General features: G+C 72.3%; 249 protein-coding genes and 1 pseudogene (1 of these 250 running past the window's edge). 115 read left to right on the top strand and 135 right to left on the bottom strand.

Annotation, left to right across the window (positions count from 1 at the left end; all coding sequences use genetic code 11):
* The 4 genes from ABZ234_RS04190 to ABZ234_RS04175 form a co-directional block, all read right to left on the bottom strand.
* A protein-coding gene (locus tag ABZ234_RS04190; protein ID WP_355010996.1) for an AMP-binding protein crosses the window boundary here: on the bottom strand, nucleotides 1–4334 show its 5' portion. It extends 25 nt beyond the left edge of the window; only the first 4334 of its 4359 coding nucleotides appear in the window; it begins with the start codon at nucleotides 4332–4334; its stop codon lies off the left edge, out of view.
* Between the two features lie 8 nt (nucleotides 4335–4342).
* Nucleotides 4343–4924: a DUF6309 family protein gene (locus ABZ234_RS04185; protein ID WP_355010986.1), complete on the bottom strand. Its 582-nt coding sequence runs from the start codon at nucleotides 4922–4924 to the stop codon at nucleotides 4343–4345.
* Nucleotides 4921–5730: a phytanoyl-CoA dioxygenase family protein gene (locus ABZ234_RS04180; protein WP_355010985.1), complete on the bottom strand. Its 810-nt coding sequence runs from the start codon at nucleotides 5728–5730 to the stop codon at nucleotides 4921–4923. Before ABZ234_RS04180 ends, ABZ234_RS04185 begins: the two co-directional genes overlap by 4 nt.
* A 710-nt stretch (nucleotides 5731–6440) precedes the next feature.
* The gene (locus tag ABZ234_RS04175; protein ID WP_355010984.1) at nucleotides 6441–6830 is read right to left on the bottom strand and encodes a helix-turn-helix domain-containing protein; all 390 of its coding nucleotides are present in this window, start codon (nucleotides 6828–6830) and stop codon (nucleotides 6441–6443) included.
* Between the two features lie 131 nt (nucleotides 6831–6961).
* Between ABZ234_RS04175 and ABZ234_RS04170 the strand changes: the two genes are divergently transcribed.
* Complete coding sequence (locus ABZ234_RS04170; RefSeq protein WP_355010983.1) at nucleotides 6962–7819, top strand: SDR family oxidoreductase; 858 nt, start codon at nucleotides 6962–6964, stop codon at nucleotides 7817–7819.
* A 160-nt stretch (nucleotides 7820–7979) separates the two neighbouring features.
* On the top strand, nucleotides 7980–8774 hold the full coding sequence (locus ABZ234_RS04165; protein WP_355010982.1) for an SDR family oxidoreductase: 795 nt from the start codon (nucleotides 7980–7982) through the stop codon (nucleotides 8772–8774).
* An 85-nt stretch (nucleotides 8775–8859) separates the two neighbouring features.
* Here the strand turns inward: ABZ234_RS04165 and ABZ234_RS04160 are convergent, their stop codons facing one another.
* The 3 genes from ABZ234_RS04160 to ABZ234_RS04150 all read right to left on the bottom strand — a co-directional run bounded on the left by ABZ234_RS04160 (nucleotide 8860) and on the right by ABZ234_RS04150 (nucleotide 13293).
* Nucleotides 8860–12330 carry a PHP domain-containing protein gene (locus tag ABZ234_RS04160; protein WP_355010981.1) on the bottom strand — a complete coding sequence of 1157 codons (3471 nt, stop codon included), beginning with the start codon at nucleotides 12328–12330 and terminating at the stop codon, nucleotides 8860–8862.
* 138 nt (nucleotides 12331–12468) lie between these two features.
* Nucleotides 12469–12714, bottom strand: a complete 246-nt coding sequence (locus tag ABZ234_RS04155; protein ID WP_355010980.1) for a hypothetical protein — start codon at nucleotides 12712–12714, stop codon at nucleotides 12469–12471.
* A 189-nt stretch (nucleotides 12715–12903) separates the two neighbouring features.
* Nucleotides 12904–13293, bottom strand: a complete 390-nt coding sequence (locus tag ABZ234_RS04150) for a roadblock/LC7 domain-containing protein (RefSeq protein WP_355010979.1) — start codon at nucleotides 13291–13293, stop codon at nucleotides 12904–12906.
* Between the two features lie 447 nt (nucleotides 13294–13740).
* Here ABZ234_RS04150 and ABZ234_RS04145 point away from each other — a divergent pair, with 447 nt between their 5' ends.
* On the top strand, nucleotides 13741–14631 hold the full coding sequence (locus ABZ234_RS04145) for an endo alpha-1,4 polygalactosaminidase (RefSeq protein WP_355010978.1): 891 nt from the start codon (nucleotides 13741–13743) through the stop codon (nucleotides 14629–14631).
* Between the two features lie 229 nt (nucleotides 14632–14860).
* Here ABZ234_RS04145 and ABZ234_RS04140 read toward each other — a convergent pair whose 3' ends face one another.
* Both ABZ234_RS04140 and ABZ234_RS04135 read right to left on the bottom strand, forming a co-directional pair.
* Nucleotides 14861–15610 (bottom strand): DUF2071 domain-containing protein, encoded by a 750-nt coding sequence (locus tag ABZ234_RS04140; protein WP_355010977.1) that lies wholly within the window; start codon nucleotides 15608–15610, stop codon nucleotides 14861–14863.
* 47 nt (nucleotides 15611–15657) lie between these two features.
* A complete protein-coding gene (locus ABZ234_RS04135) occupies nucleotides 15658–17103 on the bottom strand; it encodes a VCBS repeat-containing protein (RefSeq protein ID WP_355010976.1) in 1446 nt (481 codons plus the stop codon).
* A gap of 186 nt (nucleotides 17104–17289) precedes the next feature.
* Between ABZ234_RS04135 and ABZ234_RS04130 the strand changes: the two genes are divergently transcribed.
* The 6 genes from ABZ234_RS04130 (at nucleotide 17290) to ABZ234_RS04105 (ending at nucleotide 22691) form a co-directional block, all read left to right on the top strand.
* Nucleotides 17290–17751: an acetyltransferase gene (locus ABZ234_RS04130; RefSeq protein WP_355010975.1), complete on the top strand. Its 462-nt coding sequence runs from the start codon at nucleotides 17290–17292 to the stop codon at nucleotides 17749–17751.
* Between the two features lie 109 nt (nucleotides 17752–17860).
* A complete protein-coding gene (locus ABZ234_RS04125) occupies nucleotides 17861–18736 on the top strand; it encodes a sulfotransferase (protein WP_355010974.1) in 876 nt (291 codons plus the stop codon).
* Between the two features lie 322 nt (nucleotides 18737–19058).
* On the top strand, nucleotides 19059–19964 hold the full coding sequence (locus ABZ234_RS04120) for a TauD/TfdA family dioxygenase (protein ID WP_355010973.1): 906 nt from the start codon (nucleotides 19059–19061) through the stop codon (nucleotides 19962–19964).
* A gap of 3 nt (nucleotides 19965–19967) precedes the next feature.
* Entirely contained in the window at nucleotides 19968–21197 is a 1230-nt protein-coding gene (locus tag ABZ234_RS04115; RefSeq protein ID WP_355010972.1) for a macrolide family glycosyltransferase, read from the top strand.
* A gap of 92 nt (nucleotides 21198–21289) precedes the next feature.
* On the top strand, nucleotides 21290–22390 hold the full coding sequence (locus tag ABZ234_RS04110) for an exo-alpha-sialidase (protein ID WP_355010971.1): 1101 nt from the start codon (nucleotides 21290–21292) through the stop codon (nucleotides 22388–22390).
* A 16-nt stretch (nucleotides 22391–22406) separates the two neighbouring features.
* Nucleotides 22407–22691 (top strand): MoaD/ThiS family protein, encoded by a 285-nt coding sequence (locus tag ABZ234_RS04105; RefSeq protein WP_355010970.1) that lies wholly within the window; start codon nucleotides 22407–22409, stop codon nucleotides 22689–22691.
* A gap of 11 nt (nucleotides 22692–22702) precedes the next feature.
* Here the strand turns inward: ABZ234_RS04105 and ABZ234_RS04100 are convergent, their stop codons facing one another.
* On the bottom strand, nucleotides 22703–23473 hold the full coding sequence (locus ABZ234_RS04100) for a class I SAM-dependent methyltransferase (protein WP_355010969.1): 771 nt from the start codon (nucleotides 23471–23473) through the stop codon (nucleotides 22703–22705).
* A 104-nt stretch (nucleotides 23474–23577) separates the two neighbouring features.
* Between ABZ234_RS04100 and ABZ234_RS04095 the strand changes: the two genes are divergently transcribed.
* Both ABZ234_RS04095 and ABZ234_RS04090 read left to right on the top strand, forming a co-directional pair.
* Nucleotides 23578–24300: a class I SAM-dependent methyltransferase gene (locus tag ABZ234_RS04095; RefSeq protein WP_355010968.1), complete on the top strand. Its 723-nt coding sequence runs from the start codon at nucleotides 23578–23580 to the stop codon at nucleotides 24298–24300.
* A gap of 20 nt (nucleotides 24301–24320) precedes the next feature.
* The gene (locus tag ABZ234_RS04090) at nucleotides 24321–24980 is read left to right on the top strand and encodes a hypothetical protein (protein ID WP_355010967.1); all 660 of its coding nucleotides are present in this window, start codon (nucleotides 24321–24323) and stop codon (nucleotides 24978–24980) included.
* A gap of 70 nt (nucleotides 24981–25050) precedes the next feature.
* On the opposite strand, the gene ABZ234_RS04085 is transcribed toward ABZ234_RS04090, so the two are convergent.
* From ABZ234_RS04085 to ABZ234_RS04070, 4 genes are all read right to left on the bottom strand, one after another.
* Complete coding sequence (locus tag ABZ234_RS04085) at nucleotides 25051–25971, bottom strand: 2-dehydropantoate 2-reductase (RefSeq protein WP_355010966.1); 921 nt, start codon at nucleotides 25969–25971, stop codon at nucleotides 25051–25053.
* 127 nt (nucleotides 25972–26098) lie between these two features.
* Nucleotides 26099–26770 (bottom strand): response regulator transcription factor, encoded by a 672-nt coding sequence (locus tag ABZ234_RS04080; protein ID WP_355010965.1) that lies wholly within the window; start codon nucleotides 26768–26770, stop codon nucleotides 26099–26101.
* Nucleotides 26767–27987: a histidine kinase gene (locus ABZ234_RS04075; RefSeq protein WP_355010964.1), complete on the bottom strand. Its 1221-nt coding sequence runs from the start codon at nucleotides 27985–27987 to the stop codon at nucleotides 26767–26769. Before ABZ234_RS04075 ends, ABZ234_RS04080 begins: the two co-directional genes overlap by 4 nt.
* Nucleotides 27984–28514, bottom strand: coding sequence for a hypothetical protein (locus ABZ234_RS04070; protein ID WP_355010963.1), 531 nt, complete (start codon nucleotides 28512–28514; stop codon nucleotides 27984–27986). Before ABZ234_RS04070 ends, ABZ234_RS04075 begins: the two co-directional genes overlap by 4 nt.
* A gap of 215 nt (nucleotides 28515–28729) precedes the next feature.
* Here ABZ234_RS04070 and ABZ234_RS04065 point away from each other — a divergent pair, with 215 nt between their 5' ends.
* On the top strand, nucleotides 28730–28999 hold the full coding sequence (locus ABZ234_RS04065) for a DALR anticodon-binding domain-containing protein (RefSeq protein ID WP_355010995.1): 270 nt from the start codon (nucleotides 28730–28732) through the stop codon (nucleotides 28997–28999).
* Between the two features lie 45 nt (nucleotides 29000–29044).
* Here ABZ234_RS04065 and ABZ234_RS04060 read toward each other — a convergent pair whose 3' ends face one another.
* Nucleotides 29045–30088, bottom strand: coding sequence for an aminoglycoside phosphotransferase family protein (locus tag ABZ234_RS04060; RefSeq protein ID WP_355010962.1), 1044 nt, complete (start codon nucleotides 30086–30088; stop codon nucleotides 29045–29047).
* 296 nt (nucleotides 30089–30384) lie between these two features.
* Here ABZ234_RS04060 and ABZ234_RS04055 point away from each other — a divergent pair, with 296 nt between their 5' ends.
* Entirely contained in the window at nucleotides 30385–31596 is a 1212-nt protein-coding gene (locus tag ABZ234_RS04055) for an AMP-binding protein (protein ID WP_355010961.1), read from the top strand.
* Between the two features lie 1335 nt (nucleotides 31597–32931).
* Here the strand turns inward: ABZ234_RS04055 and ABZ234_RS04050 are convergent.
* Together ABZ234_RS04050 and ABZ234_RS04045 are read right to left on the bottom strand one after the other, a co-directional pair.
* Entirely contained in the window at nucleotides 32932–33108 is a 177-nt protein-coding gene (locus ABZ234_RS04050) for a hypothetical protein (RefSeq protein ID WP_355010960.1), read from the bottom strand.
* A 415-nt stretch (nucleotides 33109–33523) separates the two neighbouring features.
* Nucleotides 33524–34015: a hypothetical protein gene (locus tag ABZ234_RS04045; RefSeq protein ID WP_355010959.1), complete on the bottom strand. Its 492-nt coding sequence runs from the start codon at nucleotides 34013–34015 to the stop codon at nucleotides 33524–33526.
* A gap of 199 nt (nucleotides 34016–34214) precedes the next feature.
* Here ABZ234_RS04045 and ABZ234_RS04040 point away from each other — a divergent pair, with 199 nt between their 5' ends.
* The 17 genes from ABZ234_RS04040 (at nucleotide 34215) to ABZ234_RS03960 (ending at nucleotide 42743) form a co-directional block, all read left to right on the top strand.
* Nucleotides 34215–34433 carry a helix-turn-helix transcriptional regulator gene (locus ABZ234_RS04040; RefSeq protein WP_355010958.1) on the top strand — a complete coding sequence of 73 codons (219 nt, stop codon included), beginning with the start codon at nucleotides 34215–34217 and terminating at the stop codon, nucleotides 34431–34433.
* Entirely contained in the window at nucleotides 34430–34711 is a 282-nt protein-coding gene (locus tag ABZ234_RS04035; RefSeq protein WP_355010957.1) for a helix-turn-helix domain-containing protein, read from the top strand. Before ABZ234_RS04040 ends, ABZ234_RS04035 begins: the two co-directional genes overlap by 4 nt.
* A gap of 84 nt (nucleotides 34712–34795) precedes the next feature.
* On the top strand, nucleotides 34796–35128 hold the full coding sequence (locus ABZ234_RS04030) for a hypothetical protein (RefSeq protein WP_355010956.1): 333 nt from the start codon (nucleotides 34796–34798) through the stop codon (nucleotides 35126–35128).
* A complete protein-coding gene (locus ABZ234_RS04025) occupies nucleotides 35128–35376 on the top strand; it encodes a hypothetical protein (protein WP_355010955.1) in 249 nt (82 codons plus the stop codon). The genes ABZ234_RS04030 and ABZ234_RS04025 overlap by 1 nt, the downstream gene beginning before the upstream one ends.
* Nucleotides 35373–35606: a hypothetical protein gene (locus ABZ234_RS04020; RefSeq protein ID WP_355010954.1), complete on the top strand. Its 234-nt coding sequence runs from the start codon at nucleotides 35373–35375 to the stop codon at nucleotides 35604–35606. Before ABZ234_RS04025 ends, ABZ234_RS04020 begins: the two co-directional genes overlap by 4 nt.
* On the top strand, nucleotides 35603–36010 hold the full coding sequence (locus ABZ234_RS04015) for a helix-turn-helix transcriptional regulator (protein ID WP_355010953.1): 408 nt from the start codon (nucleotides 35603–35605) through the stop codon (nucleotides 36008–36010). The genes ABZ234_RS04020 and ABZ234_RS04015 overlap by 4 nt, the downstream gene beginning before the upstream one ends.
* Complete coding sequence (locus ABZ234_RS04010) at nucleotides 36007–36951, top strand: lambda-exonuclease family protein (RefSeq protein WP_355010952.1); 945 nt, start codon at nucleotides 36007–36009, stop codon at nucleotides 36949–36951. The genes ABZ234_RS04015 and ABZ234_RS04010 overlap by 4 nt, the downstream gene beginning before the upstream one ends.
* Nucleotides 36951–37952, top strand: a complete 1002-nt coding sequence (gene bet, locus ABZ234_RS04005; RefSeq protein WP_355010951.1) for a phage recombination protein Bet — start codon at nucleotides 36951–36953, stop codon at nucleotides 37950–37952. The genes ABZ234_RS04010 and bet overlap by 1 nt, the downstream gene beginning before the upstream one ends.
* Complete coding sequence (locus ABZ234_RS04000; RefSeq protein WP_355010950.1) at nucleotides 37949–38362, top strand: DUF4326 domain-containing protein; 414 nt, start codon at nucleotides 37949–37951, stop codon at nucleotides 38360–38362. The genes bet and ABZ234_RS04000 overlap by 4 nt, the downstream gene beginning before the upstream one ends.
* 20 nt (nucleotides 38363–38382) lie before the next feature.
* The gene (locus tag ABZ234_RS03995) at nucleotides 38383–38595 is read left to right on the top strand and encodes a hypothetical protein (protein ID WP_355010949.1); all 213 of its coding nucleotides are present in this window, start codon (nucleotides 38383–38385) and stop codon (nucleotides 38593–38595) included.
* Between the two features lie 199 nt (nucleotides 38596–38794).
* Nucleotides 38795–39658 carry a hypothetical protein gene (locus ABZ234_RS03990; RefSeq protein WP_355010948.1) on the top strand — a complete coding sequence of 288 codons (864 nt, stop codon included), beginning with the start codon at nucleotides 38795–38797 and terminating at the stop codon, nucleotides 39656–39658.
* Nucleotides 39659–39723: 65 nt separating this feature from the next.
* Nucleotides 39724–40296, top strand: a complete 573-nt coding sequence (locus ABZ234_RS03985) for a hypothetical protein (RefSeq protein WP_355010947.1) — start codon at nucleotides 39724–39726, stop codon at nucleotides 40294–40296.
* Nucleotides 40297–40322: 26 nt separating this feature from the next.
* Nucleotides 40323–40613, top strand: coding sequence for a WhiB family transcriptional regulator (locus ABZ234_RS03980; protein WP_355010946.1), 291 nt, complete (start codon nucleotides 40323–40325; stop codon nucleotides 40611–40613).
* Between the two features lie 215 nt (nucleotides 40614–40828).
* Nucleotides 40829–41419 (top strand): hypothetical protein, encoded by a 591-nt coding sequence (locus ABZ234_RS03975; protein ID WP_355010945.1) that lies wholly within the window; start codon nucleotides 40829–40831, stop codon nucleotides 41417–41419.
* A 66-nt stretch (nucleotides 41420–41485) separates the two neighbouring features.
* Nucleotides 41486–41794: a hypothetical protein gene (locus ABZ234_RS03970; protein WP_355010944.1), complete on the top strand. Its 309-nt coding sequence runs from the start codon at nucleotides 41486–41488 to the stop codon at nucleotides 41792–41794.
* Nucleotides 41791–42561 carry a site-specific DNA-methyltransferase gene (locus ABZ234_RS03965; protein WP_355010943.1) on the top strand — a complete coding sequence of 257 codons (771 nt, stop codon included), beginning with the start codon at nucleotides 41791–41793 and terminating at the stop codon, nucleotides 42559–42561. Before ABZ234_RS03970 ends, ABZ234_RS03965 begins: the two co-directional genes overlap by 4 nt.
* Complete coding sequence (locus ABZ234_RS03960) at nucleotides 42558–42743, top strand: hypothetical protein (protein WP_355010942.1); 186 nt, start codon at nucleotides 42558–42560, stop codon at nucleotides 42741–42743. The genes ABZ234_RS03965 and ABZ234_RS03960 overlap by 4 nt, the downstream gene beginning before the upstream one ends.
* Nucleotides 42744–42790: 47 nt before the next feature.
* On the opposite strand, the gene ABZ234_RS03955 is transcribed toward ABZ234_RS03960, so the two are convergent.
* Nucleotides 42791–43048 carry a winged helix-turn-helix transcriptional regulator gene (locus ABZ234_RS03955; RefSeq protein WP_355010941.1) on the bottom strand — a complete coding sequence of 86 codons (258 nt, stop codon included), beginning with the start codon at nucleotides 43046–43048 and terminating at the stop codon, nucleotides 42791–42793.
* A 132-nt stretch (nucleotides 43049–43180) separates the two neighbouring features.
* Here ABZ234_RS03955 and ABZ234_RS03950 point away from each other — a divergent pair, with 132 nt between their 5' ends.
* The 24 genes from ABZ234_RS03950 to ABZ234_RS03835 all read left to right on the top strand — a co-directional run bounded on the left by ABZ234_RS03950 (nucleotide 43181) and on the right by ABZ234_RS03835 (nucleotide 55609).
* Nucleotides 43181–43465 (top strand): hypothetical protein, encoded by a 285-nt coding sequence (locus ABZ234_RS03950; protein ID WP_355010940.1) that lies wholly within the window; start codon nucleotides 43181–43183, stop codon nucleotides 43463–43465.
* Between the two features lie 31 nt (nucleotides 43466–43496).
* On the top strand, nucleotides 43497–43772 hold the full coding sequence (locus ABZ234_RS03945) for a hypothetical protein (RefSeq protein WP_355010939.1): 276 nt from the start codon (nucleotides 43497–43499) through the stop codon (nucleotides 43770–43772).
* Nucleotides 43773–43846: 74 nt separating this feature from the next.
* On the top strand, nucleotides 43847–44125 hold the full coding sequence (locus tag ABZ234_RS03940; protein ID WP_355010938.1) for a hypothetical protein: 279 nt from the start codon (nucleotides 43847–43849) through the stop codon (nucleotides 44123–44125).
* Entirely contained in the window at nucleotides 44122–44418 is a 297-nt protein-coding gene (locus ABZ234_RS03935) for a hypothetical protein (protein WP_355010937.1), read from the top strand. Before ABZ234_RS03940 ends, ABZ234_RS03935 begins: the two co-directional genes overlap by 4 nt.
* 70 nt (nucleotides 44419–44488) lie before the next feature.
* Nucleotides 44489–44773 (top strand): hypothetical protein, encoded by a 285-nt coding sequence (locus tag ABZ234_RS03930; protein WP_355010936.1) that lies wholly within the window; start codon nucleotides 44489–44491, stop codon nucleotides 44771–44773.
* A 46-nt stretch (nucleotides 44774–44819) separates the two neighbouring features.
* Nucleotides 44820–45176: a hypothetical protein gene (locus ABZ234_RS03925; protein WP_355010935.1), complete on the top strand. Its 357-nt coding sequence runs from the start codon at nucleotides 44820–44822 to the stop codon at nucleotides 45174–45176.
* A gap of 96 nt (nucleotides 45177–45272) precedes the next feature.
* Complete coding sequence (locus ABZ234_RS03920; RefSeq protein WP_355010934.1) at nucleotides 45273–46148, top strand: GIY-YIG nuclease family protein; 876 nt, start codon at nucleotides 45273–45275, stop codon at nucleotides 46146–46148.
* A 34-nt stretch (nucleotides 46149–46182) separates the two neighbouring features.
* Nucleotides 46183–47160, top strand: coding sequence for a hypothetical protein (locus ABZ234_RS03915; RefSeq protein WP_355010933.1), 978 nt, complete (start codon nucleotides 46183–46185; stop codon nucleotides 47158–47160).
* On the top strand, nucleotides 47157–47861 hold the full coding sequence (locus ABZ234_RS03910; protein ID WP_355010932.1) for a hypothetical protein: 705 nt from the start codon (nucleotides 47157–47159) through the stop codon (nucleotides 47859–47861). The genes ABZ234_RS03915 and ABZ234_RS03910 overlap by 4 nt, the downstream gene beginning before the upstream one ends.
* Nucleotides 47858–48181 carry a hypothetical protein gene (locus ABZ234_RS03905; RefSeq protein WP_355010931.1) on the top strand — a complete coding sequence of 108 codons (324 nt, stop codon included), beginning with the start codon at nucleotides 47858–47860 and terminating at the stop codon, nucleotides 48179–48181. The genes ABZ234_RS03910 and ABZ234_RS03905 overlap by 4 nt, the downstream gene beginning before the upstream one ends.
* Nucleotides 48178–48741, top strand: coding sequence for a WhiB family transcriptional regulator (locus ABZ234_RS03900; protein WP_355010930.1), 564 nt, complete (start codon nucleotides 48178–48180; stop codon nucleotides 48739–48741). Before ABZ234_RS03905 ends, ABZ234_RS03900 begins: the two co-directional genes overlap by 4 nt.
* The gene (locus ABZ234_RS03895; RefSeq protein WP_355010929.1) at nucleotides 48741–49862 is read left to right on the top strand and encodes a DNA cytosine methyltransferase; all 1122 of its coding nucleotides are present in this window, start codon (nucleotides 48741–48743) and stop codon (nucleotides 49860–49862) included. The genes ABZ234_RS03900 and ABZ234_RS03895 overlap by 1 nt, the downstream gene beginning before the upstream one ends.
* Nucleotides 49863–50017: 155 nt before the next feature.
* On the top strand, nucleotides 50018–50350 hold the full coding sequence (locus ABZ234_RS03890; protein ID WP_355010928.1) for a hypothetical protein: 333 nt from the start codon (nucleotides 50018–50020) through the stop codon (nucleotides 50348–50350).
* Nucleotides 50350–50544 (top strand): hypothetical protein, encoded by a 195-nt coding sequence (locus ABZ234_RS03885; protein WP_355010927.1) that lies wholly within the window; start codon nucleotides 50350–50352, stop codon nucleotides 50542–50544. Before ABZ234_RS03890 ends, ABZ234_RS03885 begins: the two co-directional genes overlap by 1 nt.
* Before the next feature lies 1 nt (nucleotide 50545).
* Nucleotides 50546–51031 carry a single-stranded DNA-binding protein gene (locus ABZ234_RS03880; RefSeq protein ID WP_355010926.1) on the top strand — a complete coding sequence of 162 codons (486 nt, stop codon included), beginning with the start codon at nucleotides 50546–50548 and terminating at the stop codon, nucleotides 51029–51031.
* 29 nt (nucleotides 51032–51060) lie between these two features.
* Complete coding sequence (locus tag ABZ234_RS03875; protein WP_355010925.1) at nucleotides 51061–51525, top strand: hypothetical protein; 465 nt, start codon at nucleotides 51061–51063, stop codon at nucleotides 51523–51525.
* A 266-nt stretch (nucleotides 51526–51791) separates the two neighbouring features.
* Nucleotides 51792–52061, top strand: coding sequence for a hypothetical protein (locus ABZ234_RS03870; protein WP_355010924.1), 270 nt, complete (start codon nucleotides 51792–51794; stop codon nucleotides 52059–52061).
* Nucleotides 52054–52551 carry a hypothetical protein gene (locus ABZ234_RS03865; RefSeq protein WP_355010923.1) on the top strand — a complete coding sequence of 166 codons (498 nt, stop codon included), beginning with the start codon at nucleotides 52054–52056 and terminating at the stop codon, nucleotides 52549–52551. Before ABZ234_RS03870 ends, ABZ234_RS03865 begins: the two co-directional genes overlap by 8 nt.
* Nucleotides 52548–52754 carry a hypothetical protein gene (locus ABZ234_RS03860; RefSeq protein WP_355010922.1) on the top strand — a complete coding sequence of 69 codons (207 nt, stop codon included), beginning with the start codon at nucleotides 52548–52550 and terminating at the stop codon, nucleotides 52752–52754. The genes ABZ234_RS03865 and ABZ234_RS03860 overlap by 4 nt, the downstream gene beginning before the upstream one ends.
* A gap of 111 nt (nucleotides 52755–52865) precedes the next feature.
* Complete coding sequence (locus ABZ234_RS03855; RefSeq protein WP_355010921.1) at nucleotides 52866–53039, top strand: hypothetical protein; 174 nt, start codon at nucleotides 52866–52868, stop codon at nucleotides 53037–53039.
* The gene (locus ABZ234_RS03850; protein ID WP_355010920.1) at nucleotides 53026–53715 is read left to right on the top strand and encodes a hypothetical protein; all 690 of its coding nucleotides are present in this window, start codon (nucleotides 53026–53028) and stop codon (nucleotides 53713–53715) included. Before ABZ234_RS03855 ends, ABZ234_RS03850 begins: the two co-directional genes overlap by 14 nt.
* 104 nt (nucleotides 53716–53819) lie before the next feature.
* Nucleotides 53820–54620, top strand: coding sequence for a hypothetical protein (locus tag ABZ234_RS03845; RefSeq protein ID WP_355010919.1), 801 nt, complete (start codon nucleotides 53820–53822; stop codon nucleotides 54618–54620).
* 114 nt (nucleotides 54621–54734) lie between these two features.
* On the top strand, nucleotides 54735–55091 hold the full coding sequence (locus ABZ234_RS03840; RefSeq protein WP_355010918.1) for a DUF6221 family protein: 357 nt from the start codon (nucleotides 54735–54737) through the stop codon (nucleotides 55089–55091).
* Entirely contained in the window at nucleotides 55088–55609 is a 522-nt protein-coding gene (locus ABZ234_RS03835; protein ID WP_355010917.1) for a hypothetical protein, read from the top strand. The genes ABZ234_RS03840 and ABZ234_RS03835 overlap by 4 nt, the downstream gene beginning before the upstream one ends.
* Before the next feature lie 49 nt (nucleotides 55610–55658).
* Here the strand turns inward: ABZ234_RS03835 and ABZ234_RS03830 are convergent, their stop codons facing one another.
* The 24 genes from ABZ234_RS03830 to ABZ234_RS03715 form a co-directional block, all read right to left on the bottom strand.
* Nucleotides 55659–56012, bottom strand: a complete 354-nt coding sequence (locus tag ABZ234_RS03830; protein WP_355010916.1) for a hypothetical protein — start codon at nucleotides 56010–56012, stop codon at nucleotides 55659–55661.
* Nucleotides 56009–56206 carry a hypothetical protein gene (locus tag ABZ234_RS03825; RefSeq protein WP_355010915.1) on the bottom strand — a complete coding sequence of 66 codons (198 nt, stop codon included), beginning with the start codon at nucleotides 56204–56206 and terminating at the stop codon, nucleotides 56009–56011. The genes ABZ234_RS03830 and ABZ234_RS03825 overlap by 4 nt, the downstream gene beginning before the upstream one ends.
* Before the next feature lie 19 nt (nucleotides 56207–56225).
* Nucleotides 56226–57056: an N-acetylmuramoyl-L-alanine amidase gene (locus tag ABZ234_RS03820; protein WP_355010914.1), complete on the bottom strand. Its 831-nt coding sequence runs from the start codon at nucleotides 57054–57056 to the stop codon at nucleotides 56226–56228.
* 57 nt (nucleotides 57057–57113) lie between these two features.
* Nucleotides 57114–57407, bottom strand: coding sequence for a hypothetical protein (locus tag ABZ234_RS03815; protein ID WP_355010913.1), 294 nt, complete (start codon nucleotides 57405–57407; stop codon nucleotides 57114–57116).
* Nucleotides 57400–57621 (bottom strand): hypothetical protein, encoded by a 222-nt coding sequence (locus ABZ234_RS03810; protein ID WP_355010912.1) that lies wholly within the window; start codon nucleotides 57619–57621, stop codon nucleotides 57400–57402. The genes ABZ234_RS03815 and ABZ234_RS03810 overlap by 8 nt, the downstream gene beginning before the upstream one ends.
* Entirely contained in the window at nucleotides 57618–57917 is a 300-nt protein-coding gene (locus ABZ234_RS03805) for a hypothetical protein (RefSeq protein ID WP_355010911.1), read from the bottom strand. The genes ABZ234_RS03810 and ABZ234_RS03805 overlap by 4 nt, the downstream gene beginning before the upstream one ends.
* 8 nt (nucleotides 57918–57925) lie before the next feature.
* Nucleotides 57926–58114, bottom strand: a complete 189-nt coding sequence (locus ABZ234_RS03800; protein ID WP_355010910.1) for a hypothetical protein — start codon at nucleotides 58112–58114, stop codon at nucleotides 57926–57928.
* A 41-nt stretch (nucleotides 58115–58155) separates the two neighbouring features.
* Nucleotides 58156–60036 carry a hypothetical protein gene (locus tag ABZ234_RS03795; protein ID WP_355010909.1) on the bottom strand — a complete coding sequence of 627 codons (1881 nt, stop codon included), beginning with the start codon at nucleotides 60034–60036 and terminating at the stop codon, nucleotides 58156–58158.
* Nucleotides 60036–61304, bottom strand: coding sequence for a hypothetical protein (locus tag ABZ234_RS03790; RefSeq protein WP_355010908.1), 1269 nt, complete (start codon nucleotides 61302–61304; stop codon nucleotides 60036–60038). The genes ABZ234_RS03795 and ABZ234_RS03790 overlap by 1 nt, the downstream gene beginning before the upstream one ends.
* 17 nt (nucleotides 61305–61321) lie before the next feature.
* Complete coding sequence (locus ABZ234_RS03785; protein WP_355010907.1) at nucleotides 61322–62230, bottom strand: hypothetical protein; 909 nt, start codon at nucleotides 62228–62230, stop codon at nucleotides 61322–61324.
* A gap of 110 nt (nucleotides 62231–62340) precedes the next feature.
* The gene (locus ABZ234_RS03780) at nucleotides 62341–63231 is read right to left on the bottom strand and encodes a hypothetical protein (RefSeq protein WP_355010906.1); all 891 of its coding nucleotides are present in this window, start codon (nucleotides 63229–63231) and stop codon (nucleotides 62341–62343) included.
* Nucleotides 63224–66715 (bottom strand): hypothetical protein, encoded by a 3492-nt coding sequence (locus tag ABZ234_RS03775; protein ID WP_355010905.1) that lies wholly within the window; start codon nucleotides 66713–66715, stop codon nucleotides 63224–63226. The genes ABZ234_RS03780 and ABZ234_RS03775 overlap by 8 nt, the downstream gene beginning before the upstream one ends.
* A gap of 11 nt (nucleotides 66716–66726) precedes the next feature.
* On the bottom strand, nucleotides 66727–67059 hold the full coding sequence (locus ABZ234_RS03770; protein ID WP_355010904.1) for a hypothetical protein: 333 nt from the start codon (nucleotides 67057–67059) through the stop codon (nucleotides 66727–66729).
* Between the two features lie 89 nt (nucleotides 67060–67148).
* Nucleotides 67149–67511 carry a hypothetical protein gene (locus ABZ234_RS03765; RefSeq protein WP_355010903.1) on the bottom strand — a complete coding sequence of 121 codons (363 nt, stop codon included), beginning with the start codon at nucleotides 67509–67511 and terminating at the stop codon, nucleotides 67149–67151.
* 85 nt (nucleotides 67512–67596) lie between these two features.
* Nucleotides 67597–68415: an Ig-like domain-containing protein gene (locus ABZ234_RS03760; RefSeq protein WP_355010902.1), complete on the bottom strand. Its 819-nt coding sequence runs from the start codon at nucleotides 68413–68415 to the stop codon at nucleotides 67597–67599.
* An 82-nt stretch (nucleotides 68416–68497) separates the two neighbouring features.
* Complete coding sequence (locus tag ABZ234_RS03755) at nucleotides 68498–68956, bottom strand: hypothetical protein (RefSeq protein WP_355010901.1); 459 nt, start codon at nucleotides 68954–68956, stop codon at nucleotides 68498–68500.
* A gap of 8 nt (nucleotides 68957–68964) precedes the next feature.
* Nucleotides 68965–69243 carry a hypothetical protein gene (locus ABZ234_RS03750; protein ID WP_355010900.1) on the bottom strand — a complete coding sequence of 93 codons (279 nt, stop codon included), beginning with the start codon at nucleotides 69241–69243 and terminating at the stop codon, nucleotides 68965–68967.
* A complete protein-coding gene (locus tag ABZ234_RS03745; RefSeq protein WP_355010899.1) occupies nucleotides 69236–69508 on the bottom strand; it encodes a hypothetical protein in 273 nt (90 codons plus the stop codon). Before ABZ234_RS03745 ends, ABZ234_RS03750 begins: the two co-directional genes overlap by 8 nt.
* An 8-nt stretch (nucleotides 69509–69516) precedes the next feature.
* On the bottom strand, nucleotides 69517–69897 hold the full coding sequence (locus ABZ234_RS03740) for a hypothetical protein (protein WP_355010898.1): 381 nt from the start codon (nucleotides 69895–69897) through the stop codon (nucleotides 69517–69519).
* A 1-nt stretch (nucleotide 69898) separates the two neighbouring features.
* A complete protein-coding gene (locus ABZ234_RS03735; RefSeq protein ID WP_355010897.1) occupies nucleotides 69899–70270 on the bottom strand; it encodes a hypothetical protein in 372 nt (123 codons plus the stop codon).
* Entirely contained in the window at nucleotides 70271–70672 is a 402-nt protein-coding gene (locus ABZ234_RS03730; protein WP_355010896.1) for a hypothetical protein, read from the bottom strand. It abuts the gene before it with no gap.
* Between the two features lie 10 nt (nucleotides 70673–70682).
* Entirely contained in the window at nucleotides 70683–70997 is a 315-nt protein-coding gene (locus ABZ234_RS03725) for a hypothetical protein (protein ID WP_355010895.1), read from the bottom strand.
* A gap of 10 nt (nucleotides 70998–71007) precedes the next feature.
* The gene (locus tag ABZ234_RS03720) at nucleotides 71008–71919 is read right to left on the bottom strand and encodes a P22 phage major capsid protein family protein (protein WP_355010894.1); all 912 of its coding nucleotides are present in this window, start codon (nucleotides 71917–71919) and stop codon (nucleotides 71008–71010) included.
* A 16-nt stretch (nucleotides 71920–71935) separates the two neighbouring features.
* Nucleotides 71936–72712 (bottom strand): hypothetical protein, encoded by a 777-nt coding sequence (locus ABZ234_RS03715; protein WP_355010893.1) that lies wholly within the window; start codon nucleotides 72710–72712, stop codon nucleotides 71936–71938.
* Nucleotides 72713–72815: 103 nt separating this feature from the next.
* Here ABZ234_RS03715 and ABZ234_RS03710 point away from each other — a divergent pair, with 103 nt between their 5' ends.
* Nucleotides 72816–73091, top strand: a complete 276-nt coding sequence (locus tag ABZ234_RS03710) for a hypothetical protein (RefSeq protein ID WP_355010892.1) — start codon at nucleotides 72816–72818, stop codon at nucleotides 73089–73091.
* 2 nt (nucleotides 73092–73093) lie between these two features.
* Here the strand turns inward: ABZ234_RS03710 and ABZ234_RS03705 are convergent, their stop codons facing one another.
* The 4 genes from ABZ234_RS03705 to ABZ234_RS03690 form a co-directional block, all read right to left on the bottom strand.
* Nucleotides 73094–74665 carry a hypothetical protein gene (locus ABZ234_RS03705; protein ID WP_355010891.1) on the bottom strand — a complete coding sequence of 524 codons (1572 nt, stop codon included), beginning with the start codon at nucleotides 74663–74665 and terminating at the stop codon, nucleotides 73094–73096.
* 64 nt (nucleotides 74666–74729) lie between these two features.
* Complete coding sequence (locus ABZ234_RS03700) at nucleotides 74730–74921, bottom strand: hypothetical protein (RefSeq protein WP_355010890.1); 192 nt, start codon at nucleotides 74919–74921, stop codon at nucleotides 74730–74732.
* A complete protein-coding gene (locus ABZ234_RS03695; protein WP_355010889.1) occupies nucleotides 74918–76207 on the bottom strand; it encodes a terminase family protein in 1290 nt (429 codons plus the stop codon). The genes ABZ234_RS03700 and ABZ234_RS03695 overlap by 4 nt, the downstream gene beginning before the upstream one ends.
* A 40-nt stretch (nucleotides 76208–76247) precedes the next feature.
* Nucleotides 76248–76643, bottom strand: coding sequence for a hypothetical protein (locus ABZ234_RS03690; protein ID WP_355010888.1), 396 nt, complete (start codon nucleotides 76641–76643; stop codon nucleotides 76248–76250).
* Nucleotides 76644–77021: 378 nt separating this feature from the next.
* Between ABZ234_RS03690 and ABZ234_RS03685 the strand changes: the two genes are divergently transcribed.
* Entirely contained in the window at nucleotides 77022–77273 is a 252-nt protein-coding gene (locus ABZ234_RS03685) for a hypothetical protein (RefSeq protein ID WP_355010887.1), read from the top strand.
* Nucleotides 77274–77339: 66 nt separating this feature from the next.
* On the top strand, nucleotides 77340–77873 hold the full coding sequence (locus ABZ234_RS03680; protein WP_355010886.1) for a hypothetical protein: 534 nt from the start codon (nucleotides 77340–77342) through the stop codon (nucleotides 77871–77873).
* Nucleotides 77874–77921: 48 nt separating this feature from the next.
* Here the strand turns inward: ABZ234_RS03680 and ABZ234_RS03675 are convergent, their stop codons facing one another.
* The 13 genes from ABZ234_RS03675 to ABZ234_RS03615 all read right to left on the bottom strand — a co-directional run bounded on the left by ABZ234_RS03675 (nucleotide 77922) and on the right by ABZ234_RS03615 (nucleotide 83399).
* On the bottom strand, nucleotides 77922–78254 hold the full coding sequence (locus ABZ234_RS03675; RefSeq protein ID WP_355010885.1) for a hypothetical protein: 333 nt from the start codon (nucleotides 78252–78254) through the stop codon (nucleotides 77922–77924).
* A gap of 2 nt (nucleotides 78255–78256) precedes the next feature.
* Nucleotides 78257–78529, bottom strand: a complete 273-nt coding sequence (locus tag ABZ234_RS03670) for a hypothetical protein (protein WP_355010884.1) — start codon at nucleotides 78527–78529, stop codon at nucleotides 78257–78259.
* Nucleotides 78526–78798 (bottom strand): hypothetical protein, encoded by a 273-nt coding sequence (locus ABZ234_RS03665; protein WP_355010883.1) that lies wholly within the window; start codon nucleotides 78796–78798, stop codon nucleotides 78526–78528. Before ABZ234_RS03665 ends, ABZ234_RS03670 begins: the two co-directional genes overlap by 4 nt.
* Before the next feature lie 123 nt (nucleotides 78799–78921).
* Nucleotides 78922–79095 (bottom strand): hypothetical protein, encoded by a 174-nt coding sequence (locus ABZ234_RS03660; RefSeq protein ID WP_355010882.1) that lies wholly within the window; start codon nucleotides 79093–79095, stop codon nucleotides 78922–78924.
* A gap of 252 nt (nucleotides 79096–79347) precedes the next feature.
* A complete protein-coding gene (locus tag ABZ234_RS03655) occupies nucleotides 79348–79641 on the bottom strand; it encodes a hypothetical protein (RefSeq protein WP_355010881.1) in 294 nt (97 codons plus the stop codon).
* A gap of 66 nt (nucleotides 79642–79707) precedes the next feature.
* Nucleotides 79708–80400 (bottom strand): hypothetical protein, encoded by a 693-nt coding sequence (locus ABZ234_RS03650; protein WP_355010880.1) that lies wholly within the window; start codon nucleotides 80398–80400, stop codon nucleotides 79708–79710.
* A 207-nt stretch (nucleotides 80401–80607) separates the two neighbouring features.
* The gene (locus tag ABZ234_RS03645; RefSeq protein ID WP_355010879.1) at nucleotides 80608–80988 is read right to left on the bottom strand and encodes a hypothetical protein; all 381 of its coding nucleotides are present in this window, start codon (nucleotides 80986–80988) and stop codon (nucleotides 80608–80610) included.
* A gap of 75 nt (nucleotides 80989–81063) precedes the next feature.
* Nucleotides 81064–81753: a hypothetical protein gene (locus tag ABZ234_RS03640; protein WP_355010878.1), complete on the bottom strand. Its 690-nt coding sequence runs from the start codon at nucleotides 81751–81753 to the stop codon at nucleotides 81064–81066.
* A gap of 41 nt (nucleotides 81754–81794) precedes the next feature.
* Complete coding sequence (locus ABZ234_RS03635) at nucleotides 81795–82013, bottom strand: hypothetical protein (RefSeq protein ID WP_355010877.1); 219 nt, start codon at nucleotides 82011–82013, stop codon at nucleotides 81795–81797.
* Between the two features lie 17 nt (nucleotides 82014–82030).
* The gene (locus ABZ234_RS03630; RefSeq protein WP_355010876.1) at nucleotides 82031–82333 is read right to left on the bottom strand and encodes a hypothetical protein; all 303 of its coding nucleotides are present in this window, start codon (nucleotides 82331–82333) and stop codon (nucleotides 82031–82033) included.
* A 10-nt stretch (nucleotides 82334–82343) separates the two neighbouring features.
* Nucleotides 82344–82553, bottom strand: coding sequence for a hypothetical protein (locus ABZ234_RS03625; RefSeq protein ID WP_355010875.1), 210 nt, complete (start codon nucleotides 82551–82553; stop codon nucleotides 82344–82346).
* Between the two features lie 34 nt (nucleotides 82554–82587).
* Nucleotides 82588–83034 (bottom strand): hypothetical protein, encoded by a 447-nt coding sequence (locus tag ABZ234_RS03620; protein WP_355010874.1) that lies wholly within the window; start codon nucleotides 83032–83034, stop codon nucleotides 82588–82590.
* A gap of 8 nt (nucleotides 83035–83042) precedes the next feature.
* Complete coding sequence (locus ABZ234_RS03615; protein ID WP_355010873.1) at nucleotides 83043–83399, bottom strand: hypothetical protein; 357 nt, start codon at nucleotides 83397–83399, stop codon at nucleotides 83043–83045.
* 120 nt (nucleotides 83400–83519) lie between these two features.
* On the opposite strand from ABZ234_RS03615, the gene ABZ234_RS03610 reads away from it, so the two are divergent.
* The 3 genes from ABZ234_RS03610 to ABZ234_RS03600 are packed head-to-tail and all read left to right on the top strand — an operon-like array spanning nucleotide 83520 to nucleotide 84344.
* Complete coding sequence (locus ABZ234_RS03610; RefSeq protein WP_355010872.1) at nucleotides 83520–83762, top strand: hypothetical protein; 243 nt, start codon at nucleotides 83520–83522, stop codon at nucleotides 83760–83762.
* Nucleotides 83759–84166: a DUF6221 family protein gene (locus tag ABZ234_RS03605; RefSeq protein WP_355010871.1), complete on the top strand. Its 408-nt coding sequence runs from the start codon at nucleotides 83759–83761 to the stop codon at nucleotides 84164–84166. Before ABZ234_RS03610 ends, ABZ234_RS03605 begins: the two co-directional genes overlap by 4 nt.
* A 16-nt stretch (nucleotides 84167–84182) precedes the next feature.
* Nucleotides 84183–84344, top strand: coding sequence for a hypothetical protein (locus tag ABZ234_RS03600; RefSeq protein WP_355010870.1), 162 nt, complete (start codon nucleotides 84183–84185; stop codon nucleotides 84342–84344).
* Nucleotides 84345–84382: 38 nt separating this feature from the next.
* Here the strand turns inward: ABZ234_RS03600 and ABZ234_RS03595 are convergent, their stop codons facing one another.
* The 5 genes from ABZ234_RS03595 to ABZ234_RS03575 are packed head-to-tail and all read right to left on the bottom strand — an operon-like array spanning nucleotide 84383 to nucleotide 86057.
* Nucleotides 84383–84688: a hypothetical protein gene (locus ABZ234_RS03595; RefSeq protein WP_355010869.1), complete on the bottom strand. Its 306-nt coding sequence runs from the start codon at nucleotides 84686–84688 to the stop codon at nucleotides 84383–84385.
* On the bottom strand, nucleotides 84688–84846 hold the full coding sequence (locus ABZ234_RS03590; RefSeq protein ID WP_355010868.1) for a hypothetical protein: 159 nt from the start codon (nucleotides 84844–84846) through the stop codon (nucleotides 84688–84690). The genes ABZ234_RS03595 and ABZ234_RS03590 overlap by 1 nt, the downstream gene beginning before the upstream one ends.
* A 17-nt stretch (nucleotides 84847–84863) precedes the next feature.
* Entirely contained in the window at nucleotides 84864–85391 is a 528-nt protein-coding gene (locus tag ABZ234_RS03585) for a MucR family transcriptional regulator (RefSeq protein ID WP_355010867.1), read from the bottom strand.
* On the bottom strand, nucleotides 85372–85647 hold the full coding sequence (locus ABZ234_RS03580) for a hypothetical protein (RefSeq protein WP_355010866.1): 276 nt from the start codon (nucleotides 85645–85647) through the stop codon (nucleotides 85372–85374). Before ABZ234_RS03580 ends, ABZ234_RS03585 begins: the two co-directional genes overlap by 20 nt.
* A complete protein-coding gene (locus tag ABZ234_RS03575) occupies nucleotides 85647–86057 on the bottom strand; it encodes a hypothetical protein (protein ID WP_355010865.1) in 411 nt (136 codons plus the stop codon). Before ABZ234_RS03575 ends, ABZ234_RS03580 begins: the two co-directional genes overlap by 1 nt.
* 186 nt (nucleotides 86058–86243) lie before the next feature.
* Between ABZ234_RS03575 and ABZ234_RS03570 the strand changes: the two genes are divergently transcribed.
* The 3 genes from ABZ234_RS03570 (at nucleotide 86244) to ABZ234_RS03560 (ending at nucleotide 87702) form a co-directional block, all read left to right on the top strand.
* Nucleotides 86244–86456 carry a hypothetical protein gene (locus ABZ234_RS03570; protein ID WP_355010864.1) on the top strand — a complete coding sequence of 71 codons (213 nt, stop codon included), beginning with the start codon at nucleotides 86244–86246 and terminating at the stop codon, nucleotides 86454–86456.
* 548 nt (nucleotides 86457–87004) lie between these two features.
* Nucleotides 87005–87172 carry a hypothetical protein gene (locus ABZ234_RS03565; protein WP_355010863.1) on the top strand — a complete coding sequence of 56 codons (168 nt, stop codon included), beginning with the start codon at nucleotides 87005–87007 and terminating at the stop codon, nucleotides 87170–87172.
* Complete coding sequence (locus ABZ234_RS03560) at nucleotides 87169–87702, top strand: hypothetical protein (RefSeq protein ID WP_355010862.1); 534 nt, start codon at nucleotides 87169–87171, stop codon at nucleotides 87700–87702. The genes ABZ234_RS03565 and ABZ234_RS03560 overlap by 4 nt, the downstream gene beginning before the upstream one ends.
* Nucleotides 87703–87957: 255 nt before the next feature.
* Here ABZ234_RS03560 and ABZ234_RS03555 read toward each other — a convergent pair whose 3' ends face one another.
* Nucleotides 87958–88359, bottom strand: a complete 402-nt coding sequence (locus ABZ234_RS03555; RefSeq protein ID WP_355010861.1) for a hypothetical protein — start codon at nucleotides 88357–88359, stop codon at nucleotides 87958–87960.
* 77 nt (nucleotides 88360–88436) lie between these two features.
* Between ABZ234_RS03555 and ABZ234_RS03550 the strand changes: the two genes are divergently transcribed.
* Complete coding sequence (locus ABZ234_RS03550) at nucleotides 88437–88691, top strand: GntR family transcriptional regulator (RefSeq protein ID WP_355010860.1); 255 nt, start codon at nucleotides 88437–88439, stop codon at nucleotides 88689–88691.
* Nucleotide 88692: 1 nt separating this feature from the next.
* On the opposite strand, the gene ABZ234_RS03545 is transcribed toward ABZ234_RS03550, so the two are convergent.
* The 13 genes from ABZ234_RS03545 to ABZ234_RS03485 form a co-directional block, all read right to left on the bottom strand.
* Nucleotides 88693–88932 carry a hypothetical protein gene (locus tag ABZ234_RS03545; protein WP_355010859.1) on the bottom strand — a complete coding sequence of 80 codons (240 nt, stop codon included), beginning with the start codon at nucleotides 88930–88932 and terminating at the stop codon, nucleotides 88693–88695.
* 93 nt (nucleotides 88933–89025) lie between these two features.
* Nucleotides 89026–90234 carry a helix-turn-helix transcriptional regulator gene (locus ABZ234_RS03540; RefSeq protein WP_355010858.1) on the bottom strand — a complete coding sequence of 403 codons (1209 nt, stop codon included), beginning with the start codon at nucleotides 90232–90234 and terminating at the stop codon, nucleotides 89026–89028.
* A gap of 14 nt (nucleotides 90235–90248) precedes the next feature.
* Entirely contained in the window at nucleotides 90249–90755 is a 507-nt protein-coding gene (locus ABZ234_RS03535) for a flavoprotein (protein WP_355010857.1), read from the bottom strand.
* 83 nt (nucleotides 90756–90838) lie between these two features.
* Entirely contained in the window at nucleotides 90839–91489 is a 651-nt protein-coding gene (locus tag ABZ234_RS03530) for a hypothetical protein (protein WP_355010856.1), read from the bottom strand.
* 99 nt (nucleotides 91490–91588) lie between these two features.
* The gene (locus tag ABZ234_RS03525) at nucleotides 91589–91795 is read right to left on the bottom strand and encodes a hypothetical protein (RefSeq protein WP_355010855.1); all 207 of its coding nucleotides are present in this window, start codon (nucleotides 91793–91795) and stop codon (nucleotides 91589–91591) included.
* Nucleotides 91792–92079 carry a hypothetical protein gene (locus ABZ234_RS03520; protein WP_355010854.1) on the bottom strand — a complete coding sequence of 96 codons (288 nt, stop codon included), beginning with the start codon at nucleotides 92077–92079 and terminating at the stop codon, nucleotides 91792–91794. Before ABZ234_RS03520 ends, ABZ234_RS03525 begins: the two co-directional genes overlap by 4 nt.
* Nucleotides 92076–92528 (bottom strand): hypothetical protein, encoded by a 453-nt coding sequence (locus tag ABZ234_RS03515; protein WP_355010853.1) that lies wholly within the window; start codon nucleotides 92526–92528, stop codon nucleotides 92076–92078. Before ABZ234_RS03515 ends, ABZ234_RS03520 begins: the two co-directional genes overlap by 4 nt.
* Nucleotides 92528–93004, bottom strand: a complete 477-nt coding sequence (locus ABZ234_RS03510) for a hypothetical protein (protein ID WP_355010852.1) — start codon at nucleotides 93002–93004, stop codon at nucleotides 92528–92530. Before ABZ234_RS03510 ends, ABZ234_RS03515 begins: the two co-directional genes overlap by 1 nt.
* Nucleotides 93004–93168: a hypothetical protein gene (locus ABZ234_RS03505; protein ID WP_355010851.1), complete on the bottom strand. Its 165-nt coding sequence runs from the start codon at nucleotides 93166–93168 to the stop codon at nucleotides 93004–93006. Before ABZ234_RS03505 ends, ABZ234_RS03510 begins: the two co-directional genes overlap by 1 nt.
* A 104-nt stretch (nucleotides 93169–93272) precedes the next feature.
* Nucleotides 93273–93641, bottom strand: a complete 369-nt coding sequence (locus tag ABZ234_RS03500) for a hypothetical protein (RefSeq protein WP_355010850.1) — start codon at nucleotides 93639–93641, stop codon at nucleotides 93273–93275.
* Nucleotides 93642–93668: 27 nt separating this feature from the next.
* Nucleotides 93669–93866 (bottom strand): hypothetical protein, encoded by a 198-nt coding sequence (locus ABZ234_RS03495; RefSeq protein ID WP_355010849.1) that lies wholly within the window; start codon nucleotides 93864–93866, stop codon nucleotides 93669–93671.
* Nucleotides 93867–94259: 393 nt separating this feature from the next.
* The gene (locus ABZ234_RS03490) at nucleotides 94260–94628 is read right to left on the bottom strand and encodes a hypothetical protein (protein ID WP_355010848.1); all 369 of its coding nucleotides are present in this window, start codon (nucleotides 94626–94628) and stop codon (nucleotides 94260–94262) included.
* The gene (locus ABZ234_RS03485; protein WP_355010847.1) at nucleotides 94628–95005 is read right to left on the bottom strand and encodes a ParB N-terminal domain-containing protein; all 378 of its coding nucleotides are present in this window, start codon (nucleotides 95003–95005) and stop codon (nucleotides 94628–94630) included. The genes ABZ234_RS03490 and ABZ234_RS03485 overlap by 1 nt, the downstream gene beginning before the upstream one ends.
* A gap of 270 nt (nucleotides 95006–95275) precedes the next feature.
* On the opposite strand from ABZ234_RS03485, the gene ABZ234_RS03480 reads away from it, so the two are divergent.
* The 3 genes from ABZ234_RS03480 to ABZ234_RS03470 all read left to right on the top strand — a co-directional run bounded on the left by ABZ234_RS03480 (nucleotide 95276) and on the right by ABZ234_RS03470 (nucleotide 97223).
* On the top strand, nucleotides 95276–96535 hold the full coding sequence (locus tag ABZ234_RS03480) for a hypothetical protein (RefSeq protein ID WP_355010846.1): 1260 nt from the start codon (nucleotides 95276–95278) through the stop codon (nucleotides 96533–96535).
* Between the two features lie 104 nt (nucleotides 96536–96639).
* Nucleotides 96640–97026 (top strand): hypothetical protein, encoded by a 387-nt coding sequence (locus tag ABZ234_RS03475; RefSeq protein WP_355010845.1) that lies wholly within the window; start codon nucleotides 96640–96642, stop codon nucleotides 97024–97026.
* Nucleotides 97023–97223 (top strand): hypothetical protein, encoded by a 201-nt coding sequence (locus tag ABZ234_RS03470; RefSeq protein ID WP_355010844.1) that lies wholly within the window; start codon nucleotides 97023–97025, stop codon nucleotides 97221–97223. Before ABZ234_RS03475 ends, ABZ234_RS03470 begins: the two co-directional genes overlap by 4 nt.
* A gap of 117 nt (nucleotides 97224–97340) precedes the next feature.
* Here the strand turns inward: ABZ234_RS03470 and ABZ234_RS03465 are convergent, their stop codons facing one another.
* Nucleotides 97341–97661, bottom strand: a complete 321-nt coding sequence (locus tag ABZ234_RS03465) for a hypothetical protein (protein WP_355010843.1) — start codon at nucleotides 97659–97661, stop codon at nucleotides 97341–97343.
* A gap of 98 nt (nucleotides 97662–97759) precedes the next feature.
* Between ABZ234_RS03465 and ABZ234_RS03460 the strand changes: the two genes are divergently transcribed.
* Nucleotides 97760–98188: a hypothetical protein gene (locus ABZ234_RS03460; protein WP_355010842.1), complete on the top strand. Its 429-nt coding sequence runs from the start codon at nucleotides 97760–97762 to the stop codon at nucleotides 98186–98188.
* A 33-nt stretch (nucleotides 98189–98221) separates the two neighbouring features.
* Here the strand turns inward: ABZ234_RS03460 and ABZ234_RS03455 are convergent, their stop codons facing one another.
* Together ABZ234_RS03455 and ABZ234_RS03450 are read right to left on the bottom strand one after the other, a co-directional pair.
* Nucleotides 98222–98656: a GNAT family N-acetyltransferase gene (locus ABZ234_RS03455; RefSeq protein ID WP_355010841.1), complete on the bottom strand. Its 435-nt coding sequence runs from the start codon at nucleotides 98654–98656 to the stop codon at nucleotides 98222–98224.
* Nucleotides 98657–98671: 15 nt separating this feature from the next.
* The gene (locus tag ABZ234_RS03450) at nucleotides 98672–99922 is read right to left on the bottom strand and encodes an ATP-binding protein (protein WP_355010840.1); all 1251 of its coding nucleotides are present in this window, start codon (nucleotides 99920–99922) and stop codon (nucleotides 98672–98674) included.
* Here ABZ234_RS03450 and ABZ234_RS03445 point away from each other — a divergent pair.
* A complete protein-coding gene (locus ABZ234_RS03445; protein ID WP_355010839.1) occupies nucleotides 99921–100250 on the top strand; it encodes a DUF397 domain-containing protein in 330 nt (109 codons plus the stop codon). The two genes, ABZ234_RS03450 and ABZ234_RS03445, sit on opposite strands and share 2 nt — an antisense overlap.
* Before the next feature lie 45 nt (nucleotides 100251–100295).
* Here the strand turns inward: ABZ234_RS03445 and ABZ234_RS03440 are convergent, their stop codons facing one another.
* From ABZ234_RS03440 to ABZ234_RS03375, 14 genes are all read right to left on the bottom strand, one after another.
* On the bottom strand, nucleotides 100296–100526 hold the full coding sequence (locus ABZ234_RS03440) for a hypothetical protein (RefSeq protein WP_355010838.1): 231 nt from the start codon (nucleotides 100524–100526) through the stop codon (nucleotides 100296–100298).
* 84 nt (nucleotides 100527–100610) lie between these two features.
* Nucleotides 100611–100856: a hypothetical protein gene (locus ABZ234_RS03435; RefSeq protein WP_355010837.1), complete on the bottom strand. Its 246-nt coding sequence runs from the start codon at nucleotides 100854–100856 to the stop codon at nucleotides 100611–100613.
* A gap of 56 nt (nucleotides 100857–100912) precedes the next feature.
* Complete coding sequence (locus ABZ234_RS03430) at nucleotides 100913–101668, bottom strand: metal-dependent hydrolase (protein ID WP_355010836.1); 756 nt, start codon at nucleotides 101666–101668, stop codon at nucleotides 100913–100915.
* A 236-nt stretch (nucleotides 101669–101904) separates the two neighbouring features.
* Nucleotides 101905–104004: an FtsK/SpoIIIE domain-containing protein gene (locus ABZ234_RS03425; RefSeq protein WP_355010835.1), complete on the bottom strand. Its 2100-nt coding sequence runs from the start codon at nucleotides 104002–104004 to the stop codon at nucleotides 101905–101907.
* A 27-nt stretch (nucleotides 104005–104031) separates the two neighbouring features.
* Nucleotides 104032–104625 carry a hypothetical protein gene (locus tag ABZ234_RS03420; protein WP_355010834.1) on the bottom strand — a complete coding sequence of 198 codons (594 nt, stop codon included), beginning with the start codon at nucleotides 104623–104625 and terminating at the stop codon, nucleotides 104032–104034.
* 956 nt (nucleotides 104626–105581) lie between these two features.
* Nucleotides 105582–106835, bottom strand: coding sequence for a hypothetical protein (locus tag ABZ234_RS03415; RefSeq protein WP_355010833.1), 1254 nt, complete (start codon nucleotides 106833–106835; stop codon nucleotides 105582–105584).
* 77 nt (nucleotides 106836–106912) lie between these two features.
* On the bottom strand, nucleotides 106913–107197 hold the full coding sequence (locus tag ABZ234_RS03410; protein WP_355010832.1) for a hypothetical protein: 285 nt from the start codon (nucleotides 107195–107197) through the stop codon (nucleotides 106913–106915).
* A gap of 35 nt (nucleotides 107198–107232) precedes the next feature.
* Nucleotides 107233–107421 carry a hypothetical protein gene (locus ABZ234_RS03405; RefSeq protein WP_355010831.1) on the bottom strand — a complete coding sequence of 63 codons (189 nt, stop codon included), beginning with the start codon at nucleotides 107419–107421 and terminating at the stop codon, nucleotides 107233–107235.
* 82 nt (nucleotides 107422–107503) lie between these two features.
* Nucleotides 107504–107827, bottom strand: coding sequence for a hypothetical protein (locus ABZ234_RS03400; protein ID WP_355010830.1), 324 nt, complete (start codon nucleotides 107825–107827; stop codon nucleotides 107504–107506).
* A gap of 200 nt (nucleotides 107828–108027) precedes the next feature.
* A complete protein-coding gene (locus ABZ234_RS03395) occupies nucleotides 108028–108465 on the bottom strand; it encodes a hypothetical protein (RefSeq protein WP_355010829.1) in 438 nt (145 codons plus the stop codon).
* Nucleotides 108462–108713 carry a hypothetical protein gene (locus ABZ234_RS03390; RefSeq protein WP_355010828.1) on the bottom strand — a complete coding sequence of 84 codons (252 nt, stop codon included), beginning with the start codon at nucleotides 108711–108713 and terminating at the stop codon, nucleotides 108462–108464. The genes ABZ234_RS03395 and ABZ234_RS03390 overlap by 4 nt, the downstream gene beginning before the upstream one ends.
* Nucleotides 108707–108832 carry a hypothetical protein gene (locus tag ABZ234_RS03385; protein WP_355010827.1) on the bottom strand — a complete coding sequence of 42 codons (126 nt, stop codon included), beginning with the start codon at nucleotides 108830–108832 and terminating at the stop codon, nucleotides 108707–108709. The genes ABZ234_RS03390 and ABZ234_RS03385 overlap by 7 nt, the downstream gene beginning before the upstream one ends.
* Nucleotides 108829–109041, bottom strand: coding sequence for a hypothetical protein (locus ABZ234_RS03380; RefSeq protein WP_355010826.1), 213 nt, complete (start codon nucleotides 109039–109041; stop codon nucleotides 108829–108831). The genes ABZ234_RS03385 and ABZ234_RS03380 overlap by 4 nt, the downstream gene beginning before the upstream one ends.
* Nucleotides 109038–109241: a hypothetical protein gene (locus tag ABZ234_RS03375; RefSeq protein WP_355010825.1), complete on the bottom strand. Its 204-nt coding sequence runs from the start codon at nucleotides 109239–109241 to the stop codon at nucleotides 109038–109040. The genes ABZ234_RS03380 and ABZ234_RS03375 overlap by 4 nt, the downstream gene beginning before the upstream one ends.
* Before the next feature lie 219 nt (nucleotides 109242–109460).
* Here ABZ234_RS03375 and ABZ234_RS03370 point away from each other — a divergent pair.
* A pseudogene (locus tag ABZ234_RS03370) lies at nucleotides 109461–110075 on the top strand (AMP-binding protein); the annotation flags it as partial.
* 226 nt (nucleotides 110076–110301) lie between these two features.
* On the opposite strand, the gene ABZ234_RS03365 reads toward ABZ234_RS03370, so the two are convergent.
* Nucleotides 110302–111534, bottom strand: a complete 1233-nt coding sequence (locus ABZ234_RS03365) for a methyltransferase domain-containing protein (protein ID WP_355010824.1) — start codon at nucleotides 111532–111534, stop codon at nucleotides 110302–110304.
* 461 nt (nucleotides 111535–111995) lie between these two features.
* Nucleotides 111996–121442, bottom strand: a complete 9447-nt coding sequence (locus ABZ234_RS03360; RefSeq protein WP_355010823.1) for an amino acid adenylation domain-containing protein — start codon at nucleotides 121440–121442, stop codon at nucleotides 111996–111998.
* A gap of 1151 nt (nucleotides 121443–122593) precedes the next feature.
* On the opposite strand from ABZ234_RS03360, the gene ABZ234_RS03355 reads away from it, so the two are divergent.
* From ABZ234_RS03355 to ABZ234_RS03300, 12 genes are all read left to right on the top strand, one after another.
* Entirely contained in the window at nucleotides 122594–123943 is a 1350-nt protein-coding gene (locus ABZ234_RS03355; protein WP_355010822.1) for a serine hydrolase domain-containing protein, read from the top strand.
* A gap of 39 nt (nucleotides 123944–123982) precedes the next feature.
* Entirely contained in the window at nucleotides 123983–131710 is a 7728-nt protein-coding gene (locus ABZ234_RS03350; RefSeq protein WP_355010821.1) for an amino acid adenylation domain-containing protein, read from the top strand.
* A gap of 54 nt (nucleotides 131711–131764) precedes the next feature.
* Complete coding sequence (locus ABZ234_RS03345; protein ID WP_355010820.1) at nucleotides 131765–131974, top strand: MbtH family protein; 210 nt, start codon at nucleotides 131765–131767, stop codon at nucleotides 131972–131974.
* Nucleotides 131975–132189: 215 nt separating this feature from the next.
* Complete coding sequence (locus ABZ234_RS03340) at nucleotides 132190–132510, top strand: phage portal protein (protein WP_355010819.1); 321 nt, start codon at nucleotides 132190–132192, stop codon at nucleotides 132508–132510.
* A 406-nt stretch (nucleotides 132511–132916) separates the two neighbouring features.
* Nucleotides 132917–133687: a hypothetical protein gene (locus tag ABZ234_RS03335; RefSeq protein ID WP_355010818.1), complete on the top strand. Its 771-nt coding sequence runs from the start codon at nucleotides 132917–132919 to the stop codon at nucleotides 133685–133687.
* 171 nt (nucleotides 133688–133858) lie between these two features.
* Nucleotides 133859–135088 carry a helix-turn-helix transcriptional regulator gene (locus tag ABZ234_RS03330; protein ID WP_355010817.1) on the top strand — a complete coding sequence of 410 codons (1230 nt, stop codon included), beginning with the start codon at nucleotides 133859–133861 and terminating at the stop codon, nucleotides 135086–135088.
* 154 nt (nucleotides 135089–135242) lie between these two features.
* Nucleotides 135243–135440, top strand: a complete 198-nt coding sequence (locus ABZ234_RS03325; protein WP_355010816.1) for a hypothetical protein — start codon at nucleotides 135243–135245, stop codon at nucleotides 135438–135440.
* Nucleotides 135437–135784 carry a hypothetical protein gene (locus ABZ234_RS03320; RefSeq protein WP_355010815.1) on the top strand — a complete coding sequence of 116 codons (348 nt, stop codon included), beginning with the start codon at nucleotides 135437–135439 and terminating at the stop codon, nucleotides 135782–135784. The genes ABZ234_RS03325 and ABZ234_RS03320 overlap by 4 nt, the downstream gene beginning before the upstream one ends.
* A 65-nt stretch (nucleotides 135785–135849) precedes the next feature.
* A complete protein-coding gene (locus ABZ234_RS03315; RefSeq protein WP_355010814.1) occupies nucleotides 135850–135993 on the top strand; it encodes a hypothetical protein in 144 nt (47 codons plus the stop codon).
* A gap of 178 nt (nucleotides 135994–136171) precedes the next feature.
* Nucleotides 136172–136330, top strand: a complete 159-nt coding sequence (locus ABZ234_RS03310) for a hypothetical protein (protein ID WP_355010813.1) — start codon at nucleotides 136172–136174, stop codon at nucleotides 136328–136330.
* Between the two features lie 56 nt (nucleotides 136331–136386).
* Entirely contained in the window at nucleotides 136387–137949 is a 1563-nt protein-coding gene (locus tag ABZ234_RS03305; RefSeq protein ID WP_355010812.1) for an asparagine synthase-related protein, read from the top strand.
* 11 nt (nucleotides 137950–137960) lie between these two features.
* A complete protein-coding gene (locus ABZ234_RS03300; protein WP_355010811.1) occupies nucleotides 137961–138485 on the top strand; it encodes a GNAT family N-acetyltransferase in 525 nt (174 codons plus the stop codon).
* A 63-nt stretch (nucleotides 138486–138548) separates the two neighbouring features.
* Here ABZ234_RS03300 and ABZ234_RS03295 read toward each other — a convergent pair whose 3' ends face one another.
* Nucleotides 138549–138791 carry a hypothetical protein gene (locus ABZ234_RS03295; RefSeq protein WP_355010810.1) on the bottom strand — a complete coding sequence of 81 codons (243 nt, stop codon included), beginning with the start codon at nucleotides 138789–138791 and terminating at the stop codon, nucleotides 138549–138551.
* Between the two features lie 598 nt (nucleotides 138792–139389).
* Here ABZ234_RS03295 and ABZ234_RS03290 point away from each other — a divergent pair.
* Entirely contained in the window at nucleotides 139390–139581 is a 192-nt protein-coding gene (locus ABZ234_RS03290; protein WP_355010809.1) for a hypothetical protein, read from the top strand.
* Here ABZ234_RS03290 and ABZ234_RS03285 read toward each other — a convergent pair.
* The 13 genes from ABZ234_RS03285 to ABZ234_RS03225 form a co-directional block, all read right to left on the bottom strand.
* Entirely contained in the window at nucleotides 139568–140098 is a 531-nt protein-coding gene (locus ABZ234_RS03285; RefSeq protein WP_355010808.1) for an NUDIX hydrolase, read from the bottom strand. The genes ABZ234_RS03290 and ABZ234_RS03285 overlap by 14 nt on opposite strands.
* A gap of 356 nt (nucleotides 140099–140454) precedes the next feature.
* Nucleotides 140455–140613, bottom strand: a complete 159-nt coding sequence (locus ABZ234_RS03280) for a hypothetical protein (protein WP_267949780.1) — start codon at nucleotides 140611–140613, stop codon at nucleotides 140455–140457.
* 189 nt (nucleotides 140614–140802) lie between these two features.
* Complete coding sequence (locus ABZ234_RS03275; protein WP_355010807.1) at nucleotides 140803–142206, bottom strand: nucleotide pyrophosphatase/phosphodiesterase family protein; 1404 nt, start codon at nucleotides 142204–142206, stop codon at nucleotides 140803–140805.
* Nucleotides 142207–142232: 26 nt separating this feature from the next.
* Nucleotides 142233–143399, bottom strand: coding sequence for a metabolite traffic protein EboE (gene eboE, locus ABZ234_RS03270; protein ID WP_355010806.1), 1167 nt, complete (start codon nucleotides 143397–143399; stop codon nucleotides 142233–142235).
* Nucleotides 143396–144271: a TatD family hydrolase gene (locus tag ABZ234_RS03265; RefSeq protein ID WP_267949783.1), complete on the bottom strand. Its 876-nt coding sequence runs from the start codon at nucleotides 144269–144271 to the stop codon at nucleotides 143396–143398. Before ABZ234_RS03265 ends, eboE begins: the two co-directional genes overlap by 4 nt.
* On the bottom strand, nucleotides 144271–144939 hold the full coding sequence (locus ABZ234_RS03260) for an EboA domain-containing protein (protein ID WP_355010805.1): 669 nt from the start codon (nucleotides 144937–144939) through the stop codon (nucleotides 144271–144273). Before ABZ234_RS03260 ends, ABZ234_RS03265 begins: the two co-directional genes overlap by 1 nt.
* The gene (locus tag ABZ234_RS03255; RefSeq protein ID WP_355010804.1) at nucleotides 144936–145790 is read right to left on the bottom strand and encodes a sugar phosphate isomerase/epimerase family protein; all 855 of its coding nucleotides are present in this window, start codon (nucleotides 145788–145790) and stop codon (nucleotides 144936–144938) included. The genes ABZ234_RS03260 and ABZ234_RS03255 overlap by 4 nt, the downstream gene beginning before the upstream one ends.
* The gene (locus ABZ234_RS03250) at nucleotides 145787–146665 is read right to left on the bottom strand and encodes an SCO3242 family prenyltransferase (protein WP_355010803.1); all 879 of its coding nucleotides are present in this window, start codon (nucleotides 146663–146665) and stop codon (nucleotides 145787–145789) included. The genes ABZ234_RS03255 and ABZ234_RS03250 overlap by 4 nt, the downstream gene beginning before the upstream one ends.
* Nucleotides 146662–147819: an inositol-3-phosphate synthase gene (locus ABZ234_RS03245; protein ID WP_355010802.1), complete on the bottom strand. Its 1158-nt coding sequence runs from the start codon at nucleotides 147817–147819 to the stop codon at nucleotides 146662–146664. Before ABZ234_RS03245 ends, ABZ234_RS03250 begins: the two co-directional genes overlap by 4 nt.
* Nucleotides 147820–147866: 47 nt before the next feature.
* Nucleotides 147867–148610: a hypothetical protein gene (locus ABZ234_RS03240; protein ID WP_355010801.1), complete on the bottom strand. Its 744-nt coding sequence runs from the start codon at nucleotides 148608–148610 to the stop codon at nucleotides 147867–147869.
* Between the two features lie 178 nt (nucleotides 148611–148788).
* Nucleotides 148789–153123 carry a ThuA domain-containing protein gene (locus ABZ234_RS03235; RefSeq protein WP_355010800.1) on the bottom strand — a complete coding sequence of 1445 codons (4335 nt, stop codon included), beginning with the start codon at nucleotides 153121–153123 and terminating at the stop codon, nucleotides 148789–148791.
* A gap of 823 nt (nucleotides 153124–153946) precedes the next feature.
* The gene (locus ABZ234_RS03230; RefSeq protein WP_355010799.1) at nucleotides 153947–154750 is read right to left on the bottom strand and encodes an alpha/beta hydrolase; all 804 of its coding nucleotides are present in this window, start codon (nucleotides 154748–154750) and stop codon (nucleotides 153947–153949) included.
* A 178-nt stretch (nucleotides 154751–154928) separates the two neighbouring features.
* Entirely contained in the window at nucleotides 154929–155306 is a 378-nt protein-coding gene (locus tag ABZ234_RS03225) for a MerR family transcriptional regulator (protein WP_267949791.1), read from the bottom strand.
* A gap of 110 nt (nucleotides 155307–155416) precedes the next feature.
* Here ABZ234_RS03225 and ABZ234_RS03220 point away from each other — a divergent pair, with 110 nt between their 5' ends.
* The 3 genes from ABZ234_RS03220 (at nucleotide 155417) to ABZ234_RS03210 (ending at nucleotide 158197) form a co-directional block, all read left to right on the top strand.
* Nucleotides 155417–156490, top strand: a complete 1074-nt coding sequence (locus ABZ234_RS03220; RefSeq protein ID WP_355010798.1) for an alkene reductase — start codon at nucleotides 155417–155419, stop codon at nucleotides 156488–156490.
* A 146-nt stretch (nucleotides 156491–156636) separates the two neighbouring features.
* Entirely contained in the window at nucleotides 156637–157470 is an 834-nt protein-coding gene (locus ABZ234_RS03215) for an NUDIX domain-containing protein (RefSeq protein ID WP_355010797.1), read from the top strand.
* Nucleotides 157471–157681: 211 nt separating this feature from the next.
* Nucleotides 157682–158197: a histidine phosphatase family protein gene (locus ABZ234_RS03210; protein WP_355010796.1), complete on the top strand. Its 516-nt coding sequence runs from the start codon at nucleotides 157682–157684 to the stop codon at nucleotides 158195–158197.
* Nucleotides 158198–158291: 94 nt separating this feature from the next.
* Here ABZ234_RS03210 and ABZ234_RS03205 read toward each other — a convergent pair whose 3' ends face one another.
* A complete protein-coding gene (locus tag ABZ234_RS03205; protein WP_355010795.1) occupies nucleotides 158292–160247 on the bottom strand; it encodes a CPBP family glutamic-type intramembrane protease in 1956 nt (651 codons plus the stop codon).
* Nucleotides 160248–160324: 77 nt separating this feature from the next.
* On the opposite strand from ABZ234_RS03205, the gene ABZ234_RS03200 reads away from it, so the two are divergent.
* Nucleotides 160325–161056 carry a TetR/AcrR family transcriptional regulator gene (locus tag ABZ234_RS03200; protein WP_355010794.1) on the top strand — a complete coding sequence of 244 codons (732 nt, stop codon included), beginning with the start codon at nucleotides 160325–160327 and terminating at the stop codon, nucleotides 161054–161056.
* Here the strand turns inward: ABZ234_RS03200 and ABZ234_RS03195 are convergent.
* Nucleotides 161034–161783 (bottom strand): hypothetical protein, encoded by a 750-nt coding sequence (locus ABZ234_RS03195; protein WP_355010793.1) that lies wholly within the window; start codon nucleotides 161781–161783, stop codon nucleotides 161034–161036. The two genes, ABZ234_RS03200 and ABZ234_RS03195, sit on opposite strands and share 23 nt — an antisense overlap.
* A gap of 348 nt (nucleotides 161784–162131) precedes the next feature.
* Between ABZ234_RS03195 and ABZ234_RS03190 the strand changes: the two genes are divergently transcribed.
* Nucleotides 162132–162779 carry a TetR/AcrR family transcriptional regulator gene (locus ABZ234_RS03190; RefSeq protein WP_355010792.1) on the top strand — a complete coding sequence of 216 codons (648 nt, stop codon included), beginning with the start codon at nucleotides 162132–162134 and terminating at the stop codon, nucleotides 162777–162779.
* The gene (locus tag ABZ234_RS03185) at nucleotides 162776–163993 is read left to right on the top strand and encodes an acyltransferase (protein ID WP_355010791.1); all 1218 of its coding nucleotides are present in this window, start codon (nucleotides 162776–162778) and stop codon (nucleotides 163991–163993) included. The genes ABZ234_RS03190 and ABZ234_RS03185 overlap by 4 nt, the downstream gene beginning before the upstream one ends.
* Nucleotides 163994–164030: 37 nt before the next feature.
* Here the strand turns inward: ABZ234_RS03185 and ABZ234_RS03180 are convergent, their stop codons facing one another.
* Complete coding sequence (locus ABZ234_RS03180) at nucleotides 164031–165038, bottom strand: alpha/beta fold hydrolase (protein ID WP_355010790.1); 1008 nt, start codon at nucleotides 165036–165038, stop codon at nucleotides 164031–164033.
* A 90-nt stretch (nucleotides 165039–165128) separates the two neighbouring features.
* Here ABZ234_RS03180 and ABZ234_RS03175 point away from each other — a divergent pair, with 90 nt between their 5' ends.
* The 6 genes from ABZ234_RS03175 to ABZ234_RS03150 all read left to right on the top strand — a co-directional run bounded on the left by ABZ234_RS03175 (nucleotide 165129) and on the right by ABZ234_RS03150 (nucleotide 171621).
* Nucleotides 165129–165695, top strand: a complete 567-nt coding sequence (locus ABZ234_RS03175; protein WP_355010789.1) for a TetR/AcrR family transcriptional regulator — start codon at nucleotides 165129–165131, stop codon at nucleotides 165693–165695.
* A gap of 438 nt (nucleotides 165696–166133) precedes the next feature.
* The gene (locus ABZ234_RS03170) at nucleotides 166134–166415 is read left to right on the top strand and encodes a hypothetical protein (protein WP_355010788.1); all 282 of its coding nucleotides are present in this window, start codon (nucleotides 166134–166136) and stop codon (nucleotides 166413–166415) included.
* Nucleotides 166408–167460, top strand: coding sequence for a polyprenyl synthetase family protein (locus ABZ234_RS03165; RefSeq protein ID WP_355010787.1), 1053 nt, complete (start codon nucleotides 166408–166410; stop codon nucleotides 167458–167460). The genes ABZ234_RS03170 and ABZ234_RS03165 overlap by 8 nt, the downstream gene beginning before the upstream one ends.
* Nucleotides 167461–167482: 22 nt before the next feature.
* Nucleotides 167483–168643 (top strand): oxygenase MpaB family protein, encoded by a 1161-nt coding sequence (locus ABZ234_RS03160; RefSeq protein WP_267949805.1) that lies wholly within the window; start codon nucleotides 167483–167485, stop codon nucleotides 168641–168643.
* 212 nt (nucleotides 168644–168855) lie between these two features.
* Complete coding sequence (locus ABZ234_RS03155; protein WP_355010786.1) at nucleotides 168856–170034, top strand: anhydro-N-acetylmuramic acid kinase; 1179 nt, start codon at nucleotides 168856–168858, stop codon at nucleotides 170032–170034.
* Between the two features lie 81 nt (nucleotides 170035–170115).
* Nucleotides 170116–171621 carry a sodium:solute symporter gene (locus ABZ234_RS03150; RefSeq protein ID WP_355010785.1) on the top strand — a complete coding sequence of 502 codons (1506 nt, stop codon included), beginning with the start codon at nucleotides 170116–170118 and terminating at the stop codon, nucleotides 171619–171621.
* Nucleotides 171622–171670: 49 nt separating this feature from the next.
* On the opposite strand, the gene ABZ234_RS03145 is transcribed toward ABZ234_RS03150, so the two are convergent.
* A complete protein-coding gene (locus ABZ234_RS03145) occupies nucleotides 171671–172018 on the bottom strand; it encodes a DoxX family protein (protein WP_267949808.1) in 348 nt (115 codons plus the stop codon).
* Between the two features lie 412 nt (nucleotides 172019–172430).
* On the opposite strand from ABZ234_RS03145, the gene ABZ234_RS03140 reads away from it, so the two are divergent.
* Both ABZ234_RS03140 and ABZ234_RS03135 read left to right on the top strand, forming a co-directional pair.
* Nucleotides 172431–173330 carry a virginiamycin B lyase gene (locus ABZ234_RS03140; RefSeq protein ID WP_355010784.1) on the top strand — a complete coding sequence of 300 codons (900 nt, stop codon included), beginning with the start codon at nucleotides 172431–172433 and terminating at the stop codon, nucleotides 173328–173330.
* 136 nt (nucleotides 173331–173466) lie between these two features.
* The gene (locus ABZ234_RS03135) at nucleotides 173467–174189 is read left to right on the top strand and encodes a DNA alkylation repair protein (protein ID WP_355010783.1); all 723 of its coding nucleotides are present in this window, start codon (nucleotides 173467–173469) and stop codon (nucleotides 174187–174189) included.
* A gap of 30 nt (nucleotides 174190–174219) precedes the next feature.
* On the opposite strand, the gene ABZ234_RS03130 is transcribed toward ABZ234_RS03135, so the two are convergent.
* Nucleotides 174220–175635, bottom strand: a complete 1416-nt coding sequence (locus tag ABZ234_RS03130) for a PLP-dependent aminotransferase family protein (RefSeq protein ID WP_355010782.1) — start codon at nucleotides 175633–175635, stop codon at nucleotides 174220–174222.
* Between the two features lie 25 nt (nucleotides 175636–175660).
* On the opposite strand from ABZ234_RS03130, the gene ABZ234_RS03125 reads away from it, so the two are divergent.
* Complete coding sequence (locus tag ABZ234_RS03125) at nucleotides 175661–176689, top strand: DMT family transporter (RefSeq protein ID WP_355010781.1); 1029 nt, start codon at nucleotides 175661–175663, stop codon at nucleotides 176687–176689.
* 104 nt (nucleotides 176690–176793) lie between these two features.
* Here the strand turns inward: ABZ234_RS03125 and ABZ234_RS03120 are convergent, their stop codons facing one another.
* Nucleotides 176794–176928 (bottom strand): hypothetical protein, encoded by a 135-nt coding sequence (locus ABZ234_RS03120; RefSeq protein ID WP_267949813.1) that lies wholly within the window; start codon nucleotides 176926–176928, stop codon nucleotides 176794–176796.
* Nucleotides 176929–177011: 83 nt separating this feature from the next.
* Entirely contained in the window at nucleotides 177012–178367 is a 1356-nt protein-coding gene (locus ABZ234_RS03115; protein ID WP_344183733.1) for an OFA family MFS transporter, read from the bottom strand.
* Nucleotides 178368–179596: 1229 nt separating this feature from the next.
* Between ABZ234_RS03115 and ABZ234_RS03110 the strand changes: the two genes are divergently transcribed.
* Complete coding sequence (locus ABZ234_RS03110; RefSeq protein WP_352982782.1) at nucleotides 179597–180634, top strand: LLM class flavin-dependent oxidoreductase; 1038 nt, start codon at nucleotides 179597–179599, stop codon at nucleotides 180632–180634.
* A 269-nt stretch (nucleotides 180635–180903) separates the two neighbouring features.
* A complete protein-coding gene (locus ABZ234_RS03105) occupies nucleotides 180904–181470 on the top strand; it encodes a type I-E CRISPR-associated protein Cas6/Cse3/CasE (RefSeq protein WP_267949815.1) in 567 nt (188 codons plus the stop codon).
* A 79-nt stretch (nucleotides 181471–181549) separates the two neighbouring features.
* On the opposite strand, the gene ABZ234_RS03100 is transcribed toward ABZ234_RS03105, so the two are convergent.
* The gene (locus ABZ234_RS03100; protein WP_355010780.1) at nucleotides 181550–181975 is read right to left on the bottom strand and encodes a hypothetical protein; all 426 of its coding nucleotides are present in this window, start codon (nucleotides 181973–181975) and stop codon (nucleotides 181550–181552) included.
* A 36-nt stretch (nucleotides 181976–182011) separates the two neighbouring features.
* Complete coding sequence (locus tag ABZ234_RS03095; RefSeq protein WP_267949817.1) at nucleotides 182012–182737, bottom strand: hypothetical protein; 726 nt, start codon at nucleotides 182735–182737, stop codon at nucleotides 182012–182014.
* Nucleotides 182738–183295: 558 nt separating this feature from the next.
* On the opposite strand from ABZ234_RS03095, the gene ABZ234_RS03090 reads away from it, so the two are divergent.
* Both ABZ234_RS03090 and ABZ234_RS03085 read left to right on the top strand, forming a co-directional pair.
* Entirely contained in the window at nucleotides 183296–184936 is a 1641-nt protein-coding gene (locus ABZ234_RS03090) for a family 10 glycosylhydrolase (RefSeq protein ID WP_355010779.1), read from the top strand.
* Nucleotides 184937–185339: 403 nt separating this feature from the next.
* On the top strand, nucleotides 185340–187814 hold the full coding sequence (locus ABZ234_RS03085; RefSeq protein ID WP_355010778.1) for a GH92 family glycosyl hydrolase: 2475 nt from the start codon (nucleotides 185340–185342) through the stop codon (nucleotides 187812–187814).
* A 136-nt stretch (nucleotides 187815–187950) separates the two neighbouring features.
* On the opposite strand, the gene ABZ234_RS03080 is transcribed toward ABZ234_RS03085, so the two are convergent.
* Nucleotides 187951–188610 carry a response regulator transcription factor gene (locus tag ABZ234_RS03080; protein ID WP_344180627.1) on the bottom strand — a complete coding sequence of 220 codons (660 nt, stop codon included), beginning with the start codon at nucleotides 188608–188610 and terminating at the stop codon, nucleotides 187951–187953.
* Entirely contained in the window at nucleotides 188607–189881 is a 1275-nt protein-coding gene (locus ABZ234_RS03075; protein WP_355010777.1) for a histidine kinase, read from the bottom strand. The genes ABZ234_RS03080 and ABZ234_RS03075 overlap by 4 nt, the downstream gene beginning before the upstream one ends.
* A 170-nt stretch (nucleotides 189882–190051) precedes the next feature.
* Here ABZ234_RS03075 and ABZ234_RS03070 point away from each other — a divergent pair, with 170 nt between their 5' ends.
* Both ABZ234_RS03070 and ABZ234_RS03065 read left to right on the top strand, forming a co-directional pair.
* On the top strand, nucleotides 190052–190972 hold the full coding sequence (locus ABZ234_RS03070; RefSeq protein ID WP_355010776.1) for an ATP-binding cassette domain-containing protein: 921 nt from the start codon (nucleotides 190052–190054) through the stop codon (nucleotides 190970–190972).
* Nucleotides 190973–191063: 91 nt separating this feature from the next.
* On the top strand, nucleotides 191064–191885 hold the full coding sequence (locus tag ABZ234_RS03065) for a hypothetical protein (RefSeq protein WP_355010775.1): 822 nt from the start codon (nucleotides 191064–191066) through the stop codon (nucleotides 191883–191885).
* A gap of 150 nt (nucleotides 191886–192035) precedes the next feature.
* Here ABZ234_RS03065 and ABZ234_RS03060 read toward each other — a convergent pair whose 3' ends face one another.
* Nucleotides 192036–194327, bottom strand: coding sequence for a glycoside hydrolase family 3 N-terminal domain-containing protein (locus tag ABZ234_RS03060; protein WP_355010774.1), 2292 nt, complete (start codon nucleotides 194325–194327; stop codon nucleotides 192036–192038).
* A gap of 497 nt (nucleotides 194328–194824) precedes the next feature.
* Here ABZ234_RS03060 and ABZ234_RS03055 point away from each other — a divergent pair, with 497 nt between their 5' ends.
* Both ABZ234_RS03055 and ABZ234_RS03050 read left to right on the top strand, forming a co-directional pair.
* Entirely contained in the window at nucleotides 194825–194908 is an 84-nt protein-coding gene (locus tag ABZ234_RS03055) for a cittilin family RiPP precursor (RefSeq protein WP_352982781.1), read from the top strand.
* A gap of 217 nt (nucleotides 194909–195125) precedes the next feature.
* Complete coding sequence (locus tag ABZ234_RS03050) at nucleotides 195126–196364, top strand: cytochrome P450 (protein WP_355010773.1); 1239 nt, start codon at nucleotides 195126–195128, stop codon at nucleotides 196362–196364.
* A gap of 347 nt (nucleotides 196365–196711) precedes the next feature.
* On the opposite strand, the gene ABZ234_RS03045 is transcribed toward ABZ234_RS03050, so the two are convergent.
* From ABZ234_RS03045 to ABZ234_RS03030, 4 genes are all read right to left on the bottom strand, one after another.
* Nucleotides 196712–197467: a methyltransferase domain-containing protein gene (locus ABZ234_RS03045; RefSeq protein ID WP_355010772.1), complete on the bottom strand. Its 756-nt coding sequence runs from the start codon at nucleotides 197465–197467 to the stop codon at nucleotides 196712–196714.
* Nucleotides 197468–197647: 180 nt separating this feature from the next.
* Nucleotides 197648–197857: a hypothetical protein gene (locus ABZ234_RS03040; RefSeq protein ID WP_267949824.1), complete on the bottom strand. Its 210-nt coding sequence runs from the start codon at nucleotides 197855–197857 to the stop codon at nucleotides 197648–197650.
* Nucleotides 197858–197978: 121 nt separating this feature from the next.
* The gene (locus ABZ234_RS03035) at nucleotides 197979–198497 is read right to left on the bottom strand and encodes a pyridoxamine 5'-phosphate oxidase family protein (protein WP_355010771.1); all 519 of its coding nucleotides are present in this window, start codon (nucleotides 198495–198497) and stop codon (nucleotides 197979–197981) included.
* 59 nt (nucleotides 198498–198556) lie between these two features.
* Nucleotides 198557–199891: a multidrug effflux MFS transporter gene (locus tag ABZ234_RS03030; RefSeq protein ID WP_267949826.1), complete on the bottom strand. Its 1335-nt coding sequence runs from the start codon at nucleotides 199889–199891 to the stop codon at nucleotides 198557–198559.
* Nucleotides 199892–200473: 582 nt separating this feature from the next.
* Between ABZ234_RS03030 and ABZ234_RS03025 the strand changes: the two genes are divergently transcribed.
* The 4 genes from ABZ234_RS03025 to ABZ234_RS03010 all read left to right on the top strand — a co-directional run bounded on the left by ABZ234_RS03025 (nucleotide 200474) and on the right by ABZ234_RS03010 (nucleotide 205309).
* Entirely contained in the window at nucleotides 200474–201019 is a 546-nt protein-coding gene (locus tag ABZ234_RS03025; RefSeq protein ID WP_355010770.1) for a hypothetical protein, read from the top strand.
* A gap of 297 nt (nucleotides 201020–201316) precedes the next feature.
* Nucleotides 201317–203887, top strand: a complete 2571-nt coding sequence (locus tag ABZ234_RS03020) for a M14 family zinc carboxypeptidase (protein ID WP_355010769.1) — start codon at nucleotides 201317–201319, stop codon at nucleotides 203885–203887.
* 216 nt (nucleotides 203888–204103) lie between these two features.
* Nucleotides 204104–204700: a DUF4352 domain-containing protein gene (locus ABZ234_RS03015; RefSeq protein ID WP_355010768.1), complete on the top strand. Its 597-nt coding sequence runs from the start codon at nucleotides 204104–204106 to the stop codon at nucleotides 204698–204700.
* A 138-nt stretch (nucleotides 204701–204838) separates the two neighbouring features.
* The gene (locus ABZ234_RS03010) at nucleotides 204839–205309 is read left to right on the top strand and encodes a GNAT family N-acetyltransferase (protein ID WP_355010767.1); all 471 of its coding nucleotides are present in this window, start codon (nucleotides 204839–204841) and stop codon (nucleotides 205307–205309) included.
* A 48-nt stretch (nucleotides 205310–205357) separates the two neighbouring features.
* Here ABZ234_RS03010 and ABZ234_RS03005 read toward each other — a convergent pair whose 3' ends face one another.
* The 4 genes from ABZ234_RS03005 to ABZ234_RS02990 all read right to left on the bottom strand — a co-directional run bounded on the left by ABZ234_RS03005 (nucleotide 205358) and on the right by ABZ234_RS02990 (nucleotide 208960).
* The gene (locus ABZ234_RS03005) at nucleotides 205358–205990 is read right to left on the bottom strand and encodes an MBL fold metallo-hydrolase (RefSeq protein WP_355010766.1); all 633 of its coding nucleotides are present in this window, start codon (nucleotides 205988–205990) and stop codon (nucleotides 205358–205360) included.
* Entirely contained in the window at nucleotides 205987–207072 is a 1086-nt protein-coding gene (locus ABZ234_RS03000; protein WP_267949832.1) for an S-(hydroxymethyl)mycothiol dehydrogenase, read from the bottom strand. The genes ABZ234_RS03005 and ABZ234_RS03000 overlap by 4 nt, the downstream gene beginning before the upstream one ends.
* 103 nt (nucleotides 207073–207175) lie before the next feature.
* Nucleotides 207176–208066: a LysR family transcriptional regulator gene (locus ABZ234_RS02995; RefSeq protein WP_344180600.1), complete on the bottom strand. Its 891-nt coding sequence runs from the start codon at nucleotides 208064–208066 to the stop codon at nucleotides 207176–207178.
* Between the two features lie 132 nt (nucleotides 208067–208198).
* Nucleotides 208199–208960 (bottom strand): SDR family oxidoreductase, encoded by a 762-nt coding sequence (locus ABZ234_RS02990; RefSeq protein WP_355010765.1) that lies wholly within the window; start codon nucleotides 208958–208960, stop codon nucleotides 208199–208201.
* A gap of 107 nt (nucleotides 208961–209067) precedes the next feature.
* Between ABZ234_RS02990 and ABZ234_RS02985 the strand changes: the two genes are divergently transcribed.
* Nucleotides 209068–212238: a BTAD domain-containing putative transcriptional regulator gene (locus ABZ234_RS02985; protein WP_355010764.1), complete on the top strand. Its 3171-nt coding sequence runs from the start codon at nucleotides 209068–209070 to the stop codon at nucleotides 212236–212238.
* 145 nt (nucleotides 212239–212383) lie between these two features.
* On the opposite strand, the gene ABZ234_RS02980 is transcribed toward ABZ234_RS02985, so the two are convergent.
* Both ABZ234_RS02980 and ABZ234_RS02975 read right to left on the bottom strand, forming a co-directional pair.
* The gene (locus ABZ234_RS02980) at nucleotides 212384–213193 is read right to left on the bottom strand and encodes a peptidoglycan recognition family protein (RefSeq protein WP_355010763.1); all 810 of its coding nucleotides are present in this window, start codon (nucleotides 213191–213193) and stop codon (nucleotides 212384–212386) included.
* A gap of 401 nt (nucleotides 213194–213594) precedes the next feature.
* Nucleotides 213595–213945, bottom strand: coding sequence for a DUF3817 domain-containing protein (locus ABZ234_RS02975; protein WP_267949837.1), 351 nt, complete (start codon nucleotides 213943–213945; stop codon nucleotides 213595–213597).
* A gap of 489 nt (nucleotides 213946–214434) precedes the next feature.
* On the opposite strand from ABZ234_RS02975, the gene ABZ234_RS02970 reads away from it, so the two are divergent.
* Entirely contained in the window at nucleotides 214435–215253 is an 819-nt protein-coding gene (locus ABZ234_RS02970; RefSeq protein ID WP_355010762.1) for a siderophore-interacting protein, read from the top strand.
* Between the two features lie 75 nt (nucleotides 215254–215328).
* On the opposite strand, the gene ABZ234_RS02965 is transcribed toward ABZ234_RS02970, so the two are convergent.
* Complete coding sequence (locus ABZ234_RS02965) at nucleotides 215329–215634, bottom strand: hypothetical protein (RefSeq protein WP_267949839.1); 306 nt, start codon at nucleotides 215632–215634, stop codon at nucleotides 215329–215331.
* A gap of 289 nt (nucleotides 215635–215923) precedes the next feature.
* Between ABZ234_RS02965 and ABZ234_RS02960 the strand changes: the two genes are divergently transcribed.
* The gene (locus tag ABZ234_RS02960) at nucleotides 215924–216385 is read left to right on the top strand and encodes a GNAT family N-acetyltransferase (RefSeq protein ID WP_267949840.1); all 462 of its coding nucleotides are present in this window, start codon (nucleotides 215924–215926) and stop codon (nucleotides 216383–216385) included.
* A 148-nt stretch (nucleotides 216386–216533) separates the two neighbouring features.
* Nucleotides 216534–217376: an aminoglycoside 3'-phosphotransferase gene (locus ABZ234_RS02955; protein ID WP_355010761.1), complete on the top strand. Its 843-nt coding sequence runs from the start codon at nucleotides 216534–216536 to the stop codon at nucleotides 217374–217376.
* 93 nt (nucleotides 217377–217469) lie between these two features.
* On the opposite strand, the gene ABZ234_RS02950 is transcribed toward ABZ234_RS02955, so the two are convergent.
* Nucleotides 217470–218381 (bottom strand): LysR family transcriptional regulator ArgP, encoded by a 912-nt coding sequence (locus tag ABZ234_RS02950; RefSeq protein WP_355010760.1) that lies wholly within the window; start codon nucleotides 218379–218381, stop codon nucleotides 217470–217472.
* A 72-nt stretch (nucleotides 218382–218453) separates the two neighbouring features.
* Between ABZ234_RS02950 and ABZ234_RS02945 the strand changes: the two genes are divergently transcribed.
* Nucleotides 218454–219074, top strand: coding sequence for a LysE/ArgO family amino acid transporter (locus tag ABZ234_RS02945; protein ID WP_267949843.1), 621 nt, complete (start codon nucleotides 218454–218456; stop codon nucleotides 219072–219074).
* The last annotated feature ends 138 nt before the right edge of the window (nucleotides 219075–219212 follow it).

Below are 219212 nucleotides of genomic sequence, written 5' to 3'. Positions count from 1 at the left end.
CCTTCGTCGTGAACATCGGCACCCGGTTCCGGCAGGAAGCCGACACCGGCGGCCCACGCCATGGCGGCGGACCACCACGCGGGGGTCGGCGGGGCGAAGCGCACGCCGACACGGTCGAGCGCGGCCGCGGTGGAGGAGCTGTCCACCACGACGTTGCGGTCCTCCAGCTGCGACCACGCCGACGCCAGCCGCGCGGCGGTCGGCCTGGTCCGCTCCACCCGGGCCAGGGCGGCGGCGAACGCGTCCTCGCCGGTCAGCTCGATCGGGTAGCCCAGGCCGACGAGCCAGGACACGAGCTCGTCGTGGGGCACCGTGTGCGGCGTCTCGACGTGGTAGGCGCCCGGTGCCGCGTACGGGTTCGCCACGATCGCCGCGATCCCGGCCGCCACCGTGTCGACGTGGGAGAACGCGAAGGTCTCCCCGGGCCGGCTCGGCGCCGCCCCGGCCAGGACGTAGCCGCGGACCAGCTGGTAGACCCTGTTGTCCTCCACGTTGGCCTGGAATGCCCCCGTGGCGCTGTGCGCCGCGACGTGCCCGCTGCGGTGGACGTAGCACTGGCGGCCCGACGCGGCCCAGGCGCGGACGGCCTCCTCGGCCGCGAACTTGGTCCTCTCGTAGGGGGTGCGGAACCCCTGGCCGATCCGCAGGTCCGCCTCGCTGAACCGGCGGGCCGGCCCCTCCACCCCGCCGGCGACGGCCAGGGTCGACAGGTGGTGCAGCCGGGCGCCGGGGACCTGCGCGTCGACCCACCCGAGCAGCCGCCGGACCGCGGCGACGTTGGTCCGCTCCAGGTCGGCGGGCGGGGCCACCAGGCGCACGTCCGCGGCGGCGTGCACGACCACCTGCACGTCCCGCACGCGGGCGAGGGCCTCGGGGGACAGGCCCAGGCCCTCGCGGTCGATGTCGCCCGCGACCACGTCGAACCCGCCCCGGCCGGCCCCGGCGCCCTCCGGTCCCGGGGGGAGCCGCAGCGCGGCGTCGGCGTCGCGTTCGCCCCGCACCAGGCACGTGACCCTGGCCCCCCGGGCCGTGAGCGCGGGGAGCAGGTGCCTTCCCACGTAGCCGGTGGCGCCGGTGAGCAGGACCCGCACCGGCTCGCCGGTGACCCGTGCGCGCGGCGCGGGCCGGACGGAGCCGTCGTACAGCAGCCGCCCGGAGGTCGAGACGGGGGACCTGGTGTGGGGCAGGGGAGTGGCGCCCGCCTCGGCCGCCACGGCGCGGCCGAAGGACGCGACGACGCCGTGGGCCGCGTCGTGGGACAGCCGCGGCCACGCGTACACGAGGTCGGTCACCAGCCGCCCCTCGACGATGCGGGCGGTCAGGCGCATCCGGTACAGGGGATCGCCGTCCGGGCAGCGCGCCGCCCCGCCCGCCTCGGGAGCGACGGACCACCGCAGCGACGGCTCGTCGGGCAGCTCGAACGTGCCCAGGAAGTTGAACCCCACGTCGGGGCGCGGGCCCGGCGCGTCCATCGGCAGCTCCGGGGCCTCCCGGACGCGGCGCTCGACCTCGCGCGCACGCTCGGCCACGGTGTCCGCGCCCGCCGGGCGGCCGTCCGCCCCCCGCAGGGCCGGGGCGGAGGCGGTCCGGCCGGCGCGGTCTTCGCGCCGGGACCCGCGGACGGTGTCCGCCGCCCCGGCCCGCACCGCCCGGACGGGGTGGTCGACGACCACGTGCTTGACCGCCGTGAACCAGCCGACGGTGTCCATGTGGTCGCCGCCCTCGCCGGTGGTGTCGCGGCCGTGGGTCTCCACCTCCACCCCCAGGCGCGACCGGCCGCTCCAGCGCAGGGCGGCCTCGGCCAGGGCCGTCAGCAGGAACGCCTCCAGGCGCTGGGCCCGCCCGTGGCGCCGGACGAGCCGGGCGGTGGCGCTCTCGTCCAGCGCCCAGGTGAGGGCCACCGGCTCGGTGGTCCCGGCGGGCTCCGGCACGGCCCGCTCCGGCGCGGGGGGAGGTGGCGGGGCCTTCGCCGCCCACCGGTAGAAGTCGGCCGTGGGCGGCAGGTCGGACCGCTGCCCGGAGAGGGCCGCCCGGTAGGCGTGGGCGAGGTCGTCGAGCAGGATCCGCCAGGAGAGGCCGTCGACGGCCAGGTGGTGGACGATCACCGCGAGCCGGTCCCGGACGCCGTGCCCGCCGGAGAAGAGGTGGACCCGGATCAGGCGTCCGGCCCGCGGGTCCATGCCGCGCTGCAGCTCGGAGCACGTGGCCTCGACCGCCTCCGCCAGCTGGCCCGTGGTGCGGGGCAGGGAGGAGAAGGTCACCGCGTCCACGTCGCCGGCGGGGCGGGGGACCCCCGGGCCCTCGGGGCCCACCGGCTGCCGCAGCGCCGGGTGGCGCCGCAGCACGTCCTCCACCGCCGCGGAGAGGGCCGCCGCGTCCACCGGCACCCCGCAGCACAGCACGGCGGACTGGTTCCAGTGCCGGTGGTCCCCGAGGCGCTGCCGGAACAGCCAGCGCTGGGCCGGCGCGAGCGCGCCGCCCTCCCCGGGCCCCTCGGCTCCCGCGCCCTCGCCGACCTCCGCGTCCTCGCCCGCCGGCCGGGCGGCGGAGGCCAGGAGCATCGGGGTCGGGTTCCGGTAGAAGTCCTCGAACGCCACGCGGTACCCGGACCGCCGCAGCAGCGTGACCGTGCGCATGGCCAGGATCGAGTCGCCGCCGAGTTCGAGCACGTCGGCGTGCGGGTCCACGAAGGGCAGGCCCAGCGCGCCCGCCCACAGCTCCGCGACCGCCCGCACCAGGGGCATCCCGATCCGCTCCGGAGCCGCGTCCCGGCCGGGGCCGGACCGCCTGCCGCCGCTCGCCAGGACCCCGTCCACGACCGCGGCCAGGCGGTCGCGGTCGAGCTTGCCGTTCGGCCCGGTGGGGAAGTCGGGCAGGGCGACGATCGGCTGCGGGATCGAGTACCCGGGCAGCCTGTCGCGCAGGTGGGAGCGGAGCGCGTCGAGCACGGCCCCCTCGTCGTGCCCGGCCGCCGGGCGCACCGCGGCCAGGAGCTGTCCCCCCGAGGAGTTCTCCCGCACGAACACCGCGGACTGGCCGACGCCGGGGGACTCGCCGATCACCCACTCCACCTCGGCGGGGTCCACCCGGAAGCCCCGGATCTTGACCTGGCGGTCCGTCCGGCCGGTGAAGACGAGGTTCCCGTCCGGGCGGCGGCGGCATGTGTCGCCGGTCCGGTACACCCGCTCCCCGTCGTGCCGGACGAAGCGGAGCGCCGTCTCGTCGGGACGGTCGTGGTAGCCGGCGGTGACCCCGCGCCCGCCGATGAGGAGCTCCCCCTCCACCCCGTCGGGGACCGGCAGGCCGTCGGGGCCGAGCAGGCGCAGGGAGACGTCCCCGAGCGCCGTGCCGACGGGGACCGTCGCCTCGTCCGCCGGGAGGTCGGCGGGGGAGTCGGCGACGAAGCACGTCGCGCCGATCGTGGTCTCCGTGGGCCCGTAGTGGTTGACCACGCGGTCCGCCACGCCCCCGGAGAGGAGGCCGGCGGCGAGGGAGCGGGGGAGCGTCTCACCGCCCAGCAGCAGCGTGCCCAGCGGCGGGCTCCCGGGGGGCCGCCCCTCCAGCAGGGCCGTCAGGTGGGAGGGGGTCGTCTTGAGCACCGACACCCCGGCGCCGGCCAGGGACGCCCAGAACGCCTCGGGGTCGCGGGTCTCGTGGTCGGGCACCACGTGCACCGAGCCGCCCGTGGCGAGGGCGAGCAGCCACGAGGTGTGGCCGAGGTCGGCCGCCATCGTCGTGACGTGCGCGACGCACGGCGCGTCCGCGCGGGTCAGCCCCAGCCGGCGGCGCAGCGAACGGGCGTAGTGGACGGCGTTGGCGTGGGTCACCGCGACGGCCTTGGGCTCCCCGCTGGACCCCGACGTGAAGGACAGGTAGGCCGTGTCCGAGGCCGGTTCGGTCCCCGGCGCGGCGGCCGGCACCGGCGGGTCGACCGGCCCCGCGGCGGCCAGCGCGTCCACGTCCAGCACCTCGGCGCGGTACCCCTCGGGCGCCGGCACCGCCCCGTCGGTGCCGAGCACGTGCCGCACGGCGACGGCGTCCAGGCGCGCCCGCACGTCGGGCGCGCTCCACGAGGGGTCGATGAGCACCGCGGCGGCGCCCGAGCGCAGGACGCCGTACAGCAGTGCGCACACGCGGCCGTCGCGGGGGCCGATCACCGCCACCCGGTCGCCGCGCCCGGCGCCGAGGCCGTGCAGGTGGGCGGCGACGCGACCGGACGCGGCGTGGAGCGCGCGGTAGTCGAGGGAGCGGACGCCGTCGGTCAGCGCCGTCCGGTCCGGATGGGACCGGGCCCCCCGGGTGAGCAGGTCGGGGAGGGAGAGCGCGGGACGCATCGTACGGGTCAAGGGTGTGGGCCTCCGGTTCGCGCGGTGTCGGGGCGGCGGTGTCGTGGATGCGTGGCCGGGACGGGGGAGCCGGCCACGAACGCCTCCAGCGGCTCCCCGGGGGACAGGCGCCGGGACAGCTCCCAGGCGATCATGCGGTGCAGGCCGTCCAGGTGGATGAGGCCGGTGCGGACGCGGAGGTCCCCGTAGTCGGAGTGCGGCACCGGACGGGTGCTCAGGTAGACCGGGGTCAGGGGCGCGCTCCGGAACAGCTCCAGCTTCCGCGCGCAGACCGGGTTGGCCGCGGCCATGCCCGGACCGCCCGCGCGGATCCGGTCCGCGGCCTCGCCGACCGTCAGGCCGGACCGGGGCACCAGCTCGACCGCGCCCCCCTCGCTCAGGTGCCAGGGCAGGACCACGCCGAGCACCTCCTCCCTCGTCAGCCGGACCAGGGACCAGGCGCCGAGCAGGTCCTCGGCCATGGCCAGGGCCTTCTCGCCGTCGCGGTTGGAGTTGGCCGCGTGGGGCCGGTCGGCGGGATGGTCGCGCAGGTACACCGCCCTCACCTGGTCGTACGTGACCGGGTGGACGAGCCTCACGCGGTGGCCCCCCGCTCGGCCGCCGCGTACTCGGTGAAGTGCCGGGCGGAGAACAGCTCGGGCCACCGCCCGCCGCCCAGGTCGAGCTCGCGGGCGCGGGAGAGCATGTACCGCCAGTAGGGCTTGACGGGCCGCCACCGCGCGCCGGCCTGGCAGTACGACGCGTCGACGAAGTAGCGGGGGCGGGAGGGGTCGGGGCCGGCGGGTCTGCGGGCGTGGAACAGGGCGGAGTTCATCAGCACGGTGGAACCGGGAGGGAGGCTGTCGATGACGACCTCGCCCGGCAGCTCCGCGGTCCCCAGGTGGGCGCGGGCCGTCTTGTCCGCGTGCTCGCGGTGGGAGCCGGGCAGGACCGCGAGGCTCCCGACGGTCCGGTCGAGGCCGCCGAGGTAGTGCAGGGCGTGCACCATCAGCAGGTCCGGGTCCTCCCGGTCGTTGGGCTCGTGGTCGTGGTGCCAGGGCTTGCCGGTGGTCGCGGCCCCGTGCCGGTCGCTGTGCAGGTGGTGGAAGACGAAGGAGGGGCCCATGAGCTCGGACAGGACCTCCATCAGCGGCTCGTGGGTGAGGAGCCGCCCGTGGGCGGGCAGCTCCAGCTCCAGGAGCGGGGGAGGGCCGTGCACGTCCGGGGCCAGGCAGGCGGCGATCGAGCGGTCGCGCAGGCCCTCGTCCACCCAGCGGTCGACCTCGGGCAGGAGGCTGCCGAGGAGGGGGTCGGGGAGCAGGCCCGAAAGGACGAGGTATCCGGATTCGGCGAACTGTTTCCGCCGCGTGGTGACGGTGTCGCCTTCCTGGGGAAACGCATGCATCAGGATATCGCCCCTGTTTCGCACGTTGGTGGTGGGCCGTTCGCGTGGCACGAGCGGGACGCTCGAGAAATATCGATCATGGACCGGTTATGCGCAGGTGGGCGGTGGTCGGCTCCTCGTGCTTGCCGGTCATGATCTCGGGGAACGGCGGGAGAGCAAGGCCGGCGGGGGACGCCGGGCCGAAGGTCGGCAGTATCAGTTTCCATTTGCTTCGGGCGATGTCAAGGGAAACCGGGAAATACCGCTGCGACCTGCTGGGATACCTGCCTCTGCTGCTGAGGGTGTTTTGCATGGTGCCGGAGGGGCGATTTCCCTTTTCGTTCCCCGGGTCGGGGAGGCGGAGGAGCGGATTCCCGTTCGCACTTCCGGACTTCGTCGCCGGGGTCGAGAAATGTTCTACCGGCGGGCCGCAGGTCGGGGGGTGGACCACCGTGTTCCGATGTGGGTGCACCACGCGGAATCCCTTGTGTCAAGGGTTGCGTATTGTCGGTGGATTGTGCTTGCGGGTAGGGAAAGCGGTTGCTCGGCTGTATGTCGGAAATCTTGGGGGGAGAGGTGTGGATGGGAATTCTGTGAAAGGAGAAAGGGAGAAGGCGCACCGTCGTCCCATGGGGCGGGATCCGAGGGTGCGGGGTCCGCCCGGCGGGGCCCGCGGGGCGCCGTCGTGCGCGGGCCGCGCACGGCCGCCTCCGTGTCCGGCGTCCGGGGGCCTACGCGTCCCCGTCCGGCCCGGCTCCCGTGCCGGGGGCGGCGACGTGGTCCTGGGCCCACTCCACGAGCGGCAGCAGCAGCGCGGTCACCTCGCGGCCCTCGTCGGTGAGGCTGTAGACCACGTACGGAGGGACCACCGGCCTGGCGTCGCGCAGGACCAGCCCGTCCGCCTCGAGGGTGCGCAGGGTCTGGGCGAGCATCTTCTCGCTGATCCCGCCGATGGCGCGCAGCAGCCCGCTCCAGCGCAGCGGCCCTTCGGCGAGGGAGATCAGGACGAGCACCCCCCACTTGCTGGTGACGTCCCCCAGCAGCCGCCGCGAGGGGCAGTCCGAGGACAGGACCTCCCCCCGGGGCCACGGGCCGGCCGGGTTCTCCTGCGACGTCTTCATGCCCGGACCTTACCAAAAGGTAGGTACCTCACTTAAAGGTGCGTACACGACTTCTGGAATGCGCTCGAGAACAGGCCTGTTGCCACCGCACGAAGGCCGGGAACCCCCGGCCCGCGATCGGAAGGACCCGCATGTCCGTCGTCATCACCGGCGCCACCGGCCACCTCGGCCGCCTCGTCGTCGCCGACCTCCTGGCCCAGGGCCTCCCCGCCGACCGGATCACCGCGACCGGGCGTGACGCCGGCCGGCTGGCCGCGCTCGCCGCCACCGGAGTGCGGACCGCGCGCGCCGACCTCGACGACCCGGAGTCACTGAAGGCCGCCTTCCAGGGGGCCGACACCCTGCTCCTGATCTCCGGGAGCGAGGTCGGCCGACGGGTGCCCCAGCACACCAACGCCGTCCGGGCCGCGCAGGAGGCCGGGATCGGGCACATCGTCTACACCAGCGCCCCCAGGGCCGACGACACCACCCTGGTCCTGGCCCCCGAGCACAAGGCCACGGAGGAGGTCCTCGCCGCCTCCGGCGTCCCCGCCACGATCCTGCGCAACGGCTGGTACAACGAGAACTACGGGCAGCAGCTCGACCGGGCCCGCGAGAGCGGCGCCGTCACCGGCAGCGTCGGCGGGGGAAGGGTCGCCAGCGCCTCCCGGCAGGACTACGCCGAGGCCGCGTCGGCCGTCCTCCGCGCCCCGGAGGCCCACGCCGGCGCCGTGTACGAGCTCTCCGGCGACACCGCCTGGACCTACCCGGAACTGGCCCGGGACCTCGGCGAGGTGCTCGGCCGCGAGGTCGTCTACCGCGACCTCACCCCCGAGGAGCACCTGGCCGCGCTGACCGCGGCCGGACTGGACGAGGGCACCGCCGGGTTCGTCGTCGCCCTGGACGCCAACATCCGCGACGGGGAGCTCGAGGCCGCCGGCGGAGAGCTGTCCCGCCTGATCGGCCGCCCGACCACCCCGCTGGCCGAGACCCTGCGCGCCCTGGCCTGACGCCCGGAGGGCGTCCGGGGCGCCGGGCGGTGCGGGGCCCGCCCCGCACCCGCCCGGCGGCGCCCGCGGGTCGCCGTTGTGCGCGGGCCGCGCGCGCGACTACCTTCGTGTCCGGCGCTCCGCCCCACCGGAGCCGCCTTCCGACGGTAGGGAGCCCCGCATGCGCATCGACCTGTCCGGCAGGACCGCCCTGGTCACCGGTTCCACCCAGGGCATCGGCCTCGCCATCGCGCTGGGCCTGGCCCGCGCCGGCGCCCGGGTCGCCGTCAACGGCCGGACCGGGGAGTCCGTCGGCCGGGCGCTGGAGGGCCTGGGCCGGGAGCTCCCCGGGGCCGAGCTGGTCGCCGCCCCGGGGGACATCGCCACCGACGAGGGCGCGCGCCGCGTCCTCGACGCGGCGGGGCACGCGGACATCCTCGTCAACAACCTCGGCATCTTCGGCGCCCGGCCCGCGCTGGAGGTGGACGACGACGAGTGGCGGCGCTACTTCGAGGTCAACGTCCTCACGGCGGTGCGCATGACGCGAGGGCTCCTGCCGGGCATGAAGGAGCGCGGCTGGGGCCGGGTGCTGAACATCGCCAGCGACTCGGCGGTGGTCGTCCCCGCCGAGATGATCCACTACGGCGTGACCAAGACCGCCCTGCTCTCGGTGTCCCGGGGCTTCGCCAAGGAGGCCGCGGGGACGGGGGTCACGGTCAACTCCGTGATCGCGGGCCCCACGCACACGGGCGGCGTGGAGGAGTTCGTCTACCAGCTGGTCGACAGGGACCTGCCGTGGGAGGAGGCCCAGCGCGTCTTCATGCGGGAGCACCGGCCGCAGTCCCTCCTCCAGAGGCTGATCGAACCGGAGGAGATCGCGAACATGGTCGTCTACCTCAGCTCGCCCCTGGCCTCGGCCACGACGGGCGGCGCCCTGCGCGTCGACGGCGGGTACGTCGACTCGATCCTGCCCTGAGGCCCGCCGCCCGGGCGGCGGAGGGCGGTCGCGACCCGGGGGCCGCGGGTCCGGTTTCGGCGCACGGGAGGCCCGTCCGCGGGCGTCAGCGTCCGGAACTGCCGGGACTGGCGTGCCACAGGCGGCGCCGCGCCGCCCCCGGGAGCGGGCCGGGGACGGACCGCCCCGGCGGCGGCCCCGGAGGCACCGCGGACGGGTCCGCGCGCAGCGCCTCCGCCAGCGCCTCGGCGCCCCGCTCCTCCCAGACGCGGTGCAGTACGGCCAGGTCGTGGGCGTGGGAGGCGGTCACCGTCGCCATCCCCGTCCCGGACCGGCGCACCCTGCCGCGCACGGCCAGCAGCGGGCAGGAGAACACCGTGGCCGCGCACCGGTGCTGCACCGACGCGAAGAAGGTCAGGTCGGCCAGCCCCGTCGCGTCGTCCACGGTCGCGAAGACGATCCGCTGCCCGGACCGCACCGCCGGGGTCTGGGTGGCCACCTTCACCCCCGCCACCAGCACCTCCTCGCCCGCGGGCACCAGGTGCAGGTCCTGGGCGCGCACCAGGCGGTGGCGGACCGCCAGGAAGGCGAGGAAGTCGGCGTAGCCGTCGAGCAGGTGCCGCTCCACCTCGTAGCCCAGCACCTCCAGCTCGGCCGAGACCCGTTCGTCCGCGGTGGTCGCCGGGAGGGAGCCCCGAGCCGGCGCCGTGCCCTCCAGCGGCAGCGGGAGCTGCCCCCGGTCGGTCCGCGTCCTGCGGGACCTCTCCAGGGCGGACACCTGGAGGAGCAGGTCGCGGCGGTCGGGAGGCCCCGCCCCCCGCTGTCCCGCGCCCTCCCCGGGCGGTTCCGCGCCCGTGCCGCCCGCCCGCGGCCCCGGGACGGCGTCCGGCCCCCCGGCCACCCCGGACAGGGCGTCGAAGGCACCCACCCGCACCAGGCTGTCCAGCGCCTCGCGGGACAGGTGCGCCCGCTCCGCGGCGTCCGGCAGCGACAGGAACGGCCGCTCCGCCAGGATCCGGTCGACCTCCGCCCCGGTGACGCCCCGGACGTCGGCCAGGGACGCGCGCACGCCCCACCGCCCGTCCGGCGCCCGCTCGGCCCGCCACGGGCGCTCGGACCGGTTGACGTCCACGCCCAGGACGGGGACCCCGAAGCGGCGGGCGTCGGCGACCAGGACGCGGCGCGGGTACATGCCGGGGTCGTGGGTGAGGATCCCCGCGTAGAAGGCGGCCGGGTGGTGCCGCTTGAGCCACGCCGACTGGTAGGTGGGCAGCGCGAAGGCGGCGGCGTGCGCCTTGCAGAACCCGAAGGAGCCGAACGAGGCCACGACCTCCCAGGCGCGTTCCACTGTCTCCTCGTCGTGCCCGCAGTCGTAGGCCATGGAGGTGAACTCCTCCCGCACGTCGGCGCGCCCCTGCTCCGTGCCGAGCCTCCGGCGCATCGCCTCGGCCCGGTCCGGCCCGCAGGTGGTCATGGCGTGCAGGAGGGCGATGATCTGCTCGTGCCAGATCACCACCCCGCCGGTCTCGGCGAGCACGCCGTCCAGGAGCGGGGTGAGCGACCGCGCCGGGGGCGCGCCGTCGCGGGCCGACAGGTAGGGGGTGACCATGTCGCTCTTGACCGGCCCGGGGCGGAACAGGGAGATGTCGGCGATCAGGTCGGCCATGTCCGCGGGGCGCAGGCGGCTGAGGAGCTCGCGCTGGCCGGGCGACTCGATCTGGAAGCAGCCCAGGGTGAGCGACGCCCCGATCATCGCGTAGGTCGCCTCGTCCCGGGGCAGGGCCTCCAGGTCCGGCGCCCGGCCGGTGGTGCGCTCCACCTCGGACCGCGCGTGGGCCAGCGCCGACTGCATGCGCACCCCGATGACGTCCAGTTTGACGAGCCCCATCCGCTCCACGCCGTTCTTGTCCAGCTGGACCACGGGGTAGCCGGCCGGGGAGGGCTCGACCGGGACGCGGTCGCGCAGGGAGTCGTCGGAGACGACCAGGCCGCACGGGTGCATGGCCGTGTGCCGGGGCAGGCCGTCCAGCCTCTCCGCCAGCCGGAACAGGTTCTGGGTGGCGGGGTCGTCGAGGCCCGCGCCGTCGTAGCGCCGCAGCTCGGGCAGTTCCCGGGCGGCCTCGCGGATGCCGCTCGCCCTCAGGTGGGGGAAGGCCTTGGCGAGCCGGTCGACCTCCAGCGGGGGCAGGCGCAGGGCCGCCCCCACCTCCCGCAGGGCGCTGCGGGCCCGGTAGGTCTCCGTCATCGACACGCACGCCGTCCCGCCCGGGTGGGCGCCGAACACCGCGTCGTAGGCCTCCAGCCTGCGGGCGGACTCCACGTCCAGGTCGATGTCCGGCAGCCCCGGGCGGCCGTGGCCCAGGAACCTCTCCATCAGCAGCCCGTGGTCCAGCGGGTTGACGGCGGAGACGCCCAGCAGGTGGTTGACCAGGCTGCCGGTGCCCGAACCTCGGATGGAGCAGCGGATGCCCTTGTCGCGGATGCGGGCGGCGGCGTCGGCGACGGTCAGGAAGTAGGCGGGCAGGCGCTTGTTCTCGATGACCTCCATCTCCTGGGACAGCCGGTGCAGGGCGCGGGGGTCGCGCCCCAGTCCGAGCCGGACCAGGCCGTCCTCGCAGGCCCGCAGGAGCCGGTCGGACGCGTGGGGGACGGAGGGCAGGTGGAGGCCGCCCATGCCGAGGTCGGCGGCGGGGTCCAGGACGCAGGACGAGGCCAGGGCGGCGGTGTGGGCGATCAGGCGCCGGGCGCGGGCGGTGTCCCCGCCGCACAGCCGGTCGGCGACGGCGAGCATCTCCGCGCCGCTCTTGAGGTAGGCCCGGTCCGTGGCGGGCCCCGGCCGGGAGCCGCCGGGAGCCCACCGCCGGGCCTGGTCCAGGACGTGCGCCACCTCGGCGTCCTCCGCCACGGGGTAGCGGACGGCGTTGGTGAGCACGGCGAGGGTGCGGGTCTCGGCGGCCAGGGCCAGCAGGGCGCGGGCGGTGCGCCGCTGTCCGGGCAGGCCGTGGTCGGCCACGGCGATCGCGACCTCGGCCGCGTCCTTCCAGCGGGCGAGCAGCCGCCGGGCGTGGGAGGGGCGTTCCCGGGCGACGGCCTCGCCGACGTCGGAGTCCGGGCCCAGGAGCACGACCACGCCCGAGGAGTCGCCGGCCACGGCCGCGTGGGGGAGGGCCGGGGCCCCCGGGGCCCGCGGCGGGCCGGAGGGGCCGGGACCGTGCTCCAGTGGGGGCCCGTGCCCGGTCCCGGGGGCGGAACGCGTGTGGGCGTGGGCGCGGGTGACGAGGCGGCACAGGGTCGCCCAGCCGGTGCGGCCCCGGGCCAGGAGGGTGACCCGGCCGCCGTCGGGGGAGTCCAGCGCGAGGTCGCAGCCCAGCACGGGGCGGATGCCCGCCCGGCGGCAGGCGTCGACGTGCCGGACCATGCCGTACACGCCGTCGCGGTCGGTGAGGGCGAGGACGTCCTGGCCCAGGTCGGCGGCGCGGGCGGCCAGGCGCTCGGGAGGGCAGGTGCCGTGGTGGGCCGAGAACGAGGAGGCGACCCCCAGGTGGGCGAAGTCCGTGTGCTCGCTGCCGTGCCGCATGTGCGGTCCCTCCCCGTGTGCCGGGCCTCGGCCCATGCCTGGTGCCGGTGGGGAAGAAGCGACACAATCGAACTTATGTACGAATTCTAGACCATGGGGCGGCGTCCCGGGACGGTCCGCGGGCGGCGGGGCAGCGGGTCAGTCGCTCACGCGCCGCTCGCGGGGGACCCCCTGGTAGGACTGCCCGGCCATCTGCGTCACCCGCGTGGCCGGGACCTCGGCCACCTCCCAGCGCCACTGGTAGGGCTCCTCGCGGTACTGCTCCACCCAGGTGATCCGCGCCCGGAGCCCGGCGCGCGTCTCGACCCACGCCAGGAGGTAGGCGTACCCGCCCGCCTCGCGGGCGCGGACGAGGGGCGGCACACGGGTCAGCGGACTCGGCATGTGCCCATTGTCGCAGGTGGGTCGGTGAGTGGCCGGGGTCTTCACGCCACATCCTCCGACACCGGGCTCCCTTGGGGCGGTGCGCCGGTCCCGGGGTGTCGGGTGCGGGCCCGCGTCCGTCGGGCGGCGGAGCCGCCGCCCCGGGAGGGCCCGACCCGTACCGGCGCGCGCCGACCCCTGGCGCGCGGGCTACCGGCGGGTCGGGAGGGCCCCCTCCAGCTCCCGGACGAGCCCGTCCAGGGCGACCGCGGCCCGGGGCAGGGGGGTGTCGGCCCTGGTCAGCATCACGACCCGCAGGAACTCGCCGACCGGGCGCACGAGCAGCGATCCGCCTCCCCGGAGGCGGATCACCACGTGGTCGACCGCGCCGTACCGCGTCAGCGAGCCGATGCGCCCCGCACCGCTGAAGAGGAAGCTGCCCAGGGCGGAGAGCTGGTCCGCCCCGCGGCGGTCGGCGCCCCGGGCCAGGGTGTGGACCATGCCCCCCTCCGTGCAGAGCACCACGTTCTCGACCCCGGGGACGTCCGCGAGGAGGGCGCTCAACGCCGGGCTGGTACTGGGAGGGCCGGTCTTGTTCATCGCGAACCTTCTGGCAGTCGGGTGGAGGCGGGACCGAGCGCATCACGGAGGGTCGAACGCAGAACGGATATAACGCTCGGAAACGGCGAAGATACACTGTGCTGCAACTCGTTCAAAATTCAACTTCCCCGGCGGTAAAGCCGCTCCCCGCACGCCGCCGCCGGACCGGGGCGGCCGGCGCCGCGTCCCTCCGGCGGAGCCCCGGGGACAGGGCCAGGTCACAGGCGCGGGAGGCGCCTTCGCCGGAACGCCCCGGCGGACCGGGGGAGCCCTTCGGATCCGGCTCCTCCCCGAGCCGCCCGAACACGAGTGCGGAAGATCACGACGGCGGCCGGTGCGGAACACTGGACGCGCGAGCGGGAGGCCCACCACACTCCGCCCGGGGAGACTCCCCGGCACGACACCACGACGCGGCGGACACCCCCGCCAGACGAGAACGGACAACCCATGCCCGCACCACGACGGATCCGGGGAACGGCCCCCGGCGGACTCCTCGCGGCCCTCCTCGCCGTGACCACCGCCTCGGCCTGCGCCGGACCGGGTGAGACCGAGGCCGAGGCCGTCGGGGCCCACGCCGCCGACGAGAGCGCGGCCGGGGCCGCCGAGCGCTTCCCCGAGGGCACCTTCGACTACCAGCTCGGCGCCTCCTACGAGCCCCCCGCCGGGGTGGGAACGGTGGTCCGCGACTCCACGGCCGAACCCGCGCCGGACATGTACTCGATCTGCTACGTCAACGGGTTCCAGACCCAGCCGGGCGACCTGGAGTGGTGGCTCACCGAGCACCCCGACCTCATCCTGCGCGACGCCTCCGGCGAACCGGTCGTGGACCCGGGGTGGCCGGCCGAGCGGATCCTGGACACCTCCGACGAGGACAAGAGGGCCGACATCGCCGAGATCCTCGCCGAGTCCATCGCGACCTGCGCCGAGAAGGGCTTCGACGCGGTCGAGTTCGACAACCTCGACTCCGACCTGCGCTCGCAGGGCCTGCTGACCCAGGACCACAACCTGGCGCTGGCCACCGAGCTGGTCGCCCTGGCCAACGGGCACGGTATGGCCGCCGGGCAGAAGAACGCGGCCGAGGTGACCCAGCGGGGCAGGGACGAGGTCGGCTTCGAGTTCGCCGTGGCCGAGGACTGCGCCGTCTGGAGCGAGTGCTCCGCCTACACCGGGGTCTACGGGGACGACGTGATCGCGGTGGAGTACCCCGACGCCCTGGAGGAGGCGGGGATGACCTTCGCCGAGGCCTGTGACGCCGAGGGCGCGCCCTCCCGGATGATCCTGCGCGACCTGGACCTGGTCGGGCCGGAGCACGGGGACTACCTCTACGAGGCCTGCTGACCCGGGCGGTCCGGCCCCGCCGGCACGCGCGGTGACCCTGCGGCCCGTCCTCACCGGCGGGCCGCCCGGGCCCTCGGCCGCTCCGCCCGATCCTGCCGATCCGCCCGCCCCTGCCGGGGCGGCGGCCCGGACGCGGGCGCCCAGCGGCCCTGCCCCCGGGCTCGCGGCCCCGCCCTCCGACCGGGCGGCCCGGCCCCGCCGTGGCACGGCGGGGCGGGGCGGACCGAGGTCACCGGTGGCGCGAAAGGGCCCCGCCCGGCGCGAACCGGGTGTCCGTGCCCGGTGAGAACAGCACGCTCGGAACCCCCGGGGGCCGGGCGACCCCCGCCCGCTCCAGGAGCGTCTCGTCCCAGCCGAGGGGGCTCGCCCGGTACAGCCGCCAGTCCGGATGGGCGGCGGCCACCCACCGGGTGCGTCCCGCGTGGTGCGTGTGCAGCCCCCACCGGTCGGTCACGAACCGCTCGAAGAGGGACGGGGCGTCGACCGGGTCGCCCACCCGCAGGTGGAAGCGGCCCCGTGCCTGGCCCGGGAACCGGGGCAGGCGCCGCCGGGCCGCGTACGCCACCCCGTCCCCGTCGGCGGAGACGGAGACGTCCGACCACATGTACGGGAGCCCCGCCGCCGCCCGCCCCGCGAGGACGGTGTGCGCGGAGGAGGCCTCCAGCGACAGGAAGACCACCCCCCGGCGCCCGAGGCCATCCACGGAGTACAGCCGGACGTTGACCTCGCCGTAGCCGCCGCCGGGCACCCCTCCCGGCAGGCGGGTGCGCGCCACACGGAAGGCGACGATCCCGACGTAGGTGACGCCGTCCAGGACGTCCGGCCGGGTGCCCGGGGGCAGGAGCGGGGCCGCCTCCTCCGGGGGGAGCGGCCAGTGCCAGAAGGCGACGTCCCGCCACTCCTGGAGCATCAGGGCGGGCCGGGGGAGCGGCGGGGCGGTGGGCGGGGGGAGCCGCGAGGGGCCGGGTGCGGAAGCCATGCGGGCATGCTCCCAGCCCGTGCCGCCGTCCGTGGGCGCGGCCCGCCTCAGCCGCCGAAGTCCCCGCTGTCGAACGCACCCTCGTCGGCGCCGCCGTCGGTGACCCACCAGCGGACCGGGGCGGAGCGGACCACGCCCGGGTCGTAGGCCAGCACCAGCTCGTCGGACCCGTCGGCGTCGTGGTCCGCGCAGGCGAACACCTCGGCCGTCCGGGCGGCGGGGGAGTCGGCGCCCCGCGGCCCGTCCTCCGGTCCACTGCGCACCAGGGGCGTGTCCCCGGCCGCGGCGAACTCCCCGCCGTCCCCGTCCAGCAGGTCCACGCCGTGCCCGGCGAGCCCCACCGCGAGCGTGTCCGCGCCGTCCCCGTCCAGGTCGCACGCGGCCACCGTGCGCAGGTGGTAGCTGAGGGAGCGCTCGGTCGGGGTCAGGGGCACGGGGAGGGGCTCGGGGGCCTGCGGGCCGAAGGGGCCGCGGTAGACGTTCATCCTGCCGTCGACCTCGGCGGGCTCGGTCCCGTGGCCGGGCTCGTCGTTGCGGGTCCCGTCGTCGCCGACGGCCACGTCGGTCTCCCCGTCGCCGTCGAAGTCGCCGAAGGCGGACAGGGAGCCGGGGAGCAGTTCGAGGGCGTCCCACCCCGCGGGGTCGCCGGGGCCGGTCACGAGCAGGGTGTTCGCGGGCTGTTCGCCGTCGCTGCCGTGCCGGACGAGCAGCGGGGCGGGACCGCCGCCGGGCCCGACGGGGGCGGCGACGAGTCCGCCGATCCAGGGGTCGACCGGCCTGCGGGCCGTGCGCCCGGGCGCGCCCTCCCGGTCGAACGGGCCGTACAGCACCACCAACTCGGCCGTGTCCGCGCCGGTCGCGGAGTCCACCGCCACGGCCAGGTCCGCGTGCCCGTCGCCGTCGAAGTCGCCGGGGGTCGGGGCCGCCCCGGCGGAGCCCGGTTCCCCGCCGGAGCCGCCGGGAACCGACACCGGGCCGGGCTCCTCCTGCGGGTCGGGGCCGGTGGGTCCGCCCCAGACGATCCCTGGGCGGCCGGCCGAGACGGTCGCCCCGAGGCTGCCAGGGGGAGAGCCGGTCAACACGGGGATGTCGGCGTAGCCGTCCCCGTCCAGGTCGGCGGTGCCCGGCCGCAGGCGGTTCCCCTCGCCGACGGAGGCCGCGGCACCCACGGCCCCGGCTTCGAAGACGGCGCGGGTCGTCGGCTCGGGGCCGTTCTGCGAGCCGTAAACGACCACCAGGCGCAGGTCCCCTTCGAGGCCGTCCCCGCCCCCGTCCCCGGTGTAGGAGCTCAGGAAGAGGAGGTCCGGGAAGCCGTCGCCGTTGACGTCGTCCGCGACATCGCCTCCCCGCCCCTCGGGGACGGGGGACGCCTCGAGGGCCTGCCCGTCAGCCGGGTCCGGCCCGGACGCCGGGGCGCCGGACGTGCCGGCGCAGGCGCCCGTCAGGAGGAGCGCCCCGACACAGGCGGGGACGGTGAGGCGGCCGAAGGGCATGGGGGTCTCCAGGGGGTCGGGGTCTCCAGGGGGTGGGGCGCCGGCACGGGGAACCCGTCCGGCCTTCGGGACCCCGCCAGGGTAGACCCCCGCACCGGCGCCACCGCGTGCGCTCCGCCACGGGGTCCGGCGCCGAGCGGCGGATAACCCCGTGACGTGCGGGGGCGGTCCCGGTACGGTGCGCGTATGCCCTCTTCTCTCACAGTCCTGGTGCGCCCGTCCACGGGAGCGGACGAGCACCCCGCCCTGGCGGGGATCTGGCGCAGCGCCGTCGTCGCCACGCACGCCTTCCTGACACGGGAGGACGTCGACCACTACGAGGCGAGGATCCTGGACTCCTACCTGCCCCGCCACGACGTCCAGGTCGCCGTGGACCCCGATGACCGCCCCCTGGGCTTCATCGGCCTCGAGGGCCACCACATCGACATGCTGTTCGTCCACGACGACGCCCGGGGCCGCGGCGTGGGCCGCGCCCTGCTGGCCTGGGCGGCGGAGCGCCACCCGGTCCTCACCCTGGACGTCAACGAGCAGAACCCCTCCGCCCGCGGCTTCTACGCCGCCCAGGGGTTCGAGGAGACGGGCCGCTCACCGGTCGACGGCCAGGGCCGCCCCTTCCCGCTGGTCCACATGCGCCGCGCCGCCGCCTGACCGGGCCCCGCCGCCGCGGGAGGAGCCGGGCCGGCGCCGGAGACGTCGGCGTCCGGCCCGGGCGCCGACCCGTGTGTCGCGTGGGACGGGACGGGGAAGGAGCACGCACATGCGTGCGAACCCCCCACCCCGCGACGGATCGCAGGCGGCGGAGGACCCGGCCGTCCCCGGGCCGGTCCTGCTCCTGTGCTCCGGCCAGAGATCGGGGAGCACCCTCCTCCAGCGCCTCGCCTCCTCCGGCCCGGACCTGTGGGTGTGGGGCGAGCCCGGGCCCGGCATCCTCGCACTGCGGGAGGCCGACCTCGCGATGCGGGCGCTCAGCCACTACCGCTCGCGCGAGGCCGCGGCGGAGGTCGGGCACGCGGGCCCGCCCGGGTTCATCGCCGTGGTGCTCCCCCCGGAGGAGTCCTACCGCTTCGCCGTGCGGGCGTGGTTCGACACCGCGTTCGCCGGCGTCCCCCGAGGCGGGGCCGGCGCGCGCTGGGGGTTCAAGGAGGTCCGTCTGGGGCGCCCCTTCGCGGAATGGTTCGTGGACCTGTACCCCCGGGCGCGCGTCGTCCACCTGGTCCGACACCCCCTCGACGTGCTCAGGTCCCTCCTGTCCTGGGAGGAACAGGTCCCCCGGTGGACACCCGGCCTGACCGCGGAGGCGATGGGCAACTGGCTCACGGTGGTCGACTCCTTCCACACGGAGGGCGCCGACCCTCCCTGGCTGCTGCGCCTGTCCTACGAGGAGCTGGCGTCGGCCGGGGCCGACGGTGCCGACCGGGCCGACGCGGTGGACGCGCTGGAGGGGCACCTGGGCCTGGCCGCGGGCTCCCTCGACCGCACGGTCCTGGGCCGGCGCATCCACCGTCCCGGAGCGGTGGGGAGAAGGCCCCGCGTCATGCCCGGCGACGGGGAGGTCGCCCGCCGGTTCGCGGCGATGGCGACGCGCGACCGCGTGCGGGACCACGCGGAACGGCTCGGCTACCGGGTGCCGTGACGCGCCCCGGAAATACGTGACGACCGCGTTTCCTGCGTTTGTCCGACGCGCCGGGCGATTTCGGTGACTTCTTTCCCTTCTGTTGCCGACCGAAGTCTGGTAGGGGCGTTCATGGTCAAACCCTACCCATTCACGCGGGAATTCGTCCGAGGCGGTTCCCCGGGTGATGGGCATCTGTTTGCCTGTGGCCGATGGAGGCCGGGGCCTGCGGAATGATGCCGGTAGGACGCGTGTGATCCAGTGTGGTGAAAGTGAATAATATCGACCAGGGATTTTCACGTGGAGAGGCGGATGGTCCTGGTGATAATTTTGTGTCGGGGCGGTGACCCATGGTTTCTTTCCTGTCTCATATAAGGTTTGCCAAGTCCTAGGCATTCAAGGAGGCTTTCCGTTGGAAATCAGGGAGATCAGGCCTGGATTCGTTGCTGAGGCGGTGGGGAACAATCGCGAGATCCTGGCAGGTCGCGACGGTGACGTGGTCAAGAAGGCGCTCCTTTCGTATTCCGTCGTCATTATGCGCGGAATGGAGTTGGCGCCGACCGAGCAGGTGGCGCTGACCCGCCTTCTGGGTCCCCCGGAGATCGTGACGGACATGCGCAACCACCACCCGGAGAGCACCGACATCCTGGTCGTCCGCAACGCCGGGGCCACCCCCGTGGTCGGCAACACCCACTGGCACTCCGACCGGTCGTTCCTGCCCGAGCCCACGCGGTACACCGTCCTGCGGGCAGACGTCGTCCCCGAAGAGGGCGGGGACACCCTGTTCGCCGACATGACGGCGGCCTACCGGGAGTTGGGCGATGAGTGGCGCCCGGTGATCGACGGGGCCGAGGCGGTGCACTCGTACGACACCGTGGCCCGGCTCCGCGCCCGCGCCCACGGCGCCCCGCTGGAACAGGGGTACGCCCGCAAGTACCCCCCGACCGTCCACCCGCTGGTGCGGGCCCACCCCGAGTCCGGGACCCCGGCGCTCTACCTCAACGAACTGTGCGTGGCCAGCCTGCACCGCCCCGACGGGAAGCCGGTCACCGTCGGCGTCGCCGAACTGCACGAGTACGCGACCCGGGAGCGGTTCGTCCACCGGCACCGCTGGCGCCGGGGCGACGTCGTGGTGTGGGACAACTCCCGCGTGCTGCACCGCGCCGGCGACCTGCCGCCGGGGCTGCCCCGGGTCCTGCACCGGACGACGACCGCGGGCGCGCCGCCGTACGCCCCGGCGGAGGGCTGACGGGTGCGGGACGGACCGGTCCTGTTCGTCGGCATCCCGGCCCACGGCCACATGACCCCGGCCCTGGCGCTGGCCGAGAGCGTCGTCGCGCGGGGCCTTCCCGTCGAGTTCCTGGCCTCGGACGAGTTCGCCGACGCGGTCCGGGCGAGCGGTGCACGCCCGCTCCTCTACCCGACCACCTGGCCCGTCCCCGCAGCCCTTCCGGCTCCCCGAACCGCGGCGCGGGCCCTGGAGCTGAGGGCCATGCTGGCCCGGGAGGGGGTGGCGCAGGCCCGGACGGCGCTGGCCCGAGCGGGGTCGCCCCGCCCGCGCGCCGTGGTCTACGACACCGCGGTGGGTCCGGCCGCGCGGGTGCTCACCGCGCTGTGGGGGGTCCCCGGCGTCCAGGTGTTCACGGGGGTCGCGGCGAGCCCGGGCTTCAATCTCGCGCCGCTCCTGGCCGAGCGCTACCCCGACCTGGCCGGGCTGCCCCCCGCCGAACCCGACTCCGCGCTGCTGGACCTGGCCGCCGAGCACGGCCTGGCGCGCGAGCGGGCCGCGGCCCTGCTCGCTCCACGGGAGCGGCTGTCGCTCGTCCTCCAGCCCCGCGGCTTCCACGAGGCGTCGGAGACCTTCTCCCCCGACGCGTTCGCCTTCGTCGGCCCGTGCCTGTCACGCGGGCGCGCGCGGTCGCGGTGGCGTCCGCCCCCGGAGGCGGGCCCCGTCCTCCTGGTGGCGCTGGGCACCCTCTACAACCGGCGACCCGCGTTCTACCGGTCCTGCGTCGAGGCGGTGCGGGGCACGGGATGGCACGCGGTGCTGGCCGTGGGCGAGCGCGTGTCGCCCGGTGAGCTGGGGCGGCCCGCGCCCAACGTGGAGGTCCACGCCCGCGTCCCGCAGCCCTCGGTGCTCGCCCGGGCGCGGGTCATGGTCTGCCACGCGGGCATGGGCTCGACCATGGAGGCCCTCGCGGCGGGCGTGCCCCTCGTGGCGGTGCCCCAGACCCCCGAACAGGACGCGGTAGCGCGCCGGGTCGAGGAGCTGGGCCTCGGCGTCCGGCTGCCGCCCGAGCGGGTCACCCCCGAGACACTGCGCGCCGCGGTCGATCTCATGGCGACCGACCTGGGGACACGGGAGCGGGTGGCGCGGATGCGCTCCCGGATCCACGCCGCCGGAGGCGCGGACCGGGCCGCGCTCCTCGTCCACGCCCACCTCGACCGGGCCGCCGCGCCGCACCCGCGGGCCGCGCGCTGACCCCGCGACCGCGCCGTGCCCCGACCGCCGCGGCACCGCCGTTCCCGCCGCGCGACCGACACCGACCGTCCCCCCGCAGAAAGGCAGGACCCATGGAGAAGGTGACCCTGGTCATCGGCACCCGCAAAGGGCTGTTCCTCGCGCACCGGACGCTGGACGGCACCAGCCCCTGGGAGCTGGAGGGCCCCCGCCTGCTGATGCAGTCCGTCCACTGCCTGACGGTCGACACCCGCCCCGGCACGCCCCGCATCCTGGTGGGCACCAGCCACGGCCACTGGGGCCCGGGCCTGTTCCGCTCCGACGACCTGGGAGCCACCTGGCAGGAGAGCCCCAAGGCCGCCGTCGCCTTCCCCGCCGACACCGGCGCCTCCCTCGTGCGGCTGTGGGACATCCGCCCTGCGGGCCCGGACCGCCCCGGCCTGGTGTACGCCGGGGCCCAACCCGCCGCGCTCTTTCGCTCCGAGGACGGCGGGGAGAGCTTCCACCTGGTCCGCGAGCTGTGGGACCACCCGCAGCGCCAGGCGCTGATCGACTGGATCCCCGAGGCCGGGGCCCTGTACACGCACACCGTGCTCACCCACCCCGACGACTCCGACCGCCTCACGATCGGCATCGCCGCGGGCGGGGTCTACCGCAGCGACGACGGCGGCCGCACCTGGAACCCCTCCAACGAGGGCATCGAGTCGACGTCGCTGCCGGTGCGCTACCCGGTGTACGGGCAGTGCGTGCACAAGATCGCCCGCGTGCCGACCGCGCCGGAGCAGCTGATGCTGCAGAACCACTTCGGCGTGTACCGCAGCGACGACGAGGGGGCGACGTGGTCCCCCGTGGGCGAGGGCCTGCCCGCGGACTTCGGCTTCACGGTCGTGGCCCACCCTCGCCGACCCGGCACCTTCTACGTCTACCCGCTGGTGGCCGACACCGAGAGGATCTCCCCCGACGCCCGGTGCCGCCCCTACCGCACCCGAGACGCGGGGCTCACATGGGAGGCGCTGGTCAAGGGGCTGCCGCAGGAGCACTTCTACCCGTCGGTGCTGCGCGAGGCGCTGAGCACCGACGACGGGGACCCGGCCGGAGTCTACCTCGGCACGCGCGGCGGCCAGGTCTACGCCAGCCTCGACGACGGCGACTCGTGGGAGACCGTCGCCGAACACCTGCCCGACGTCCTGACCCTGCGCGCCCTGCGCCACTGACCGAAGGAGAACCCCGATGGCCGTCCAGATGCTCATCCCCGGTGTGCTGCGCGATCTCGCGGGCGGCCGGGGAACACTGTCGATCGACGTGCCCGCCGACGCCGACGCCGAGCAGGTGTTCGCCCGCGTGCTGGCGGACTACCCGGCGCTGCACGGGCGTATCCGGGACGAACAGGGCCGCATCCGCCGCCACGTCAACGTCTTCCTGGAGGAGGAGAACCTGCGGAGCAGCAGCCTGGCACAGGTCCCGGTCCCTCCCGGCAGCCGCATCCACGTCCTGCCGTGCATCTCCGGCGGGTGAACCGCGCCGCATCAGGGCGCCGGCCACCACAGCGTGGCCGTGCGCCTGCCGCGCGGGGGCAGGCCGAGCCCGCCCATCAGCGCGCGGACGCGGTCGGCGTCGGACGATCCCAGCCGGTCGCACACATGGAGCACCAGGGCCTCCTCCCGACCGCGCCAGGGATCGGCGTCGTCGGTCCACTCCTCGATCCGCACCCGCAGGCCCAGGTCGCGCAGGACGCGCGCCGCCCCCGGGGCGGTCGGCGGGTCGGGGCGGGCCGGTGCGCCCAGCGCCGACCACAGGGGGCGCATCCATGCGTGGGGGTGCTCCCAGGGGATCTCCACGACCACGCGCCGCCGCGCCCGCTCGGTGAGCGCGCCGGCGAACGGCACGAGGGAGGCGGCGTAGTAGAGCACGTGGTGGCACACGACGACGTCGGCGGGGGGCGTGCGCGCGGCCGCCTCCGGCCAGGCGCCCAGGACCGTGCGGACCGGGACCGAGGCCCCGCGGGCGCGGGCGGCGAACGCCTCCAGCAGGGCCGCGCTGGGGTCCACCCCGGTCAGCGCGGTCCCCGGGGCGTCGGCGGCCAGGGCGACCGAGGCACGGCCCGCGCCGCACCCCACGTCGAGCACCGCGGCGCGGCCGGTGAGGGCCTGGCGAGCCCGGTCGAACGACGGCGAGCCGGTGGCGTCGGCGTCGTCGGTCAGGGCGGTCTGGAGAGCCGCCTCCCGGACCAGCGCCGACACCGGGGGAGCGGGCGGGCGCCAGGCGTCGAGGGCGGCGTCCCAGGAGGAGGCGTCCATGGGCGCACCGTACACGCCCGGGGCGGCGCCCGTCCCGGGCGGACGCGCCGTCCCGGGCCGGTCCGCCGTCCGGGACGGGAACGCCGCTCCGGGAAGGGGAACACGTGACCGGCACGCGGGGCCCGTCGGGCCGTGACCGCACCGGAGGTCTGCCCGCCGTGTGGGAGCGGGCGGCCCGCCACCTGTACGACCTGGGTCCGGGCCCGGTCCTGGACGTGGGCTGCGGGACGGGGGCCTGCGCGGACGCCCTGGCGCGCTGGAGCGGCAGGCCCGTCGTGGGCGTGGACCCCGACGCCGCGGCCCTGGCCCGCGCCGGACGGGCGGACGCGGTCCTCGTCGCCGGACTCGCCCAGGCCCTCCCCCTGGCGTCGGGGGCCGGGGCGGCGGCCTGGCTCTCACGGGTGCTGCACCACGTGGACGACCTCGCGGCGCTGGCGGCCGAGGTGCGCCGGGTCCTCGCGCCGGGGGCGCCGGTCCTGGTGCGGGAGGCGTTCCCGGAGTTCGCGCACACCCGCGCCTACGCGAAGTTCTTCCCCGAGGGCGTGCGCGCCGCGCACGGGCGGCCGTCCCGGACCGAGGCGCTGACCGCGTTCGCGGACGCCGGTTTCACACCCAGGGAGACGGTGTCGGTGGAGGAGCCCTTCGCCGACTCCCGCACCGCGCTGGCGGCCCGGGTCCGCCGGGACGGGGACGGGATGCTGCGCTGCCTGAGCGACGCCGAGTTCGCGCGCGGCACGGAGCGGCTGCGCGCCGCGGCCGCACGTGAACGGCGCACCGGCGTCTTCGAGCCGGTGACGGACCGGATCGACCTGCTGGTACTGGCCTGAGGGACGACGAGGAGAGACTGATGGACACGAGCGGACTGCGGCCCGGGGCCTGGCGTGAGGCGCGCAGCCCCCATGCCTGGATGAGTCGGGGGGACGGCGAGCTCTTCCTGGCGGTCCTGGAGTTCGCCGCGCGGCGGCACGGCCCTCTGCGCGTGCTGGAGTGGGGGTCGGGCCAGAGCACCGTGGAATTCACACGCCTGCTCGCGGAGCGCGGGGCGGTCCATGAGTGGACGGCCCTGGAGTACGACAGGGCGTTCTTCGACGAACACGTGCTGCCCCCGCTCACCGAACGTCCCGGATCGGAGGTGCGCTACCCCGACGACGGCGCCGTCCTGACCGTCCCCGGACTGCCGGGAACGAGCCGCGTCACGGCGGTCTGCTGGAACCGGACCCGTCTGCGGCCCGCGCAGAACCCCGTGGACCGCGGGGTGGACCTGGACGCCTACGTGGACTACCCGGCCGGACGCGCACCGTTCGACGTGGTGTTCGTCGACGGGCGGATGCGGCGGCGGTGCCTGCTCTCGGCCTCCGAGCACCTGGGCCCGGACACGGTCGTGGTCCTGCACGACGCCTGGCACGAGCACTACCACTGCGCGCTGGAGCGCTACCCGGTGGGCCGGTTCGCCGGGGACGAGATGTGGGTGGGCGCGCTGCGCCACGCCGCCCTGCCCCCGCTGTGACGCGGTGCCGGCGGCCCGCCGGTCGGCGCCGGACGGCGGGGCGGGCGCCCGCCCCGCCGTCCGGCAACGGTCAGGCGCGTCCGGCCGCGTACGCGCTCAAGGCGGTGTAGGCCAGCGAGAACAGCGGGGTGGGGACCCCCAGCTCGCGCCCCCGGGCGACCAGGTCCCCGACGATCTGGTCGGCCTCCACCGGGTTGCCCTGCGTCAGGTCCCAGTACATCGAGGTGGTGGTCGTCGCCGTGGTGTCCGCGATGATCGCGTCGGCCCGCTCCCGGGCGTCCCGACCGGGCGGGTACCCGGCGGCCGTGGCCACCGCGATGGCCTCCGCGAACATCCCGGACGTGAACTCCTGGCCGCCGGGCGCGCTGTTGACCGCCCCGATCGGCGCGCGCATCAGGCACGTGCACGCGCCCAGGGTCGCCAGGAACACCCACTTGTCCCACAGCTCCTGGAGCGGGGCCCGGGTGAGGGTGGCCGCGTAGGAGCCCGCGTCCAGGGCGGCGTGCACGTCGGCCGGGGCCGCCACGGGATGCTCGGAGAGGGGCCCGTAGATCAGCCGGCCCATCCTGCCGACCTCGACGATCGCGCCGTCCCCGTCCAACCGGGTCATCACCATGGCCACGCCGCCGTACACCCGGTCGGCCCCGAACCGCTCGACCAGGGCGTCGATGTGCCGCATGCCGTTGAGGAACGGCAGGACCACGGTGTCCGGCCCCACCGCCGGCGCCGCGTCCGCGAGCGCCGCCTCGAACCCGTACGACTTCACGGCCAGGACGACCAGGTCGTAGTCCGCGCCCAGCCCGTCCGCGGTCACCGCGGACACGGGGACCTTCTCCACGCCGCCGTCCACACCGCGCAGGACCAGCCCCCGCTCCCGGAGGAGTTCGGCGCGCGCGGGCCGCACGAGGAAGTCGACGTCCCGGCCCGCCTGGACCAGCCGCGCGCCGAAGTAGCCGCCGACGGCCCCGGCACCCACGACAAGGATCTTCATGTTTCTCCCACCCGGTGTCTTGTGAACACCGCAAAACGTATGACCACGGGACGCTTGTGGGCAAGGGTGAAGCGGTCGCCCCCCGGTCACGCGCAGTCGCGCCGCGGCGTGCTCGCCGAGTCGTCCCTCAGAGGTTCTCGCGGCGCGCGGAGACCAGACCGCTCTCGTAGGCCGCGACGACGAGCTGCGCCCTGTCCCGGGCGCCCAGTTTGATCATGGCCCGGCTGACATGTGTCTTGGCGGTCGTGGGGGATATGACCAGCCGCTCGGCGATCTCGGTGTTGGACAGACCGCACCCGACGAGGGCGAGGACCTCGCGTTCGCGGCGGGTCAGCGCCTCCAGGTCGGGGAGGGACACGGGAACGGGAGGGCGGGCGACGAACTCGGCCACGAGCCTGCGGGTGATCTCCGGGGACAGCAGCGCCTGACCCTCGACCGCCACACGCACCGAGCGCAGCAGTTCGGTCGGCTCGGTGTCCTTGAGGAGGAAACCGCACGCCCCCGCGCGCAGGGCCTCGAAGACGTAGGCGTCCAGCGCGTAGTTGGTGAGGATGACGACACGCACCCCGGCGAGACCGGGGTCCGCCGCGATCCCACGGGTGGCCTCGATGCCCCCGGTGCCGGGCATCTGGACGTCCATGAGCACGACATCGGGAACGAGCCGGATGGTCAGGGCCACGGCCTCGGTCCCGTCGGCGGCGGCGCCGACCACCTCGATGTCCGGTTCGGAGTCCAAGAGCGCGGCGAAGCCCGCGCGGATGAGCGGCTGGTCGTCGGCCAGCAGGACACGGATGGTCATGCGGAGGTCTCCTTGTGTCCGGGGTCGGGCAGAACGGCGTGGACGCAGAAGCCCCCGCGGTGGGGACCGGCGCTCAGCTCCCCGCCGAGTGCGTCGACGCGCTCGCGCATGCCGACCAGCCCCGTCCCGCCGCCCGGCGCGGGTACGGCCCAGGGCGGATCCAGACCTGCCCACGTCCCCGAGGACGGCGCAGACCCGGCGGGGCCGTTGGTGACGGTGACACGGAGGGCGTGCGGGTCCCGGGCGACCTCGACCCGTACCCGCGACCCGGGGGCGTGCCGGGCGGCGTTGGCCAGGGCCTCCTGGACCACGCGGTAGGCCGCCCGGTCCACCTCCGGCGCGAGCGGCGCCCTGCCGAGCCCGTCGGCCACCTCGACCTCCAAACCGGCGGCCTGGGAGCGTGTGGCCAGGAGCGGCAGTCGGGACAGGCCCGGAGCGGGCTCCGTCCCCGGAGCGCCGTCAGGGTCGATCCGTCGCAACACCTCCACGGTGGAGCGCAGTTCCCGGAGGGCGTCGGCGCTCGCAGCGCGGATGGTGTCGAGGGCGGCGGGAACGCGGCCGGGGTCCCGGTCGAGGAGGTGCGCGGTCACGGACGCCTGCACGTTGATGACGGAGATGCTGTGCGTCAGGGAGTCGTGCAGTTCGCGGGCGATGCGCAGGCGTTCGCGCTCGGCGCCACGGCGAGCGGCGTCCTCAGCTCGTGCACGCTCCTGTTCCCGCAGGAGCCGGCGTTGCCGCAGCACCTCTCCCACGGCACAGGCCGCGAGCGTCCAACCGGCGACCCACCCCGGGCCGACCGCCGCCGTGGTCGGAGCCAACCCGTGGGCGAGCCCGGCGACGAAGGAGCCGACGCAGACGGCGGCCCCGGCCGCCAGGGCCTGGATGCCGAACCCGGTCGAGGCCGCGCCCAGGACGGCGGTCGTGGCCGGCGCCGGGGCGAAGATTCCGGAGTAGCCGAGCGCGTAGAAGCCCACCGCCGCGAACGATGTCAGGGTGAGGACCGCACGCGGAGCGGCGGTCGTCCATCCAGCGGCCAGGGACGGGACGACCAGCAGCGCGAGGCCGAGGGCGTCCGGAGGGCGTACGGGGGCAGCTGCGGGCGTGCTCAGGGTGGCGGCGACGCAGAAGGCCGCGAGCAGCAGGCCGAATACCGAGCGCCATCCCGCCGACACCCGGAGCTCGGGTGCGGTGAAGCGTGCGAACACCGCTCGGATCATGGGGTGGACGATACATCGGGACGGGCGGCGGTGCCCGGAAGCCGGTCCGCGCGGCTCCGCCCCCACAGGGTCCGGCGCCGGACCATGGAAGCGGTCATCACCAGGGCGAGAGCGGCCGCGCCCCCGTCGGTGACCGCGGTCGGCAGGAGGCCGGGGAGCCCGTGGACCTCGGCCGCGGTCGTCCACATCGCTGTGGGGATCAGAACGAACCCCAGCGCCTGGGTGGAGTTCACCGCGAGCACGATCCACCACACGGCGCCCGAGGTGGACCCCAAGGCGAGGAGTCCCACAGCGTTGCCCACCGCGTAGAAGCAGCCCACGGTGCGCAGCCCCAGGGTGAAGCCGGGAGCCGCACCTTCCGGGTCCGCCCCTCCGGCCTCCCGCATCATCGCTTCGACCAGCGCTGTGTCCAGAACGGTGAAGGCGTGGAGCACCGTGCCGAGGACGAAGACCGCCGAGCACACGGCGACGAGAACCTGGAGCCGTCGGGTCGCGGTGGTGGGCGTCGGCTCGGGGCGGTTCCTCATGGCGGGCCTCCTGGTGAGGTGGTGTGGACGCGTCACCCACTCTCCCGCTCCGCTCCCGCGTGGTCGTCGTGCCGGAGTGTCGTTTCCCGGCTGCGCCACCGGGAGGACGGGAACCGCCGCGGAGGGCGTGCGTACATCCCGGGGAGTACACGCCCCTACGCGACTCCCGATGAGGGTCGGCGCGTGCCCAGCGATGCCGGGGCGCACCCGTAACGCTGGTCGAGCCCGCAGAGAGGCGCCTGGCTCGGGAACTGGCGAGCTTCCCCGAAGCGATGGGCGCCACTCCGGAGTACTTGCAGCCGCACCGGTTGGCCGTGTACCTGTTCGAGCCGGCCACCGCCTTCAGCGGCTTCTACGAGCAGTGCCCGGTGCTCACGTCCGGAGGCACGGTGCGCGAGTCACGGTTGGCGCTCTCCGCCCACACCGCCGCCGTGCTGGAGCGAGGCCTGGACCTGCTCGGCATCCAGTCACCCCAGCGGCTGTAACGCAAAGACCGGGGCGGGCACGCACCGGGACCGCCCCGGCCGCGGTCAACGCGTCGAGCAGACACCGCCCAGCATCGACTCGACCTCACCCAGGTTCCTCAGCAAACGTTCGGCCGCTTGCTGTCGCAGTTCCCAGAACCGGTCCAACCCCTGCTGGTCGGGGTCCGGCGCCAGGTAGTGCTGCTCGACGCCGTACAGACTCCGCAGCATCTGGATGAGGGCCACCCGACCGCAGGCGAACACATCACGCCTGGCCACAGCCGGGTTCGCGTCCAGGTACGCGGCTACGAGCCGGGCGGCCGAGTCGATCCACCGCTCATCCAGTGCCACAGTGCGTGGGTCGAAGGCGATGCGCCCGAGCTCGAAGGCGAGCATGTAGGGCACCGGGGGGCGGAAGTCGACCACCGCTGCCAGGTCGTCGCCGTCGAACAGCAGGTTCGGTGCGGTGAAGTCGCCGTGCAGGACCTGTGTGTTCAGGTCACGAGGCACGCCGGCCAAGAGGTCGGGAACCTCCGCCAGCATGCCCAGCCGTTCGTTGAGCGTGGTGTGGGCGAGAGAGTCGAACTCCTCGTGCTGATCGCGGCCTCCGATCAGCTCCAGGAGAGCCCTGGCGCGCTCCCTCACGGAGTCGAGGCCCGGTTCGTACCAGTCCTGTACCCACGGGGAGGCGGTACCGCTCAGCTGATGGTGGGCGAACACGGTGTGGATCCGGCCCAGGGCTCGACCCACCACGGTGTGCTGTGTGGGGGAGAACCCACCGCTTTCGGTGTGCCCGTGCACCCACTCCCACACCGATAGCACCGTCGATCCCACGCGGGTGAGAGTCTCGCCGTCCACTGACACACGAGGAAGAGCCGTGGGCACACCGTGTTCACCAGCCCGTTGCGTCAGCTCGATCGCCCGGCGCTCGGCACCGAGGTCTGTGCTGTCCGGGTAGACCTTGACGAACAGGCTTGTGCCTTCGTCATTCACCGCACGAAAGTTCTGTGTGCTGTGACCGCCCCGAACCCGCTCAAGACGTACGCCGGACTGGGCGTAATGCGCGTGCAGCACCGCAGCGACAGCCGAAGGGAACGGGTGTAGGCACATGTGCGCTGGTCTCCTGACAACCGGGTCTCGAGATCCAGTGATACCTCATGGTGTGCCTCGTCGAGTCCTGCGCCAGGTGCGCAGCCAGGGGTGGGAGCGCAGGGCGAACGCGGTCGATCCCGACCTCGGTCCGGTGCCGGAGCCGGTTCCCACAGGGAGTCGCGCCGCGGCGCGGGGCGCGTGTCGCGGCCCGTCCCCCGGGAACGCCCCGAACGGTTGCCCCGGCCCCCGCCGCCCTCCAGGATGGGGCGTGCCGGAGGCCCCGGGGCCTCACCGACCGACGGAAAAACAGGGGCATGAACGGTTCAACGACATCCAGCACCGTCGACGGCGTCCTCCGCCGCAGCGCGGCCCGCTCGCCCGACGCCACCGCGCTGACCTTCGACGACCGCACCTGGACCTATGCCGACCTGGACGCGGCCGTCACGCGGGCCGCTGCCCGGCTCCTCGGCCTCGGCGCGGTCAAGGGGGACCGCGTCGCCGCCTACGGGCGCAACTCCGACGCCTACCTGATCGGCTTCCTGGCCTGTGCCCGGTCGGGACTGGTCCACGTACCGATCAACTACGCGCTCCGGGGGGAGGAGCTCGCCTACCTCCTGGGGCAGTCGGGCAGCACGATCGCCCTGGTCGACCCCGCCCTGCGGTCGGCCGTCGACGACCTGCGCGCGGAGACCGGGGTCGAGCAGGTCCTGGAACTGCGCGACGGGCCGGGCTCCCTGCTCGCCGACTGCCTGGACGGCCCGGTGCCCGAGCTCGACACGGAGGTCGGCGACACCGACCTGGTGCAGCTCCTGTACACATCCGGCACCACCTCCCGCCCCAAGGGCGCCATGATGACCCACCGGGCGCTGGTCCACGAGTACCTGTCGTGCGTCGCAGGCCTGGACCTGCGGGCCGACGACGCACCGCTGCACGCGATGCCGCTCTACCACAGCGCCCAGATGCACGTCTTCCTAATGCCGTGGCTGGCGGTAGGCGCTGCCAACACGCTGGTGGAGGCGCCCGACCCGGCGGACCTGCTGCGCAGGATCGAGGAGGGGCGGCACGGGGCGTTCTTCGCGGCGCCGACCCTGTGGGTGGCGATGGCCAACCACCCGGACTTCGGCGGACGGGACCTGTCCAGCCTGCGCAAGGCCTACTACGGGGCGTCGGTCATGCCGGGGCCGGTGCTGGAGAGACTGCGGAGCGCCCTGCCCGGACTGGGGTTCTACAACTGCTTCGGGCAGTTACAAATGACTGTCCCAGTCGACTCCGCGTCGCCTAAGCTGATCCCGCAAAACCCCAGTACAGCAAGGGCTTTAGGCCACTCTACCCCGAGATGCAGTCTGGAGTCGAGGCTTTCGATCTGGAGTGGATCTGGAGCGGACTCCCGAAGATGCCCCCAGGAGGGCCCTGACCACGGACACCGTCGACTCCACGCCCATCGCCCGCCGCTTCTCCAGAGCGGCCTCCCACGACGACGTCAGCCCCTCCATAAGGTGTTCCCGCATCACGTCCGTGGGGTGTGAGTACCGACCCGCCACCGTGTGGTCCTTGTGGCCCATCCGCTCGTCCATCAGAGGCTTGGGCGTGCCCAGCTCCTCCATGAGGGTCTTGTGTGAGTGGCGAAGACCGTGCGGGGTCAGGTCCGGGGCGATCGGAGCCCAGCACGCCACCGCAGCCTCAGCGCGCTCCTCGCCGACGCGAGAGCTGTCCCAGTCGAACGGCCCCGGCAGGGAGCCATCCTCGCGCAGTGACTGGTAGACGGGCCTCTCGCCGGCCATCCCCGGGTAGAAACGCCCCCACGCCGCCGGGTACAGCAGTCGGTACCGGAACGCAGTCTGGTCCCAGTGGTGCCACACGTCTCCGGCGAACAGATGAACGCCTGGGGCGTGCCTCTCGCTCTCAGGCACCTCGTCCCCGCACGGGCACCAGCGGGCGCCGTTGGGCACATCGTGGTGGACAACCTGGCGGGACTGGAGCCGCCACAGGTCGAGGAGGAAGTCGGGGATGTCAATGACCCTCTTGGAGTCGAACTTCGGCCCCTTGCTGTAGAAGACCTTCGTCTTCCGGCCGCGGGTGAGCTGCCTCTGGAGTCGGTATTTACCACTGACGGACCCCAGCTCAACAGCCATCGTCTCCGAGATGCGCATGCCCGTGTAGAACATGGTCGTCAAGAGGATGAACTCGTCATCTCGGCCCGTGAGGACGGACGCGCGTTCGGCGATGAGGAGCGCGGTGGCCGGGTCGATGATCGTGGCCGGGCGGGTGGTGTCTTCGCGGCGGGAGGTGTACTTGCCGCGTCCTCGCCGGGCCACAGCGGGGTTGCGGTGCATGAGTCCTGCGTCGACGGCGTCGGAGCACAGGGTGCCGAGGAGGCTGACGATTCCCGTTGCGGTCCGGTAGGTGTACCCGGCGTCGTGCAAGGACTTCGCCCACACCTTGATCTGCGCATCCGAGTTCGCGAGCTCCCGCATCCGCGTCTCGCCCCAGCGGGGGAGGATGTGGTTGCGGAGGCTGGACTCGTACCCGAGGAGGGTGTTCAGCTCCAGGTCGAGGGAGGGGTACCACTCGTCGACCCAGTCACGCACGAGGAGCTGGGAGGCGTCGGAGCGCGCACTGCCGCGGCGGGCGGCTTCGACTTCCTGCTCTCTGGCGAAGTCGAGCGCCTTCTTCTTGGTGGGGAATCCGCTCTGCTTCTCCACCTTGCCGGCGGCGGTCTTCCAGCACGCCCGCCACGACTTCACCAGCTTCTCTGCGTACATCGCTCTCCTCGGGGGTGGATGTCTCCATGATGCCCTGCTGGAGTGACGCACGGGAGCCCTGACGCGAAGAAGCCCCGGCCGTGGTGTGCCGGGGCTTTTCTATGCCCTGCGGTGGGCGGAGCGTCGGAGACACTCCGGGATGACCTCGGGGGTGGCGAGCCTTTTCGCGAGCTCTCCGAGGAGCCCGACGGGGTCGCGTCGGATCGCGTCCAGAGGGGCGTAGATGCCGAAGGCGATACAGAGGGCGAGCAGTGCGGGGGCAGGGAGGGTGTGCACGGCCTCGACGGACGTCCGTGCGATAGGAGCGTGGTCCTGGATGGACCACGTGAGCCCGTCTGCGGTCTCAGCGAGCGAGGCCAGGGCACCGGAGTCAGTCAGGTCTACGACCTGGACACTGAAGGGGATCGTAGGGTCATCGGGCGGGTCGGGCAGGGTGTACATCCGGACCATCCTCACGTCGTTGTCGAGAAGGGCCCCGGGGGAAGAGGTCGGAGCTGCTGGCCTTTTGGCCGTTAAGGCACGGTATGGGACAGGAGGGGTGAAGGTAAAGTCGCAGCCGCCGCCGTGGGATAGATTTTACCTAGTCTGACCAGGCAAAACGCCCTGAGTGGTGATATGGGGCATGGGAAAGAGCGGCACCCATGGGAGTCGTGTGCCGCTAGTCGTAAGACGTTGACCGAGGTCAGCCGGTTCACATGTCGGATCGGTGAATTGCCGCCATCGCCCGCAGCTTGCGAACGGCGTCTTCAAGAGGAAGCCCCGCCTCGAAGGCTGTGCGCAGATCGAGATCTTCTGCGGCGTAGTGGTAGTGCCACTGGCCATCGTCACGCACCCACGCCTCAAGGACCTCGCCGTCGCGGAGCGGAGCTTTGCCTTCAAGACGAAGCTCAGGATCGGTGTCCTCTATAGGGGGGCGGCCCCCGCGCGGCACCCTGAGCGGGCCGGGGTCTGTACTGGTCGGCGGTGTGGTGCCCGCGAGGATGTGGTCGCTGGCCCCCGACGCCCACCCGAGGGCGGACTCGATCTTGCGCAGGCTGCGAGCGTTGATCTTTTCGCCGCGACGGGCTTTGCCGAGGGTTTCGACACTGACGCCTGCTTCTGCTGCGACGGTCCGATACTCCTTCCCGGAGGCAAGTATGTGGTCGTCGATGAGATTGCCTAGTTGTTTGCGCTGGTCAGTCATAGTGTCCACACTACAAACTTCTCCAATGTACTCCAAGGTTGACCCCGTGATACTGGCACTTTGAGGGGAGCCTTGCCTACCCCCTGGTGGCTACAGCTTGCTATCGGGTGGCTTCTGCACGTGCATCTGATCCCAAGTAATCCAATGTTACTGATCAGTAGGACTCCAATTTGCTACAAAGTACATGTACGTTGGAGCCATGCTCAGTCAGACAGTCGACGGAGCCAAGCTCCGAAGCATCCGCGAGAGAGCTCGCATGTCGGTCGCCGCGCTCGCTGAGCAGGCCGAATGCAGCAGATGGCACATCTACGGCATCGAGACCGGCCGGTGGCAGTGCTCCGGAGAGGTCTACGACCGGATCAAGGGCACGCTCGGCGCCTCTGACGAAGACCTGCTCGAAGAAGGAGACGCGGCATGAGCGCGAAGCGCCTGCTCACCCGAGAGGAAGTCGCCGACCGGCTCGGCATCAAAGCCCGGTGGCTCCAGAGCAAGTGCCAGTCCGGAGAGATTCCCTGCACACGGCTCGGCCCCCGCTACATCCGGTTCACCGAGGAGCAGGTGGAGCAGATCATCGCGCTCCACGCGGAGGAGCCGAAGTCGCGGCGCAAGCCCCGTCCGGCCGACATCGCGACCGTGACTCAGCTGAAGCCCAAGTCGGGTGCACGTGGCCCGAATCGTCGGGGCCGCACGGCCTGACCCCCTGAACGCAAGATGCCCCCGCCCGGATCTGCGGTCCCGGCGAGGGCGAAGGCACCAGAACCTCAACGAAAGGACAGTGCCGTGAAACACCTTACCGACACCCTTACCATCAGCGCGACGCGCATCCTCGACCTCGCACAGCAGGTCGCAGCCGAGCTCGGCGAGTGGCAGTTCCACCGCGACTTGGTCGTGTCCGTGAACAACCGCCACTGTGGCGCCCCCCTCGTGTACGTGTCTCTCTCCACTTCCGCTGACCAGGCGGCCCGCCGTGAGTTCATCGACGCGTTCGCGGGCGCCATGGACGCGCCGGTGTCGCCGCTGCCGTGCCGCGCCGGCGGGTGGCTGATGTCGGTGACCGTTCACGACTACGACCGTTCGGGTGTGACTGTCGCGGCGTCTGTGCAGGTGGCGTGATGACTCAGGAAGCCGCTGCCGCTGAGGCCCGCCGCCGGGTGCGTGAGCACCGTAGTGAGGCCGCCGCTGAAGCCCGTTACCACGCGACGCTTCCCACCGCTCAGACCGAGCGCCGGTGGGTGTGGGACGAGGACCACCTCGGCTACCGGCACGTCCGGTGTGGCGTCCGTTTCGAGGCGTTCATCGACCCCGCGCAGACCACGGAGCACGCGGTCGCGCACGACAAGGGATGCGAGGCAGGCCGATGAATGACCACGTCTTCGTCGCGTTCATGACCGACCTGTGGGGCGGCGGTCACCCCGCCGATGACCTGTGGAAGATCGCCCTCCTCGACACCGACCCGGAGCCTGCGGTGATCGACCCGGCCATGGAGGCACTCGCGGCCCGCGACATTGCCGCTGCCGAACTCCCCGACCGCGACATCATCCGCGCCGACCACCCGTTCCCGATCGACTCCGACGAGGAGGTGCAGTGGTGACCGACGAAGCGATCCCCGCCCTGACGTTCGGCGAGGAAGTGAAGGCCCGGCGCACGGCACTGACGCCAACGGTTGGACAAGCCCAGCTCGCGGACATGGCCGATATCTCCCGGAACACGGTCAGCAACTTGGAGCGTGGCACCCACGAGATCAGCAACAGGGTCAAGCGCCGCATCCATGACGCCCTCACGCGGCTGGAGAGCGGAGACCCCATGGAGAGCGAGTCCGAGCTGATTGAGCGCGTGATTCGCCAGCGGGTCGCCCGCGACATCGAGGTTTTGACCGAGGCGTATCCCGAGTCGCTGTTCCCCGAGGACGCCGACACCCCCGAAGGCCGCGCCGTCGCCGCGATGCGGCACGCGTACAGGACCGCCGCCCGCATCGCGAGGGGAGAAGACCAGTGACCGTTCTCGAAACCCCCACCGGCCGTCTCCTCGGATCGTGGCCTGCCGGGTCGCCCGAGTGGCACGCCGCCCGCGCCACCCGACTCGGCGGGTCCGACATGGCTGCTGTCCTCGGACGTTCCCCGTGGGTGTCTCCGTACCGGCTGTGGCACCTCAAGGCCGGGCTCGTCACCGACAGCGAGACGACGGACGCCCAGTCCCGGGGCCACTACCTGGAGGACGGCATCCGCCGCTGGTGGGCCGACCAGAACCCGGAGTACGAGGTTGTCACGGGCGGCACGTACACCCACGCCGAACGCGACTATCAGCTCGCCAACCCGGACGGGCTGATCGTCAAGGACGGCACGGTCATCGGAGTCCTGGAGATCAAGACCGACGGACAGGACGACGCGGAGACGTGGGGCCACTCCGGCACCGACGAGATCCCCCTCTACTACCGGACGCAGATCCAGTGGTACATGGACACGCTCGGTCTTCCTGTCGCTCACGTCGCCGTTCTGACCGCCCGCCTGGAGTTCCGGCACTACACGGTCCGCCACGACGACACCGCCGGGGCGATCCTGCGGTTCCGCGCCGAAGAGTTCCTCGACTCGCTCATGTTCCAGACGCCGCCCAACTTCGACGGCGCGAAGAACACCTACGAGACCGTGCGCCAGCTCCACCCGCGCATCAACGGCGGCGACGTCGAACTGACCTACGCCGAAGCGGCTGCGTACTGCTCCGCGAAGAACGCGCTCAAGCAGGCGGAGGAGCGCGAGCAGTACGAGCGCACCGTCCTCGCAGACCGCATGGGCGACGCCAAGCGCGCCCGCTACCTCGGCATCACCATCGCGAACCGGCAGTCCCGCGGAGACGGCGACCCGTACCTGGTCGCCGGCCGCAAGCTTCCCAACATGCCCGCCCCCACGAACACGCAAGACCAGCAGGAAGAGGCCGCCTGATGACCACCACGACCGAGATCGCCGTGTCCACCGTCGGCGCCCTCGCACTCGACCCCCACCAGACCGAGTGGACCGGGCAGCAGCAGGCCGCACTCAGCCAGATCGGCATCGCGGACGCCCCGCAGGGCGACCAGATCGTGTTCCTGCACTACGCCCAGAGGACGGGCCTGGACCCGTTCGCCCGGCAGATCTACATGATCGGCCGCAAGGAGTGGAACCCCCGCACCCGCGAGGAGACCTACAAGTACACGATCCAGGCCGGAATCGACGGCCTTCGGGTCATCGCGGAGCGCACCGGCCGGTACGAGGGTCGCACCCCGATCAGCTGGTGCGGCGAGGACGGCGTGTGGCGGGACGTGTGGCTCGACCGCAAGAACCCGCCGGTCGCTGCCCGGTGTGGGGTGTACAAGCAGGGGTTTCGCGAGCCCACGGTGTCGGTGGCGCTGTTCGATGAGTACGCCGCCCGGAAGAAGGGCGGCGAACTGATGGCCCTGTGGGCGTCGAAGCCCGCGCACATGATCAGCAAGGTCGCCGAGGCACTCGCTCTGAAGGCTGCGTTCCCGCAGGACCTGTCCGGGATCTACACGCCGGAGGAGACCGAGCGGGAGACCGTCGAGGTCGAGCCGGGCGTGGGGCAGGCGGGGGAGTCGATCCAGACCGCCGATGCTGCCAAGCAGGTCGCGATGTACACGCCCTCGTCGGAGCCGATGATCACCCGCGAGCAGAAGACCGAGATCGCCGGACGCGTTCGCGACCTGAAGTTCGACAAGGACGACGGCCTGGCCTTGTACGCCGCGGCGACGGGCCGCGAAGTGCCGATGACGACGCTGCTGACGGCCGCGGAGGCAGAGAAGGTCATCGACGCACTGGTCGAGGAGAAGCGTCTGCGCGAGGAGCCCAAGGTCGTGGACGCCGAGATCGTCGAAGCCGACCCGTGGGGTGTGGAGACGACGCCCGACGAGGACGCCACCGCGCGCGCGGAGTGGGAGGCCGAGTCATGAGGACACCCGCACGCGTTCAGGGTTCGCTGGACACCCACCGGAAAGGCCGAAAGTTCCGGATGCCGGAGAACACTCTCTGGGTCGGCAAGAAGTCGGCGTGGGGATCCCCCTACCAGGTCAAGAGCTACTTCCCGACCGACATCAACCGCCCGGTAGTCAGGGAGGACCTGCGGTTCCGGGTCATCGACGCCGCAGGGCGCACCGTCAAGACCGGGATCGGCCGGGCGCGCGAGGCCCTGTGGCTCGTTTCGGACCTGTGGGTGGCCGACCTGAGGGAGCTGGCGAGGGACCCACGATTCGTGGCACAGGCCCGCACCGAACTGGCTGGCAAAGACCTCATGTGCCCTTGCGCCCCAGAGCGGGAGTGCCCCACAGACGTGCTGTTGGCCATCGCGAATGGCGGTGCGTGATGAGGCCATCCCCTGCGCAGATGGTCACTCTGCTCCGCCAGCGCCCGATCCAGCTGGTGCCTGCCTCCGCCCCGAAGCTGGCGACGCGCGCGGATGGCCCGTGTGGGTTCTGCGACCAGCCTCGCGTCGGCCACGGCATCCGCTACTCCACGTTCGGCGGCTCCCACGAGTGGATCCGCCGCCACCCCGGGTCCGAGCTGTCCCCGCTGCACCCGATCGGGGGCGACCGGTGACCGCCGCGCAGTGCCCGGTGTGCGGGCAGACGCTCACGGTCCGGTCGGACGACCGTCTGCCCCGCCACTGGGCGTCGGACCGGGCCCGGCTCGCAGAGGACCCGCAGTGCGCTGGTTCGCAGGAGGGCACACGGCATTGGCCTGACCAGCAGGTCGGCGCCCACACGATCCGCATCAAGACCCCCCGAAGGAGCAAGCGATGACCCCCGAGCAGAAGATCACCAGGCCCGAGCGGTACCGCGACGCCGGAGGCGACATCTGGGAGACCGTACCCGGCACGTTCGGCGATGACCTGGTGGACGAGAGCGGCTGCATTCGCTCTTACGACCACGTGCTGTCCCAGTACGGGCCGCTCACCCTCGTGCACGACGACGAGACCTCCGACCCCGCGGCAACCCCAGAGCCCCCGATGGCCGAGTTCTACGCCGACATACAGGACGAGACGACCCCCGCCGTGTACGAGACCCCGGAAGAGCTGGCCGAGGAGATCGAGCGGCTCCGCGCCGAGTTGGCCCGGTCCTACTCGCAGGGCGTCGAGGACATGCGGGAAGCGGCGATGCGGGCCGCGAGCGACGCACCCGGCACCCCGTACACCCCGACCGAGGCGATCCGCGACCTGACGCTGACTAACCGCCCCGACCTCCACGGCGACGAGGAGGTGTTCCCCGGGTCGATCGCTGCCGCTGAGGCCGCGCTCGACGGGGTCCCCGCCGTGTCCGCCCGCTGGACGAAGTCCGTCGTGGTCGAGGAGGACGGCGCGTGGGTGCTGTGCACCACCACCGACGGACGCGACGTCGCGCTTCGCCTTCCCTGCGGCGAGCACACCGAGCTCGCCGAAGCACTCCTGGAGGAGACCGTCGACGTCGCCGAGCTGAGGGCGAGCTGCGCCGCCGCGGAGGCCGACTATCGCCGTGTCGTCCGCTGGCACCAAGCGATGGCTGTCGCGATCGTCCAGCTCGGCGGTGACCTCCCCGAAGGCGCGCCCGGCATGCCGGAGATGGTCTCCGACCTGGTGAAGATCCACGGCGCCGACAAGATCCGCGCTGCGCTCGACTCCCTCTGACCACCCCCTTGGGCCGCCCCGATGCGGGGGCACGGGGCGGCCCACCCCACACGCAGGAGCACACCGTGACCGTCACTTCCTACACCGACGCCCCACCAAGGGTCACCGGAGCCGACCTCAGCATCTCCGCCACCGGAATCTGCACGCCCGAAGCCAAAACCAGCACCATCAATCCCAAGCAGAAGGGCGACCGACGACTCCCCGAGATCGCCGCCGCCGTCGCGGAAGCCAGCATCACCCTGGCCATGTTCGAGGGCGAACGACACCTTGTCGTCATTGAGGACCTGCCTCCGGTCCGAGCCAACGCACTGGCCATCCTCGGCATGGTCCACGGAGCCGTCCGGGCGGAGCTGGTCAGCCGCCTGATGCCCTATGCCCTTATTACCCCAGCGACCCTCAAGGCGTTCGCCACTGGCAAGGGCAACGCGACCAAGCCCGACATGCGCATGGCCCTGTACAAGCGGACGGGCCTGGACATCGCCGACGACAACCAGGTCGACGCGTGGTGGCTGCGCGCCGCCGGGATGCAGGCGCTGGGGCATCCGGTGGTGGATCTGCCTGCCGCTCAGGTCGCTCGCCTGGACAAGGTCTTGTGGCCGACGTGGACGCTCGGAGGCGACTCGGAGGTGACCCGGTGAAGCACATCCGCACCGCACCCAAGGGCATGCCTCTCGTCGCTGACGCCTCCCACCTGCGCTGGCAGACGTTCGGCCGCTGCGCCGACGAGCCCCTGGAACTGTTCTTCGGGCAGCACGGGGAACGCAAGGCCGATCGGGAGATTCGCGAGGAGCGCGCCAAAACCATCTGCGGCACGTGCACCGTCCGCACCACCTGCCTGGACTACGCACTCGAACCCGGCCCCGTCGGCCAGCACGGCGTATGGGGCGGCATGACCGCTGACGAACGCATCGCCGAGCGACGCAACCGCCAGCGGCGCGTCAAGGAGGTTGCGTAATGGCACGCACCCACGGAACCCCGTCCTGCTACAAGGGCGGGTGCCGACGCCCCGAGTGCATTGAGGCTCAGCGCCAAAGCGTCGACCACTACCGCCGCCAGCGCGCTTACGGGCGCCCCACCACCGACCTCGTTGACGCCGATCCTGCCCGTGCTCATGCCCGTGCTCTTCTCGACGCTGGCCTTGGCCTCGCCGGAATCAGTGAGGCGTCCGGGGTGAGCTACATGGCCGTGAACCGGCTCCTGTACTCGATGAACGGCTACCCGCCCTCCCGCCGGATCTCACAGCAGAGGGCCCAGAGCATCCTCAGCGTGCCCGTTCCGACGGCACCTCCCGACACCTTGTCGCGCATCGACGCCTCCGGTACCCGACGGCGCTGTCAGGCGCTCGCGGTACTGGGTTGGTCGATCGTGTGGCAGGCCCGGCAGATCGGGATGGTCCCGGGGGATCTGCACGGGGCTGTGCGTGGCGACAGCGGCGTTGCGGCACGCACGGCGGCGAAGATTCAGCGGCTTTATGACCAGTACTGGAATCGCACGCCCCCGGCGTCGGTGTCGTCAACTTTGGCCCGCCGCGCCGCCGAGCAGCGCGGGTGGCTTCCCCCGCTCGCGTGGGATGACGACCTCATCGACCTGTCCGAAGCGGACCTCGCCGCGGAGCTGTCCCGCCGCGTGGACGCCATGGACGACGAGGAGCTGCGCCGCTGCTCCACCGCCTACAAGGCCGAGGGCGACCGGTCCCCGCTGATCTCCGCCGCTGCCCGTGAGTGGCGCCGGCGTCTGGAATCCGACCGCGCCGCCGCCTGACCCCAGACCGCCCGCCGTGTCTTCGGATCGCCATAGGCACGGCGGGCCCCACCCCAAGGAGGGGACATGACCACCCAGCTCACCATCGCGGACGCCCTCGCCGAGGAGGGCATGGCACGGGCAACCGCCGCCTCGGCACCGTCCGCCATCGACCAGCTCGACCGGCTCATCGCCCAGCACGCGGCGACGGGGGAGCGGTTCTCCGCGAACTCCATCAGGTCGCAGCTTCCTGAAGGCCTGCGTCCGGCGGCGATCGGAGGGCGTTTTCGGGAGGCGGCGCGGCGGGGCCTGATCCGCCCGGTTGACTACGTCGCCTCGACGGACCCGCGCACGCACAGCCACCCCGTTCGGGTGTGGCAGGGGAGGGCGGCATGACCCCCTACTACACCGACTCCCACACCACCCTTTACCTCGGCGACTCCCGCGAGGTGCTCCCCGCACTCGACCTGACCGCGGACGCCGTCATCACGGACCCGCCCTACGGGGAGACTTCCCTCGCCTGGGACCGGTGGCCCGCGGGATGGCTCGAAGTGGCCGCCGCGACCGCCCCTGCGTTGTGGTGCTTCGGGAGCTGGCGCGTGTTCGGGCCCCGCTGGCACGAATTCACCGAAGCCGGGTGGAAGTTCGCTCAAGACGTGGTGTGGGAGAAGCACAACGGCAGCGGGTTCGCGTCGGACCGGTTCAAGCGAGTGCATGAGACCGTCACGCACTGGTATCAGGGGGCTTGGGCGGACGTGCACCACGCTGTGCCACGCATCGCGGGCGGAGAGCCTCGACGCGGTGTTCTCCGGGCAGGGCGAGACCCCAAGCACCACGGGGCGCAGAGGGCGTCGGTGGATGTGAGGGACGGGACGATCTTGGTTCGGTCGGTGTTGTATGCCCGCTCGATGCACGGGTCCGCGGTCCACCCGACAGAGAAGCCGGTCAAGGGCCTACTGGAGCACCTGGTCGCGTACTCGTGCCCGCTGGGCGGCCTGGTGCTCGACCCGTTCGCCGGGTCCGGCTCCACCCTGGTGGCCGCCCGGGAGTCGGGCCGGCGCTCGATCGGGGTGGAGGCCTCTGAGGAGTACGCGGAGTTGGCCGCGAAGCGGCTGTCAGAGATCGACGCGCAGCCCGCCCTGCCGTTCGAGGTGACGGCATGACCCACACCTACGACCCGTTCCGCGCCCCCGCGACCACGTCTCAGCGTGACCCCGATGCCGAGCACGACCAGGCGGTGCGGGAGCGATTCGCGCGGGAGCTGGTTCTCATGCTCGAAGCCGAGAACCACCCCAAGGCCGCCGGGCTCGTGAAGATGGCGCGCACCGACGGGCTGTGGCCGTGAGGCACGCCGAAAAGCCCGCACGGCGGCGGGTTGATGGGCAGAACAGGTCAGCCCTTCGTGACGCGGCGGCCCACGCCACCCGGCTTCAAGGGCGGAATCCCGCCGGCCTTCGCGATCGCGCGGACCGTGCGGTCACTCAGCCCAGCAATCTCAGCGAGCTCTTCACGGTCCCGCGTCGGGTCCTGTTGCAGCAGCTCCAGGACAAGGCGATCGATGTCCTTGCGGGCTTTGGCAGCGCCTTCGTCGTGCTCCTGGCGGAGCTTGACGGCTTCACGGAGGGCTTCCACGGTGTCGTCCTTTCGCATGAGGAGAGTGTCCCACACTCATGAGGATAGCTTCCGGAAGTCGTTTCCGGAATAGGCTTGCGGAAGTCGCTTCCGCAACCTAGAGTCGAGTCATCAGCAGGGCAGCAGCCCAGCCGAACGAAGGAGGGCCGCATGGCCGTCATCAGCTTCGCCGACAGCAGCCTCGGCGGCTACTTCGCCGCCCGCCGACGCCTCATCGCTTCCGGGCTCCGCGGCGGGTACCCGCTCGGCAACACGCTCTGCTGCCGGTACTGCGACACCGAAATCGACCCCGCCACCCGAGCGTGCGCCTGCTGGCAGCCCAAGGTCCGCAAGGCCACCCCGACCGCCGCCGAAGCGGACACCCCCGAGAAGGCGAAGGCGTTCTTCGAGTCCATCGGCATCAAGGTCTCCGAGACCGTCACCGTCATCAACTGACCGCAGCACCGAACCCCCAAGGAGCCACGACATGAGCACCGACAACACCGCCGCCCGCATCGCCGCCGCAAGCATGCCCACCCCCGAACAGCAGGTCGCCGCCCTCCGAGACATCGACCGCACCAATGAGGACTGGGACGCCGACCGCTACCCCTACTACCTCGACGCCAGCGGCGACCTGTGGAAGGACGTCCTGCGCAAGGACTACGTCCGCAAGGCGCACAGCGCCGTCCGCTACGGCGACTCCGAGATGAGCTTCCGCTTCGTCAACAGCCTCTACGGGCCCCTGGTCCGCGTCGACGCCTGACCCGCAAGCACGACGGGACGCCCCCGTACCAAGCAGGGGCGTCCCGTGCCACCAGCCAACCACAAGGAGACCGCATGAAGACCGCCCCCCGCGAAATCCGAGTCACCCGCTACGTGTGCCCGCACTGCTCTCGCGGCCACGCCAAGCAGGCCGCCGCCGTCGCCCACATCGGCCGCTGCTGGCGCAACCCCGACAACCGCGGCTGCAAGACCTGCTGGAACTACGACCAGGACCCCGAAGTCGACCTGCCGCCGCAGCCGCGGTGCTTCGCCGGCCTCCTGGAGATCGACGCCCTGCCCGTCACGGGCTGCCCCGAGTGGGCGCCCCGCTATGCCGACGAGGTGCCCGAGTGATCCGCCCGATCACCTGCTTCGTCGCCGACTGCGACACCCCCGACTGCGAGCCGTGGGCTGAAGCCGACTACGTCCCGCACTACGCCACCGCCGAGGAGGCCATCGCCAAGCTCGTCGCCGAGTGGGGGTGGTCCTTCGACGGCGAGGTGCTGCTCTGCGCGACCGACACCGCCCGTCGGAAGTGCGCCCGCGAGGGCCACGAGTGGTGGTCCGGGCGGTCCGACAGGGCCGCTGGGGTCCGCGAGGAGCACTGCGACCGGTGCTCCGAAACCCGCCTGATGGCGACCACCTGACACGACAGAGGCCCCGGAAGGTCGTAGCTCCCGGGGCCCGCGACCACCGTACCGAAACGAAGGAGACCCGGTGGACATCACCCCAGACGAGAAGCGCACCCTCAGGGCCAAGGTCCGCGACGCCATCGGCGCCGGCCTCGTGTCCGGGCGCGTACCCGAAGCCCCACCGATGCCGCCGTCCCGCTCGGAGATCGACAAGGCGTCCGAGTGGGCGGTGGGTGAGCTGGTCCGCTTCCTCGCCTCCAGGCACTGGGAGGCCCTCCAGGACTGCGAGGAGCTGGAGAAGAAGGTGCGACGACTGAAGGCGGAGAACAGGCGGCTGCGGAAGGCCACCACCGCACCGGAGGCCCGATGAACCCCTACGAGATCCAGCCCGACCACGAAGACGCCTAGGAGACACCGTGAGCACCAAGAGCGCCATGACCACAGACACCGACGCCATCCGTGAACGCCTCGCCCTCGTCGCGCACTTCGGCACCGACTGGAGCTACGACGACTCCGACGACGGCTGGACCGTCTCCTACGCCACCGACCACCCGCAGGCCGGGCACCTTGCGACCGTGGCCGACTACGGGGAGCACGTCGCGGACCTGATCGCGCACGCTCCGCGCGACCTCGCAGCACTCCTTGCTGAAGTGGACCGGCTGCGTGGGGTCCTGGACTCCATCACGGCCAACGAGTCCGTGGTCGTCGCGAAGGCGGACCTCGCTGACGGGATGCTCGCCGCTCTCCGCGCCACGGCAACGCCCACCACCTAACCCCCAGCCCGACCGGACCCATAGGGCAGCCGGGGACCGCGAGCAGGCCGCGGACGGGCGCCAGAACAGACCAGAACGACACCCCCAGGAGGGGACGTGGAGAAACACGCGCTCTACCGCTTCTACAACGACCGCGGCCAACTCCTCTACACCGGCATCACCAACGCCCCCGGCCGGCGCTTCACCGAACACGCCAAAGAGAAGCACTGGTGGGAAGACGTCCGCGGCATCGCCATCGACTGGTACGACGACCGCGACAACGTCCTCGCCGCCGAGAAGCGCGCCATCCGCATCGAGAACCCCGAGCACAACATCCGGGACAAGCGGGCCCGTGTCACCGACGAGGACGAATTCACCTACGAGGACTACGTCCACATGGGAGCGGCCATCGCCGCGGCCTCGCAGCGGGAAACCTCGCGTGAGTTCTACAAAGACCTCGCCGAACAGGTCGACGCGGCTCTCGCCCAGGGATACAGCTACCGAGAGATCGTCGCCGCGGCCGAAGGGTTTGCTTGGGTCGAGGACTCCACGGTTGATGATCACCTCCCCGTCATCCCTGGCCGGATGCACGCACAGGACCTCGAAGACCTGAACGACGCGCGCGTCTACCTGGCCGCGTTCATCCCCTCCGAGGTCGAGCAGTTCACCTCGAAGGCCCACTCCGAGCCCGAGATGGCCCGCGCGCACGCCCACGAGATCACCATCCGCGCCTATCGGATTGCCCAAGAGTTCATGTCCACCAAAAAGCGCGACCTCGAAGCCCTCGGTGGCTTCCTGAAGTCATCGGCCAAGGGGCGCACGTACCTCGAATGGGCCCAGGAGAAGTCCGGCACGGACGCCATCTTCCCTCTCCCCATCGACTGCCGAGAAGTGATCGAGTCCGCCGTCGCATGGCTCCTCGGCACGTGGACACCCGAGAACGCCCCAACCACCGAGTGCCGCTGGCGTCAGCTCGCCAGCGACTTCCGCTGAAGCACACGACCAACCACTACCGGGGGAGGCACTTATGGCGTGGGTCCGTCTCAGTGACGACTTTTACGACCACCCCAAGTTCGACAAAGCCGGAAGCCTCGGCATCGCACTGTTCGCCGCCGGCCTCGCCTGGTCGAACAGGAACCTCACCGACGGGTTCATTCCGCGCAAAACGGCGCTTCGGATGCTCGACTTCGAAGACGCGGTGGAGGCCGTGCGTAACGCCGACCGTAACGGTGTGACTAACGCGCTACATAACGACGACCTAACACCCGCAGTCACGCGCTCAGCGGTGCAGTCGCTCGTTGACGCCGGCCTGTGGCACGCCGAGGAAGACGGTTACCGCATCCATGACTACCTCGACTACCAGGCATCGAAGGAACAGATCGAGGCTGGGCGTGAGAGCAACGCCGCACGTCAGAAGGCATGGCGGGACCGGAGGGCGGCCGAAAAGCAGGGTCGGAAGAACAGCGAGAGTAACGCCGACCGTAACGGTGTGACTAACGGCTCCGTAACGCACCCTCCCAACCCCAACCCCAAGGAAGAAGAACTACTACGTAGTTCTTCAAGTACTGGCGAAGTCACCGACCTCTTCGGAAACGCCATCAACAACGAGCACCCCAAGCGGGAGCCCAAGGCGAAGAAGAAGACGAAGGCCGAGAAGGAGAACGACCCCTTCTTCGTCGAGTTCTGGGACGCCTACCCCAAGAGCACCCACAAGCCCACCGCCGTGAACGCCTTCGCCAATGCCGTCGACGCCGGGGCGGACCCTCGCCAGATCATCGCGGGTGCCCACCTGTACGCGCAGATGTGGGAGGGCGCCACCCCCGAGGAGCGCCAGTTCATCACCAAGGCTTCCAACTGGCTCAACGACGGCTGCTGGGACGGGTCCTGGCACATGCGTGACATGAGTCAGGCCAACGGCGGGCGCCACCTCCGCGCCGTCTCCGGCGACTACCAGCCGTACCGCAACCCCACCGACCAAGACGCCTACGAAGGAGGACTGCTGTGACCGAGAAGACCAAGGACCTCATCAACCGGGCGCGCGCCGCGTTCCCTCACATCACCCCCGCCATCCCCGACTTCGACGCCATCGATGAGCAAGGGGGTGACAGCTTCACCGCGATCCGGGACACCGCCGCGATCATCGAGACGACGAACAGCCTGATCCCGCCCCTGTACCGGCGAGCCGACGTCACCGACGAGCGCCTCCTGGCGTGGGTGGACGCCCTGGTGAAGGGCTCTAAGCCCAACAAGTTCTCCCGGGTGCCGTACCTGGGTCGAGGGCCGTCGGTGTTCCTGAAGGGCCAGACGGGCGTCGGCAAGACCTACCAGGCTTTCGGGGCGCTGCGGCGCCTGTCGATCATCGGAGTTGGGTGCGCTCCGGTCGCCGCGTCCATCACCGACATCTACGCCAAGATGCGCCCCCGCCCCGGCGTCGACTCCGAAGCCGTGTTCGAGCGGTACGCCAATGCCCCGCTTGCGTTCATTGATGACCTGGGGGCCGCGAAGACCTCCGAGTGGGTGGAGGAGGTCAACTACCGGTTGATCAACTTCCGCTACGAGCACCAGCTGCCCACGATCGTCACCACGAACGTGCTCCCTGACGACCTGGGCAGGAAGCTCGGCGACCGTGTCGCTTCCCGGATCACTGAGATGGCCGAGCCGATTGCCCTGAAGGGTGTCGACCGTCGTCTCGGAGGTGCGGCGTGAGGGGCCGTGGTGAGCCGGGCGTGGCCGGCGACATCAAGTTGATGCAGGATCTCGCGATCCGCGCGATGCGTCATGGCGCTGAGATCGAGGTGACCACGAACGCGGAGAGGCGCCGGGCAGTACTCGCCCACCCGGACCTCGCGGAGCGCCTCACTCTGCCGCCGTTGAACTTCTCCAGCCCCGACCGGTGGGAGGGCTACATCCCGCCGGAGATGTGGCAGCAGGTTCCGAACAACTCCCCGCGCCGCCTGGCGCTGGTGGCCATCTACGAGGAGGCCCTGTCTCGGGCCACCGCACGCACTGTTCAGGAGGCAGCGTGATCACCGACGAGCGTGCTGGATGCGTGGACCTCGACCCCATGATGTTCCAGCCCACGACCGCCACGGGCCGCCGCAAAGCGTTGGCCGTGTGCAAGCACTGCCCGATCGCCGAAGCGTGCCTCGACGCAGCCCTGGCGGACCCCGCGGGCGCTTACGGGCGGATCGCTGGCGGCCTGACCGCTGAGCAGCGGGCTCACGTTGCCGCGGTGCGCGACCGGGCTCACGTTCGAGTGGCCAAGCCGCGTGTGGCGGCGGCGTACCGGGACCTGTGGGAGGGCGTGACTGCTGAGTCTGCGGACCCGGCTCGCAAGGCGGCGGCCCGGCATATGGCGCAGGACCAGGCCGCGGTGAAGGCGTTGGGGGAGCGGCGGTTCGTCGACGAGTCGGTGCGGTGCTTCGGTGTGGAGTTGCGGTCCGCGGTCGCCTCGGGTGATGGGGCGGGTGTGGGGCAGATCCTCGGCGGCCTGCCCGTGGAGCATCGGGCTGCGCTGTTGGTGGCGTTCGCCAGAGAGCTGGGGATCGTCGACATGGCCGGCACGGGCTGGACGGGTGGTGCGTGATGCCTCTGACCATCGGCAGTCTCTGCTCTGGCTATGGCGGCCTTGACGCCGCTGTCCAGTCCGTTCTCGGCGGCGATCTGGCGTGGGTCGCGGACCCCGACCCCGGTGCGTCCCGCATCCTCGCCCACCACCACCCCGACGTGCCGAACCTCGGCGACATCACGACCGTGGACTGGAAGGAGATCCTCGCCCTCGGCCTGGCCGTGGACATCCTCCTCGCCGGATTTCCCTGCCAAGACGTATCCGTGGCCGGCCGCAAGGCCGGGATGCGCAAGGGCACCCGATCCGGCCTGTGGCTGCACATCCTCCGCATCATCCGCATCCTCCGACCGAAACTGGTGGTGATCGAGAATGTCCCCGGACTCCGACACGAAGCAGCCGACAGCGACCTGGAATTCTGCCCGGGGTGCATGGGAGACTCCGACCGTGAGCCTCCTATGCGGGCACTCGGTGCCGTACTCGCCGGCCTTGCCGACGCAGGGTTCGATGCGGAATGGACAACTGTCGCCGCCTCTGACGTCGGAGCTCCGCACGAGCGGAAGCGCGTCTTCCTCATCGCGTGGCCGCAAGAGCAGCCGCCGACGTTCGCCCTCCGCCCCCGAGGACCAGGCCGCGCTGTTCCCGGCGGTGTGACGCTGCTGCCGACCCCGGACGCCTACCAGGGCAGCCGCGGCGGGTCGCAGGACCCCGCCAAGCGCCGCGCCGGCGGGCACTCCGTGAGCCTCGCGGACGTGGTCGAGCACCTGCTGCCCACGCCGGCGGCCCGCGACTGGAAGTCGGGGCAGTCCAACCTGCTCGGAGTGAACTCCCGCCCGTTGAACGAGGTCTCCGAGTCTCTCGTGGGCTGGCAGGAGTACGCCGCGGCGATCGCTAGGTGGGAGCCGATCATCGGCCGCGGAGCCCCGGCGCCGACAGAGCCCACTGGCAAGGACGGGCGGATGCGCCATTCGCCGCTACTGGCCGAATGGATGATGGGCCTCCCCGCGGGCCATGTGACCGCGGTGCCTGGCCTGGATCGCGACGATCAGCTCCGCGCCTTGGGCAATGGCGTGGTCCCGCAGCAGGGCGCTTACGCGACTCGGCTCCTCTTGGAGCGCGTGACTGCGGATCTGGCCGCATAGGTGCGCCCCGCCAGCTGGTATCTGGCGGGGCACGCCCCCGATCCTCTCATACGCCCGCCTGTCGCACGCTGACGGCCTTGCAGGACTGTCGGCACCCCGAGTCACACTCAAGTTTCCTGAGCGCCTGACGCTCACCTGAAGCCCCGGGAGGGGACATGACCGACACCGACACCCGGATCTTCGCCCTACACGAGGAACTCGCCGACGCCGTGAACGCGCGCCGCGCCGCTGAGCAGTACCTCGCCGACGCCGAGCGGACCAACAAGCAGCTTCGTGCGGCGAGCCGCAGGCAGAACGACCGCCTTCGCGAAGAGGCCCCCAGTGCCGCGGCGTGGGATCGCCTCAAGTCCGAGATTCCGCGCCTACTCGGTCGTGAGCGTGTCGAGGACCTGCCGCACGATTCCGAGTACGCGACCGCGCTGCATGACGTGCTGGCCGCGATGAAGCGCATCGAGCCGGGCCGCGCCCTGGTCGGGGAGGAGTCGTGATGGTCTCCGTCGTTCGCCATGGCGACCACACCCACCGGCTCGCCCCCGCCGAAGTAGATCCCGACCGGGGCTATGCGACCCGGTGCACTCGCACCGTCTGCCGCATCCCGCTCGCCCCGGACGCCATGCCGCTGCTGCCCGCAGGCACGGCCGTGACCTGCCCGAAGTGCAACCGACTCACCAAGGAGAACTGACATGTCCCTCCCGAACATCACCGTGACCGCCCGTCTCGTGGACGCGCCCGAAACCAAGTGGCTTCCGAACGGGACCGCGATCGCGAAGCTTCGCCTCGTGTCCAACTCCCGCAAGCTCAACAAGGACACCCAGCAGTGGGAGGACGGTTCCACCTGGTGGGGGCGCGGTACCGCGTTCGGCCGCATCGCCGAGGCCATCGCTGAAGCGAACCTCCAGAAGGGCGACCTCGTGACCGTGCGCGGCGACGTCGAAACCGACCAGTGGGAGGACAAGACGACTGGGGCGAAGCGGTCTGCGGACCAGGTCATCGTCCGGGAGATCGGGCGGGCGCTCACCCCGCCGAAGCAGCAGGGCGGGGGTGGAGGCTTCGCGGCGAACGGCTCCTACGGCCAGCAGTCCGGCGGGTTTTCCGGCGGGCAGCAGCAGGGCGACCCGTGGGGGAGCGGCGGCCGGCCCGGGTTCGCCGACGATCAGCCGCCTTTCTAAGCCACCACCAGCACAGACAGGAGAACATCATGGGCACCTCAACTGACGCGATTCTCGCTTACGGCTACGACTTCGGCAACGGGGAAGACTGGCTTGTCCGAGAGGTCAGCGAGTACGGAGACCTTGCCGTCGACTGGTACGACAGCGAAGCCGAAGACCTCGACTTTGTGGAAGCCGTCGAAGCGAAGCTGCTGGCCGCCGCTGGGTTCACCGAAGCGGACTGGCAGGTTGACGGCTACTTCGAGCGGAAGCGGGATGCGCTCGCGACGTTCGGCGTCGAGGTGGTCTCGCACTGCTCCATTGACTATCCGATGTACATCCTCGCGGCGCACTCGACGACGGCGCGTCGGGGTGCTCCGGAAGCGGTGGACCTGGCGGACATGTCCGCCCTCCAGGAGGACGCTGACGCGCGTCTCGCCCGCGCCCTGGAAGCGCTGGGGCTGACGCCAATGCAGGACAAGCCCGCGTGGCTGCTGGCGTCGGACTGGGGATGACCGCGCTGCGCAGTACGGATGGTCTCGCCCGGGTGTACGTGCTCAAGTGCTCCCGGGCGGGCTGCGCCGCGTACTTCAACGCGCCGTTGGCTGTTCGGAAGGCGTCGTACATCCGCCAGCTCGCGAGGGAAGCGGGTTGGCGGGCGCCCACCTCGAAGAAGAAGCGCGGTCGGGACCTGTGTCCTGACTGTCGGACGAAGGAGATTCCTGATGGCAACCGAGCTGACCCGTCACGACCAGGAACACGGCCACTACGAGGAGGACCGATGAAGTTCCGCACCGGCAGGAAGGTCGGCCGCACCCTGTACGTGCAAATAGGCGACGAACCCGACGACATGGACCTCCTCATCGGGATCGTCGACAGCACTGACCAAGCCAACATCGTCGTCAACGCTGTCAACGCCATGGCGACCATCCGGGAGCTGCACCAGCCGTTCTTGGTGCCCCACCCCGAGTCTCCAATGGACCTGTGCCGCACCTGCGAGCAGATCCACCCCTGCGCGACCCTGCGAGCACTGGGGGGCGACGATGCCTGACACCCTCACCCCCCTCACTGCCGCCCTTCACGCTGAGCTGTGCCGACTGCACGACGTGCAGCCCGAGGGGTACAGCCTCACCGGGGACTACGCGGCGCTCGGAGACGACGCGGCCAAGCTCGCGGAGGTCGCGCAGCCGTACATCGACGCCGCATGGGAAGCAGGCCGCAAGCACGGGCTGAAGCAGGCGTGGAAGCCCCACGACGGGCGGGTGAAGCAGCTCGAAGAGGAGATCGAGGAGATGCTCGTCCTCGAAGAAGCCAACGGTCGGGCGTTCGCACTGAAGTGCGAGCGGCTGCGGGAGCTCGAAGCGGAGATGGACCGCCTCCGTGACCTGCTCAGTCGTGTGACCCGCATGGACTACGAGGGCGTGGACGTGTACGTGCACGGCGACTCGTGGATGACCGCGTGGCAGGGCGCGGTCGAGGACCACGCCGACCAGGAGGACGCGATCAAGCGGGCGAAGGAGCTCGCGAGGGAGACGTCATGAAGCGCAGCGACCTGACCGCGCAAGCAGTCCTCGACGCCGTCCGCGACGGGGACGCATGGGACGCCCTCACCAGCCGGTACCCGGAGAAGGTCGTCCTCGCTGCGCTGGAGCGTGAAGACCGAGCCGGGCGGATCGACTACGGCACCACCATCACCCGCCCGTGGCTGACGGACAAGGGGAAGGCCGCGATCGCGGGGGAGTGACGAGAGGCCCCGGGGTGAGGCAAGCACCCCGGGGCCCGCGTCAGCATCGCACAGCGTCATGAGAGCAGGCAGGACAGGGGTACCATCCCCGCAGACCACGAGGAGGTCAGAGTGACTGCGACCGCCGTCTACTGGCAGCACCACGAGAAGATCAGGAAGCGGTTCGCCACCGAAGACGAGGCCCACGATCACATGACTGACCTGTGGGCTGAAGGTGAATGCTCACCCATCGGAGTTGTAGTCGAAGGCGGCGAAATGAAGGGTTGGCGCGGTGACAGTCACTGAGATTCCCGTGCCACAGACCCCCGCCCAGCAGCTGGACGCGATCGAGCAGCAGGCCGACGCCGAGATCCAGGCGATCATCTCCGCTGCGGTCGCGGCTGGGCTGTCGGGCGCGGCGATCCTCGCGGTTCTGGCGGCGCTCACGAACGCGGTGTCAACAGCGGCGCAGCAGGGGTTCACGGTGGGCGCTCAGATCGTCCTACAGGGCGCGGCAGGCAGGCGCGCACGGATGCGTCAGCTGGCCATTGAGCCCCTGCCCACGAGCGTCGAGGAGGACGTGCGCGCGGTCGTGGAGGATGTCGCCCGGCGCATCGACGCTGCCATCGCGGGGGAAGCGCCCGACACCACGTCGGCGCCCGTCACGCCGACGCCCGCGAACGTGGAGCTCGACCGGTTCCGGCGGCGGATGCGGATCCTCGCGGTCACGAAGATCCACCAAGCGGCGTCGAGCGCGACGTTCTCCTACGCGCGCTGGCTGGGCCTCGACCTGGAATGGGTCACCCGGCGGGACGGGAAGGCGTGCACGGTGTGCGCCAGCATGAATGGCAGGCGGGTTCCAGCAGGGGAGAAGTTCGCCAACCCTCGCGCTCCCGGCGTTCCGAGGCGGCTGTGGGCCGGATTCCAAGGCCTTCCGCCGACTCACCCGAGCTGCCGGTGTCGCGTGATCCCCCGGACATGACCGTGGGGCCCGCATCCCCCGATGGCGAGCCCCACAATCCCCCCGTAGAAGTTCCTGAGTAGGTTCTCCCACTGGTCACATAGTACGACCACGGGGGAGAATCCATGACGTACCTGACTTGCCGCCTGTGTTCCGCCGAGATGGACGCCGGCGTCGTCTGCCCGACCTGTGTGGGCGGGATGATGGCGGACCTGCGCGCGCTGTGGGCGACCGGGGACGTGCACGGCCTGGACGTGGACCTCGACATCGCGATCGCCCGGCAGAGCAAGTTCGGGGGTAGTGGAGGTGGGCGTGGCGGGGGCGATGAACTCCCCATGCTGATCAACGACGCCGCCAGCGACACCCGCCGCTACCTGCACAACATGCTCGCGACGTGGTGCCGGGTCGTGATCGACCAGTGCGGCGGAACACCGCCTGCGGACACGATCGCGGCGATGGCCCAGTGGCTCCACGGGCAGGGCGTCGTCATCCGGTCCGCGGAGTGGGGCGACGAGTGCGTGCAGCAGATCCGGTACGTGGTCCGCGAAGTCCGACGGTGTGTGGACCGGCCGGCGGAGCGCGTGTACGCGGGGGAGTGCCCGGACTGCGGGGGGAAGGTGTACGGGATCGCGGGGGCGGCGAAGGCGTGGTGCCGGGTCGAAGGGTGCGACGGCGAGATCGAGGACCCCGAAGCGCGGCGGGACGCGGCGGTGAAGGCGGCCGTCGCGGCGGCGCCGGAGCAGCTGGTGACCGCGGCGGAAGCGTCCATGGCCAGTAGGGCGCTTGGGAGGCAGATTAGCGACCGGGCAGTGCGGAAGATGGCGGCCGAGGGGAAGATTCGTCCCGTGTCGGAGAAGCGGCCGGCGAAGTACCGGCTCGGCGACATCATGAACGTCCTCCAGCGCAAGGAGCGGGCAACGGCGTAGAGGCCAGCCAAGCACCCACCCGGAGAGGGGGCTGTCCTGTCACCGGAGCCTCGTAGGGTTCCAGAGCGGCCCAGGCCGGGCCAAACCCCCAGCAGAAAGGCCACGAACGTGACCTTGGAAGAGTTCCTCGCCGCCCGCTTCAAGGAAGAAGAGGCCCTCGCGCTCGAAGCACTCGGAGAACACGGATACGGGGCATCACCTTGGTCCTTCGACGAGAAGAACGGAGGGTTCGACTTCGGGTTCCCCAACGAGCACTTCAACGTCCCCATCGGAAAGTTCGACCCTCGAATGCAGCACATGGCCCGCCACGACCCCCGCAAGGTCCTCCGCGAGGTCGCAGCTAAGCGTGAGGTTGTCGAAGCCTCGTGGAGCGCGGACGGCGAACGGGCCGCCGGGCTTGGTCAGGCCATCTGGTTGCTCGCCACGGCCTATGCCACCCACCCGGACTACAAGTCCATCCAAGACTCATGACGGACGCCTTGATCGGAGCGCTCTCTGCGCTCGGTGGTGCACTGGTGGCCTTGCTCGGCGCCTTCGGGGTTCAGCTTGTGGCTGGCAGGCAAAAGCGGAAGGAACATGTGGCCCGACTTGGAGGCCAGTTCCTGTCACACTCCGCGCTCTATGCATCTGCGCTGAGACATGCCCACATGGCTAGTGACCACAGTGATGCTGAAATCCCCTTCTACGAGGTTCCGCACCTCAAGGAGGCAATGGAGGCTGCCACGGAGCTATCGCTTCTCGCAGGTCGGGAGGTGACCTACCATGTGCAATCCGTCGAGGGGGCAATGAATAGCCTGGTCATGCTGACCCTTCCTGGTGTGGAGCGCGAGGTATGGAGGTCAGCGTTGAGCGACTTCGGGGCGAAGCGCCTGGAGTTGCAGGACGCCCTTCGTCGGGAATTGGGCTCCGGTGCGATGCCCGATGACGAACTCGGGCATGATGTTCCGGACATCGAAGCGCCTTCGTCAACACACACTCCGTGGAGTTGAGCGAACGACGAATCGCCCCCTCCCGAAGGAGGGGGCGTTGTTGTGTTCGTCAGGCGGCGAGGTCGTTCCGAACCACCGGGGACACCTGCTGACGGGTCGGGTGCGCCAACAGGGCAACGATCAGGGCGTTGATGGACGCCACCAGCGTCGCGTCCAAGTCGAGCCCGTAGTAGGCGAGCAGCGGCGCGACCGTGGTCACGACCGCGGTGAAAGCGGCCGGGGTGACGGGCCGGACCATGACGGCCTGGACCGAGCCGAACACGGCGCCGAGGCAGGCGACGATCAGCGGGACGGCTGCTTCGGTCAGGTGGGGTACGGACAGGGCGACTCCCACGAGGAGCGCGGCCTGCACGATGGACAGGATCTCGACCGGTTCACGGCCGAGGATGGTCAGGGGCTTCATGGGGTGGCTTCCTGTTCGTGGGCTTCACGCCCGTCAAGGGAGTTGTGGGTGATGACCCACCCGATGGACCCGTCTTCGCGTTTGATCAGGCGGGTGGTGGGGCCACAGACGCACGTGGCTTCGTAGGTCTGCCAGTCGTGCTCGATGAGGTCGTTGTTCGGGACGACGTGCACGGTGTCGGATGTCGGTGTCACAGCCAGCTCCAGCCGTTGCTCACGTGACCACCGCCTCCCACGCGGCACGCCAGGTGGCGGGGCCGACGATGCCATCGCGCTTGAGCTTCTTCTCGCTCTGGAAAGTGCGGCAGACCAGCTCGGACTGGGGCCCGTAGAAGCCGTCGACGCTGATGGTCCAGCCGCGCTTGCGCATCTGCGCTTGCCACTTCCGCGCGGTCTCGGACTTGCGGACGGGCGGCTGGAGCAGCACGGGCCCGGGGAAGGCGGGCGCCTTCGAGGTGGGCGGCTTGGGCTTCGGGGCGGGCGACGGCGTTGGCTTGGTGGGCTTGGGGACGCTGGGCGTGTCCTTGCCCCACTTCGCGGGCTTGGTGAACGTGTTGTTCTTGACCATCTTGTAGGCCCGGTCGCCGGGGCACGAGGTGGAGATGAAGTCGCGGTGGCCGAGCACCTTCCCGGAGATCGACGACGCAGGTTCCATCAGCCACTCGCGGAGCTGGCGGACCGCGTTGATCTGCGCGTCCGTGACCTCGTCCTTGGGGCCCGTCATCAGCGTCACGGAGTAGTGGGAGCTGTTCCCGCCGGGCTGCGCGGCCTGGACCTTGAACAGTCCGCGGCCCTCCATCACGTACCCGTGGCTGCAACATCCCCAGCTGTAGCCGATGTCCGCCCAATTTCGGGACGGGCCGGTGTGGAAGCCTCTCGTTCTCTTCCAGTACGCGACACACGCCTTGTGTTCCTTGTCGGCGAGGCCCTGGTCGGCGCTGTCGTAGTGGATGACGAGCCCGCTGCGGGGGTTGGCGGACGACGCGGGGCTGTTCTTCGACCAGCCAAAGTCGGACCGCCACTGGAGTTTGTCGGGTTCGGGCATGGTGCCTCCTGGCATGGGAAAGCCCCGGCGTACCGGGGCGTATGTGGAGAAATCGGGCTAGGGCTTCGCGCGGTGGCGACCTCGCTGGACCCGCCTGTGCAGGAGCCACCCCCACCCGATCGCGACGAACGCCGCAGTGAACACCGCCAAGCGGGCGAACGCGTGCCCGGGGAACTCCCCGAACCAGTTGCGCGCCGCCACGAGGCTGAGCACGAGCGCGAGGGTTACCAGCACCGACATGACCAGGCGTCCGCCCGGGTTGGTCCACCAGCGCCAGCGTGAGTAGTCGATGGCGAATAGCCACATCAGCAGGGCGGCGGCGGTGGCCATCACGGTTCCGGCCTCATACATCGCTCTCCCCTCGGATGGCGGCCCATACGAGCGGACCGAAGTGGTTCTCTTCTCGTTGGGCGACGAGACGTCGGACGACGTCGCGCACTTCGCCGTCGCGGCGGCGCGCCTGTTCAGCGCCCTGCTCGGTGCGTTCGGCCATCTCCGTGATCTCTTCTTCGGTGACTGGGGGCGGGGCGAAGGTGCGGACGATCCGGTCGAGCCACCCCTTCATGAGACCTCCCCCGTTCCCTGGTCGACGGCGACCTTGCGGATCTCCTCCAGGGCGTGCGCCGTCGTGCGACCGGATTCGAGCAGTGCCGTGATCTGGTCGGCCTGTCGGCAGTTCCGGTCCTGCTCGGAGGCGAGCACTGCTTTCAGCTCGGCTATGCGCTCGTCGCGTGCCGACAGGAGGCGCTCCACGGTCCCCCCGGGCACGAGCCTGCCGGTGAGGATCATGAGGATGCCGACGGAGAGGAGCCCGCCCGCGCCGAGCTGCACGAACGGCGATAATGCGGACAGGGCGTCCAAGAGGCCTCCTACTCGTCGTGGCCGGGGCTCGGCGGGGTGGGCGGGTAGTCGCCGGCCTCGCCGGGCGGGGTCGGCTCGATCGGGTCGAGGTCCGGCGGAGGGGTGGGATCGGAGGGCTCGACCGAGATCGGGGTGATCGGGGGCGGCTCGACCGGGTCCTGCGGGGGCTCAGCGGGGTCGCCTTCGAGTGCGGACACGGTGGGCTCCTCGGGGGTGTCGCATGGGCACATGGTGTCTCCTAGGTGAGGTTGCGGACGGTGATCTGGTTGGCGAGCGATCCGTCCCACAGGGGCGGGCGGTCTACGTTCCATGAGGACAGCCGCCACGCGGGGGTCAGGGTGTAGGTGCTGTTCCCCGCGAGCTGGATCGGGGAAGACCAGTAGCCGGAGCAGGTCGCGTTGATGCCCGTGCCGAGGCTGCGCACGAACGCGCACCGGCTGAGATCGGCAGCAAGAGTCCCAGCACCAGTGAGACGGAAGCCGACGCCGATGCTCGACGCGTCCGAGTTGGGGTTCTGCCCGGCCATCATGATGTCGATCTGCACCATGCCGGACCAGCCGGTCTTGAAGGTGATCCGGGGCCACTGGGTGGCGGTGAAGTCCACGAAGGACCCGGTGGTCTGGCTGGTGGTCATGATCGGGGCAACGGCCATGGGCTGCACCTGCGGGCGCATCCGAGTGGACAGGATGCTGTGGGTGTCCGCGATCTGGACGCTGCCGTCCGTGGTGGTGTCGGTGGACCCGCTGACGAGCTCGCCCTGGAGGTAGTGAATCCGGGCGGCATGATTGAGGACGGTGTACGCGCGAGTGTCGTTCGCGCCCTCCACGTGGATGATCGCCCTGCGGTCCGCACCCGCGCCCGACGTTGACACCGGAGACTGAAGGCTCAGCGTGGGAGCATCCGTGCCCGCCCGGCGGAAGGCGTAGATGGTGCCCGCGCCCGCGTCCGGCTGTCCCAGCGTGGAGGCCTCCGGGGTGACGCTCACCCCCGCCCACGCGTCCTGCGCGGTGATCTGCACATCCGAGCCTGTGCCGCCCCGGGCGACCACACGGGCTTCGGCGGGCAGGGCGACGAGGGTCAGCCGCGGCTTGTTGGTGTCGCTTACGTCGGAGTAGAGGCTGAGCTGGCAGTTTCCGGGCTGCGCGAGCATGGCGGCAGCTGGGGTGCTCGCTGTTCCGACGTCGCCCCATACGGAGAATTCCGCTTGCCCTGCGCCTGAAGCGAGCTGTGCCCGTGCGCCGCTGGGGGAGACGACGCGCGTTCGGACGACACCGCTGGCGTCCTCGATGACCCCGGTTGCCCCGGAGGAGGACGTGAGGGAGAAGCGGGATCCGCTGATCTCGGAGGCGACGATGTCGCCGGAGAAGACCGCGTTGCCGGAGGAGTCGATCGCGAAGATGAGCTCGTTGCCGGTGTTGTAGCCGCGGAGGCCGTCCTGGTCCATCTCGACGCGGGCGGCGCCGGGGATGCCCGCGATGATGGTGGTGACCAGCGCGAGCACAGCTTGCAGCTTGTCTGCTTCCACGGCCCCCGCCTTGATGTGGACGGCCTCGACGCTGTCGGCTTCGAGGTCGATGCCAGAGGTCTGCAACGGCGTCGCGGACACCTCCGCCGACGGAGCCCCCTGTACGCCCCCGGTGGTCACCGGGATGAGCACCACGTAGTGCTCGACGTAGGGGAGCGGGATCACGGGGAGCATCCCGCCTTCGCCGGCGCGGCGGATGGATCCGACGTAGGTTGCGGCGGACGGCGTGAAGCCCGTCTCGGTGGACACGTGCACGGCCATGTGGTCGAAGTCGACGGGGATCGCAGGGTCGCCGGACAGCAGCCCGTCCCACGTGACACGGAGACCACCGAGGGAAGGGGTGACGGTCGGCGCGGTCGGGGCGCTGACGGGGTCGCCGCCCTCGGTGACGACACCGACAGCACCGTCCACCCACCCCCACCGGCCACGGAGAGTGCCGGTTTCATCGCGTACCTCGATGGTCTGACCTTCTTCGAGGGAGGAGTGGGCGAGCTGGCCGGCGCGCTGTCCGCGCTTGAGGGTGGTGACCTCGGCGCGGAGCTTCGCGACCTCCCGGGCGTACTCGGAGATCGCGCGTCGGGTCTCGGCGTCCATCAGGCACCTCCGGGGTAGTCGAAGCGGTCGCTTCTGCGACAGGTCACGGTGACCTCGCCTGTCTCGGGTGCGGTGTCCAGGCTGGTGATGCGCACCCACAGGCGGGTGGGCATCCATCCGGCGCGGGTCTGTACGAGGACGTCGTCGCCCACGGAGAAGGACCCGATCTGGGCGTTCGGGTGGTCTCGGACGGTGAAGCCCAAGACGTCGACGACCTGCGACCAGCGGCGAAGCTCTTCCTCAGCGACGGCCTTGCACTCGGCGACGGTGGTGAGGTCGGGTCGGTCGACGGACTTCGCTCGGAGGAGTCGGCCGTCGCGCTGGGAGACCGTAGACCGGAGCTGCTTGGAGCCTTCGCCGGATCCGTAGACCGTGACCGAGTTGGCGTAGTCGTCGCCGTCGCGGCGCACCGCTACGAGCTCGGAGATGTTCGCGCCCTCGATGAAAACTTCGCGGGTGAGGCGCTTCCCGAGGCGCGGGTAGCCGAAGTGGATGTGGCGGACGACCTCTTCGCGGGAGGAGTCGGCCCACCGGAGCGATTCGATCCAGTCGAACGGGGTCTGCGTCGCCAGCGTGGTGACCCTCTGTCCGATCTCGATGTCGTCCCACCAGGGCAGCTTGTACTCCCAGTAGACCGTCTTCCCGGTCGCCGCTACGGGCTTCTTGTCCTTGCCTGGGTTCCAGATGCGGTCGATGGGGACCGGGGTGGACGCGACTTCCTTCGCCGGGCCGAGGCTGCCGTCGTCCTTGAGGGCGCGGGTGTTGTGCCACGCGCCGAGACGGTACGGAGTGGTCGTGGAGTCCAGCGTGACGCCGAGATCGCCGTCGGGCTGACCTTGGAGCCACCCCCACAGGGCGCGGACCACGTCCAAGGGGTCGACGCCGTGCCCGGTGACGCCGTCGACCTTGCCGCCGAAGTCCAGGTTGTTGCGGAGTGGCTGCCCCTCCAGCCACCCGGACACCCCGGTGAGGTCCAGCGCCAGCTTCGGCCCGGTCGCGGTGATGCCTGTGAGGATCCCGCCGCCACGCAGCTGGCCACTGGCTTCGGCGACGATCATGGTCTGCCACAGCTCAAGGACCAGGCCGCCGGAAGGGGTCTTCAGTGCCTGGTATTCGGGGTCGATGGTCGCGGTCATGCGCCCGGGGCCCGACAGGGTCGTCGTCAGGCGGACGTCGGAGAGGGGGAGTTCGCGGTGAAGCCAGGTTCCCGTGAGGACGTTGAAGGCGTAGTAGCGCCACTCCGACGCCGGGGGGAGAGGTTCCTGCAAGGGGAGCACCGGACCCCCTACAGTTCAGCTCGCGGTGCGGCGTTCTCGCGGAATTCCAGGTCGACGCTGAAGTTCGCCCAGCCGTCAGCGACGAGGAAGACGATGCGGTCCGCGTCGCACTTGGCGTACATGCGCAGGTCGCAGGTCATGCCGCGCATTGCGACGGGGATGTTCACCTGAGAGGTCAGCCCGATGTTGACCCGGTATCCGTTGGTGGAGGTGATCGGGTTGACGTTGTACGCCGTGGAGGGGGTGTTGAGGACGTTGCCGCCCGACCCCACTAGGCCAACCCGGACGAGCCCGCGGGCGTCGTAGGTGCCACCCGTGCCGTTGGGTGCGGGGTAGAGGACGCTGAACCAGTTCGCGACGACCTGCACCTGCGTTGCCCACTCCGGGATGGTGACGGTCCAGTCGTGCTGGGGCCATCTCTCGTAGTCGCTGGTGAAGTCAGCTTCGTCCCAGCGCCCGTCTTCGAGGCCCTGCCCGCGCTGCACCCTGAGTTCCCGGAGTCGCTTGGGGTTGGCCATCTGGCGGACGTCGGTGATCATTGCGGCGGTGATCGTGGCGGTGTTCGCGGGGATGTCGATGCGGGCGAGAGCGACCCCCGTGGTGCCAGCGGGCACGTCGGTGGTGGTGTTGGTGACGCCCTCGATGACGCGGAAGTAGTAGACGGGATCCGTGGTCACGTCGTGCGTCCACGGGGTCCCGCTGATGTTGGGGTCCTCGACTCGGAGGATCACCAGGTCGGAGCGTCCACCGCCTGACCCGGTCGGCGAGACGGGGATCTCGGCGTCGCCCACGTTGAAGGCGAAGTAGCTGCCCTGGAAAGCCGCTTCCGCGCCGAGGATGGTCGCTCCGCCGGAGGTCGCCCGCACGCTCGTGCCCGGGACCGTCAGGGGGAGGATCTGAAGGTGGCCGCTGTCCACGACGCCGTTCCTCGACGCTGTCCCCGACTGAAGCTGAAGCCGGGCGATCCGCGACGAGGACTGTGCCCCCTCAACCGCCCAGGAGTCCATCTCCAAAGCCATGTGCTCTCCTAGGGGGTCTCGTAGGCGTCGCGCCAGCTGATCGTGCAGGTGGACTGTCCGGACAGGTCGGTGCCCCTGTACGCGAGGACCGTCTGCCCGACGGGCAATCTGAAGTCGGAGAGCGCGGCGCCGCGGGCCACGCCGGCGAAGCTCGCGCCGTCGTCTCGGAGGATGGTCTGTGCCCACGGGCGGGTGTCGATGGTGATCGACCTGTCCGCAGCGAGGGTGGTGTCGAGGCGTAGCGACCGGCCTGTGCCGACGAGCTCGATCGACGGCTGAGCGACGGGGCCGCGGATGGTGATCACGGGCCACGAGGGCTTGTTGCCCGCGTTCACCACGGCGTCCTGTCGGACTCCCTGCGCGCCCCACGTGATGGGCCACGTGACCGGCCAGGTGATGCCCGTGCCCGCTGCGGTGACGAGAGTGAGGGTGACGGAGCGTCCTACTCCGTCGGGACCGTCGGCGTAGAAGACGCTGTCGAAGGTCTGGAACGTCGCGGTCAAGTCCACGATCCCGAGGTCGCGTTGCCGCTGGGACGACGGTGTGAGCCGCCTCGGCCTGCCGTAGACGATCATCGTGGGCGACCCGGGGAGCCGCATTCGCAGCGGGACCACGGCCCGTGGTGTGGCTCTGGTCGTGGCGGCGTCCCACACCGCGGCGAGCTGCGCCCATGCCGACCGGGAGTCCGCGGCCGTGGTCGTGTCCGTCCACAGGTCGATGGTGATCGTCCGGCCGTCTTTGTAGTCGATGCCGGCCTGTTCGCCGTCGGCGCCCGGGGTGGGCTGGTCGCCCAGCCGTGTCCCCGGGTCGCCGATGGTGATGTCGTCGGACTGGACGGAGGTGAGGTCGCCGAAGACGACCCCACCCAGCTCGTACTGGCGCTCCTGGAGGTCAGCCATCGGCGTACCGGCCTCCCTTGCTGAGGACCCGGATCTCGTGGGTCATCGTGTCCGCCATCTCGCGAATGCCGTCGTCTGCGGAGTGCAGATGGAAGGACTGGGAGCCGACGAGGGGGGAGGCGGGCGTGCTTGTGCTGGCCTGCCCTGTGGCCTTGCCTGCGGTCGCGAGCATCCGCGCCGACTCGGCGTTGCTGTAGACGCGCGCCGGGTCGTCGAACCTTGCGAGCTCCGGACCCCGTTCACCGACGACCGCCCACCCTGAGGCGACGCCGCCGTCCGCGTACCCGGCGATGTTCCGGATCTGCCGGACGAGCGGGCTCATGCCCGCCCGCTCGTCCTGTTCGCGGTCCTGCCTGACGATGTCCGCGATGGACACGAGCCCGCCGTGGGCGAACCCGGCGGCGCCCCAGTTCGGGCGGAAGATCGCACCACCCGAGTAGGGCGCTGCGGTCACGTTGTTGGACTGGTTGCCGCCGACTCGCCGCCCACCGCCAGCGGTGGTGACGAGGTTGACGTGCCGTGTGCCGTACACGGCGACGTCGCCGGGCTGCGGTGAGTTCGTGCGCGGCATTCCGCTCGTGTAGTAGTCGCCCGTCCACGCGGTCCGGGCGGCGCCGCCGAGGGCGCGGGACGCACCCGACTGGGCGAAAAGCCAGCTGATGAACATGGCGCACCACGGAGCGCCGTTCATGCCGAACCATCGGGTAATCGCGTTGACGTTGTTCCCGTTTGACTCCGGGTAGCGGCCGATGGACGCCTCAGCAAGCGCAGCGACTCCCATCGGCCCTCGGGAGCTGTTCTTGAAGTCCTCGGCCATCGAGTCGCCGATGGACCCGATCAGGCTGTTGACGAGGATGTTCCACTCGGGGCGAATATCGCGGCGGTGGTCGTCGACGATGTCCCACGCAGTGGAGCCCGCGCCCCGGCTGACTCGGCCTCCCTTCGCGAACCCCTGCACGGCACCCTTGGGGATCTGTTTGTGGCGGAGTGCTTCCATGAAACCCACGCCGTAGTGGTCGACGACGTGGGTGGGCTGCACGAACTCGCCGTCGGACAGCCACGCGGGGATCGAGTCGGACGTCGCCGTGCCGGGCCCGGACACCGGGCCGCCGACAGCGAAAGTCGACGCCGACGCACCCCGGAAGGGGTTCGCGTTCGACGCACTCGCACGCACGCCGGCCCACGTGCCGTTCGCTCTGACCTCGATCGCCGTGCGCACGTCCGAGGGAATGCCGAGGTACTCGTCGGCAAGGTCTTCGGCCTCGGTTGAGGTCAGTCCCATCTGTCGGGCGACCCGGACGAATTCCTCTCGGCCGCGCGCCGCGGTCGCGGTCTGCTCGGCGACGGACTCGCCGTTGAGGCGGGTAGCCTCCGTGTTCGCGATGGTGGTGTCACGGATCTGGCGCAGGGTGGCCTCGTTGGCGCGGCCCTGCTCGGTGTTCAGGTCGAGAGTGGAGCCGTTGGTGGCGATGCTGGCCGTGGCTGCGTCCACGGCGGCCTGGAAGTTGGACTCAGCCTCGACCGCGCTGACGTGCGCGCCCGTGAGAGCGTCCAAAGCGGTCCGCAGGTCGCGAGCCTGGAAGGCACCCTCCGCCATCGACGCGTTGAGCTCGTCCTGACCCTCCCTGACCGGACCCATCGCCTCGGTCTGGCGGCGGTACGACTCGCCCGCCCCATCGACCGCAGTCGCCTCTTCGTCGATGGCGTCCCGAAGCTCCATGAGCTGGGTGACGCTGCCGGACCACTGCTGGTGGCTGATCTCGCCCGCGTCGTACATGCGGTCATAGGCAGCGATCTGCTCGTCGATGCTGCCGACGACCTCTTCGTAGGCGCCGCCCTGCCGAAGGACGGCGTCGGTGACCCGGTCGGTAGAGAAGCCGAGCCTCTCGGCGAGCTGGAGGGTTTCCTCCTCTTCGAGGTTCTTCACGGCGAGGGCGCGTGCGGATTCGCCGAGTGCGCCGGCGTCCGCCTGGATGGCAGCGGTGTACGCCTCGGTCTCCTGTCGGGCGCGGGCTTTGGCAGTGGCGAAAGCGCCGAGGGCGATGACGCCCGCCGCAATGGCGATCCCCCATGGGCCTCCGAGGGCGCCGACCGCACCGGACAGGGCTCCGGAGAAGCGCGAGGTGCCAGTGGCTGCCGTGGTGGCGTTGGTGCCGACGGTGGACAGGCTGGACGTGTACTCGCGGATGTGCCCCGGAAGCTCCCGCATGGGCTGGATCAGACCGGTGTTAACCCGCCCGAACAGCTGGAAGGCAACCTGTGCAGTCTTCGCCGCGATGGCCGCTTGGAGCAGCCACGGCGCGGTCTCGGCGACCATGGAGATTGCTTCAGCGAAGACGGTGAGGCCCTGCGCGTAGATGGTGCCGAGCGGGCCGATGGCCACGCCGACGTCGATCGCGGCGGAGGCGATGGACCCGAACATCTCTGTGAAGACAGGGCCGTTCGCAATGGTCCAGGCGATGAAGCCCTCGAAGTTCTCGGCTTCGTGGCCCCACTCGGCGAAGCGCGCGGTGGACCGCTCCAGGCCGGGCGCGACCACGGTCCACAGGGGCTCCATGTTCATGACGAGACCGGCGACGCCGCTGGTCAGGTTGCCGATGGAGCGGCCGAAGGTGATCGTGCTGGGGTTGGCCTGCCGGGAGATGAAGGAGAAGAACGCCGTCCAGCGGGGGTTCCCCAGTGCTTCTTGCGCCTCGTCGCCAAGGGTGGACAGGGCCGACGCGGTGCGGTTCGTGGCCGGAGTGAGCAGGCGCAGTCCGACGTTGGCGACGTCCAGGCCACTGGCAGCAGCCTGAAGGACGGGCCGGTCCGTTGCCGCACGGAAGGTCTGCCACGACGCGGTGAGCCCGCCCATGGACTCCTGGAACTCGCGCTGCCCGGCGGTCAGGTTGTCGGTCGCCGAGTTGGCTTCCCTGATCGCGGGGATCGCCGCGAGGGCAAAACCCGCCGCGCCGACACCGGCCGCGGTGAAGCCGGACGCGACCGCGCCCAGGCCCCCGGCGAGCGCGCCCACGGCGGGCACGAGCGGGGGGACGAGGGTGGTGATCGCGAGCACGCCGGCGGGGGAGACGTCCGAGAACGGGCGCTGCTGGCCGCCGCTTCGGGGTGTGCTTCCGCCGCCCCCTCCACCCGAAGGGGCAGAGGGGGTCCTCGGAGCGACGGGGGCGATGGGTCCGCTGCCGCTGGTGGCCACGCGCATGTTGATGACGCGCCCGTCCAACCGATCCGCGGCCTTCTCGGCACGGACCAGCGAGGCGAGCGCGGTGCGGGTGTCCGCGGACACGGTGATGCGCGGGGCGCGGCGGCCGACCTGGTCGAGCTGGCGACGGAAGGAGTCGAGCTCCTGCTTCGCCTTGGTCGAGTCGAGCCCGACGGGGATGTCCATGCCCCGGCCGGCGTGCTGCTGGAGCTCGGCGCGCAGCCGGGGCCCGAAACGCTTGAGGTCGGGGAGGACGTCGACCCACACTGATCCGGCGTCGGGCATGGCGACACCCCCTACTCGGCTGGTGGTGTCTTCACGAGCTTGAGGTGCCTCTTCGGCGGCGCGAAGCGCTCCAAATAGGCTTGCTTCCTCGGATCAGGGCGACGCGACGCCTTCTCCTGCGCCTTCTCGTCCTTCGCCGTGGGCACCGGGTACGGGTGGATCTCCGGCGGTTCGCCTTTGAGGCGTCCGCCGACCCACATGACCCGCATGAGCGCCTGGATCCGCGAGTCGAGCAGCGCCAGCTGGTCGTTGGTCTCCGACCACGGCCGTCCCGGGTCGCGTCCGGCGAGGACGGCCCGGGTGCGGGGCATTCGGGCGAGGTCGTGGATGACGAGGAGGACCATGCGCCGCATGGTGATCCGTCCGGCGTAGAAGTCGATCAGGTCGACGCCTCGGTCGAGTAGGTCGAGCTCGACTTCGCGCGGGTGCTCCTCTAGGACGTGGAGGAGCTGGAGCCTTCCCCCCGGGTGGCCCCTGCCATGTCGTCGAAGTAGCGGATGACGCGACCGACCTCACGGGAGGAGTGGTCGAGGAAGTCGTCCATCTGGGAGGAGTCCGCGAGCGCACCCTTCACCCACGCCATGATGTCGCCGACCGCGAACGCGACGTTGGCCTTGTACGGCCACTCGGAAAGCGGCTTGAAGGTGAAGGTCGAGCCGTCGGCCATGACGAACGTCGCGTCCTGCTCCATCGCCTCGGACACCTGTGCGCCCTTGTTGTCAGGCAGGTCGGCGACAGCGATCGCCCCAGCGGGGACGGCGGGCTTCTTCGTGGCGGGCTTTCGGGCAGCGGTCATGGCGGTCTCCTCGTGTTCACGCAGGTTGAGCGCAGGTTGGTGTAGGTGGTCGGGTGCACCTGCGCGGACACCCGACCACCGGTCTCTATGCGGTGACGGTGACCGCGAGGGCGTCGGCGACGCCCCGGTATGACGCGGTGATGGTCGCCTCTCCGGCGCCGACTCCGGTCACGGTGCCGTCGGCGTCGACGGTGGCGATCAGGGGTGCGGACGTGTCCCATGTGGCGGTCGCGGACACGTCGTCGGTCTCGGAGCTGTAGTAGGTCGCGGTCGCGGTGAGCTGTGTGGTCGCGGCGACAGCCACGGTCGCAGTTCCGGCGACCTCCAGGGTGTCCACGGGCAGCCACATGCCGTCGCTGAGGTAGAACCGGTTGAACATGAGCCCGTCGCTGGCCTCGTACACGGTCCAGGTCAGGCCCGAAGCCGTCACGTTCTCCGCGTTTTTGGACCGTTCAGCGCGGGTCGTGACCTCCGCGATCGCGGCGACGGTGCGCTCGTGGTTGACTCCATCGAAAGTGTCCACCGCGAGCATGTACTTGCGCTGACCCGTGGGCCGATACACCGGGTACGAGATGATGCCGCCGGGCAGCTCCTCCAGCGCGGACAGGGGCACGTTGTCGTACAGGGCCTGGGTGTAGGGATTGACCTCCCACATCGGGGTGGTGAACGTCTTGGTCACGCCCGTGATGTCGGTCCTGACGGGCGACTTGTAGCCGAGGGGCGTCTTGGCGTTGCGCTCTTCCTCGTAGGCCTCGGTGAGCCCGGCGGGGTCGATCGCTCCGAGGTCCCACCACTCTGGTCCGAACGCGTCGAGGCCCTCCGGCAGCGAGCTCCCGAGCGGTGCGACGTAGCACTTGCCGCCGTCCGTCCCGAATGCGCGGATTGCGTTGACGTTGTCCGCCATGTCCCCTCCTGGGGTTCAGCCCTGGTGTGGGCATGGAAAAACCCCGGCACCAGAAGGCGTCGGGGTTGTGGTCTGGGGTGGGTCAGGTGACCCGGAAGGGGCGCAGGTAGAGCTCGCCGGTGAAGGCCAAGCTGATGAGGTTGGTGTTGTCGTCGCGGAACGGCGCGGGGTTGGACTGGCCGCGGACGCACCCGACGGTGGCCGCGCCGCCCGGCGTGTACGTGGTCGGCGGCAGGGTGATGGTCTGCCCGGACATGGCGGCGAAGTGCGCGGACACGTACCCGGCAAGGTCGATCGCTCCGGGCCTGCCTGCGGACTCGTCCACGCGGACGATGCACTGGATGCGGGCGATGTCGTGGACGCGTCGGTCAGCGGGCGGTGACGGGAGCCGCACGAACTGCACGATCGGCAGCGACGAGGCGAACAGCTCAGGCTCGGGGAGCTCGGAGCACACCATGCCCACCGCATCCCCGAGGCGTGCCCGGTGCCAGGTGATCGCGACCAGCTCAGCGTCCGGGTAGAGGATGACGGGCAGGGCCACGACGCCCCCTAGCTGCGCGGCTTGGGCCGCCAGGACGACGGCGGAGCCTTGCTGTCCAGGTAGTCCGTGACGCGCTGCTGCTCTTCAGGTTTCGCCTTGGGAGCGAGAGAGTCCACGAGGTTCACCTCAGCTGCGAGCAGCGTGACGTTGACACCTGGTATGCATCCAGGCGCGGACATGATCCGCACTCCGGAGTCGTCGATGGGCACGGGGAGGGGCTCGCCGTTGACGAGGACGCGGAAGTCGTCGCCGTACCGCTCCACTCGGATGACGGGCAGGTCAGGCATCGGCGTCCTTCTCCGTCTTCGCGGGCGTGGGCCGCTTCGGGAGGGGCTTTGGAGCCTCCTGCTGCTTCGGTGCGGGCTTGTCGGTCTTGGGCTTCGCGGCCTCGGCGATCTTCACGGCCTCATCCGGGGAGACCTTCACGATCTTGCCCTTGCCGTCAGCGACGATGCCCTCCGCCTCGGCGCTGGACACGTACACGGTCTCGCCCTGCGTTCGCTTCGAGCCGTCGGGGGCCTTGTGCGGGTAGCCGATCTTGACGTGCGGCATGGTTCTCCTCAGATGTGCGTGGTGCCTCGCGCCGCCAACTCCAGCGCCTCGGCGAGATTGTTCGTGGGAGCCGTGCCCGGATGGCGGACCATGGCCACCGGGTGTGCAGCGCCGGGCCACCACAGGGCCCCGGCCGTGCGGGGTCGGATGATGTGCGGACGTGTCCCGTACTCGATCCACTCGGACTTGCGGTCACGGGCGATGACCCGCCACCCGTGCGGCTGGAGCTTCTCGGTGTCAATGCTGGACACGTAGTCGCCGCGGTCGATCGGGCCACGACCGCGCGCCATCGCCTGCACACGGCGGGCACGGTTGTGGATGTCGTCGTCCACGGGACCCCAGCTGCCGAGGCTGTTGATCACGGCCTGGTTGAGTTCGACGCGGCCCATGTCACCCCTCGATCCAGTTGGCCTTGAGGATCATGTGGCCGAGGTCGCCGACGTCAGGGAGAGTGAAAGGGTTGCCGTTGACCTGCCAGATGACACCGTCGATCTCCAGAGCGTCGGTCGCGACCACGTCAGTGCCCGGTTCCAGGTACACCGCGACGGACTTGCTGACTTGCTCGCGCCCGCCGCGCCGCTCCTCCTTGGTCGCGAGACTCGCGCCGAGGGTGGCCGAGTCCGGCTGCACACAGGCGTCGAACGGGCCCGTGCGGACAGCCGCGCTCCAGTCCTTCGTGCTCCTCGATCGGTTCCCGTGCGCGTCCGTGACCAGCGGCGGCCGGAGCACGTACACCTGGTCCGTGATGATCGGGAGCGCCACTCAGATCACCACCGGATGGGCGGGGATCAGACCCTCGATACGGAGGATGGACACGGCCTGCGACGAGTAGGGCTCCTCCACGACACGGCCAGTGGTCGGGTCGGTCGCGAAGTTCTTGCTGACCTTGTCGACCTTGACCGCGGACAGCTTCCCGCCCGGGTCGGCCGGCGTGTTCGACCCCTTGGGCTTGAAGCTCGCCTGAGCGCAGACCGCGTCCCGCAGGGCGTCGATCACCTTCTGCTCCGTGGGCTTACCGTCGGCGTCCGTGGCGTACACGGCGCCGATCAGCAGCCCGTCGATGGCGAGGGAGGCGTCCCGCAGCGCCACAGTCGCGCCGGCCGGAGGCTCGGACAGGCCGAGCCACTCGGCCAGCTCAGCGGGAGTCGCATAGACCGGAGCCACGAGACACCTCCTACTCGTCGGCCTGGGCGATGAGCTCGGCCTTGGTCAGGTCCTTGGCTTCGGCTTCGGACAGGTCCGTGGTGGAGGCGATGTAGGCGATCCACGTGGCCTTGTCGTCGGACTGCTTCGGACGCTCGGGCTGGGCGGTGAGAGCGTCCGGCGTGGACACCATGTCCTCCATCGCCGGGCCCCGGTCGGGGCCGACCACAGGCGGCGGGTCGGCGGGGGAGGACACCAGCACCCAGTTGGGCAGGTTGTCCAGCCGCGCCGACCGACGCTCGTAGCCGACCTCGTCCCCCGTGTTGCTGTTGCGGTAGACGTACATCCAGCGCCCCCTACGAGCCGTCAGCACCCTTGATGAGCACCGCGCGGGTCGCATCGAGGGTCTTCACGCCATACAGGGTGTCCAGGGACACGATGTCGCGCTTGCTGGTGATGTCGTAGTCCATGACCACCCGGATGCCGAAGCCCTTGTACGAGGCGATCGCCGCGTTCGCCGCCCCGCCCGGGAGCTCCAGGGGACGGGTCACCAGCGCCACGGCGGTCCGGTGGAAGCCCACGCCGACCTCGGTGGTCGACACGCCCGGCCCCTGGGTGGGTCGCTTGATGTTCTGGGTCTTGTAGGTGTCGAACCCGAACTTCCTGCCGATCCCGGCCTCGATCAGACCCTCGGTGGAACCGCGCTTGTCCGCCTCGCTGAACAGGGGGTCCGCGATCCAGTTCGCAGCCATCAGCGGACCCACCACTGCACGCCGCTCCCGCTCGGGGACCTTGGCTTCGTCCAGGACGCGGCCGGCGTCGATCAGCGACCGGGGGTCGGACCAGGGGTGCATGACGTCGCCGGCGACCACGCCGACTTCCTGGGTGATGTCGTCCCGGAAAGCGAGGATGTCGCGGTCGATCTTCTGCGAGATCGCTTCCAGGGCCGGGTCGAGGAGCTGCGCGGAGAAGTCCTCGATCGCCAGAGTGCGGTCGCGTGAGGTGACAGCGAAGGACACGTCCGCAAAGTGGTTCAGGACGACGGGGACCTCGCCCTCGTTCGCGTCCTGGATGGTGATGCCGTCGGCCTGCACGAACTCCTGGGCCTCGAAGATCGCGGGCTTGCGGATTGTGACCTGCCCGCCGACCTTCGGCACGAACTCGCTGGAGTAGTCGCGGTGGACGAGCTGCGCCATCACGCAGGTCTCGTACAGGGTCGCCAGGGCGGCGCGGGCGATGATGTCAGGGGTGAGGAAGGTGTTGGCCACGGCCAGTTTCTCCTAGTCAGTCGAGTCCGCTGCGGGCCCGACGGGCCCTGCGGAAGTCGTCGAAGTCGTTGCGGGTCGGTGGCTTGTCTCCGGACCCGCCGGAGAAATCGCCTGAGGAAGCCGCGGGCGCCGGGCTCGTGGCCTTGTACTTCGGGTTGTCCTCCACGGTCTTCGCCACGAGCGCGTCGAGCGCCGCAGTGAAGCCGTCGTCGGAGGGGTCGAGTTCGCCGAGCTTGGCGGCGAAAGTCCGGGAGTCGAGGAGCGAGTCGACGTCGGCGCCGGCCTTGCGGGCGGCCTTCGCGGCAGCGGTCTCGACGCGCAGTGCGCGGAGCTCGGTGTCGCGGTCGGCGGCGGCCTTCTGCGCGGCGGTGAGCTGTGCGGTCAGCTCCTCGGCGGTGGGGGGAGCGGCTTCGGCGTCGTCCTTGACGAACCCGAATGCCTTGCCGAGCTTCTGCACGAGCGCGCTCTCGGCGTCCGCAGCAGCCTGCTGCTTCGCGTTGGTGCGGTCGCTGGCGTTCTCGGCGCGCAGCTTGCGGACCATCTTCGCGAGCTCGGCGGGCGACAGGGACGCGAGGTCGTCAGCGTCGGGCGCCGCGGGCTTAGCCGCCTCCGGCTTCACCTCGGGCGCTGGCGCCGGCGCGGCGGGCTTCGGCGCGGTGGTGTCCTCGGAGGCCTGCTGCGGTTCGGCCGGCGCGGTGGTGACCTCCACCGCGTGGACGGCGTCCGCGGGTGCGGCCTGCTCGGTGGTCGGGGTGGTGTCGGCGGCGGGCGCCTGGCCCTGCTGCTCGGTCACGATGATCTCCAAAGGGAAAGGCCACCGCCTGGGTGGCCTCAGCTGGATGGGGTGTGTCGTCGGGGTGCCATAGGCTGCGGCTCCCCTGAGAGAAGGGAGTGCCATGAGGCACTCGGATGAAGAGCTGCTCGACTTCGACAAGGAGCGGCTTGCGGCCTGGGAGCCCAAGCGAGTGGAGAACGTCCTCATCGGCGAAGATGGCGACCTGTACCGCAACCACCTCGTGATCGCGAAGTGGCTCGACCAGTGGGCCGAAGGCCTTCCGGAAGAGGGAGACGAGGACTACAGGCAGGCCCTCCGAGAGGTCGGTGCGCACCTAAGGCAGGCCGACCTGGTTCCTGGTGGAGTGCTGTACGACCAGATGCAGCACGGTCGCTAGTCCTACCCTGCGGGCGCCGGCGGCTCCTCGTCGGCGCCTTCGCTTTGCCTCGGGATGATCCCCGCAGCGACGAACGGGTTGATTACCGGGTTCTCCTCCTGAATGCGCGTGACCTCCTCGACGACCTGCTCGTCATGCCAGTCCGGGTGAATCGCACGAACCCGAATCTCCGTGGACGCCGCTCCCGCCGCCTCCCACAGCTGCACAGTGCGGGCCGTCGCCTCCGGTGCGTCCTGCACACCATCAGGCCACTGCACCATCACCGGCTGCGGGCGGATCCTGTGCTCCGGGAACACGTGCGCGTCCATCTCCAGGACAGTCCGCGAGAACCGCTTCAACGGGCCGGTCTGATAGCCAAGCTTCCGGGCCCGGTTCGAGAACGTCCTCCGCTCCCTGTGCTGCACCTCAGTGGCAGTCACGTTCACATCCGAAGGGCCCTCGCCGAATGTCTGCGCAGAGAAACCCGCGCCACGGACGATCTGCTCAGCGAGCGCCTGCGCACCAGCGAGATGCTCATCGATCCGGATTGCGGGCTGGATCAGCTGAAGAAGGTCACCAAGACCCTGCCCCTGCTGCTGAAGCATCCCATTGACGCCCTTGTAGATCTCCCTGTCGACGTCGAAGCGCTGCCCCTGGCCGCGCCCAAGGTTGTCGAGGAAGCTGTCCGGTACCACCAGACGGGCCTTCGCGAGCCGGATTTCCCGCACGAGCGCCGACCACGTCTCATCAAGGGAGTCGAAGAGCTGCTCCACGCCCTGATAGTCCGACCGCCCGAGTGCGCTTCCCCTGATCAGCCGGTTGGGGCGCATGTTCGGGAAGTACTCGACGGCGAGGCCGCGAGCGCCCGTGGAGATTCCTCCATTGGAGTCCACCAGCGGGGCGAGGCCCTCAGCGCCCGGGTGGTCCTGCAAGGCTGCGACCCGGCCGAGGCGATCCTCGGTGCCTCGGTACAGGCCGTGGTAGACCCTGCCGGGCTCGTGGCGCTCAAGGTGCCGCCACACGCTCCCGTCCTCGTCGGAAAGCACGCGCCAGAAGGTTACGGCGGTCAGGTACTGGCCTGACCATTCGGGGGCCGCACAGTCCGGGATGATCGGCTCAACGATGATGTGGTCGGCCACGGCGGTGTTCCACGACGCGCGCTGGAAGACCCCACCGTAAGGGGAGCAGATTTCCGCGCCCTCGATCAGCGCCGAATGCATTGTGGTCAACAGGACGTCGAGGCGCTCCTGAGTGGGCTGGTGTTCCTCAGCGACAGTCAGCGACGGGGGTTCGGCGTAGAGCAGGTCCGCGTTGACGCTGGCAATGTCCGACGCGAGAGGGACATGCAGCCGTGTGGGCTGCTGCCCGTCCGTGGGCGGTGCCCCCCAGAACAGTCGTCCGACCGTGCCGCGCACTCCGCCGGAGTACTGCCAGGGGTGCGTTTTCAGGTCTACGCCGCCCGTGGACCCGCCGTACACCCTGGCGAGTTCGGTGGGGTCGCCGCCGTACCAGGCTCCCCACTCGTCGTAGAGCTCACGGGGGCGTTGGGTTTCCTTCGGCGGCCACGGGATGTTCCGGTCAGGGAGCGGCACCATCCACCCCCATCTCACGGTCAGTAGTCATCAGGCCCGAAGAATCCGGCAGAGGGGTCACGCGCTGTCACTCAAGGCCACGCTCACGCCGGTCGAGAATCTGCGCGAGGATCAGGTACGAGTCAGCGACGGACACCAGCCTCGGCGCGGCATCCATGCCCGCGCACGCACGCGCTTCAGCGAGAGTCGCAGCAGCCAGCGTGGTCGCTTCCTCGAACGTCGGCTGCTTGGTGGTCGTGGGCGCGGTGGGTTCAGTCATGCTGCCAACTCCAGAGGGTCGATCAGATACGGGCGCCACAGGGCCTCGGAAGTCGTCAGGGCGTACCGGCCAGCATCGAGGCTGTGGTCTGCGGTCTTGATGGGAGCGTCCAAGCCCTTCTCCGTCGCCTTCTCGTCCCACGAGTAGCCACCCACCTCGTTGATCCAGCCCGCGCACCGGTCCGAGACGAGGAGCTGACGACGGGCGAGGAGCGTTGCGACCATGCTGATGCCGTGGGCGACGTCGTTGTGAGCGGGCGACGTAGCAAGACCGTCCTGGTGGAGCTGCACACGGAAGCTCGCCGCCGCAGGGTCGACGGCTACGTACTCAACCGGTAGACGCGATCCGTCAGGGAGATGCGGGCGGTCCATCCACTCCAGCAACCGGGCCGACTGCTGGGCGTCGGTAAGGCGCTGCGCGTCACGCCGGGGTTCGTGCCGGTACTCGTCCACAAGGAACAGGCGGCCGTCGCGAGCGATCCCGAGGAGCAGACCAGCGCTGGCGTTCGTCGTGCCGTAGTCCACACCGAGGCACACCAGACGCTCCATGGGCGGCAGGTCTTGCCACGCCACCACGTGCTCGTCCGGATCCCACATGTCGTAGACAGCGCCCTGACCAGCGATCCAATCCCCGAGAATGAACCTCCTGAACCACAAGCCCGTGTACTGCTGCTTGAGCAGATCCACGTAGCTGGGGTCCAGCGACGGGTTGTCGTCGAGGGTGAAATGCCAGTGCCGCATGCCGACCTCGTCGGCGCGCAGTACGAAGTCTTGCCTGAGCCAATGCCCGGGGTGGTCGGGGTTCGTCGTGGCCAGCAGCTTCGCGCCTTTCACGCGCAGGCGGCTGATCAGCATCATCCAGAACGACTGCGGGACGAGCGTCGCCTCGTCCACGTAGGAGAGCGCGATGGTCGCTCCGCGGATGCGCCCCTCCGAGCGGGCGTCGGACGCGCCCACCAGGTGCACGGTCCGACCAAGGATTACCGCAGTCGTGGACCCGGGCGTGTGGTGGATCTGGCCGGCGAGCACACCGAACAGCTCAGGGGAGCTCAGTGGGTCGAGGAGGTTGCGTTCGATGGTCTGGAGCGTGCGTCCGACCATGACGATGAGCCCGGTCGACGGCGCGCGGGTCAGCAAGATCAGGAACGCCAGCAGCGAGCTGATGGTCTTGCCCGACGACACCGCCCCGGACCACAGTGCGATCTGCGGGGTCGACATCGCCCCGACGATCGATCGGATCTGGGCGGGGGAGAGGTGCCCGGTGAGACGCGAAAGATCCACGCCCACCCCCGGATTCTGACCCCCGATAAGCCAGCGTTATCGGCGGCTAGACCTTGGTTGAGGTCTCATCAGGAGGTTCGGAGTCGAGGACCTCAGCGGCCTTCTCCAGAGCGTCCGCGATGCCCGACAGCATCGACGCCGCAGTCGCCGCGCCCGAGTCCGTCTCGGTGGCGAGGATCTTCAGATGCTTGTCGAGGGCGACCGCCGACGCGGTCATGAGGTTGCGGAGGTCCCCGGTCGGCGCCCTGTCGAGCAGGTGCTCGTTGTAGGTGTTCTCCTTGCCGCCGAAGCTGTAGACCAAGTGCGGCTCGTCCATCTGGTCAAGGAGCTCGTTGGCCTTGCGGAGGTACTTCTCGGAGATCTCAGCACGCAGGGCGGCCATGTCGGTCGTGCGCGCGCGTGTGGCCTTTTCGGTGTCCGCACGTGCGAAGGCGTCCTTCACTTCACCCTCGGCTGCGATGCGGCGCACGGTGTCAGGACTGACCTCGTGAGCCTTGGCGATGCCCCTACAGGTACCGCCAGCGCGGATGTCTTCGAGGATCGCTTCGCGCTTCTCATCACTGATGCGTGGAGGCACAATCCGCTCACCCCCAGCCCGTTCCGTCTCGCCCTGGTGCACACTGGTGTCCCCGCGTCGCCCGCTCCGACGTCCCCCTACCGGAGGTGTGTCGTGAGGCTGTTGCTGGCGTGTGCCGTGGTCGTCGTCGTGTCGGGCTGCTCTGCTGGTGCCGAGCCTGCGGAGGAGCCGGCGCCGTCTCCGTCGGAGGCTGTTGCTGTGTCCCCGTCCGAGTCGCCGTCGCCTGATGTGTCAGTGGACCCGATGTCCGCTCAGGTCATCTGCCAGGACCTACGCCTGTGGGACGCGTACCGTCGGGCGAACCTGCCCCAGGAGCGGGAGGCTATGAACTCTCTGGGCGAGGACATCGCGACGAAGGCCCTGGAGGAGGACGCCGAGCCGGAGCTGCGCGAGATCGCCGTGGAGCACGCGGGTGAGCCGGGGGTGTCGGCCGACGCGATGATCCCGTGGTGCACGGAGAACACGGAAGCGTCGAACCCGACGTCGCCGTGGTGACTGCCCACAGCCCCTTGTCGTCCCGAGGTGGTAGACCAACATGACCATGACCCCCTAGGAGGCCCCTTGAAGCTGTCCGAGGTTCACGAAGCAATCACGAAGTCTCGCCCGCACGACTGGAAGCACATCCCGCTGTGGGCGAGCAACACCGGGACCGGGTTTCACCACACATTGGAGACGCGCGGAAACGGCGAGGGACAAACGCTAAGCATTGATCGACACACGCACCAGATGGTGTTCCGCGACGATGTGTCGCTGACGATCGGTTGGGGGATCAAGGATTCTGACGACCTGGTCCCGGACTTCCTGGAGAAGTTCTCCATGGTCGATAAGGCTCGGTCATTCTTCGCTGACGTGTTCTGGAACAACGCCCTGATTCACAGGGAGGGCGTGTACGCGTTCAAGAGCCTTGAGCACGTCTTCCTCCCCACAGGCGAGCCCGTCTACTCCGACGACGACAGCGATGACGCGGAAGTGGTTCGGTACGAGGTGACACCGTTCCAGGTGTCCCTGGTGCGGGTTCTCCACTCTGCCGAACTCCGGAACTTCGACGACCACTTCGCCCGTTCGGAGTTCGTTGTGGTGGACGCGGGCGAGTGAGTGTTCATCCCGGCCGCGCGCTACCCCCTGTGGCGGCGGCCGGGACGTTCAGAGGTCGCTGCTGCGGGATGTGCGGATTGCCTGTCGCGCTCCGGTCCCAACGCCCGTCAGGTAGACCCATGCCTCGCGGTAGGTGAACGAGCCGATGTTGGCGACGCCCACGGTGAAGCTGAACAGGTTGGGGACCTTCACCCATTCGCCGTCGACCTTCTCGGACAGGCAGCCGTCCTTGACGGTGATGTTGAGGCCGGTTTCCATCTTGACGGTGGCGGCGAGCCAGGCAAGCTTGCGGCCGTCACTCCAGCCTTGTTCTAGGGCTGGTTCGATGTGCCCGCCATGCTCGGTCAGGACTTCCGTGACGTCGGGTAGGTCATAGTGCATGATCAACCCTCCGCCGTGGGGTTCTCGATCTCGTCGGCTGCTTCTCGGAGCGCCGCTGCGAGCGTGGACGCGATGTCTCCGACTTCCCACAGCAGCGGGCGTTCGCGGCCGACGCTGACTGGCACGTCGAGGGTCATCGTCCCGAGCTCGTAGTCCCGGCCGCCGATGCGCGCGATGAGCGTCATGTCGGTGCGGCAGCACCCGGGCGAGAGAAGCGCGGGGATGCTGTCGCTGTGGTCGTGTGGGGTGATGTGGCCACCACTGGCGCATGTCATCCCCGACCGCCGATCGTGAAGCGGTTCGCGTTCTGGATCTCAGCCAGCTCAGACTCAGAGGGAGCACGGTGAATGCGCATGGCCATGTCCGCCTTCTGCTCGCTGGCACGCCGGATGACGCGAATCCCCGCGTTCGGGACAGAAGCGACAGGCTCTCGCACGTCCCCGTCATGGAAGATGAAGGTGGCGTCGCCGTCGAAGAAGTCGTACCGCTCGGCCTTGATGGTCTCGACGTGTCCGTCGATCCACATGATGGCCCAGGTGGCCATGGTCTCTCCCGAGGGTGTTGAGGGTGGAGTCCCGGCGCTCGACGTCCACCCTCATGGCGGAGCGCCGGGACGTGTGTGTCCGGTCGCGGGCCAAGGCGTGTGAGTGTGCCCGGCCGGACGGTCTTAGGTGTGCGCGTCCTGGTGCAGGCTCGCAAGGTTGATCCACGTCTGTGCGAGTTCGTTGTACTGCGACATCTTCGCGAGGTCGGTCTCGTCCTCAGCGAATTGGAGGAGGCGTGACGCGTTGGCCATGCACCCCTCGAAGGTGAGCGGAGACCCCGCCTGTGGGTGCGTCACGTCTACCTCCGAGAGATCAGGGTGCGGTTGTCAGCGCGTGGGGGAGCGAGTCGCCGCAGCGTTCGCAGAGTGGCCCGCCATTGATGATCCGGACCGGGCTCTTGTAGCCGAACGGGCGTCTCTCAATGACCTTGCCCCCGTTCGGGGGAGGCGTGTAGTCCTCGGGGTGGACGTGACCGTGTTCCTCGCAGTCGCGTCGCGCTTGCCAGCGTTCAAGCTCCCGGATGCGGGCGGGGTCAGACCGGGGCACGCTCACACCCTCGCTTTCCCGCACGCGGTCCACGTGAGCAGCGCCGCGAGGTCGGAATCAGTCGGCGGAAGAGCGCGCGCCGCGAAGTCCACGGCGGAAGACGCGCTACCCCGCGTGGCCCACAGGACGCCGCTGCTGTGCACGGCCCAGCCGTCGTCGTGGGGTTCGACGCGAACGGTCTCGCCGCTGGCGGTCTTCCACTCGATGCCGGTGGACAGTTCCACGATCGCGAGAAGACGCTTGGCCGCCCGCATGGAGTCCTGGGCCTGCTGTGCGAGCTGGGTGTTGGTCGCCACGGCATCTCCCGGCACGCAAAAGGCCCCGCCTGCGAAGGTCGGGACCCGATTTAAGGGCTTGTTGAATCAGCCTGACGCGTGGGCGCGCCTGGCGAGGTTCCTCATGCGGTCGATGGCCTGCCACGGATTTCCATGGCCGGCACGAACCGCCGCGATGTGCTCCATCAGATCCGGCGCCTCGTCGAATTCTTCAAGGTCGAACCGCTGGCGGATGTGCCCGAACTGGAGATGCCGCTCCCGTTCCATGGCGCGACCGCCAGGCTCAACGGCGAGAAGCTCATCCTCGTCCCAGACCCGAAACGTGTGGATCCGACCGCGGACGTCAGCGGAGTAGCCGATCTTGATGCAGCCGGGCCGCAGGCGAACGTAGTACACGAACTTCGGCCGCGAGTCGGCGTTGGTCTTGCGTGTCTGTCGAAGGCGTTCGACCCGTTCGTCGTGGAGGTCCCGGTACTCGACGAACACTTCGCGGTCGGACGAGCGCTCGATCAGAGCGTCTCGGCGTTCGGGGTTCAGGAGGACCCATTCGGCAGCCGCGTCGGTGTGGTATTCGCACAGAAGGGCTTCCGGCCCGGCTATGGGCTTGGGGCACCGCTTGTCGTTGCTCAGGGTGACCCTGCACCGTTCGTACTGCCTGTCGAAGGGCGTGGCCACGTGGACCCGCGTTCGGCAGATGGGGCACCGGTAGTGGCCGTTGCCGAGTGTCTGAACTGGGACCATGCTCGTCTTGCACGAGCAGGTGAGGGTAAGCTTTTCCACGTCGATCTGCTCTCATCAGGTCGGCCGCTGCCCGGGGGTGTTTGCGCACCCGCCGGGCTTAGTCTTTGGCCCTATTTTACCTGTTCATGAGGACTTTCGACGTGCGAAAGGCCCGGGGTGGTAGCCCCCGGGCCTTTCGACAAAAGTTCGACCTAATCAGATAGTAACGGCCATGAGAAAATTGCGCAAGTTCTAGTTGTGCGCAACCTACCTCTCATCCCCCTCTCCCTGCCTGATCAGCCTTGACCACCCGCCGTCGTTGATCTCGCACTCCAACCCGTACAGGGTGTGCGTCTCGCTGATCTGCGCCTCCCCAATGACGACCCGCGCGCGGTCGAACACGAGGAACGAGGCCACCCACGCGTACCCGACCGCGTCCACACCCCGAGCCTGAAGCGCCCCGACGACCCACAGGCCGACCGGGCTGCACCGGTCCGACATGCGATCCCCCACGATCCCGTCCGCCTTGATCAGCCCTGCGAGTTGCGCCGTGGTCAGCCAACCCGCCTCCCCGACGATGCTGTCGAGCACGGTGTTCACATCCGCCCGACCCAGTCGTGGGCGTGGGGGCGCGATAGTGTCGATCATGATCCTTCTTCCGTAGCTGGTTGCAAGGTCGCGAGGCCCGGCCGGAGGTGGTGCTCCTGCCGGGCCGTCTTCGTGTCAGGTGAGCCCTGGGAGCCATGCCCGGTGGCAGGTCAGGTCGCGAGGCTCACCGATCAGGGCGCGGACGTCGGCACCGGACAGTCGCTCCTTGTTCGCCAGAGCCCGGCTCGCCGAACAGATGGCCTGCCACACCTCCGGGGAGTCGAGCAGGGCCTGAGCGTCCCTCTGAGCCTGAGAAAGCCAGATCACGTGCCCCTCGGCGAGCCGGGTGTTGATCGTGGCGTGGTCGCCCTGTCCGGCGAGGCTCTCGACTGACGCCTGCACCAGGGGGTCGTAGCCGCGTTCGGCCACGGCCTTGGCCTGAGCCATGGGGCCGGCCATCAGGTGCACAGCCAGCGCCTGCGGAACGCCCGGCTCGAAGCGGGCCTCGCCCCCGACAGTGGCGCGGCGCCCGGTCTCCACCCACACTTCCTTCAGGGTCAGGCCGACGATCATGCCGATCACCGCGTGTGCGGCCTCATGGACAGCCCGGGTGGTGGCCCAGTCCTCGTCGGTGATCTTGTCCTGGTGGTCAGCGAAGACGTGCCGGCGTCCGTTGGCCTGCGGCGCGGTGACCTCCTTGATCGTGGCCTGATCGGGGCGGACCATGACCTCTGCGCCCCCGATGTCGATGACGTGTACGTATTCGGTGCGGTCGGGGCACAGGGTCCCGGTGATGGTGGTCCCGTTGGCCAGGGTCACTGTCACCGTCTGGCCTACGAGGGGGTGCCGACTGTGCGTCGGCGGGTTCACTGGGATCCCCCGTGCGCCAGGTACCGCCGGTACTGCTCGTAGGGGATGACGCCGGCGTCGACGTCGAGCATGTGCGCAGAGCAGATCGGCCCGTCGTCGCACAGCTGGCCGCACTCGTCGGGGTAGTCGAGTCTCGTCACCTCCACCACGCACCGGAACTCCACGTCCTCCACCTCCTCCTGCTCGTAGTAGCGGTCCTCGATCGTGAGGGTCATGGGGGGCTCCTTGGTGGTCAGGCGTCGGTGGGCGCGGGCAGCAGACTCTCGATCTCGCGGGCCCGCAGAGCGAGCACCACCAGGCGGTCGCGCATCTCGTGAGAGGGCAGCGCCTCGGCGATCGCGGCCAGCTCCGAGGCGGTGAAGCTGGAACGCACCAGCGGACCCCACGCGTCGTCCACCTCCTCGTAGGTGCGCGTCTTCGGGTTCCCGGCGGCAGTCAGTACGAGATCACCCTCCTCGGACAGGCCGGTGTGCCAGGTGGTGCCTCGGGAGTCGGTGTAGGTGGTGCCGGCTGCGGCAAGTGCGATGGCGTCCAATGCGTTCTCCTCAGGTGTGGTCGGCGACGATACGGCGGGCGATTGCGGACAGGTTGCGGTTGATCTTGTACTTGCGGATGAGGTGCCCGGCACCGGACGTGCGCATGGCGGCGACGCGACCCTCGGTGGCATTGGCGTCGAGGAACTGGCGGGCGGCGGCCACGTCGAGCGTGGTGGCCTGAACGGAAATCTCGCGGGCGGCTTCGTCGATGGGGTTCATGAGGTCTCCTTGGATGAGGCGAGGCTTTGGACGGTTACCGGAGGTTCCCGTCGTCGTCGTAGAACTCCGCCGCGATCTGGCGTCCGAGCGGGGTGAGCGTGTACCCGACCCAGTCGTCCCCCTCGGCAAGGCCCTTGGCGGCGAGCTTTGCCCCGTGCACGTCATCCAGACGCCCAGCCCCGGAGAGCGACGCGACCCACAGGGCGTACTTCTGATTCGCGCCAAGCCGCAACCCCTTGGGGATACGCGGGAGGCGGGCTTCAGCGTGCGCCTTGAGGACGGCGGCCTTCGCGGCCTCCGCGGTGGGGTGCCGGTCGGGACTGGTGGGCAGGTAGCCGGTGTCGGCCGAGTTGCGGTAGGCGGCGGAGTAGGCGTCCGCGTAGGTGAGGACGCCGGTGGCGAGGTCCTTGTCGACGACCTCGCGGACGTGCCGCACGACTCCGACGATGTCGCCGACGGGGTTGGTGACGTTGGTGTTCACGAGTTCTCCTAGGCGGCGAGTGCGAGCAGCTGGATGCGCGCGTCCCGGTAGGTGTCCTTGCGTGGCTTGTAGCCGACGAGCGCGGCCATCACCTGCCCCTGCGTGTGCCGGGTGCAGGAGCGACGCACGCCGTCCTTGCGGACGAACCCCTCGATTCCGCCCGCGATCTTCTTCCTCAGCGTCGCCGCCATCCCGGTCGCGGTCGCGTCGTCGACCCCAAGCGCCCGCAGGTGGCCGGCGGCCGTTCGCAGTCCGTTCCTGTGCGCGGCCTTGGCGGCGTTCCGCCTGGCGACGTCGGCGCGGCGCTGGAGGCGGCGCATCTCCTTCTTGATGCGGGCTTCGGTGCCGGTGGGGCGGCGGGTCATGTGGTCCTCCGGGGGGCGTCGTGCTGATGTCTCCACTCTACGCCAACAGGCCGTAGGCATACAAGTAGTTGTAGGCAAACAACTCTGGATTGGCCAACATCGCCGTGACATCATGGGGCTATGAGCACCACGCCCCCGGACAAGCGGGTCCAAGAGGCCTACGACGCCATCGCGACCATCGATGCCCACGCCGACCGTATGAAGGAACAGGTCCGCATCGACTTCGGCAACGTCGTCAACGAGGTCACCAGCAACAAGGAGATGCAGCAGGAGGAAGTCGCGGATCAGGTCGGTAAGACCCGAGAGTGGGTGCGCCGCCTTCAGGTGAAGGCACGCAACGCGGCCAAGAGGGGGTCCTCATGACCATCGTGGAGTTCGTCAACGCGCGCCTGGACGAGGAGGAGCAGGCGGCGGAGGCGGCCACCCCCGGGAAGTGGGGAGCGCAGCCCGGCGAGACGGGCACTCTCGACAATGAGTGGGAAGTGGTTGCCGAAGGCGTCACCCACGTGGTGTACGTCGGCCATGAAGGCGGCGGCGTCACCACCGAGGAGAACGCCTTGCACATCGCCCGCCATGACCCTCTCCGGGTGCTGCGGGAGATCACGGCGAAGCGGCAAGCGGTCGTCGAAGCCAAGCAGGCCAACGAGTTCGTCAGCGAACGCTTTCGACTGCCGATCGAGAACGGTGCGAGCGGGTACCTGCTCCGCCTGATCGCCGCCCCCTATGCCGACCATCCCGACTATGATCCGGCGTGGACTCTCACCTAACCCCCCGAGGGAGACCATGAGTACGAAAGTCTGGGTCTGGATCTCATGGGCGACGCTCGCTCTCGCCCTGATCACCCTGCTACCGGGTGCCACCTGGTGGGCGTGGGTCATCTGGTGCGCGATCGCCGCTGGCGTCATCACCAGCCACATCCTGGCCCGCCGCGCCGGCCTCATGTAGACGACGAAGCCCGCCCCGAGGAGCTGGGGCGGGCTTTCTCATCCCCGCTTCATCTGCCGCCACGTCCGGGTGTCCTCGGGCTTCTCCGGGTGCCTCGCCCTCTCCGCGTGCGGCACTGCCAGGTACGACTGGCCGGGGAGCTGTTCGACGTCCCCGCGCGGCACGTCGTCCACCACCCACCGCCACTGGTGCGACTCCACGCGCCCGGGGAGGGTCTGGTACTGCTCGCACCACCCCACACGGGCCGCGCCGGGCTCGACCCACGCCAGCAGGTACGCGTGCAGGCGTGTTCCGCCCACGGTGACGCGGACCAGGGGCGGAACACGGTGTGTGGGGGCGGGCATCAGCGGTAGTCCGGCCGGTATGTGCTGTCGTTCTCGGCGTCGACGAGCCGGTCGAGCATCATCCCGACCAGGGCTCGTCGCGAAGGCGGAAGGCTCGCGAGCCACGCTTCATTGTCGGCGTCTTCAGCGGCTTCGGCGTCCGAGATCTCATCGTCCACGCAGGTCATGTACCCGCTCAGGTCGACTTCGGACCGCCCCTGCGTGGCCTGACCGGTATGTCCGCCTGGACGTCGCCGTGGCGTTTGTAGCGCTCAAGGTGGGTGCGGCACCACCCGTTCGTGACGTGCTTGCGCCCGCACCCGGGCACCTCGCACACCCGGGCAGGGCGCGACCTGGAAGCGGCCAACGCCGTCTTCCTACGCGTCTCCAACGCTTGCGCTCGAAGCGGCTCCCGCGAAGCCTTCAAGGACTCCTTTCGAGCCTTGTCAACATCCCTTGCGGCCTCGAAGCGCTTCCACTCGGGGGAGTCCACCCGCTCGGACGCCTTCTCGCTGAAGGTGCGCCGGAGGTCGGGGGAGACGAGCGGCGTCGACCTGCCGAGCCCGTGGCGTTCCCGATACTGGTCGGCGGACATGCCGTGCTCGCGGACGTGCCGGCCGAGGAACCGTCGTTCGGCCCCGCACTCGTGACAGACGAGCCCGCCGTCCGCACCTGTAGTGAGCTGGCCGTGCACGCCGTGTCCGTCAGGGTCGCCGTACTCCATCCTGCTTGTACTCCGTCCATAGCTGTCCGACACGACTCGTCTTCATGCCCAAGGCTTCGGCCGCGCGCCGCTGCGAACCGTGCTTGCCGTGGGCGGCGGCCTGCTCCTCGACCTCAGCGCCGACGATGCGAGCGCGTTCGGCTCCGGTTGCCGAGGTGACATCAAGGCGGATCCTGTCGAGCAGTTCGAGGGCCTTGGCGCGGGGGAGCGCAGCGATCGCGTCCGTGTCGAGACTGTAGTAGTCGGAGGGGTTCATCAGGCAGCCTTCTCGTCGATCTTCGCGAACACCTGGGCGACGAACGCCTCGTCCACAGGACGGACCGAGGTGATCTCGGTGGGCAGGATCAGGTACTCGCCGAGGTCCTCGTCGTGGGCGTCATCGTCGCTGTAGGGGCCACTCAGTTTCACCAGGACGCAGTTGTCGAGGTCGGCACCGACGGCGGCGAGGTAGTCGACGAGGTCGTCCTCGTCGCGGCAGACACTGACACCGTGGCGGACGTCGTCGACCATGGTCTCTCCGTAGCAGCGGATGAGGGTTTCGGTGCTGCCGCCGCAGTCCTCGCAGCCCCGGCATTCGCGAGTGGCGTTGGACCAGTGGAAGGACAGCCAGTTGGCGGGGTCGAGAAGTTCGGTGTGGTCGCGGTCCGCCCTGTCGATCCTGATCATGTCCGCCTCCTAGTGCGCTGTCCTGCTGACACACGTAAATCTAGACCACTCTGGATATTTTGTCCACATCACTCTGGATTTTTCTCAGAGATGGCCTCTGGCCCGCGAAATCCTAGATCAAGAGTCTTCTCTGGCCGATCTCGGCCACCTCGCCCGCGAGTCGTATCCGCCTGGCAGGCTTTCCCCATGAGCGACATGGTGCAGGTGAAGCTGGTAGGCGGCCCGATGGACGGAGGCACGCTCCCCGTGGACCGAGAGGCCGTCGAGGACCCCGAACCCGGTTTCGACTTCGTCCCAGAGGACGGGTCCGGAGCCCCCGATGACTGCTCGCGGGTGCTGTACACCGCCGAGCCAGGCGGCGACCCCGCAGTGTGGCACTGGCGGTCCTGGGTGCCGTAGAGGTGCCCACGCACAAAAAGATGAGGGCCGCTTCCCACGGGAAGCGGCCCTTCTTGTGTGGGCACGTCACCGACCATCCGAGGTCTCCAGTCCCGGACGGCCGTCATCCAGCCGAATCCCCCACAATGCGGCGACCACTCTCAGGAATTACCGCACGACCGTAAATGATACTACGGAAGTCGTTGCGCTCATCCATCTGTGTACCCGCCGTGCGAAATTCCAAAGCTACCGAACGGCTTTAGCTTCAAATCGAACTTGATCGAACACTACCGAACAGTATAGAACTCAGCAGGGCCCAAACGAGGACAGTGCGGAGATCCATCACTTTTCTCACATGAGGCCCCAGGCCTGCGCATTTCTCCATCCTCCCAGTGGGATCCGCGCTCAGGATGAGGTAATTTCCTCGCATCGGCACTCCAAGTCACGTCCCTGCCTGACCGCGACGTCTCCAGCGTCTAGGTGCGGTCTGCGCACAAAAGGGCCTTGTGACCATCCAGCCGACTAAGAATCCTTCTCGTGAAAGGTCATTCGTGACCGCTCATCTCTCTTTGGATTCCCTCACAGGGCGAATCCTCATCGTGATCATCGTGGTGATCACCGCTGCGGCCCTCCACTCTCAGGGCCACGGTCTCGCCATGTCGGCGCTGCTCGCCGCCGCAGGGCTCGGTGTCGCAGTCGACGTCGCCGCCCGGGTGAGCCCCCGGGAGGCGAAGTGACCGCCGAAGCCTCCGGACCCCGGTACATCGTCAAGTCCGACGTGGAGCCGAGGAGCATCCGCGTCGACGAGGACGGCAATCTCTGGGGCGAGGTGCCCGTCATCCTCGTGCAGGGCCCGATCGGCTCTGACAAGGACGCGCGTGTCTGGTCCCCCCAGGAAAGGGAATTCGTGTCAGCCAAGTTCACCCCCGAGGTTCCCGACGACCTGCCTGGTGCGGGCATGAAACCGGACCCGCTCAAAGCGACGAGTGTCTCCGAGTTCATCGAGCTGATGAACAGGTACAGGCGGTGGGCCGGGTCTCCCTCGTACAGGGTGATGGCGGACCGGGTGGGCGTGCGGTCCTCGTCCCGCTTCTGTGAAGCGCTCAAGTCCGACCGCCTTCCGACTTTCTCGCTGCTCAACGCGTTCGTGGTCTCCTTGGAGGGCACCTCCGCCGACTTCCAGCGGTGGGCTGCTGCGTGGCGGGCCCTGGACGGGCAGACGCCTGCCCGACCGCGGCGGCTGCCTCTGCCGTCCGCGGAGGAGTAGGTTCTGGAAAACCCCCGCCGTCTTTCGACGGCGGGGGCCGGGCCCGCATACCTCTTCCCCGCAGGCCCTCCCCGGGCACCACCCCGGGGCCACCGCGCGCTATGCCCCGTGAGGCTCGCGCGGAGGATTAAAGGGGGCGCCGGGTCTCACGAACACTCGGCGCCCCGCCCGGCATGGGTCGGGCTTGCCGCTTCCCCTCGCAAGGTGCGACGTCAGGCCCCGCGCGCAACAAGGGGACGGTGCGCGCGGGAAGCTTCATGAGGCGGGCACGGGCGGCCTCATCCACCGCGGCGTGTCCTCCACCCGGCGCGAGGGAACGGGCACAGGCTGCCGACCGGTCCCGGGGCACTTCGCCCACCAGTGATCGAGCACCGCCAGATCCTCAGCAGCCACGGGACGGCCGACCGGCCCCAGGTAGCGGGTGCGGACCGCCTGCACTTCGTCGCCACCCGGCCTCGCCGGGATCTCGTACCGGACCTCGCCCCCCTGGATGCGAACGCGCATCGCCGCGACCACCTCGTCGCCCCGTACCACCCGCAGGTCCACGGTGCGCGGCGCGCGGTCAGCGGGGATTTCGATCACGGCGTCCAGGCCGGCGGCTTCCGCGGCGTCGACGAGGGCGAGTAGGGCCCGCTCGGTGTCGGTGAGGACGTTCACTGGTACCCCCTGGGTTAGGTACGTACCTAGACGTACCTCTACGAGGCAGCACGTACACCTAGATCTACGGTGCCGCCATGGAATTTGATCTTGGTCCGGATGCTGAGCTTGACCACGAGGGTCCCGTGCCCGTCTACCAGCAGCTCGCCGCGATTCTAGAGGCTCGCATCCGACGAGGGGACTGGAAGGTGGGACGTGCGATCCCCTCCGAGAAGCAGGTGGAGCAGGAGTTCGGGGTGGCACGCAACACGGTTCGGCGCGCTGTGCGGCACCTGGCCGAAAGGGAGGTGGTGTACGTAGTTCCCCGCCGCGGCACGTTCGTGAAGGGGTAGCTCACAGGACGTCCGCCTTGTAGGGTCCGCCGACCCTGGCACTGGGGGAGCGCAGCTTCTTCTCAAGGTCCGCTGCGCTCTCCTCCATCAGCGTCTGCTCGACGTCCCCCCGAAGCGCGGTCGCCATCCAGTACCGGGGGGTGCGCCAGACCCGCCACGCGTCCCCGTACATGCGCTTGAGCCGAGCAAGCTCTGCGCTGTCTTTGGTGGGGGACGGTGCGACCCCCGGTGAGGTGTCCATGGGTCGAAGGTAAGACGGAGCACCCGCAGTGTTCCGCAGCCCCTGAAAGGTAAAAGACCCGCAGAATCCTGCGGGTCTCACCTCGGTGCTCGGTCAGGCGACCCCGGCTCGCTGCGCCAGAGGCCGCAGCTCAGGAGTGCTCCGCTTGTGCTCCCGGCGCAGGAGTTCAGTCAGCACGGCCGCAGTCGACGGGTCATGCCGCACCAGCTCGGAGGCGATCTTCTCCGCTTCGAGGAGAGTGTTCACCGCGGCAGCGTCTTGACGGGTCTGCGTGTACGCGCACGCCACATCCAAGTGCACCTGAGCCCGGCGCCCGACCAGGCCGGTGGGAAGCTGGGCGACGTCCAGGGCTTCACCGGCAGCGACCGCAGACTTGGCATCCCCGACCTTCACCGACGTGCTGATGGTGTGGATGGCAACGTTCGTCGGCCCGAAAGCCGTCCCGTGAAGATTCAGATCCGCACCGAGACGGTCCGCCGCCCGCTGCGCCTGCCGCAGGAACCTCGGAACCGCCGCCCGGTCGTACTCGGCCGCAGCTGCGGTCGCCGCCGCCAGGTGCAGCCCCCCGTACACCGACAGCTCCTCGGGAGTGCCCGGGTGCATTCGCCGCTCCAGTGCGTGCGCCGCACCCATCGCGAGCTCAGCCGCGATGTCCGGATTCCCCCGGGAGATGAACACGTAGCTGAGCCGGTACGCACCCACCGCCGCGAGGAGCGTCTCGTCCGCCCACTCCGCCGCGGCCATCGCACGGTCCGCGGCCTGCCACGCCAGATCCTTCGCCCCCACCCGGCGGAGCACCGCCGCCGCGGTGTTGTAGACCATCGCCCGCGCCGAGCACACCGCCGGACGGTCCGCGCCCCTCGACCGTGCTGCCGCCTCCACGTCCCGGATCAGCCGAGGAAGACGACGGCCGACCTCCGTGTACCTCGTGGCCTGGTAGGCGGCGTAGGTGCGGTGCGCCTCGGCACGGAGCCGGGGCACGTCCACAGGGTCCTCGCGACCCGTCTCCGCGACGATGACTTCCAGGGACGTGTACCGCATCATGGCGCGCTCGATGGCATCGGCTGGCGTATAACGCATGGGCGTGGCCTCTTCGGTGCTTCCGGTGAGGTCGGACAGGGGGAGACGGAGGACGTCGGCGAGCCGCGACAACACCTCGTGGGAGTCGACGGAGAGAATGCCGCGTTCGACTTGAGACAGCCACGATTCGGACCGGCCGACGAGCCCGGCGAGCACGGTCTGGGAGTAGCCGCGCCTGCGGCGGTGGCTGCGGATGATCTGGCCCCTGGTGGCTGCGTCCACGCCGGGCCTCCTGTCTAGAGAGTACGGATGACCTGGAGTAGGTGTTCCCAGCTGGGGAGGCGGGACTCGTAGGGGGCGTCGTGGTCGTAGACGAGGGTGACGGCGGGGATTGATCGGAGGGTGGCCAGGGAGCGTTGGAACGCGGGATGGGAGGCGAGCTGGGGTTTGCAGTGGGGGACGACGAGGGTGGGGACGTCGTAGCCGACCATTTCGCAGAGGAGGCCGATCGCGAAGTTGTCGGCGTGCCCGTCGGCGAACCGGTTGACGCTGTTGAAGGTCAGCGGGCAGGCGACCACGAGGTCCGCCTTCGGTGACCCTTCGCCTTCCCCGGGCATCCGGTACTCGGTGCGGACGGGGGCCCCAGTGAGCTTCTCCAGCTCGGCCGTGTCGTGGAATCGGGTGCCCATGGGGGTGGACAGGCACACCACCTGCCAGCCGTCGCCCTGGAGCATCTGGACGAGCTCGGGGGTGCTTTCTGCGGTCGGGGCGCCGGAGACGACGAGGTAGAGGGTTTTCGCCATGTGGGCAGTGTAGGCGGGAGTGCCTGCGGGGTAGGCTGATTCGCGAACGGGCCCCTGCCGCTGCGTAGGCGAGGGCCCGTTTGTCACTCCTGCCCGGTCAGCTCGGACAGGCCGTCGCGGTGGTGAAGACGCCAACGGACGCCGGCCGCGTCGGTGAAGTCCACGTGCACCTGCAAGTCGGATACGGGCTCCACCCAGTAGAACCGCACGGACTCGCCAGGAGGAAGGACCGGAGCGCTGCCTCCTCCTGCTCGCGGTTCGAAGTCGACGATGTAGCAGCGTGGCCCATGTCCGTGCTCCTGGGCGATGGCGACATTAGTGATCCGAGCCTGGCTGTTGTTGTCAATCCGGAACCCAAGGCGCACATCCCCATACGAGACCCCCGACTTGGACAGGAAGTCGCCAATGCGGGGCCCGTCAAATAGATGCTTTGAGTGGTGGTCGCGCAACGACCCGTGGTGCGAAGGGGGTCGATGAATCGGGATGATGCCCACCTGTGCGGCCTGTGTGGCTTTGCGCTCCTGAGCCTCGGCCTTCTGCCGTTCCCGCTCCTGGTGCCGCCATTCCATCTCGTCGTTGAGCGCGTTGATGGTGACTTTGAGGGACTTGGCCTGACGTCCGGAGAGTGACAGGGTCACGATGAGCGCGATGAGCGCGAACACGGCTGCGGCGCTTCCTCCGATGGCGCTGACCCATTCGGGGGTCCAGTTGGCGGGGATCAGCCAGTGGGGCATGTGGGCTCCAGGGGGTTGTGGGGTGGGGCTGATCCTGTCATGGCTGGGGGCAATGCGCCTGCGCATGCCTGTGGGCCCCGCCGTGTGGCAGGGCCCGCCCTACTGCTGTGCGCGCAGTTTCCTCAGCCGCTCCCTGAGCCTGATCTCCCGCAGGCAGTATCCGCAGTCCACTGGGGTGTCGTCGGGGAGGAAGGTCGCGGACAGGTCGCCCCCGTCGAGGGTGAGGATCCTGTGGCACTCGGTCCAGTCGTCGCGGTTGGGCTGGGTTTCGTGGACGGTCGAGTCGAAATGCTGGCGGACCTTCACTGCCCCTCCCGGTATTCGACCTTGACGCCGACGCTCTCTGCGTAGGCGATCTCGCTGTGAACGGCCTCCCCGATCGACCCGTCGGGCTTGCGCACGACCACGACCAGGTCGCTCATGCGAATCTTCGCGTGGTGGGTGTCGGTCAACTCGCCCATCTCCGCCTCGGTGACGTCCCGCCCCATGGGGAGCGGGGCAAGCACGGCGTGCCCGGCGAGGGTGAGTTCACGGTCCGCACGGACGAGGAGTTCGGGGTAGGCGACGGACCCGCACAGGGTGATGATCACGTCTCCTCCCCGGCGATCTCCCGGGCGCGCTCCAGGGCTTCCGGGGTGATGTCTCCTGCGGCGACGAGCAGGTCGTCGGTGAACACGAAGCTCTTGCCGTCCTCGTTGGTGTACGCCCTGACGAGGGCGATGTTCCAGAGCTTGTCCCGCAGCTTCTGGTTCTCGTCCTCCAGTTCCTTCGAGCTCTTGGCGGCGTTGACCCGCTCTCGGTCGCGTCCCTCCCGGAGACTGCGGTTCGATGCCTCCAGCCGGTCGACGCGTCCGGACCGCAGTGCGGATTGCTCGCTGAGTCGCTGGTTCTCCTCCTCGCGCCGCCGCAGACGGTCCACGAGCTCCGCCTCGCGCCGCCGGGCCGCCACGCCCTCGTCAAGCAGGGCCTTCACGCGCTCCTGGCTGCGTTCGTAGACGCGCCGCCAGTCGGCGACGGTCAGGGTGTCGAGCGGGTCCATCACTTCTCCTCGGTGTGCAGGCCGGCCAGTCCGTCATCCCACGCCGCGCGCTGCCGATCGAGTAGCGCGAGAACATCCACGGCGTCATCGGCGCCAGGCCACCCCCACCCGTTCAGCTCGGGCGCCGTCTCCCAGAGCATTTCGTCGCTGTCCGCCGAGTCCCATGCCCACGTCCAGTCGGGAGCGAGGTCGGGGTCGGTGTACACCGTGCCTTTCAAGGTCAGCAGCCACGGATCCTCGGAGGGGTTGGCGAAGTGGATGGCGTGGACCTGGACTTCCAGCTCTCCGGCGGTGCCGTCTTCGGGGTTGGGGTGCTCGAACCAGTCGGCATCGACTCCGTGTCCGAGCAGTTCCTCCAAGCGGTCGAGGAACGCCAGGAAGGGGATCCGGCCGTCCTCGGGGAGCTCGCCGAACGCCTCGGCGGGGGTGCTGCTCGGAGGGTTGTGGATCGGGTCGTTGAAGGTCTCGCGGTCCATCACTTCTCCTCCTTGCTCTGTTCCACGATGTGCGGCCACACCCGCCGAATGGTCTGCTCCAGCTGCCAGCGCTGGAACTCCACGAGCACGCTCTTCGGCTGCTCGCTGTCGGGGGCGACGATCGCAGCCATGACGGCGGCGACCTGCGCGTCAGTGGGGGTCATCAGGACTCCTCGTTTCGTGTTCCCGGGCCGCCCCGTTTGGGGCGGCCTTCCGTGTGGGCGGGGTCAGGCGCACCAGCGGTTGAAGTTGTCGGTCGGTCAGGGGGTCAAACGGCGAGCAGCGCGCGGGCGACCGCTTCAGCGTGGCGAGGCAGGACGCTGGCCTGTATGAGCCGCGCGTTCCTCGCCTCGGTGTCCAGCCAGTCCGCGACCACCAGGGCCACGGCAGGGTGCCACAGGGCGACGTGGTCGGCGTGCGCCTTGGTGAGGTCCATCGCGACCTCATGGTGCGGGTACAGGTCCCGGACGACAGCCCACCGCAGGTCATGCGAGTACAGGTCGGCGGAGTCGTCGAAGTGGAGCGGAGCGGACTTCTCTTCGACCATCCAGCCCTGGTTCTTCTCGATGGCGTCCTGTGCGGTGCCGCGCGCCTTGTTGGCCGCCCGTTGCAGGAGTTCATGCGGCGCTTCGTCCATTGGGGCTCCTTCGTTGCTCGGTCGGGGTCAAGCGGGCCTGTACTCCAGCCGGAGCGGCCCCCAGGTGGTGTCCACGCTCCGGACGGGCTGGCCGGGCTCACGGGGGTCGGTGTGGGCGTTGATGGCGTACAGCAGGCCGTCGGGGTTGCGGTCGTCGGCGTACACGAACCACAGCTCGTGGTCGGCGTCGCGGACCAGGTCGCCGGCGCGGGGGGTGTAGGTCATCGGGGACTCCTTGGGGGTTTCTTCTCTCATTTTACCATTTGAGGGGTGGCTTGCCACCCACTATGCCATGCCAATTGACGGGTGGCAAGCCACCTGAGAACATGGGCCCATGGCAAACCAGCACAGGCACAGGCAGCGGGTTCTCCGCGGCATCCCAGACGAACTCGCGGACGACTTCGATGCCGCAGTGAAGAGGGCGGGGTCGGACCGCTCAGCGGTCACCCGTCAGCTATGGGAGGCGTGGCTGGGGTACCCGGGTGCGGAGTGGCCGGCGACCCCTAGAAAGGACGCAGGGGAGTAGTCCTCAACCCTGCCCGACCCCCGCCCGTCGGGGGCTTTCGGCTGCACACACGAAAGCCCGCCCGGACCTGCCGGACGGGCTCGCGCAACGCGTCAGTCCTCGTTCCACTGCACGATCTCGTATCCGTGGGCGGCGGCCGTGCCTTCCATGAGGGCCCGCTGGCTGGTCGCGTCGTCGGGTGCCCATCCCTGATCGCGCTGGTAGTGGGCGACCGTCGGCTCCCGCTCTTGGGCAGCCTCGCGCTCGTGAGTGAGGATCTTGCGTCCGCGTTCCACGAGCTGCTGGACGGTGCCGCGACTCAGTCCGACTTCAGCGCCGATGTTCGCGTAGGACAGGCCGGTTTCGATGTGGAGTTGAGCGAGGAGGCGGGCACGTTCGGCGCCGATGCGGTCTACCTCGTCTTGGACTGCTGCTTGCTGGCGGGTGAGTGCGTTGAACTTCTCGAAGTCCGTGTAGGTCATCAGCAAAGGTCCTCAAGGCCGTAGGCGGAGCGAACGTCGGCGGGCAGGAGCTCCACGATCTGCGGGCGATCTTCGAGAACGGACAGGCCCTGCCCGTCACAGATCTCCCACAGGTCGAGGTTGCACGCCTGGAACAGGTCGGCGAGTTCCACTGCGGGAACCTCATCGAGTCCGGCTTGTTCGGCGGCGGCGAGCCGGTGGGTGCCGGTGTAGGCGCGGGCGTAGTCACCGAGGACGACAAGGGGGGCACCCTGCCAGCCATCGGTTTCCATGGACGCGGCGATCTCGTTGACGTGGTCGGCATCGAGGTCGTGTTGGCCGGTGATGTAGCCGGTGGCGTCGATGGTGTCGAGGCCGAGTGGATTCAGCGTTTGCATGTGCCCACCATGCACCACCGTGGGGTAGATTGCAAGTATGCCCCATGCAATCCTCCCGTCGCACGTGAACACAAGGTAGACTTACAGGACATCTGAAAACAGCGAAGCCGCCGGGTGCTGGTAACACCACGACGGCTTCTGACCACCTCACCTGCACACACAGGAAAGGCGGCTAGGGATGAACTCTAGCTACATGGTAGCCCGTACCCAAAACTGGGGGGCTACCCAGCGAGCCACACTCACGTTCCACCTCAGCATCGAGGTGACGCCGTGAGCCTCTACCCCATCATCTGGGCGTTGGAGCACGCCCCCGTCATTGACGCGGCAGAGCGTGCCGTCCTCATGGCCCTCGCGAACAAGGGCGACTTCGACGGCTGCAACGCCTACCGGGGCTACCCCGCACTCGCGCGCGTCGCGAAGATCGACACCAAGACCGTCCGCCGCAAGTGCCACGCCATGGAAGAACGCGGAATCCTCCGACGCCAGACCGGGAAGATGCCCGAAGGCTGGCTCAAGCTCCCCGCCGACAAGAAGACCGTCGTGTGGGAGATCATGATCCCGCACTCCTACTACAGCGCTCAGCAGCTCGCGAACGTCAACGAGTCCCGAGCTGAGCGCGGACGCGGTCCCATCACTCCGCAGAACCGGCCCGACCTTGCCGACGCCCCGGCGAAGCCCGGTCGCAAGGACAAGGGGCAGGAACGCCCCGAGCGCCGGAAGAAGAAGGACGGAGACCCGGGGGAGCGGGGGGACACAAAGTCCCCTGGCACCGGGGGGACTACAAGTCCCCCCGCCACCGGACACGAAGTCCCCTCGCGGGGGGACTCAGAGTCCCCCAACCCTCTTATGGGACCTTCTGATATGACCCTCTCTTCTTCTTCGGCTGAGGTAGAGGACATCACCCACGAGGCGGCACCACCCGCCGTCGCTGAGAAGACGAAGAAGACGATCACTCCAGAAGCCATCGTCATGCAACGCACCGGGTGCACCGAGGACGAAGCCACCGCCGTCGTGGACTACATCGAGCAGCAGGGTGACAACGGGCAGCCGATCCGCCGCATCATCCCGTGGGTGACGGGCCGGACTGACCGGGACCTCGCCCGCGACCTCGCGCACGTTCGCCGCTTCGCTGACTCCCCGCCCGTTGACGCCGCCTGCTCCGAGCACGGGGTGACCCTCGCGCCCGGGTACTGCTCCGCCTGCGAGGCCGACATGGCCGCTGGGGACTTCGAGACCGTGCGGAAGATCCTCGACCGCGACGGAGCCGACGCCCGTCCTGACCTTGCACGCCGTCTCGGAGCGCCCCACGTGCCCGCACAGGGCACAGCAGGAGCACCCAGCATCCAGGACATCCAAAGGGCCGAGAAGCGCGCCAGGGGCGGCTACACGCCCTACCGCAACCCCGCGAACCAAGACGAGTACGACGGGTCGCTGCTGCCGACCCCCCGCCCGCAGGACCTCACCGGGGCACTCGCGCCCATCGTGACCGCAGAGCAGATCCGCAACGGCGAAGTCGAACTCCGGGTCTGACACCACGGCCGCCCGGCGTCCTGTCGTCGGGCGGCCCCACCTCCCGTCCCGACACGTCAGCGAACACAGGCGTGACGGGCGACAATCAGACCAGGAGGAACAGCATGGACCACCCCACCCCGATCCTCGACACAGGACACGGCGAACTTCCCCCGCCCCTGATCGCAGCCGCCCCCGTGCACGCCACGGTGACCGCAGAGCAGGCAGGATCACTCGTCGGACCCGTGAACGCCGTCCTCGCCCTGCACGCGCCGATCGTGCGCTTCGAGGACGCCGACAACGTCAACGACCCGGACGAGTGCGGCCACTGCGGCGACCCCATCAGCGAAGGCCACTACCGCGACGGGTGGTACAGCAACCTGCTGTGCCCCAAGAACCCGACCCTGTGGTGCAACCACTGCTCGGACGGTCAGGGTGGGTACGCGGATTGGCCGTGCGCGACCGTGAAGGCGCTCGGCGTCGAAGCTCCGCTCCCGGAGGGGACCCCGTGACCCTCGCCGAACAGACCGCAGCCCGCGCCACCGGTGACCCCCGCGAGTGCGCGGAGTGCCGTCGCAAGATCTGGCCGCACCCCGACAAGCGAGGCCACTGGATCGCCGTGGACGGGTCCACCCTCTGCCATGAGTGGAGCGTCCTGGGTGGGTACGACCCGCCCGACCACGCGCCGAGGGAACGCCGACGGATCTGATCACCGGTTGCTCACTAGGTTCCTCGCAAGCACTGCGGGCAACTTAGTGGGCAACCTGATCGGCCTGGTAGCGAGGCCCCTACGGGGTGCAGTGCTGTGTCGACAAGGCAGCAAGAATCACCAGGGTGTACTCCTCCGCAACCCACTTACGTCGCAGTGACACAGGGAGTACCTATGCTCAAGCGCGTGATGGTAGGGGTATTGCAGGACGACTACCTTGCCGATTGGAGTCTTCCGAGTGGTGACGTAGGTGTCCTTGCCATGTGTGCTTTGCAGTTTTTTCACATCAGCTACGATTAACTCCTGGGTGTCTGCAAGGTGGGTATTCACACTGATGGCATGGGCAGCTTCGGCAAACGGGTAGCTAAACTCGGGATCCTCACTGTCGAGCTTCTCAAGCAGAATCTCGTTGTCTTGGAGGCTGACTTCTCTGCTCATGCCGTTATGGTCCCTCTGTTCCGGTCTGGTCGGGGCAACGTACATGGCAAGGACTGGTCGGGCACGTGCCCGACCCGCGAGCCCGCTACTCTCCCGCCATGACCCTCAGCGACATCCTCCAAGAGCCCAACTGGTGGGCCGTCGGCATCGCCGCCCTGGCCTTCCTCATCTCTCTCGGAAGCCTCTACTACGCCCACTCCTCCGCGTCCGCTTCCCATGCGGCAGCAAGCGAGGCCAAACGCGCCAACGACCTCGTCGAACAACAGCTCAACGAGCACAAGCACCCGTGGGAAGTCACTGAACGGGCCGCTGAGCAGATGAAGGTCCGCAACAGCGACAAGCCCCCGGTGTACAAGGTCGTCATCTACGCACCCAACGGCAAGGAGTATTCCTGGGAGGAAGTGGGCGGATGGCAGACGATAGTGCTCGACACGTCCATGAGCATCACTCAAGTCGAACAACCCCTTTGGATCACATATCAGATGGATCCGAGCATTGACGCAGAACGGCATGAGTGGACGCAGTAACTATCTGATCGGCCCCTCTTCGGAGGGGCTTTGTCATGTCCACCTCCCCATCGCGGGCCACCGCTCCCCGGGGTCGGCCACCGCCTCGAACCCGGCCTGCTCGAAGAACGCGACGCGCCCCTCGACTTGCTCGCCCTCGTCCGGAAACAGGAACACCCAGCGCCGTCCCGCGCCTCGCGCGAGGTCCACGAACGCGTCCAGCAGCCCCGTGCCGACCCCCCGGCGCCTCCACGCCGCGTCGACCACCAGGGACAGCACGTACCCGTGGGGAGGCGGCACCGGGGCGCCGGGGCCCGTGTACGCCCCGTCGAGGACGCCTTCGAGCCAGCCCACCACGACGCCGGCGTCAACGGCGACCAGGGCGACGGAGCCCGCGGAGTGCCCCTTCGCGCCGAAGCTCGGAGCCGCGGCGGCGACCAGGCGGGCGATGTCCGGGCCGTCCTCCGGCAGGGCGTGGCGAATCAGCATGAGGGCAGCCGCCTACTACTCGCGATCGGGCAGGGAGATCAGCTCAAGGTTGAACAAGCCCCCCTGGTTCACGCAGTCCTGGGCCAGGTCATGCACCTGCTCGTGGAAGTCCTCCTCCGACGCTGTCGCCATGACGGTCATGCTGACGGGCACGTACCGACTCAGTGAGTACGCCGCAGGTGCGGGGAGCCAGCCACCGAATTCGGTGCGGCACAACGTCAGTGGCCCATCACCATCCCATTCGATGCCGACACGAACCTCGTACTCGCGGTCACCACTGCCTTCGGCGGTCGCCCGAACCAAGGCCATCAAGTCGGCGACTGCGCACTCAACGCCCGACCCCCGTACCTCTCCGCCCTCGTGGGAGCTCTTCGCGTCTATCGGGCGCCCCCCGATCGCGGTGGCCACAGTGACCGCTCCGTCATGGTGCACCCCTACCCACGCCTGCTTCCACTGGGATCGCTCATCGGTGGCGGTGTTCGTCGCCACCCAGCGACGCAGGCCCGGCCGCGGGTTGTCGCATTCGACGTTCTCCAGCGGATGGTTATCCCGACTGGACGCGTAGCCGAGCGTCAACCTCCTGGCGCGCGCGAGCACCGCGCGCGCCTCCCCAAGAGTCGCCCGGTGCAGCAGCCGCGGGATCCGAGGCTGGGCGACAGCGATGAGCCACGCCCGTTCCTTGGCGTCGCGGCCGTCCGCGGTCTCCTGGTACAGCGCGTCTAGCGCTTCACTCGCGTGGCGGCGCTCCTCGAACCGAGCCCGGTACATCGCCTCGATCTGATGCTCTCCCATCCAGACGGTGTCGGCGTCGTTGCGAATAGGGGCCCCGAAGAACTGGTTGCGGTAGATCAGGTGCGGCCCTGCGGCGCTTGCGGGCACCTCGACCACGATGGCTCGGCCCTCTGCTTCGGATCCGAGCTGGTGAACACGCAAGTTGAGGATGGGCGGGGAGATCGCCGAGATCGCGGCTTGGCGCAGCGTGCGTTCGTAGTTCTCATCAAAGACGCCGACGTCCACGCGCGTGGTCGCTAGCTTCCGGGTCTCCTTGACTCCGTAGACGAGAAGGCCGCCACCGTTGTTGGCCATCGCGGCGACGTCCTTGGGGAAGTCGGACCGGGTCAGGTTCTCCGCTGGAATCAGCTTTCCCTTCCAGTCCAGGTCGGCCATCTCGTGGACACGGGCCTCGACGGCCGCGTTCAACATGTCGATCGACAGCGGCCCCGGGGCAAGGCCAAGAGCCCGGTGTAGAGCAGTGAAGGAGGTCATGGGCAGATGCTACGAATGCCCCACGACACCGCACGCCGAGTATCGAGCTCTGCCCCTGTCCGCTTCCGGCCACCGGCACCACCGCGCGGGCGGGTACACCTCGGGGATGAGCGAACTCGTGTTCTTCAAGTCCAGTTACAGCGCCGGCGAGAACGAGTGCGTTGAGGTGGCGTTCCGCAAGTCCAGCTACAGCGGCAGCCAGAGCGCGTGCGTCGAGGTCGCCGACCTTCCTGCCGGCACCGCCATCCGCGACTCCAAGCACCCGGAGCGGGGGCACCTCGACATCCCGAGGTCGGAGTGGGCGGCGTTCCTGTGCAGCGCCACCTGACATGAGAAAGGCCCCCGCCGAAGCAGGGGCCGGGAGGCGGAGAAGCTATCGGACGACGCCGGGAGCTGTCTCCGGGGCATCCCTCCACACCTCTCCGACCTGCACATGGGTGAACCATGGGCCCGCCGCGCGCAACCGCTCCTCCATCTCGCGAGAGATCCACGGTCCCAGCGGCTCATCCTCCGAGAGGTCGTGGTCGGCGCGGAACCGCGCCTCCTGCTCGGTTGTCATCGTCATGGTGATCTCGCACTCGTGGTGCGCTCCGTACTTGACCATGTGCAAAGAGTAGAAGTGTCAGGTGGGCGACACGCCGACGGCACACAAAAGGCCCCTCCGAAGAGGGGCCTTCACTGCACACAGCTACGAGTTAGCATCCTCGATCGCTCGGGCGCTCGCCAGATAGCCCTCCGGGAACAGCTCGCCAGTGAAGGTGAGCCTGTACTGTCGCCCGCCAGACTCAATCACAGGCTCCTCCGCCTCCTGGTCGACGACCTTGATGACGTGGCCCTCGCCCTCGGCTTCAGACAGCCAAGCCGCGATACGAGCCGACCTGTCCTCGGTGGGGCTGAAGACGCGATAGTCGGTGATGTTCTTCTTGGGTGGCACGGGGATCACTTTCTTCTGTGGAGAGATCAGGCTAGAGGGCGCTGGGGACAGAACGCTCACATCGGGGGAGGCGCTGGCGTCCCCAGCAGCACGAGGATCGGGAACGCGGCCACTGACCCCCACTTGATGCCGACCTCGACCGGGGACTTGCCGGTGTGGAACGCGACCGGGCTGCGAAACATCCACCACCTCTTGCCGTTCACCACGAACGGCCACGCGAGCGGAACACCCGACCGGGTCAGCCAGTCGCCGAGCACATGCGTCAGCGACCCCACGGCGACCGTGAGACCAACCAGCCACCACGGCGGCCCCCAACCCGGAACCAGCATCGTGCCCACGCCGAACAGCACGGCCGTGATGACCGAGGTCAGCTGACGCTTCTTCCGTGGGCCGAGGAACTTCCACTCCCTCAGCACCGCCCCCAATCCGAGCGCGGACATCGCGAACACGACGAGGCCTGCGCCGAGGGGGATCAGCGACACCAGCAACGCCAAGAGCCCGAACGCCATGCATGCAGGCACGGTGTGGGTGAGGAACCGGTGCCCGCCGTCCTGCGCGCGCTTCAACTCCACCGCGGTCGCAGTCCGCCGGTACACCTCCCGGGACGCCTGACGGATCTTCCCCGACACGAGCTCCGTCGCCACACCCAAGGACCGGCCTGCCGTGCTGCCCGGGGTGTCCAAGTCGGGGAGGAGCGCCGCGCCGGCGCCGATGGCCGCGCACACGAGGGCGTGGCCCAGATTGTCGGAGAGGAGAAAGCCGGTCATGCCGCCGGCGAGGATGCCGGTCGCAGCATGCGAGGTACCCATCATGAGGGGGGCTCCAAGGGGGAGGAGGGGAACGTCCTGAGGATCTCTCGGACGAGTGACAGACCGTGGGCGGATGGCCACAAGAGGACAGGGCGCGCAGGACTCGGTTGCGACCGGAAAGAGGGGGAGGGGCGGCGCCTGAGAGCCGCCAGGAGGGGGCCTTGCGTAGCGCAACTCAGTAGTTTTCGCAGGTCAGGTGGTTGCGCGCCCGGTATCGCTATCGGGCGCGCAACCGGCCGCTACTCGACCGGAGAGGCCGCCCACACCTCGTCCGGGGCCGCGAGATGACCCGACCGGATGCCCTCGATCACGAGCACGAACGCCTCCTGCTCGTAGGCGCGGGCACCCCTCCACGGCGACTGACGGGGCTCCACGCCCACCATCCGCAGCAGCTCGCCAAGACGTCGGGAGGTGAGCTGGAAACGCCGCGCGAGGTCCGCCATCGGCACCAGCCCCTCCTCTGCGGCCATGTCCCGTCCGATGGTGAGCAGCCGCGGCACCTGAAGGTCGGAGAGGCTGTCCGACGCGAGCGCATCGAACCCGTCATCCGCAGGGCCCTGGGGCTCCTGCGGGGCGTCGCCGGGGAAGGGGATCCCCGCGTCCCGGAAGGCCTTCCGGGCGGCTTCCTCAGCAACGTCACCGGCCCGCGAAGGGTCCGGGATGGGGCCGGAAGGAGAGGGGTGCGACGGGCCCGCAGAAGCGCCCTGAGGTGCGGACGCAGAGGCCTTCTGGGCCGACTGCTTGCCCGCCAGCCACGTCTCCCGAGCCGCATCCCACCGGTGCTCCCACCAGTCCGGACCCGCCTGGATCGCGACCGCGTCCAGGTCCGGGCGCCACACGTCCGACGCCTTCGCGACCTCCGACGCCGTCGACGGCTTCGTCCGCGGACCCTTGAACCCACTGATGGGCTTCCCCTTCTCCCCGCCCACACCGAAGCCGATCCCCGGAATCTCCTCACACTTGGGAGCCCGCCCCCACGAGAACAGGTACGAGAGCTCCGCGTCGTTGTCGACCTGCATGGCGACCTTCACCGCGGCCTGCGCGTTCAGCTCGATCGGCATCCCGTTCCCGCCGGCGTCCACGGCCCGAAGCCCGCACGTCAGACCCCGAATGGACACTGCCCGGGACCGGTTCGACAGCTCCACCAGCAGCTTCTTCACCTCGGACGGCAAGTTGTTGGACTCGTCGGAGACCACCACGATGTGCGGGATCTTCGGGGAAGCGGGGACCTTGTCGTCGTCCTCCTCCTCCATCAGGTCCGCGTAGGCGGAGGCCCGCAGGGGGATCACGTCGATGAGGAACTTCAGCATGGCCAGAGCCTCGTCCTCGTCGGTGGCCACCGCGGTGATCGCGGGCTTCTTCGCCTCGCCCCGCAGCCACGGCCGCAGGTAGGGCATGAACAGTTTCCCGCCGTTGAAGTCGATGCCGAAGATCAGCACGTCATCGCACATCAGCAGGTACGACAGCATGGCCGTGAGCTGGTTGGACTTACCCGACCCGGTCTGGCCGATCAACAAGGCCCACTGCCACTTCAGCGACACCTCAAGGAAGCTGCCGTCGTGGCGGATGCCGACGGGGATGGGGTCGTAGATGGACCGGCGTTCGATCGGGCCCAGCGGCAGATCCTCGCCCAGGACGTTCACCGTGGTCACGTCGATGACGACCTCCCGTGCGGTATCGCCGGGACGGACCTCGATGCCACACCCGGTGGGAAGGTTCGCGCTCGACACCATCTCCAGGCGCTTGCTGCTGATGTCCGTCCACCGGTAGCCGCCGTCAGGCAGCTCGATCAGGACGGAGTACCCGGTCTCCCGGGTCTCGTCAGGACTACCGGGCACGGGCCGCTTCCACGGGTCGATACCGGCGACCTTCACCCCGCCGATGTTGCACACCCGCTTGATCCGGCTGATCCACTCTCCGGCGATACCGTCCTTGCGCTCCTCCTCCTCGACCCGCTCCAGGTGCTCGCGGACGTTCTCGGTGTGCACCGACGCGGCCTGGGCCGCCACCACCGCCACCGCAGTACCGGTAGCGAGAGTGGCGATACCGTCCACCGAGTAGGGAGTGGAGGCAGCGAGCGCCCCCCACGTCCACCACCCGTGGAACGCCCACGCCCCCAGATGGGTGAGCCGTGCGAATACCGGTAGCTTCCGCTTCACGTCCATGGCCAGAGTGAGCAGCCCGCACGCACCCGCGCCCGCTACCGCGTACCAGGGCGACAGCCCCACCACGTCACCCCACCCGGCCACCGCCAGCGACGTGCACGCCGCCGTGAACGGGCCTGAGATCGGCCCGTAGTGGCCCCACTCGATCGTCTTCTTCTGCTTCTTCTTGCCCACCGCTACTCCTCCTTCCGCTACCGGTAGCTACCTGGCGTTGTACGTGTGGTCCCACTTGTGGCCGTTCGGACGGGCGTGTTCCCGCAGCTTGCGCAGATCGTCTGCGTGCACCGTCTCGATCAGCCCCCGCAGGTGCTGCATTGTGTTCGACAGGTTGGACAAGCCGTTCGCGCCACCGTTGATGAACTCGCCTACGCGCGGGTCCAAGGGCTGCTCGTTCAGAGCAGACACCGCCAGGGCCCGAATGCCCACCGCCACGTACTCCAGGGCCTGAGGGATGACATCGATCCCGTCGACGTAGGCCAACATGCCCTCCTCGTTGTAAGCCGCGATCTCCTGTGCGAGCAGCTGAGCCGCGTACTGCACCCGCTGACGTGAAGCTCCAGACATGCGACGCTCTCCTCCACCGGCAGCCGGGCCGCCGTCCTTGCCGGGCTCGAACCCGGTCCGATACTTGGACTTCTCGAACTTGCGCTTGCCCTTGAGGAGCAGCTCCGACCACGCGCCCGCCAGGTAGGCGCCGGCGCGCTTGGTGTGCGGGAACGCCCACCGCCACGACTTTTGACTGATGGCCCACAGGCCCGCACCGAGGGCGCCGATTCCCGAGCCCAGCAGGGCCACACCCCGCCCGGCCCGAAGCACCATCCGACCGGTACGGGTGCGCGAAAGCCGGTACTTCAGACGGGACCTGAGCCGCTCGCCGAGGGAGCGAGGACGGTCCGCGATGGCCTTGTACGCGCGCTGGGTCGCACGCCGCTCCTTGCCGGTCAGCCCGTCGCCGCCCGGCCGAGCCCTGCCACCCCGTCGACGCCACCGACTGGGAGACCACCCGGCAGGCCTACCGGTACGGCCACCGGCACCCCTACCCCCACCGCCGCTCCCGGGCCACCACCCACGGCCCCCGCCACCGGAACGCGGGGACAGGCCACCGTGGGGACGACCGAAGGTCGAGCGCCCACCAGTGGCGCGCCTGCCACCGGTAGCACGACCACCGATACCAGAACCCCGCCCCCGGGAAGCGCCACCTCTGCCGGCCCACCCCGGACGGCTGCCAAGACCACCCGGACGGAGCACGCCACCGCGCCGACCCGAGTAGCCACCGGAAGCGCTACCCCTACCCCCACCGACACCGCCGCGACGGGCCTGAGCAGCCGCGGCACGCCTACCCGCCACCATCCCGGAAGCAATACCAGCCGAGCGGGCCGCAGCCATCCGAGCCCTACCGGCACGAGCACCGGGAAGGCCACCACTGCGCTTCGCAGACGCGGCCATCTGCCGCAGGGACCTACCGGCACGCGGCCGACCGCCGAAGCCCCGCCCCGTGCGACCCGCCTTCCGGGCCCTGCCAGCGCGGACCTTGCTGCTCACCAGTAGCGCCCCACCGACCGCCGCCACAGCCCCACCGGCCACCAGTCCGAGAGGGCCGAACGCCGAGAAGACGGCGGCCGAGCTCGCAGCGGTCGCGGACAGGGTGCTACCGGCCAGTGGCACCACCCCTACCGGGCTACCGGTACTGGTAGCCGTGGCGGTGTCGGTAGGGGTGGTGGGTTCGGTAGCGGTGGCGTCAGGCTGCTCACTCATCCGGTGGCCTCCGACTCAGCGCGGAGCTTCTGGTGGAGCGGGTGAGCCTTCGTCATCCCGACGCCGAGGGCCTGGCGGAAAGCGTTCAGCGACATGCCCGGCTCGTATACCTCGCGGGCGCGCACCTCCAGCTCCAGGGGAGTGGCGCGGGCGGGCTTCGGTGCGGTGCCTCCGAACCCCAGCAGCGTCAGGTGGTCGGTGGCTTCCTCGCGCGAGGCGACGGCGGGGGAGGAGATGCCGGACAGGTCGTTCGGGACCTCGCCGCTCGACAACGCGAAACTCGCGGGCTTGGACGCGTTCACCTTGCGGATCAGGTCCTGGCGGGCGATCTCAACCTTCGCGGACTCCTCGTCCATCGCCCGCTGCTCAGCCCCCAAGCGCTCGATCTCCGCAACCTTCTTCGCGTGCTCGGCCTTTGCCTTGGCCTCGTCCACACGCAGCTCCCGCTCGGCCTTCGCCTCGATGTACTTCGCGTCCTCTTCCAGGCGAGCCAGTTCGACCTTGCGCTCATGCGACAGTTCGGTGGACAGCTCTGCGTCCTTGCGCTCCTGCTCCGCCTTGGCCAGCCGGGCGGCCTCGGCCTCAGCCTTAACGCGCTCTGCCTCAACGCGCTCCTTCTCCCGCTCGGCCTCCTCATGCTGGCGCTTCTCCTCGGCGCGAGCCTTGATCTCCGCTCGGCGGATCGTCACCAACAGCCCCCAGAGGGCCTTGGACAGCAGCGGCGTCGCGGCGAAGATCAGCGCCCCCGACAGGCCGACGTGAAACATGATCGCCGCCGACGCCAGTGCCGCCGCAGCCCATCCGAGAGTGGACGCCTGACGGGACACTGACGGCACCAGCAGCGCCAGCACCACCGACGCGACCATCACCAGGTCGAACAGCACACCGAGCGGCAGGGAGATGTACAACGGAACGGGCAGAACGTGCGCGACAGCCCACGCCGCCCACGGCAGAGCGAACAGGGTCGGCAGAGCAGCAGCGGCGCCGAGTGCCCGTGTCAACCACGCCGGCGACTCGCCCTCGATCGCGGGAGAAGGCTCCTTGGGTGCTTCGGAAGGGGTGGCGCGCTTGACCAGAAGGCGCTGCGCCCGGCTCGACAGGTCCACCAGCTGCCCGCCGCTGTGCAGGCGACGCAACACCCACACGGTGATGGCGACGACGACCACGGCCCCGACGGCCCACGGAAGCCACGGAGAAAGGGCCTCCAGGAGGGTTGTTTCCTGCGGGTTCTCGGTTGGTACGGTGTTCATTGCCTTCCTCCAGTAGGTCGGTAGCGGCCCGGCCCGGACAATTCAGGTGTCCGGGGCGGGCCGTGTTCGTGAGTGGGTCAGGCGGTCGCGGGAGTCTTCACCCGGGCGATCCCCGCGGCGAGCTCCTCGGCGTCGCCGAACTCAGAGTTGGGCTTCACCGCGATCTCGTAGTCGCCGGCCATGCCCGACGCGACGAGGATGGCGTGCAGTAGACCCAGAACCGCGTGCGGGTCGTCGCTCTCGGGCAGGTACACGTCCGCGGTCACCGGCTCGCAGGAAGAGGTGGTGACCCGCAGCCCGGGGTCGGAGTCGATCTCGATGGTCTGGTCGACGAAGTTGGTGTGCTTGAAGATGGTGGCCATGGGGTGGTGCCTTTCTGTGCAGGGATTTCTGGCGATCAGATGAGGCCGTCGAACTCGGCGACGAGCGAGGTCACCAGGCGGCCGAGGGAGTCAGCTGCGGCGACGACCAGGTCCAGGAACGTGCCGACCAGGCTTGCCACGCTCTCCGGGTTGCCCAGCACCCACAGGACGACGGCGCCGATCAGGCCCCAGGTGATGAGCTGTCCGAGGCATCCGCGGATCATGACGCGACCTCCGCCATGTAGAGGACGACGCCGACTGCGTTTCCGTCACAGGTCTTCATGGGACTCCTTCGAGGGCAGTGGGTCAGTACTTCGCGACGATGCGGGCGACTTCAGCGCCAGTGGCGTCCAGGCCCACGAGCAGGCCGGTGGCGACCCCGTGCTCGGAGATGACCGACCACCCGTCGCGGTGGTGCCAGGCCACGGCCTGGCCGTCGGGCAGCGAGATGATGCCGCCGCGACCCTCCTCGGCGGCTTCCAGGTAAGCGGCGAGCGCCATGGCGGCGTCGCTGGTCTCCAGCTCGTCCTCGGGGATGTGGGGCTTGTGGTCCCACGCCCAGGAGTTCTCGGAGTGGCGGATGGCGGTCTCGACGGTGCGGATGTACTCGGCTGCGGTGGTGGTGATCATGGCGTGCTCCTTCTCGTGTGCGGACCGTGCTGGTCCCCGAGCCGCCCGGGTGGCCCGGACGGCAGAGGGAGAGCGCGTTCAGCTCTGCGGGGGGTTGCCGTAAGGGTCGTATTCGCAGACCGTGCAGCGGCTGCCCGAGTTCCACGTGTCGCAGGCGAAGCACTGCCAGACTGCGATGGTGGCGAGAAGGCGAAGGAAGGTCATCGGGCACCGCCCGCAATCACGAGCGCCGAGGCGAAAAGGCTGACCCGGTGCATGGCCTGGTCGACGTGCGCCGCCCCGCCGTGCTCACGGAACTTCCTCGCGCCGGCGCGGTCCATCCACTCGCGCACCGGCCAACGGCGGTCGATCACCGCGTGCGTGACTGCGGAGATGGCGACGCCCGCAGCGACACGGCCGGGGCGGAGCTTCAGTCCGAGCGCCCGGTCGGCGACCACCAGAGCTGCGACCTGCGCGACGTGGTACGAGGCGACGTGTCCGGCGAGCGCCGTCCACGACTCGGCCTCGGAGCACTCCTCCAGGCGGTCACTGCGTGCGCCCTTGCGGGCGGACTGGACATCGGTCTGGAGCATGTAGTCGCCGACGTGGTGGGCGACCTCCATGGCTGCGGTCACGGCGGCGAAGCGGGAGGCGGTCACTGGGAACCTGCCCGGACGCTGTGCTCCAACTTCCGACAGACCTGATCGACCGTGTACACCGAGTTGTCAGCGATGAGGTTCCCGGTAAGTCGTGCTCCCTGTACTGCGACCATCGCGACGCCGGTCGCGTCCAGCCCGTCGAGCGCAGCGAGGACGCCCAAGTCGTCACGGTGGTGGACGGCGCGGACGAGGGCGATGGCACGCAGGGACATGTCAGCGACGGGGGCGTCGGCGGCGGCGCTCACCACGACCGCCCCTCGGAGTCAGCGGCGATGGCCGCGTAGATGATCGCGGCGACCGAGACGGCCACGAGGACACCGAAGGCCGTGCCGAAGGGGTGCGCGAGCGCGAAGTCGAGGAGGTTCACAGGGCACCGCCGAGCGCCATCGGCTCAAGCGACCAGTGAATGATCACCGGGGGCGTGTCTGCGGAGATTCCCACGGACCGGTACAGGTACGCGATTGCGTCGTCGAGGACGTTCATCCGGGTGGATCCGGGCGCAGGGTCGAACGTCGACTTAAGGGTGACCCGACCGTGGCCGGGCACGTCCAGGGTGAGAAGGAGCATGTAGCTCATCGCCGGGCCTCCTCAACGGTGAGGCCCGCGTCGGCCACGGCCCGCTCGTTGAGCGTGGGCACGGTGCGCCGGTAGGTGGAGGCGGCGACCACGAGGGCGATCGCAAGAGCGACAAGGGCGCAGACCTCGACAGGGGAGAGGGCGAGGAAGGCCTCAAGTGCGGGGGAGACGTCGGGGACGTCGAAGGATATGCTGTTCACAGCTCGACTCCTGCTAGATCAGGTTTCGGGTTAGCCCTCGCGGTGGTGTTCGAGACCACCTCGGGGGCTTCTTCAGTTCTGGGGTCAGGTCCGACTCCATCTGGAGTGGATCTGGAGCGGGCATGTGCCAGATGTCGTCTCTGACTGCTGACAAGTGACCGCTATTGGTGCCTCTGAACTGGGGTTTTGCAGATCAGGCAGGGTGTCGGATTCGTTGATGACTGCTTCGGGCAGAGCGAGATCGGCCCGCTGGCCACGGTGCTGCGCCCGGAGGAGCACGCCGGGCGGCCCGCCTCGGCGGGGCGGGCGGCGCTGTTCGTGGAGCTGAGGGTGGTGGACGAGCGGGGCCGGGACGTGGCGCCGGGAGAGCTGGGCGAGGTGGTGTACCGGTCGCCGCAGCTGTGCCAGGGGTACTGGGACAAGCCGGAGGAGACGGCGGAGGCGTTCCGGGACGGGTGGTTCCACTCCGGCGACCTGGTCCGTGCGGACGCCGGGGGCTACATCGAGGTCGTGGACCGGATCAAGGACGTGATCAACACGGGCGGGGTGCTGGTGGCCTCCCGGGAGATCGAGGACGTGCTGTTCGCGCACCCGGGGGTGGCCGAGGCCGCGGTGGTGGGGGTGGCCGACGAGAAGTGGATCGAGGCGGTGACGGCCTACGTGGTCCCCGTGCCGGGGGCGGACGCGGGCGCGCTGCCGGGGCTGTTGGTGGAGCACGTGCGGGAGCGCCTGGCGCCGTTCAAGGTGCCCAAGGCGGTGCGGCTGGTGGAGGAGCTGCCGCGCAACGCCTCGGGCAAGATCCTCAAGCGCGAGCTCCGCGACCGCCCCCTCTGAGCGCCCCGCCGGCCCGGTGGAAGCGTCTCGATAGTTTCGGGCCGCTCAACGGCGTGCGGGCGGTGGACGCGGACGGGCTGTCCGGACCACCACCCGTGCCGCACGGCGTCGCCGGTGCGCGGCGGACGTCCACGGCCATCCGGATCACTCGTTCGCGCAGCTCAGGCAGGTGCTTCCTCGGTGCTGGCATGTCTCTCATCCTTCGCAGGACATGCCAGCGCCTCCATCACACCCGGCACCCGACATGAGGATGCGCACCGCCTGTTCCTGCACCGCCCGGCGCGCCCGGGAGCGGGTTGTCCGGCTCCTGGACCCACAACCGCCGTTCACCGGTGGTGGTCACCGAGACCCCCAGGAGCTCGCGGTCCACGGATCCGGCGGCCTCCCAGGTACGGCGGGCGTGGTCGATCTCCGCGCACAGGTCGCGGGGGCCGTACCGGTGCGCCTCGAAGTCGGCGTTTCCGGGGACGTATTCCACCAGGGCCCACGACCCGCGCCGGTCGAACAGGTAGACGGTCGCCTCGCCGCTGTCGTCCGCCGCGTGGTAGCGGACCGTGTTCAGGTGCGGCACCAGCGCCCCCACCGTCAAAGCCAGACCGCCGGAGGGGTCGGCGTCGCACACCGGCATCGGGTCGACCGCGGTGCGGTACCCGACCGCGCCGGCGGCCTGCTCGTCGACGAAGTCCCTCCACTGTCCGGAGGGCACCCGCTGATCGCGCAACCACATGAACGGCGCGTCGCCGACCACGCGCCCGTGCGCCACACCCCCCTCCTGCACGATCAGCCGGAGCAGGCCCGTGGTGGCGAAGCCGGTCGCCCACGGGGTGACGATCACCCCGCCGGGTCGGGTCTGGGAGATCCATGCCCCGGGGATGTCGCGTGCGGCGACCGTGGCGAGCACCCGGTCGAACAGGGCACGGCCGGGCGTCCCCTGGGCGCCGTCCCCGACGACCAGCCGCGGCTCGTACCCGGCGGCGGCCAGGTTGGACCTCGCCTGCCGGGCCAGGGCCGGGTCGATCTCGACGGAGGTGACGTGCTCTTGGCCCAGGCGTTCGCACAGCAGCGCGCAGTTGTACCCGGTCGCCGTGCCGATCTCCAGGACGTCCATCCCGTCGGTGACGTCCAGGGCCTGGAGCATGGCCACGACCAGGGAGGGCTGGGACGCCGAGGACGTGGCCCGCTCCCCACGCCCGTCCGGGTGGGCGGGGGCGCCGTCGTCGACCTGAGTGATGACCGAGACGTCGTCGTAGGCCCACCGGGACCAGTCCGGGTGCGAGCGGGGGACGGGGGCGAGCTTGCCGTCCCCGGCATCGACGTCCAGGCCCCAGACGGTGTCGGGCAGGAACGCGTGCCGGGGCACCGACTCCACGGCCCGGCGCCAGGCCGGGTCGGTCAGGACGCCCCGGTCCGCCAACCGGGCGGCCAGGGCGGCCCTGCGTTCACTGTGCGGGGCGATCACTTGCCCTGCTTCTCCCCGCCGCCCCCGTGAGGGCTCGGGTGCTGGGAGTCGTTGTCCTTGGGGTCGCCGCGCTGGTCCTGCGGTGCGTCGGGGTTCGAGTGCTTGCCCATGGCCAGACCTCTCTTGTGCGGTTCGCTGCGAGGCGACTGTAACTGTGCGTGTAAAGCGTGTCATGGCAGTGGCCGGATGTGGACCGGATACGCCAGAGACGATTCATCGGTCCTGGACACGGGCAACAGATTCCGCCCACTCCCACGAGCCCGCGGAACAGAGCCATGCCTCCCCCGCCCTCGCAGTTCGCTCTGACAGAACCATCCGAACCTGCTGGTGTCGGCGTGCTCAGCACAGGTGCGGTCGCACGACGGAGGCGGTCCCGTACGAGCGGGTGCACATGGCCACGGCGGTCAACGCCGAGGCCATCGGGTGGGAGGAGGCGCCCGATGGCTCCGGGTCCTTCCATGTCACATCTGTTCCAGCAGCACGTCCTCCACCGCCTCGGCGTAGGCGCGCACCGTCTGGTGGTCGAACAGCAGGCGGGTGGGCACCGTGACGGCCAGCAGGCTCTCGACCTCGCGCACCACCTGGAGGCTGCGCACCGAGTCCCCGCCGATCTCGAAGAAGTTGTCGTCGCGCCCGATGCGCTCCAGGCCCAGGATGCGGGCCCACACCTGGGCCACGGCCTCCTCGGTGGGGGTCTGCGGCTCGACGTGGACGGGTGCGGCGGCGCGCGCCCAGGCGGGTTCGGGCAGGAGGGCCCGGTCCACCTTGCCGTTGCTGTTGAGCGGCAGGGACTCCAGCACGGTGACGGCCGCGGGCACCATGTAGGCGGGCAGTTCGCGGGTCAGCCGCTCCCGCGTCGCCTCGGGGTCCGCCTCGTGCCCGGTGACGTAGGCGACGAGCCTGCGCCCCCCGGAGGGGGCCTCGGCCACCAGCACCACGGCCTGGGCGACGTCCGGTCCGCGCAGCAGGGCGGCCTCCACCTCCCCGGTCTCGATGCGGAACCCGTTGAGCTTGACCTGGCCGTCGACGCGGCCGACGAACACCAGGCGTCCGTCGGCGGCCCAGCGCACCAGGTCGCCCGTGCGGTAGAGCCTGCCTCCGTCGCCGAAGGGGTCGGCCACGAAGCGCTCGGCGGTCAGGCCTGGCCGGCCGTCGTAACCGCGCGCGGTCCCGGGCCCGGACAGGTACAGCTCTCCCACCGCCCCCGGCGGCACCGGCCACAGGGCGCCGTCCAGCACGTGGGCGCCGGTGGCGTCCATGGGGCGGCCGATGGGGCAGTGCCCGGCACGGGCCTCCTCCTCGCCCACCGCGGTGCACGTGGCGAACGTGGTGGCCTCTGTGGGCCCGTACACGTGGACCAGGGAGGTGTCGGGGCAGGCCCGGCGCACCCGGGCCAGGGAGGCGGGGTCGGCGGCCTCCCCGCCGGTCCACAGTTCGCGCAGCCCCGCGAAGCACTCCGGGTCCTGCTGGGCGAAGAGGTTGAACAGCGCGGTGGTGAGGAAGACCGCGCTCACTTCGTGCCGGGCGGAGTGCTCGCGCAGGGAGTCGGCGGAGAGCGGCCCGTCGGCCACCACGACGGTGCCGCCGTTGAGCAGCGGGACCCAGATCTCGTAGGTGGCGGCGTCGAAGGCGTGCGGGGAGTGGAAGAGCACCCTGTCGTGGCCGTGGCCCCAGCGGGAGTCGGCGCTGAGGGCGACCACGGCCTGGTGGTCGACCACCACGCCCTTGGGGACGCCGGTGGAGCCCGAGGTGAACATGACGTAGGCGGCGGTGTGCTCGTGCACAGGCCCCCGTCCGGCCGGGACCCCGGTGCCCCCGCCCCCTGTCCCCTCGGCTCCGGTCAGGGCGCCGTCGGCGGCGTAGCCGACCACGGCCTCCAGGTCCGCGCAGCGCCCGGCCATGGCGGGATCGGCGACGGCCACGCGCGCTCCCAGGGCCCCGGCCAGGGATCGGACCCGCGCGGTCGGCACGGTCTCGTGCACCGGGACGTAGGCGGCCCCGGTGCGCAGGACGCCGAGCGCGGCCGCGACCACGCGCGGCGACCGGGGCATGAGCAGCAGCACCCGGGACTCCGCGCCCACGCCCAGGGAGCGCAGACGGTCGGCGACCCGCTCGGCCTCGGCGTCCAGGTCGGCGTAGGTCCACGTGCCGTCGGCCCCGACCAGGGCGGTCGCCCCGGGGTGGCGGGCGGCGCGCTCGGCGAACAGGGCGGTGACGGTGGTGCGGGGCGGCTGTTTCCCGCCGCCCTCGGCCAGGGCCAGGGAGCGGGCCGGGGCGGCGCCGGCCACGCGGCCCAGGGGGCGTTCGGGGTCCTCGGTGAGCGAGACCAGGATGCGTTCCAGGTCGGCCAGGAGGCGCTCGGCGGTCGCGGTGTCGAAGCAGGAGGGGTCGTGGCCCAGGACCAGGCGCAGCCCGTCGGAGGCGTAGGCGCTCAGGGCGAGCGGGTAGTTGGTGGCCTCCAGCGCGGTGACGATCTCGGCGCGCGGGCCGTCCCCGGGCGGCGCCCCGACCACCGGGTAGTTCTCGAACACCACGGCGCTGTCGAAGAGCGGGGTGTCGCCGGGCAGGCCCGCCTCCGCCTGCACCCGGGCCAGGGACACGTGGTCCCGGGTGCGCGAGAGCGCCTGGTCCTCCTGGAGGCGGCGCAGCCACCGGACCACGGGCACGGCGGGGTCGACGGCGACGCGTACCGGCAGGGTGTTGATGAACAGCCCCACCGCGGCCTCCACGCCGGGCATGTCGTCGGGCCGGCCGGAGGTGGTGGCGCCGAAGACCACGTCGGTGCGGCCCGAGTACGCGGACAGCAGCAGGGCCCAGGCCCCCTGCACCAGAGCGTTGACGGTCAGTCCGTGGGCGCGCGCGAAGGCGTGCACGGCCTCGGCCCGCGCGGGGGCCGGCGAGACCTGGACGCGGGCGGAGGAGCGTGCGGCGCGCAGCGCGGCCGGGGGCCGGTCGTAGGGCAGCGGGGTGGGTTCGGCCACCCCCTCCAGCGCCTCCCGCCAGAAGGCGTACGCCTCCTCGGCGTCCCGCCCGGCCAGGCGGCGCAGGTGTTCGCGGAAGTCGGGGCGCGGGGCCGGGGCGTGGCCCCGGTGGGCGGTGAGGAGGTCCTCCAGGACCAGGGGCAGGCTCCACCCGTCGAGGACGATGTGGTGGAAGGTCCACACCATGCGCACGGAGGTGTCGCCGGTGCGCAGCAGGGCCACGCGCAGGAGCGGGTCGCGGGCGGGGTCCAGGCCCCGGGAGGCGTCCCGGGCCAGGTGGTCGGCCAGTGCCCGTTCGCGTTCCTCCTCCTGCGCACCGCGCAGGTCGCGGTGGACCACCTCGACGGGGACGTCGCGGTGCACCAGCAGGACCGGTTCGCCGAGCCCCTCCCAGGCCACCCGGGCGCGCAGGACGGGGGTGGCCGCGACCACCTCCCGCCAGGCGCGGTCCAGGGGGCCGGGGTCCCCGACCCCGGTCAGGTCGACGACGACCTGCTCCAGGTAGGAGCCGGAGCCGGGTTCCAGGACGGAGTGGAAGAACATGCCCTGCTGCATGGGGGTGAGCGGCCACACGTCCTGGACGTGGCGGCCGTCGCCGACGAGGCGGTCGACCCGGGCCTGGTCCAGGCGCACGAGGGGGAAGTCGGAGGGGGTGGCCCCTCCCTGGGAGGGGTCGAGGCAGAAGCCGACCAGGTCGGCGAGTTCGGCGGCCAGGCGGTCGGCGAGGCGGCGCACGGTGGCCGTGTCGTGGACGGTGGCGGCGTGGTACCAGTCGAAGACCAGGCGTTCGCCCTCGAAACGGCCCACCACCTCGACCAGGTGGGCGCGCTCCTCGGCAGGGGAGTGCTCGCCGCCGGGGTTGATCTGCAGGCCGGTGTGCAGGGCGTCCCGGCCCGGCGCGGTGTCGAAGCGGCCCAGGTAGTTGAAGCTCACGCCGGGCGCGGGCTCCCCTTCCAGGCGGGCGCGCTGCCGGGGTGTGCCCAGGTGGCGCAGGGCCCCGTAGCCCACACCGTTGCCGGGGACCGCGCGCAGTGTCTCCTTGGTGGTGCGGATCTGGTCGGCCCAGCGGGGGGCCGAGGTGAGCACGACGGGGAAGACGGTGGTGAACCAGCCCACGGTGCGGGAGGTGTCCACGTCCTCGAACAGGTCCTCGCGGCCGTGGCCCTCCAGGTCCACGGGGACGCCCCGGGCCCCGGTCCAGTCGCACAGCACGCGGCCCAGGGCGGCCAGCAGCAGGTCGTTGACCCGGGTGCGGAAGGCCGCGGGGGCCTCGCGCAGCAGGCGGCGGGTGTCCTCCTCGGACAGTCCGGCGGTGACCACCCGTTGGTCCCCCACCAGGCCGTTGCCCCGGCCCGGGTGGTCGCGGGGCAGTTCGACGCGGGTGGCGGCGACGGCGGCCCAGGTGTCGAGTTCGGCGTCGAAGGCCCCCTCCGCGGTGTGGCGGGCCAGGCGGTCCGCCCACACGGCGAAGGGCGTGGTGCGCGGCCCCGGGGCCACCGGCTCCCCCCGGAGCGCCTGGTGGTAGGCGGTGGCCAGGTCCTCCAGCAGCACCCGCCAGGACACCCCGTCCACGACGAGGTGGTGGGCGGTCAGCAACAGGCGGGAGCCGGCGGCGCCGGAGTCGAGGAGGACGGCGGCGAAGACCGGCCCGTGGGCCAGGTCGAGACCGGCGTGGGCGGCGCGGATGCTCTCCGAGGCCGGGTCGTGCGTCCTCTCGGGCGGGTGCCCGGTCAGGTCGACCACGTCCAGGGGCGGGGCCGCGGTGCCGGGTTCGGCCACACGCGGGCCGTCGCCGTCGCGGCGCAGGCGGAGCATGTCGTGGTGGTCGGCCAGGGCCGCCAGTGCGGTGCGCAGGGCGCGCGGTCGCAGGGGTCGGGCCAGGTCCAGGAGCACGGACATGGCGAAGTGGTCGGGCGCCACCGGGTGCGTGCGGTCGAACCAGCCCATGACGGGTGTGGGGGTGACCGGGCCGCTCACCGGTCCCGTTCCGGCCGGCCCGGTCGGCCGCACGCGCGCCACCTCGGCCAGGGCGGCGACGCTGGGGTGGGAGAAGACGTCGCGGCTGGTCAGCTCCACCCCGGCCGCGCGAGCGCGGGAGACCGCCTGGATGCTGAGGATGGAGTCGCCGCCCAGGGCGAAGAAGTCGTCGTGGACCCCCACCCGCTCCACGGCCAGGACGGAGGCGAACACCTCGGCCAGGAGGCGTTCGGCGTCGGTCCGGGGAGCGGCGTGTTCCCGGTCGTTCCCGGGTTCGGGCAGGGCGCGGTGGTCGAGCTTGCCGTTGGCGGTCAGGGGCAGTGCCTCCAGGACCACGACGGCGGAGGGGACCATGTAGCCGGGCAGGCGGGCGGCCAGGGCGCGGCGCCACCCCTCGGCCTCCTCCTGCCCCGCGCCCTGCTTCGAGGCGACGACGTAGGAGAGGAGCCGTCGCCCGCCGCCGGGGGCGGCCCGCACCAGGGCGACGGCCTCGGCGACGCCCTCCTGGGTGAGGAGGGCGGCCTCAACCTCGCCGGGTTCGATCCGAAAGCCCCGGATCTTGACCTGGGAGTCGGCGCGGCCCATGTACTCCAGTTCCCCGGAGCGGTTCCACCGCACCAGGTCGCCGGTGCGGTAGAGCCGTCCGCCGTCGTCGAGGGGGTCGGCCACGAAGCGCTCGGCGGTCAGGGCCGGACGCCCGTGGTAGCCGCGCGCGACCCCGGCGCCGCCGATGTAGAGCTCTCCCACCGCGCCCAGGGGGACGGGACGCAGGAGGCTGTCGAGCACCCGCAGGCGCATGCCGTCCAGGGGCGTGCCGACGGGGACGGCGCGCACCGGTTCGCGGGTGCGCGCGGCGGGGTGGTGGGTGGCGAAGGTGGTGGTCTCGGTGGGCCCGTACCCGTTGGCCACGACCGTGTCGGGGCAGGCCTCCAGGACACGGTGGACGCTCGTGGGGTTGGCGGCCTCGCCCCCGGTGATCACCTCGCGCAGGGGGGCGAAGCAGGAGGGGTCCTGGGCCGCGTAGAGGTTGAAGAGGGCGGCGGTGACGAAGGTGGAGGTGACCCCGTGCCGGCGCGCCAGCGCGCCGAACTCCTCCGCGCCCGTGCGCCCGGGGGGTGCGACGACCACGGCCCCGCCGCGCAGCAGCGGGACCCAGATCTCGTAGGTGGCGGCGTCGAAGGCGTGCGAGGAGTGGAAGAGCACCCGGCGGTCGCGCCCCCCGCCCCAGCGCCGATCCCGGGCCAGGGCGACCACGTCGGCATGGGTCACGGCCACCCCCTTGGGCACACCCGTCGACCCGGAGGTGTGCATGACGTAGGCCACCGCGCGCGCGTCGACCACGGGCAGGGGGTCCTCGACACGGGCGGGCGGGTGCGGGTCGGTCCCGTCCAGGACCAGCACGCGGGCGTCGAGGCCCTCGGGCAGGCGGGAGCGTGAGGCGGTGTCGGTGACGACGACGCGGGCCCCGGTGTGTTCGACCGTCCAGGCCACGCGTTCGGCGGGGTCGTCGGGGTGCACGGGGACGTAGGCGCCCCCGGCGCGCAGCACGGCGAGCATCGCGGTGACCACGTGCGGACCCCGCTCCAGCAGCAGCGGGACGGCCTCCTCGGCGCCCACCCCCCGGGCGCGCAGGAGGCGGGCCAGGTCGGCGGAGCCGGCGTCGAGCTCGGCGTAGGACACCTCGGGGAAGTCGCCGAGCAGGGCCGGGGCGTCGGGGGTGCGCGCCGCCTGCGCGGCGAACGCGGCCGTCACGGAGACGGGCCCGGCCTGGGCGCGACCCCGCTCCCAGGTCTCCAGGAGGGCCCGTTCGGACACGGGGCGCAGGTCCAGGGCGGTCAGGTCCAGGCCGGGGTCGGCGACGACGGCGCCGGCCAGGCGGGACAGGGCGTCGGCCAGGGCCTCCACGCGCCCGGCGTCGTACAGGTCGGTGTTGTACTCGACGGCCAGGCGCAGGACGCCGTCGCGCTCGGCGTACTCGAAGACCAGGTCGGCCAGGGCGGCGGTGCGCGGCAGGTCGAGCTCCTCGGTGCGCAGCCCCTCCAGCTCCAGCCCGCCGGTGTGGGCGTTCTGCAGGACCATCAGCGCCTGGAACAGGGGGCCGCGGGAGGGGTCGCGTTCGGTGACCAGGGCGTCGACGACGCGGTCGAAGGGCATCTCGTGGGCGAGGGCGGCGTCGGCCTCGGCGCGCACCTGCTCGACGAACTCGGCCGCGGTGGTGCCCGGGCGCAGGCGGGAGCGGAGCACGACCGGGTTGACGAAGAAGCCGACCACGTCCTCCAGCCGGGGGTGGTCGCGTCCGGCGGAGGCGGCCCCCAGGGCGACGTCGGCGGAGCCGGAGGCCGCGGAGAGCACCGCCTGGGTCAGGGCCGCCAGGGTCGCGAAGAGCGTGGCGCCGCGTTCTGCGCCCAGGGCCCGCAGCCCCCGGAGCAGGCCGGCGTCCAGGGTGGTGCGGTGCACGGCCCCGGCCGTGGTGCGCCGGGCGGGCCGGGGGCGGTCGGTGGGCACGGCCAGCGGGGGCACGTCCTCCAGGGTGCGCGCCCAGTACTCCAGGCGGCGCCGGGCCTCGGGGCCCTCCCAGCGGCCCTGCTCCCAGACGGCGAAGTCGGCGTAGTCGAGTTCCGCGCCGGTGTCGGCGTCCTCCCCGCGCACGACGGCCCGGTGGAAGGCGGCGAGGTCGCGGTGCAGGAGGTCGACCGACCAGCCGTCGCAGGCGATGTGGTGGGTGCTCAGGACCAGGACGTGGTCCTCGGCCTCCAGGCGCAGCAGCAGGGCACGGGTGGGCGGCCCCGCGACCAGGTCGAAGGGGGTGTCGACCTCGCGCCGCAGGTGTGCGTGCAGTTCCTCCCGGAGGGTGGTCCGGTCCCCGGCGGCCACCTCGCGCACCGTGAGCAGGTCTTGGCGGGGGGAGCCCACGTACTGGAAGGGCTCGCCGTCGACGGTGTCGTAGGTGGTGCGCAGGGACTCGTGGCGTTCCTGGAGCAGTTCCAGGGCGCGGCCGAGCGCGGACACGTCGAGCGGGCCGCGCAGGCGGAAGGCGCTGCCGGTGTGGTACTCGGAGCTGTCGCCGTCGAGCTGGTGCAGGAACCACAGGCGGCGTTGGGCCGCCGACAGCGGCAGCGGGCGCCCGCGTCCCACAGGGGCGATGGGCTCCTCGCGGGGTCCTGCACCGCCCGCGGCGGCGATGCCCTCCGGGGTGGGGTGGCGGAACAGGGCGCGGGGGTCGAGGCCGTTCCCCAGGCGTTCGCCCAGACGCCAGGCCACGCGGGCGGCGAGGATGGAGTCGCCGCCCAGGGCGAAGAAGTCGTCGCGCGCGCCCACGCGTTCCAGCCCCAGGGCCGCGGCGAACTCCTCGGCGGCGGCGTGTTCGGCGCCCTCGCGCGGTCGGACGTAGTCGACGGTGCGGGCGGGGGGCGCGGGCAGGGCGCGGTGGTCGACCTTGCCGTTGGCGGTCAGGGGCAGCGCCTCCAGGACCACGACGGCGGAGGGGACCATGTAGCCGGGCAGGCGGGCGGAGAGCCTGTCGCGCAGGGCCGCGGTGTCCGTGACCGGGCCGACCACGTAGCCGACCAGGGTGCGCGCGCCCGGCGCGTCCTCGCGGACGGTGACCAGGGCCTGGGCGACGCCCTCCTGGGTGAGGAGGGCGGCCTCGACCTCGCCGGGTTCGATCCGAAAGCCCCGGATCTTGACCTGGGAGTCGGCGCGGCCCATGTACTCCAGCGTCCCGTCGGCGTCCTCGCGCACGAGGTCGCCGGTGCGGTAGAGCCGTCCGCCGTCGTCGAGGGGGTCGGCCACGAAGCGCTCGGCGGTCAGGGCCGGGCGCCCGTGGTAGCCGCGCGCGACCCCGGCGCCGCCGACGTAGAGCTCCCCGACCCGCCCCCGGGGCACGGTGCGCAGCCGGGCGTCGAGCACGCGGGCGCACATGCCGTCCAGGGGCGTGCCGACGGGGACCGACAGGTGCGGGGGCCGGGCCCGGTCCACGGCGAAGTGGGTGGCGAAGGTGGTGGTCTCGGTGGGCCCGTACCCGTTGGCCACGACCGTGTCGGGGCAGGCCTCCAGCACGGCGCGGACCGCTGCGGGCGGGACGGCCTCGCCCCCGGCGATCACCTCGCGCAGCGGGGCGAAGCAGGAGGGGTCCTGGGCGGCGAACAGGTCGAAGAGGGCGGCGGTGACGAAGGTGGAGGTGACCCCGTGCCGGCGCGCCAGCGCGCCGAAGGCGTGGGCGGTGAGCCGTTCGGGGGGCGCGACGACCACGGCCCCGCCGCGCAGCAGCGGGACCCAGATCTCGTAGGTGGCGGCGTCGAAGGCGTGCGAGGAGTGGAAGAGCACCCGGCGGTCGCGACCGCCGCCCCACCGTGAGTCCCGGGCCAGGGCCACCACGTCGGCATGGGTCACGGCCACCCCCTTGGGCACACCCGTCGACCCGGAGGTGTGCATGACGTAGGCCGTCGCACGCGCGTCGACCACGGGCAGTGCCGTGTCCGCGCCCCGCCCCGCCACGAGGACGTCCGTCCCGTCCAGGTCGACGACCCGGGCGGTCCCCGTCAGGCGTTCGGGCAGGCGGTGGCCGAGCGAGCGGTCGGTGAGGACCAGGCGGGCGCCGGTGCGCTCGGCGGCGGCCAGCACCCGTTCGGCGGGGTCGTCGGGGTGCACGGGGACGTAGGCGCCCCCGGCGCGCAGCACGGCGAGCATCGCGGTGACCACGTGCGGACCCCGCTCAAGGGCGAGCAGCACGGTGCCCTCACGGGGCAGCCCCCGGAGGAGCAGGAGGCGGGCCAGGTCGGCGGAGCCGGCGTCGAGCTCGGCGTAGGACACCTCGGGGAAGTCGCCGAGCAGGGCCGGGGCGTCGGGGGTGCGCGCCGCCTGTGCGGCGAAGGCCTCCGGTACCGAGGCGTGCGGGAGCGCGTCCACGGGGACGGGCTCGGGGCGGTTCGACTCCTGGGAGGACAGCACGTGGTGGCTCCTGGTGCGCGTTCGGGAGGGAGGACGGCGGACGGGCGGACGGGTGTGGGGGGCCGTGATCCGTCGCCGCGACGGCGTGGCCGTCCGGCGGGGTCGGCGGACGCCGATCGATCCGCCATTCCCCCCATGGCCGCCGTACGACAACAGAGCGTGCCACATCGCCTTATCCAACCGGGCACTTTACCAAAATCATCTTCGTCCTGAAATTCCCTCCACGGACAGAAAATCACACTCGGAACAACTTGTGTCACATGGAATACTTAACGCCACAAATCAGACAAAACAACGCAAAATATATTATATTCTATAAAGGTCAAGAACAAAGACCTTCCATCTGTGCGAGAGGTGCGCTCGACTGTGAATCGTGAACACCCTACGAAGTCGCTCGAACACCCAGGGTAATGAGAATTCAATGTTTGACCGGATGTGGCTACGAGGGGCCCTCTCGCTCCTTCTGTGGGGCGGGAGCCGCCACGCACCCCACCGGGGGGTACTTCCGCCCGCGCCGCGAACCCCCGCCGCCGCCCCTCCCTCCCGGGGGCGTCGCGATCCCGGCATAACACGTGGTCAGGGCCCGTGTTCGGTCCATAGCACAGCACTCGGGCCAGTGCATACGTTTCGCCGCAAAGGGCATTTTTTTGTGGTTTGGACGAACTTTCCGTTCATACGCAAGGAGGGAAGCATCCGTTCCGACGATCGTGGAGCAGGTGCGCGAACCGGAACAGCCTTTCCCCTCTCACGCCCTCCCATCAGCGCAAACGAGTGAGAAGAACCACAGGGGCGCCGGTAAACCACCGGTGTTCCGACCGGCGTCCGGAACGGCACGTGATGCGTCCCTCCGGGGGGCGCTCCCACGACCGCGAGGTGAACACCCTGCTAAAACCGGGGGGTCTACGAAAAAACCTGACGACCGCCGATGAGGGCGCAATGCCTTCACACCACGGAAATCTCCACGTACGCCCTGACCGCATTCGCCCTCACCTGGTTCCCGGCATATTGGAATCCCTTGCCAAGATTCGAAGCGATATGTGAGTATCCGTGGCACGTGCGTCGAACCGCCCTGTCCCCACCGAAGCGACCGGCTGCTCCGTCCCGGGCGCCGGCCTTTCGGGTGCCCTCCGACCCCCACGAGGAGAACCATCGTGCGTGAGGCCCTGTCCGACCTGCTCCAGCGGTCCGCTCGCCGGACCGGCGTTCCCGGAGCCCAACTCGCGGTCTACCACCGCGGGGAGCTGCACACCTGTGTCACCGGCGTGGAGGACTCCGCGACGGGACGTCCCGTGGAGGACGCCTCCCTCTTCCCCCTGGGCTCGGTGACCAAGCCCGTCACCGCCGCCCTGGTCATGCAACTGGTGGAGGACGGCGACGTCGACCTCGACGCCCCCGTGCTGGACCACCTGGGGGGCGGCGCCCCCGACCACCCGCTGCGGGGGGTCACCGCCCGCCACCTGCTCAGCCACACCGCCGGCCTGGTCTCGGAGCGGCCCGCGGACGCCCCCGCCACCTCCCTGCGCCGCTACGTCTCCTCGCTGACCCCCGAGGACCGCATCGCGCCGCCGGGGACGGTCTTCTCCTACTCCAACACCGGCTACGCCGTGGCGGGCCGGCTCGTGGAGGCCGTCACCGGCCAGGACTGGTGGGAGACCGTGGAGTCGCACCTGTGCTGGTCCACCGGCATGGAACTGGCGCCGGTCCCGGCGCCGCGGCCCCCCGCCCCCGGTCTGGTCACCGGCCACGCCGTCGACGGCGCGGGCCGGGCCCACCCGGTGGGCTTCCACATCGAACCCGCCTTCGCCCCGGCCGGGGGCCTGGCCGCGAGCGCCGCCACCCTGACGGCCTTCGGTAGAGCCTTCCTCGGCCCCGGGCACGCGGCCCTGGACGGCGAGGTCGCCGCCCCGGAGGTGCTGGGCGAGATGGGGCGCTCGGTGAGCGTGGCCGACCCCTTCGGCCTGGCCGACGGCTGGGGCGCCGGCTGGTCCCTGCACCTGGCGGGCGACCGCCTGTGGTACGGCCACGACGGAACCCTGGACGGGGCCACCTGCAACCTGCGCGTGGACCCCGAGGGCGGGACGGTGGTCGCCCTGACCACCAACTCCACCACCGGCGTGACCACCTGGGAGCACCTGGTCCGCGGCCTGCGCGAGCTGGGGGTGGACGTGGGTCACTACCGCCAGCCCGACGCCGCGGCCGAGGGCGCCGCCGCCACCGCGACCGCCCCCGACCGGGTCACCGGGCGCTACGGCAACGGCGGCCTGAGCGCCGAGGTCGTCCACGACCGCGGCGGCCACCGGCTGGTCATGTCCAACGGCTTCGAGGGCGAGCTGACCACCGGGCCGGGCGGAGCCTTCCGGGTGGTCTCCGGGCGCCACGGCGGGATCGCCCTCAGCGGACGCTTCCTCACCGACCCCGCCGCCCCCGGACGTGCCACGGCCCTGCAGTACAACGGGCGCACCCTGCGTCTGAGCGGGCTCGCCGTGGGCCCCAACGCCTGATCCACCACCCCTGCGCACACGAGGACCGGCACAGCGACCATGAGCGACGCCCCCGTTGACCACACTTCCGAGCTCGACCGCGCCAGGGCGCGCGAGGAGGTCCTGCGCCGCCTGCGCGCGCGTGACGGGGGCGGCCAGGACATCCCCCGCGTCCCCCGTGACCGCCCGGTCGCGCTGTCCTTCGCCCAGCAGCGGCTCTGGGTCCTGGACCAGATGCGGCCGGGGCGCACCGACTACAACTCCGCCTTGGTCCTGAGACTGACCGGGGACCTGGACGCCGGGGCGCTGCGACGCTCCCTGACCGCGCTGGTGCACCGGCACGAGTCCCTGCGCACCACCTTCACCGAGGTGGACGGCGAGGGGCGGCAGGTCGTCGGCGCCCCCTACGAGGTGGACCTCCCCACGACCGCGACCGGGGGGCGCGAGGAGTCCGCCGAGAGGGCGGCCCACGAGTACGCCCTGCCCTTCGACCTGGAGCGCGGCCCCCTGCTGCGGAGCCGGCTCCTGGTGGAGGGACCCGACAGCCACGTGCTGGTGCTGTGCCTGCACCACATCGTCACCGACGGCTGGTCCCTGGACCTGCTGCGCGGCGAGCTGGACACCCTCTACCGCGCCGCCACCGCCGACCCCGGCCGCGCGCCGGACGCCCTGGCCGCCGACCTGGACCCGCTGACCGCCCAGTACGCCGACTACGCCTCCTGGCAGCGCTCGCGCCTGGACGGGGCCGCACTGACCCGCTCGCTGGACCACTGGCGCCGCAGACTCGCCGACCCCCCCGTGCTGGAGCTGCCCACCGACCGGCCGCGGCCTGCCGTACGCGACGGCGCGGGCGACACCCTGCCCTTCTCCCTGCCCGCTCCGCTGGTGGAACGCCTGGAACGCCTGGCCTCCGGACACGGCGCCCACCTGTCCACGGTGCTGCTGACCGCGGCCCAGGTGACCGCCGCCCGCTGGAGCCGCAACCCCGACGTGGTGCTGGGCACCGTCACCTCCGGACGCGAGGACCGGCGGCTGCACCGGATGACGGGCTTCTTCGTCAACACCCTGGCCGTGCGCCAACAGGTGGACGAGGAGCTGTCCTTCGCGGAACTGCTCGACCGGACGCGTGCCGGGTTCCTCGCCGACCTCGACCACGGCGAGGTCCCCTTCGACACGGTCGTGGACGCCGTCCTGACCGAACGCGACCCCGCGGTGCCGCCGCTGGTGCAGGCCGCGGTGGTCTTCCAGAGCGCCCGGACCTCCGGGGAGGCGGGCCTGGGCGACCTGGACGCGGAACCGGTGCAGGTGCGGCGCGGCCAGTCGGTCTTCGACCTGACCCTGGAGTTCCGCCCCGGTCCCGACGGTGTCGCGGGGTCGGCCGAGTTCGACACCGCACTGTTCGACCGTGCCACCGTGGAGCGCCTGGTCGCGGACCTGGTGCGGGTGCTGGAGGACGCGGAGGACCCCCGCCCCCTGCGGGCCCTGCCACTGACGGACCGCGAGCGGACACAGGAATCGGAACGCGCCTGGACCGGGGCGCCCGGCCCGCGCCCGCGGCCCCTGCCCGACCTGTTCGCGGAGCAGGCCCGGCTGCGCCCCGCGGACCCCGCGCTGGTCGACGCGGACCGCACCGTCTCCTTCGCCGAGGCCGACGACCGGGCCGCGCGCACGGCCCGTCGCCTGCGGGAGCTGGGCGTACGGCGGGGCGACCGCGTCGGGGTGTGCGTGGAGCGGGGCACGGCCCTGGGCGAGGCGCTGCTGGGCGTGGTGTACGCGGGAGCGGTCTACGTGCCCCTGGACCCGGAGTACCCGACCGAGCGGTTGGCCACCGTCCTGGAGGACGCCGCGCCGCGCGCCGTGATCGTCGACGCCGCGTCCGCCCCCCGGCTGCCCGCGGGCCTCCCGACGCTGGACGCGGCGGACCCCGCCGTGGCCCGGGCGGAGCCGCTGCGCGAGGCGCTGCACCCCGAGGACCCCGCCTACCTCATCCACACCTCCGGCTCCACCGGCAGGCCCAAGGGCGTGCTGGTGGCGCACCGCGGCCTGGCCGCCCTGGCCGCCACCCAGGGCGAGCGCATGCGTGTGGACCCCGGATGCCGGGTGCTCCAGTTCGCCTCCCCCAGCTTCGACGCGGCCGTCGCCGAGATGACGGTGGCACTGCTCAACGGGGCCGCGGCGGTACTGCTGCCACGCCCCTCCCTGATGGGCGAGGGACTGCCCCGCGCCCTGCGCGAGCACCGCATCACCCACGTGACGCTGCCCCCGGCGCTCCTGCCCGGCCTGTCCCCCGAGGAACTGGGACCGGTGGAACACCTGCTCGTGGCGGGCGAGGCCTGCCCCGGCGAGCAGATCGCCCGCTTCTGCGACGACCGGGCCGTGTACAACGGCTACGGGCCCACCGAGTCCACCGTGTGCACCACCATCAGCGCCCCGCTCTCGGGAGCGGGAACCCCCGCCCTGGGCGACCCGGTGGCGGGCACCCGTGTCCGGATCCTGGACCGGTGGCTGCGCCCGGTGCCCGACGGCGTCCCCGGCGAGCTCTACATCAGCGGCGACGGGCTGGCCCACGGTTACCTCGGGCTGCCCGGCACCACCGCGGAACGCTTCGTCGCCGACCCGGACGCCGAGGGCGGGCGCATGTACCGCTCCGGCGACCTGGTCGTGCGCCGCCGCGGACGGCTGGAGTTCCTGGGCCGCACCGACGACCAGGTCAAGATCCGCGGCCACCGCGTCGAACCGGGCGAGGTCGAGCACGTGCTCACCCGCCTTCCCGAGGTGGAACGGGCCGTGGTGGTGGCCGACGGCACCGGCGCCTCGCGCCGTCTGGTCGCCTACGCCGTCCCCGCGCCCGGGTGCGCCACGAGCCCCGAGGACTTGGAGCGGGCCGCCCGGTCGCTGCCCTCCTACCTGGTCCCGGCGGCCTTCGTCGTCCTGGACGACATCCCGGTGACCGCCAACGGCAAGACCGACCGGCGCGCGCTGCCCGCCGTGGACTGGACCGGGCGCTCCGGGAACGGGTACACGGCCCCGCGCACCACCGCGGAGCGGGAGCTGGCCGCGGTGTGGTGCTCCCTGCTCGGCCTGGAGCGCGTCGGCGTGCACGACGACTTCTTCCGCGTGGGCGGCGACTCCGTCAGCGGGGTGCGCATGCTCGCCCGCGCCGCCGACCGGCTCGGCGCCCGCCCCCCGCTGCGGGCGCTGTTCGAGCGGCCCACCGTCGCCGCGCTGGCCGAGCTCTACGAGGGCCCCGGCGAGCACCGCTCGGCACCCGTGCGCGTGGAGCACGAGGGTCCGGCGCCCCTGTCCGCCGCGCAGCGCCGGATGTGGTTCCTGGACCAGTACTCGCCGGGAGGGGCCGGGTACAACTCCGGCGGCGCGCTGCGCCTGTCCGGCGCGTTGGACGTCCCGGCGCTGGAGCGCGCCCTGGACGCCCTGGCCGCGCGCCACGAGGCGCTGCGCACGGTCTTCCCCTCCCGGGACGGCGCGCCCCACCAGGTCGTGCTCGACGCCACCGGCCTGCCCCTGGCCGCCGTCGACCTGGGCGGCGCACCCGGGGGCGGGCGCGAGGAACGGCTGGACGCGCTGCTGGAGGAGTTCGCCTCCCGGCCCTTCGACCTGGCCCGCGGCCCCCTGACCCGGGCGGTGCTGGTCCGCGTGGACGAGGACGACAACGTCCTGGCGATCACCATGCACCACATCGTCACCGACGCCTGGTCCATGTCGGTGCTCGTCGGGGAGCTGGGAGAGCTCTACCGGGCCGCCCGGGAACGGCCCCACGTCCCGGCCGGGGAACTGCCCGGGGCCGCGGGTCTGGAGCCGGTGCTCCTGCGCTCCACCGACGTGGCCGTGTGGCAGGAGGAACGGGCGCGCTCGGGGGCCTTCGGGGAACACCTGCGGTACTGGCGCGACCACCTGGCCGGGGTCGAGCCCCTGGAACTGCCGACCGACCGGCCCCGGCCCGCCCAACGGCGCGGCCGCGGCGCCGCGCGCTCCTTCGAGGTCCCCGCACGGGTGCGCGGGCGCGTGCGCGAGCTGGAGTCCGACCACGGCCTGACGCTGTTCATGGTGCTGGTCGCGGCCACCGCACTGACGCTCGCGCGCCACAGCGGCCGGCACGACGTGGTGATGGGCACGGTGACCTCCGGACGCGACGGCGCCGACCTGGAGAACGTGGTGGGGTTCTTCGTCGACACCGTGGCCCTGCGCCTGCGGGTGGACCCCGACGCGTCCGCCTCCGCGCTGCTGGCCCACGTGCGCGCGACCGTCCTGGCCGCGTTCGAGCACGGCGAGGTCCCCTTCGACACGGTCGTGGACGCGACCGGGCAGGAGCGCGACCCCTCCCGCCCCACCCTGGTCCAGGCCCTGGTGACGCTGCGGAACACACCGGGCGCCCCCTGGAAGGCGGACGGCCTCGACGCGCGCCCCCACGCAGTCGCCCACCGGCACACCCAGTTCGACCTGACGGTGGAGTTCGCCGAGGAGGACGGGCGGCTGCTGGGCGCGGTGGAGTACGACACCGACCTGTTCGACGCCCGCACGGCCGACCGGATCGCCCACCACCTGGCCGCCACCCTGGACCTGCTCTCCCGTGCCCCGCATGCGCCCGTGCGGGAGCTGGACCCCGTACCCGCGCCGGACGAGGCCGAGGCCCTGCGCTCCTGGAGCACGGGCGCCCCCGGGTGCCCGCCGGCGTCGGTGCCCGCGGTGTTCGGCGAGCGGGCGCGCGCCCTGCCCGACGCACCCGCCCTGGCGGGACCCGGCATGACGATGACCTACGCTGAACTCGACCGGGCCTCGGCGGCCCTGGCCGTACGGCTGCGCTCGCTGGGAGTGGGGCCCGAAACCCCCGTGCCCCTGATCCTGGAGCGGGGTCCGCACGTGGTCACCGCGATGCTCGCCGTGCTGCGCGCCGGGGGCGCCTACGTCCCCGTGCACCCCGACGACCCCGCCGAACGCGTGCGCCTCCTGGTCTCCGGGACCGGGGCCCCGTGCGTGGTCACCGACGCGGCCTGCGCCTCCCGGGCGCCCTCCGCGGTCCCGGCGGTGTCGGTCGACGCCCTCGACCCCGTGCCGGACGCCGGCGCCCCCGTCGAGGGCCTGGACCGGACCCACCCCGACCAGCTCGCCTACGTCATGTACACCTCGGGTTCCACCGGGATGCCCAAGGGAGTGGCGGTGACCCACACCGACGTGGTGCGCCTGGCGGCGGACCGGCGCTGGTCGGGCGGGCACGCCCGGCGCACGCTCTTCCACTCCTCGCACGCCTTCGACGCCGCCACCTACGAGATCTGGGCGGCCCTGCTGACCGGAGGCACCGTCGTGGTGGCCCCGCCGGGCCGACTGGACGCGGACGGCTTCGCCGCGCTGGTCTCCGGGCACGGGGTCAGCGCCACCTTCGTCACCGCGGCGCTGTTCAACCTCTACGCCGCCCAGGACCCCTCCTGCTTCGCGGGGATGGAGCAGGTCGTCACCGGTGGCGAGGCGGCGAGCCCGCACGCGGTAGAACTGGTGCGGCGCGCCTGCCCGGACACGACGGTGGCCAACGGGTACGGACCCACCGAGACCACCACCTTCGCCGCCCACCACGCGCTGCCCCGCGAGGGCGCCACCCCCGACCCGGTGCCGATCGGCCGTCCCCTGGACGGCACGCGGCTGCACGTGCTGGACGAGCGCCTGCGGCCGGTGCCGGTGGGCGCGATCGGCGAGCTGTACGTGGGCGGGCGGGTCACGCGCGGCTACCACGGCCGACCGGCCCTGACCGCCGAACGGTACGTGGCCGACCCCTTCGGCGACGGCGGTCGGCTCTACCGCACCGGCGACCTGGTCCGCTGGAACAACTCCGGGGAGCTGGAGTACACCGGTCGCGCCGACTCCCAGGTCAAACTGCGCGGGTTCCGCATCGAGCCGGGTGAGGTGGAGGCGGCCCTGCTGCGTCTGCCCGACGTGGAGCAGGCCACCGTCCAGGTCCGTCGCGCCGCCTCGGGGGCGCGCGGCCTGGTCGCCTACGTGGTTCCCCGCGAGGAGGGGAGGACGGACCTGCCGGACGTGCGCGAGCGGTTGCGCGAGACCCTGCCCGACTACATGGTCCCGGGGGCCGTGGTGCCCCTGCGGGCCATCCCCCTCAACGCCAACGGCAAGGTGGACCGGGCGGCGCTGCCCGAACCGGACGAGCCCGCCGAGCGGGCGCGGGAGGACACGGTACCGCGCGGCGCCACCGAGCAGGCGCTGGCGCGGATCTGGTCGGAGCTGCTGCACGTGGCGGACGTGGGCCGCCACGACAACTTCTTCGCCCTGGGCGGCGACTCGATCCTGAGCATCCAGCTGGTCTCGCGCGTGCGCGAGGCGGGGTGGAACGTCACCACCCGCGACGCCTTCCTGCACCAGACGGTCGCCGGCCTGGCCGCCGCGGCCGACCGGGGCGGGATCACCGGCGACACCGGTGTGCGGACCCCGGTCACCGGCCCCGTCCCGCCCACCCCCGTGGACCGCTGGTTCTTCCGCACCCGTACCCGCCGCCCCGAGCACTTCGACATGTCGCTGCTGTTCGAGGTCGCCGAGGGCACCGATCCCGACCTGTGGGCGCGGGCCGCCGACAGCCTGCCCGCCCACCACGACATGCTGCGCCTGAGGGTCGTCGACACCGGGGACGGCCCGCACGGGCACCTGGACGCCGACACGCCCCACCGTGCCCGGGTGGTGCGGGTGGACGGCGAGGAGCTGGAGCGGGCGGTGGAGCGCGAGGCGCTGCGCGCACGCCACGCCGAACGGCTCGCACGGGGGCCGCTGTTCGAGGCCGTGGTGTTCGACGCCGGTCCCCGCCGGGCCCCTCGGGTGTTGCTGTCGGCGCACCACCTGGTGGTCGACGCCGTGTCCTGGCGGGTGCTGCTGGAGGACCTGGCCACCGCCTACGGACAACTGGACCGGGGCGAGAAGGTGGACCTGGGCGCGCCCACCACGCCGTTCCCGGAGTGGGCCCGCCGTCTCGGGGAGCACACCGCCCGGGGGGCCTTCGACGGGGACGTCGACCACTGGTCCGACCTGGCGGCCCGGGCCGCGGACGCGCGCCTTCCCGTGGAGTCGGACTCCGGACCCAACGACGTGGCCTCGCAGCGGGTCCTCACGGCCTCCCTGTCGGCCGAGGAGACCGCGGTCCTGCTGCGCCGGGTGCCCGGCAACCTGCGCAGCAGCATCGACGACGTCCTGCTCGGCGCGCTGGCGAAGGTGCTGACCGGCTGGAGCGGCTCCCCCCGCCTGTTGGTGGCCAAGGAGGGGCACGGGCGCGAGGACCTGTTCGACGACGTGGACCTGTCCCGCACGGTGGGCTGGTTCACCGCGATCCACCCGGTGCTGTTGGAGGTCCCCGCGGACGCCGACACCGCCGGGGCGATCGCCGTCGCGCGCGGGCGGCGTCGGGCCGCCCCGGACGGGATCGGCTTCGGGGCGCTGCGGGAGCTGGCCGGGGGGCGGGGCCCCGCGGCACTGGTCGCGATGCCCGAGCCGCCGGTGACCTTCAACTACCTGGGGCGCTTCGGCGACCGGGGTGAGGGGCCGGTGTGCCGGCCGCTGCCCCTGCCGCCGTGCGACCACGCCCCGGACGAGGAGCGCACCAGCCTGTTCGACGTGACCGGCGCCGTGGTCGGGGAGCGGCTGGAGCTCTCCTGGACCTACTCGGCCCACCGGCACCGGACCGCGACGGTCCGGGCCCTGGCCGACGAGTACGCCGAGCGGTTGCGCGCACTCGTGCGCGAGGCCGGACGCGGACGCGCACGGGACCGCCGCGCGCGCTGACGGTGTCGCGCGAACGGCGCGCGAGACCCACGACGACAAAGGAGAACGATCGACGTGAGCAATCCCTTCGACGACGAGGACGGCCGTTTCCTGGTGCTGGTCAACGACGAGGGACAGCACTCCCTGTGGCCGGCCTTCGCCGAGGTGCCCCGGGGGTGGCGGGTGGCCCAGGGCGAGTCCTCCCGGGCCGAGGCGCTGGAGTACGTGGAGCGCGAGTGGACCGACCTGCGTCCGGCGAGCCTGATCGCCGCGCAGGAGGGTTGACCGCGCCGGGACGCGCGGAGCCGGTGACCGGGACGTGTCCCCGGGAGCCGCGCTCCGCGTCGTCCCGCCGCGGGGACTCCAAGCCCGCCCTGTGGAGAAGACGCGGACGGGCCCCTGCGGGGCAGGGCCTGTTCGTCACGCTTGCCCAGGTGCCTCGGACCGCCTGGAGTGACAGGAGATGTCTACGAGATGGGCAACCCGTTCTCCGAGGGCCGATGAAACGGGGCGCGCGAGAGATACCCGTCCAGCAGGAGCTCGGAGAGGAAGTTGCCGACCGGCTCATCACCGAGTGGAAGCAGAAGTTCGGCAGTGGTCGCCGCGGCGGACCGGCGGTGCTGCGGCAGGATATGGACGTCAAGGTCCTCAGGCTCGCCCTCGAGAAGTCGGAGTTCCCGGACCTGCGCACCGTCGCGGAGGTGCTCATCTGCTCGGTGTTCGGCGTGCCGCCGATCCTGGTGGGAGCCGAGGCCGGCCATTTCCTTGACTGGCCAGTAGGACTCGCGGAAATAACGTCCCGCGTTGTTGCAGGTCGTTAAGCGTGAGCCCCACGCATGTGGGGATGGACCGTCCAGTCCTGCTCGGTCATGCCCTCGCCCTCGAGTGAGCCCCACGCATGTGGGGATGGACCGCATTCCCTCTGGGGTGGGGACGTAGGTGGGCAGTGAGCCCCACGCACGTGGGGATGGACCGGCGTGGGGAGACGCCGAGGAGGCACGCATCGCGTGAGCCCCACGCACGTGGGGATGGTCTCGGTGCCCAGTGACCGCCCCCAGCACCCCACCGGTGCGCCCCAGTGCTGGCTTGCTCGCCGACATGTTCGATCTTCTCGACCGGCACGGGTACGAGCGGGCCGTCGGCTGCGCGCTCGGCGCTGCGCTGCCCGCCTTGACGCTCTCCTGGGCGAGCTGGCCGCGGCCTACGAGGGCCGCGCGGAGGTGCCCGGTGTCTGAGCGCGTGCCCGAGCCGGGCGAGATCACCGAGATCCGCGAGCGCATCCGGCGCCGGGCCGCGCTCGCCAGACACGCCCTCGGTCCGATCGGCGCAGCCGCGGCCGCCTACATGATCGCGGTCGTCCAGGACGGTGTGCGCGACGCGGACCTGTGGACGTTCGCGGACGGGTCGCGCGCGCCGTCGCTCGCTGACTCCGCGCCCGTCCTCCTTGATGAGGACCAGGGCGAAGACGACACCGAGGACGTGCCCCGGTGGGTGCCGGTGCGCCCTGGTGTTCGCGTGCGCATCGGCGGCGAGCACGTCGCCGGGTGGGTGCTCCCTGGGGACCGTCGCCTGCTTCCGGTGAAGTGCGTGGCGCGCACACGGGCCCGCGCGCAGGCGCTCGCCAAGGGAGCACACGCGGTCGCGGAGCTGGAGGACTGGCGTGCGCGCGAGCAGGCGTCCGCGACGCGCACGAGGATGCGCGCCGAAGCGCTCGCCACTGCCGCCGGAGGATCCCCGCGCGCCCTGGCCACGCGTGAGCACATCGTGCCTGAGCAGGGATTTGCTCGCGCCGCGCGCACCGTCGAGCCCGCGAGCGCGGACGCGGGTGAGGCGACCACCGAGCGCGTGCTCCCCGCCGTCGAGGCGCGTCGCCGGGCTGATCTCGCCCCCCGTGAGCGCATCGCCGCGCATCCCGGGCATGGCGCTGAGCAGATCGCGAGCGTCGTGGGCGTGTCCACGGTGCGCCGACACCTGCAGAAGATGCGCGTCGTCGCGTAGGCACCCATCGGCATCCGGGCGCCGCGTGGCGTTCGCAGACCCGCAGGTTCTGTTGAGAACCTGGGAACAGCCGCACCCCGGGCGTCTGAGATGGCGCAGGTTCGAAACCTACACGGCAGAGGCCCGGCCCCTTAGCCTGAGAGTGCGACCTGACAGGAAGGGACAGGGCCTATGCCCAACGATGCCACCCCGACGAACTCGGCCCCCTTCGGTAAACGCGTACAGGCCCACCGGACGCGCAACGGACAGACCCGGGCCGTTCTCGGGGGGCTGGTCGGCCGCTCAGCGGAATGGGTCAAGGCCATCGAGACCGGCCGTCTGGGTGTTCCTCGTCTGCCCCTGCTCCTGCGCCTGGCCGAGGTACTCCAGGTCAAGGATCTCGCGGAGCTCACGGGCGAAGACCGCCTGTCAGCCACGACGGTCACCAGGGACGCCCACGTAGCGCTGCCAGCGGTTCGTACCGCACTGACGACGTACCATCTCACGACGAACGCCGAGGAACCGCTGACATCCCGGCAGGTGGCGGACCGTGTGCGCCACGCATGGCAGCTCTGGCACGGGAACCGCAACCACCGCACCCGGATCGCGGAAGTGCTCCCCGGACTCCTGGCGGACCTCCAGCGCACTTCCCGGCAGGTGGAAGGCAACGAACGAAGGCAGGTGCTTTCCGCGCTCGCGCAGGTCTACCACCTCGCACAGCTCTACCTGAGCTACCAGCCCGCACAGGAACTGGTCACCTTGACCGGCGACCGTGCGATGGCCGCTGCCCAGGACGCCGACGACCCACACGCGATGGCCGTTGCCGCCTGGTACATGAACCACGTCTTCCGTGACGCGGGAGAGCGCCACGAGGCACGCGTGGACCTGGCGATGAGCGCCGCCCGACTGGTCCACCCCAGCAAGGGCCCCGAAGACCTCGCCAGGTGGGGGCTCCTCCAGCTCGCCGCTGCCCTGTCATATGCGAAGGTCGGCCGGGACGGCGACGCCTGGCGCTACTGGGACCGCGCGGACGGGGCCGCCAAACGCCTCGGTGACAGGTACGCCCACCCCTATCTGATCTTCGGACGGGGCATGGTGGACGCCTACGCGATCACAATGAACGCGGATCTGCTCAAGGGGGGCACCGCCGTTCGAGCGGCCGGCAGTGTCGACCTGTCCTCGATGCCCTCGGCCACCCGCCGGAGCTTCCACATGATCGAGTCGGCACGCGCCCACGACCTCCAGGGAGAGAGCGTCGCGGTCGTCCACCTCCTCGGGAAAGCCTTCGAGGAGTCACCCGAGACAACACGGTTCAACCGCTTCGCCCGGTCGGCCGTGATCAACCTGGGAGCGACCCGGAACAGTATGATCCGCGACGACGTGCACCGTCTCGCACGCAACATCGGTGTACAGATCGCGTAGAGGAGGGCGGGGGTACAACTTGTACCCCTTGGCGAGGGGGTAGCGACGCTACCCCCTCTGTCGTTTCCAGCGCCGTAGCCTCAGGCAATCCAGACCCCGGCGAGCTCGTAGGAAGGCTCCCGGGGCGTGGCCAACGCTGCAACGGAGCGCTGACATGAGCGACCTTATCCCCCGAATCCGCGTGTGGTTCACGCACGCCTACGACTCCAGGAACGCCCGTCACCGGGGCCGCCGCGGGCGCGCCTACATCGCCCCGACCATCGCCCAGCCTCCCCGGCCGAACCCGATCACGGGGCCGATCCCCCTGATCCAGGCGAATAGCCGCCTTGCCACACGGCAGGAGGCCGCGTGACGCTCGCCTGCGACCTCCGCGAAATCCCGACCATGGCGGCGCTCACCGCATGGGCCGCCGCTCACGGGGTCCGCATCACCTACCAGGGCCCCGACCACGAGGGGCACCCGGTCTACGCCGCCCGCCGCGGCCCCGTGATCCGCGTCGTGGTCGCCCCGGTCCGCGACCCGCACCCGCAGTCGATGTCCTGGCGGTCCCCGCTGGAGACCCTTCCCGAGGACCCGCCGTCGCTGACGGCCGCTGAGGCGGTCGGCCGCGCCCTGGTCGCGCCACCCGGGACCCTCGACGGCCCCGCCGGCGCACTCCAGGCCGTCCTCACCGCGGCCATCCGCGCCACCCACTGAGACCGGGCGCGGCCCCGCAAGGGGGCGGGGTCGCACCCTTCCACACCTCCCCCGAGGAGCACAGCGTGGACGGCACCACCAGGTGCGAGAAGACGCCCAGCGGAAGCCACGACTACCGGCCGGACCCGCCCGAACCCGCCTACCTCGATATCCGCACGGCGACATGCGCGTGCGGTGACGTGATGACCGTGACCAGAGATGGGAGGTGAGACCCATGCAGAAAAAGGGACCATGCGCCCAGTGCGGCGCAGACTGCCCCGGAAAGCTGTGCCACCGGTGCGGGGGGTAGTCGGCCAAGCCCCTCGTCCACCGATGATGTGGAGGTCCTGCCCGGCGGGTAGTCCTCGCTGGGTAGAACCCGGACCCCGTTCCACAGAAGGAGACACGTTGACCGACTTCACGCCCCCGCCCAACACCCCACCCACGACTGGCCTGTTCACCTCACCCGCCCGGGAAGTGGTGCAGAGCCCCGAGCAGAGCCACGAGTACAAGAAGTCGTCGGGGTCGGGCGACGCCGCCCACACCTACGACACCACCGCCCGCTAGCCACCTGATCCGCTGAACCTACGCACGCCCCGGAGCACTCCATGTTGAGATTGCGTTTGACCCCCTACAGCGAGAACCCAACCTGGCACTGGTCCGGGGCGTGCTACAGCACCCTGGACACTCGCAGCCGGATCGAGCCCTTCGACCACCCGATGGTCGAGCACCTGGCCGCAACCGACGGACGACGCACCCTGCTTGTGGTCCGCGAACGCGTCGCCGACCGCCCGACCTGTGACCCCAGCGTCCGCGACCTCACCCCCGCCGAGTACGACCAGGCCCTCGGAGCCGTCACCGACTGGCCGACCGACTTCGTCCTCGTGGAGACCGACCCCGGCCGGCCGGTGCGCGTCACCGCCGGGTCGGCTCGGACCACACCCCTGTATCTGGCCGCCGACCAGCTGGCCTTGTTCGGGTCGTGGGACATGGCGGACCTGCGCGATCATGCCACCGGGCTCAACTCCAAGGAGGTCGCCCGGCTGCTGATCTACCGGCCCCGCTACTCGTCGGAGACGCTGTACCGGGGTGTGCACCGGCTCACCGAGCGGGCGGTCGCGCACTACGGAGGGTCCCTGTGGATCACCTACCCCGAGCCCGCGCTGCACCGGTCCCCCAGGGAGCTGGCACCGGCCGCCGACGTCCTGGGCGCGTTCATCGCGACCATGGACACGGCGATGGACCGCCGCCCCTGGGCCGAGGAGACCACTCTGTTCCACCTGACCGGCGGGTTCGACTCGGGCACCGTGGCCACTCGTGCGGCCGAACGGCACCCCGGCCTGGTTCCCACGGCCACCCTGCTGATCGGCGGCCCGGGACGCGAGCAGCAGATCCGACGCCGCACAGAGATCCGATCCCGTGTGGCGTTCGCCGACACCGACATCATCATCGACGCCATGCGCTACCTCCCCCTCTCGCCCGACTGCCCCTGGGTCAACGGCCACGTGGTCAACCCCACCGAGGAACCCCTGCACCTCCCGTTCGTCGAGATGGCCCGCGCGGTCGCCGCGGCAGGGGCCCGCACCGTCGTGACCGGCCTCGGCGGTGACGAGATGGTCGCCCTCACCCAGGAAGAGGAACCCCACAAGGGACTCGGCGAGATCACCGACACCCAGTTCCTCCCCTGGGTCGGCCCTCGCGTCCCGGGCGTGCTGGAGTTCGCCGATGACGGGATCGCACCCCCGGCGCTGGTCAACTCCATGACCCTGCTGACGCTGGAGACTACCGCGCCCGTGCTGTTGAGGCACGGCCTGTGGCCGGTACACCCGTTCGCTGACCCGGCCATGGTCGAACTCGGCGAGCAGCTCCCGTTCGCCTGGCGGGAGCTGAAGCAGCTCCAGCGGCGCCGCCTGGCGGCACTCGGGATGAGCGAGGACGTGGTGCACCCGGTCGAACGGGAGAGCTTCGCCGAGGTCATCGAGGAAGCCCTGATCACCAACGCCCCGGGGCTGTTCGCTCGTATGCTGGCCGAGGGCTCGGTGCTGTTCGAGGAGGGCCTGGTGGACCCCGACGGGCTGTGCACGGGCGTTGAACGTCTGGCTCCCGGACGCTACCTCGAAGAACGCGACGCGAAGATCCTGGAAGTCCTGAGCCTGCACCTGTCCGCCACCGCCTTCCTGCACTGAGAGGACCAGACGTGTTCACCATGCGTCCCGCCACCGAGGCCGACACCCCCGGAGTCGCGTTGATGATCACCGCGCGCTGTGACTGGATGGAACAGCGCGGGTTGGAGTCCTGGCGTGAGAACGTGGACGACCTCGCCGGGCAGGCCGCGGCCGGGTTCATGTGGGTGCTCGAAGATGGAGACCGCATCGTCGGATGCACCACGGTGACCAACCACGCTCCGCCGAAGGACTGGACTCCCGAGGAAGCGGCCGAGAAGTCCTTGTACCTGTTCACGACGGTGACCGACCCGGCCTATCGGGAGCACAAGCCCGGCACCCTGATTGCCCTGTGGGCGGTCGACCTGGCAGCACGGCACGGCCACCAGTGGGTGCGGCGGGGCTGTTTCTTCCCCGAGCTGGTCAAGTACTACGAGGCCCAGGGGTTCTCCCTGGTCAAGGAGCAGGACCGGAGCTCAGGGCATCTGTACCTGCTCGCGCGCCGCGCGGAACACCTCAACCTCGGGCAGTTCGGTTTGTCGGAGTCGGCCGCGGTCTGACCGAAGGCACGACACGACCGCCCGCCTCTCCGGAAGGAGGGGCGGGCGGTCGTGCGTTGGGCCCTACTTGGACAGGCCCTTCCGGCGGCGCTGGACGTAGGCCACGAGCGCCATACCGGCGCCGGTCCCGGCCGCAGCGACGACCGTGGCCAGAGTCAGGGCGCTGCCGTCGCTGGCGAGCTGGGCGACGGCGGTCGCCACGCTCACGACCACGGTGACGGCCACGCCCAGGAGGAGCGTGTGCAGCGCTCGGGTACGGGCGTCCCGCGCCGAGGTCGGAGCAGGTGAGGGTGCTTCGGGGGTCATGGGCGTCCTTCTTGGTTGAAATGGCGTGGCGTGTCTGACGGAAGCTGATGTGATCCTTTTCGGTTGGTAAAGCGTCATCTCGTGTGAACGCCAGAGCCACGTCGCATCACCCGAGGTGGCTGATGTAGAAGAGCAGAGTTGATGAATCGAGAGAAGAAAATTGGTTCTTACCGGCAAGGTCAAATTAGAGGCCAAGTGCGACTGAGGATCAAGCAGATGGAGTATGTCAGGAGGCGCATGGGTTCTGCTGCCCCTCCTGGGATATCCCATTTTATTAAGATTTATCGGGAACTTCTTATTCAAATCGACGAGGTATCGAAGCGAACCCATCGGGGTGCGTGGGATGAGCGGAGGCGGGCGAGGGGGGAATTCCGTCATCTATATGAGAAATCAGAAAGGATGTGGAATATGCTCGGCCCGAGTGCACAGAAGGCCATTAAGGATATCTATTATCGAAGGCTTCGTTTGACTATTCGCGTCGCATCTTCGCTGGCCGGGGGATTTCCAAGTCCTTGATGGGTCAACCTGAAAGGTATGGGTGCGTGATACGGCCCTGTCCCCTGTTAAGGGGCCAGGGTCGGTTTCTGCGAATCAGGTGATGGGATACGCACCCGGCGCCCCCGAGGAGGCGGTGCGCGTCGGGGGCGTCGCCTTGGGGCTCGTGGAGGGGCTCCAGTCCAAACGCGCCCTGTCCTACCTGCGGCGGCTGGACCACCGGCTGCGCCCGCACGCGAGCAGGCCGGAGGTACTGGTGTTCCGCGAGAGGGCACGGGCCCTCACGTCAGGCTGAGCGCCCGGTACACAGCCACCACCGTGGACGCTCCGACGATCTCACCGCGGGCGATCATGTCCACCGCGTCGTCGAGCGGGATCCACCGGATCTCCTGCGCCTCGTTGACGTCCGGGACGGTGTCTGTGGCCTCGGCGCCGCGGGCGAGGTAGATGATCTGCGGCTGGTCCACGGACCCGATGGCGGGCTGGAACGTGACCAGGTGCTCCATCGTCCTCGGGCGCCACCCGGTCTCTTCCTCGACCTCACGTGCGGCGGCGAGCTCGACGTCCTCGGAGGTGTTGACGTAACCGCCGGGCAGCTCCCACACCCACTGGTCGATGATGAACCGGTGCCGCCGCATGAGCAGTACCTCGCGGGCATCGTTCATCACGAGAGTCATTGCGGCCGGGGGCATCTTGACCACGTATTGGGTGAAGGACACCCCGTCGGGGAGGGTGATTTCGACGGTCGACAGCCGGATGTGCCTGTTCTCGTCCACGAGCTTCTCGCCGTGGATGGTCCACTGGGTAGTCACACGGGCACCCTAGCGGGGGTCATTCCTCCCCGATTGCCTCGGACGGGCCGTGGCGGTGGTGCAGCCGCCAGCGCACTCCGGCGGCGTCGGTGAACTCTACGTACACCTGCAATTCGGACACCGGCTCCACCCAGTAGAACCGGATCGAATACCCGGGAGATAGCACTGGGACGGGCCCTCCGTGAACCCAAGCACGTGGGGGACCGTCCCGGGTGGACGAGGGGGGCGGTCTGCTCAAGGACGGGAACCCGATCGTCGCACCCACGGCCGCGGCCGGCCTCGCCGGCGCTCGGGACCCCGGGGACGACGAAGGCGCCGACGACTCCTCGTCGGCGCCCGAAGGGCAGTGGTCCGCCCTAGTGCCCTGCGTGCTCCTCGTCGGTGCTGACGATCAGCGCGTAGGCCTCGGCGAGGTCCTTCACGTCTTCGGCCTCCTCGGACACGGGAGCGAGCTCCACGATCTTCTTGAGGAGTGCTTCGCGTGCCTGGGCCTGGATGTCCTGCGATTCGGTCATGCGCCAACCCTAGACCCGGGAACGGACATGTCCGGCCACTTCCCCGCATCCACCGGCGGAGGCCGCCCGGCCGGTGGTCCTCCCGTATGGGGAGACCACCGTGGCCGAGCAGCGGGGCCGGGCGCCCGGAGCCGCCGACACCGCCCACGAAGCCGGAGGTCGGACCCCCTGGCCGGCACCGGCCAGGGGTCAGGGGAGGGTGGACGGTCCCGCCGGTGCCGGCACACCGGCGAGACCGAGTATGAGGTCGCGGACCTCGGTGGCCGCGACGCGTTCCCGGGCGAAGCCGGGGTCGGTGCACAGCACCAGGGGGCCGTCGTCGGGGTCCTCGTGCGCGCGCCCGTGGGTGCCGCGCACACAGCCCGGGTCGAGCGGGACCACGTTCATGGCGTAGCGCAGACCGGCCTTCTTGCGCACGAGGTTGGCCGCCGCGCGCGCTTTGACGAACGGGTCCCCGGGATCGAGGAAGAGCTCGGCCGGGTCGTAGCCCGGCTTGCGGTGGATGTCCACGCCCCGCGCGAAGTCCGGCGCCGCCCCGTCGTGCAGCCAGTAGTAGTAGGTGAACCAGGCGCCCGGGTCGGCCACGAGGACGAGCTCGCCCGAGCGCTCGTGGTCCAGCCCGTGCTCCGCCTGCCCGTCGCGGTCCAGGACGAGGTCCACCCCCTCCACCCCGGCGAGGAGGCCGGCGACCGCGGACACGTCGCCGGGGTCGCGGACGTACACGTGGGCGCACTGGTGGTCGGCCACCGCGAAGGCGCGCGACTCCCACGGGTCCAGGTACTCCATCCCGTGCTGGGTGTGGACCTCCAGCAGTCCGGCCTCCCGCAGCACCCGGTTGACGTGCACGGGCCTGTCCGCGGGGGTGATGCCGTACTCGCTGAGGACCATCACGGCGGCGCCCGAGCGCTCGGCGTCGTCCAACAGGGGCGCCAGGGCCGCGTCCAGGTCGCCCACCGCCCGACGGGCCTGCTCCGAGCCGGGGCCGTACCGCTGCAGGTCGTAGTCCAGGTGGGGGACGTAGCAGAGGGTCAGGTCGGCCCGCGGCATCAGTCTGCGGGTCGCGGCCACGATCCACTCGGTGGAGCGGATCGACGCGGTCGGCCCCCAGTAGTGGAAGAGCGGGAAGGGGCCCAGCTCCGCGGTCAGCTCGTCGTGGAGGGCGGGGGGACGGGTGTAGCAGTCGGGGGACTTGCGCCCGTCGGCGTGGTAGACCGGCCTGGGGGTGACGGTCCAGTCGGTGGTGGCGCCCATGGCGTACCACCAGCACACGTTCGCGGTGCGAAAACCCGGCCTACGGCGCCGGGCGGTCTCCCACACCTTCTCCCCTTGGACCAGGCGGTTGTGCTGGCGCCACAGGTACACCTCGCCCAGGTCCCGGAAGTACCAGCCGTTGCCGACGGCGCCGTGCCCGGCCGGGGTCAGGCCGGTCAGGAACGTGGACTGGACGGTGCAGGTGACGGCGGGCAGGACGGTCTCCAACGGGGCCTGCCAGCCCTTCTCGGCCATGGCGCGCAGTCGGGGCGCGTGTCGCAGCAGCCGGGGCGTGAGCCCGACCGCGTTGACGACGAGCAGGCGCGGTTCCTCCGTCGGCATGCGGGTGTCCCTTCGTCTCGCGAGGGTCAGAGGACGGTCAGCCCGAGGTCGGTCATGCGGTCGCGGGCCCAGGCCACCTCGGCCGCGATGCCCTCGGTGAGCCCCTTCGTGTCGGTGGGGCGCGACGCCTCGGGCAGCACCGACCAGGTGTAGGTCTCCACCTCCACGTGGTCGGTGCGCGCGCCGCCGGGGCCCAGGAGGAGGCGCAGGGTGTCGGTGAGGTGGTCGGTGGTCCCGCGCAGCGGGGCGGCGGCGGGGGCGTGCAGGGGCACGTGGAAGTGGGTGCGCCAGGGAGCGTCCCCGGGCAGGGGGTCGGCGCCGCCCAGGGCCTCGTGCAGGTCGTCGCGGCCCTCCCGCGCACCGTCCTCGCCGCGGACGCGCGTCTGGTGCAGGAAGCGGTCCTCGGTGAAGGCGGCGAGGGCCTGGCGGGCGGCCGGGTCGGCCGGGTCGGGTACCTCCACGGCCGCCGACGCCTGGGCCTTGACCACGGGCAGGCCCGCGGCGGAGAGCCTGTCCAGGGCCGCCCCCGGTTCCTCGAAGGCCGTCGCGAGGTGGCAGGTGTCCAGGCACACGCCCAGGTGCGGCGGCGGGTCCGCCAGGAGCCGGGCCGCGTCACGGGTGGACTCGACGACGCACCCGGGCTCGGGTTCCAGCCCCACCCGTACCGGGCGCTCCCGCCGCGCCAGGTCCTCCAGCGCCGCGGAGAGTTCGTCCAGGTGCGCGCGGGCGGTGGCGAGGCGGCCGGGGTCCCACGGCGCGCGCCAGGCCAGGGGGAGGGTGGAGACGCTGCCCCGCGCGGCGTCGTCGGGGAGCAGCCGTGCCAGCACCCGGGCGCAGTCCACCGTGTAGTCCAGCCTGGCCCGGTCGGTCCAGTCGGGGCGGTACACGGCGTGCTTGACCACGGGCGCGTGGAACCCGGTGTAGGGGAAGGCGTTGAGGGTCACCGTCTCCAGCCCCGCGGACGCCAGCTCCGCGCGCAGCCGGTCGGTCAGCCCCGGGTCCGCCGCCAGCTCCCGGGCCAGCGGGGCGGGCAGCCACAGTCCCAGGCCGAGCCGGTCCGCGCCCAGGGCCTCGCGCACGCCGCCGCCGTGGACGCGGATCTGGCGCAGGACGCCGTCCAGGTCCTCGGCCGGGTGCACGTTGGTGCAGTAGGCGAGGTGGACGACCGTGCCGTCGGGGTGGCGCAGCCTCACGCGGCACCCCCGTCCGCACGCTCGCCGCGCAGGACGGAGTTGCCGGAGTAGGTCGCGGTGCGGTCGGCCCCGGGCACGTCGTCCAGCAGCAGGCGACCGCTGCGTCCGTAGAACTCCACGGGGTTGTCCCACAGGACGCGTTCGACGTCCCGGTCGGTGAAGCCCGCGGCGAGCATGGCCTCGCCGGTGCGCAGGGTGGCGAGCGGGTCGCTGCGGCCCCAGTCGGCGGCCGAGTTGACCACCATCCGTTCCGGACCCCACTCGGACAGGACGCGGACCATGCGCTCCGGGCTCATCTTGGTGTCGGGGTAGATGGAGAAGCCCAGCGTGCACCCCGAATCGTGCACCATCGCCACGGTGGCCTCGTTGAGGTGGTCCACGAGCACCCGCTCGGCCGGGATGCCGGACTCGGCGACCAGTTGCAGGGTGCGGCGGGTCCCGGCCACCTTGTCGCGGTGCGGGGTGTGCACCAGGACGGGCAGCCCGAACTCTGCGGCCAGCTCCAGCTGGTGGCGGAAGGCCTTCTCCTCCTCCGAGGTCCGGGAGTCGAAGCCCACCTCCCCGACCGCCACGACGCCGTCCTTGGCCAGGTAGCGGGGGAGGAGGTCCAGCACCCCGTGCAGGCGGGGGTCGTTGGCCTCCTTCGGGTTGAGCGCGATCGCGCAGTGGTGGCGGATCCCGAACCGCTCGGCCCGGAAGCGCTCCCAGCCCACGAGGCCGTCGAAGTAGTCGCGGAAGGAGCTCACCCCGGTCCGGGGCTGGCCCAGCCAGAACGCCGGCTCCACCAGGGCGCGAACCCCTGCGGCGTGCATCGCCTCGTAGTCGTCGGTGGTCCGTGAGGTCATGTGGATGTGCGGGTCGAAGATACGCATCACGCCTCCGTTCGTCGGGTGTCCGGGCGGGCTGCCCGGTCGGGGAAGTGGCGCAGCACGAGGTGGACGTCGGCGGGGACCTCCCGGCCCGCCAGGGCCCGCTCCTCGGCGTGGTCGGCGCACATGCGCGCCAGCTCGGCGTCGGCCCGCTCGGGCACCCCGGCCGCCGACCCCAGCGGCACCCCGGTGAACAGGCACTTGAGGACGCCCTGGCGCCAGGAGTCCGCGTCGAGCAGGGCCGTCGCCGCGCTGGAGGCCGCCGCCGCGATCAGCCGGGTGTCGTTGGTGCGCATCGCGTCGGCCAGCAGTTCGCGCGCCGCGCCGGCCAGCTCCTCCCGGCCGGTGTCGAGCACGTCCAGGCCCCGCAGGACGGCGCGCCGCTCACCCGCGTCACCGTGGTGGTACAGGTCGCGGACCTCCTGGGCGAGCTCCGGCGGGGGCAGGGCCCCGGCCAGCGCGGCCAGCAGCTCCACGCGCACCATGTCCTCCAGGGTCGGCCCGGCCACCCCGTCGGGGTCGCCGGACGGGCCCGGCCCCCGCGCCACGCTCCTGGCCGCAGCGGGGAAGAGCACGGCGATCCGGGCGGGCCGCTCCCGTACCTGTGCGACCCGGGAGGCGAGGGCCTCGCGCGCCGCGGCCGTGTCCAGGAAGGCGTACCGCTCGCTCACACCTCCGCCCTCCGGGCCCGGGAGGCGGCCAGCGCCCGGGAGAGCGCGCGGATCGACCGCTCGGCCACCACGGGGGCGGCGTGCCCGTGGCGGGGCAGCTCCACCGACGCCAGGCCCCGGTAGCCGACCTCCTCCAGGGCGCCCAGGACGCCGGGCAGGTCGATCTCACCGTCGCCGAACTCCAGGTGCTCGTGGACGTCCGGCCGCATGTCGTCCAGCTGGACGTTGGCGATCAGGGCTCCGGCGCGCCGGACGGCGCCCTCGGGGCCGTCCGGTTCGTTGCACACGCCGTGCCCGACGTCGACGGTCAGCCGCAGGCGCGGCGGGTCGCCGAGCCGGCCGCGCAGCTCCAGCGCGTCGGCGACCCGTTCGGCGAACATGCCGGGCTCGGGTTCGAACGCGCAGTCCACACCGTGGTCGTCGGCGGCGGCCAGGACCCGTTCCACGCCCGAGGTCAGCCGCGACCAGCCCTGCGCCCGGTCCACCCCCGCGGGCAGGACGCCCGACCAGAAGGAGACGGCCTCGGCCCCCAGTGCCTCGGCGATGCGCACGGCGCGGCACAGCAGGTCCACACGCCGTTCGGCGCCCTCGTCGGAGACCAGGGTGGGTTCGTGCTTGCGGCGCGGGTCCATCAGGTAGCGGGCGCCGGTCTCCACGACCACCGCCAGGCCCAGCTCGGACAGCCGCCGGCCGATCCGGGCCGTGCGCGCGAAGGCGTCCGGGGCGAAGGGGTCCAGGTGCGGGTGGTCCAGCGTCAGCCCCACCCCCTCGTAGCCGAGGTCGGCTAGGAGGGCGAGCGCGTCGTCCAGCCGGTGGTCCCGGAAGCCGTTGGTGCCGTATCCGAACCTCAAGTGAACGACACCGCCTCGGACGCCCGCGCCGCCACGGGCGCGCCGAGGACGAGCGCGCACGCGGTGCCCGGCGCGCCGTGCCCGGCCAGCAGGGCCGCCTGGAGCGGGATCATGCCCCGGATCCCCTCACCCGTCGCCGCGCGGGCGTTGTGCGCCTCGGGCTCGACCAGCGCTCTGACCTGGGCGGAGCCCACCCTCACCGCGAAGAGCCCCGCGAGCGCCCCCGCCAGGACCCTCTCCGCGGCGCCGCCCGCCGCACGACCGCGGGCGGGCCGGGCGGGCGCGGCGGCGAGCGCGGCGCCGGCCAGGGTGCACAGCAGCGACCCCGCCGCGACGGAGGGCCGTGTCCCGTGCACCTCGCCCCGGCTCAGGGCGGTCACCCCGAGCGTGTGGACGGCCAGCGCCAGCGCGGGCCTGGCCGCGTCGGCGGGGCGCGCACCCGCGCCCAGCAGCACGTCCAGCCCCCGGGCCGCCGCCATGCCCAGCGGGGCCAGCGGGGTCTGCTTGAGGAGGAGGTCGTAGCCCCACACGGTGGCGGCCAGGGCCGTGGCCACCCCCGCGGCCCGGCGTCCGCCCGCCGCCGCGGCCAGGCCCACGCCCGTGACGGTCAGCCCCGAGGCGACGGCCAGGGCCTCGCCGGGGAGCACGGCCCCGGAGGGGATGGGGCGTTCGGGGCGCTCGACCGCGTCCACCTCCCGGTCGGCGTAGTCGTTGAGGGCCATGCCCGCCCAGTACAGGCAGACCGAGGCCGCGGGCAGCGCCCAGGCCCCGGGGCCGCGCAGGCCCCCCGCCGCCGCGGCGCCGGCCAGGGTGTCGCCGGGAACGCTCAGCGCCGCAGGTAGGCGTACCAGCCTCGCCAGGTCGCGTGCTCTCATTCGGCCTCCTCCGCCGGTGCCGCGCACCAGGACGTCAGGGCCCGCCACTGTTCGGCGAGGCCGTGTTCACGGGTGCCCACGGGGTCCTTGAAGAAGAACGCCAGCTCCGGCAGGGGGCCGCTCCGGCCCTGCCGGTGGGCGTGGGCGGCCAGCCGCGCCAGGTCCAGCACCAGGGGCGCCGCCAGCGCTGAGTCGTAGCCCGACCAGGTGAACTGCAGGGACATCCGCGCCCCCAGGAACCCCTCGAACGAGACGTGGTCCCAGGCGACCTTGGCGTCCCCCAGGTCGGGGACGTAGTCGATGTGCAGGGGCCCGTCCGGCCCGTGGCCGAGCATGTGCTCCAGCCCCCGGGCCTTGGACGCGAGCTTGCTCTCGGCGTTGGCCGGGTCGGCCAGGGTGGCGCCGTCGCCGCCGCCGAGCAGGTTGACCGACGACCACGAGCGCACGTGCAGCGCCCGGGCGGCGAACATCGGCGCGAGCGCGCTCTTGACCAGGGTCTCCCCGGTCTTGCCGTCGGAGCCGGCCCACGGCACGCCCGAGCGGTCGGCGAGCCGCGCCAGGGCGGGCAGCCGGGGTCCGGTGTTGGGCGTGAACTCCACGAACGCGCAGCCCGCGCGCAGGGCCGCGTACGCGTACGCGGAGCTGGCCGGGATCCGCGCGGTCCCGGAGTCCAGGGCCGCCTCCAGCGCGTCGGCGTCGGTGTGCTCGGCGTACGCGCCGGGCCGGGGCTCGGTGCTGGACAGGTCCACCACCACGACGCGTTCGAGCGCCTCCCGCTCGGAGAACTCCCGCAGGTCCGCCTCCAGGCGGTCCACGTCCCCGCGCCGGACGCCGCCGGAGACGTCGTCCAGGCCCCGGCGCAGACCGCGCTCGGTCCGGTCCAGCCCGTCGGCGAGGGCCGGCGGCAGGTGCGCGGGCAGCACCCCCGCACCGGCCAGCCGCTCGGCCCTCTCGCGCAGGCCGGCCTCGGACACGTCGTGGCCGCCGAAGACCAGGTCACCGATCCCGGGCAGGCGCGCCCCGGCGAATTCGGGCCGCTCGGTCACGCACCCCGTCCGCCCGGCGGCGCCGGACCGCACCGCGAGGGCCCCCAGGACGGCGGTGGTCGCCACCGACCCCCGTGCCCCGATCAGCCATACTCCGACTCGCGTCAACGCATGCTCCCTTCTCCGTGCCTTCGAGCGTTCCGGGAACGGTGTGGTCACCGGTCGCCGCTGTCGCCGTCGCCCTCCCCGGTCGTGCCGCCGCCCTCGCCGGGCTGTGCGCCGTCGGGGCCGAGCGCGCCGCTGCCGGGCTCCGCGGGCAGGTACAGGTGGACGTGGCCGTGGCCGGACTCCACACTGACCATGTCCAGCTGGGTGGCCGCCACCGACCAGCCGCGGACCGCCTGGGTGCGCAGGTCCCCGGCCAGCTCCAGCAGCTCCGCCTGCTGCGCGTCCTGCGCGCGCTCCGCGTTGGAGTAGGCCACGACCGCGGAGCCCAGCAGGTCCACGGCGTTGGACAGCCCCGCGTACGCGACGTTGTGGCCGGTGTTCCCGGAGGGGGCGTCCTCGAAGTGCCCGGCCGCGTCGTGGACGGTGGTCAGCCAGGAGTCGATCTCCCCGTCGTCGGGGGCGTCCCCGGCGGGGGTGGAACCGTCGGGCGGGACGGCCGCGTCCAGGCTCTCCACCACGGGCACCAGCACCTCGTGCGCGGCTCCGGCGCGCTCGACGAGCTGGTCGACCTGTGCGCGGTCGCGCTCCTGCGCGGAGGCCTGGAGCTCGGCGACGCGCGCCGGGTCGGGGGCGGTGCGGTCGTCCCCGGTGAAGGAGAGGACGAGGACGGCGACCAGGGCGGCGACCACCAGGACGGATCCGGCGGTCAGCCCCCAGGTGAGCTTGGGCGAGGGGGCCTCGGCCGCCTCGCGGTGCGTGTCGGGGGAGGAGCGGTCCTTCTTGGCGGACACCGTGGCACCTTCTTCTCGTCGTACGTGTGGGCCCGGCGCCGCGACGTCGTGGTTCTCGCCGTCGGGGCGCCACCGCGGGGGTGGCGGGGCTGGCCGGAACCGGCCCCGCCGTGGTCAGGGGGCCTCCGGTGGACGCCATCCCCCGGGGGAGGGGGCGGCGTCCGCCGGAGGCGTCCCGTCACTCGTCGTCGATGAGGGGACGCAGCCTGTCGGCCAGCTCCAGCAGCTCCTCCCTGGCAGCGTCGTCGGCGACCGCCTCGGCCACCTCGACGAACCGGTTCAGGGCGTGTGCGGCCTGCCCGTTACGGCCGACGTTCAGGTGGTGCTCGGCCAGCTCCAGCTGGGGGACCAGCCGGCGTGCCTCGGACCTGGTCAGCGCGCCGTCGTCCTCCAGGGCGTCGATGCGCTCGTGGACCTCGGCGAACGTGACCGGTTCGACCGCGTCCAGTTCCTGGACCAGGACGTCGCGGAAGAGCACCCGGTCGGCCTCGCCGTGGTTCTGCAACCCGATGTGGCCCGAGGACAGGTCACGTGCCGGGTCGGTGCTCTCGAACTCGTTCACCAGCTCCCCGTTGATCCACACGCGGATCACCGGGTCGGCCACCTCGATCTCCATCTCGTTCCACTCGCCGACCCGCGCGGGGTGGGAGTCGGCCGCCTGGAAGCCGTAGACGGCACCGGTCCGGTGGACCGGGTCGCCGTCGGGCGCGCCGTAGCCGTCGATCTGGATCTCGTAGCCCTCCTCGACGGCGACCCAGGGGTCGTCCCCGGGGTCGGGGAAGCCGACGAAGACACCGGAGTTGTCCGACTCCTCGGAGGCGAGGAAGTCCAGCTTCAGCCGGTAGGACTCCCACTCCGTCTCGTGCCGGAGCAGCCCCATGCCGCCCCGGGTCTCCAGGGCGCAGCCGTCGCCGTCGTCGACGACGTCGAAGCCGCCCGGGCCCGCCATGGTCCACCCGTCGAGCGACGCGCCGTCCCACAGGGGGGTGTAGCCGTCCTCGGCCTCGGGCGGGGCGCACTCCGGCGGCTCGGCGCCGCCCGCCTCGACCGTGACGGTGGCGGTGCCGGAGGCGCCGGTGTTGCCGTCGCCGTCCGTGGCCACGGCGCTGACCTCGTACTCGCCCTCGGCGGCCCCCTGCCAGACCGCCTGGTAGGGGTCCTCGGCCACCGTGGCGACGACCTCGCCGTCCACGAGGAACTCCACCTTCTCGATTCCGGACCCGGAGTGGTCGGCGACCTCGGCGGAGAGGGGGACGTCCTCGCCCTCCTCGAAGACCGCGCCGTCCTGCGGGCTGGTCAGCTCGGTCTGAGGGCCGTGCCCCCCGTGGCCGTCCAGGACCGCCTCGAAGTAGTTGAGGTTGAACAGGCTGTCCTCGGCGGAGGTGTCCTCACCGGTGAAGACCAGGTACAGCGTGAAGGTCTCGCCGGGGTCGGCGACGTCCATGGTCACGTCGGTCCACTCCTGCCAGCCGCCGGTGGAGGGCACGTCGACGCTGCCGAGCAGTTCGCCGTCGGGGGCGTTCATGCGTGCCTCGATCGCTCCGCCCGCCCCCGCGGAGGCGACACGGAACTCCATCTGCTCGACCCCGACGAGGTTGGTGGTCTCGTAGGAGGTCCAGTCGCCGTAGCCGATGTGGCTGACGTTGACCAGGCCGCCCTCGGCGTCCTCGGTGGGCTCGGTCCGGACCCCCTGGCTGTCGGTGAAGTACTGGGCCTGCGTCCGTGCGGGCTTGAGCGTGATCCCGTCGCTTCCGGTGAGGGCGGGCGCCCCGTCCCCGCCGGAGTCGGTGTACTCGGCCTGCAACGCCCAGAAGATGTTCATGTCGTGCCCGTGGCCGCCGTCGACCTCGGTGAGGCTGACGTCCTCGCAGCTGTCGTACTGGGTCCACGGGTGGGCGTGCCGGTCGTGGCCGAGCGAGGCCGTGACCGCCACGTCGCCGCAGTCGATGCCCGCGCCGACCGAGCCGTCCTCGGCGTCCTCCACGTCCACGGTGAAGGGGATCTCGTCGCCCCAGTGGAAGTACTGGCCGTCCTGCGGGGTCCGGAAGGAGACGTCGGGCGCGGTGTTGCCCGCGGTGACCGTCGTGGTGGCCGTCCCGGTGCGCCCTTCGGCGTCGGTCGCGGTCAGCACGACCGTGTACTGGCCCGCCTCCTCGAAGGTGTGGGTGGGCGAGACCTCGCCGGAGGTCCCGCCGTCGCCGAACGACCACGCGTACTCCATGGGCAGGCCGCCGGGGTGGTGGGAGCCCTCCGCGGAGAACTCCACCTCCAGCGGGGCCGGTCCCGAGGTCGCGGAGGCGCTGATGTCGGCGACCGGGGTGGTCCCGCCGCCGGTGTAGTCGATGCGCGACAGCGCCGAGTCCGCGGCCCCGCCGAAGTAGCCGGACCCGTACTCCAGCACGTACAGGGAGCCGTCCGGGCCGAACTCCATGTCCATGGGGTTGGCCAGGCTGATGTCGGGGACGGTCTCGGTGATGTCCAGGACGTCGCCGTCGTCGCCCAGGTGCACCTGCTTGATCCAGTCGCGGTCCCACTCGTAGAACAGCGGGATGCCGTCGTAGTACTCGGGCCACTTGGTGTCCGACTCCAGTTCGGGGTCGAACCGGTAGGCCGGGCCGCCCATCGGGGCGCCGCCGCCCGTGCCCAGCTGCGGGAACTCCTCCGACTCCTCGTAGCTGTACCAGATCGAGGCGGGCGTGACCGGGGGAAGCTCCTCCAGCCCGGTGTTGCGCGGGGAGTCGTTGACCGGAGCGGCGCAGTCGAACGCCTCCCCGGAGGTCCCCGACGCGAAGTCGTGGTCGACGAACGCGCTGTTGTTACCGATGCAGTAGGGCCAGCCGATGTTGGCGGGCTCGGAGATGGCGTGCCAGGAGACCGTGTTCTGCGGCCCCCGGTCCGGGTCGGGCTCGTTGGCGTCGGGCCCGTAGTCGCCCAGGTAGACGGTGCCGTCCTCCTCGTCCACCGTGAACCGGAACGGGTTGCGCAGGCCCATGGCGTAGATCTCGGGCCGGGTCTGCTCGCCGCTGTACTCCTCCGGCGGGAAGAGGTTGCCCTCGGGGATCTCGTAGCCGCCGTCGTCGGTGGGCGTGATCCGCAGCAGCTTGCCGCGCAGGTCGGCGGTGTTGGCCGAACTGCGCTGGGCGTCGAAGGCGGGGTTGCGCGACTCGCGCTCGTCGATCGGCGTGTAGCCGTCCGACCCGAACGCGCTGGTGTCGTCGCCGGTGGCCAGGTAGAGGTTGCCCTCGGAGTCGAAGTCGATGTGGCCGCCGACGTGGCAGCACATGCCCCGGTCGGTCCCGACCTCCAGCAGGACCTGCTCGCTGTCCAGCTCCAGGGTGGGGGAGTCCCCGTCGGCGAACTGGAAGCGGGAGAGGTTGTTGTGGCCCTCGTAGGGCTCGAAGTCCTCCGGCGAGCCGTCCGCGGGCGCCTCACCCGGCGGGATGCCCTCGATCACGGGCGCGTAGTACAGGTACACCCACCCGTTCTCCTCGAAGTCCGGATCCAGGGCGATGCCCTGTAGCCCGTCCTCGTCGTGGTTGTACACCGGCACCTGGGCGATCAGCTCGGTGGTGTAGGTGTCCGGGGACCACAGCCGCACCTCGCCGTCGCGGGTGATGTGCATGACGCGGCCGTCGGGCAGGACCGCCAGGCCCATGGGCTCGCCCACGGCGCCCTCGCCCTGCGCGAGGGTGACCTTCTCGAAGTTGTCCCACTGCGTGGCGCCGCAGTCGCCCTCGGCGGCCCCTGCCGCCCACCGCAGGCCGCCGAGCAGGTGCTCGGTGAACTCCGGCTCGGAGTAGGACTCGACGGTGTGGCCGCCGCCGGTGTACCAGGACCTGCCGCCGTCGTAGGCCTGACACCAGGCGATCGGGTGGTCCCATCCCATCTGGCCCCCGGGATCGACCTGGTCCGCGTAGGAGTCCTCGTCGAGTCCGGCCAGGACGTGCACGTCGCCGCGGGGGGACAGGTCGAAGTCGTACCACTCGTCGTGGCGTTCCCAGCTGGCCGGGAGGTGCTCGGTGGAGGGGTGGACCCTGTCGTTGACCACGACCCGGGCGTCCTGCGTGCCCGGCGGGTGGCTGGAGAAGTAGCCGCCGACGAGGTCGCCGTACCACTCCCAGTCGTAGTGGGTGTCGGAGGCGGAGTGGACGCCGACGAAGCCGCCCCCGTCCTGGACGTAGCGCTCGAAGGCGGCCTGCTCGTCCTCGTCGAGCACGTCGCCCGTGGTGGAGAGCCAGATCACCGCGTCGTAGGCGGCCAGGTCCTCGTCGTTGAACACCGAGGAGTCCTCGGTGTGCTCGGTGCTGAAGCCGTGCTCCTCGCCGAGCGCCTCGACGAGCGCGACGCCGTGGGGGATCGAGTCGTGTCGGAAGCCGGTGGTCTTGGAGAAGATCAGCGTGGAGAACGCGTCCTCGCCGGTCTCGTCCGCGTGCGCGACCGGTGCGGTCACGGTCAGCGCCATGGTGACGCCGACCGCGAGTGCGCCCAGTGTCAGCAGGGGTCTCTTCTTCATACGGAACCTCACCTGGGGGTGGGAGCGAATCGATGAGTCCGTGCGGCGTGCCGGCGCCGACGGCAGGGGCGGCCCGGCGGTCGCGCGGCCCGGTGGGGGCCGTGTGGCTGTGACCGGTGGGCTGACGGGGAGTTCCTGCTATCAGGTGCGGGAAGCGGGGGTGTGCCGCCTCATCGGCCTCAGCCCATACCGGCTCCTTTCCTCGCAGACCTCGTCGTGGTCGGGCGGCGCGGTGGCCGGGCGTCGGGGACCCGGTCCGCCGGCGCCCCGTCCACGTCGTGGAGGGGGGTTCCGGCGGGTGGTCCCCGCCGGACTCCGCTTGGTGCAGGGGGTACAGCTCTTCGTGACCGGTGAAGGCCATGCCGACGGTCCGGAGACACCACATCATCCGGGTTTGTGATCTGCCTCACCTGGCTGCCTCGAACCGTACGTCGGTCTTATGTCGATCGTCAAGCAGAAGTTGTCAGTGCAGGTCTCAATAGGTAGGGTCCGGACGTCCAATAGAGGCGGCGCTCAGGGAACGGGGACGTGCGCGCCCACGCCTTCGTGAACGCGCCCGTGGCACGCCCCGGACCCGGGGTCCACCCGGCGGGCCCGGCCCGCCCCGCTCCTTCGCCCCGAGGGCGGCGGGGTGCGCACCGGCGTCCCCGCACCGGCGGCGGAACGGAACGACGTGCCCGTACCGGCCTGGACGGAGGAGATGGAGGGGTGGCGGACGGGCGCGCGCGGACCGCGGCCGGGGGACTGGTGCGAGGCGCGCGGCCTCGCCGCCGCCGTGGTCCCTCCACCGGCTCCGGCGACCGGGACCGGACGGCCCCGGGGATCAGGCGGCGGGGACCGTGCGCAGGAAGTCCCGCACGGCCAGGGCGTAGCCCGACGGGTCGTCGCGGTGCACCCAGTGCCCGCACCCCGGCAGCACCCGCAGCCGGGTACCGGGCCGGCGCTCGGCCATCTCACCGGCCTGCCGGGCCGACAGCAGCGGGCTCAGGCCGCCGCGGAGGAGCAGGGCGGGACAGTCCGAGCCCAGCCAGTCGGCCCAGAAGTCCCCGGTGTTGCCCTGCTGGGCCGCCAGCATGTCCCGGTGGTCGAACCGCAGGCGCCAGGTCCCGTCGTGCTCGTAGGCGCTGTCCGTGAAGTACCCGAGCGCGGGCACGCCCTGGCGGGTGAGGAACTCCGCCAGCGCCTCCCGGTTCGGAAAGGCCGTCGGCCACGAGGTGGTGTCGAACACCGGGTTCTCGACCTCGGAGGCGTCCGTGACGGCCCCGATGTCCTCCACCACCAGGGCGCGCACCAGCTCGGGGCGGCGTGCCGCCAGCTGGTAGGCGGTCACCCCGCCGAGGGAGTGGCCGAGGACGAACGCCGGGCCGGCGCCGAGGTGTTCCAGGAACGCGGCCGCGTCCCCGACGAAGGCGTCGCGGCCGAGGTCGCCGCCGTGCTCGGAGAGCCCGTGGCCGCGCTGGTCGAGGGCGATGACCCGGAAGTCCGGGGCCAGGTACGGCGCGAGGCCGGCGAAGGAGGCGGCGCGGCCGAACGTCCCGTGCAGGGCGATCAGCGGGACGCCGCCCCCGCCGAAGTCGAGGTAGCTGAAGGCGCGCCCGTTCAGGGTGACGGGGGTCTGGGCGATCATGGGGCGTCCGGTTCCTCGGGTCGGGGGCGTGCGGTCCCGGTGGAGGGCCTGGTCGGTCCGGCCGGGACCCGGCGCGGCGGTCGCCGCCGCCGGCTCTCCACGCTACAGGGCGGTTCCGGGCCGCTGCCGCGTTTCGGCGCCCCGGTCGGCGCGGCCGGGGGCCGAGGGGGCCGACGGTTCAGACCGGGCCGCTCGCGACCAGCCGCCTCCGGTACTCGTGCGCCTCGGCCACCAGTGCGTCGAGCGCCTCCCGTCTGCGCACCAGGTCGCCGATCTCCCCGGTGATCCGGGCGCGCTCCAGCTCCATGCGCCGCATCGCGCTGTCGAAGGTCTCCTCGCCGGGCGTCTCGGCGCAGGGCAGCACCTCGGCGATCACCCGGCTGGAGACCCCGGCGGCCAGCAGCCTGCGGATGAACGCCACGCGCTCGACGGCGTCGTCGGTGTAGTGCCGCTGCCCGGCGGCGCTGCGCGTGCTCCTGAGCAGCCCCTGCTCCTCGTAGTAGCGCAGCAGCCGGATGCTCACACCGCTCCGTGCCGCGAGCTCCCCGATCCTCATGGCTCCCCTTGTCGTGACCTGCGACACAGCACTTGCCCCTCACATAGATGTCAGGTTTTAGCGTAGCCACCGTACCCACCCCGCCTCACAGAACGCGAAGGAGTCCTCCCGTGACCGCACTTCTCCAGCCGTACCGGCTCGGCGGCCTGACCCTGCCCAACCGGGTGGTGATGGCCCCGATGAGCCGCGTGCGCGCCGCCGCAGACGGGACGGCGACCCCGTCCATGGCCGCGTACTACGCCCAGCGGGCCACCGCCGGCCTCATCATCGGCGAGGGGGCGCACCCCAACGCGGTCGGCCGGTCCAACCCCGGCACGCCGGGTCTCCACACCGAGGAGGCCGCGGCCTCCTGGAGGCCGGTGACCGACGCGGTCCACGCCAACGGCGGGCGGATCTTCGCCCAGATCATGCACGGCGGCCGGGTCTCGCACCCCGACACCACCGGTATGCGGCCGGTCGGACCCTCGGCCGTCGCCGCCGTGGGCGACGTGTTCACCCCGGCCGGTCCGCAGCCGGCGCCGGTGCCGCGCGCGCTGGAGACGGAGGAGGTGGCCCCGCAGGCGCACTCCTACGCGGAGGCGGCCCGGCGCGCCGTGCGGGCCGGGTTCGACGGGGTGGAGCTGCACGGGGCCAACGGCTACCTCATCTCGCAGTTCCTCTCCTCGGAGGCCAACCTGCGCACGGACGTCTACGGGGGGTCGGTGGCCAACCGGATCCGTTTCGCCGTCGAGGCGGCGGCCGCCACCGCCGACGCCGTGGGCGCGGACCGGACCGGTGTCCGGCTCTCGCCGGGCGCGGCCTTCTGGGGGGCCTCCGAGACCGACGTGCCCGAGCTCTACGCCGCCCTGCTGCGGGAGCTGGCCCGGCTCGGCGTGGCCTACGTCCACCTGGAGGCCACCGCCCCCGACGAGCTCCTGCTGGACCTGCGCCGTGCCTGGCCCTCGACCCTGATCATGAACCCGTCCGTGCCCATGGGACCCGAGCAGGTCGACCGGGCCGCGGCCGACCGCTGGCTCGGACTGGGAGCCGACCTGATCAGCTTCGGCCGCGCCTTCATCTCCAACCCCGACCTGGTCGAGCGCCTCCGTGCCGGACTTCCCGTCGAGCCGGTCGACGAGGCCGTCTACTACCAGGGCGGAGACCAGGGGTACCTCACCTACCCGGCCTACCGGTACAGCGCGTGATCCGGGGGCCGGGGCGGCGCTCGCCGCCCCGGCCCGGGGCGCGGCCCCGGCCGCCGCGACGCCCTGCGGCGGGCGGGGGAGGGGCCCACCGCGACGATGTCCGGAAAGGGCGCCCGCAGGGGCCGCCCCCACGGCAGGATGGCCCCATGGTCAAACGTGTGTTCGAGAAGAACTCGGGCCCCGCCGCCCCCTCCCTGAGCGCCCACGTGCTCCTCCTGCGCGGCGGAAAGGTCCTGCTGGCGCGGCGGTCCCCCGACGCGGCCTACGCCCCCGGCCTGTGGCACGCCGGCGCGGCCGGCAAGGTCGACCCGGGCGAGGACGTCGTGTCCGCGGCGGTGCGCGAGTGCGGCGAGGAGCTCGGTGTCCGGGTCGAACCCCCGGACCTGGAGTTCGCCCACGTCGTCCACAGCCAGGAGGGCGCGGAGTGGGTCCACTTCTTCTTCGTGTGCAGGCGGTGGGACGGCGCTGTCGCCAACCGCGAACCCCACAAGCACACGGAGGTCGCCTGGTTCCCCGCCCACCGGCTTCCCGAGGGGACGGTCGGCTACTGCGCGCAGGCCCTCGCCCACGCCCTGACCGGCGAACGGTTCTCCCAGCACCGGACCCGCACCCCCTTCCCCGCGCGCCGACCCGCCGGGGCGGAGGAGGCCGTGCTGGGGGACGCCGGGGTGGCGGGCTCCCTCGCCCTGCTCCTGGAGGGCGTCGCCGAGGAGCGGAGGCGCCAGCAGACCCTGTTCGGGGTCCAGCGCCTGTCCCCGGGCACGGGGCCCGAGCACGGGGAACAGGCCGGGCGGGCCAGGGCCCGGGTCGACCGCGCCGGGGCCGCACCGACCTGGTGGGACCTGGCCTTCGAGGAGCTGTGCGAGGCGCGCGCCGCCGCGACCGACGAGGAGCTGCGCACCGAGCTCGTCCAGACCTGCGCGGTGCTGGTGCAGTGGGCCCAGTCCACGCTCCGCCCCTCCGGGGGGACAGGGGCCTGAGCCCCGGCACCCCGCCCCGCGGTGCGCCTGGCCGGCGGTGAGGACCCCGGGGAGGGGTGGACGGACATCGCCGCCGGCCGATGAGGTGCCCGCCGTCACCGTCCGTCACGTGCACGATCTCGTGCAAGGTGTGCCGGTGCGGGAACGGGGACCCGGAGCCGTTTCCTCCGAACACCCGTCACGCGACTACGCACCGTGACAGCATCGGGGTATGAGTGAAACCACACGCACCATCACGCTCCTCCGCCACGGCAAGGCCGAGTGGAACGACGCGGACGACCACGAACGCCCGCTCGCGGAACGGGGGAGGAAGGACGCCCCGGCCGCAGGGAGGTGGCTGGCCGGCTCGGGACTCCTGACCGACCTCGCCCTGTGCTCGACGGCCGCGCGCTGCCGGGAGACCTGGAAGCTCGCCGCCGCCGAACTCGCGCAGCGCCCCAGGACCGTCTACGAGGACCGGCTCTACGAGGCGTCGGTGGGCGAGCTGGTCGCCCTGCTCAACGAGGTCGACGACGAGGTCGCGCACCTGCTGGTCGTCGGCCACAACCCGGGCGTGCACGCCCTCGCCGACGCGCTCGCCGGTGAGGCCGAGGGCGACCTGCTCCCCCGGATGAACCGCTCCGGGTTCCCGACGTCCGCGATCGCGGTGCTGAGCTTCACCGGGAGCTGGAAGGGCGTGGAGCACGGAGTCGCGAGGCTGTCCGGCTTCTGGGCCCCGCACGTCTGACGGCCCGGCCCGCCGGGCCCCGGCGCGCTCGGCCGCCGGGCCCCGGCCGTCCCCGAGGCCGCCCGTGGGCCCGCCCGGACCGGGGCGGGGAGGCTCAGGAGCCCTCGGCCGGGACCGTCGCGGCGTAGCGGGCGGCGAGGGTGCGGAAGGCCTCCTTCGGCTCCCAGTGGCCGTCGTCGGGGGACAGTCCCGACTCCAGCGGCGGTGGGCGCACGATCCCGAAGCTCGCCATGTCCAGGTCGCGGGCGGGGTCGGGGGAGTAGCGGCAGTCCCCCTCGACGAACATGCACACGAACGCGCCCATCACGTCCTCGGTCTCGTACACGTCCAGCAGTTCGCCGATGACCTCGGCCTGCACGCGTTCGTCCCGGACGTGGCCGCCCGTGACCCGGCGGTCGTCCAGGTCGTCCCAGTCCATGATGTCGCCGCCCGACCCGCCCTGGTACCGCGCCGCCTCGTAGGAGCAGCAGCCGAACTCGGTGACCAGGACCGGTTTGCCCGTCGCCCGCAGCCGCCGCAGCCCCTGCCGGTAGGTGGCGCGGGTCAGGATGTCCAGGTAGTAGTCCACCCCGATGACGTCGAACGGGGTCCAGTCCACCCTCTCCCAGGTTCCCGAGCCGTAGGTGATCGGTCCGCCGAACCGGGCCCGGGCGGTGGCGGCCAGCTCGCCCAGGAGGCGGTTGAGGCGGTGGTTGAACAGCGGGAACAGCGGGGACAGCAGGCCGAGTGACCTGGTACGCGCCTCGAAGTCGCGGCCGGGGACGATGCCCCGCGCGAACATGCTGAGCTCGCAGCCCACGTTGACGCCGACCCGCTCCGGGTGCTCTTCGCGCAGCCGCTCGGAGAACTCCGCCGTCCGCGCGAGGCGGGCGACAGCCTCCTGTCGGGCGCCGTCGACCAGCCGGGGCTGGACCCACACGTACAGACCGCGGTCCAGGGCGAGGCGGGCGGCCTCCTCCAGCCGCCCCAGGTCCTCCCCGAAGACGGTCACCGCCGTGCAGTGCAGGTCCTCGCGGATCACCCGCATCTCCTCGTCCACCACGTCGGGACGCCACCGGGGGCGCGAGTGCTGCCCCGGCAGGTAACTGGAGCCGACGTCGTACAGGATGCCCTTCTGCCCGAGCTCGCGGCGGGGCCCGGGCACGGCGTCCGGGACGGCAGCGGCGAGGTCGGGGCGCCGGCTCCGGAGCGAGGTCACGGCCCAGACGGCGGCCAGTGCGGGCCCGAACACCAGCAGCGCCTCCCACAGCCCGACCGCCTGGAGCAGGCGCAGGTCGAGCGCGGTGTAGACGAGTCCTCCGGCGGCCAGGGCCGTGCGTGTCGCGAGCACCGTCCACACCTCACCGGTGGTCATGCGCAGGACCCCGGTGAACACCCCCAGGAGGAACAGGTGGACCGCGTTCGCGTACGCGCCGACGACCAGCGCGGCCGACACGGCGAACAGCGCGGCCTGGAGCAGGAGGGCCGCCCAGGGGGAGAAGCGCTCGCCCAGGACCTTCTGCGCGTAGCCGCGGAACACCAGTTCCTCGGGCAGCAGCTGTGCCAGCACGAGCAGCGGGAGCACGACGGCCAGGGCCGGGGCGTCGCCGACCGCGGCGCCGGGGTCGACGGAGGCCGCGCCCACCGCCACCGCGGTCACCAGGAACAGCGCGGTGGCGAGCAGTGTCGCCACCAGGGCGGCCAGGGGTACGGCCCAGCCCCTCGGGTACCGGCCCAGACCGAACGCGGCCAGGGGGCGGCGGTCCAGGAAGCGGGCGGCGGCCCACACCAGGGGCACGGTCCCGGCCACGGTGAAGGCGGCGCGCACGGCCAGGGCGAGCGGTGCCTCCGCGGAGGCACCCGGGCCCGGGAACAGGACGGTGGAGGCGGCGGCGAGGGCCCCGATCCCGGTCGCGGCCGCCGCGACGACGGCCGTCCGCAGCAGGGGCGCCGCCCGCGGCGGGGGCGCCGGCGGGGCGGAGGCCGGCGGGGAGAGGCCCGCACCCCGCTCCGCCGGGGGCTCCTGCCCGGGCCGGGATTCCCGCTCCGGCGGGGGTGTCTGTTCGGGCATGGGGGCCTCCCCGAGATAAACTCCGTACACCGTTCGACTCTTCGAACAGTGTACGGAGTTCTCGGGAGGAGACAACGGTGGCGACCGCCGACGACCCCACGACCACCCTCGGGCTGCTGTGGGACGGGCCGGGGCGACCCCGGCGCGGGCCCCGGCACCACCTCACCGTCGACGCCCTCGTCGGAGCCGCCCTGGAGATCGCGGAGCAGGAGGGCGTCGACGCCCTGTCCATGCGCGGTCTCGCGGCCAGGCTCGGCGTGGGGGCGGCCACCCTGTACACCTACATCCCCGACAAGGCGGCCCTGATCGCCCTGATGGTGGACACGATGATCGGCGAGGCGCCGCTGCCGCACACCCGCCCGGGGGACTGGCGGGAGCGCGTCGAGGCGTGGGCGCGCGAGAACCTGCGCGCGTACCGCGAACACCCCTGGCTCGTCCGCCTGATGGGCGCCGCGCAGCCCGTCGGCCCCCACGCCTTCGCCTGGACCGACTCCGCGCTCCGCGTCTTCGACGGCACCGGCCTGACCGGCCACGAGGCGCTCACGGTCGTCGAGGCCGTCGACGGCTACATCCGTGGCCACGTCGCGAAGGCGGTCGAGGCCGACCGGGCCGCGCGGTGGACCACCCCCGACGGCCGCACGTGGGACACGGTGCAGGACGCCTTCCTGGAGACGCACGCGGAGCCCGGCCGCTACCCGGCGATCGAGCGCCTCACCGGTGCCCCCGGCACCGAGGAGGTGTTCGAGGCGGGGCTCTCCTGGCTCCTGGACGGCGTCGCGCAGGGGATCAGGGAGCGCGCCGCCGGGTAGCCGCGCGGTGCTCCGCCGGCCGCAGCCGCTCCGCACGGGTGGCGCGCTCGCGCACGCCCTCCAGGAACACGCCCCGGGGCACCCGGTGGCGGGCCGCGAACCCCTCGGCCACCGTGTACGGCAGGTCGTACAGGTCCGACGCCGAGTAGTGGGCCCTCCCGTGCGCCCGCAGCAGCGGGGAGCCGTATCGGTGCCGCCTGCGCTTCCCGGGCGGGGAGAACAGGAACACGCCCACCTCCTCGGGCAGGGTGACACGGGCGTGCCGGGCCGCAGCGCGCAGCCCCGGCCGGTACTTGACCGCGTCCAGGTCCAGGTTCGGGCGTGCGGCGATCCACGCGCGCATCGTGGCCCGGGTGCGCCGGTTGTTGACCCGCTCCCGGGCCAGGCGGGCGAACAGGCGGTACACGCGCTGGGGCGGCATCTCCGCGAGGCGGCGCCGGATCAGGGCGTTCTCCCGCGCCCGCTCCCCGGCGGACGCGCCGGTGCGGGGGTTCGACAGCAGCCGGTGGACGATGGCGGCGGCGTTGTGGTCGTTGACGTGCAGCGCCAGCGCCAGCGCGTACGGGTCCGGGTGGGTCCCGTGGACGTACTCGTGCAGGAACTCCAGGGACAGCCGCTGCTCCGCCGCGCCCGAGTGGAACTCGCGCTGCCCCGTCGAGGGGATCGCCGCGCTCGCGAACAGCAGCAGGTCCTCGCAGGCGAGCAGGTCGGCGTAGGTGTCGGTCATGGGGTCTCCGGCGCGGCAGGGGGGAGGGCGGGCCGGGGAGCGGCGGCGCGATCGGCGTGAAGGGTGCTTGAAAGGCAGTTCTCGGAAGTCGCGGTCAAGTTCCACGGCCCGCCCGCGCCGACGGTAGCAAACCCCCCGCCCCCGCCGGTACCGGGTTTCGCGGCGGCGCGGGCCTTCCCTCAGGGACCCGGGCCGGGCCGCAGGCGCGGTACCCCGCCGGGTGCGCCACCCGGCCCCTCTGTGCCACGGACCGGTCCGCCGCCCCGCCGGGCCGTCATCGCGGACAACCTCTTTCCCTCACGAAACTTCAGCACCATCACCATAGGCCGCTTGTGCTACTTTCAGGCCATGCAGCCGAAAAACAGGCCAGTCGTTCAGAAAAGGGCGTCCTTCATCGAGGAGGCCCGCCGCGCACAGATCGTCGAGAGCGCCGTCGAGACCCTCTCGGAGCTGGGCTACGCCAACACCTCGCTGGCGCGCGTCGCCGAACGCGCCGGCATCAGCAAGAGCGTGATCTCCTACCACTTCGCCGGGAAGACCGAGCTGATGGAGCAGATCGTCGAGGAGGTCTACCTCGACATCGCCCGGTTCGTCCTGCCGCGGACCGAGGAGGAGCCCACGGCGACCGGCGCGCTGCGGGCGAGCATCCGCTCGGTCGCCGAGTACATGCGGGACCACCGCGCCCAACTGCTCGCCCTCGGGGAGGTCCTCAGGAACCTCCGCGGCTCCGAGGGCGAGCGGCGCTACGACGCCCCCTTCGACGAACAGGTCTACGAGGGGCGGGAGGCGATATTCCGCCGCGGCCAGGAGGCCGGGGAGTTCCGCGCGTTCGACCCCCGCGTCATGAGCGTCACCGTGCAGTCCGCGATCGACGGCATGTTCGGCTACTGGGTGAAACGCCCGGAGCACGACCTGGAAGCGCACGCCGAGGAGCTGGCCGACCTGTTCGAGCACGCCACCCGCGCCGGGCACCCCGGAGAAGGGGCGAACCGGTGACCCGGCCCATGGACAGGGCGGCCGCCGTGCCGCCCACCGCCCGTCCGCGGCTCCTCTACGTCGACAACCTGCGCACCGCGCTGACACTGCTCGTGGTGCTCCACCACGCCGCCATCGCCTACAGCAACATCCCGCGCTGGTACTACGTGGAGACGGCGGCCGACCCGTCGGGAACGCTCCTGGACGTTCTGCTCCTGCTCAACCAGGCGTTCTTCATGGGGACCTTCTTCCTCGTCTCGGGGCTCTTCGTCCCCGGATCCCACGACCGCAAGGGGACCGGGCGCTTCCTCGGGGAACGGCTGCTGCGCCTGGGGGTCCCGCTGCTGGTCTGGCTGCTGCTGCTCCGACCCCTGGTGACCTTCGGCGCCTACGCCGAGGCGAGGGACGCCGCCGCCCGGCAGGGGGCGGAGCTGCCCTACTGGCAGTACTACCTGCACTCGTTCACACCGGGGCCGATGTGGTTCGTCGAAGTCCTGCTCGTGTTCAGCGCCCTCTACGTCCTCTGGCGACACCTGGCGGCCGGAAAGGAGGGGCACACGTCCGGGACGGCCCCCGCCCCCGCCTCCTCCCCGGCCCCGGCCCCCGCCCCCGCCCCGGCCACGGGCCGGGCGCCGGGCGCCGTCGCGATCGTCGGGTTCACCCTCGGGCTGGCCCTGGTGACCTACCTGTGGCGCATCGTGCTGCCGATGGGCGACCCCCTGCCGGTCCTGGACCTGCCCACACCCGCCTACCTGCCGCAGTACGCGGCGCTGTTCGCCGTCGGGCTGGTCGCGGCCCGGCGCGGATGGCTGGAGGGCCTCTCCCGGCGGACCGGCCGGACCGGGTCCGCCGCCGCGGCCGTCGCCGCGGTCGGGATCGTCCTCCTCGCCGTCGGCTCCGCCGGCGGAACGGCGTTCCTGGGCCACGGCACCTGGCAGTCCCTGGCGATGGCGGCCTGCGACTCCACGCTCGCCGTCGGCATCGGCCTGGGCCTGCTGGTGCTGTTCCGGGAGCGACTCGGCCACCAGGGACGCCGCCTCCGGTTCCTGTCGACGCACGCCTACGCCGTCTACCTGGTCCACCCGGTCGTCCTGGTCGCGCTGGGCCACGCGCTCAGCGGCGTGCAGGCCCCCGCCGTGGCGAAGTTCGCGCTCCTGGCCGTCCTCGCGGTACCGCTCTGCTGGGCGCTGGCGTTCGCGGTGCGCGCGCTTCCGGGCGCCCGGAAGGTGCTCTGACCGCAGCGGCGGCCGGGGGACGCGGCCACGCCCTCATTCACCGGTCGTGGGCGGCCCAGTACCCCTCCAGTTCCGTGCCGAGCCGTTCGGCGGCCTGCATGGGGAGGGAGTGGGTGGTGTCCGGCCAGACGGTGACCGGTTCCAGGCCCAGGGCCCGGGCGCGGTCCGCGGCCTCCCGGCCGCCCGCCAGGGACTTGTCGGCGGCCAGGTCGACCCGCACCGGCACGGACAGCGACCGCCACTCCCCGTCGGTGAGCGTCCGGGGCGTCAGGGAGACGGCGGAGTAGTGCCGCGACCCCTCGTCGATCATCACCGACATCGGCGTGCGCTCGCGGACCTCCTCGACCGAGACGCCCCCGATCCCCGCCAGCGCGCGGTCCTTCCACGACTGCGGCCCCGGCAGGAAGAGCAGGACCGACCACAGGTAGGTCGAGGCGGGCAGCCCGTGCAGCACCATCACCGGTTCGAGCAGGGTCAGGGAGGCCACGCGGCCGGGGTGGGCGAGCGCATGGGTGGCCGCGATCGCCCCGCCGAAGGAGTGCCCGACCACGTGCGCCCGTTCGAGGCCGAGTCCCGCGAGGGTCTGCTCCACCCACGCGGCCTGCTCGTCGAAGGAGGAGAGGGGCACCGACTGGGTCGACATGCCCGCGTCGCCGACCGCGTCCATGGCGTAGACGGTGCGCCGGCCGATCCAGTGGGTGAGGTTCTCGCCCCACATCGGTGCGCCGGAGCGGGTCCCCGGCAGGAGCACCACCGGCAGCCCGCCCTCCGCCCCGTCCCCCGGGGCGGCCCACTCGTACACCCGCACGGCGCCGTACCCGGTGGCGACGTCGTGGGTGCGGGTCGGCGCGGGCAGGGCCGCCATCACGTCGTCGTAGGCGGCCCGGTAGGACTCGAACCCCTCGCGGCTGAGCCAGTGGCCCACCTCCGGTTCGGACGCCGCGACCGAGGCGGCCTTGTCCACCACCAGCCACGCCACCACCAGTGCCGCCAGGACCTGCAGCACGCGGCGGCGCCGGGTCCGGCGCTCGGGCCTGTCACTCATGGGAACCCCCGGAAATACAGTCGTATTGGACCGTGCTCCGAGTGTACACCCCGGCAATACGTTCGTATTGTCCTTGGTTATGATGGCGGTATGGACAGCTCCGGGCCGGACGAACGAAGGACCGCCATCATCCGGGCGGTGTGGCGGGTGATGGCGGAGGGCGGCATGGGCGCGGTGTCCATCCGCAACGTGGCCTCGGCCGCCGGGGCGTCGGTCGGGCGGATCCAGTACTGGTTCCCGAGCAAGGACGAGCTCCTGCGGGCCGGCCTGGAGGAGATGCTCTCGGAGGCCGCGCGACTCCATACCGAGGCCACCCGCGGTGCCGACGACCGCGAGGCGCTGTGGCGGCTGGTCGGCCATGCCGTTCCCCGGGCGGAGACGGACCGGGTCGGGGTCTCGGTGTTCCACCAGTACGTCGCCGCCGGTTTCCACCACCCGGAGCTGGCCCGAGTCCTGGCCGGGGCCAAGGACGGGGCGGAGGCCGAGGCGGCCCGGCTGCTCGCCGGGATCGCCCCCGGCCTCGCCGACCCCCGCGCGGCGGCCCGCTCGCTGATCGCCACCGCCGACGGCCTGTCCATGCGCGTGCTGATCGGCGGCCTCTCCGCGCCGGAGGCCGAGGAGGCCCTGCGGGCCGAACTGGACAGGGTCCTGTCGTGAGCGGTGGGGGCGCCCCGGCGCCCCCGGGCCGGAGCCGGTCGCACCGCTTCCCGTGTGACGCGCCGGGCGGCCCACGGGGTTTCTCCGCCGGACGGCGATGCTCCCCGTAATTCACATTTATCTTATTTCGTATAAAAGCGACGCTGGCTCCGTCAATGGCATCAAGGGGGCCGGTGGGGCGGTGCCGGGTTCCGGGTGTGTTTGTTGGATTCCAGGCCATCCCGACTGATCAGGGTCTCTCTTCTTGTTTCGGTCGCCTTGTACTCGGTCCGGAAACACCATTGTGTTGACAAAGTCGACGATGGCGGAAGATGATCGCTCGACAAGGGAAGCGCATTTGATATCCGTCCGTCCGGACTCCTCTTTCCCTGGATTTCCGGTACGTTCTCCATTGCGGTCCCTCGTCCCTTTCGTATCGTCTGGAGATGGGGGAGCACCGTGGTGCACACCGGTGACGGCGGGGAGACCCGGGACGTGGGCGAGCCGCTGCTCGTCGCGGCAGGGGTGGCCGACCTCGCGCTCGACCGCATGGGCGCGGCCCTGCGGCAGGCGAAATCGCTGCTGGGCCGGTCCGATCTGGCCGACCTCGCCCGGGACGGCCGGGACGACCTGCGGGAGCGGGGACGGCTCGCCCTGCGAAGGTACGGTCGGACGCCCGAGTGCCACATGGAGGTGCTCGCACGGCGGGTCGCCTCCCGCACCGGACAGGGCGATGCCTGAGACCCCGGAGCAGGCACTGCTCCGGACCAGGGTGGACGCGGTGCTCCGGGAGTTCGTGCGGGAGGAGGCGGACCGGTTCGCCGCCGTCGACGCCGACCTGCTGCCGGTGGCCGAGCAGTTGTCCGTGGCGGTGGCCGGCGGCAAGCGCCTGCGCGCCGCGTTCTGCTACTGGGGGTGGCGCGCGGCCGGCCAGCCGGACAGCGACGCGCTCGTCCGCGCCGCCGCCGCGATGGAGCTGCTGCACGCCGCGGCCGTCGTCCACGACGACCTGATCGACGAGAGCCCGACGCGGCACGGCGTGCCGAGCGCCCACGCCGCACTGGGGGCCGCCCTCGGCGGCCGGGCGCGCTCCCAGGCGGGCGGCCGCGCCCTCGCCATGCTGACCGGGGACCTGCTGATCGCCTGGGCGGCGCAGATGTTCCTCTCCTGCGGCCTGCCCTCCGCCTACCTGTCCCGTGCCCGCGACCTGTGGGCGGTCATGGCCCGGGAGCTGATCGCCGGGGAGTGCCTGGAGGTCCTGCGCACGGGGGCCCCGCCCGACACGGCCCGCTCGCTCCAGGTGATCCGGTACAAGACGGCCAAGTACACGGTCGAGCACCCGCTGCACATCGGCGGCGCCCTGGCCGGCGCGCCGGGGACGCTGATGGAGGCCTTCACCTCCTACGGCCTCCCCCTGGGCGAGGCGTTCCAGCTGCGCGACGACCTGCTCGGGCTGTTCGGCGACCCAAAGCGCACGGGCAAGTCGAACCTCGACGACGTCCGGGGCAACCGGCCGACCGCACTGCTCGCCGAGACCTGGTCGGCCTCCACCGCGGCCGAGCGCCGGGAGCTGCGCGGCCTGCTCGGCCGCCGCGGCCTGGACGGCGAGGGCCTGGAGAGGGTGCGGACGATCATGCTGCGCACCGGGGCCCCCGAGCGGATCGAGGAGATGATCACCCTGCGCGTGCGGGCCGCGAACGACGCCCTCGCCCGCGCGGACCTCCCGCACGGGGCCGCCGAGGCCCTGTCCCTGATGGTCGCCTCGGCCGCGGCCCGCCAGTCCTGAACCGTCGAAAGGCAAGGCCCTCATGCCCTACACCCACGAAACCATGGACGCGATGCGGCTCATGGGGGACGAACTCGCGGACGCGACGGTGGCCGCGCTCTTCGAGCGCGGCGAGGTCGGCAAGTTCAACACCCTCATGCGCTACTTCACCACGGTCGGCCAGGAGCTCCCCGACGGGCTCCCCGACGTCGCCCGCGAGTACCTGCACACCACCGCCGCACCGCCGGACTGGGTCGACTGGGGCGAGATGGAGAAGGCCCGGCTGTTCTTCATCGACAACAACGTGCACATCTCGACCGCCCTGGCCTTCGCCTCGATGCCCGCCTGCTACGTCGTGCCGCACGTGGCCAGGCTGCTCAGCGCGACCCACGCCCTGGAGTACCCCTCCCGGAGGATGGCGGAGACGGGGCAGTTCACCGTCTACCTCATGCAGCCCGACGCGTTCGAGGCGGGGAGCCGGTTCGTCCCCGCCGCGCAGAAGGTGCGCCTGCTGCACGCCTCGATCCGCCACCACATGCGCCGCGAGGGGCGCTGGGACGAGGCGGCCCTCGGCACGCCGATCTGCCAGGAGGACATGATCGGCGGCCAGATGATGTTCTCCATCCAGGTCCTGGACGCGCTCCACCGGCTGGGCATCCACATGTCCACCGACGGCGCGGAGTCCTACTTCTACGCCTGGCGCGTCGTCGGTGCGATGCTCGGCATCAGCCCCGAACACGCCCCGGCCGACGCGGCGGCCGGCCGCCGGTTCTCCGACCTCTACATGACCCGGCACATGGGCCCCTCCGAGGAGGGGGCGCTGCTGACCCGCAGGCTCATCGAGCTCTACGAGGAGGTCGTCCCGGGGACCGTCCTGGACCCGGTCGTCGCCGCCCTCATCCGCTACCTCATGGGCGACACCTGCGCCGACTGGCTCCAGGTCCCGCGCACCGGCTGGGACACGGCCGTCAAGGCCTCGCCCGCCCTGCTCGGGATCCTCGAGCGCATCGAGGACCGCTCACCCCTGGGCGCGTGGGCCCTGGACCGCCTCGGCCACCTCACCACCCACCTGGAGCTCAGCTCCCTCACCCGCGGCCGGATCATGCAGTACGCGATACCCGAGCGCCTCAAGGGCGAGTACGGGGTCACCTCCACCGCCCCCCGGGTCCACCCCTGGACCCCGCCGCCGCCCACCCCCACCTGAGCGCCGGGCGTCCCGGCCGCGCGACGCGGTCGGCCGCCCCCGGCCGCGTCCACAGGACGGACAAGGGGGATTGACGCGGGCGTCACACACGGTATAAGCCTGGTGGGCAGACAGCGACCGGAGGTGCGGATGGTTGCCGGACGTGTCCGAACGTTCCGGGCGGGGCCCGGAACGCGCCGCCGGGGCACCGCCGTCCCCGGAGCGGAGGCCCCGTGATCGTCCTCGGGCTGTCCTCCGGAACCTCGGCCGACGGGATCGACGTCGCCGCCGCACGCCTGGAACTGGACGCGGACCTGGTCCGTCTGGCGCCGCTGGGCCACCGCACCGTCCCCTACCCGGCCGACCTGCGCAAGGAGCTCCGCGACGCCCTCCCTCCCGCGGCGACCACCATGCAGGCCGTGTGCCGGCTCGACACCCGCATCGGGCAGGCGTTCGCCGAGGCCGCGCGCCTGGGCGCGGACGAGCTCGCCGGAGGACGCGCGGACCTGGTGGCCTCGCACGGCCAGACCCTCTTCCACTGGGCCGAGGGGGCCTCGGTGCACGGGACCCTCCAACTCGGCCAGCCCGCGTGGATCGCCGGGGCCACCGGCCTGCCGGTCGTGTCGGACCTGCGCACGGCCGACGTGGCGGCCGGGGGCCAGGGCGCGCCGCTGGCCGCACTGCTGGACGTCCTCCTCCTCGGCGGGCGCGCCGAACCCGCGGCCGCACTGAACCTCGGCGGCATCGCCAACGTCACCGTCGTCCGGGACGGGACCCCGCCCGTGGCCTTCGACACCGGTCCGGGCAACGCCCTGATGGACGCCGCGGTGCGCCGGGCGACCGGCGGGCGCGCCGACCTCGACGCCGACGGCGCCCTGGCCGGGGCCGGCCGCCCCGACCCCGCCCTGCTCGAACTCCTGCTCGCCGAGCCGTACTACGGGCTGGCCCCGCCCAAGTCCACCGGTCCGGAGCTGTTCGGCCCCGGCCACCTCGACGAGGCGCTGCGGCGCGCGGGAACACCGGAGGACGCCGACCTGCTGGCCACCCTGGCCGAGCTCACCGCCGTCACCGTCGCGGACGCGCTGCGGCCCTACGGGCCCGCCGACGTGTTCGCGTCCGGCGGCGGCACGCGCAACCCGGTGCTCATGGACCGGATCGCCGCCCGGCTCGCACCGGCGCGGCTCCGGCCGTTCGACGCCCTCGGACTGGACAGCGACGCCAAGGAGGCCTACCTGTTCGCACTGATCGGCTTCCTCACCTGGCACGGGATCGCCGGGTCCCTCCCCGGCTGCACGGGCGCGCGCCGCCCGTCGCTCGCCGGCCGCCTCACCCCGGGGGCCGGACCGCTCCGGCTGCCCGAACCGGCGGCCGTCGCACCCGCGCGCCTGAGGGTCGACGCGCCGGCGCCCTGAGCCCGCCCCGCCCCGCACATGCCGCACCGACCCCGGCGCCGTGACCCGCCCGCCCCGCCCCCCACCTCCCGGAGCCGCCCCGTGCACGCCGTCGATCTCGCGGTCATCGTGGTGTACCTGCTGTGCTCGGCATGGCTCGGCCTGAGGCTGTCCGGCCGCCAGCGCAACACACGCGACTACTTCATCGGCGGCCGCGACCTGCCCTGGTGGGCGGTCTGCCTGTCCGTCGTGGCCACCGAGACCAGCGCCCTGACCGTCATCAGCCTCCCCGGCGTGGCCTACCTGGGGGACGTGACCTTCCTCCAGGTGGCGGTCGGCTACCTCATCGGGCGCGTCGTCGTCGCGTTCGTGCTGCTGCCCCGGTACTACCAGGGCGAGATGACCACGGCCTACGCCTACCTCGGCCTGCGCTTCGGCCGGGGCATGCAGAGCACGGCCTCGGTGACGTTCCTGTTCACCCGGCTCCTCGCGGACGGTGTGCGGATGTTCGCCGCCGCCATCCCCATGAAGATCGTCCTGGACTCCTACGGGATCGAACTGCCCTACTTCACGATCATCGCCCTGCTCGGCGGGGTCACCGTCCTCTACACCCTCATCGGCGGCATCAGGGCGGTGGTGTGGGTGGACGTCCTCCAGATGGCGCTGTACGTGCTCGGAGGCGTCGTCGCCCTCGTCGTCATCGTCGAGAGCCTCGACGTGAACTTCCTCGCGGTCGCCGCGGAGGAGGGCAAGACCCGGTTCCTCGACTTCACGTCGAACCCGGTCTCCTCGCCGTACGCCACGGTCACCGCGGTACTGGGAGGGGCCCTGCTCTCCACCGCCTCGCACGGCGCGGACCAGATCATCGTGCAGCGGCTGCTGGGCTGCCGCAGCCTCCGCGACGCGCAGAAGGCGGTGATCGGCAGCGCCGTCGTGGTCTTCCTCCAGTTCGCCCTGTTCCTCACGGTCGGCCTGGCCCTGTACTCCTACTTCGAGGGCGCCTCGACCGAGCGGCTCGGCCTCGCCAACTCCGACGAGCTGTTCCCGGTGTTCATCGTCGAGGGGCTGCCCACGGGCCTGTCGGGGCTCCTGCTCGCCGGCATCATGGCGGCCGCGATGAGCACCCTGTCCTCGTCCCTGTCGGCGCTGTCGTCCTCCACCATGGCCGACCTCTACGAGCGGTTCGCCCGCCGCCCCCTCACCGACGTCCAGGGGCTGCGGCTCGGGCGCCTGTTCACCCTCGGGTGGGGGCTGGTGTTCGTCGGTGCGGGGGCGTTGTTCACCGGGACGGACACCCCCGTCGTCGAACTGGGCCTGTCCGTGGCCAGCATCACCTACGGCGGCCTCCTGGGCGCGTTCTTCCTGGGCCTGTGGGTCCACCGGGCCCGCCAGGCCGACGCCGCCGTCGCCTTCGCTGCGGCCGTCGCGACGATGGCCTGCCTCTTCCTCTTCGCGCCGGGCCTGGTCGGGTTCACGTGGTACACGGCGATCGGCACGGCCATCGTGCTCGGTCTGGGCTACCTGCTGTCGCTGCGCCACCGCGGGAGCGCCCCCGCTCCGGCTCCGGAAGCGGAGCCGGAGCGGACGCCGGACGGGGAGAGCCCCTGACCCCGCCCGGCGGGGCCCGGGGCCCGGGGACGCACGCGGCCCGTCGCCCTCACACGGCGAGGGACAGGAACAGGGCGCCGGCCGCCGCTCCGAGGAATCCGAGGGGCACGAGGAGGGACAGGTCCGGCGCCCTCAGGTGCACGGCCACCGCGCCGACGAAGAACAGGACCAGGCCGAGCGCGGCCGCCGTCCCCACGAGCGGAACCCCGGCCAGACCGAGGAGCAGGCCCAGGGCCCCGGCCCCCTTGAGCAGACCCAGCGCGGTCAGCCAGGACTCGGGCACCCCCACGGCGGCCGAGTTGGCGAGGACGAACCGGGCGCGGAGGAGGTCCGCCACGGCGAAGAAGCCGTTCGCGGCGGCGGTGAGCACGGTCACCGCGATGTAGGCGGCGGTCATGACGGCCTCCCGCCCGCCGCCGGTGCCGTGGCGGCCGGGGGCCGGGGGCCGCGCTCCCGCGCGTCCGTGGTGGCGCCCGTGTCGGAACGGGCCGTTCGAGGGGTCATGTCCTTCCACCTCCGGGAAGTGTCGCTCAGGTGTGTCTCGTCCCTTCTGACGGGCGCCGGCTCCCCAACGTGACACGGGCCCCTGCCGCGCCCAGGGGCCGACGGCCGCCGCATGCCCGCCAGGCGCCACCGGGGGCGGCCCACCCGGCGCAGCCCACCGAGTGCTTGCGGCGCGCACGCGCGCGCAAAAGGCGCTCGGGTGAGCCGGCACCGGCGGCCGGGGCCCGCGGCGCGCACGCGTGCGGAAAAGCGGTTGCGCGCGCCCCGCCCCGCGACCACGATGGTCCGCCGGACAGGAGGCCCACATGACCCACCACGCACACGCCCGCACCCTCCGGGAGCACCCGCTGGCAGCGCCGGGCGCCGGCCCCTACGGCGTCACCGGAGCGGTCGACGGCTCCCTCTGGGCCACGCTCGTCCACCACGGGCAGATCGCCCGCCTGGCGCCGGACGGCGCGTCGACCCTGTACCCGCTGGACTCCGCGACCTGCGGCCCCTCGCTCATCACCCCGGGCCCCGACGGCGCGCTCTGGTTCACCCGCACCCAGGACGACAGGATCGGCCGCATCACAGCGGAGGGCGAGGCGGGGTCCTTCGCGCTGCCCGTCCCCGGCGCACGCCCCTTCGGCATCGCGGCGGGACCCGACGGGGCGCTGTGGTTCACCGAGATGAACACCGACCGCATCGGGCGCATCACCCCGGACGGGGAGATCACCGGGTTCCCCCTGCCGACCCGGGGCGGCTTCCCGTCGTTCGTCACCGCAGGGCCGGACGGGGCCCTGTACTTCACCCTCAACCAGGCCGACGCGATCGGCCGGATCACCGTCGGCGGGCACGTCACCGTCCACGCCCTCCCCACCCGCGGCGCGGCGCCCGTGGGCATCACCGCGGGCGCCGACGGGGCCCTGTGGTTCGTGGAGATCGGCGCCGGACAGGTCGGACGCCTCACACCGGACGGTGACGTCCGGGAGTTCCCCCTGCCCCGGCGCGACTCGCGGCCCCACGCGATCACCGCCGACCCCGCCGGGGGGTGCTGGTTCACGGAGTGGGGCGCGAACCGGATCGGGCACGTCACCGCCGAGGGGGAGATCGACCTGGTCGACCTGCCGACCCCCCGCAGCGAACCCCACGGGATCGCGGTCACCGCGGACGGCGCGGTGTGGGCCGCCCTGGAGAACGGGAGCCTCGCCCGCCTGGCCCCCTGAGGCCGGGCGCGGGGAGCCCCCGGCCCCGGGGCGGCGGTCCGTTCCCGCACCGGCGACTCGCCGTAACGGACCCGGTCCGTCCGGGACGGAGGACCGACCCGTGACCGGGCGCACGGCGTCGGCTATCTTGTCGCCCATGGCCTCCGAACCGACCGCGGCGGCGTTCCTGAAGCGGCTGGACGAGCACCGCGACGACGGGGAACTCCGCAAGTACCAGCGCTACTTCCGCTTCGACGCCGACGACCAGGACCCGGACGACTACTTCGTGGGCGTGCGCATGGGCACCGTGTTCTCCCTCGCGAAGGAGTTCACGGCCATGGACCTCGACCAGATCGAGGTGCTCATGGAGAGCCCCGTCCACGAGGCCCGCGCCGGGGCGATGAGCATCATGGAGAAGAAGGCCCGGCACCGCGGCGCCACCCCCGAGCAGATCGGGGCCCTGGCGGAGCTGTACCTGCGGCGCCACGACCGGGTCGACAACTGGGACCTGGTCGACCTGGCCGCGCACCACGTCCTCGGCCGCCACCTGAACGGCCGCCCGCGCGACGTGCTGTACGCCCTGGCACGTTCGGACAACCCGTGGGAGCGGCGGACCGCGATCGTGGCGACTGCGCACTTCATCCGCCACCGGGACCTGGACGACACCTTCGCGCTCTCCGGGATCCTCGTCCACGACGACCACGAGCTGGTGCAGAAGGCGGTCGGGTGGATGCTGCGTGCGGCCGGGGACGTGGACCGCGACCGCCTCCTGGGCTTCCTGGACGCCCACGCGGCCGGTGCGCCGCGGCCGCTGCTCCGCGCGGCGGTCGAGAAGCTCCCGCCGGACCGGCGCGCCCACTACCGGGGGCTGCGGGCCTGACAGCGGCGGGGCCGCGCCCTCGGCGCAGGATCAGCGCGGCTCCTGGCGCGCGAGCGCCCGGCCGAGCGCGCGCACCCCGTCGGGGAAGGACCCGGGGTCCGGTCCGGCGTAGTTGAGCCGCAGGTGGGGGCCGGTGGGTTCGGCGGGGAACCACTCGTCGCCCGGGGCGACGACGACCCCGAGGTCCTCGCAGTCCGCGACGAGCCGCGGCAGGTCGGTGCTGTCGGGGAGCCGGACCCAGAGGTTCAGCCCGCCCCGGGGCAGCGCCTCCAGGTGCGCGGCGGGGACGTGCTCGCGCAGGGCGCCGGCGAGGAGGTCGCGCCGGGCGGCCAGCTGGTGGCGCAGCCCCCGCAGGTGGGTGCGCCAGGCGGGCTGGGTGACGACGTCGAGCGCGACGGCCTGCAGCACGCCGCTGACGTACAGGGACCCGGCCCGGGCGTCGGCGAGGATCCGCTCCCGGGCGGGGCCGCGGGCGACCACCCCGGCGACGCGCACGGCCGGGGACACGCTCTTGGTCAGCGAGCGCAGGTACACCACGTGCCCGCCGTCGTCGCGCGCGGCCACGGGCGCCGGCCCGTCCTCGATCCCGAAGTCGTGCGCCCAGTCGTCCTCGATCAGGAACGCGCCGAAGCGGCGCACGGTGTCCAGCACCCGGTCGGCCAGGTCCGGGGACCAGCGCGCCCCGGTGGGGTTGGCGAAGTTCGGCTGGGCGTAGAAGGCGCTCGCCCCGGTGCGCTCGAACGCGCGGGCCAGGGAGTCCGGGTCCGGTCCCCCGGCGCCGCTGGGCACCGGCACGACCCGTGCTCCCGCCTGCGCGGCGGCCAGGAGCGCCCCCCAGTAGGTGGGCGACTCCACCAGCAGCGGGCGGCCCGCGCCGACCAGGGCGCGGAAGGCGGTGCTGAGCCCGCTCTGGCTCCCCGGCAGGACGACGGCGTCGCCGGGGGCGGGCGGCGCGACCCCGGCGGGGGAGTCCGCCCCCAGCTCGGTCGCGAACCACGCCCGGAGGTCCGGGAGGCCCGCGGCCGGGGGCCGCGCGACGGCCGACGCGCCGCGTGCGGCCCGTGTGAACGCTCCGCGCACCAGGCGCTCGGGGAGGAGTTCGCGGTCGGGGTAGCCCGAGTGCAGGGCGACGGCGCCGTCGGGGGCGGTGCGCAGCGCGGCGGCCGACCGGGGCGCGAGCCGGTCCGTCGGGCCGAGCGCGTCGGTCTGCCACCCGTAGTCGTGCGGACGCGCGGCCCGGGCCGCGCGGACGAAGGTCCCCACCCCGGGGCGGCTCTCCACGGCACCCTGGGAGACCAGTGTCCGCAGCGCCTTCTGCACCGTGACCGGGCTCGCCCCGTACTGCGCCACCAGGGCCCGCGTGGACGGCAGCCTCGCCCCCGGCGGGGCCGTGGCGATCCACGCGCGGAGCCCTGCGACGATACGCGAACTGCTATCGTTGTTCATGAAGAATAACAGTAGCGCTACTCAGATGACGCGACCAGCGCTATCCTCCCGGGCCGGGTTGCTGTGGGGCCTGCTCGGGGTCACGGCGTTCTCCCTGACCGTCCCCTTCACGCGTGTGGCCGTCGAGGGCGGCGGGATGTCACCGCTGTTCACCGGATCCGGCCGTGCGGTCGTCGCCGCGCTCCTGGCGGCCGCCGCCCTGGCGTGCACCGGGCAGAGCCTGCCGCGCGGCAGCCAGTGGGGCCGCCTGGCCGTCGTCGCCGGAGGCGTGGTCGTCGGTTTCCCGGTACTCACCTCCTTCGCCCTCACCTCCGCCTCGGCGGGCCACAGTGCCGTCGTGATCGCCCTCCTGCCCGCGGCGACGGCGGTGACGGCGGCGCTCCGCGGGCGCGAGAGGCCCCCGGCCCGCTTCTGGACCACGGCGGCCGTCGGCGCCGTGGCCGCCGTCGTGTTCGCCTCCTTGCAGGACGGCGGGCTCGGCGGACCGTACCTGTCCGACCTCCTGCTGTTCGGCGCCGTGGCCGCGGCCGCGGTCGGCTACGCGGAGGGCGGGCTCCTGGCGCGCGAACTCGGCGCGTGGCAGACCGTCTCCTGGGCCCTCGTCCTGTCCTTCCCCCTGATGGCCGTCCTCACGGGGGCGGCGGTGGCCGACCGGCCGCCGAGCGGCTCCCCCGCCGAGTGGGCGGCCTTCGCCTACCTGGCGGTGGTGAGCATGTTCCTCGGCTTCTTCGCCTGGTACCGGGGACTGGCGATCGGCCCGATGGCGCAGGTCAGCCAGGTCCAGCTCGTCCAGCCGGTCATGACCATCGGCTGGGCCGCCCTGCTCCTGCACGAACAGCTCACCTGGCCCACCGTCCTCGGAGGGGTGGCGGTGATCGCCTGCGCGGCGACGGCCGTCCGCGCCCGCCTGCGGCCGGCCGCGGGGAAGGGGGCCGGGACCGGGGCGGGGGCCGACCCGGCGCAGCGGAGCCGCGGCGGAGCGGGCGGGGCCCGGACCGAACCGGACGGAGGAACAGGGTCCGGGCACGGGGCGCGTTCCCCGTGGGGGCGGTGAACCCCTCCGGCGTGGTTCCCGGACGGGAGGCCCCCGGCGCCGTCCCGGGCGCGGCTCCGCCCCCGCTCCGGTCGGAGGAGCCGCGCCCGCGACGGGTTTCCCGGTCAGCCGGTGAACAGGGCCGCGGCCTGGACCGCGGTCCGCACCACCCCGTAGCCCAGGGCGACGACCACGACCGCCCACAGGAAGAGCGCCGCCGCCTTCGACAGCGTCTGCCCACCTCGTTCCGTACCGTCCACCGGGTCCTCCCTCCGCGGCCCGGTCCCTCCGGGCGCTTGCAGTCCCTCCTGCCCGCCGGGCGCTCCCGGCGTCCGTCCGGCGCTCACGCGACCGCCTCGCGGGACCGGTCCGGGCCGGCCTTTCCCGTGGTCGGCGTCGCGGACGCGGACAGCGGGCGCACCAGCATGTTGGCCGTGAACCCGACCGCCATCACGGCCACCATGAGGTACAGGGAGGCGGTGTACAGGTCGGCGCCCGAACGGCCCGCCGCGAGCTGGCTGTCGGCGACCACGTTGACGATCAGCGGCCCCGCGATGCCCGCGCACGACCACGCGGTGAGGATGCGGCCGTGGACGGCCCCCACGTTGAACGAGCCGAACAGGTCCTTCAGGTAGGCCGGGATCGTCGAGAAGCCGCCCCCGTAGAAGGACAGGATGACACCGGTGACCGCCACGAAGAGCGCCACGGAACTCGTGCCGGCCACGGCGATGACCAGGTACAGCACGCAGCCGAGCCCCAGGTAGCCGATGTAGGTGCGCTTGCGCCCGAGGGCGTCGGACGTGGAGGACCAGATGAAGCGTCCCAGCATGTTGCACAGCGAGAGGACGCCGACGTACCCGGCGGCCTCGGCCGGGCCCACGCCGGTGAAGAAGTCCTGCACCATGGGTGCGGCCTGCTCGAGGATGCCGATCCCGGCGGTGACGTTGCAGAACAGCACGATCCACAGCAGCCAGAACTGCCGGGTGCGGAAGGCCGCCTCCACGCTGAGGCCGTCCTGGACCTGTTCGCGCGCGGGGGGCGCCTGGGCGGGAGCGCCGCCCTCGGGGGTCCACCCCGGCGGCGGCACCCGGACGGTCGCGGCGCCCAGCATCATGGCCGTGAAGTACACGGCGCCCAGGGTGAGGAACGTGGGAACGATCGCCTCGGAGGGCGTCGCGGCGTACCGGTCCAGGAGCGCTGAGGACAGCGGGGACGCGATGAGGGCGCCGCCGCCGAACCCCATGATGGCCAGGCCCGTGGCCATCCCCGGGCGGTCCGGGAACCACTTGATCAGCGTGGAGACGGGGGAGATGTACCCGATGCCGAGGCCGATCCCGCCGAGGAACCCGTAGCCGAGGTAGAGCAGCCAGAGCTGGCCGGTCGCCACGCCGAGCGAACCGACCAGGAAGCCGCCCGCCCAGCACACCCCGGAGACGAACATGGCCTTGCGCGGGCCGTTGCGCTCCACCCACTTGCCGCCGAACGCGGCGGACAGGCCGAGCATGACGATGGCGATGCTGAAGACGACCCCGATCGCGGTCAGCGAGGTGTCGAACCGTTCGACCAGGGGGGTCTTGAAGACGCTGAAGGCGTACACCTGGCCGATGGAGAGGTGGACGGCGAGTGCCGCTGGCGGGATGAGCCACCGGCTGTAGCCCGGGGGGGCCACGCTTCTCTCGCGGTCAAGGAACGACGGCATGGACCATCCTCTTCACTGATCGGGCACGCGCGGTATCCGGTTGCCGCGCGCGGGTCTTCCAGGTGCGGTCCCGTTCCGGACGGGGGCTCGTGCGGAGCGCCGTCGGGGGCGGGAGGGACCGCGGGGGCGCTACCGGTCCGGTCCTCCGCCGACGCGGTGCGGGGCGCCGGAGAGCGCGCGACCGGCCCCGGGGGCCGGGGTTCCCGCCGCGACGGCGGTCCCGGCGGCGGGGCCGGTCGGCGCGCGGTGGCCGGAGGGACCCCGCACGACGGCTCCCGCGTCCTGGGGAACGGAAACGGGAATGCGGTTTCCGCACGTCGGGCCGGGGGCGCCGAAAAAGAATTCGATTATGCGCGTCGCGGTGAGGGGCGCGGGCCCGGAAACAGGGCGCGCCTGCACCGTCAGGACGCCGTTGCGTCCTTCTGCCAGCGCCGTGGGGTGCCTGAGCTGGCTCGACAACATGCGGACACAGTACAGGTGCGTATGTCGCCGAACAAGGGCGGGCCCCCTGTTGCGGAGGGGGCCCGCCCCGGGTGACCTCGGGTGACCGAAGGCGCGGGGAGCCGTTCTCGCGCGCGAGAGGGGCCGGAGGTCCCGAAGGGATGGGGTGCGCCCTGTTGCAGGGCCCTGAGCTGCGGGTCCGTGGGGTTCCGGGCTCTTCTGAGGACCTTCGCACGAGGCCGCCGGTCGGACGCGCGTTCCGTCCGGCTCGGGCCGGGCGCGCGGGTCGTCACCGCCCGTGAGGCCGTCCTTCGCCAGGTCGGGGGTCCGCCGCACCGCCCCCCTCCGGCGAGGGGCCCGCCGCCCTTCCCGGGGCGGACCCTCCCCGGAGGGGAGGCGGGGAAAAGGAAAAGGCGCGCCGATTCCCTGCGTCCTTCCCGGAGGCGGATCGGTGGAATCCGGGTGGGTGCGCGTGCGGATTTCGGCGCGTTCCTGGAAGGGGTCGGGGGAAATGGCGAAAGGGGTGGGGAAAGGGGGAGGGTATTCTCCGCCGCCCGACGCACCCGTCCGCACCGGAGGGCCCGCGTCCTTCGCCCTCCGGACGGGACCGTCCCGGTCGCGCGCCCCCGGCCCGCCGGGCCGCCTGCGCGGCCGTGGCGGCGCGCCCCCGCGCCGACGTGCCGCGTGACCCATCCCACCGGACGCGCGACGGTCGCACACGGGGCGGCGGGGCGGCCGGTTGCCTAGGATCTTCCTACCGTCCAGACAGGGAAAGTGCGGTGGAAGCGATGACCGTCCCGGAACGCCCCCTCTCGAAGCTGGGATTCCTCACGATCGGCCTGTTCGACGAGGACGAACCCGCCGCGGGCCACGAGAACACGCTCCGGATGATCGAACTCGGGGAGAGTCTCGGCTTCGACAGCGCCTGGCTGCGCGACCGGCACCTCCAACACGGCATCTCCTCGCCCGTCGCGGTCCTGGCCGCGGCCACCCAGCGCACCTCCCGCATCGAGCTGGGCACGGCGGTGATCCCGCTCGGGCTGGAGAACCCGTTCCGGCTGGCGGAAGACCTCGCGACCGTCGACGTCCTCAGCGGCGGGCGGCTCAACCCGGGGGTCAGCGTGGGGCCTCCCACCCACTACGACCACATCAAGCAGCACCTCTACCCGGACAGCTGGGACGCGGAGGACTTCGGCCGCACGCGCCTGTCCCGGCTCCTGCACAACCTGCGCGGCGAACCGGTCAGCACGTTCTCCGGCAGGGAGGGCATCGAGACGTACTCGCGGCGCGTCCAGCCGCACTCGCCGGGGCTGGCCGGCCGCGTCTGGTACGGGGCGGCCGGACTGGCCTCCGCCGAGTGGGCGGGGGAGCAGGGGCTCAACCTGCTGACCAGCAGCGTGGTCCGGGCCGAGGAGGACGACGACTTCGCCCGCGTGCAGCGCTCCCACATCCTGCGGTTCCGCGAGCGCCACCCGCTCGGGGAGCGGGCGCGCGTCTCGCAGGGGCTCGTGGTGATCCCCACCGACAGCGCCACGCCCGCACAGCGCCGCAAGTACGAGGAGTACGCGCGGGGCCGTCTCGCGCGCACCACCGCGCCGCAGGGGCCCGGGCGCCTCCTCTTCGCCCCCGACCTCGTGGGGAGCTCGGAGCGGATCGCGCAGGCGCTGGCGGAGCACGCCGGGTTCCAGCAGGTGGACGAGGTCGTGTTCGCGCTGCCCTTCACGTTCGAGTACGAGGACTACGAGCAGATCCTCACCGACACCGCCACACGGCTGGGCCCCCTGCTCGGCTGGACGCCCGCGGGGCGGGGCGGGCAGGGGGCGTGAGGACCGGATCGGGCCGTGCGGAACCGGGCCACCCGGTCCGGGCCGTCCGGAACCGGGCCGCCTGGAGCCGGGTCACCCGGGCGGGAGCGGACCACCGTGCCGTGCGGCGGGGCCGGAGCTCCACGACCGGGCCGCCACCCCGGTGAACGGGACGAACAGGCGTCCGGGCCTCGTACAGTGAAGGATCCAGAGCGGACGGGGGAGGCCCGGCCGTCCGCGCCCGCACACACGCCCCGCCCCGGCGGGGACGAGACCCGGATCGGAAATCCTTGTACCTGGCTCGCATCAGTCTCAACCCCAAGCGCAGCACCCCCATGGACCAGTGGGCGTCCATGGGGCGGTCCGTACGGGAGGCCGTCGACCCCGACCCGGACTCCGACGCCCGGGTGCTGTGGGCGCGCGTGTCCCCGACCACGCTCGTGGTCAGCTCCGACACGGCCCCCGCCTGGGGGAAGATCCCCGGCGCGTACGCGGCGACGATGCAGCCGCCGCCCCGCCACACGGAGGGCGAGACCATCCGCTGGGAGCTGATCGCCGCGCCCACCGGGCAGCGCGGGGCCGACGCGGACGCCGACGAGCCGCGACCGCGGGGCAAGCGGGTCGCCCTGGAGGAGTCGGAGTTCCAGGAGTGGATCGAGGCCAAGACGGCGGGCGCGCTGAGGGTGACGTCCGCCAGGTGGAAGCGGCTGGGCGGCAGGCCCGCCCGATACCACTTCACGGGCCAGGCCGTCGTGGAGGACAGCGAGGCGCTCCAGGAGCTGTGCCTGGGAGGGATCGGCGCGGGACGCAGCACCGGCGCCGGCCTGCTCCTGACCAGCACCGCGCCGACCGTCTAGGGCGGGAGACCCCGGAGGGGCCGCGGTGCCGCGGTGTCGGCGCCGGCACCGCGGGCGCTCCGGGCAGGGGGACGCGCCCTCAGCGGGCGACGGACTCCAGGTACTCGTTGATGAGCTTGACGTCGAGGTGGTCCTTGCTCCGGCCCAGGAGCGTCTTCCACACCCGCACGTTGTCCAGGGCCGCGAAGCGGAGGCCGTCGATCACCTCGGCGCCGTCGATCAGCTCGTCGACCGTCCAGATGTCGGGGAACCACCCGTTGAGGATCTCGACCCGGTCGTCGAAGAGGAGGACCCGGCGGACCCCGTCGCCGAAGGGGGCGTCCTCGGGCTCGCCCAGGGTCAGCGCCCTCTCCCAGGCGGCCCCGCGGGCGACGACGTCGATGTCCCCGACCTCCCAGCGGAGGTCGTGGGCCAGGAGCGGGCCGCTGCCGGCGATGACGAAGTCGTGTTCGGGAAGTCCTAGCGACAGGACCTTCTTGACGAGGTCGTGTTCTCTGAGGTACACAGACACCCTCCTGAGTCGGGCGGCGTCGCACCCGTCTCACGACATTATAGTGAGGGCCGCGAATCCGACGAAGGCCGCGACCCCCAGGCTGCTCAGTGAGCCGATCATGAAGTACTCCGCGAAGCCCTTCTGGTGGGCCCGCAGATCGGGGAACCGGGCCAGCGCCTTGACGGCCACGACGAGGGCCGCGCCCTCGGGGCGGCCGGCGAGCACGAAGGCGTAGATCAGCGAGCGCTCCAGCCATCCGATGACCGCTCCCGCGCCCCTCAGCGACCTCATCTCCGCGCCCTCCTCCTCGTCGAGGGCCTTCGTGAACGGGCGCAGGAGGTGCGTGACGACCTCCCCGCCGATGAACGTCGCGAGGACGAACCCGGCGACGACGACGAAGAGGCGGTCGTCCCCGAACAGCCGGGCCGCGAGCGCGACGGAGCCGGACGCGTCGTGGACCAGGGCCCCGAGCAGGCAGGCGCCCACGAGAGCGCCCAGGGGCCACAGCACGAGCCCGGGCCGGTCGTTGAACAGGGTCGGCGACGTCTGGGCGTTCTCGTCGCCCCTGGCGAGGCGGGCGAGGGCGACCGCGATGGCGGGGCAGGCGAGCAGGAGGAGCGCCGGCCCCCAGCCGGGCAGGAGCGGCGCCAGCGCGTACAGCCCGAAGGCGAGGGCCACCAGCGCGGCCCGCCACCAGGTGCGGCGGGCCCACGGCAGGCTGTAGGACAGGAGCACGGAGATGCCCGCGCCGACGACGACGCGCAAGAGGTCCACCGGGTACGGCCCTTTCCACGGGGTGAGGGGACGGACCGGCCCCGCATGCGGCGCGGGGCGCCGCCGGGCGGGGGAGCGGCGGGGCGGGCGCCGAGCCCCGGGAGCGGCCGGGACGTCGTTCCCGCCCTCTCCGGCGCCCGCGCCCGGGGGAACGGAAGGTCCGGGATCCCGGGCAGTCTAGGGTGTGCGCGGGGGTTCGGCGAAGGGGGCCCGCCCATGGCCGGCCGCGGTTCCCCGGCGTCGGGTGAGGGCCCGGCCGCGGCCGCTCCCGGACCGCGTCCGCACCGGTCGGCGGGGCCCCGGTCCGCACCCGCACGGCCCCCGGACGGGGCGGCCCCCGTCCGCCGACACGGCGGGTCGGCAGGGCAAGGCAGAACGCCCATAAGGCTCTTTCTTTCATATGAGTATCAACCTCCCGTAGGACTCTTGCCTTCGTTCGGCAAATCATGAAGGTTCTCTTCTGAAAGCGACCTGCCCGTCGCGCACAGTTGTCCCGGGGCGGCGACCGGCCCCCCGCCCGCCCTCCGCCCGCGCGGACACAAGTCGGAAGGAGCCACGTTGGCGCCACCGCACCGGAACCGCACCGCGTCCCGGCCCTCACGGGCCGCGGTTCTGATCCCCCGAACGGCCCTCCTCTGCGGAGCCCTCGCCGCTGTGCTCACCACCTCCCTGGCCACCGCGCCGGCCGGCGCCGCCCCGCGCGGGGCCGGGACGGGCGCCCCGGACAGAGTGTGCGAGACCGACCCCCAGGCCCCGCCCAAGCGGCAGATGCGCGCCGAGTGGATCGCCGGGGTGCAGAACATCGACTGGCCCAGCGAGCAGGGGCTCACCCCCGAGGAGCAGCAGGCCGAGCTCGCCGCGCTCTACGACCGGGCGGTGGACGACGGCCTCAACGCCGTGTTCGTGCAGATCCGCCCCACCGCCGACGCGTTCTGGCCCTCCCCGTACGAGCCCTGGTCGGAGTGGCTGACCGGCGAGCAGGGCGGCGACCCCGGCTACGACCCCCTGGAGTTCGCCGTCGAGGAGGCCCACGCCCGCAACCTGGAGTTCCACGCCTGGTACAACCCCTACCGGGTCGCCATGCACGCCGATCCGGCGCGGCTGGTCGAGGACCACCCCGCCCGGCAGAACCCGGACTGGACCTTCGAGTACGGGGGCAGGCTCTACTACGACCCCGGCGTCCCCGAGGCCCGCGAGTTCGTGATCGAGGCGATGATGCACTCGGTCGAGAACTACGATCTGGACGGGGTCCACTTCGACGACTACTTCTACCCCTACCCGGTGGCGGGGCAGACGATTCCGGACGAGGACACCTTCGCCGAGCACGGCGGCGGGTTCGACGACGTGGCGGACTGGCGCCGCGACAACGTCGACCTGATGGTCCAGGGCATGAGCGAGGCGGTGCACGCCGCCAAACCCCACGTGAAGTTCGGCATCAGCCCCTTCGGGATCTGGCGCAACGCCTCCAGCGACCCGGACGGCTCCGACACCAACGGCTCCCAGTCCTACGACGGCCAGTACGCGGACAGCCGCAAGTGGGTCACCGAGGGGTGGCTCGACTACATCAACCCGCAGGTCTACTGGGAGATCGGCCTGCCGGTGGCCGACTACGCGGTGCTGGTCCCCTGGTGGGAGGAGGTCGCGGAGGGCACAGGCACCCACCTCTACATCGGCCAGGCCGCCTACAAGGCGGGCAACGCGGGAGCCTGGTCCGATCCGCGCGAACTCGCCCGGCACCTGGAGTTCAACCGCGACCGCCCCGGCGTGCACGGCGACGTCTACTTCAGCGCCACCTCGCTGGCCACCAACGCACGGGCGGGCATGGACGTCGTGGTGGACGAGCACTACGCCCACCCCGCACTGGTACCCGTCAAGGAGGACCTCGGAGGGGCCGCGCCGGCCGAGCCCGTGGTCACCCGCGCCGTGAGGGGGGACGGCGGCACCGAGCTGACCATCCGGCCGGGGCGCGGCCAGGACCCCGCCTACTACGCGGTCTACGCCTTCGACGGCCCGCCCGGAAAGGACGGGGCCGCGTGCGGCATCGAGGACCCGCGCTCCATGGTCGGCACGGTCCGCGCCGAGGGCCGGGAGACGGTCTTCACCGCGCCCGCCGCGGAGGGCGACCGCACCTACTACGTGACCGCACTGGACCGCCTGCACCACGAGAGCGGTGTGAGCAACCCGCGCTACGTGCGCTGACACCGACCACCCCCGGAAGAGCGGCGCCCGGGGGCCGTGCCCCGCGGTACGGCTCCCGGACGTTTCCCGGGCCCGTCCCTCCAGGCCCCTCCTGCGAGCCCGTCGCCGGACCCCGTCCCGCTGGCCCGTCGCCGGTCTCCGACCGGCCCGGCCGCGGCGGCTCCCGGCGTGCCCCGGACCCCGCCCCGGCTGCGGCCCCGCGCCCGGCCCCGCGCCCGGCCCCGCGGCCGGTGAGCCGGGGCCCGCGTGACACGCGGGCGGCGGGCCGGAGGCGTCCGTGACGCCCCGGCCACGGGGCGGCGAAGACCGCGCCAACTCACGGAACGGGGTCTGGCCTCCCACGCCCCCGTGGGGCACACTCACCGGAGCCGTCCGCCACCCCCGCGTAAGGATCCAGCCCAGGATGACCTCCCCCGCACACACCCGCGGCACGGGACCCGCCGTCCCCCGCGGCGCCCGCCGCCTCCCGCGCCCGCTCGCCCCGGTCCTCGCCCTGGCCGTGGGCGCCGCCCTGCTCCTCCCCGTCCCGGCGACCGCCGCCCCGGCGCCCGGACCCTCGGCCGTCGGCTCGCCCGCACGGTACGTGGACCCGTTCATCGGCACCTCCGGCGGCGGCAACACCTACCCCGGCGCGGTGCGGCCGTTCGGCATGGTCTCGTGGAGCCCCACCACGACCCGCGGCGACCAGACCGACACCGGGGCCGCCAACGGCTACGCCTACGACGCCACCCGGGTCCGGGGGTTCGCGCTCACGCACGTCAACGGCGCCGGGTGCCATCCCGGAGCGGCGGGGGACGTGCCGATCATGCCGGTCACCGTGCCCGTGGACACCTCGCCCAGCGCGGACAGCGCGGACGAGGTCTACGCGAGCGACTTCGACCACGCGGACGAGTCCGCCACCCCGGGCCGCTACACCGTCACCCTGGAGAACGGGGTGCGCACCGACCTGTCCGTCACCGACCGGGCGGGCGCGGGCGAGTTCGCCTTCCCCGACGGCGTCCCCGCGAACCTGCTCTTCCGCGCCTCCAACTCGCTCAACGGCAGCGAGGACGCCGAGATCAGCATCGACGAGGAGGCGCGCACGGTGTCCGGCTCCGTGCTGACGGGCGCCTTCTGCGGGCAGCGGGCCAACGGCGGGGAGAACAACCGAAGGTCGTACTACCGCCTGCACTTCACCGCGCACTTCGACACCCCGTTCACCGAGGTCGGCACCTGGGAGGACGGCGAACTCCGGGAGGGCGCAACGACCGCGTCGGGCGGGGAGGGCTACGACAGGGCCGCCCGCCGGGGCGCCGGTTCCGGCGGCTACGTCGGTTTCGAGGAGGGCGCGACCGTGGGCGTGCGCGTGGGGATCTCCTACGTGGACGCGCACGGGGCCGAGGAGAACCTGGCCGCCGAGATCCCGGAAGGGGAGGGCGCGGACGTGGACGCGGTCGCCGCGGAGGCGGAGGAGGCGTGGAACCGGCGCCTGCGCACCGTCCGCGTCGGCGGCGGGGCCGAGGACCGGCTCACCTCCTTCTACACCGCCCTCTACCACTCCCTGCTCCAGCCCAACCTGGTCAGCGACGTCGACGGGCGCTACCCCGGCATGGACGGCGAACCCCACCGCATCACCGGCGACCAGGGCGCCCAGTACACGAACTTCTCCGGCTGGGACCAGTACCGTGCGCAGATCCAGCTGCTGGCGCTCCTGGAACCGGAGGTGGCCGGCGACTTCGCCCAGTCCCTCCTGAACTTCTCCGAGCAGAACGGAGGGGTGTGGGACCGCTGGGTCCACATCAACGGGCCCACCCACGTGATGACGGGCGACCCCTCCGCCGCGACCCTGGCCACGTTCGCCGCCATGGGCGTGGACGGTTTCGATACCCGGGCCGCCTACGACTCGCTGCGTGCGCAGGCCACCGAGCCGCACCCCGACGGGCTGTCCGACGCCGGGTGCCCCGGCCAGTGCGAGGGCCAGCGGCCGCACCTGGAGCGCTACCTCGAACTCCACTACGCGCCCCAGGACGACTGCCACTGCTGGGGCGGGGCGGCCGAGACCCTGGAGGCCTCCGTCGCCGACCACTCCCTGGGCCAGTGGGCGGCCCGGCTCGGACGCGGCTCCGACGCCGCAGCCTTCGCCGAGCGCGGCGGGTACTGGCGCAACGTGTTCAACCCCGACGCGACCCCCGGCGCCGGGTACGTCCAGGCGCGCGACGCCGACGGCTCGTGGGTGACCCCGTTCGACCCCGCCCGGGACACCGGCTTCGCCCAGGGCACGAGCGCCACCTACACCTGGATGGTGCCGCACGACGTCGGCGGCCTGGCCGAGGCGATGGGCGGGCGCGGGGCCGCCGCCGCACGCCTGGACGGGTTCTTCCGCACCCCCGGCGGCGAGTGGTCGGTGGGCGGCGGCGACCCCCTCCGCTACGACCCCACGAACGAGCCCGGCATCCACGCCCCCTGGCTGTACAACGCGCTCGGCCAACCGTGGAAGACCCAGGAGACGGTGCGCGAGATCGCCGCCTCCCAGTACGGGACGGGGCCGAGCGGGCTCCCGGGCAACGACGACCTCGGGACCATGTCCGCCTGGTACGTCTTCGCGAGCCTGGGGCTCTTCCCGCAGGCGCCCGGACGCGGCGAACTGCTGCTGTCCAGCCCCGTGTTCCCGTACGCGCGGATCGCTCCGCAGGGGCGCCCGCCGATCACCGTGGTCGCCCGCAACGCCGGTCCGGACGCTGTCTACATCGACTCGGTGCGCCTGGACGGCGAGCCGTACGGCCGCTCGTGGCTCCCGGAGGACTTCACCACCGGGGGAGGGACCCTCACCCACGTCCTGGGCGCACAGCCGAACACCGGATGGGCCACCGGCGCGGAGGACCTGCCGGTCGACCGCTGACACGGGCCCGCGCCCGCTCCGCGAGGACCGGGCGCGGGGGCCTCGACCCCGGGCGGGAGTCGAGGCCCCGCCCCCACCCGGCGTCAGGCCTGCACGGTGAGGCCCGCGCGGCTCGGAACCGGCGGCCCTGGCGACCTCACGGCGGGGGCGGGGCCGCGAGGCCCGCCTCGTGGGCGAGCAGGCCGGCCTGCGTGCGGTTCTCGCAGTCGAGCTTGGCGAGCATGCGCGACACGTAGCTCTTCACGGTCGACTCGGACAGGAACAGGCGGGCGGCGATCGAGGCGTTGGACATGCCCTCGCCCAGACAGCCCAGGAGTTCGCGCTCCCGTACGCTCAGACCCCGCACGCGTGCGCGCGCGTCCTCCGCGCGGACGCGGTCGCCGGCCGAGGCGCCCAGCAGGCGGCGGGCCGCGACGGGCGACATCACCGTGTGCCCGTCGGCGGCCACCCGCACGAGGTTGACCAGGTCCTCCGCGGGCGTGGTCTTGACCAGGAACCCGATCGCGCCGGCGCTGAGCGCGCGCACCACGTGCGCGTCGTCGTCGAACGTGGTGAGCGCCACGACGACCGGCGGGTCCGCCAGCGCGTTGACGCGCCTGATGGCGGCGATGCCGTCGACCCCCGGCATGCGCAGGTCCATCAGCACGACCCGGGGCCGCAGGCGGACCACGGCCTCGACCGCCTCCGCACCGTCCCCGGCCTGGCCCACCACCTCGATGTCGTCCGCCGAGCCGAGGATCGTGCGCAGGTGCGCGCACACCATCGGTTCGTCGTCGACCACGACCACCCGGATCACGGTGCCTCCCCCGTCCTGTTCCCGTCCGGCAGCACCGCACCGATCCTGAACCCCCCGCCGCCGTCCGGTCCCGCCGCGAACGTCCCGCCGAGCAGGTCCACGCGCTGGCGCAGCCCCTCCAGTCCCGAACCCGCCCCGCCCCCGGCGAGCAGGGGGTCGGGCGAGGTCACGGGGGCGGAGTTCACCACCTCGACCACGACGGCGTCCGGGCGGTAGCGCAGGTCCACCCCGACCCCGGAGCCCGGAGCGTGCTTGCGGGCGTTGGTCAGCCCCTCCTGCACGATGCGGTACACTGCGCGGGCGGTGTGCGGGGCCGCCCCGGCGGGGGCCCCGGTGACCGTCAGCTCCACCCGCTGCCCGGCCGCGCGCGCCTCCTCCGCCAGTACGGCCGGGTCCGGCCCGGGCTCCGCGGGACCGGCGGGGAACGCGTCCGGGTGCTCCGCGTCCGCGGCCCGGTCCTCCCGCAGCACCCCCATGATCCCGCGCAGCTCCTCGATCGCGCGGCTCCCCGCCGCGCGGATGCCGTCGGCCGCCTCGCGGACCCCCGGGTCCGAGGTCGCCACGGCCAGCGCGCCGGCCTGCAGCACCATCAGGCTGACCTGGTGCGAGACCACGTCGTGCATCTCCGCCGCCAGGCGCCTCCGCTCGTCGGCCCGGGCCCGGTCGGTGAGCAGCGCCCGCTCCCGCTCCTCCTGGAGGACCCGCTCCCGGCGCGCCTCCCCCAGCCTCGCCCAGAGGCTGAGGGAGGCGCCGCCGAGGACGGGCGCCGCCGCGTTGAGCACCGTGACCAGGACGGGGCCGCCCGCGGGCAGGGCCACGGCGGTGGCGACCGCGACGTAGCCGGCCAGCGCCGCCCCGCCCAGGGCGAAATGGCGGGGCGCCCACCCCTCGCGCACCAGGACCGCGCCGCACCAGGCGACCGCGAGGAGCGGCCACACGAGGCCGCCCTCGTGGGAGAGGTCGCGCCACACCGAGTCGGGGGCGACCAGCAGGACGCACGCGGCGACCGTGACCAGGACGGACGTGAGCGGCTCCGGTCGCGCCACGGGCGCCGCCAGCGACGCGGCGACCATGACCGCGACGCCGAGGGCCACCGTGCCCGGGGCGGCGCCGGGCATGATCGCCTGGCAGAACAGTCCGTTGGCCACGGCGACCACGGAGAGGACGACGGCCGCCGCCCTGCGCATGCCCGCGTCGCGCCGCGCCGGCGCCGACGGCGGCCCCCCGGCCCCTGTCACCGGGGCCGTGTCCGCCCCGTCCGTATCGACCATGCCCCCACGGTAGGCCCGCGCAGGGCCGGCCGGGGCGGGCCGGGGACGGAAGACAACTTTCGTCGATAGGGAAGACCACCTTGTGCGCTCGCGGGTCCACCGCCCCGGACGGTTGCCTGGAGCGAGCCGGTCCACGAGGGACCGGGACAGCAACTCGCATCGGAGGCGGCGTGATCGAGGTCGAGGAACTGACCAAGGAGTACAGGGGGCGCAAGGCGGTGGACGCACTCTCGTTCACGGTCCCGGCAGGGCAGGTCACGGGCTTCCTCGGGCCCAACGGCGCGGGCAAGTCGACCACGATGCGGCTCGCGCTGGGCCTTGAGCGCCCCACGGAGGGGCGCGCGCTGGTGAACGGCCGCCGCTACCGCGATCTGACGGAGCCCATGCGCGAGGTCGGGTCCCTGCTCGACACCGAGGCCGTTCCTCCCGGCATGACGGGCGCCGCCCACCTGGGGTGGCTGGCCCGCGCCGGCGGCCTGCCGGCCCGCAGGACCGGCGAGGTCCTGGAGGCGGTCGGCCTGGCCGACGCCGCCCGGCACAGGATCGCGAGCTACTCGCTGGGCATGCGCCAGCGCCTGGGCATCGCCGGGGCGCTGCTCGGAGACCCGGGCACGCTCGTCCTCGACGAGCCCGTCAACGGTCTGGACCCCGAGGGGGTGCGGTGGATCCGCACCCTGCTGCGGGACCTGGCCGCGGAGGGGCGCACCGTCCTCGTCTCCAGCCACCTGATGAGCGAGATGGCCGACACCGCCGACCGGGTCGTGGTGATCGGCGCGGGACGGCTCATCGCCGAGGAGAGGACGGACGAGCTCATCCGGCGCGGGGCCACGGGGAGGGTGGGCGTCTCGACCCCGCACCGGGACCTGCTCGCGGCCGTCCTGGACGAGGCGGGCCTGGCGGTCGAGCGCGACGCCTCCGGCGGGGGGCTGACCGTGCTCGGCGCGGACGCGGCCCGGGTGGGCGAGATCGCCGCCCGCCACGGCGTCACCCTGCACGCCCTGGTCCAGCAGCGCGCCAGCCTGGAGGACGTCTTCATGGAACTCACCGGCGACACCGCCGTGCACCGCTTCGCCCCGGTCGGCCCCCGATGACCCCGGGCCCCGGCACGCCCGGCCGTCGCGCCCCGCGGCGGCTCCGCGGGGCGGCCGGACACCACAGCCCCACACCCACGAGGAGAACACCATGACCACGGCGACAGGGCCGACCGCTCCCGCGACCGACCGACGGCCCCCCGGGTTCGCCGCGGCGCTCCGATCGGAGTGGTACAAGTTCTGGGCCCTGCCCTCCAACCGGACGATCCTGGTCGTGGCCGTCGTACTGACGCTCGGCATCACCCTGCTGATGGCGGTGTTCGGCGACACCGCCGCCATGGCCCGGGAGCAGGAGGACGGCCGGTACAGCGTGATCTTCTTCGGCAGCACGCTCGGCGTGTGGGTCCTCGCCGCGCTGGCCGCCAACGTCGTCGCCTCCGAGCACCGCAACGGGACGGTCGCCCTCACCCTGGCCGCGACCCCCCGCCGCGGGCGCACCCTCGCCGCGAAGCTGGCCATCGTCGCGGCGCTCGCGCTCGGATGCGGGCTCGTGGTCTCCCTGGCCAACTTCGCCCTCACCCAGGCGGCCCTGGCGGCGGCGGGGGAGGCCACCGTCCGGTTCTCGGACCCGGGCATGCTCCGCGCCGTGCTCCTCTACATCCCGGTGTCCGCGTTCTCCCAGTCCCTGCTGGCCGCGTGCGCGGCCGTCGTGCTGCGCAGCGCCCCGGGGGCCTTCGGCCTCGTGGTCCTCCTCAGCACGCTGCCCGTCGTGGGAGCCCGCTTCTTCGGTCCCTGGTGGAGTGAGAACGTTCCCCGGCACATGGTCGGCGCCGCGTCCGAGAGCGTGGCGGGCATGGCCGTCCCGGGCACGGAGGGCTTCCTGCCCACCCTGTCCGCGCTGCTCGTCATCGCCGTGTGGACCGCGGTGTCCGTGGCGGTGGCGGCGGCGGTCTTCTCCCGCCGGGACGCCTGAGCCGGTACGCCGACGGCCGAGGGGCCCGCCGCGCAGGCGCGGCGCCCGGCCCTCCGAGCGCCGCGCACACCCGGAGGGACCCACCGTCGGCGGACCGGCGCCGCGGCCCCGCCGGGCGGGCACGGGACCGGCGCCCAGCCCCGACCGGCGTCAGGCCTCCACGGTGAAGCCCGCGCGGAGCAGGTCCTCCTCCCGCGACGACGGGCCCACGAGGAGCTCGAACCCGCCCGGCTCGACCACGCGCGCGCCCGAGGCGTCCACGATCGTGCAGTCGGCCACCGGCACCTCGATCTCGACGACACGGGACTCGCCCGGCTCCAGACGCACCTGCCGGTACGCCTTGAGCTCCTTCTCCGCCCACGTCACCGACGCGACCGTGTCGCAGACGTAGGCCTGGACGGTCTCCAGCGCGGGCCTGGCGCCCGTGTTGGCCACCGTGACCCGGGCGCGGACGGTGTCCCCGGGCCCGACACCGGGGCGGGGGATCCGCAGGTCCGCGTATTCGACGGTCGTGTAGGAGAGCCCCTGGCCGAACGCGAACGCGGGGCGCTGCGTGAGGTCCGCGTACCGGTCGCCGTGCTGGCCGCGCACCTGGTTGTAGAACGTCGGCTGCTGGCCGGCGTGCCGCGCGAAGGAGATCGGCAGGCGGCCCGAGGGCTCCACCAGCCCGAGCAGCAGCTCCGCGACGGCGCGCCCGCCCAGCATGCCCGGGTTGGCCGCGTACACGAGCGCGGCGGCGTCCAGCGCGGAGTCCGGCAGCACCAGCGGCTTGGAGGCGACCACCACGACGACCATCGGGGTCCCGGTCGCGGCGAGGGCGTCCAGGAGCGCGACCTGCCCGCCCACGAGTTCGAGGGTCGCGGTCGACCTGCCCTCGCCCACGAGCTCGATCCGGTCGCCGACCACGGCGACGACGACGTCGGCGTCCTCGGCCGCCGCCACCGCCTCCCCGATCATCCGCCCGTCGGGTTCGGCGGGGACCACGACGCGGGGGCGCGGCTGGCCGTCGGGGAAGAACTCCCCCTCCGGGTCCGGGGCGAGGCGGAGGATGTCCGCGCCGCGGGCGTGCCGCACCTTCCACCCCTGCGGGAAGTGGTCGCGCACGCCGTCCAGGACGGTCCGGACCATCCCGCGCGGGTGGCCGTCCGGAAGCCAGTCCACCTGGCCCGACGCGCCGGCCCAGTCGCCGAGCTGGGTGTGGGGGTCGTCGGCGTTGGGCCCCACCACGGCGACGGTGCGCGCCGGGGCGTCCGCGGCGGCTTCGGCCCGCCCGGAGGCGTCGGCGCGGAACCCCCCGTCCAGGGGCAGGGTGCCGTCGTTGGCCAGCAGGACCAGGGAGCGGCGGGCGACCTCCAGGTTCAGGTCGGTGTGCTCCCGTGCGCCGATGACCGCGGCCTGGCGCTCCGGACTGGGGTGGCGCGGGTCCTCGAACAGCCCGAGCTCGAACTTGAGCGTGAGGATGCGGCCGACGGCGGCGTCGATCTCCGCCTCGGCCAGCATGCCCCGCGCGACCGCCTCCTGGGCGCCCTCGAAGAACTGCGGCGTGGTCATCACCATGTCGTTGCCCGCGCGGACCGCGGCCGCCGCGGCCTGGGCGTGGTCGGCGTACACGCGCTGCTCCCACACCATGCGGCCCACGTTGTCCCAGTCGGTCACGAGCGTGCCGGTGTACCCCCACTCGCCGCGCAGGACCTCGTCGAGCAGCCAGTCGTTGACCGTGATCGGCACGCCGTCCATGGACTGGTAGCCGAGCATGAAGGTGCGGCAGCCCTCGCGGGCGACCCTCTCGAACGGGGGCAGGAACCACGAGCGCAGCTTGCGCCGCGAGATGTCCGCCTCGCTGGCGTCGCGTCCGCCCTGCGTCTCGGAGTAGCCGGCGAAGTGCTTGGCGCACGCCAGGATCGCCGTCGGGTCGTCCAGCCCCTCGCCCTGGTAGCCCCTGACCATCGCCGAGGCCATCTCGCCGAGGAGGAAGGGGTCCTCGCCGAAGGTCTCGCCGACGCGTCCCCAGCGCAGGTCGCGGGCGATGCACAGCACCGGGGAGAACGTCCAGTGGACACCGGTCGCGGCGACCTCGACGGCCGTGGTGCGGGCGACCCTCTCGACGAGCCCGGCGTCCCAGGTCGCCGCCATGCCGAGCTGGGTCGGGAAGATCGTGGCCCCCTCCCAGAAGGAGTGCCCGTGGATGCAGTCCTCGGCGACGAGGAGGGGGATGCGCAGCCGCGTCCGCCCGGTCAGGGCCGCCGCCTCCAGGACCCGCTCGGGGGAGGTGTGCAGGATCGAGCCCGCGTGCATGTCCTCGATGAGCGGGCGGACCCCGTCCTTGGCGTCGAGCTGCAGCATCTGGCCGACCTTCTCGGGCAGCGTCATGCGCCCCAGGAGGTCGGCGACCCGCTCGGCGTGGCCCAGCGCGGGGTCGAGGTAGGGAAGGGGTGCGTTCAACGGGGTTCTCTCCTGCGGCGTCGGCTGGGCGCGGTCTGGTCGCGGGTGCGGGTCGGCGTGGCGGGAGGCTGTCACGGACAGCCATGGGAACGCTCCCATGGGCACGGCTCGTGGGATTCCCCCGCGAACACGGGGCCCCTCCGACACCCTCGTGACGGGGACGCGCCCCGCCCCGCGGTGAGGAGCGGTCCGCGTACGGTCGTACGCTACGGCAGCCACCGCCACCCGCGTCAAACCGGGGGCCGCAACGTACCGGGTACCACGGGCGGGCGGACGCGCGGCCCCGCACCGGCCCGCCCGCGCACCCGGTCCCCGCCGACGCACCGGCGGGGGCGTCGTACGGCCCCGAGGCGGGCCTGTCCGCGCCGCCACCCCCGGCTTACCTCCGCACCTGTGATCGCTCACCTCTCCGCCACTGCCTCGGCCGCCGGGGGCCCGCGTAGTGTTCAGCTGGTCGCCCGGAGCCACCGGGAAACCCCGCAGGAGGGAACGAACCGATGAGGAAAGTCGCCTACCGCATCGCCGCCAGGCTGGGCATCGTCGACAGCGAGCGCCTGACCCGTCCCTACATCTACTACTAGGCCGCCGCCTCCCCGGACCCGCGCCCCGGTCCGCCCGGCCCCCGACACACCCGCGGACCCCCCCCAAGAGCGGGTCCCGGAGCCTCCGGGACGCCGCGGGCACCGACCTCGGACCGCGGTCCGGCGGACACGGCCCCGGCGTCCCGACCCCCGCCGCTCCCAGGGCCCGTGCCGATCCTCCGGGGCACGGGCCCGCCGCCTTCCCAGGACGGTCCCGATGACGGTCACCCACACAGCCCCTCCGGGACCCGGGGGAGGGCGCGGCACGGCCAACGCCGCCGACTACGCCCTGGACCCGCTCGGCTTCCTCACCGGGGCGGTGCGCGAGTTCGGCGACGTCGTCTCCCTCACCTCCTCCAACGTGCTCCTGGCCCACCCCGAGGACATCGGCCGCGTCCTGGTCGACCGGGGCGAGAACGTCGTCAAGATCAGCGAAGGCACCCGGCGGGGGCCCACCGGCTTCCCCCGCGCCATGATGAACAGCGAGGGGGCGGACTGGGAGCGCAAGCGCGCCCGGCTCCGTCCCGCCTTCCGCAGCGAACGCCTCGCACACCTGGAGGAGGCCGCGCGGGAGGGCGTCGCCCGCACGGTCGGATCGTGGACGGACGGGCAGACCGTCGACGTGCACCACGAGATGTCCCGGCTGGCCATGCTGGTGGGCGCCACCCACATCGCGGGCCGCGAACCCGGGGAGCACGGCGAGGCCCTGGCCGCCGCCGTGGCCGCCATCATGCGGCTCACGTCGTCCCCGCGCCTGCCCGCCTGGCTGCCGACCCGCGTCAACCGCGACCTGCGGAGGTCCCTGCGCGACCTGGACGACGCGCTCGCGGTGATGATCCGCGAACACCGCGACGACGGCGCCGGGACGGCCCTGGACGCCCTCCTCGCCGACGACCCGCCCTTCGAGGAGGTCCGCGACGAGCTGGCCACCCTGCTGATGTCGGGCTACGAGACCACCGCGGACGCGCTGACCTGGCTCCTCCACCTCCTGGGGGCGCACCCGGAGGCGAACGCCCGGATGGGCGAGGAGGGGTTCGCCCGGGCCGCCGCCAAGGAGGCCGTGCGCCTCTACCCGCCGGCGTGGGTCATCAGCCGGGAGACCGTGCGGCCGTTCGAGGCGGGCGGCCACACCCTTCCCGCCGGGACCGTCCTCGGGCTCAGCCCGTGGGTGACCCACAGGGACGAACGGTGGTTCCCCCGGGCCGGCGAGTTCCGACCCGAGCGCTGGCTCGCGGGCGGGCCCTCCCACCGCTACGCCTACTTCCCCTTCGGGGCGGGGCCGCGCGGCTGCATCGGGGCGTCGATGGCCCTGCGCGAGGTGGAGGTGATCGCCGGGGAGCTGTGCGCCCGCGTGCGCCTGGAACCCGTCGCGCCGGAGGCGGTGCGGCCGCGCCCGGCCCTGGCGCTCCAGCCCCGAGGGGTGCGCGCGGTGGTCCGGAAGCCGCGGCGCGGCTGACCGCCCCGGCTCCCCCTGCGCCGTCGGGCCCCGGGGCCCCGGGCCCCGCCCCGAGCTCCGCGCCCACCGGGTGCGGCCGGTCCGGGCTCCCGCTCCGCCGGGGAGCGTCCTCGCGGGCCTCCGGACGGACGGCCGTCCGGGCGGCCCCACAGGGGACGGTGTGCGACGTTCGGCCCGGTGGCGCCCGGACGGCCGTCGTCGACCACGCGGCGGGCCGGTGCCGGGCGTTGGCGGTGTGGGGCGTCGAGGGCCTTCCGATGGTCGGGGTGGATGGCGCGATCCACACCGGTACCGAGGCCCTCGTCGCCTGTGTCGGCCGGGGCGGGTGTCACCAACCTCCGGTACACCTAGCGGCGGGCGCAGACCAGGAAGAACGGGATGGCGACGAACAGCCGCCCCGTCCCGGCGCGCTCGCGCTGCTCGTCCGCCCACGCGGCCGCCTGATCCGCGGGGACCGCTCCCGCCGCCACGGCCGCCGAGGCCAGGCCGGTGAGCATGGGCAGGACACCGGCGTCGGTGAACAGGAGCACGCTGCCCTCCACCTCCACGTCCCCGAAGCCCGCCTCCAGCAGCAGGGCGCGCTGGCGCCGGGGCGCGCGGGGGTCGGGCATGCCGTCGGCGTACGAGGAGACGATCGCGCGCGTCAGCACCGGGTCGGCCGAGTCCACGGCGTACGCCTCCCAGTCCTGGCCGAGCAGCACGACGCGGCCCCCGGGGGCCAGGACCCTCCGGGCCTCGGCCAGGGCGCGCGCGGGATCACCGAGGGAGTGGTAGACCTTCTCCGCCCTGTACCCCTGGACGCGGCCGTCGGGCAGGGGGAGCGCGTAGGCGTCGCCGCGCAGGAACCCCGGTCCGGGGTGGCGCCCGCGGGCGGCGCCGAGCATGCGCGGGTCGAGGTCCACACCGACCACGCGCGGCCCCTCGGCGGCGATCTCCGCCGCCGCGCGTCCCGTCCCGCAGCCCACGTCCACGACCGTGTCCCCCGGCCCCGCGCGGAGGAGTTCCCGCGCGCGCGAGCGCAGCCGCACCGCCCCGGGCGTCAGGTCGAACCGGTCCAGCCTGGCCAGGAGCCGGTCGGTGTCCGACCGTTCGGAGGTCCGCATGGAAGGGATTGTGCGACCCCGCCGACCGGACGGCAAGACCCCCGCGCCCCTCCCGCGCGACCCCGGCCGCGCCCGCGGCGTCGCGGCGCCGGTCGTGCGCTCCGCGCGCCGGGACACGGGGCGTCCGCGCACAGCTGCGCCCCGCTCGCCGGTGGCGGGCGGGGCGCAGCGGACCAGGGGTCATTCGGAGGGTTCGGGAAGCTCCGGGCATTCGATGGTCGGGTTGACCCCCACGTAGTTCAGGGGGCCGACGAAGACCGTGCCCACGGTGTGCCCGAGGTTCGAGCACGAGGCCTCGTCCGCGCCGAACAGGCCGCGCTGGAACGCGGCGATCAGGCCGATGAGAAGCCACAGGACGACCAGCGTCGAAAGAACGATCTTCACGCGCACTCTCTGCCTCCAAGGGGGGTGAGCTGACGAGGCGGCGTTGCTTCGCCAGGGACCTACCCGCGAGGAGGGGCGTCTCACCTGCTTCGCCCGCCGGGCGGCGCCGCGCCGCCCGGCGACCGGCTCAGGGCCACACGTCGAAGCGCCACCGGGTGGGACCGTGCGGCAGTTCGTCGGCGGGGAACGCGAACACCGTCGACGGCGTGACGGTGAAGACCCGGTAGGGCGGCGGACCCGCGGTCGGAGCCCCCTCGGGGCCGGTCAGCTCGCCGTCCCCGGGGGCCGGGGCCCACCCGTAGCGCTCGGCGTACGCCGCGGCGACCCTGTCCAGGCGCTCGGCGTCCAGCACCGCCTCGACGGTCCCCTCCACCACCACGTCCATCCGGCCCGTGCCGAACGCCAGGCTCACGTCGGGCGAGGACGCCATCAGGCGGGACTTGGCCGAGGACTGCCCCGAGGCGAAGCAGGGCTGGCCGTCCACCCACACCGCCAGCAGCGGCCGCGTGTGCGGAGGGCCCTCCGCGCGGGACACGGTCAGCCAGTACGTCCCGGCCGTCTCCACCAGGTGGGGGAGAACCTCCGACCACACGCCGGGGGGTCCGCTCGTCAGGGACTCGGCCTTGGGATCCGGAAAAGCGAACACGACACACTCCTCTGGGCTCTCTGGCGTGAACAGACCAGGGTAATGGGCGGTGCCGACACTCACGCCGCCGCGGGCGCGGTGCGCCGGACGCGCAGCGCGAACCCGGCGAAGACCACGGCCGCGCCGACGGCGGTGGCGAACATGACCACCGTCATGCTGGACAGCGTCACCGGGCCGAACAGTCCGGCGGTGGCGGCCAGGCCGGACCCGATCGCGAACTGGAGCGAGCCCAGCAGGGCCGAGCCGCTTCCGGCGACCTGGGGCGGCTGCCCGTTCAGGGCCAGCGCGGTCGCGTTCGGCGACACCAGGCCGGTGAACACCATCATCACGAACAGGGCGGCGGTCACCGTCACCAGGTCGGCGAGGCCCGCGGTGTCCAGCAGCGCCAGGCCCGCCACCGACAGGATCGACCCGACCAGGCCGAGGATCAGCCGGCGGTGGATCTCCACCCGGGGGATGAGGAACGCGTTGAGCTGGTTGCCGAGGATCATCCCGAGGGTGGTCACCGCGAACACCAGGCTGAACTCCTGGGCGTTCGCACCGAACCGCGACTGCGACACGAACGAGAACGTCGAGATGTAGGTGAAGCTCATGCCGAAGCTCAGCGCGAGCGTGAGCGTGGGCCCCGTGAAGCGGATGTCGCGCAGCAGGCTGCCGAACACGCGCATCTGCGCGCGCGGGCTGACCCGCTGGCGCTCCTCGCGCGGCAGGCTCTCGGGCAGGCCGAACAGGACCAGGCCGAAGGTCAGCAGGCCCGCGGCGCCCAGCACGGCGAAGAGCAGCTGCCAGGGGCCGAAGAAGAGGAGCTGGCCGCCCAGGACCGGGCCGAGCATCGGCGCCAGCCCGGCGAGCAGCACGAGCCGTGAGAAGAAGGTGGCGGCGGCGTCGCCGTCGAACACGTCGCGCACGATCGCTCGCGAGACCACCAGTCCGGCGGCGGCGGACAGCCCCTGGAGGAAGCGCAGCGCGCTGAACGCCTCCACGCTCGACACCATCGCGATGGCGAGCGTCGTGGCGGTGAACACGCCGATCCCCGCGAGGAGCGGAAGGCGGCGCCCCCACCGGTCGCTGAGCGGTCCGATGACCAGCTGTCCCAGGGCGAGACCGGCCATCACCGACGTCAGGGTGAGCTTGACGCTCGACTCGCTGGCGCCGAGGTCGGCGGAGATCTGGGGCAGGGCGGGCAGGTACAGGTCGGTGGCCAGCGGGCCGAGGGCGGACAGCACGCCCAGGACGAGCACGAGCAGCAGCGTGCGGCGGCGCGTGCTCCGGTCCCCGCCGCGAGGGGCGGCGTCCCGGACGTCGGTCGCGTCGGCGCGGACGACCGGGGTCGCCTCGTCGGTCGCGGCGGTCTCCGGGGCGCGGTGCTTCGGGCGCACGGAAAGAAGGGTCACAGGGGCTCCAGCACAGGAAAGGTCAAGGACAAGGAGAACCGGGAAGGTGCTCGGGCGCCGTGAACCGCCTTCGGGCGGGGCACCGTCAAGAAAGTCCCACGTGGGGATACTCCCGGCACCAACACACGACCTGCGCTCGGCAATCCCGGCTTTACCCGGCGATCCGCGTGATCCGCGTTACGTCGCGAGAACCCCTGTGTGGGACGGGGTTGCGGAGGGCTGTGACGGCGGCCATGCGGGCCGCGGCGCGGGCCGGCGAGCCGTGATCAGGGGCGTGGCGGCCGACCCGGCGGCGGCCTCCGGGGCAGCGCGCGGCCGGAGCCCTCTCGCCGGTCCCGGCGCGGGCCCTTCCACGGGTCGGGACCGCCGTCGGCGGCGGTGCGGGGCACGGCCTGTGGTGCCGCAAGGGGAACTCCACCCACGCCGGGGGGCGTGCTCGCGGATCCCGTCGTGCGCGGCCCCGGTCCAGGGACCTCTGGCCCGATTCCCACCGTTCTGCACACCGATGTCTCCAGGGGTTGCTACGGTCGCGCTCCCGATCCCGATCGTCGTGTCGTGAGCCGACGCCTCCCAGGAGCCCCGGTGCGCCCCACCGCCCTCGCCGCTTCCGCGGCCGCCGTCCTGCTCGCCCCCGGCCTCAGCGCCTGCGCCGAGGATGCCCCGGTGGAGTACTCCTTCGAGTCCATGGAGGAGGTGGAGCCCGACCTGCCCGCCCCGGGGGAGGCGATGCCGGTCCTCCTCGAGATCGGGGACACCCACACCTGGGACGACGGCCTGTCCGTGGGGCTGTCCGACGTCGAGCAACCTGACGAGGACGCCCTCGGAGACAGCGGCGGTCGGGACAGGGTCACGTTCACCGTCGCCCTCACCAACGACAGTGACGTCCCGGTGCAGATCGACCGCATCGACTGGTTCTGCACCGGCGGCGTCGAAGGCGACGACGAGGCGTTCGACGGGGACGCACACGAGCGGCCAGGCACGATCCAGCCAGGCGCCGCCGGCGTCCTGGAGCCCGCCTGCGAGATGCCCGCCGAGGAGTACGAACTCCAGCTCCTACTGGGCCTCTCCAGACCCGGCGACGCGGAGCTCGCGCACGAGGCCGTGTTCTTCTCCGGCATCGTCGAGTAGGCGGGGGCAGGCGGACCAGGGTGGCGGCGGCGCCGGGCAAGGGAGCCCGGGGCGCGTGGGCCGGGCTCCTCGACGGCGAACCCGCAGGGCCGGACGTGTGCCCGCGTGAGCCCGGACGCCTGCTCCCGGCGCCCGGTCGGGTTTGCGCGCCCGTGTGCCGCCGCCGGGGCCGTGCCCTCGGTCGGGAGGGTCGGGGAGCACGCGCGCCGCCGCGCGAAACAGGAATTTCACTTATGACGGTCTTGTCCGGTACCGGCCGTGTCGGTAGGAACGGTGGGGACCCCCAGGAGGAGCCCCGTGCACCAGCCCCCTCAGCCGCGCCCCCGCCCCCGCCCACTGTCCGCCCTCTCCGGCACACTGGCCGCCGTCGTCGCGGCGGGCCTGCTCGCCACCCCCGGCGCGGCCTCCGCCGACCCCGTCCCGCGCGGGGAGGCCGCCAACGGCTCCGAGCGCAACGACCGGGCCGCCGGGGCGGAGGCCCTGGCCGGCGCCGCCCCGCACGCGTTCGCCGCTCCGCCGGCCGCCGCCGGGGTGGACCCGGACGCCCCCTACCCCAGGCGGACCGCACTCCCGGAGCCGCCGGAGGACCCCGACGACCACTCGGTCAGGCTCGGCCTCATGCCCTACCACGGCATCGCGCCCGCCCTCAACGAACTCCAGGAAGCCTCCGACCGGGTGAGCGCGGAGGTCGTCGGCACCTCTGTACAGGGCCGCGACATGTACCTGGTCACCGTCACCGAACCCGAGAACCGGGCCGAGTCCGACCACCAGAGACGGATGCGCGAGCTGATCTCGCAGGACCCCGCGCGGGCCGCCCGGGACAGGACCCTGCCCGACCGCTACAAGGCCCCCGTGCTCGTCAACGCCAACATCCACGGCAACGAGTGGGAGGGCACGGACGCGTCGCTGCGGGTCATCGAGGAGCTCGCCACCGGCACGGACGAGGCGACGGAGGAGCTGCTGGAGAGCACACGGCTGTACTTCGTGCTGACCGCCAACCCGGACGGCCGCGTGGCGGGACAGCGCGCCAACAGCCGCGGCTTCGACCTCAACCGCGACTTCGTCACCGTCTCCCAGCCCGAGACGGCGGCGGTGCGCCAGGTCGTGATCGACACCCAGCCCCTGGTCCTGCTCGACCAGCACGGGTACGTCAACGGCACCCTCATCGAGCCGGGGACGCCCCCGCACGGCCAGAACTACGAGTACGACCTCTACATCGAGCACACGTACGCGAACGCGGAGAACATGGAGGAGGCCGTCCTCGACCTCGGGTACACGCCCGAGGACGACGGGGTGGAGCCCCCGCAGATCCCCTTCCGCGACTGGGAGGACGGCTGGGACGACTGGCCGCCGATCTTCACCCCCATGTACGCGCCCTACCAGGGAGCGGTCTCCTCCGCCACGGTCGAGTTCCCGATGCGCGTCAACAACGCCGCCTACGACGACCTGGACGAGGAGGAGCTGCGGCGCCGCTCGGCGATCAACACCGACGTCTCCGCCGCCACCATCGGGGCGACGCTGGCCTACGTCGGGGAGAACCGCGACGAGCTCGTCGGCGACCAGATCGAGGTGTTCCGCCGGGGCGCGGCCGGTGAGGAGCAGGTCGTGCCCCCGCAGGGGTGGGTGCCCGGGTTCGACCCGGAGGACGTGTGGACCACCGAGTTCCCGCGCGCCTACGCGATCCCCGCGGAGGGTCCGGCCGCCGCCCGCCTCGTGGACCTGCTCGTCGCCAACGACGTGGTCGTCGAACGCGCGAACGAGGGCTTCGAGGCGGGCGGGACCTCCTACGACGCCGGGACGTACGTGGTGGACATGCACCAGCCCAAGCGCGGCATGGCCAACGTCCTCCTGGAGGACGGGCGGGACATCAGCGAGGACATCGGCGCGATGTACGACATCTCCGGATGGAGCCACGGGCTGCTGTGGGGGGCGCGGGTCGACGCCCTCCACACCGAGGTCGGGGCCGACACCGCGCCCGTGGCGGCGGCCGCCCCCTCCGGGCGGGTGGACGAGGCGGGCGGGCACGGCTGGGAGCTGGCACTGGACGACGGGGCCCAGGCCGCGGCCCTCAACGCCCTGCTCGCCGACGGCGTCGAGGTGGCGTGGAGCGGGCGGGGCAGTGTGCTCGTCCCCGCGTCGGCCGCCGGCGCCGTCGAGCGTGTCTCCGACCGCCACGGGGCGGTCTTCGCCGGGGCGGAGGACGGCGGGGGCGAGGCGCTGTCGGCGCCGACCGTCGCCGTGGCGGGCGCCGCCGACGAGCTGTTCACCCTCGACCGGATGGGGTTCGACGTCGAACCGGTGTCCACGCGCGTGCTCAACGACGGGTTCGACTGGACCGGGGTGGACGTGCTCTACGTGTCGAGCGGGCTGGTCCACGCCGACCTCGACGCGGAGGCCCGCGCGGACCTGGACGCGTTCCTGGAACACGGCGGCGTGGTGGGAAGGGGCCCGACGGGCGCCCGCTTCAACGACCAGGCCGGTCTGCTGGACGTGGTCAGGCATGCGGGACGCCCGGACGCCAACGGCGTGGTGGCCGTGACCGCAGGGGACGGGGTGCTGGCCGGGACGGGCGGGCACTCGTTCGTGTACTCGCCCGGGTGGTTCACCGACCTGGGCGAGGACGTGTCCGTCGAGCAGTCCTACGCCGCCGAGGGGCCGCTCGTGGCCGGGCACTGGCGTGCCGACGCGAACGGGGAGGGCGGCCAGGACGCCGCCGCCGGACGGGCCTCCGTGGTCAGCGGTGTCGCGGAGCGGGGCGCGTCCGTGGTGCTGTTCGGCACCGAGCCGCTGTTCCGAAACCACCCCAAGGGCCTCTTCGGGCAGGTCGCCCAGGCCCTCTACTGGAGCTCGCTCGCCCAGGAGGACTGAGCCCGCCCGCACCGGCGCCGTCCCGGAGGAGGACTCCGGGGCGGCGCGGTCGTCCGGGGACCCCGGTCTTGCCCGGAAATTGTCAAGGCGTCGGTCTCAGCACGGAAAGCCTTTGGCGTAATGAGCCCTCTTTCTCCGGGCGGATGAGTGACCCTTGAAGGAGGGAGGGAATTCTGCCTGTCCGGGCCGGACCTTCCCGCGGGGGAGCAGTGCGCCATGTACGAACAACCGCCGGGTGGACCTCAGTACCCTCAGCAGCCGCCTCCCGGACAGCCACCGCCCCCGCAGAAGAGGAAGGCCTGGCCCTGGGTCCTGCTCGGCTGCGGCGGTGCCGCGCTGCTGGTGATCATTCTGGGCGTCGCCTGCACGGTGTCGCTGTTCGCCGGAGGATCCGGCGGTGAGCCGGCCGACGACGCGGGCGAGGCCGAGTCCGTCGGCATGGGCGAGCCCGGCACGGTCGGCCAGTGGGAGGTGACCGTGAATGGTATCGAGACGGCCGCCACCTACGGGGACGAGTTCTCCCAGGAGACGGCGCAGGGCGAGTACGCGATCGTGGACCTCACCGTGGAGAACACAGGGACCGAGGCCACGACCTTCGACAGCTCGGCGATCAGCCTCGTCGACTCCGAGGGCAACACCCACTCGTCGAGCGGGTCCCTGACAGCCGATTCCCTGTTCCTGGAGCAGATCAACCCGGGCAACGAGGTCTCCGGGACCGCTGCGGTGGACGTGCCGGAGGGAACCGAGATCACCGAGGTCGAGGTGACGGACACGTTGTCGACGGAGGGCCCGCTGGTGGTCGAGGTGGACTGACGGCCCAACGACCCTGGCTGTCCCGGGAGCCCGGGAGGGAGCCCGGCCGCCGGGCCCCGCGGTCCGGGCGGCGGGCGGGAGGTGCCCGCCCGGAAAATCCGTGGTGTCCGGGCGCAGCCGCCCCCTAGGGTGCCTGCCATGACCACTCCTGCCCCCTCGCTCCGCCTCGCGGAGATCACCCCCGCGAACCTCGACGCCGCCCTCGGGGTGAAGGTCCGCGAGGACCAGAACGCCTTCGTGGCCCCCGTGGAGCGCTCCCTGGCCGAGGCCTATGCCTCCCGCGCCACGGCCTGGCCCCGCCTCGTCGTGGACGGGGACGAGGCCGTCGGCTTCGTCATGGCCAACTTCGCCCCCGGCGAGGAGGAGCCGGACTTCCGCTGCGGCATCTGGCGGCTCAACATCGCCGGGGACGCGCAGGGGAGGGGGTACGGGCGGTTCGCGGTCGCGGCCGTCGCCGCCGAGGCGCGCGTGCGGGGGAACCGGAGGCTCACGGTGATGTGGGTGCCGGGCGGGGGCGGACCCGAGGGCTTCTACCTGGGTGCGGGGTTCCGGCCCACCGGCCGGGTGATGGGCGGACAGGTGGTCGGGGAGATGGTCCTCGACCGGTGAGGGGAACGGCCCCGCCGCAGGGGCGGGGCCGCGAACCCCTCCGCACCGTCAGTGGCCCCGGTCGATCCACTCCTGGAGGTGGGGCGCCTCTTCGCCGACCGTCGTCGAGTCACCGTGCCCGGTGCGCACCACCGTGTCCGGGGGCAGCGTCAGCAGCCGGTCGCGGATGGACCCCACGATCGTCGGGAAGTCCGAGTAGGACCGTCCCGTCGCCCCCGGCCCGCCCCGGAACAGGGTGTCCCCGCTGAAGAGCGTTCCCAGCTCCGGCGCGTACAGGCACACCGCCCCCGGGGCGTGGCCCGGGGTGTGCAGCACGTGCAGCCCGGTCCCGGCCACCGCGACCGTCTGCCCGTCGGCCAGTTCCCCGTCGGGGGCGCGGCCCGGGTGGGTCGTGTCCCACAGCACCCGGTCGTCGGGGTGCAGCAGGATCGGGGCGCCGACGGCGTCGGCCACCGCCGGGGCGGCGTTGACGTGGTCGTTGTGCGCGTGCGTGCACACCACGGCCACGACCCTGCGCCCGCCGACCGCAGCCAGGATCGCGTCGGCGTCGTGGGCCGCGTCGACGACCACGACCTCCTCGTCGTCACCGACCAGCCAGACGTTGTTGTCGACCTCCCACTCGCCGCCGTCCAGGGCGAACACACCGGAGGTGGTCAGGAGTTCCACGCGCGCGCCGCTCACAGCCGCACCACCGAACGCAGGACATCGCCGCGCTCCATGCGGACGAAGGCCTCCTCGATGTCGCCCAGGCCGATCTCCTCGCTGACGAAGGCGCCCAGGTCCAGGCGGCCCTGGAGGTGGAGGTCGACGAGCATGGGGAAGTCCCGCGAGGGGAGGCAGTCGCCGTACCAGGACGACTTCAGCGCGCCCCCGCGCCCGAACACGTCCAGCAGCGGCAGCTCCAGGCGCATCTCCGGCGTGGGCACGCCCACCAGGACCACGGTGCCCGCCAGGTCGCGGGCGTAGAACGCCTGCTCGTAGGTGGAGGGCAGCCCGACCGCGTCGATGACCACGTCCGCGCCGAAACCGCCGGTCAGCTCGCGGATCGCCTCGACGGGGTCGGCGGCGGAGGCGTTGACCGTGTGGGTGGCGCCGAAACCGCGCGCCTGCTCGAGCTTGCGGTCCTCCAGGTCCACGGCGATGATCCGGTTCGCCCCCGCGAGGCGGGCCCCGGCGACGGCCGCGCAGCCCACGCCGCCGCAGCCGATGACCGCGACGGAGTCGCCGCGGGTCACCCCGCCGGTGTTGACGGCGGCGCCGATCCCGGCCATGACCCCGCAGCCGAGCAGCCCGGCGGCGGCCGGTGAGGCCTCCGGGTCGACCTTGGTGCACTGGCCCGCGGCGACGAGGGTCTTCTCGGCGAAGGCGCCGATGCCCAGGGCGGGGGAGAGCTCGGTGCCGTCCTCCAGGGTCATCCTCTGGGTGGCGTTGTGGGTGTCGAAGCAGTACTGGGGGCGGCCGCGCCGACAGGCGCGGCACTCACCGCACACCGCGCGCCAGTTCAGGACGACGTAGTCGCCGGGCCGGACGTTGACGACGCCCTCGCCGACGGACTCCACCACGCCCGCGGCCTCGTGGCCGAGCAGGAACGGGTACTCGTCGTTGATGCCGCCCTCGCGGTAGTGCAGGTCGGTGTGGCACACCCCGCACGCCTGGACCCGGACCACTGCCTCCCCGGGGCCCGGATCGGGGACGACGATCGTGGTCAGTTCGACGGGTGCTCCCTTGGCACGGGAGATCACACCCTGTACCCGCTGAGACATCTGGGCTCCCAAGACGTGGCTGTTGGCCGGAGCCGGCGGGCTCCGCTCCCGCCACCATGCCGCACCGGGCTCACACATGTCCAACATGTGAGAAGAGTGGGATTCACGCGTGGGAGTCATCAATCGGGTGCTCCTCGCGCAGCAGGTCGAGGAACGCGCGGGTCGCGCCCGAGGGGTGGGAGCCGCGCGGCGTGGCCAGCCCGACCCGCCACCGCGTGCCGCCGGGCAGGGGAGCGCTCCGCAGCCCGGCCGCCTGCGGCTTGTCCACGACCGGCCGCGGCACGACCGCCACCCCCATCCGGCGGCGCACCAGGTCCAGGAGGGTGTACACGTCGTTGACCTGGAGGGCCACCCTGCGGGTGATGCCGAACTCGGCGAACGCGAGGTCCGCGCAGTCCCGCGCGCCCCACCCCGGGTGCAGGTCCACGTAGTCCTCCCGCTCCAGCTGGGCCAGCACGTCCCCCGCGTCGATCGCGTGGTCGGGACCGGCCAGGAGCATCAGCGGCTCCTCCGAGATGCGCAGCAGGTCCGTGCCCCCCTCGCCCTCGAGGGGGCCCGCCACCAGGGCCGCGTCCAGCAGTCCGGCCCGCACCTGGTCCATCAGCTGGCCCGTGGCGGCCTGCTGGAGGTTGATCGCCACCTGCGGGTGCAGCGAGCGGTAGGAGTGCAGGAGGGGCGCGGCCTCCACGACCCCCATGCACTGCTCGGTGCCCAGGGCCAGGGTGCCGCGCACGCCGTCGCCGTCGGCCACCAGGTCCCTGAGCCCGTCCGCGGCGGAGAGGATGCGCTGGGCCTCGGCCCACAGCAGGCGGCCGGTCGGAGTGGGGCTCACGCGCCGGGTGGTGCGCAGGAGGAGCTGGGCGTCGAGGTCCCTCTCCAGCGCCCGGATCGACGCGGACAGGCCGGACTGGGTGATGCCGAGGTACTCGGCGGCGCGGGTGAAGTGCTGTTCCTCGCACACCGCGGCGAAGTGTCTCAACTGTCGAAGCTCCACGGCGCCAGCCTAACGAGCGCCGGGGGCCGGGCCGACCGCGCGCGGGGACCCGGCCCGCCGGGCGGGCGGTCGCGGCGGCCGGGCCGCCGCGTCACACCGGCCGCGCTCCCGGCCGCGCTCCCGGGCGCGACGCTAGAGGGACGTGCTCAGGCCCAGGCCGAGGCCGCCGTCCACGGGGATCTCCGCGCCGGAGGTGAAGGTGGCCCCGAACCCCAGGAACAGGACGGCCCGCGCGACCTCGGCCACGGTGCCGTGCCGTCCCATGGGGGTGGCCTCGTCGCCGACCCTCATGAACTCGGCCCTGGTCTCCTCCGTGAGGCCCGAGACCCCCATGGAGGGGGTGTCCACGAAGCCCGGCGCCACCGAGTTCACCCGGATCCCGCGCGGCAGCAGCTCCGAGGCGAGCACCCGCGAGAACCCCAGCACGGCCGCCTTCGTGCCGGTGTACACGCTCATCCCCGGTGCCCCGGTCACGTTGGTGACCGACGTGGTGAACACGATGGACCCGCCGTCGGCGACCAGCGGCAGCAGCCGCTGCACCGTGAAGAAGGCCCCCTTCGTGTTGACCGCGAACATCCGGTCGTAGGACTCCTCGGTGACCTCCGTGAACGGGCTGAACTCCGACGTGCCCACGTTGACGTGGAGGAAGTCGATCCCGCCCAGGGCGGAGCCCACGATCTCGGCCAGCGCCTCGGTGTCGGCCCGGTCGGCGGCGTCGGCGCGCACCACGTGCACGTCCGGCCCCAGCCGGCCGCGCGCCTCCTCCAGGTTCTTCTCGTTGCGCCCGGTCAGCAGGACCCGGGCCCCTCCGGCGACGAGGTCCTCGACCACGCCCAGGCCCATCCCGTGCGTCCCGCCGATCACCACTGCGCGCTTGCCGCTGTACTCGCTCATCTTTCCCGCCAGGTGTCTCCCGTGGGGAGGCCCGGCGGCCTCCCCGTGTGACCACCACGATGGCCGCGGCCGCCACGGGTCCCCCACGGGAACACTACGGTTGGCACATGCGATTCGGGGTGCTGGGGCCGCTGGCCGTGTGGACCGACGACGGCGGGCCCGTCAGGATCGGCGACGCCAAGGTCCGCGCCCTGCTTGCGTCCCTGCTGCTCGCCCGCGGACGGCCGGTCCCCGCCGACCGCCTCGTCCGGGACCTGTGGGGCGACCGCCCGCCGGCCAGACCCTCCGCCGTCCTCCAGGCCCGGGTCTCCCAGCTGCGCGGCGACCTGGAGCGCGCCGAGCCCGGGGCCCGCGCCCTGGTCCGCCACCGCGCCCCCGGCTACCTGCTGGAGGCGGACGACCTCGACGCCGCCCGGTTCGAGGACCTGGTCCGCCGGGCGGGCACGGCCGCCGACCCGCGCGGCAGGGCCGACCTGCTCACCCGGGCCCTCGGCCTGTGGCGCGGCCCGGTCCTGTCCGAGTTCTCGGACGCCGACCCCGCCCTGTCCGCCGCCGCCCGGTGGGAAGAGCTGCGGGTGACCGCCGTGGAGGAGCGGGCCCTGGCCCGCCTCGAACTGGGCGAGCACCCCGCGCTCGTCGCCGAGCTGGCCGAGGAGGCCGCCCGCCACCCCTACCGCGAACGCCTGCACGCGGCCCACATCCGGGCCCTCTACGGCGCGGGCCGCCAGGGCGAGGCGCTCGCCGCCCACGAGCGGCTCCGCGCCCGGCTGGCCGACGAGCTGGGGATCGACCCCGGACCCGAGCTGGCGGCCCTGCACCGCGCGGTCCTGGCCCAGGACCCCTCCCTCGACCCGCCGCGCGGCCCGGCGGACGCCCCGGAGCCGTCCCCGGCGCCGGACCCCGGGCCGCGGCGCCCCGGGCCCCCGGGCACGGGGTGCCCGCCGGCGCCCGTGGGGGATCTGGTCGGACGCGACGTCCAGCTCCGGGCGCTGCGCCCCCTCGTCGCGGACCGGCGCCTGGTCACCCTCACGGGCCCCGGCGGCGTCGGCAAGACGCGGCTGGCCCTGGCGGTGGCGGCGCAGGACCCCGCGGACACCGTGCGGTTCGTGGAACTCGCCGGACTCGCCCCGGACGGCGACCCCGTCCCCGCGCTGGCCGCCGTCCTCGGGGTGCGTGACGACGGGGCCGGCCCCGGGCTCCTGGACAGGGTCGCCGAACTCCTGCGCGGCGGAGGCCCCCTCCTGGTCCTCGACAACTGCGAGCACGTCGTCGCCCCCGTCGCGGACGCGGTCTCCCGGCTCCTGCGCTCCGCCCCCGGCCTGCGGATCCTCGCCACCAGCAGGGTGCCCCTCGACGTGACCGGCGAGCACCTGTTCGCGGTCCCCCCGCTGGACGTGCCCGGACCCGGTGCGGACACGCCCGGGGCCCTCGCCGGATCCGGCGCGGTCCGGCTCTTCACCGCCCGCGCGGAGGCCGCCGTCGCCGGGTTCGCCCTCGACGCGGACACCGCGCCCGCCGTCGCCACGGTGTGCCGCCGCCTGGACGGTATCCCCCTCGCGCTCGAACTGGCCGCCACCCGGCTGCGCCACATGCGGGCCGCCGACCTCGCCGCCCGCCTGGACGACCGCTTCGCGCTCCTGGGGGTGGGCCGCCGCGACGCGCCCGCCAGGCAGCGCACCCTGCGGGCGGTGATCGACTGGAGCTGGGAACCCCTCGACGCCCCCGAGCGCGCCGTGCTCTCACGCCTGGCCGTGCACGCGGACGGATGCGACCTGGACACCGCCGAGGAGGTCTGCTCCGACGGGGAAGGCGTCCCCCGGGCCCGGGTGCTGGACCTGGTCGGCTCCCTCGTCGACCGGTCGCTGGTCGTGGCCGCCGACCGTCCGGGGGGCACCCGCTACCACCTCCTGGAGTCGGTGGGCGCGTACGCGCTCGAACGGCTGGAGGAGGCCGGGGAGGCGGGGAGGACCCGGGCCCGCCACGCGGCCCACTTCGCCGACCTGGCCGAGCGCGCCGACGCGCTCCTGCGCGGCCCCGAGCAGGGGCACTGGCTGGAGCGCCTGGACCGCGAGAGCGCGAACCTGCGCGCGGCCCTGGAGTTCGCGGTCGGCGAGGGCGACGCCCACCTCGCGGCCCGCCTGGCCAACGCCCTGTGCTGGTACCGCTACCTGCGCGGACGCACCGGGGAGGCCCGCGACGCCCTGGACGCCGCGCTCTGCGCGGGGGCCGGCCCGGTCGCGGGTGCGCCCTCCCCGGACCGGACGCTGCGGGGCGGGGAGGCGCGGGCCCGGGCCGTCGTGTGGCGGACGGCCCTGTCCGCACCCGGGTCCGAGGACGACCGGAGCAGGCGCGCCGCCGCCGACGAGGACCTCGCCGGGGTCGGTGACCCGGCCGAGCGCGCCCGGCTGGCCTGGTTCTCGGAGCTCACCCGCTGGGGCCTCGGCGACCTGGACCGCGCGACCCGCCGGACGGAGGAGGCGCTCGCCGCCTCGCTGGAGGCGGGGGACCCCTGGTGCGCCGCCGTCTGCCGGGTGGGGCTCGCCCGGACCGCGTTCGTGCAGGGCTCCCCGGCGGAGGCGCTGCGCCTGGCCGCGGAGGGCGAACGCGTTCTGCGCGGGCTGGGGGACCGGTGGGGCGTCCTCCACGCCTCCGACGTCCTCGCCCAGGCGGCGGAGGCGCTCGGGGACTTCGGGGACGCCGCCGCCCGGCACGCCGAGGGGCTGCGGATCGCCGAGGAGCTGCGCCTGTGGCGCACGGTCTCCCTCGAGCTGGCCGGCCTGGGGAGGATCGCCCTCCTGGAGGGCGACCTGGACCGCGCCGACGCGCTGCACTCCCGGGCGCTGCGCGTGGCGCAGGAGCACTCCGACGCGGGGATCGCGCTGACCGCCCGCCGCCGGGGCGACCTCGACCTGGCGGAGCGGTCGCTGCGCCGCCGCCTGGCGTGGAACCGGCGCGTGGACGGGCGGATCGGGACCGCCTTCATCCTCACCCAGCTGGGGTTCGTCGCCGAGCAGCGCGGTGACGCCGCCGAGGCCCTCGACCTGCACCGGCAGGGGCTCGGCGAGGCCGAGCGCGGCGGCGACCCCCGCGCCGTCGCCCTCGCGCTCGAGGGGCTGGCCGGGGCGCGCTCCCTGGCGGGGGAGCACGGGGCCGCGGCCGAACTCCTGGACCGTGCCCGCGCCCTGCGCGACGGGGTCGGCATGCCGCTGCCCCCGGCCGAGCGCTGGGACGTCGACCGGATCACCGAGCGCATCCGGGCGGGGTCCCGCGCCGGCTGAGCGGGGGCACGGGGAGAAACGGCGGCCCGGGCCGGGAACGGGGGCGGGGACGGCCCGGGGAGGGGCGGTGCCCGCCGGGGGACGGCGGGCACCGCCGGCAGACGCGCACGAGCGACGCCGAACGGGGAGGCGTTCTCGCGCCGGGTCAGCGGGTGAAGTCGTCGGGTCCCCGGCCGGGGCCGTGGTAGAACTCGCGCTGCGGCTCGTCCTCCGGCACGGGCGGGAAGGTCGGCCCCTCACCGGAGGGCTCGCGCAGCGAGTCGAGGTCCACGCCCTGGGCCGTGAGCACGGAGGCGGTGGCGTTGCGCAGGTCGGGGAGCATCGCGTACAGCACGTCCCCGGGGCAGGCGGTGGCGTTGAAGTCCCGGTGCCCGCGGATCGCGCTCTGGGGGTTGAGCCCGTAGGCCCCGCACAGCCAGGACAGGGTGGCGACGAGGGCGTTGGTCAGGGCCTGGGTGGGCCCCGTGGTCATGTAGGTGCCCTCGTTCTCGATCCCGATGCAGGTGCTGTTGTTGTTGGCGACGTGGGTTCCCACGACGTGGTGGCCCGCCCCGACGGCCTCCGGGGTGCGGTCGCGGCCCTCCATGACGTGCCCGCCGCGGCTGATGGTCAGCTGCTGACCGGCGTCGATCCAGCCGTTGCTGTCCATGTGGTAGTTCTGGATCGACCGGGACAGGGCCAGGGCGTGGTCGAGCGAGTAGTTGGTGCTGTTGGGCGTCGCGGTGTGGTGGACCACGATGTAGCTCGGCCGGTTGGCCAGGACCTGGATCGGGCTCGACGGCGGCCGGGCGTTCCAGGCGCCCCGCCAGTACAGGAACGAGGGGGCTGCCTGGGCGGAGGCGCTCGTGGCGCCGCCCACGGTGAGCGCGCCGCCGAGGACGGCGGCTCCCGAGGCCGCGGCCGCTCCGCGCAGGATGGTGCGCCGATCCGGTCCGGACGGGTGGGTGTGTGGCATGGGGGGACCCTTCGTGGGGGGTGGTTACTTGCCAGTTCATAAAAGAACACGGACCACGGACCGTGCGCAAAGGGTGACCCGGAGATTTCTCTGTCCGCTTCCGGTCAGAATGCAAACCACCTGCCCCCGTAGTCAGAGGTCCCGACCGGGTGTAGGGGGAAAGGCTTTCGTGAGGGGTGCGCGATGACGTCACCGACGCGTTTCCAGGTTTCCCCGGTGTCATTCGCCCGACATTTCCCTGTCGTTTCCGAAGCCATTGGCGAAAAGACCGTGACCGGTGTGCGCCCCGCCTTTGCGCGACACGGCGGGAACGCGGATCCCGAGGTCGGGGGAGGCGTGGGAACGGCGCGGGGCCCGGTGGGACCCGTGGTCCCACCGGGCCCCGCGGGGTCGGTGCGGTCTCAGGCGACCGGCTCGGGCGCCCTGTCGCGCTCCTTCGCGCCGGCCGTCAGGCGCCCGCTGCGGTGCAGCCACCAGTCGGCGAGGAGGGTGCCCAGGGGAGGAACGGACGCGGCCAGGGCCACCAGCGTCGGCCACACGCCCCAGCGCAGGTGGAGCGCGGCGGCCAGGGCGACGGCCACGTAGACCATGAACGCCCCGCCGTGCAGGGGGCCGAAGATCTGCACGCCCAGTTCGCTGCCGTTCCCGAGGTACTTGAACCCCATGCCGACGAGGAGGCCGGCCCAGGTGAAGGCCTCGAAGACCGCCACCACGCGGAAGACGGTCGCTGTGACGCGGGGACTGATGTTCACGTTGTTCCTCGGACTCGTTCTCGCTGGACACGGCGGATCCCGGCGCTAGGGGCCGGGATGGGTCTCCAGGCTAGGACATGATGTGGAATGTCCGTCTTCGGGTGTCCGTCGGTCGAGCACGGCGGTCCTCCGCCCCCGCGGGGCGTGCGGCCCCGGCCGTGTCCGGGTGTGCGTCCGCGGGGACGGCGGGCGCCGCGCCCCCGCTGCGTTTCGGGGAGGTGACGTCTCCGTGCGGGACGCCCGTCCCGGAGGTGCTCCGCGCCCTCGGCCGGAGCCCCCGCCGCCGTGCCCGGACGGCCGGAGCCCGCCGGGCCGGGCCGCACTCCGCGCGGGACTGTCGGCCGCACCCCGCGAGCCGCCCCCGGGAGAGGAACAGGGTTTAGGCAAGGCTACCCTCAGCGGTGTTCCGAGGTCGGGCGTTCGAGCCGCCCGCGCCCGTTCCCGCCGCAGTCTCCGCCCAGGGCGGAACCACACCACCGAGGAGAAGCAGTGAGCACCCCGACCCACGAGCGCCGCGTCCAGAGGTACCCCCTGAAGCCGCGCGTCCTCGAAGTGGCCGACGTCGAGCGCGTCACCCCGCGCATGATCCGCGTCCACCTCGGCGGGCCCGACCTCGCCGGGATGGAGAGCGCCAACTTCGACGACCACGTCAAGCTGTGGTTCCCCAACGACGAGGGCGGGCACGTCCTGCCCGTCGTGGAGGACGACCGCTGCCTGAACTTCCGCGCCCCCGGCGTGGTGTTCCGCGACTACACCGTCCGCGCGCTCGACACGGGCGCCCGGCGCCTGACCGTCGACTTCGTCGCCCACGACCACGGCCCGGCGGGACGCTGGGCGCAGGCCGCCCGGCGCGGCGACAAGCTGGGCGTGCTGGGCCCCCGCGGCACCGCCCGGATCAGCGGGGAGTTCGACCACCACGTGCTGCTGGTGGACGAGACGGCGCTGCCGGCCGCCGCCCGCTACGTGGAGGAACTGCCCGCCGACGCCCGCGTGTTCGCGTTCTTCGAGGTGGCGGACGCCGGTGAGGAGCAGGAGCTCGAGGCCCCCGCCGGGGCCCGGATCACCTGGCTGCACCGGGGAGGGGCCGAGCCCGGCACCACCGACCTGCTGCTGGAGGCGTTCCGCTCCCTCGAACTGCCCGAGGGGGACGGGTTCGTGTACGCCGCCGGCGAGGCGAACACCCTCAAGCCGATCCGCCGCCTGCTCAAGGAGCGCGGGTTCGTCCGCAACGCGACCTGCGAGGTCGACGGCTACTGGCGCCGGGGCACCTCCAACCTCGACCACCACGCGGAGGACGACGACGAGTAGGGAGCCCGGGGAGGACGGGCGCGGGGCCCGTGCCCGCGCGCCCCGGCCCCGACGGCTCCGGGGCCGGGGCGGGTCTCAGCCGGTCCCGCGCTCCCGCAGCGGGACGAGCATCGCCTCCCGGACCCGCCGCCAGTCCACGCCCCCCAGCCCTGCCACGCCGAGGTCCTCGGCGACCGCCCCGACGCTGTGCAGGTCGTGGTCGTCGACCAGCTCCCGGCCGCCGTCGCCGTCCCTGTGGTCGCGCACCAGCCCGGTCACGTACCGGCGCAGGGCCTCCTCACCGGTGATCGCCGCCGAGCGCGCGGACTCGTGCCAGCGGGCGTCGTGGGGGATCCACGCCGAGATGACCTCGGTGGGACTGGGGCGCTCGTGCATTCTCATGCAGGGGAAGCTAGCAGGGGGGAGACCGGGTCCGCGTACTCCCCGGAGTGCGAAACCGCAGGTCGGGGGCGATTGGGTCGGGCCGAATCCCGGGGCGCCCCGGCGTGCGCGGGGGGCGCGGCCCGTCCCTCCCGCGCGCGGGGGCTCGGACCTGCCGGGGCCGCCGACGTTCGACCGGCCGTCCGCCCTCCTGCGGGGGGCTCGGGCGGGCGGGTCCGCGACACGCCGGGGAGCACCGCCGCGGGGGTGGTGCCGGTGGCCGGAGCGGGCCGGTCGGTACCGTGCCGTCATGCTGATTCGTCGTGCCCTGCCCGGAGACGGCGCGGGGATCGCCCGCCTGATCGTGCGCGCGGCCCCGCATTTCGAGGTGAAGGGGTACCCCGACGGCGAGTGGCCCGAGGGGATGGTGGTCCTGGTCGCCGTCGACGGGGACACCGTGGTCGGCTGGATCGAGGGGATCCTCGACGGGGCCTACACGGGTCCCGGCGCCCCGGTGCCGCCGCCCCACGGGTACGTCCTGGCCCTGGTGGTCGACGCGGAGTGGAGGCGCCGGGGGGTCGGCACGGGGCTGCTGGACGCGTTCGTGGCCGTGGCGGGACGGTCGGGCACACGCTGGGTGTTCCTGAAACCCGAGGAGGGCGAGCACGTGGAGGAGCGCGTCGCCTTCTTCGAGCAGGCCGGGTTCGCGCCCGTGCCCGACCCCGACGGGACGTGGCCGCCCATGGGCCGACGGACCCGCGGCGCCGGGTAGCCCGGGCCGGTGGTGGTCCTCGCCCGGGACGCGCGCCCGCTCCCGGCCACCGCCTCGCGCGGGCCGGGGGCGTCGGGAGCCGCCGGGACCGGAGCCCCGCCGCCGGCGCGGTTGGCGCGGGGCCGCCCCGAAATCTACGATCGGGTCCATGGCGGACGCGGTGAGGGCCATCGAACGCGCAACGGGCGCCGTCCGGCGGGAGACCGTCGGACTCGGCCTCTCGGGTGCGAGGGTCCTGCGCCTGCTCGACGCCCGGGGACGACCGGTCGCGTTCGTCAAGCTGGTCGACGACGCGCGGGGCCGCCTCGCCCGCGACCTCGCGGCGGAGACCGCACGCCTGGAGTGGCTGGCCCGGCTGGGAGTGCCGGTCCCCGAGGTCCTGGGCGCCGGCGCCGACGACGGCGGGTCCTGGCTCGCGACGCGGGCGCTTCCCGGCCGTCCGGCCTCCGACCCCTGGCCCGAGGGGGAACGGGACTCCGTCGTGGACCGGATCGCCCGCGCCGCCCGGGAGCTCCACGCGACGGCCGCGGACGACGCGCCCTTCGACCGGTCCCTGTCGTCGGTGCTCCCGGAGGTCCGCGAGCGCGTCGCGTCCGGACTGGCCGACAGGTCGTGGGAGATCGCCGGCAGGGAGGGCCCTCCGGCCGCGGCCGTGCTGCCGGAGCTGGAGAGCGCGGCCGAGGCCCTCGGCGACGGTGGGCCCGCGGTCACCCACGGCGACTTCTGCCTGCCCAACGTGCTCGTCGCGGGGTCCGGCGGGCCCGGGTTCGTGGACGTCGGCCGCGCGGGCACGGCGGACCCGCACTCCGACGTCGCGGACATGGCGCGGAGCCTGCGCAGCCACATGAACCCCCAGTTCGGCCCCGCCTCGGCCGAGAGGTTCCTGGACGCGTACGGCCGCGACCGGATCGACCCCGAGCGGCTCCGGCTGCACGACCTCCTGGAGAGCTTCTTCTGGCCCGTGCCCGAGGAGCGCGGTCCCGGAGGCTGAGCCGCGTCCGGCCGGGGCGGCCGCGTCCCGCGACCGGGAGAGTCCGAACCACCCCCAGTCGGCCCCTCCGACCCGGGGTCCGGGCGGACCGGGTCAGAAGGGGTGGAGGCGGGCCGCCGCGCCCGCCCGGACGACCTCGGAGACCCGGTCCAGCGCGGGCGACCTCAGGTTCCACCGCTGCCAGTACAGCCGCACGTCCACCGGGTGCCCCGGGGCCAGTTCCACGAGCCGCCCGGCCCCGATCTCCGCGACGCACTGCGGCTCGGGCACCACACCCCACCCGAACCCCAGCAGCACCGTCCGGGCGAAGTCCTCCGACGCCGGGATGTAGTGCCGCGGGCCCGACGGCTCCCGCCCCGTCGTCTCCCGCAGGAACCGGTCCTGGAGGTCGTCCCTGCGGTCGAAGTTGACCACCGGCGCCCGGGGCAGCAGTTCCGGGTCCGCGCGCCCGCCCAGGTGGCGCGCGTCGAACTCCGGGCTGCACACCGCCCGGTAGCGCATCGCGCCGAGTCCCGCCACCGCGCACCCCTGGACCGCCTCCGGGGTCGAGGTGACCGCCGCCATCACCGTCCCCGACCGCAGGAGCGACGTGGTGTGCTCCTCGTCCTCCCGGTGGATCTCGAACACCGTGCCCGGTTCCGGGGGCGCCTCCGCCAGCGCGTCCAGGAACCAGGTGGACAGGCTGTCGGCGTTCACCGCCAGCGGCACCGACACCGGCTCCGTCCCGCCGCCCGGCCCGTCCCCGCCGCCCAGGCGCAGCTCGGCGGCGGTGTCCGCGTCCAGGAGCAGGACCTGGCGCGCGTAGCGCAGGACCACGTCCCCGGCGGGGGTGGTCCGCACCGGGTTCGTCCGCTGCACCAGGACCTTCCCCGTGCTCTGCTCCATCGCCCGCACCCGCTGGGACACCGCCGAGGCGGTCACGTGCAGCCGCCGCGCGGCCGCCTCGAAGGTGCCCTCGTCGACCAGGGTCGTGAGGGTGCGCAGGTGGTCGAACTGGAACGGCATCTTAAGCCTCTCTTCATGGTCCTGAGAAACTTTAGCTTTACTGCACGCCCGCCTCGCCCTAGCGTTCTGACGGTGAACGAGACACTCCTCCCCGCCCTGCTCGGATTCGGCACCGGACTCGCGCTCATCGTGGCCATCGGCGCGCAGAACGCCTACGTCCTGCGCGTCGGCATCGACGGCCGCCCGGGCACGGTCCTCCCCGTGGTGCTGGTCTGCGCCCTGTCCGACGCACTGCTCATCACCGCCGGGGTCCTCGGCGTCGGCGCGGTCCTCGGGGCCGCCCCCGGCCTCGTCACCGCCGTCCGGTTCCTCGGCGCGGGGTTCCTCGTCGCCTACGGGCTGATCGCGGTGCGCCGCGCTCTGCGTCCGGGGGCGCTCGTGGTCGGCGGCGCGGCCGGGGACGGCCGCAGGGCCGCCGTGGCGACGGCGCTGGTGCTCACCTGGCTCAACCCGCACGTGTACCTGGACACGGTCGTCCTCCTCGGCTCGCTCGCCAACCAGCAGGCCGGCGACGCCCGCTGGTGGTGGGCGGCCGGCGCGGTCGCGGGAAGCCTCACGTGGTTCTTCGCCCTGGGGTTCGGCGCGCGGCTGCTGCGCCCCCTCTTCGCGCGGCCCGGGGCCTGGCGGGTCCTGGACGCGCTCATCGCCGCACTCATGCTGACCCTCGGCGTCCGGATGGCCCTCGGCGCCTGAGCCGCCGCCCGCCCGCACCGCCCCGGGGGGCCCGGCCCCCCGGGGGGGGGGGCCCCGGGGGGGGCGGGGCCCCCCGGGGTTAAGACGGTGACGAGCCCAAGGATTCCCGGGCTCACCACGGTGTTGGGGGGGTGTTTT

It is taken from the genome of Nocardiopsis sp. NPDC006198, assembly GCF_040613895.1.
Classification (GTDB): Bacteria; Actinomycetota; Actinomycetes; order Streptosporangiales; family Streptosporangiaceae; genus Nocardiopsis; species Nocardiopsis tropica.
This window is presented reverse-complemented; position numbering and strand designations above follow the sequence as displayed.

Excerpts from the sequence above, each read along its gene's own strand:
- ABZ234_RS03125 (WP_355010781.1), top strand. The coding sequence starts at position 175,661 with ATGACGCGACCAGCGCTATCCTCCCGGGCCGGGTTGCTGTGGGGCCTG.
- ABZ234_RS04045 (WP_355010959.1), bottom strand. The coding sequence starts at position 34,015 with ATGACTGACCAGCGCAAACAACTAGGCAATCTCATCGACGACCACATA.
- ABZ234_RS03570 (WP_355010864.1), top strand. The coding sequence starts at position 86,244 with ATGAGCGACATGGTGCAGGTGAAGCTGGTAGGCGGCCCGATGGACGGA.
- ABZ234_RS03430 (WP_355010836.1), bottom strand. The coding sequence starts at position 101,668 with ATGATGGGTACCTCGCATGCTGCGACCGGCATCCTCGCCGGCGGCATG.
- ABZ234_RS03195 (WP_355010793.1), bottom strand. The coding sequence starts at position 161,783 with ATGACCGACACCTACGCCGACCTGCTCGCCTGCGAGGACCTGCTGCTG.
- ABZ234_RS03380 (WP_355010826.1), bottom strand. The coding sequence starts at position 109,041 with ATGAGCTACATGCTCCTTCTCACCCTGGACGTGCCCGGCCACGGTCGG.
- ABZ234_RS03895 (WP_355010929.1), top strand. The coding sequence starts at position 48,741 with ATGCCTCTGACCATCGGCAGTCTCTGCTCTGGCTATGGCGGCCTTGAC.
- ABZ234_RS03010 (WP_355010767.1), top strand. The coding sequence starts at position 204,839 with ATGACCACTCCTGCCCCCTCGCTCCGCCTCGCGGAGATCACCCCCGCG.
- ABZ234_RS03795 (WP_355010909.1), bottom strand. The coding sequence starts at position 60,036 with ATGGACGCCGAGACCCGACGCGCGATCTCCGAGTACGCCCGGGAGGTC.
- ABZ234_RS03190 (WP_355010792.1), top strand. The coding sequence starts at position 162,132 with ATGCAGCCGAAAAACAGGCCAGTCGTTCAGAAAAGGGCGTCCTTCATC.
- ABZ234_RS04060 (WP_355010962.1), bottom strand. The coding sequence starts at position 30,088 with ATGTGCCTACACCCGTTCCCTTCGGCTGTCGCTGCGGTGCTGCACGCG.
- ABZ234_RS03110 (WP_352982782.1), top strand. The coding sequence starts at position 179,597 with ATGACCGTCCCGGAACGCCCCCTCTCGAAGCTGGGATTCCTCACGATC.
- ABZ234_RS03165 (WP_355010787.1), top strand. The coding sequence starts at position 166,408 with ATGCCTGAGACCCCGGAGCAGGCACTGCTCCGGACCAGGGTGGACGCG.
- ABZ234_RS03575 (WP_355010865.1), bottom strand. The coding sequence starts at position 86,057 with ATGATCAGGATCGACAGGGCGGACCGCGACCACACCGAACTTCTCGAC.
- ABZ234_RS03460 (WP_355010842.1), top strand. The coding sequence starts at position 97,760 with ATGACCCTCAGCGACATCCTCCAAGAGCCCAACTGGTGGGCCGTCGGC.
- ABZ234_RS03615 (WP_355010873.1), bottom strand. The coding sequence starts at position 83,399 with ATGACCCGCCGCCCCACCGGCACCGAAGCCCGCATCAAGAAGGAGATG.
- ABZ234_RS03485 (WP_355010847.1), bottom strand. The coding sequence starts at position 95,005 with ATGCAAACGCTGAATCCACTCGGCCTCGACACCATCGACGCCACCGGC.
- ABZ234_RS04020 (WP_355010954.1), top strand. The coding sequence starts at position 35,373 with ATGAATGACCACGTCTTCGTCGCGTTCATGACCGACCTGTGGGGCGGC.
- ABZ234_RS04070 (WP_355010963.1), bottom strand. The coding sequence starts at position 28,514 with ATGAGGAACCGCCCCGAGCCGACGCCCACCACCGCGACCCGACGGCTC.
- ABZ234_RS03760 (WP_355010902.1), bottom strand. The coding sequence starts at position 68,415 with ATGGCGGACAACGTCAACGCAATCCGCGCATTCGGGACGGACGGCGGC.
- ABZ234_RS03075 (WP_355010777.1), bottom strand. The coding sequence starts at position 189,881 with ATGGTCGATACGGACGGGGCGGACACGGCCCCGGTGACAGGGGCCGGG.
- ABZ234_RS04165 (WP_355010982.1), top strand. The coding sequence starts at position 7,980 with ATGCGCATCGACCTGTCCGGCAGGACCGCCCTGGTCACCGGTTCCACC.
- ABZ234_RS03210 (WP_355010796.1), top strand. The coding sequence starts at position 157,682 with ATGAGTGAAACCACACGCACCATCACGCTCCTCCGCCACGGCAAGGCC.
- ABZ234_RS03280 (WP_267949780.1), bottom strand. The coding sequence starts at position 140,613 with ATGACCGAATCGCAGGACATCCAGGCCCAGGCACGCGAAGCACTCCTC.
- ABZ234_RS04090 (WP_355010967.1), top strand. The coding sequence starts at position 24,321 with ATGGACACGAGCGGACTGCGGCCCGGGGCCTGGCGTGAGGCGCGCAGC.
- ABZ234_RS03780 (WP_355010906.1), bottom strand. The coding sequence starts at position 63,231 with ATGGCTGACCTCCAGGAGCGCCAGTACGAGCTGGGTGGGGTCGTCTTC.
- ABZ234_RS03445 (WP_355010839.1), top strand. The coding sequence starts at position 99,921 with ATGGGCAGATGCTACGAATGCCCCACGACACCGCACGCCGAGTATCGA.
- ABZ234_RS03050 (WP_355010773.1), top strand. The coding sequence starts at position 195,126 with ATGACGGTCACCCACACAGCCCCTCCGGGACCCGGGGGAGGGCGCGGC.
- ABZ234_RS03810 (WP_355010912.1), bottom strand. The coding sequence starts at position 57,621 with ATGAAGGGGTGGCTCGACCGGATCGTCCGCACCTTCGCCCCGCCCCCA.
- ABZ234_RS03515 (WP_355010853.1), bottom strand. The coding sequence starts at position 92,528 with ATGGACCCGCTCGACACCCTGACCGTCGCCGACTGGCGGCGCGTCTAC.
- ABZ234_RS04150 (WP_355010979.1), bottom strand. The coding sequence starts at position 13,293 with ATGAACAAGACCGGCCCTCCCAGTACCAGCCCGGCGTTGAGCGCCCTC.
- ABZ234_RS03350 (WP_355010821.1), top strand. The coding sequence starts at position 123,983 with ATGAGCGACGCCCCCGTTGACCACACTTCCGAGCTCGACCGCGCCAGG.
- ABZ234_RS03295 (WP_355010810.1), bottom strand. The coding sequence starts at position 138,791 with ATGACCCCCGAAGCACCCTCACCTGCTCCGACCTCGGCGCGGGACGCC.
- ABZ234_RS02990 (WP_355010765.1), bottom strand. The coding sequence starts at position 208,960 with ATGAGCGAGTACAGCGGCAAGCGCGCAGTGGTGATCGGCGGGACGCAC.
- ABZ234_RS03115 (WP_344183733.1), bottom strand. The coding sequence starts at position 178,367 with ATGCCGTCGTTCCTTGACCGCGAGAGAAGCGTGGCCCCCCCGGGCTAC.
- ABZ234_RS04025 (WP_355010955.1), top strand. The coding sequence starts at position 35,128 with ATGACTCAGGAAGCCGCTGCCGCTGAGGCCCGCCGCCGGGTGCGTGAG.
- ABZ234_RS03545 (WP_355010859.1), bottom strand. The coding sequence starts at position 88,932 with ATGGACACCTCACCGGGGGTCGCACCGTCCCCCACCAAAGACAGCGCA.
- ABZ234_RS03535 (WP_355010857.1), bottom strand. The coding sequence starts at position 90,755 with ATGGCGAAAACCCTCTACCTCGTCGTCTCCGGCGCCCCGACCGCAGAA.
- ABZ234_RS03970 (WP_355010944.1), top strand. The coding sequence starts at position 41,486 with ATGACCACCCAGCTCACCATCGCGGACGCCCTCGCCGAGGAGGGCATG.
- ABZ234_RS03675 (WP_355010885.1), bottom strand. The coding sequence starts at position 78,254 with ATGCACTATGACCTACCCGACGTCACGGAAGTCCTGACCGAGCATGGC.
- ABZ234_RS03235 (WP_355010800.1), bottom strand. The coding sequence starts at position 153,123 with ATGAAGAAGAGACCCCTGCTGACACTGGGCGCACTCGCGGTCGGCGTC.
- ABZ234_RS03140 (WP_355010784.1), top strand. The coding sequence starts at position 172,431 with ATGACCCACCACGCACACGCCCGCACCCTCCGGGAGCACCCGCTGGCA.
- ABZ234_RS03500 (WP_355010850.1), bottom strand. The coding sequence starts at position 93,641 with ATGGACGAAGCGCCGCATGAACTCCTGCAACGGGCGGCCAACAAGGCG.
- ABZ234_RS03830 (WP_355010916.1), bottom strand. The coding sequence starts at position 56,012 with ATGAAGCCCCTGACCATCCTCGGCCGTGAACCGGTCGAGATCCTGTCC.
- ABZ234_RS03820 (WP_355010914.1), bottom strand. The coding sequence starts at position 57,056 with ATGCCCGAACCCGACAAACTCCAGTGGCGGTCCGACTTTGGCTGGTCG.
- ABZ234_RS03665 (WP_355010883.1), bottom strand. The coding sequence starts at position 78,798 with ATGGCCACCTGGGCCATCATGTGGATCGACGGACACGTCGAGACCATC.
- ABZ234_RS02985 (WP_355010764.1), top strand. The coding sequence starts at position 209,068 with ATGCGATTCGGGGTGCTGGGGCCGCTGGCCGTGTGGACCGACGACGGC.
- ABZ234_RS03475 (WP_355010845.1), top strand. The coding sequence starts at position 96,640 with ATGGACCACCCCACCCCGATCCTCGACACAGGACACGGCGAACTTCCC.
- ABZ234_RS03880 (WP_355010926.1), top strand. The coding sequence starts at position 50,546 with ATGTCCCTCCCGAACATCACCGTGACCGCCCGTCTCGTGGACGCGCCC.
- ABZ234_RS03290 (WP_355010809.1), top strand. The coding sequence starts at position 139,390 with ATGGGATACGCACCCGGCGCCCCCGAGGAGGCGGTGCGCGTCGGGGGC.
- ABZ234_RS03000 (WP_267949832.1), bottom strand. The coding sequence starts at position 207,072 with ATGTCTCAGCGGGTACAGGGTGTGATCTCCCGTGCCAAGGGAGCACCC.
- ABZ234_RS03700 (WP_355010890.1), bottom strand. The coding sequence starts at position 74,921 with ATGACTGAACCCACCGCGCCCACGACCACCAAGCAGCCGACGTTCGAG.
- ABZ234_RS03670 (WP_355010884.1), bottom strand. The coding sequence starts at position 78,529 with ATGACATGCGCCAGTGGTGGCCACATCACCCCACACGACCACAGCGAC.
- ABZ234_RS04075 (WP_355010964.1), bottom strand. The coding sequence starts at position 27,987 with ATGATCCGAGCGGTGTTCGCACGCTTCACCGCACCCGAGCTCCGGGTG.
- ABZ234_RS03725 (WP_355010895.1), bottom strand. The coding sequence starts at position 70,997 with ATGTACGTCTACCGCAACAGCAACACGGGGGACGAGGTCGGCTACGAG.
- ABZ234_RS03775 (WP_355010905.1), bottom strand. The coding sequence starts at position 66,715 with ATGCCCGACGCCGGATCAGTGTGGGTCGACGTCCTCCCCGACCTCAAG.
- ABZ234_RS03595 (WP_355010869.1), bottom strand. The coding sequence starts at position 84,688 with ATGCCCGCCCCCACACACCGTGTTCCGCCCCTGGTCCGCGTCACCGTG.
- ABZ234_RS04175 (WP_355010984.1), bottom strand. The coding sequence starts at position 6,830 with ATGAAGACGTCGCAGGAGAACCCGGCCGGCCCGTGGCCCCGGGGGGAG.
- ABZ234_RS03765 (WP_355010903.1), bottom strand. The coding sequence starts at position 67,511 with ATGACCGCTGCCCGAAAGCCCGCCACGAAGAAGCCCGCCGTCCCCGCT.
- ABZ234_RS04155 (WP_355010980.1), bottom strand. The coding sequence starts at position 12,714 with ATGCCGAGTCCGCTGACCCGTGTGCCGCCCCTCGTCCGCGCCCGCGAG.
- ABZ234_RS04145 (WP_355010978.1), top strand. The coding sequence starts at position 13,741 with ATGCCCGCACCACGACGGATCCGGGGAACGGCCCCCGGCGGACTCCTC.
- ABZ234_RS04040 (WP_355010958.1), top strand. The coding sequence starts at position 34,215 with ATGCTCAGTCAGACAGTCGACGGAGCCAAGCTCCGAAGCATCCGCGAG.
- ABZ234_RS03845 (WP_355010919.1), top strand. The coding sequence starts at position 53,820 with ATGACGTACCTGACTTGCCGCCTGTGTTCCGCCGAGATGGACGCCGGC.
- ABZ234_RS03955 (WP_355010941.1), bottom strand. The coding sequence starts at position 43,048 with ATGCGAAAGGACGACACCGTGGAAGCCCTCCGTGAAGCCGTCAAGCTC.
- ABZ234_RS03055 (WP_352982781.1), top strand. The coding sequence starts at position 194,825 with ATGAGGAAAGTCGCCTACCGCATCGCCGCCAGGCTGGGCATCGTCGAC.
- ABZ234_RS04160 (WP_355010981.1), bottom strand. The coding sequence starts at position 12,330 with ATGCGGCACGGCAGCGAGCACACGGACTTCGCCCACCTGGGGGTCGCC.
- ABZ234_RS03340 (WP_355010819.1), top strand. The coding sequence starts at position 132,190 with ATGAAACGGGGCGCGCGAGAGATACCCGTCCAGCAGGAGCTCGGAGAG.
- ABZ234_RS02980 (WP_355010763.1), bottom strand. The coding sequence starts at position 213,193 with ATGCCACACACCCACCCGTCCGGACCGGATCGGCGCACCATCCTGCGC.
- ABZ234_RS03605 (WP_355010871.1), top strand. The coding sequence starts at position 83,759 with ATGACCATCGTGGAGTTCGTCAACGCGCGCCTGGACGAGGAGGAGCAG.
- ABZ234_RS03415 (WP_355010833.1), bottom strand. The coding sequence starts at position 106,835 with ATGAACACCGTACCAACCGAGAACCCGCAGGAAACAACCCTCCTGGAG.
- ABZ234_RS03215 (WP_355010797.1), top strand. The coding sequence starts at position 156,637 with ATGGTCAAACGTGTGTTCGAGAAGAACTCGGGCCCCGCCGCCCCCTCC.
- ABZ234_RS03865 (WP_355010923.1), top strand. The coding sequence starts at position 52,054 with ATGCCTGACACCCTCACCCCCCTCACTGCCGCCCTTCACGCTGAGCTG.
- ABZ234_RS03875 (WP_355010925.1), top strand. The coding sequence starts at position 51,061 with ATGGGCACCTCAACTGACGCGATTCTCGCTTACGGCTACGACTTCGGC.
- ABZ234_RS03440 (WP_355010838.1), bottom strand. The coding sequence starts at position 100,526 with ATGGTCAAGTACGGAGCGCACCACGAGTGCGAGATCACCATGACGATG.
- ABZ234_RS03410 (WP_355010832.1), bottom strand. The coding sequence starts at position 107,197 with ATGGCCACCATCTTCAAGCACACCAACTTCGTCGACCAGACCATCGAG.
- ABZ234_RS03915 (WP_355010933.1), top strand. The coding sequence starts at position 46,183 with ATGGCGTGGGTCCGTCTCAGTGACGACTTTTACGACCACCCCAAGTTC.
- ABZ234_RS04055 (WP_355010961.1), top strand. The coding sequence starts at position 30,385 with ATGAACGGTTCAACGACATCCAGCACCGTCGACGGCGTCCTCCGCCGC.
- ABZ234_RS03145 (WP_267949808.1), bottom strand. The coding sequence starts at position 172,018 with ATGACCGCCGCCTACATCGCGGTGACCGTGCTCACCGCCGCCGCGAAC.
- ABZ234_RS03745 (WP_355010899.1), bottom strand. The coding sequence starts at position 69,508 with ATGCCGCACGTCAAGATCGGCTACCCGCACAAGGCCCCCGACGGCTCG.
- ABZ234_RS03950 (WP_355010940.1), top strand. The coding sequence starts at position 43,181 with ATGGCCGTCATCAGCTTCGCCGACAGCAGCCTCGGCGGCTACTTCGCC.
- ABZ234_RS03585 (WP_355010867.1), bottom strand. The coding sequence starts at position 85,391 with ATGGAGTACGGCGACCCTGACGGACACGGCGTGCACGGCCAGCTCACT.
- ABZ234_RS03135 (WP_355010783.1), top strand. The coding sequence starts at position 173,467 with ATGGCCTCCGAACCGACCGCGGCGGCGTTCCTGAAGCGGCTGGACGAG.
- ABZ234_RS03770 (WP_355010904.1), bottom strand. The coding sequence starts at position 67,059 with ATGGTCCTCCTCGTCATCCACGACCTCGCCCGAATGCCCCGCACCCGG.
- ABZ234_RS03085 (WP_355010778.1), top strand. The coding sequence starts at position 185,340 with ATGACCTCCCCCGCACACACCCGCGGCACGGGACCCGCCGTCCCCCGC.
- ABZ234_RS03330 (WP_355010817.1), top strand. The coding sequence starts at position 133,859 with ATGCCCAACGATGCCACCCCGACGAACTCGGCCCCCTTCGGTAAACGC.
- ABZ234_RS03490 (WP_355010848.1), bottom strand. The coding sequence starts at position 94,628 with ATGACCTACACGGACTTCGAGAAGTTCAACGCACTCACCCGCCAGCAA.
- ABZ234_RS03890 (WP_355010928.1), top strand. The coding sequence starts at position 50,018 with ATGACCGACACCGACACCCGGATCTTCGCCCTACACGAGGAACTCGCC.
- ABZ234_RS03205 (WP_355010795.1), bottom strand. The coding sequence starts at position 160,247 with ATGCCCGAACAGACACCCCCGCCGGAGCGGGAATCCCGGCCCGGGCAG.
- ABZ234_RS03835 (WP_355010917.1), top strand. The coding sequence starts at position 55,088 with ATGACGGACGCCTTGATCGGAGCGCTCTCTGCGCTCGGTGGTGCACTG.
- ABZ234_RS03400 (WP_355010830.1), bottom strand. The coding sequence starts at position 107,827 with ATGATCACCACCACCGCAGCCGAGTACATCCGCACCGTCGAGACCGCC.
- ABZ234_RS03175 (WP_355010789.1), top strand. The coding sequence starts at position 165,129 with ATGGACAGCTCCGGGCCGGACGAACGAAGGACCGCCATCATCCGGGCG.
- ABZ234_RS04135 (WP_355010976.1), bottom strand. The coding sequence starts at position 17,103 with ATGCCCTTCGGCCGCCTCACCGTCCCCGCCTGTGTCGGGGCGCTCCTC.
- ABZ234_RS03990 (WP_355010948.1), top strand. The coding sequence starts at position 38,795 with ATGACCCCCGAGCAGAAGATCACCAGGCCCGAGCGGTACCGCGACGCC.
- ABZ234_RS03495 (WP_355010849.1), bottom strand. The coding sequence starts at position 93,866 with ATGACCTACACCCCCCGCGCCGGCGACCTGGTCCGCGACGCCGACCAC.
- ABZ234_RS03870 (WP_355010924.1), top strand. The coding sequence starts at position 51,792 with ATGAAGTTCCGCACCGGCAGGAAGGTCGGCCGCACCCTGTACGTGCAA.
- ABZ234_RS03705 (WP_355010891.1), bottom strand. The coding sequence starts at position 74,665 with ATGGTGCCGCTCCCTGACCGGAACATCCCGTGGCCGCCGAAGGAAACC.
- ABZ234_RS03645 (WP_355010879.1), bottom strand. The coding sequence starts at position 80,988 with ATGATCGACACTATCGCGCCCCCACGCCCACGACTGGGTCGGGCGGAT.
- ABZ234_RS03860 (WP_355010922.1), top strand. The coding sequence starts at position 52,548 with ATGAAGCGCAGCGACCTGACCGCGCAAGCAGTCCTCGACGCCGTCCGC.
- ABZ234_RS04110 (WP_355010971.1), top strand. The coding sequence starts at position 21,290 with ATGGAGAAGGTGACCCTGGTCATCGGCACCCGCAAAGGGCTGTTCCTC.
- ABZ234_RS03405 (WP_355010831.1), bottom strand. The coding sequence starts at position 107,421 with ATGATCCGCGGATGCCTCGGACAGCTCATCACCTGGGGCCTGATCGGC.
- ABZ234_RS03710 (WP_355010892.1), top strand. The coding sequence starts at position 72,816 with ATGAGGCACTCGGATGAAGAGCTGCTCGACTTCGACAAGGAGCGGCTT.
- ABZ234_RS04180 (WP_355010985.1), bottom strand. The coding sequence starts at position 5,730 with ATGCATGCGTTTCCCCAGGAAGGCGACACCGTCACCACGCGGCGGAAA.
- ABZ234_RS03945 (WP_355010939.1), top strand. The coding sequence starts at position 43,497 with ATGAGCACCGACAACACCGCCGCCCGCATCGCCGCCGCAAGCATGCCC.
- ABZ234_RS03750 (WP_355010900.1), bottom strand. The coding sequence starts at position 69,243 with ATGCCTGACCTGCCCGTCATCCGAGTGGAGCGGTACGGCGACGACTTC.
- ABZ234_RS04100 (WP_355010969.1), bottom strand. The coding sequence starts at position 23,473 with ATGGACGCCTCCTCCTGGGACGCCGCCCTCGACGCCTGGCGCCCGCCC.
- ABZ234_RS03045 (WP_355010772.1), bottom strand. The coding sequence starts at position 197,467 with ATGCGGACCTCCGAACGGTCGGACACCGACCGGCTCCTGGCCAGGCTG.
- ABZ234_RS03885 (WP_355010927.1), top strand. The coding sequence starts at position 50,350 with ATGGTCTCCGTCGTTCGCCATGGCGACCACACCCACCGGCTCGCCCCC.
- ABZ234_RS03130 (WP_355010782.1), bottom strand. The coding sequence starts at position 175,635 with ATGAACAACGATAGCAGTTCGCGTATCGTCGCAGGGCTCCGCGCGTGG.
- ABZ234_RS03625 (WP_355010875.1), bottom strand. The coding sequence starts at position 82,553 with ATGAACCCCATCGACGAAGCCGCCCGCGAGATTTCCGTTCAGGCCACC.
- ABZ234_RS03505 (WP_355010851.1), bottom strand. The coding sequence starts at position 93,168 with ATGACCCCCACTGACGCGCAGGTCGCCGCCGTCATGGCTGCGATCGTC.
- ABZ234_RS03940 (WP_355010938.1), top strand. The coding sequence starts at position 43,847 with ATGAAGACCGCCCCCCGCGAAATCCGAGTCACCCGCTACGTGTGCCCG.
- ABZ234_RS04035 (WP_355010957.1), top strand. The coding sequence starts at position 34,430 with ATGAGCGCGAAGCGCCTGCTCACCCGAGAGGAAGTCGCCGACCGGCTC.
- ABZ234_RS03550 (WP_355010860.1), top strand. The coding sequence starts at position 88,437 with ATGGAATTTGATCTTGGTCCGGATGCTGAGCTTGACCACGAGGGTCCC.
- ABZ234_RS04085 (WP_355010966.1), bottom strand. The coding sequence starts at position 25,971 with ATGAAGATCCTTGTCGTGGGTGCCGGGGCCGTCGGCGGCTACTTCGGC.
- ABZ234_RS03065 (WP_355010775.1), top strand. The coding sequence starts at position 191,064 with ATGACCACGGCGACAGGGCCGACCGCTCCCGCGACCGACCGACGGCCC.
- ABZ234_RS02960 (WP_267949840.1), top strand. The coding sequence starts at position 215,924 with ATGCTGATTCGTCGTGCCCTGCCCGGAGACGGCGCGGGGATCGCCCGC.
- ABZ234_RS03180 (WP_355010790.1), bottom strand. The coding sequence starts at position 165,038 with ATGAGTGACAGGCCCGAGCGCCGGACCCGGCGCCGCCGCGTGCTGCAG.
- ABZ234_RS03230 (WP_355010799.1), bottom strand. The coding sequence starts at position 154,750 with ATGATCGCCCAGACCCCCGTCACCCTGAACGGGCGCGCCTTCAGCTAC.
- ABZ234_RS03635 (WP_355010877.1), bottom strand. The coding sequence starts at position 82,013 with ATGACCCTCACGATCGAGGACCGCTACTACGAGCAGGAGGAGGTGGAG.
- ABZ234_RS03015 (WP_355010768.1), top strand. The coding sequence starts at position 204,104 with ATGTACGAACAACCGCCGGGTGGACCTCAGTACCCTCAGCAGCCGCCT.
- ABZ234_RS04130 (WP_355010975.1), top strand. The coding sequence starts at position 17,290 with ATGCCCTCTTCTCTCACAGTCCTGGTGCGCCCGTCCACGGGAGCGGAC.
- ABZ234_RS02950 (WP_355010760.1), bottom strand. The coding sequence starts at position 218,381 with ATGCCGTTCCAGTTCGACCACCTGCGCACCCTCACGACCCTGGTCGAC.
- bet (WP_355010951.1), top strand. The coding sequence starts at position 36,951 with ATGACCACCACGACCGAGATCGCCGTGTCCACCGTCGGCGCCCTCGCA.
- ABZ234_RS03510 (WP_355010852.1), bottom strand. The coding sequence starts at position 93,004 with ATGGACCGCGAGACCTTCAACGACCCGATCCACAACCCTCCGAGCAGC.
- ABZ234_RS03225 (WP_267949791.1), bottom strand. The coding sequence starts at position 155,306 with ATGAGGATCGGGGAGCTCGCGGCACGGAGCGGTGTGAGCATCCGGCTG.
- ABZ234_RS03325 (WP_355010816.1), top strand. The coding sequence starts at position 135,243 with ATGAGCGACCTTATCCCCCGAATCCGCGTGTGGTTCACGCACGCCTAC.
- ABZ234_RS02955 (WP_355010761.1), top strand. The coding sequence starts at position 216,534 with ATGGCGGACGCGGTGAGGGCCATCGAACGCGCAACGGGCGCCGTCCGG.
- ABZ234_RS03530 (WP_355010856.1), bottom strand. The coding sequence starts at position 91,489 with ATGCCCCACTGGCTGATCCCCGCCAACTGGACCCCCGAATGGGTCAGC.
- ABZ234_RS04105 (WP_355010970.1), top strand. The coding sequence starts at position 22,407 with ATGGCCGTCCAGATGCTCATCCCCGGTGTGCTGCGCGATCTCGCGGGC.
- ABZ234_RS03465 (WP_355010843.1), bottom strand. The coding sequence starts at position 97,661 with ATGAGCAGAGAAGTCAGCCTCCAAGACAACGAGATTCTGCTTGAGAAG.
- ABZ234_RS03455 (WP_355010841.1), bottom strand. The coding sequence starts at position 98,656 with ATGCTGATTCGCCACGCCCTGCCGGAGGACGGCCCGGACATCGCCCGC.
- ABZ234_RS03580 (WP_355010866.1), bottom strand. The coding sequence starts at position 85,647 with ATGAACCCCTCCGACTACTACAGTCTCGACACGGACGCGATCGCTGCG.
- ABZ234_RS04000 (WP_355010950.1), top strand. The coding sequence starts at position 37,949 with ATGAGGACACCCGCACGCGTTCAGGGTTCGCTGGACACCCACCGGAAA.
- ABZ234_RS03265 (WP_267949783.1), bottom strand. The coding sequence starts at position 144,271 with ATGCGTATCTTCGACCCGCACATCCACATGACCTCACGGACCACCGAC.
- ABZ234_RS04170 (WP_355010983.1), top strand. The coding sequence starts at position 6,962 with ATGTCCGTCGTCATCACCGGCGCCACCGGCCACCTCGGCCGCCTCGTC.
- ABZ234_RS03610 (WP_355010872.1), top strand. The coding sequence starts at position 83,520 with ATGAGCACCACGCCCCCGGACAAGCGGGTCCAAGAGGCCTACGACGCC.
- ABZ234_RS03965 (WP_355010943.1), top strand. The coding sequence starts at position 41,791 with ATGACCCCCTACTACACCGACTCCCACACCACCCTTTACCTCGGCGAC.
- ABZ234_RS03980 (WP_355010946.1), top strand. The coding sequence starts at position 40,323 with ATGCCTCTCGTCGCTGACGCCTCCCACCTGCGCTGGCAGACGTTCGGC.
- ABZ234_RS03815 (WP_355010913.1), bottom strand. The coding sequence starts at position 57,407 with ATGTATGAGGCCGGAACCGTGATGGCCACCGCCGCCGCCCTGCTGATG.
- ABZ234_RS03450 (WP_355010840.1), bottom strand. The coding sequence starts at position 99,922 with ATGACCTCCTTCACTGCTCTACACCGGGCTCTTGGCCTTGCCCCGGGG.
- ABZ234_RS03160 (WP_267949805.1), top strand. The coding sequence starts at position 167,483 with ATGCCCTACACCCACGAAACCATGGACGCGATGCGGCTCATGGGGGAC.
- ABZ234_RS02965 (WP_267949839.1), bottom strand. The coding sequence starts at position 215,634 with ATGAGAATGCACGAGCGCCCCAGTCCCACCGAGGTCATCTCGGCGTGG.
- ABZ234_RS03600 (WP_355010870.1), top strand. The coding sequence starts at position 84,183 with ATGAGTACGAAAGTCTGGGTCTGGATCTCATGGGCGACGCTCGCTCTC.
- ABZ234_RS03740 (WP_355010898.1), bottom strand. The coding sequence starts at position 69,897 with ATGGGCCGCGTCGAACTCAACCAGGCCGTGATCAACAGCCTCGGCAGC.
- ABZ234_RS03275 (WP_355010807.1), bottom strand. The coding sequence starts at position 142,206 with ATGCCGACGGAGGAACCGCGCCTGCTCGTCGTCAACGCGGTCGGGCTC.
- ABZ234_RS03250 (WP_355010803.1), bottom strand. The coding sequence starts at position 146,665 with ATGAGAGCACGCGACCTGGCGAGGCTGGTACGCCTACCTGCGGCGCTG.
- ABZ234_RS03685 (WP_355010887.1), top strand. The coding sequence starts at position 77,022 with ATGTCCGCTCAGGTCATCTGCCAGGACCTACGCCTGTGGGACGCGTAC.
- ABZ234_RS04140 (WP_355010977.1), bottom strand. The coding sequence starts at position 15,610 with ATGGCTTCCGCACCCGGCCCCTCGCGGCTCCCCCCGCCCACCGCCCCG.
- ABZ234_RS04080 (WP_355010965.1), bottom strand. The coding sequence starts at position 26,770 with ATGACCATCCGTGTCCTGCTGGCCGACGACCAGCCGCTCATCCGCGCG.
- ABZ234_RS04125 (WP_355010974.1), top strand. The coding sequence starts at position 17,861 with ATGCGTGCGAACCCCCCACCCCGCGACGGATCGCAGGCGGCGGAGGAC.
- ABZ234_RS03995 (WP_355010949.1), top strand. The coding sequence starts at position 38,383 with ATGGTCACTCTGCTCCGCCAGCGCCCGATCCAGCTGGTGCCTGCCTCC.
- ABZ234_RS03960 (WP_355010942.1), top strand. The coding sequence starts at position 42,558 with ATGACCCACACCTACGACCCGTTCCGCGCCCCCGCGACCACGTCTCAG.